Raw genomic sequence first — 230686 nt, forward strand, 5'->3', positions numbered from 1 at the left:
CTAGCGGGGTTTTCGCCGATATTATTCGGGCAGCTCGCTTATAATCCCACTTCTGTCATGGCGAGCAACGCGAAGCAATCGCACCAGAACGTTACTGTTTGGGTGTCGTGCGGGTGCGATTGCTTCGCAGGCTCGCCATGACAGGCGATTTAGCATCTATTAATGACTCTCCCTTCCTCCGTCACCGTTCACGCGCCCGCTACCATTGCCAACGTGGGCTGCGGCTTCGACGTGCTGGGCCTGTGCCTCACCGCGCCCTACGACACCGTGCGCCTGACGCGGCGCGACCAGCCGGGCCTGGTAGTCAAGCATTTGGACGACTACGACCTGCCCACTGACCCCAATCGCAACGTGGCCGGCGCGGCGTTGCTGGCGTTTTTGCGCGCGGTGCCCGAGCCGCTGGGCTTTGAGGTCGAGATTACCAAGGGCATTCGGCCGGGCAGCGGCATCGGTAGCAGCGCGGCCAGCGCGGCGGGCGCGGTGGTGGCGGCCAACGCGCTGCTGGGCAACCGGTTTTCGCATAAAGAATTGATTGACATGGCGATGTATGGCGAGGCCGTGGCCTCGGGCGTGCGCCACGCCGACAACATCGCGCCCGCCATTTGCGGGGGCTTCACGCTGGTGCGGGCGGTGCAGCCGGTGCTCGATGTGGTGGCCCTACCCCCCCCGCCGCTGTGGGTGGCGGTGGTGCATCCGCAGTTTGAGGTGAGGACCAAAGAGGCCCGCGCCGTGCTGCCCACCAGCGTGCCGCTGAGCCTGGCCGTGCGGCAGTGGGCCAACGTGGGTGGCCTGGTGGCGGGCTTCCTCACCCACGATAATGAGCTGATTGCCCGCGCCCTGGAGGACTACATCGTGGAGCCGGCCCGCGCCTCGCTCATCCCCGGCCTGGGCGATGCCAAGCGGCTGGCGCTAGAAGCCGGCGCGCTGGGCGGCGGCATTTCGGGCTCGGGACCGTCGATTTTTATGCTCAATAAAGACGAGGCCACGGCCCACGCCGCCGCCGAGGCGCTGGGCAGCGTGTACCGCAAAATGGGCATTGATTTTCACCTGCACGTGGGGCCGATTGCGGGCCAGGGCGCGCGGGTGGTGGCCTAATGAGCGCCTCACCCCCCGGCCCCCTCTCCGAAAAAGAGAGGGGGAGCCTGCCGATTAACAGCTAAATATTCTTTTAACAAAGCGCGTTACCGTGGCTCCCCCTCTCCCTTTCGGAGAGGGGGCCGGGGGGTGAGGCGCCCCGCCAGCACAACCACTATGCAGTATTACAGCCTCAACCGCCAGTCGCCGCCCGTTGATTTTCGCACGGCTACCCTTGCCGGGCAGGCACCCGATGGCGGCCTGTACTTCCCCGCAAGCATTCCGCGGTTTTCGGCGGAATTTCTGCACTCCCTACCCCTGCTTGCGCGGGCCGACATCGCCTACGCCGTGATGCAGCCCTACGTGGGCGACGCGATTCCAGAAGAAGACCTGCGCCGCATCTGCGCCGAAACGGTGGATTTCGAGTTTCCGTTGGTGCCCATTACGGAGCGCATCGGGGCGCTGGAATTATTTCACGGGCCGACGCTGGCCTTTAAGGACGTGGGCGCGCGATTTATGAGCCGCTGCCTGGGCTATTTTTCGCGGGGTGAAAGCGCGGCCGTGACGGTGCTGGTGGCTACTTCCGGCGATACGGGCGGGGCCGTGGCGCACGGTTTTTTGGGCGTGCCGGGCGTGGAGGTCGTCATTCTCTACCCCTCGGGCAAGGTGAGCCCGCTGCAGGAATTGCAGCTCACCACGCTGGGTCAAAATATTACAGCTCTGGAGGTTAGCGGTAATTTTGATGACTGCCAGCGACTGGTGAAACAGGCATTTTTGGATGAGGAATTAACCAGCCGCCGCACGCTTACCTCAGCCAATAGCATTAATGTGGCGCGCTGGCTGCCGCAGCAGCTCTATTATTTGTTTGCGCTGCAACAGTGGGCGCTGGCCGCGCCGCCGGTTATCGCGGTGCCGAGCGGCAACTTTGGCAACCTGTGCGCGGGGTTGCTGGCCCACGCCTCGGGGCTGCCGGTGGGCCACTTTATCGCGGCCTGCAACGCCAACGACGCGGGCGCGGAGTATCTGCGCACGGCCGTTTTCACGCCCAAAACGGCAGTCCCTACCCTCTCCAACGCGATGGACGTGGGCCACCCCAGCAACTTCGTGCGCATCCTCGAACTGTTTGAGCACGAGCACGCTACCCTAAGCAAATTGCTGAGTGGTTATACGGTGAGCGATGCCGATACCAGCGCCACCATCCGGCGCGTGGAGGCAGCGCGCGGCTACCTGCTGGACCCACACGGCGCGGTGGCGTTTTTTGCGCTGGAAAATTACTTGCGGGAGCACCCGGCCGCCGCGGGCTTTCTGCTGGCCACGGCCCACCCGGTGAAATTCCCGGAGGTGGTGGAGCCGCTCATCGGGCGGAAGATTGAGCTGCCGGCCGCCCTGCGTTATTTACTGGAAAAGCCCAAGCACAGCGTTGCCTTACCGCCTACTTATGAGGCGCTGCGCGAGTGGCTGCTGAAGTAGTTTTAGTGTCATTGCGAGCGCAACGCGACAATCATATCAGAACGAGTCGTGCGGGTTTCGTTCCGGTGCGGATTGCTTCGCTTTGCTCGCAATGACAGGATAGGCCGCAACCTTCGCCGGCCCAAAGCAGTTGGCGCAGTATGGTTTTGTCGAGAATCAAGTTTTTCCTACCCCCCCTACTGGCGCTGGCCGCCTGCCGGCCCGACCAGGTGCGGCACTTGCCCGGCACCAAGCGAATAGCCGAGGAAACCGCTAATTGGGAGGCTATTCGCATCATGCCCAATGACTTGCTGCACGCCACGCGCTGGGCCGGCGACTCGCTCACGGCCTACGCCGACACGCTGTTGCGCCGCACCCTGGCCCGCGAGCTGAAAAAGGGCACGCTGCTACAAGCGGCCGCTTTTTGCCGTCCCCAGTCGTATCCGCAGGTCGATTCGATGGCGCGCAAGTGGCACGTCAACCCGCGCCGGGTCGAGTGGCAGGCCCCGACGGCCAGCGCCGCGCCGGCCGCCATTGCCGCTGCCGGCCTGCGGCCCGATACCATTCGCCTCATTGGCCGCCCGGCCGTCGATACGTTCTTCTACCAGCGGCCTATCACCCTGAGCAACAGCCTGTGCCTGCGCTGCCACGGCCAGCCGGGCCACGACCTGACACTGGCCGAAGCCAAGACCTTGCAGCAACAATACCCCGGCCTGAAAGCAGTGGGTAGGGAGCCGGGCCAGGTGCTCGGGGCCTGGCAGCTTACCCTGGACCGCAGCGGCGTGGCCGAGTTTTACACGATGAAAACGCGCAAAAAGTGGAAAGAGCACAAGATGCCGAAGTTATTTTAAGCTGATTATGAGCACTATCCAACCTGTTATTGTTATTGGCGCGGGCATGGCGGGGCTGGCCTGCGCCACCTGGCTGCACCGGGCGAGACGGCCCGTGCTGGTGCTTGAAGCCGCCGATGCCGTGGGCGGCCGGGTGCGCACCGACGTCACGCCCGACGGCTTTCGGCTCGACCGGGGCTTCCAGATTTTACTTACCAACTACCCCGAGGCGCGGCGCATGTTCGACTACGGCGCGCTGCGGCTGAAATCCTTTCGCTCGGGCGCGGTCATTCAATTGCCCGATGGGCAGGAGACTACCCTCGAAAACCCACTGCACGCGCCGCTTATGGCGTTTGCGGCGCTGGCCTCGCCCATCGGCACTGCCAAGGATAAGCTCCTGATTGGCAAGCTGGTAGCGCAGCTGGCGGGCCGGCCTCCCGAGCAGCTGCTGGCCCAGCCCAGCGTGACTACGCTGGAGTTTTTGCGTCAGTACGGTTGGAGCGAGCAGATTATCGACTGCTTTTTCCGGCCCTTCTTCGGCGGCGTGTATCTTGACCGCGAGCTGGGCACGGCCAGCAACTTCTTTGAGTTTGTATTTCAGCAGTTTATGCAGGGCTCGGTGGCTGTGCCGAAGCTGGGTATTCAGCAGTTGCCGGAGCAGTTGGCCGGCCGCCTGCCCGCCGGCACCATTCGCCTGAACACACCCGTGGCCGCCGTGGCCGAAGGTGGCCGTCTGGTGCACCTGGCCGATGGCGAAACGCTAGCGGCCGCCGCCGTGGTGCTGGCTACCGATGGCCCCGCCGCCGCCCGACTGCTCGGGGCCGACCTGCCCGCGCCGCCTATCCCCGCCGCCCGGCCCACTACCTGCACCTACTTCGCCACGGCCGGCCCCGCGCCCAGCCACGGCCGCAATATCCTGCATCTCAACGCGCTGCCCGGTGCGCTGGTGCACAATGTGTCCTTCCCTGCCGAGTCGGGGGCCAGCGTGGCACCGGCCGGCCAGGGCCTGGTGTCGGTGAGCACGCACGGCGAGCACGGCTTGTCGGAGGAAGAGCTGACGGCCCGCCTGCGCACAGAATTGGTCGCCTGGTTTGGGCCGATGGCCCACCTGTGGCGGCATTTGCGCACCTACCGCATCGAGCAGGCGCTGCCCGTGTACGCGCCCGGCCAGCCCATGCAGCAGCAATTGCGGCTGAGCGACACGCTGTTTCGCTGCGGCGATTGGGTCAGCTACCCCTCGCTCAACGCCGCGCTGGGCACCGGCCGGCAGGTGGCGGAGATGCTCCTGGCACAGTAACACAGTAGCGCACAGTAGCGCGAACTTTGTAGTTCGCGTCCCCGCGCCGTTAAAGCCATCTCAACGGCGCGGAGACGCGAACTACAAAGTTCGCGCTACTGCTACACCAGCGCCACCAGCGCTTGCAGCAGCGGTGCCGGCCGTTCGGCCAGGTAGGCCACGCATTGCGTGAGCAATACGTTTTCGCCGCCGGCCACGCGCAGCGGGCGGGCTACTACCCCCGGCACCGCGCCCAGGTCGAAGAATGAGGGCACGAAAGCCACGCCCAGCCCCAGCCGCACGAGGTTGCTGAGCAGCTCCAGCGACGAAACTTCCTGCACGATGGCCCCGCGCCGGCTGAAGCCGGCCTGCTGGCAGAGGTGCTCAATCTCGTCGTAAACCGGATGCAGCGAACGGCTGATTTCGACCCATTTTTCGTGGGCCAATGCTTCGAGGGGCACTTCGGGCAAGGCCGCCAGCGGGTGGGCGAGGGGTAGGGCCACGTGCAGGCCGCCCTGGCCGAAGGGCCGGGCCGCCAGCTCGTCGTGCAGCAGCGGCAGCATGGTGAGGCCCAGCGCGATGCGGCCCGCCACCAGCGCCTCCTGCACCGCCCGAAACGTGGGCAGCTCGTGGAGGTGAAACTGCACGTCGGGAAAGCTCTCGTTGAAGCGCTGCACGATGCCCACCAGGCGGTCGGGCCGCAGCAGCTGGTAGTAGCCCAGCTCCACGGTTTTTTGCTGGGAGCCCACACGGCGCACGTTTTCAATGGCCTGGCGGCTGAGGTGCAGCAGGCTTTGGGTCTCGGCTAAAAAGACAGTACCGGCTTCGGTGAGCACCACCCGGCGCTGGCGGGTGCGCTGCTGGTGGTCGAATAACTCAACGCCCAACTCGCTCTCCAGCAGCTGAATCTGCTGGCTGAGGGCGGGCTGCGACACGCACAGCTTAGTGGCGGCGCGGCCGTAGTGCAACTCGGCGGCTACCTCGGCGAAGTATCGAAGCTGACGCAATTCCATAGCGGCAAAGGTCAATAAGAAATTCTTATCGACGTCATAGGTAACCGATATTGGACAAGGCGACTAACGAGCGTTAGTATTGTAACACGAGCGGGGGGAGATGTCTAGCTGCGTAATAGCAGTTACTACCCCTTACGATGCGCGCGAGATGCCTCGGCAAGCTCGGCATGACGTTCAACGCACTTCGTCACTCCTCATCCACCTAGCCCACCCTACCCCCCTATGGAACCCCTTATCGCCCAAGAGCTTAAGCAGCGCGCTGCTACCGACTTCCTACCCCTGCTCGGCACCGACCACCTCGAATTTTACGTGGGCAATGCCAAGCAGGCGGCCTATTACTACAAGGCGGCGTTCGGGTTCCAGACGGTGGCCTACGCCGGCCCCGAAACGGGCGTGCGCGGCCGCGCCAGCTACGTGGTGCAGCAGGGCAAAATCCGGCTGGTGCTCACGACTGCCATGCACTCCAACCACGTGATAAGTGAGCACGTGAAGCTGCACGGCGACGGCATTAAAATCCTGGCCCTGTTGGTGGAAGACGCTTATGAGAGCTATAAAAAGACCATGAGCCGCGGCGCCCGCAGCTACCAGGAGCCGCGCACGCTGACCGATGAATTTGGGGAGGTGCGCACGGCTGGCATCTACACTTATGGCGAAACGGTGCACCTTTTCGTGGAGCGCAAAAACTACCACGGCGCGTTTTTGCCCGGCTACGTGGCCCAGCAATCGGCCTTTAGCCCTACCCCCGCCGGCCTGCTCTACGTGGACCATTGCGTGGGCAATGTGGGCTGGAACCGCATGAACGACACCGTGCGGTGGTACGAGCACGTGATGGGCTTCGCCAACATCCTGAGCTTTGATGATAAGCAGATTACGACCGAATATTCGGCCCTGATGAGCAAGGTGATGAGCAACGGCAACGGCTACGTGAAATTTCCCATCAACGAGCCGGCCGAGGGCAAGAAAAAGTCGCAGATTGAGGAATACCTCAACTTTTACGAGGGCGAGGGCGTGCAACACATCGCGGTGGCTACCGCCGATATTATCGGCACGGTGCGCGAGCTGCGTAGCCGCGGCGTGGAATTTCTCAACACCCCCGACAGCTACTACGACACGCTGCTGGCCCGCGTGGGTGCCATCGACGAGGACGTGGAAACCCTGCGCGCCCAGCGCGTGATGGTTGACCGCGACGAGGAAGGCTACCTGCTCCAGATTTTTACCAAGCCGGTGGAGGACCGCCCCACGGTGTTCTTCGAAATCATTCAGCGCAAAGGGGCCAAGAGCTTCGGCGCGGGCAATTTCAAAGCGCTGTTTGAGAGCATCGAGCGCGAGCAGGATTTACGGGGGAATTTGTAGATTATTGGGGGAAACAGAACGTCATGCTCATCTGGCGTCCGCTTGTCGAAGCATCTCACTTGCTACACTAACCCAATCGTTTAACGATGCGAGCGAGATGCTTCGACAAGCGGACGCCAGATGAGCATGACGTTCTAAATTAACTTTCCGACCTCTCCCTACCCCCCCCCCTTTCCCACCCACACTATGCCCATTTACCACAAGCTTGGCCGGCTGCCGCACACGCGCCACACGGTGTTTGAGAAGCCCGGCGGCGGGCTGTATTACGAGCAGCTGTTTGGCACCATCGGCTTCGAGGGCATGTCGTCGCTGATGTACCATTTGCGCCGGCCCACGACGGTGAAGGAGATTGTGGGCGAGACGGATTTGACGCCCAAAATCGCGGTGGAGAAAAGCATTAAGGCGCGGCTGCTCAAGGGCTTTGAGGTGCCGCCGCAGGACGACTACCTGGCGGCCCGCACGCCGGTGCTGGTCAATGGCGACGTGCATATTTCACTGGCCGCGCCGCGCCAGTCGCTCACGCAGTATTTCTACAAAAATGCCGACGCCGATGAGCTGCTGTTCATCCATAAAGGGGGGGGTAGGCTGCGCACGCAGCTTGGCAACATCCGGTTTGAGCCGGGTGATTATTTGCTGATTCCGCGCGGCATTATCTACCAGATTGAATTCGATTCGGAAGATAATCGGCTGTTTATTGTGGAGTCGTTTCACCCGCTGTACACGCCCAAGCGCTACCGTAACCACTTTGGCCAGCTGCTGGAGCACGCGCCGTATTCGGAGCGCGATTACAAGCTGCCCACCGAGCTGGAAACGCACGACGAGCTGGGCGATTTCACGGTTAAAATCAAGAAGCAGGGCATGTTGCACGAGCTGGTGTACCCGAGCCACCCGTTTGACGTGGTGGGTTGGGACGGGTATAATTATCCCTACGGGATGAATATCCGCGATTTTCAGCCCATTACGGGCAAGGTTCACCAGCCGCCGCCCGTGCATCAGCAGTTTGAGACGAAGGCGTTTGTGGTGTGCTCGTTCGTGCCGCGGCTGTTCGATTATCACCCGCGGGCCATTCCGGCACCCTACCACCACTCCAACATCGACTCAGATGAGCTGCTGTATTATGTGGATGGCAATTTTATGTCGCGCAACAACATCGCGGCGGGTCACCTCACGCTGCACCCCGGCGGCATTCCGCACGGCCCCGCGCCGGGCGCTTACGAGCGCAGCATCGGCAAAACCGGCACCGACGAGTGGGCCGTAATGATTGACACTTTCCGGCCGCTCATGCTGACCGAAGCGGCGCTGAAACTCGATGATGGCGTGTATTATAAGTCGTGGCTGGAACCCGCCAGCCCCGCCGCCGCCACCGACGACCAGCGCCTCGAACGGCCCGAATAATCATTGTTCAGAGTAGTTTATAAAAAAGAACGTCATTCCGAGCTTGCCGAGGAATCTCGCTCGCATCGTTGAACGCCCCGCGAACGATGCGAGCGAGATTCCTCGGCAAGCTCGGAATGACGTTCTGTTAATTTCCTGATTAGCCAACAAGCTTAAAAATGCAAGACCTCCTCGCTCAATTTGAGCAAAAACGCCCCGAAATCGTGTTTGAATGGCAGGACCCCGAAACCGAAGCCGAAGGCTGGGTGGTGATAAACTCGCTGCGCGGCGGCGCGGCCGGCGGCGGCACCCGGATGCGCAAAGGGCTGGACAAGCGCGAGGTCGAGAGCCTGGCCAAGACGATGGAAATCAAGTTTACCGTCTCCGGCCCGGCCATTGGCGGGGCCAAGTCGGGCATCAACTTCGACCCGCAGGACCCCCGCAAGCGCGGCGTGCTGGAGCGCTGGTACAAGGCCGTAATTCCTTTGCTGAAAGCTTATTACGGCACCGGCGGCGACCTCAACGTGGACGAGATTCACGAGGTAATTCCGCTCACCGAGGACTACGGCCTTTGGCACCCGCAGGAGGGGGTAGTGAATGGCCACTACCGCGCCACCGAGCCCCAGAAAATCCAGAAGCTCGGCCAGCTGCGTCAGGGCGTCGTTAAGGTACTTGAAGACAGCGCCTTCACCCCCAGCCTGGCCCGCAAATACACCGTGGCCGACCTCATCACCGGCTACGGCGTGGCCGAGGCGGTGCGCCACTTCTACGCTTTGTGGGGGGGTAGGGAGGTCGCCGGCAAGCGCGTCCTCATTCAGGGCTGGGGCAACGTGGGCGCGGCGGCGGCCTACTATTTAGCCAGCCAGGGCGCGCGCATCGTGGGCATTATTGACCGGGCGGGCGGCCTGCTGCGGCCCGCAGGGCTGCCGCTGGACGAGGTGCGGGCGCTGTTTCTGGGCCGCGCTGGCAACGCGTTGGCCGCGCCCGATTTGCTGTCGTTTGAAGAAATCAATCAGCGCATCTGGTCGGCCGGGGCCGAGATTTTCGTGCCCGCCGCCGCCTCGCGGCTCGTGACGCGGGCGCAGGTGGAGGCGCTGGTGGCGAGTGGCTTAGAAGTTATTTCGTGCGGGGCCAACGTGCCGTTTGCCGACCCGGCCATTTTTTTCGGCCCCACCGGCGAGTGGGCCGACGCGCACTGCGCCGTCATCCCCGATTTCATCGCCAACTGCGGCATGGCCCGCGTCTTCGCCTACCTCATGGAGACGGGCGCGGAAATCACCGACCAGGCCATTTTTCAGGACACTTCGCGGGTGATTGAGGCCGCCCTGGCCCGCACCCGCCAGCAGAGCGCCGACGCCACGGGCATCGCCCAGCGCTCGTTTGAAATGGCGCTGCGGCAGCTGGTGTAGCGCGGTGGTGGGCGGGCCGGCCGGCTCCGGCGGGTGCCGCGCGGGCAGCTTTTGCTACTTCGGAAGTAGAAAAATGTACCTCCGAAGTACCTGTTGCTACCTCCGAGGTACCTGTTGCTACTTCCGAAGTAGAAAAATGTACCTCCGAAGTACCTGTTGCTACCTCCGAAATACCTATTGCTACCTCCGAGGTAGCAACAGGTAGCTGGCCGGTGCCCCCGCGTACTTTTGCCCTACCCGTTGCCCCCGCCTATGCTCCTCCCTACCCCCCCGCGCACCGTCGAAGTCACGCGCTATATCACGCCGCTGCGCGAGGGCGGCTCGCTGCCCGCCCTGGTTGAGGCCGACGACGGGTTTCTGTACGTGCTCAAGTTTCGGGGCGCGGGCCAGGGCATTAAGGTGCTGATTGCGGAACTGCTGGTGGGCGAGCTGGCCCGCGCGCTGGGCCTGCGCGTGCCCGAGCTGGTGTTTGCCGAACTGAGCGAAGCCTTCGGCCGCACCGAGCCCGACGAGGAAATCCAGGACCTGCTGCGCGCCAGCACCGGCCAGAATCTGGCGCTGCATTTCCTGTCCGGGGCCAGCACCTTCGACCCGCTCGTGACCACCGTGGACGCGCCAACGGCCTCGCTCATCGTGTGGCTCGATTGCCTCACGCTGAACGTGGACCGCACCGCCCGCAACACCAACCTGCTGCTCTGGCACCAGGAATTGTGGCTGATTGACCACGGCGCGGCGCTCTACGTGCATCACACCGGGCCGCAGTGGGTGGGGTCGGCCACCCGGCCGTTTCCGTCGGTGAAAGACCACGTGCTGCTGCCCCAGGCCACCGCCCTCGCGGCGGCCGATGCTACGGGCCGCGCTCGCCTCACGCCCGCCGTTTTGGCCGCCATCATCGCCCTCGTGCCCGATGAATGGCTGCAAGAGCCCGACCGCACGCCCGACGAGCAGCGCGCTCAGTACCAGCAGTTTCTGGAAGCGCGCCTGGGCGTTTCCGCCACGTTTACCCACGAAGCCGACCATGCCCGCCAAGCACTTGTTTGAGTACGCCGTGCTGCGCGTGGTGCCCCGCGTGGAGCGCGAAGAGTTCGTGAATGTGGGCGTTATCCTCTTCTGCTCGGCCCAGGGCTTTCTGCAAGCCACCTGCGAGCTCGACGAGGCGCGCCTGCAAGCCTTCGCCGGCGCGCACCTCGACCTGGCCGACGTGCGGGCGCGGCTGCGCGCCTTCGAGCGCATTTGCGGGGGTAGGGCCACCGGCGGGCCGATTGGACAGCTGGCCATTGCCTCGCGCTTTCGCTGGCTCACGGCCCAGCGCAGCACCATTATCCAGACCTCGTCCGTGCATCCCGGCCTCTGCGCCGATGCCGCCGCCACGCTGGCCCGGCTGCACGCGCAGCTGGTGGGGTAGGCGCTGCCTGAGCCGTTGAATGCCAGGAGCGCGGGGTTGCCGGCGGCGCGCGGAGGGGAATGCGGAGGGGGCAAGTGGCTAAAAATACGTGTTTATCCCAAGGTAAATTAGTGGATTTTCATGATTTCTTCCTTGTTTGGTAAGGGCTTGCCGTGCGAAATTTGTAGTAGTTATTGGTCCTGCCTTCATTCAGTGAATCTTATGAACTACGACCCCAAATTTGGCCCAGACGCGCAGACGCCCGCGCAGCGCGCCTACGTGTTGCAGCAGCTGCAAAGCGTCAATCCTTCTCTCAAAACCAAAGCCACCGCCTACGCCCAGGAGCTGTATAGTCGCTACATAGCTGGCGAGCTGAGCTGGCTGCGCGTGCGCGAATTGCTCGACCTGGCTGGCGGCCGCACCCCCCGAGCTTATTAGCCCCGCCCCTACCCCTGCGGCTGCCCGATAAGCCACGCCGCTCGCGCCGTTACGGCTACCGCCGCCCCCACCGCGAACGCGGCCTGCCCGGCCCGCACCCGCACCACTGCCGTGGGCAACTGCACTTCCAGCTCGTAGTAGCCGCCAAAAAACCGCACGGCCCGCACCGTGCCCCCTACCCCCTCGCCGCCGGCCGGCCCCAGCCGCAGCCGCTCGGGGCGCACCAGCAGCGCGCCGACACCCGCCACGGTGGGCACCAGCGCCTGCCGCTCGGGGCCATATAGCAGGTTGTAGTCGCCAAACAGTCCGGCCGTGTACTCATCGATGGGCCGGTTATAAATCTGCTCAGGCGTGCCTTGCTGCACCAGCCGGCCCCGGCGCAGCACCAGAATTTCATCGGCCCACGACAGCACGTCGGCGGCATCGTGCGACACCAGCAGGCACGTGATGCCCAGGCGCGTGCCCACTTCTTCGATAATGGCCTGCATCGTGCGCTTGTGCACCCGGTCGAGGTTCGAGAAGGGCTCATCGAGCAGCAACAGCCGCGGCGCGCCCAGCAGCAGGCGGGCCAGCGCCACGCGCTGCTGCTCGCCGCCCGAGAGCTGGTCGGTGCGCCGGGCCAGCAGGTGGTCGATGCGGCACAGCGCCACCAGGGCCGGCACCTCGGCGGCGGGGCGCGGGCTGGCGTAGCGCAGCACCTGCTCGACGCGCAAAAACTTGGGCAAATCGGATTTTTGCGACAAATACGCCACGCCGGGGTGGCCCGGCACCAGCGCCACGGCCGGCCCGCGCACCCGGCTGCCCGCAATGCGCACCTCGCCCGTGCTGGGCTGCACTAGGCCCGCGATGAGCTGAAGCAGCGTGCTTTTGCCGGCCCCGCTCTCGCCGGCCAGCGCCAGCCGCCGGCCGGCCGCCTGGCTAAAGCTCAGCGGATGCAGCACCACCGCGCCGTGCTCCTGCAAGCTAATATTCGAAACCGAGAGCAACTTCATAGGGCACCAAAGGCGGGGGTAGGGCCGCAAAGATGGCCGCTTCTGACCATTCGGGCGCGCCCGTTTTTATAGGAGCGGGCCACTGCGGCGGCTGCCGCGCGGTTTAGTGAGGGACGCTCACAATTGCTGCCGTACTGAAAAACCGTTTCCTATAGAACTTACATAAATCGTTTGTCCTTGCGCGCAAAGCGAAGCAATCGCACCGGAACGAAACCCACGCCAGTCGTTCGTCCATCGTTCTGGTGCGATTGCTTCGCTTTGCGCGCAAGGACAAACGTCTTTTACGCAAACCCTCAAAGCTATTTAGTATTTCATTACGCAATGGCTCATATTTAGTACCTGGCAGTAATCAAGTCATTGGGGTGAGCGCCTACCCCCTCTGCCAGCGCCAGGCCGCGCCAATCAGGTAAACCCATCGTTTAGCTATTAGTGCTAATTCGGCATATCACTGCCGCAGCACCGCAACCGAAATCAGGAATAATGCCCAGGCTTTCACGCACAACAAGGCCCATTCATTGAATAATGAATGGGCCTTGTTGTGCGTGAAAGTCCGGTTATTGCTTGGAGCGGCCGGGCTTGCTCTTGGGCGAGCCGTCTTTCTTTCTACCGTAGGGAGCCTCGGCATCGGCCTCGGTTACCTCGCGGGGGGCGCGGGCTTTACGCTCCTTGGTAGCGGGCGTGTATTCCGCGCTCAGGAGCGTTTCGGCCTCTTCCACTGCCTGTTGCAGGTTGTTAAGCAGGGTAGAAACTTTGCGCAGGGCGCGCTTCACGTCGGCTTTGAACGCGTCGGCTTGCTTCGCGTTTTCCAGCACTTGTTGTATTTGGGCGATATCTACTGCCATTTAAAAAGAAGGTAAAATGTATTGACGAAACAAAGAAAAGGATAATTGTTCTTACTAACACACATGGCCCCTCTAATTTACTAAAAATAACTAAACCGCCGCGCTATCAAACGGTGTTTTCCAGATTTTGTGACGATTTAAAAAGCTGTTAGCTATACTCCTTGCAAAGTAGCGCGTCCCTGCTTTTCGCTAATCACTCTGCGACAAGGATAACTCAATTTAGTTAGCGCTCAGGGCGGCCGGGGCGCTAATCGGCAGCCGGCGTAGCGTTATGCATTCGCTACGATAAACCCTGCTTTGCCTTTTAAGCGAAACAGCTGCTCGCGGCCAGCAGTGGCATTCCCGTTATTACCGCTACCCCATTGCTACCTAAACTGGTAAGGAGCGGGCAACGAGGTTCGGGCTCGCGACCTGCGGCAATGTCGCAACTAGTGGTCTTCAGGATTAATTTTCGTCGGCCCGGCTGCTGGTCGGCCGGTGGCGGGCTAGAGGCTCAGCCGAAAGTTTTCTTCGTGAATTTTGCGCGAAGACTGCCGCACGATGAGCTCACCCTGAATGACATAGGTGCGGGGGTGAAACTGCTCGCGCAGCTCCATTTGCTCCAGAAACAGCCGGGCGGCCTGCTGACCAATGCGATACGGGTGGAGGTTGACCGTGGTGAGGGCCGGCTCAATCATGCCCGCCAGAAACTCATCGCCGAAGCCCACCACCGCCATGTCGTCCGGAATGCGCAGGCCACGCTGCTTGAGGCCGAGTATCACGTCGAAGGCATCGGTGTAGCGGATGGCGAAAATGGCATCGGGCGGCTCGGGCAGGGCCAGCCAGTAGGCCAGGGCCGCCTGCGTCAGCTCGGGCTGAAAGTCGTTGTAGCGCACCCACTCGGGACGGGCCTCCAGGCGGTGCTCTTTGAGCGCCTGCTGGTAGCCGGCTACCCGCTGCCGGCTGATGAGCAGCCCCTCGGTGCCGGCCAGCACCGCGATGCGGCGGCAGCCCTGCTGCGCCAGGTGCTCGACCACGGCATGGGCGCTGTTCCAGTCGTCAATCATGACGCGGGCGCTGTTCACTTCATCACTCACCCGGTCGAAATGCACTATCGGCAGGCCCTTGGCCGCCGGCCGCCGCACGTGCTCAAAGTCCTGGGTTTCACGCGAGTGGCAAATCAGCAGGCCATCGACCCGGCTGGCCACCAAGGCGCGCACGTTGCGCACCTCCGTGAGGTAGGACTCGCGCGACTGGCAAATCATGACCTGGTAGCCGGCCTCGTCGGCCACCTGCTGAATACCGCTGACGGCGGTGGCAAAAAACGGCCGCTCAATGTCCGGAATCAGCACGCCGATGGTGTGGGTCGCGTTGTTTTTGAGGTGCTGCGCCAGCAGGTTGGGCTGGTAGTCGAGTTGGCGGGCGGCTTCCAGAATGGCCTGCCGGGTGGTGGCGTTCACGTCGGCGCGCCCGTTGAGCGCCCGCGACACCGTGGAAGGCGTGACGCCCACGGCCTGCGCCAGGTCGTCGATGGTGGTTTGGGTGCGGCGGCGGGGTAGGGCGGGCGTGTCGCCCGGCAGGGTAAAGCGGTAGTCGCAGGCCTTGCAGAAGTAACGCTGCAACCCCCGCACGAAACCGGCCTTTAGCACGGCATCGGGCTGCTGACATTTGACGCAGACGGCCATAAGCTTAGTTGCACATAACTTATAAAGTGAGTGGTTGGTCAGAAAAACGCGGCGGCGAGCAAAAAGTGATTGCTTGCTCACTACCTGACTTTTTTTTACTAAATAAAGCCCGGCAATACGTATCGGCATCGCGACCGGCATCGGTGCCGATAGTTTTTAGGGGAAAAACTTTATTTTTTACCGGTTTAAGGCCTTTTTCGGTTTCGGGTAGCGCGTTACATTTGGGTAATACACCAAGAATTGCTGCTCTCTCCCAAAGAAAGGCCCATCGCCCAAGCCAGGCAAATTTATTGTTAAAATTGTATTTTTTTAATAATACTAATTTTAATACTGGTTGAAGTCAGCCGCAAACTTACCACCATACCCATTTCCCGCCCTTATGAATAAGCATGTTTACTCTTTTGTAGGTTGCTTCAGGTACCGCCTGGGCCGGGGGCTGGTAGCCGGGGCGCTGGCCGCGCTGGCACCGGCCATGAGCCTGGCCCAGCAGGCCACCCGCACCGTCAGCGGCACCGTGCGCGACGAAACTAATTCGGGCCTGCCCGGCGTGACGGTGCTGCTGAAAGGCACCACCAACGGCGCGACCACCGATGCCACCGGGCGCTACTCGCTGAGCATCCCGGCCGAGGGGGGCACGCTCACGTTTTCGTCGGTGGGCTACACGGCGCAGTCGGTGGTGCTGGCCGCCGGCCGCACTACCGTTGACCTGCAGCTGGCTCCCGAGAGCCAGGCTCTTAACGATGTGGTGGTAGTAGGCTACGGCACCCAGAAGCGCAGCGACCTGACCGGCTCAGTGGTGTCTATTAACAAGGACCGCCTCACGCAGCTGCCCAATACCAACATTGCGCAGGCGCTGCAAGGCGCCATTCCGGGCTTGTCGGTGATTAACGACGGCGGCGGGGCCGAGCAGGGTAGTCCTTCCATTCTGGTGCGCGGGCGCAGCTCCATCAGTGCCAGCACCGGCCCGCTCATCATCCTGGATGGCATTCCGTACACGGGCAGCATTTCCGACATCAACCCCTCGGACGTGGAGAGCATTGAGGTGCTCAAGGATGCTTCGGCGGCGGCCATCTACGGCTCGCGCGGCTCAAACGGCGTTATTCTGGTAACTACCAAGCACGGCAAGGCCGGGCAGATTCGCGTGAGCTACGACGGTTTCTACGGCATTCAGCAAATCATCAACAAGCCCAACCTGCTCAATGGCTCGCAGTTCTACGACTTCGTGAAGAACCGGGCCAACATTCCGCCTACCTCTATCTCGCCCTCCGAGCAGGCGCTCTACGACGCCGGGCAATCGACGGACTGGTATAAGGTAGCCACCCGCATCGGGTCGCGCTCCCAGCACAGCATTGGGCTGTCGGGCGGCAGCGACAAGGCTACCTTCTACGTGGGCGCTACCTACCTCAACGTGGGCGGCGTGGCCATTGGCGACAACTACAAGCGCTACACCCTGCGCCCCAACGTCACGGTTCAGATTAAGCCCTGGCTCAGCTTTACCTCGGCCTCGCAGCTTTCGCTGCAAAACCGCAGCGGCACGCCAGCCGACTTTTCGGGCGAGTACGGAGCCAACTTCTTCATTCCGCTGGCCAACCCTTACAACCCCGACGGCTCGATTGCCATTTATGCCTGGCCCGAGTATAACCTGGCCGGCAATCCGCTCGGGGCCACGCTGGCCAGCAACACCGACCGCAGCTACCGCACCTTCAGCAACAACTCGCTGCGGGTAGATATTCCCTTCGTGAAGGGCCTCAGCTACCGCCTCAACACCGGCGTGGAGCTGGAAAACCGGACGCAGGAAACCTACTACGGTCGCAACACCCGCACTGGCTACGAGGGCAACGGCATTGCCACCAACCAGACCACGCAAAGCCGCAACTTCACGGTGGAGAACATTGTGAGCTACAACCGCGACTTTGGCCTGCACACGGTGGGCGTAACGGCGCTGTACAGCAGCCAAAGCTCCGATGTCGAAAACCAGCAGCTGGTGGGGAAGGGCTTCCCCAGCGACGTGCTCACCAACTTTCAGATGAACGCGGCGGCCCTGCTCACGCCCTCGGCCAGCTATGCCAAGCAGAACCTGCTTTCGCAGATGCTGCGCCTCAACTACAGCTACAACAGCCGCTACCTGCTCACGCTTACGGCGCGCCGCGACGGCTTCTCGGGCTTTGGCGTCGATACCAAGTATGGCATCTTCCCGTCGGCAGCCGTGGGCTGGAACATTGCCAACGAGGACTTTATGAAGGCCTTCTCGGCCGTGAACCTGCTCAAGCTGCGCCTCTCGTATGGCCTGAACGGCAACCAGGCCGTGAACCCCTACCAGTCGCTGGCTACGCTCGGCATCAACTCGTATTTGCTCGGCAACACCGTGCTGCCGGGCTACACGCCCTCGGGCCTGGGCAACCCCAAGCTGGGCTGGGAATCGACCCGCTCGGCCAACATCGGCCTCGACTTCGGCTTCTTCAACAACCGCCTGCAGGGTAGTGTGGACATCTACCAGAAGAACACCTCCGACCTGCTGCTGCGCCGCATCATCTCGTCGGTGCAGGGCTTCAACAGCATTGTGCAGAACATCGGCAAAACCCAGAACCGGGGCATTGAGGTGGGCATCACCTCGACCAACCTGAGCCACAATGGCCTGACCTGGACCACTTCCCTGAACGCGGCCTACAACCAGAACCGCATCGTGGACCTGTACGGCGACGGCAACGACGACATCAACAACCACTGGTTTATCGGCCAGCCCATCAGCGTGGCCTACGGCTATAAGTACGACGGCGTATTCCGCACCGCCGACCAGGTAGCCGCCTCAGCCCAGCCCACGTCCCAGCCCGGCTACGTGAAAGTGGCCGACGTGAACGGCGACGGCAAAATTTCGGCCCTCGACCGCACCGTTCTGGGCAACCTGGACCCTAAATACACCTTCGGCTTCACCAACACGGTTACCTACCGGGGCTTTTCGCTGCTCGTCTTCATTCAGGGCGTGGCGGCCGTGACCAAGGAAAACCCGCTGGAGCAGGACGGCGTGTACACCGACGCCCGCCGCAACACGACCCTGAAAGACTGGTGGAGCCCGACCAACCCCAACGGCGCCCACTGGGCCAACGACAACAACGCCAACCTGTTCAACGTCAGCATCTACCAGAGCGGCTCTTTTGCCCGCCTCAAGGACGTGTCGCTGGCCTACAATTTCCCTACCCCCATCATGGAGCGCCTGCACATGGCCAACCTGAAGGTGTATGTGACGGGCCGCAACCTGGCCACGGCAACCCGCTATAAGGGCCTAGACCCCGAGTTGGGCAACCAGTACGGCATTCCGCTGCAACGCGAGTTTCTGGGTGGCCTCACGGTGGGCTTTTGATTGGCTTTTGTGTTGGCTGACAGCTGATAGCTTTTGGCAAATCACTAGCTAACCGCCAACAAAAAGCCTCCTCTTATTTCAACTCAAAATCAAGATGAAAAAATATACTTTTCCCACCCGCTGCGTGCTGGCGGCCCTGCTGCTGGGGCCGGCATTGACTACGCTCCCGAGCTGCAACAAAACCTTTCTCGACGAGAGCCCCAAAAGTATCCTTACCCCCGACAACCTGTACGTGGACCGCGCCGGCTTCGAAACCGGGCTGTATGGCCTGTATAATCTGGTGCGCAACGAGCGGGCCGGCACCGACGGTGCCGCCAACTTCCTCACGTTTTCGGCGGACTTTGTGGGCACCGACATCGGGTTTAGCATCTTTCCGGCCGTGTCGAGCAACGACCAGGTTTTTCAGGATTTTGGCGTTGTTAACAACTCCACGTTTGCCGGGGTAAACACCACCTGGCGCTACCTCTACCAGATGATTAACGCGGCCAACACCATTATTGGGCGGGCCGACGACCCCAAGGTGAACCTCGCGCCCGCCGACAAGAGCCAGATTGTGGGCGAGGCCCGGCTGATTCGGGCGATGGCTTACCGCCACCTCACCTACCTCTTCGGCGACGTGCCCCTAAACCTGACGGAGAGCACCGGGTCCAACATTCGCACCGACTGGGACCGCAACCCCGTGGCCGACGTGCGGGCGCAGATGGAGCAGGATTTCCTGTTTGCCGAAGCCAACATGGCCGACACCCCGCCCACCGAAAACCGGATGCCCCGCGCGATGGCCACCCACTTTCTGGCCGAGCTGTACCTGACCACCGGCGATAACCAGAAAGCCAAGGACAAGGCCCTGAGCGTGGTAAATAACTCGCGCTACAAGCTCATCACGGCCCGCTACGGCGTGAACAGCAAGCTGCCCGGCACGCCCTTCACCGATATGTTCCTGGATGGCAACTCGCTGCGCAGCCAGGGCAACACCGAGGAGCTGTGGGTGCTGCAAAACGCGTATCTCTCGCTGGGCGGCGACTACAACATCATGCGCCGCTGGTGGGTGAACCGCTACGACCTCATCACGGTGAGCGGCAAACGGCCCATCCAGGTATCGATTGAAGATGGCGGGCGCGGCCTGGGCCGCCTGGGCCTCACGCGCTTCGCGCTGAACCTGTATGCGCCCGGCGACGACCGCGGCTCGGCCTATGCCATCCGCAAGTATTACCTCTACAACAACCCCGCTTCGCTGCCCGCCGGGTCCAAGCTGGGCGATACGATAAGGACCACTTCCACCGGCTTTGAAGCCATCAACAACGCCAACTGGCCCAGCATCCGCAAGTGGGACTACGCCCCGCCCGTGGCTACCGACGTGCAGAACTCGTCTAGCTACAACGACCAGATTTACCTGCGCGTGGCCGATACCTACCTGCTGCTGGCCGAGGCCCAGTTTAAGCTGGGCGATGCCGCCGGGGCTGCCGCCACCATCAACATGCTGCGCACCCGCGCCCACGCCAAGCCCATCACGGCCGCCAGCGTCACGCTCGACTTTATCCTCGATGAGCGCTCGCGCGAGCTAGTGACGGAGGAATACCGCCGCTACACGCTGCTACGCACCAACACCTGGCTGACCCGCACGCGCCTCTACAACAAGCTCTCGGGTCCCAAAATCACGGACCGCGACAAGCTGCTGCCCATTCCGCAGTCGGTGATTGATGCCAACCTGACCAAGCCCATGCCCCAAAATCCGGGGTATTAGCGGGGGCGGCTTACCCGTTTTCCTACCCCCCCCTTCGGCGGGGAAGCCACGGCGGCGCTCCCACTGGCTGCCGCCGGCCTTGCCGCTCCCGAGGGGGGGGTAGGGACTGGTGGGGGACGAATGCCCGCCGCCTTCCCGCCCGTTCTTTTCCATCGCCCATCAGTTTTTTGCCCGTGTCTTTTCTCGTCAACTTCCGCCCCGCCGCTGCCCTCGGGCTGCTGCTGCTCGGCCCCGCCGCCGCCCACGCCCAGCGGGCCGACTCGGTGACCGTGGAGGCCCGCGCCTGGAACCGCGACAAAAACCGCCAGGTGGTGTACTCACCCTGGAAGCCGTACCAGTCGATGACGCTCAAGCGCCTGCCAGGCTACCGGCCCATGCCCGCGCCCAGGCTCAGCAAATACGGCGGCGACCTGACGCGCAGCTGGCAGGCCACTGGCTTTATTCGCGTGCAGCAGGACAAGGGGCGCTGGTGGATGGTGGACCCCGCCGGGCACCCCTACCTCGCGGTGCCCATGAACAGCGTGCGGCCCGCGCCGTCGGCCACCAGCAAAGCCGCGTTTGCGGCGGCGTTCCCGTCGGCGCAGGACTGGCTGACCAAGACGCAGGGCTTGCTGCTGGATAATGGGTTTAATGGGGTAGGCGCGTGGTCGGATATTCCGGCCATTCAGGCGTATAACCGCACGGCGGCGAAGCCCATTACCTACGCCACCATGTTCAATTTTATCTCCACCTTCGGCAACCGGCAGGCCAAGGCGCGGCCCGCCAGCAAGGCCGTGCCCGAGCCGGCGCTGGTGTTTGAGCCCGAGTGGCCGGCGTTTTGCGAGGAGCAGGCCAAATTGGCCGAGCCGTTTGCGAAGGATGCCAACGTGCTGGGCCACTTCTCCGACAACGAGATACCGTTTTTGCCCAAGCTGCTGCCCCAGGTGCTGGCCCTGCGCGACCCCGCCCAGCCCGCCTACGTGGCGGCGCTGGACTGGCTCAAAACCCAAAAGACTGATACGGCGCACCTTACCGAAGACCTCAAAATGGCCTTCGTGGGCTACGTAGCCGGCAAGTATTACCAGGCAGTAGGGCCGGCCCTCAAGCGGCACGACCCTAATCACTTGTACATTGGAAGCCGGCTGCACTCGTCGGCCAAGTTCAACCACTACATTTTCACGGCCGCCGAGCCGTACGTGAACCTCGTTTCCATCAACTTTTACGGCTACTGGCGGCCCACGGCGGGCATGCTGGCCGACTGGGCCAAGTGGACCAGTAAGCCCTTCTTTATCACTGAGTTCTACACCAAGTCGGAAGAGTCGGGCCTGAGCAACATTGCCGGCGCGGGCTGGCTGGTGCACAAGGAAGCCGACCGAGGCATCTTCTACCAAAACTTCGGCCTGAGCCTGCTGCAAGCCAAGAACTGCGTGGGCTGGCACTGGTTCCGCTACCAGGACAACGACGCCTCGGAGCCCGGCACCGACAAGCCCGACATGGGCTCCAACAAGGGCATCGTGGACACCAGATACCAGCCCTACCCCACCCTGCTGACTGATATGAAGGCGCTGAACCAGCAGGTGTTCGGGCTGATTAATTTCTTCGACAAGCCGCAGCAGGCTACCCCGGCGCGGCGCGCTCCCGGCCCCCGGCCCACGAAGTAGCCATTTCATTTTCCTATGCTTTCCCACCCGCGCTCTTGTGCTTTTTTGGCCGCCGTGCTGCTGGTGCTGCTGGGCTCCGGCTGCGTCCGTGGCCCCCAAGCTACTAAACAACTAGCTGCCAAACAGTTATTTAAGCCCGCCTACATCCGGCAGCAACTGGTGAAAGTGGCTGACTGGCAGCTGGCCCACCCCCGGCACCCGCTCACCGACTGGACCAACGGGGCCTTCTACACCGGCGTGTTTGCCGCCTACGAGGCCACGAAATCGCCCAAAATCCTGGATTCGCTGCGGGCGATGGGTGAGCGTAATCGCTGGCGGCCCGGCCCCAAGTTTGGCCACGCCGACGACATCGCCATCGGCCAGACCTATTTCGACCTCTACCGGCTGCGGCCCGACCAGCGGCTCATTCAGGCCACCATCGACACGGTGAACAAGCTGCGCCGGCTGCCCACCAACCCCGAAAAGGCCAAGCAGGGCATCACCTGGTGGTGGTGCGATGCCCTGTTTATGGCCCCGCCCCTGCTGGCCAAGATGAGCACGACCCTGCACGACCCCAGCTACTTCGCCTACGCCGACTCGCTCTACCGCCAGACCTACGCCCGCCTCTATAACCCTGAGGAGCAGCTGTTTGCCCGCGATGCCCGCTACCTCTCGCCCGCGCCCGGTCAGGGCCAGCGCGAAGCCAACGGCCAGCGCGTGTTCTGGAGCCGGGGCAACGGCTGGGTCGTCGGCGGCCTGGCTTTAATTCTGCAAGAACTGCCCGAAAACCACCCGCGCCGGGCGTTTTACGTCACGCTTTTCAAGGAGCTGAGCGCCCGGCTGGTGCAGTTGCAGCAGCCCGACGGGCTGTGGCGGGCCAGCCTGCTCGACCCCGCCGCCTACCCTGGCGGCGAGGGCTCGGGCTCGGGTTTCGACTGCTACGCGATGGCCTGGGGAATCAACAACGGCCTGCTCGACCGCGCCACCTACCTGCCGGCCGTGCAAAAAGCCTGGGTGGCACTCAATGGGCTGGTATCGGCCGACGGCCGGGTGGGCTGGGTGCAGCCCATCGGCGGCGACCCGCGCCGCAATTTTTCGGCCGATAGCTGGGAGGTGTACGGAGCCGGGGCCTACCTGCTGGCGGGCTCGGAAGTATTGAAAATCAAACAATAAGCCATGAACCGTCGCCATTTTACCGGCTTGCTTTCGGGCGCGGCGGCCCTGCCGCTGGTCGGCGCGGGCGCTGCCCGGCCGGGCGCGGCGGCGCGGCCCGTGCCGACCGACCGGCAGTACTGGCTGCAAACTCTGCTGCGCGTGGCCGACCCCGTGCTGCTGGCCCTCGAAAAACGGGAGCTGCACGCCCAGATGCCCATTGAGGCGGCGGCCAACGAGCAGGCCGGCCGCCGCAAAGTGTCGCACCTCGAAGCCCTGGGCCGCCTGCTGGCCGGCCTGGCTCCCTGGCTCGAAACCGAAGCGCCCCCCGCCGAGCAGGCCCGCCAGACGCGCTACCGCGAGCTGGCCCGCCGCGCCATCGCGGCCGGCGTGGACCCGGCCTCGCCCGATTTCATGAACTTCACCCTGGAGCGGCAGCCGGTAGTGGATGCCGCCTTCCTGGCCCACGCCCTGCTGCGCGCGCCCACCCAGCTGTGGGCGCAGCTGCCGGCCGCCACTCAGCAGCAGCTGGTAGCGGCGCTGCAAAGCACCCGCGTCATCAAGCCCGGCTATAATAACTGGCTCTTATTCAGCGCCATCATCGAGGCGGCGCTACTCAAATTTACCGGCACCTGCGACGAGATGCGCCTCGACTACGCCCTGCGCCAGCACCAGGCCTGGTACAAGGGCGATGGCATGTATGGCGACGGCCCCGACTTCCACTGGGATTACTACAACAGCTACGTGATTCAGCCCATGCTGCTGACCATCACGCGCACGCTGGCCGCCGCTGGCAAGGGCGATAAAACCTTTGCTGACAAGGTATTAGCCCGAGCCCAGCGCTACGCCGTGGTGCAGGAGCGGCTGATTTGCACCGATGGCTCGTTTGCCACCTTCGGGCGCTCGCTGGCGTACCGCTGCGGGGCGTTCCAGCTGCTGGGGCAGGTGGCGCTGCAAGGCGAACTACCTCCGGCCCTACCCCCCGGCCAGGTGCGGGCCGCGCTCACGGCCGTTATTCACCGCACTCTCGATGCGCCGGGCACCTTCGACGCAGCGGGCTGGCTGCAAATCGGCTTGTGTGGGCATCAGCCCAGCATTGGCGAAAACTACATTTCGACGGGCAGCCTCTACCTGTGCGCGGTGGGGTTTCTGCCGCTCGGGCTGCCGGTTACGGATGCTTTCTGGACCAGCCCGGCGCTGCCCTGGACTTCGCAGAAAATATGGTCGGGGGTGGATGTGCCTACTGACCATGCTTATAAGGAATGATGATTTGGGGGAGGTCGCCCTCCGTGTTGACCTCACCCCCTAGCCCCCTCTCCCGTGGAGAGGGGGAACTAGTTTTTAGACTTAGTTTCTAAAAACTAGCTTTTTATAGCTAGAGCTAGTTCCCCCTCTCCACGGGAGAGGGGGCTAGGGGGTGAGGTAAACGCGGAGGGCGCCCCCCGAACAGCTAAAATCCTAAAAAATTCTCATGCTCCCTACCCCCCCCTACCTGCGCAACGTCACCCGCGCCGCCCTCTGCGGCCTGGGGCTGCTGTGCGCGACCGGGCCGGGCCGGGCGCAGACCCCATCCCAACCCGACCCGGCCGCCGAAAAAGCCCGCCGCCTGGCCCTGGCCACCGCCGACTGGCAGCTGATGCTCAACAAATTGCACCTTACATTGCCTACCTTGCCGCCGCCCGCCACCGACCCGGCCCGGCCGGCCGGCACCGGGCAGCGCCCCGGTTTCAGCAGCTGGTTTGATGCGGCCGGCAACCGCTACATCCGCTCCAGCTGGGGGCGGTGGACCAACTACGACCAGGCCACGGCTGGCACCGCCGCCCGCCCCGACCCGCTGGTGCTGCGCAACGGCCGCCCCGTGCGCGATGCCCGCACCTGGTACCAGCAGCGCCGCCCCGAAATTCTGGCCGATATCACCACGGAGGTCTATGGGCGCATTCCGGCCAATACGCCGGTTGTGCGCTTCGCCATCACGGCTACTGATGCGCAGTTTCTGGGCGGGAAGGTAGTCAGACAAACTATTGAGGGACAAATTGATAATGCCCGCTACCCGGCGGCCGCGCCGCGCATCCGGCTGGTGCTGTACACGCCGGCCGCCGCCACCGGGCCGGTGCCGCTGGTAGTGGTAGTGGGCGACTTGCCCACGGCCCCGGCCGGCCAGCCCGACGTGCTGAGCCAGGTGCTGGCCGCCGGCTGGGCGCTGGCTACGTTCGACCCCGCCGCCGTGCAGATGGACAGCGGCGCGGGCCTGAACGCGGGCATTATTGGGCTGATGGGGGGGGGTAGGCCCCGCCAGCCGGCCGACTGGGGCACGCTGGCCGCCTGGAGCTGGGGCCTGAGCCGCGTGCTCGACTACGTGGCCACTGATAAGCGCCTCGATGCCAGATATGTAGCCCTGCAAGGCCACTCGCGCTGGGGCAAAACTACCTTGCTGGCCGCCGCCCTCGATACCCGCTGGGCTCTGGCCTACGTGAGTTGCTCGGGGGCGATGGGGGCCTCGCTGGAAAAGCGCGACTTTGGCGAAACCATCGACAACGTGGCCGAACCCAGCGAGTACCACTGGATGGCCGGCAACTTTCTAAAGTACGCCGGGCACTGGGACGCCATGCCCACCGATGCGCACGAGCTGCTGGCGCTGGTGGCCCCGCGCCCGGTGTTCATCACGGGCGGCACCACCGATAGCTGGACCGATGCGCGGGGCACTTTCCTGGCCGGCGTAGGGGCCAGCCCGGTGTATGCGCTGCTGGGCAAAAAGAGCCTCCCCACCGCCGAAATGCCCGCCCCCGACGTGGCTCTGCTCAACGGCGACCTGGCCTTTCGGGAGCATACCGGCGGCCACACCGACCTGCCCGACTGGCCCGCGTTTATCGAGTTTGCCCGTAAATATTTTCCGGCTCTGGCCCAGGTCAAATAATTAAAAATGATGAATTAAAAACTAAAGGTTTGACCGTAACATTTTTAATTCATCATTTTTAATTATTTCTCTTTTAAAACGCTATTCTCATGCTGCATACCATGCGCTGGTTCGGGCCTAACGACCCTACTTCTCTATTCGATTTACGCCAGGCGGGCTGCGCGGGCGTGGTTACGGCCCTGCACCACCTGCCGGTGGGCGCGGTGTGGCCGGTGGCCGAAATTCAGGCCCACCAGCAGCTCATTGAGGCCGCTAATGCCACCCACGCGCCCCTGCACTGGGCCGTGGTGGAGAGCCTGCCGGTACACGAGGATATCAAAAAAGGCAAGCCCAGCCGCGACGAGTACATCGCCAACTACCAGCAGAGCCTGCGCCACCTGGCGGCCTGCGGCGTGCGCACGGTGTGCTACAATTTCATGCCCGTGCTCGACTGGTCGCGCACCGACCTGGGCTACGAAATGCCCGACGGCTCGCGGGCGCTGCGCTTCGTGTGGCAGGATTTTGCCCTGTTCGACCTCTGCATTCTGAAGCGGCCGGGGGCCGAAGCCGACTACGAGTCTGCCGTGGTCGTGGCCGCCCGCGCGCAGTTTGCCAGCCTGAGCGAGGAGCAGATTAAGGGCCTCACCAATACCATTTTGCTGGGTCTGCCGGGAGCGGAGGAAAGCTTCCAGCTGGCGGGCTTTCAGGCGATGCTGAACGAGTACGCGGCCGTGGATGCGGCCACCCTGCGCGAGCACCTGCACTACTTTTTGCGGGCGGTGGGGCCGGTGGCGGCCGAGGTGGGCATCGGGCTCTGCATTCACCCCGACGACCCGCCCTTTCCACTGCTGGGCCTGCCGCGCGTGGTGAGCACTGAGGCCGACCTGGCCGGCCTGTTGGCTGCTTATGACCACCCCGCCAACGGCCTGACCTTCTGCACCGGCTCACTGGGCGTGCGCCCCGACAACGACCTGGCCGGCATGGCGCGGCGCTTCGGCCCGCGCATCCACTTCGTGCATTTGCGCAGCACCCGGCGCGAGGAAAATCCGCGCAATTTCCACGAGGCCGACCACCTGGCCGGCGACGTGGACATGTACGCCGTGGTGCGCGCGCTGGTGCAAGAGGAGCAGCGCCGCGCGGCGGCCGGCGAAATCCAGCGCCCCGCCCTGCCCGTGCGCCCCGACCACGGCCACCAGATGCTCGACGACCTAAGCACCGCCAAACGCACCTACCCCGGCTATTCGGCCATCGGCCGCCTGCGCGGCCTGGCCGAGCTGCGCGGCCTGGAGCTGGGCATTCGCCGCAGCCTGGCCGAGCCGACCAATTGATTTCTTTCCCATTTTTTCTACCTATAGAACTATGAACGCGCTCTCAAACGGCCACGCGGCGGCCCCGGCCCCTACCCCCACCCTGCGGCCCAACCCTTTTTCGCTGGAAGGCCAGGTGGCCTTGATAACGGGCGGCGGCACCGGCATCGGCCTCGACATCGCGCGCTGCATGGTGGCGGCCGGGGCCACGGTCATCATCACGGGCCGCCGTGAGGCGGTGCTGGCCGACGCCTGCGCCGACCTGGGCGAGGGTGCTCACTACCTGGTCAACGACGTGGCCGACCTGCCGGCGCTCGACGGGCTGGTGGCCGAGCTGGAGGCCACCTACGGCCCGCTCGACATCCTGGTGAACAACGCCGGCATCAACCTCAAAAAGCCGGCTCTGGAGGTGACGGACGAGGAATTTTCGTGTATCATTCATACTAATCTGAATGCGGTATTTGCCCTGACACGGGCCGCCGCCGGGCGCATGGTGGCCCGGCAGAAGGGCGTTATCCTCATGATTTCGTCGATGGCCGCCTACTACGGCATCGACCGCGTGGTGGCCTACGCCGCGTCGAAGTCGGCGGTGGAGGGCATGGTGAAGGTGCTGGCCTCGGAGTTTTCCAAGGACAATGTGCGGGTGAACGCCATCGCGCCCGGCTTTATCGAAACCGAGATGAGCCGCACGGCCATGAACAACGACCCCGAGCGGCGCGACCGCGCCATGCGCCGCACCCCGATGGGCAAGTTTGGCCAGCCTTCCGACATTGGCCACGCGGCCGTTTTTCTGGCTTCTGAGGCCGCCCGCTACATCACCGGGGCCTCGCTGCCGGTGGATGGCGGTAACTCCATCGGGTTTTGAAGCGGCTGGCTTTTTTGCATCTGCTGGCCGGCTTGTGGCTGGCGGGCGCGGCCGGCGTGGCGCGGGCGCAGGCCCCGGCCGCCTGCCCTACCCCCGACCCTAACTTCCACGTTTACTTGCTGATGGGCCAGTCGAACATGGCCGGGCGCGGGCCACTAACGCCCGAGCTGGCAGCTTTGGGCAGTCCGCAGGTGTTCATGCTGAACGCGGCCGGCAAGTGGGTGCCCGCCCACAACCCAGTGCATTTCGACAAGCCCAAAGCGGCCGGCGTGGGGCCGGGGCTGTCGTTTGGCATAGCGATGGCAGCGGCCGACCCTACGGTACGCATCGGGCTGGTGCCCTGTGCCGTGGGCGGCACCAGCATTGCCAAGTGGCAGGTGGGCGCCTACGATGAGGCTACCAAAACCCACCCCTACGACGACGCGGTGCTACGCATCCAAAACGCCATGCGCTGCGGGGTAGTGAAGGGGATGCTCTGGCACCAGGGCGAGTCCGACAGCAACCCCGCCGCCGCCGCGGCCTACCTGCCCAAGCTGGCCGAGCTGATTGGCCGGGTGCGCACCCTCACGGGTCAGCCCGCGCTGCCGGTGGTGGCCGGCGAGCTGGGCCGATTCAAAGAGAATAGCCTGAATTTCAACGCCCTACTGCTAAAGCTACCCGCGCTGGTGCCGCACACGGCCGTCGTAACCTCCGAAGACCTGACCGACAAGGGCGACCAGACGCACTTCGACGGGGCCTCGGCCAACACCTACGGCCAGCGCTACGCCGTGGCCATGCGGGCGCTGCAAGCCGCCGCGACCCGACCCGGTAATTCGCCCAAAGTCAAAGTCAAACTTAAACGCCACCGCTAAATGAGATTCTTCGCTTTTTGGCTGCTGCTGCTCGCCGCCGCCTGGCCGCCGCCGGCGCGGGCCAAAGTCCGCCTACCCTCCCTCATTGGCCCCAACATGGTGTTGCAGCAGCGCAGCCAGGCCGCGCTTTGGGGCTGGGCGCGGGCGGGTAGCACCGTGACTATCAGCGCTTCGTGGGATAAAAAAACGTACGCCGCCAAGGCCGACGCGCAGGGCAAGTGGCGCACGAAAGTGGCCACGCCGGCCGCCGGCGGGCCGTTCGCGCTCACCTTTAGCGACGGCGAGAAGCTGACTATCGGCAACGTGCTGGTGGGCGAGGTATGGATATGCGGGGGCCAGTCGAACATGGAGATGCCCATGCGCGGCTTCAACTCGCAGCCCATTCTCAATGGCAATGAATTGATTACCACCTCTACTAACCCCAAGCTGCGGCTATTTAAGCTGGCGCGGGCTACTTCCCTCACTCCGCAGGACGACTGCAAGGGGGAGTGGCAGTTGGCCACGCCGGCTACCGTGCGCGAGTTCAGTGCCATCGCCTACCAGTACGGGCGCTATTTGCAGCAGCAATTGGGCGTGCCGGTGGGGCTGATTTTGTCGGCCGTGGGCGGCACCCGCATCGAGAGCTGGATGAGCGCGCCCAGCCTCAAGGCCTTCCCCGAGGTGGCGGTGCCGGCTAGTCTCGACACCGTGAAAGCGCCTCATAAAGAAGCCACTACGCTCTTTAATGGCATGATAGCGCCGCTGCTGGGCTATGGCAGCCAGGGCTTTATCTGGTACCAGGGCGAGAGCAACCGCCACGAGCCGGCCCTCTACGGACGCTTGTTTCCGGTGATGGTGGCCGACTGGCGGCGGCAGTGGGGCGCGGGCGAGCTGCCGTTTTACTACGTCCAGATTGCGCCCTACGGCTCGCAGGACAAAGGCCACAGCGGCCCCCGCCTGCGCGAGGCCCAGCTCAACGCGATGAAGGTTATTCCCAGCTCGGGCATGGCCTCCACGATGGACGTGGGCATGGAGAAATACATCCATTACCTGGACAAAACTGCCCCCGCCCACCGCCTGGCCTACTGGGCGCTGGCCAATGCCTACGGCATTAAGGGCATCAGCTACGGCGGACCGGTTTTCAAGGCCATGACCGTGAACGGCCGCCAGGTCACGCTGACCTTCGACTACGCCCGCTATGGCCTCACATCGTTTGGCAAGCCCCTGACTTTGTTTGAGGTAGCGGGAGCCGACAAGGTTTTTCACCCCGCCACGGCAGTTATCAAGGGCGGCAAGGTGGAGGTGGAAAGCGAGCAGGTGGCCGCCCCGGTGGCCGTGCGCTACGCTTTTAAGGAGTTTGTGGTGGGCGACTTGTATAACAATGACGGGCTGCCGGCCTCGTCGTTTCGGACGGATGACTGGGAGTGAGGGGGGTAGGGAGGTGGGTCGCTTTCAACGGGGCACCTCACCCCCTAGCCCCCTCTCCTGCGGAGAGGGGGAACTAGCTTCTAATTTTAGCTCTAATCAACTGGTTTCTAAAAGACTATAACTAGAACTAGTTCCCCCTCTCCGCAGGAGAGGGGGCTAGGGGGTGAGGTGCCCCGTTGAAGGCGACCCGCCAGCCGTAACGCCTAGTAAAAATCTACAAACCAATGCGCTACCTGCTCTCCCTTTTCCTCCTCCTACTCACCACCGCCGCCGCCGTGGCCCAGCCTACGGCGCGGCAGTCCATTAACAGCAACTGGCTGTTCCGCAAAGGCGATGGCACCGATTTCAGCAAAAGCCCGCCGACGGCGGCCGGCTGGGAGCCGGTGAGCCTGCCCCACACCTGGAACGCCCAGGATGCCTTCGACGACGTGCCGGGCTACTACCGGGGCGCGGGCTGGTACCAGAAAACGCTTTTTGTGCCCGCCGGGCCGGCCGGCCGGCGCGTGTACCTGGAATTTGAGGGAGCCAACCAGGTGGCCGAGGTGTACGTGAACGGCCAGAAGGCTGGCGAGCACCGGGGCGGCTACACGGCCTTTCGGGTGCCGATTGAGAAGCTGCTGAAGCCTGATGCGGCGGCCGGCAATGAGGTGCTGGTGAAGGTGGACAACAGCTACAACGCCGACATAGCGCCGCTCACGGCCGACTTCACTTTTTACGGCGGGCTCTACCGCGAAGCCTCTTTGCTAACGGCCGGGCCGGTGCATTTTGACCTCGATAACTACGCCAGCGGCGGCATTTTTCTTACTACCCCCCGCGTGTCGGCCGAAGCCGCTGAGGTGGTGGCCAAGGCCACGCTCGTGAACGATGGCCGCGCCCCGCGCCGGGTGGTGCTCACGCAGCAGTTGCTCGATTCGGCCGGGCGGGTGGTGGCCCGGCAGCAAAGCCGCCTCACGCTGGCGGCCGGCACGCCCCAGACGGTGGCCCAGACGTTTCGGCTGGCGCGGCCCCGGCTGTGGTCGCCGGCCCGGCCGTATCGCTACCGGGTGGTTTCGACCATTGCGGAGGCTAATACGGTGCTTGATGAGGCCAGCAACCCGCTGGGGCTGCGTTGGTTTCGGTTCGATGCCGCAGAGGGTTTTTTTCTTAACGGTCAGCACCTCAAGCTGATGGGAACCAGTCGGCACCAGGACTACGCCGGCCTGGGCAACGCCGTGCCCAAGGCGCTGGCCGTGCGCGACGTGGAGTTGCTCAAAGAAATGGGCGGCAATTTTCTGCGCGTGGCCCACTACCCGCAGGACCCCGCCGTGCTGCTGGCCTGTGACCGGCTGGGCATTCTGGTGTCGGAGGAAATTCCGGTGGTGAACCAGATTACGGAGTCGGCGGCGTTTTTTCAGAACTGCAAAACCATGCAGACCGAGATGATTCGCCAGGGATTTAATCACCCCTGCGTGGTGCTGTGGACCTACATGAACGAGGTGCTACTTTCCTTCCGGGGCCGCGACGTGAACGATGCCAAAAACCTGGCCTACCTGGCCCAGGTGGCGCGGCTGGCCCAGGAGCTGGACGACCTCAGCCACCGCGAGGACCCCAGCCGCCCCACGATGATAGCCATGCACGGCGACTTTAAGCTCTACCGCAAGGCGGGCCTAACGGATATTCCACAGGTAATTGGCTGGAACCTGTATAATGGCTGGTACTCGGCCGATTTTGAGGGTCTTGATAAATTCCTGGATACTCACCGCCGCGAATTACCCGACAAGGCGCTCCTCATTTCGGAGTTTGGGGCCGATGCCGACGTGCGCCTGCACGCCCAAAACCCCGTGCGCTTCGACAAGACACCCGAGTACGCGGTGCGCTACCACCAGTATTTTTCGCAGGCTATTCTGAGCCGGCCGTTTGTGGCGGGCGGTGCCATCTGGAACCTGGCCAACTTCGGCTCCGAGGGCCGGCAGGAGGCCACGCCGCACGTCAACGCCAAGGGCTTGCTCACTTTTGACCGCCAACCCAAGGCTGACTACCTGTTTTACCAGGCGCGCCTGCTCACGCGGCCGTTCGTGCGCATCGGCTCGCGCGACTGGACGCTGCGCAGCGGCGTGGCCGCCGCCGCCGACTCGCTGTTCTGCGCCCAAACCGTGGACGTGTACACCAACCAGCCCACCGCCACGCTGCTGCTCAACGGGCGGCCCCTGGGCACTCACGCCGCTGAGGGGGGGGTAGCAAGTTTCCGCGTGCCTTTCACCAACGGCCTTAACCAGTTGGCAGCCAACACGCCTACCCCCGGCCCGGCCGGCCACGACGAGGTGGACGTGCAGTTTCAGCTCGTGCCGCTCGACTTGCAATCCCGCGCCCTGCCCTTTCAGGAATTGAACGTGAGCCTGGGTGACCAGCGCACTTTCACCGACCCGCCGCGCCGGCAGGTGTGGCTGCCCGAGCAGGCTTACCGGCCCGGCGGCTGGGGCTACGTGGGCGGCCGGGTATTCGTGCAGGCCAACACCAGCCGCGTCAGCTACGGCTCCGACCGCGACATTCTAGGCACGGATTACGACCCCATTTTTGAAACTCAGCGCATTGGCATTGAGCAATTTAAGGCCGACGTGCCGGCCGGCGACTACGACGTGACGCTGCACTTTGCCGAGCTGCAATACCTACCCACCGCCGAGAAGCTGGCCTACAACCTCGACAAGGCCGCCGCCGCCGGCACCGCCGCGGCTGCTCCTAGCCAGCGCAGCTTCGGGGTGCGAGCCAATGGCCGACTGTTGCTGCCCGACATCAGCCCCGCCACCGGGCTGCTGCCCCAAACCGCTCTGAGCCAGACGGTGCGCGTGACGGTGGCCGCCGGCCAGGGGCTGACCCTGGACTTTGTGCCCCACCAGGGCGAGGCCGTGCTCAACGGCATCCAGCTGCGGCGGCGCTGAGGCAGCCGGCTTCCCTACCCCCCTTTTCCCGCCCATGAAACCCGTCAACCTGAAAGCGCTGGCCCAGCAGCTGAACCTGTCGATTGCTACGGTGTCGCGGGCGCTCAACGACAGCTACGATATATCGCAGGCCACTAAGGAACGGGTGCGCCGGCTGGCCGCGCAGCTCAACTACGTGCCCAACCCGCACGCCAGCAGCCTGCGCCGCAACCGCAGCAATACCATTGGAGTCGTCATTCCAGAGATTACCAACTCGTTTTTTTCGCTGGTTCTGAACGGGATAGAGGACGTGGCGCGGCGGCAGCACTACCACGTGCTGATTTACCTGACCCACGACGACGGGCAGCGCGAGGCCGCCGCTGTGGAGCTGCTGGCCAGCGGGCGCGTCGATGGCGTGCTGCTGTCGGCGGCCGGGGCGGCGGCCGGCCCGGCCAGCGCGCGCCAGCTGGTGGAGCGCGGCATCCCGCTGGTGCTGTTTGATAGAATATACGCGGGGCTGGACGTGGCCTGCGTGACCACCGACGACTACGCCAGCGCCCACGCCGCCACCCGGCACCTGCTGCAAGCGGGCTGCCGCACGGTGGCGCATTTTACCCTGGCCGGGCAGCTGTCGGTGGGCACCGAGCGGCAGCGCGGCTACCGCGCCGCCCTGCTGGAAGCGGGCCGGGGGCCGGGGCAGGCCGTGGAATTGGCCAGCAGCGGCTACGGCCCCGAAAGCCAGGCCGCCATTGAAGCGCTGCTGCGGCAGCGGCCCGACGTGGACGGCATTTTTGCGGCCGTGGAGAGCCTGGCCCTGAGCAGCTACCAGGCCTGCCAGCGGCTGGGGCTAGCTATTCCGGCTGATATTAAGCTCATTAGCTTCTCTAACTCGCCCGTGCTGCCGCTGCTCACGCCGGCCCTGAGCACCGTGACGCAGCCGGCCTTTCAGATGGGGCAGGCGGCGGCCGAGCGGGTATTTCGGGCCATTGCCACCGGCCGCCCCGCCCGCGCCGACCAAAGTCTGGAGCTGCGGTCGGAGCTGGTGGGGCGGGCCTCCACGCGGGGCGGACCGGCGCCCGGCCGCGTAAACGATTACGTGAATAAACCGTTGGCTTACATTATCAATAGCTAGCCCGCAGCCCGACCTTAGACTTATAGAATAACCCTGGCCCGCATCGGGCCGGTGGCTACTCTCCCGCGCCGGCCGCCCCAGGCTGGCTTTTACTTCCCGGCTGTTTTTTCAGCGCCCGCTATTGGCCGGGCCAGGCCGCGCTTTGCCCGCTGGCCACTTCCTCTCGCGTTCACTTTTCCCACCCATTTTTTATGTTGCAACGATACCTTCGACTAGCCAGCTGGTGGGCGGCCGGCCTGCTACTAGCCGGCCCCGCCGCCGCCCAAACCACCCAGACCCTCACGCCCAGCGACGACGCCTACGTGCTAACGGGCAGCACCGTGCTGCAAAACACCAACTACAACAACGAGACCCGCGTAGCCGTGAAGCGCACCACCAGCGGGACGGCGAACCGCAACGGGTACCTGAAATTCAACGTGACGCCCACCAACCCGAGCCAGATTAGCACGGCTATCCTACAGGTGTGGTGCTACAAGATATCGTCGACGACGCCTTCGGAAGTGACGGTGAGCGCCACGGGCAACGGCTGGACGGAGGGGGCCATTACCTACGCCAACGCGCCGGCGCTGGGCGCAAGCCAGGGCAGCAGCGCGGTCACGGTGGGAGCCTACACCAGCATCGACGTGACGAACTACGTGCGGGCTAGCTTTCCGGCCGGCACCACCACCGCCGACATCTCCTTCGGCCTGAGCGACGTGCTGAACAGCGGCAATCTGATTGAATTTTACTCGAAAGAATTCGGCAGCAACCCGCCCCAGCTGCAGATTGTGACCCAGGCCACCCCCGTGACGCCGCCCTCTTCTCTCACCGGCACCTACTACGTGGATGCCACGGGCGGCTCGGATGCCAACACCGGCCTGAGCGCCACGGCGGCCCGGCAAACGCTGACCCAGGTGAGCGCCCAGACCTTCGGGCCGGGGGCGCACATTCTGTTCAAGGCCGGGCAGCGCTTTAGTGGCGTGCTGTTCGCGGGCGGCTCGGGCACGGCGGCCGCGCCCATTGTGGTAGACCAGTATGGCACCGGGGCGCGGCCCGCGCTCGATGGCAACGGCACCAGCTACACGCTGCGGCTCGATAACCAGCAGTATTAGGAAGTCAATAATCTGGAAATCACCAACTACAACGCTACCGAAGAAGGCGGTATGACCCTGGCCCAGTGGGAGGCCAACAACGTGAGCCAGTGGGCCAACGCTACCCAGCCGACGGCACAGTACGCCGTGACCCGCACCAAGAAATTCGGCATTCTGGTAACGGCCCAGGACCAGGGCGCGGTGCATCACCTGCACTTCGTGAACATTAACATGCACGGCATCAACGGCTTTATCGATAATAGCGTGGATGACAGCAAGTTCAACGGCGGCATGTTTTTCGACATTGGCGGCAGCACGACCCCTACTTATTTCGACGACCTGCTGGTGCAGGGCTGCCGCATTGCCGACATTGACCGCACCGGCGTGTCGAACCGCTCGACCTGGACCAACCGCACTGTGAACAGCAGCGTAAACTGGACCCCCACGCTCAATTACGTGCTGCGCAACAACACGTTTGAGCGCACCGGCGCCCAGGGCCTGATTGTGCGCGACTCGAAAAACCCGCTCATCGAGCACAACCTGTTTGACCACTGCTCCGTCAAAACCTCGGGCAACGCGTGCTTCAACTTCGACACCGACGGGGCCTTGTGGCAGTTCAACGAGTCGCGCTTTACCCGCGCCAACGTGGGCGACACCGATGCCGGTGGTATCGACAGCGACTTCAAGAGCAAGGGCACCATTATGCAGTATAACTACCTGCACGACAACGACTACGGCCTGCTGATAACCGGCGGCGCCGGCGCGTTCAACGACAGCACTATCCTGCGCTACAATATTCTGGAGCGCAACGGCCTGGTGGCGCAGAACAGCAGCGACGGCAAGTACCAGATAAAGGTGTCGGGCACGGCCACGCGCACCATCGTTCACAACAACGTTTTCTACGTCGACTCGACCCAAACCGGCACCAAGCCCACGCTGCACAAGCAGTTCACCGACTGGCCCGACCAGACGAGCTACTACAACAACGTGTTTTACCTGCTGGGCCCATCGCCCACCTTCGACCTGGGGGGTAGCACGAACAACCTATTTTCCAATAACCTGTACTACGGCAGCCCCATCGTAAACAAGCCGGTGGACGCGTACGCCGTGAATGGCAACCCCGACATGGTGGCCCCCGGCACCGGCCCCAACGGCTACAAGCTGCAACCCGGCTCGTCGGCCATTGCCAAGGGCAAGCTCATCCCGACGATACCGGCCCTAGACTATTTTCAGAACCCCATTAACCAGGCCAATGCCATCGACATTGGGGCGCAGCAGTTTTCGAGCGTGCCGCCGCCCGTGGCCCCGCCCGCGCTCATACCGCAGCAGATTTTTGGTATCGAGGATGCCCACGTGGAGGGCGGCACCTCGACCAATACCAACTTCGGCACCGCGGCCATTCTGCGGGTGAAAAACAACCCGACCAGTGCGGTAGCTACTCGCCAGAGCTATATTAAATACGACCTGAGCGGCGTGACCAACCCCGCGGCCATCGTGAGCGTGCAGCTGGTGGTGAACAGCACCGTGAACCCCACCGGCACCATTCCGCTGAGCGTATTTGCCGTGAACGACGATACGTGGCACGAGAACACGATTACCGATGCCAACCAGCCTGGCCGCAATGCCTACGTAACCACCCTGGTGGCCAGCGGCAACATGACCAACCCCAAGCAGTTTTCGGTCGATATCACCAACTACGCGCTCAGCCAGCTCAACGGCGACAAAACGCTGTCGCTGGTGCTGGCCGACACCACGGGCAGCAGCGTGCTGGCCAACGTGGTGAGCAGGGAGGGGGTAGCGACGCTGCAACACTACTTACTATTCACCACGCGCGGCACCATTGCCCCGCCGCCCGTGGCCAAGAGCAAGTTCGACATTTACCTGCTCATCGGGCAGTCGAACATGGCCGGCCGGGCCGAGATTAGCGCAGCCGACCGCGATTCGCTGCAAAACGTGCTGCTCTTCACCGGCACGAGCTGGGAGAAGGCCACCAACCCGCTCAATAAATACTCGACCGTGCGCGAGGCGCTGAATATTCAGCTGCTGGGGCCGGGCTACACCTTTGGGCGCAAGCTGGCGGCCCGTATGGGCCAGACCATCGGGCTGGTGGTGAACGCGCGGGGCAGCACCAGCATCTCGCAGTGGCAGAAAGGCTACAGCGGCGCCAACGACTTCGACCTCTACGAGCAAGCCGTGGCCCAGCTGCGCAAGGTGCAGGGCCAGGGCACGTTTAAGGGCATTATCTGGCACCAGGGCGAGTCGGACCAGTCGAACTCGGGCGCCTACCTGGCCAAGTTTCAGCAGCTGGTAACCAACCTGCGCCAGGACCTGGGCGCCAACGTCCCGATAGTAGCTGGTGAGCTGGGCAAGTGGCGCACCTCGTCGGTAAATCTGAACGCCGTGATTCAGAGCATTCCGGCCAACGTGACTAATGGCTACTACGTGACGGCCGACGGCCTCACGCCTCTCAACGGCGACCTGACCGAGCCGCACTTCGACGGGCTCAGCCAGCACATCCTGGGTGAGCGCTACGCCGACCGTATCGCGTCCGTGGTGTATAATCTGGTGCTCGCGGCTACCCCCTCTGCCGCCGCCGCCCAGGTGCAGGCCTACCCCTCGCCCACGCACGGCCTGCTATCGATAGTGCGCCCCGCTGGCACCCCGGCCACTACCGCTACCCTACTCAATACCCTGGGCCAGGTGGTGCGCACGCTGCCCCTACCCACCCCCGAAACTACCGTGGAGCTGGGCGGCCTGGCCCCCGGCATCTACACCCTGCGCCTGACCCTGGGCGGCCAGCCGGTGGCCCGCCGTATAGTGCTGGAATAAACCTGAGACACCAGGGAGCCGGTGGCTCCGGCTCCCTGGTGTTTTGGTGGGGTTGTCCTGATATTATAAGGCCATTTTTTAAAGTATAAAAGCTGAACGCAACGACTAATTACACTACGTTACTTCACAATCTTTACACTATAAGAAAAAATTGCAAAATAATTTTACTGATACAAGGGTATTTTGCTTCAGCTAAAACAATACCTTCTATTGACAAGATTATAAGGCTACAGCTGACATTTAACTTGTGTCCTCGCTCGCTTACGCAGAAAAAGCTACTCGGAAATAATGGTCAATTTCCAGGCGTATAGTTTCGTCTGGTTTACCTAAAAGTACACTCTGACGGTATTGCTGATATAGAAAAACTATATCAGCAACCTGCTTCTTAGCTAAATAGGTTATGTCAAGCATGAGTGCTTTATTCAAATCATTTGGCTCAAATTTTTCTAACCCATTTCCGTATTCGCGTCGGTTATCTGCAAAAATTTCACGCGCTATATCCGTCAATAAATAGGCCATCACGAGTTCAACTCGTGATTGGTAAATGGGATTCAAGTAAACGCTATGAAATGTTGTTAAATTTTGCGTATTAGTTTCATTTCTCACGAAACGCAAACCACCTCTATTAAATACCGTTACCCATATTGGGGATGGTAATCTATTTTCTGGACGGTGCCAAATCTTACGATGAGCTGGCAAATGCTTCTTCGATACGCCTCGTTGCTCACCTTCATTTAAGTAGTTTTGGGCTTCTTCTCCAGCGTCAGCTTTAACATTGAGTAGGTATATCGTTTTGTCGGCCGTAATTAGAGCTGAAAGAGTTTCAGTGGTAAAGAAGCTGCTGGGCACATCGGCTGAACGAGTAACGCACAAGCTTAACGCCGTAGCTGGATTTAAGCCAAACCTTTTAGCTTTAGAAGCAGAGAATGTAAAATACTCATTATCGCCGGTAGCAATCCCACGAGAAACCTTACAAACCATAGAAAAGGGCACCAACGGCTCGTAAATGGGTCTATCCGATTGACCCTGCTTATAGTATCGGCGCCACTTAATAGCAGGGTCCAAATCTTGTAAGGCAAATATTGAAGAGCCAAGATGTTCTGGGTCCCAATTAGCTAATACCTCTACAGAATCTAAGTTTGAAAATGCTACTTCAGGTTGTTCGACTTCCTCACGAAAGAATAATAGTACACACGTTGTAGTTAATGCATCTGAGAATACACTTCCTTGATAATCAACTACTAGTACATGGCGTAAGCTGCCTTCTTGCATCAAGAATTGTTTTACAGCCACTCCATAATCAGAATTCAAAAATTCGGACGGTACGACAAACGCTGCTCGCCCACCTGCTTTTAGCTGGCGCAAAGCCTTTATTATAAAAAGCGTGTATATATTTGTAAAACCAGATAACTTAACCCCTGTTTCCAGTTCAATATGCCGAATAATGGGTAGGTTATCGTAATCGTGAAATTTTAAGTAAGGTGGATTAGCAATAATGCCATCGTAACGTGCTGAGGGGTCACTGCGCAAAAAATCCTCCTGATAAATTTCAAATTTTTCGCTCTTATGGCCTTCATGCTTTAGCCACTCTATAATTACCGGGTCTATATCGAAGCCTGTGAAGTGGCAATTTGGCACATAGCTCTGCACCGACCTGGCTAGAATGCCTGTTCCAATCGCTGGTTCAAGCACGTGCGTTGGCCGTATCGCTGTTACCCAACGAGCCATCATGTCAGCCACGGGTGGTGGTGTAAAGAACTGACCATATTGCTTGCGATGAGCCAGTGGAGTTCGAGCTAAATAAGATTCTTCTGGGGTGGATACGGACGCTTTCAATTGGATTTTATAAATCGCTAAGATTAACTCGCAAAAGTTTAGCTAGTGCTGCAGAGTCCAGTTGAGCTGCACCATTTGTAAAGGTTACATAAAATAACAGTTGACCTCGCCGCAATTCCTTGCGTCGGCTAGCATGGTCAGGCTCATCCACAGATGGAGCTAACAGGTAGCCTTCCTCTGGATTAATCTTAACTGTCATTTTCTTTTGATTTTTGACATCCCCCTCTGTGAAGTACCTAGTTTCCTCATTAGCGGGGTCCGTCAATAAAGTCAGAATATGCTCATAGCTTAGCGCATACGCTCGGTCGAAGAAAACCTGCACATAGAAGTGTGGAACGCCATAGGTCTGCACCCAGTGGTACACTACACGCAAATCTTCTATTTTGGGGGTAATGCTTAAGTGGTCTCGTTTCCGTAATTCCTCCAAAGAAGTTTTCAAGTCACTAAATGCTTGTGCCGCTTCTACCAGTTGCGGAGAACTGCGCCATGTCGGACGTTTAAAGTCAATTACTCTCATCGTTTCCGCCGTGATTCCTGCTAAAACATCTAGGTACGCGCGGCGGCTTCCAGTATTAAGTAGTTCTGTATATTCTGTCTCGATACGACTTTTAATAGCCAGTGCATCTTGCGTATGACGCTCTTTTCGCTCACGCATGACTTCATCGTACTTCTTTGATAGAAATGCACTGGAACGCACCTCAAGACCTACAATAGCCTTAGGTACAATTTCATCCAATTCAGCCCGAGGTCTTCGGCTAATATCATTACCCCAATCAGTAGGCAAATCATCCCGCTTAAATACTAGTATATCAGGCCGTTTTCCGATTTCATCTACCTCTCGTTGAAAGTTTTCAAAGAACTCTTTAAAGCCCTCTTCCCCTGCTACGCGGTCGTCCCCCATCCCATAACGGACAGCAACATACTTTTCTGTAGTTTGATTAATAGCGGCAAGCATTATATTCTCCGCCCAATCGCCTTGCTCCCGGTTAGTAGTAAATTCTGATGAGGCCTGTGAAGGTATTCGAATGGGCGGGCGCTCGGCTTCCATATCTACCAACGTCGTGGGTATTTGCTCCATTAGGAGGCTGATTCGGTCTTTATATGCCATAAAGACAAAAGTAGTGATTGCCACTAGGCCGCTCAGCTTAAAAGTATAGAGCGACTTGTGTAATTCAACATGTAATCAAAACAGCCACTCAGATTCTCATCTAAGTGGCTGCTACTGAATGAGCGAGAAACGAGGCTCGAACTCGCGACCCTCAGCTTGGGAAGCTGATGCTCTACCAACTGAGCTACTCTCGCGGGGTATTTGGTGGGACAAAGGTAGGGCGGGCGGGCCAAATAGCAAGGTGGGGAACATCGGGGCGCCCGCCGTAGTTTAGATGCTGCTTATGGCTCGCCGTCCTTCTTCCCGCACCTTCCTGTCCCCTGCTTCGCGCCGCGTAGTGGCGGCGTTGCTTATTGCGGCCGGTATCCTGCTGGTGCTGGGGCAGTTGCTGCGGTTGTACGTGCTGATGGCCGAGTGGCACAAGCTGGGCGTGCTGGGGGCCGGGCCGCTGGCGGGCGTGCTGCTGGGCCTGGGCGCGGGCCTGCTTACCAGCTACGCCGGCTGGCGCGTGGGGCGGGCGGGCTGAGGGCGCGGCGGGCCACAAGCCGCCCGGCGGCTGCACCTTTGCGGCTAGTATGTCATCTCCGCTCCGCATTTCCGTGGCCAAGGCCAACCTGGCTACCGCTACCCGCCTGGCCGCGCTGGGCCGCCAAACGTTCAGCGAAACTTTCGCCGCCACCAACACGCCCGAGGATATGGCGGCCTACCTGGCCGAAGCCTATGGGCCCGACCTGCAGCTGGCGCAGCTGCAAGACCCGCGCCACACCTTTTTGCTGGCCGAAATGCAGGGCCAGGCCGTGGGCTACGCGCTCCTGGCCAACGATTCTACCCTGGGCTTACCCGCCGAAAATACCGCCAAGCAGCTTGAAATCAAGCAGCTCTACGTAGTGGAGGATTGGATTGGCACCGGCCTGGGCGGCACCCTCATGCGGCGCTGCCTGGAGGTGGCCCAGGCGGCGGGCGTGAGCGCCGTGGTGCTAGGCGTGTGGGAGCACAACGAGCGGGCTAAGTCTTTTTACCAGCGCTATGGCTTTCGGGAAATTGGCGACGTGGCCTTTCGGCTGGGCGAGGACGTGCAGCGCGACCTGATATATCGCAAAGGGCTGGCGGGCCGGGTGGGGTAGTACTTTTGGCCATGCAGCGACGGTATCGGGCAGGTTGGATAACTGAAATAACTGGATGGCCCCGGCTGCTGGCGGCGCTGCTGCTGGGCCTGGGTGCCTGCCAGCCGGGCACTCGCCCCGACGCGGCGGCCCCGCTGCCGCTGCTCACCGGGCACTTTGCCGGCGGCCTGCAAGTGCCCGGCCGGCCCGAGCTGCGCGCCGCCCTGGAGCTGCGCTACCCGCGGCCCGGCCACTACGATGCCGAGTTGGTGCTGCCCCAGCAACCCGCGCTGAGCTTTGTAGCTGATACGCTGACTTTTGCGGGCGATACGCTGCGCCTGATGCGGCCCGGCCGGCCCGGCGAAACCCTGACGCTGGGCCGCCAGGGCGACTTCTGGCGCGGCACGCTGCGGCTCGATTCGGTGCGCTACCCCCTGCTGCTGGTACGGCGCGGGCCGCCCGAGCCGGCCGTGTACCGGGTGCGGCGCGATGAGGTGGCCGGCACCCACGGCCCGGCGCTGCTCTTTAGCCCCGCCGATGAGAGCCTGCCTGGCCTGGCGCTGGCGTTTTTCCCTACCCCCCCTACCGCCGCCGAAGGCCCGGTGTGGGCCGATGCGCTAGCCCGCGAGGGCCATACGGTGCTGCTGCTGCCCGCCGCCGACACGCTCACCGCGCCCGCCTTGGCCAACTCGCTGGCGCTGCTGCGCCGCACGGCGGGCGTCGATACGGCGCGGGTGGGAGCCTGGCTGGGCGGGCGAGCGGCGGACCAGCTACCCTCACTTTTTGCCGAAAACCCGGCTTCGCGGCCCGCCTTCGTGGTGGTGCAGGAGTTGCCTACCCCCCCGCTGGCGGCCCGGCGCGCCTGGCGCGACCTGGCCCAGCACGAACCGCTGTTGGCCGTGTATGGGGTAGCGCAGCCCAAGGCCGCCGCCGCCGGGCGGGCGTTGCTGGGTGGTCAGCGCGTGCGGCAAGGCTCGCAAGCCAGCTTGATGACGCAGGTAATTAATTGGCTTAAAGCACGTTAGAATTACTACTACTTTACTCTATTTTGGCGCTTAAAGCTGCTGCTTGCAATGGCTGCCAGTATAGGTATTTTCACCGCAGAAGACGCAGAGGGCTTCGCGGAAGAGCCGCAGAGGTTCTTCTTCTGCGGCTCTTCCGCGAAGCCCTCTGCGTCTTCTGCGGTGAAAATACCTATACTGGCCCTACCCCCCTACACCAGCAGCAAGCCCTTTTCGCGCAGCAACCGCCAGGCGGGGCTTTGCAGAAAATTTTCCCAGGGACCAGCGGCGGGCGGAAAGGTAGCAGCGGCTTCTTTGAGCAGGAATTTGGCGTCGTAGTCGGTGCTGAGGCGCGTGAGCAGCTCGTGCAGCCAGGGACCGATGATTTCGGTGGTTTTCACTTCGAAATCCTCGGCCTGCTCGTAGCAGGTGAGGATGGCGCGGGTCATTTTTTTGTCTTTGGGGCTGGTGCCGCCGGTGGTTCTTAGCTCCAGCTCGGGTGGGTTGCCGAGCCAGAATAGGCGGCGGTTGGGCTGAGCAAAATCGGGCTTATCGGCCTCAGTCAGTGCTTGCTGAATGAGCTGGCGGGGCACCGTGGGGCGGGGCGTTTTGAAATCAAACCAGAAGCTGAGCGGCTCGCGCAGGGCCACGCTGTGCATGTAGTTGTAGAGGCTTTTGGCCAGGCCGGGGCCGAAGGTTTCGTGGTCCGCGCCGAGCGGGTCATCGTGCCAGAGGTCGTTCCAGGCGAAGGGACCAGGCTCGGGGCCGGTGGCGGCGACCTGGTACTTGGCGGGGTTTTTCCCCACCGGCGAGTGGGCCGTCATCGAGAAGCGGTGCCAGTAGCCGCTCTGCACGATGCCGGCCTCGAAGAGCTGGCGCACAACTTCCAGCGAATCAAGGGTTTCCTGCGCGGTTTGGGTAGGAAAGCCGTACATGAGGTAGGCATGCACGAGCACGTCGGCCGCCGTGAAGCCCTGCGTGACGCGCGCTACCTGGGCGATGGTCACGCCCTTTTCCATGAGGGCCAGCAGCCTATCCGAGGCCACTTCGAGGCCGCCGCTGATGGCGATGCAGCCCGAGGCGGCCAGCAGCCGGCAGAGGTCGGGCGTGAAGGTTTTTTCGAACCGGATGTTGCCCCACCAGCTGATGCTGACGCGGCGCTTCAATAGCTCAATAGCCAGGTCACGCAAGGCCAGCGGCGGGGCAGCCTCGTCCACGAAGTGGAAGCCGGTCTGGCCGGTCTGGGCCACTATTTGCTCGATTCTATCGACCAGCAGCGTGGCCGGCGCGTCCTCGTAGCGGCCGATGTAGTCGAGCGTAACGTCGCAGAAGGAGCAGCGCTTCCAGTAGCAGCCGTGGGCTACGGTGAGCTTGTTCCAGCGGCCGTCGCTCCAGAGGCGGTGCATGGGGTTCAATACCTCAATAACTGACAGATAATCAGTCAGTTTCAAATCCGAATAGTCGGGCGTGCCGACTTCGGGATGCGGAATGTCGGGGTGCGGATGGTTGATATATTCGACCTGCCCGGCCTCGTTACGCAGAAAGGTGCGCTGGAGCTGGCTTTTGTCAATGGAGGCAAAAAGAACGTCATGCTCTTCCTGCCTCCGCCACTGCTCGCCCTGACGTTCTTTTTTAGCCTGCAAATACCCGAACAGCCGCAGCCACGGCCCCTCGCCATCGTCCAGAGTCAAATAGTCGATGTAGTCAAAAAAGCGCGGCTCGTTCAGGCCGCGCAGCTCGGTGTTGGGGTAGCCGCCGCCCATCACGGTCACGGTTTCGGGGCTGACTGCTTTGATGCGCTGGGCCAGCCGCAGGGCGGCGTAGAGGTTACCGGGGAAGGGCACGGTGAAGCCCACGATATCGGGCCGGGCCTCGGCCAGGAGCGCATCCAGCAGCTCCATTAGCATGCGGTCAAGCAGGTTGGGCGGGGCTTGCAGGGCGGCGTGCAGCGGGTCGAAGTGGGTGGCCGACATGGCCAGGGATTCCGCGTAGCGGGAGAGGCCAAACTGCGGGCCCACGGTTTCTTTCACCAAGTCGGCGAGGTCCTCTAAATACAGCGTGGCCAGGTGGCGGGCCTGGTCGGTGAGGCCCATCGTGCCGAAAGCCGTTTCGAGGTCGGCCACGTTGTCAAAGCGGCTGGCTTCGGGCAAAAACCGGCCGTGGCAGATGCGCGGGGCCAGCGTGAGGTCCTTGTTTTGCAAAAACCGAATGGCCGGGCCAATGCTGGCCTCGTAGCGGCGGCGCAGGCGCAGCATCCGCTGAGCGTTGTCGCTGAGGTCGTAGTCACCGGCTTCTATTTCGTCGAATACCCGCGTCAGGCCTTCTTTCGAAAACAGCCTGAGCACCAGCTCAATACTCAGGTCGGCCTGACGTGCCTGGTAGCCCCGCGTCCCCAAAAAACCCTTGATATAGGCCGTGGCCGGGTACGGGGTATTGAGCTGCGTGAGCGGCGGGGTAATGAGCAGCAGGCGAGGCGAAGAACTAGGCACGGGACTACAAACCTACGCGGGAGCCGCGTGGTTCGGGCGGGGCGTTAAAAGCGGCGCTCTCCCCGCCCTACCCCACCCGCCAGAACCGCTACCTATATCGCCGGGTCGGTGGGCGTGGAGGAGTTGTTTTCGCGCTCGGTGCGGGGGTAGGGGTAGAAGGTGCGGTTGCGCTCGGTGCCGGGGGTGCCGGGGCCGGGGCGGCCAAAGCGGCGGCTATCGGGCAGGCGAAAACCCTGGAAAGCCAGCTCGATGTCGCGGTTGCGCAGGATTTCGAGCAGCACCGCATCCGCCGTCATCGCGCCGGCGTAGGGGGGTAGGGCCGCGCCGAGGCCGTAAATATCCTGGGCCGGCGTCTTGGTCAGCACCCGGTTGAGAAACGTGACGGCGTTGGTCAAATCGTTCTTGCGGGCGTAGGCTTCGGCCTGAATGAGCAGCATCTCGCCCGGCAAATACACCGGAATGGGCGCGCCGTTGGCGGTATAAAAAGCGAGGCCGCGGTTTTGGGTGGGGGTAGGGTTAGCCCGCACCAGGAACGGCAGGCGCTGGTCGGCGGCGCTGGGCGCGAGCACGCCGGTGAGGCCCAGGCTGGCATCGGTGGGCTCAAACACGTTGCGGTTGCCGAAGGCGACTTCAAAAATCGGGTTGCGGGTATTGTCATCAAAGTTGAAGACTGATTTCTTGGTCAAATCGACTTTGGCGGCGGCAGCGATGGCCTTGTCGTAGTTGCCGGCCTCCAGGCTATAGCGCGCAATGAGGGCTTGCAGCGTGTTGGCCAGGTCGAGGCCGGGCACGATTTTGCTCGTGAAATCGGCCGAAACGGGCGTGGCGGCCAGCTGCGCGGCGGCGGCTTCGAGCTGCGTCACGGCATCGGTTAGCAGCTGGGTGCGGGGCACGAAGGGCGCGTTGTCGCCGGTGACGAGCGGCGCCTGCTCAAAAAACTCGGCCAGCGTGCCCAGCGCCAGCGCCCGGAAAATGCTGGCGTAGGCCACGATGCCGCTGCGGGTGCCCGCGTCGGGAGCGTTGGCGGCGTTGGCCAGCACCAGGTCGGCGTTGGCGCGCACCAGCTGGCACTGCGTCCACGCGTTGCGCACCACGCCGTTGCTGTTGTTCACGTTGCCCGCGCCCAGGCTCACGTTGTATTCCTCAATATTACCCACGTTCAGAATAGCTAACTCGCGGGTGCTGAGGCCGCCCAGGGCAGTGGCATTGTAGAGCACGCTCAGCAGGCCGTTGGTGGTGTAGCGGTATTGCAGGCCGTTGCAGAGCGTGAGCAGGCCGTCGGAGGAGGTCACGACCTGCGTTTGGCTGGCCGTGCTGGGGTTCTGGAAATCTTTGTTGCAGGCGCCGAGCGAAAGCAGGGCGGCCAGAAAGAACAGCTTTTTCATATTATTGCTAGCGAAGAAGAGTAGGAGAACGTCATGCTGAGCTTGTCGAAGCATCTCGCTCGCGTCGTTGAATGATTTGATTACTACTGCACGCGAGATGCTTCGGCAAGCTCAGCATGATGTTCTTTTGGTGATTGACGACCCTAGAAAGTGGCCGCCAGCTTGAGTTGATACACGCGCGGAATGGGCACGTTGCCGAAGTCGATGGCGCGCAGCAAATCGGAGGAGCCGCCGGCGCTGGTTTCGGGGTCGAAGCCGTTGTATTTATCCCACGAATAGAGATTGCGGCCCACCACCGACACCGTTAACGCATTGAGATACTTGCTGATGGTGGGTAGCGAGTAGCTCAGGGCCAGTTCGCGCAGCTTCACGTACGAGCCATCATCGACCCGAAACTGCTGGGTGTTGTAGATGGCGAAAACGTAGCCGCGGGGCAGCGTGCCGCGCAGTTCTTGCTCGTCCAGGTCGCCGAGCCCTACCCCCTGCCGGGTGCGCTTATCGGCGTTGAAGACGCTGACGCCCTGCACGGCATCGAGCAGCACGTGCAGCGACAGCTTTTTGTAGGCGAATGTGGTGTTGAGCGAGCCCGTCCAGTTGGGATTGGGGTTGCCGATAACGGCGTTGGCCACGGTGGTGCCGGCGGCGTAGCTGGGCTGGCCATCGGCCCCGCGCGCGGGCACGTAGGTGGTGCTGCCCACGGCCTGGCCGCTGGTGCGCTCGTCCTGCGGGAAGCCCTGGGGCGTGAGCAGCAGCGAGCCGTCGGGGTTGCGGGCGTAGGTGGAGCCGTAGAACACGCCCGCCGGCTGGCCATTGAGCAGGTACACCGGCGCGCCGGCCGCGTTGTCAATCGAGATGGCCTGCGTCGCGCCGTTCGAGCCCGGCAGGTCGAGCACCTTGTTGCGGTTGCGGTTGTAAATGAGGGTGATATCCCAAGCGAAGCTACTGGTTTTGACGGGGGTAGCGCTCAGCACCACTTCCAGGCCGCGGTTTTCCATCGAGCCCACGTTGTTCACAATGGCCGAGCCGCCGGTGCTGGCGGCCAGGTTGCGGCGCACCACCAGGTCGGTTATTTTCTGGTGATAGGCCGTGATGCCCAGCCCCAGCCGGTCGTTGAAAAAGCCCAGGTCGGCACCAAACTCAAACTCGCCCATGCGCTCGGGGCGCACGGCGGGGTTGGCCAGCGTCGTGCCCGGCACGATGGTGTTCTTCCCCAAAAAACCCACCGGCTGAAACTGGTAAAACCGGTCGTAAGACCCAATGCCCGTGAGGTTGCCGGCCTCGCCATAGCTGGCGCGCAGCTTGAGGCTGTTGAAGGCCTTGACGTAGCCCGCATCTTGCCAAAAGCCCAAATCTGACACCACCAGCGAGCCGCTGATTTTGGGATACAGCTGGTTGGTTTCCGACTCCGAAAACTTCGAAGAGCGGTCGCGCCGCAGCGAGCCGGTGACGAACGCCAGGTTGCGGAAGCCCACCGTGGCCTGCCCGTAGTAGCCGCTCAGGTCGAAGCGGTCGAGCGAATAAGCCGAGGTTACGGTGGTGTTCGAGGCCCCGCTCACGGTGGTGATGAAGGGTGCCAGGTTCTGGCCCTGGGTGGTGGTATAGTCCTGCTGGCTATACTGATAGCTGTAACCGGCCAGCAGGTTCAGCTTCAGGTTTTCGGTGAAATAGCGCTCGTAGCCCACGTTCACGTCCGAGTTGAGCTGGAGGGCCACGTTGTTGCCGTTGGCGGCGTAGCCGAGGGGGTAGCGGGCGGCCGGCAGGCCCGCCGTGGCCTGGTAGGGGTAGGGCCGGATGTAGCTCTGGCCGGCCTGCGAATAGGCATCCACGCCCAGCACGTAGTCCACGCTTAGGCCCTTCACGGGCGTCAGGCTCACCTGCACGTCGCTGATGGTGCGGCTGATGCCCTGCGTAAATTTCATGTCCTCGATGGTCGAGAGCGGGTTCACGCGGGTGGGCTCCACGGCCAGCAGGTTGCCGCTGGCATCGCGCTGCGTAATATCGTAGATATTGTTGGTGATATTGACCGAGTTGATGGGGCTGTAAAAGACGTTGCCGTTGGCTTTCTCATTAGAAAAGCTGTTGATGTAGCTCAGGCCCGCCGACACCTTGGCCCAGCTGGTGAGGCGCTGGTCGAGGCGCGCCCGCAGGTTGTAGCGCGTGAAATCAGTGCCCTTGATAATGCCCTGATTTTTGAGGTAGCCCAGCGAAAAATAATACTGCGTGCGCTCCGAGCCGCCGGCCACCGACAAGGCATCGTCGGTGCCGTAGCCTTTCTGGAAAATCTGGTCGAAGTAGTTGTAGCGCGTTACATCTACCAGGTTGGTAGCCAGCTGGGTAGTAGCCCCGGCGCGGGTAATGCCGGTGGTCGTCACGCCGGGGTTGGCGGCCACCGCCGGCGCGCCAATGGGGTAGAGCCGCAGCCCGGCGTAGCCAAACTGCTTGCCATACGTATTCACCGGCACCATGTGGCGCAGCTCATTGAGCTGAAAGCTAGTGCTGAATGACACCCGCGGCGCGCCCGCCTGCCCGCGCTTGGTGGTGATGAGCACTACCCCATTGGAGGCCCGCGAGCCGTACTGCGCCGCCGCCGCCGCCCCATTAATGACGTTGATGCTGGCAATATCGTTGGGGTTGAGGTCGGCCAGGCGGTTTTGGCCGGCGTTGGCCTGCCCGATGTCGTTGGCCGAGGCCAGCTGCGACACGTTGGTGCTGGCGTTGCTAATTATCACGCCATCAATGACGTAGAGCGGGTCGGAGGAGCCCGACAGCGAGTGCACCCCGCGCAGGCGCACCGAGATGGAGCCGGCCGGGTCGCCGGAGTTCTGCGTTATTTGCGCGCCCGGCACCTTGCCCTGCAGCGAGTTGAGCAAGCCGCCCGAGCCGCTCTGCGTCAGCTCATTGCCGCTGATGGTGCTGATGGCATTGCCCAATTCGCGCCGGCTGGTGGTCACCGTCGAGCCCACTACCACTACTTCGTCGAGGTTCTGGTGGCTTTCGGCCAGCAGCACGTCGGTGGTTATGGTTTCGGCCCCGCCCAGCGTCACCGCCCGCGATTCGGTGCGGTAGCCTACCAGCGAAAACGTGAGCGTGTAGGCCCCCGCCGCCTGCGTGCCCGTGAGCGTGTAAGCGCCGTCGAGGCCAGTGGTGGCACCCTGGGTCGTGCCTTTGAGCAGCACCGTGGCACCCGGCAGGCCCTGCCCGCCGGCATCGCGCACCCGCCCGATGAGCGTGAACCGCGGCCCGGCCTGCGCCCACGCCGCCGCGTGTAGCAGCAGGCCCAGCAGCACGCAAATTCCGGTGGCCCAGGATTTCTTGGCTAAGTAGGTATGAGACATAGAATGAAGGGGTAAGGGTAAGAAAAGCAGTTCGTGGCGTCAAGTATAAGACACTTTTGGCTATTTCCCCTTAATCTTGCCTTCATGCAGCGAAGCGCTTACCCGCGCCCGGTGCCCTACCCCCGGCTTTAAACGCCTTCAGTAAGTTAGGACCAGTAGCGTCCCAACTGGTCGTCGTGCGCTGGCCGGGCCAGCCCTACCCCCCTGCACCAGCCGGGCCACGAAGTAGGCAGCCGCCCCGATGGCGGCCATGCGCAGCGCCCCGGCCACCGGCGGCTGCCCGGTGAGGCGGCTCTTGAAGTACCCGAACACCAGCAAACACAGCAGCGTGATGAGCACCAACCAGCGCAGACCCTCGGCCGGGGTGGCGGTGAAAACATAGCCGCTCAGCGGTAGCAGCCCGCCCGCCACGTAGGCCGCCGCGATGGTGACCGCGCTTTTGGGAGCCTGGCGCGGGTCGGGCTCTTCCAGGCCCAGCTCATATTTCATCATGAAGCGCACCCACTGCGCGGGGTTTTGCACCAGCTCGGCGGTGGCGTGGGTGGCGGTGGTGTCGGAGAGGCCCATTTCCACGAACAGCTCGTGCACTTCGCGGCGCTCCACGTCGGGCACGGTGCGCACTTCCTCGTGCTCGCGGGCCAGCTCGGCGGCGTAGTGCTCCACCTCGGTGCGGCCGGCCAGGTAGCCGCCCAGGCCCATCGCGATGGAGCCGGCCACAATCTCGGCCAGCCCCGCCGTGATGATGAGGCCCGACGACTGCACGGCCCCGCTCAGCCCGGCGGCCAGGGCAAAGGGCACCGTGAGGCCATCGGAAAGGCCAATCACGATGTCCTAAAAAAGCCGAGCTGGTGAGATGCGCTTCGGCGTGGGGGGTAGGGAGCATGGGGAAAAAGCGAGGGGGTAGGAAACCATAAAGGCCCAACGGCCAGAAGCCGCCGGGCCAGTCGGCTACGGAAGGGGGGGTAGGGCGCGGGCTAGAAGCTCTTGTCCTGCACGCGCTGGCGAATCAGCGCCTTCAGGCGGTCGATGTTCTTGACTTCCTGGGTTTTAAGGTCCTGCCAGAACTGCTTGCTATCCTGCACGCCGGCCTTCTCGGCGTTGGCAATGCACTGGTCGTAGCGCCACAGGGCATCGAGGCGGTTGCTCAGGTCGTGGATGAGGTCGTGGGCGTGGTTGGGCAGGCCCTTGGTTTCGCCGATGTGCTGCTCGGCTTCTTGTTCGGGGGTTGGCATGAGTAAAAAAGAGAGGTGTAGGGTGAGAAATAAGTACTTATGCGATAGCTAATTAGTAGCCGCATCGGCCCGCACCAGGTGCAGGTCCTGCGCCCAGCGCTGAATTTCGGGGGCGTGGCGGCGCACGTAGGCGCTCAGCTTCTCGGTCTGCTGCCCGGCAAAGTAGCAGTCGGCCAGCGCGTAGAAGCACAGCTTGTACTCCGTCAGCAGCGGGGCGCGCTCGGCGGCGGGCGTGCCCAGGTTGCTGATGCAGCCGCGCAGGCGGGTGAGGGCGGTGAGCAAGGTGTTTTCGGCGGCCTGCATCTCGCCCAGGCGCACCAGGGCGGCGCTCTGGCCGTGGCTGGCGGCGGCGTAGTGGCGCACCAGCAGCGAAGCCGGCGGCGTGAGCGGCCGGCCGGGGCTGGCCGTCGGGCTCAGGCCCGTGACCACGGCCGCGTACTGGCCCGCCGCCTGCTCATACTGGCCGTGAGAAAGGGCGGCTTCGGCCTGGCCCAGGCAGACTTGGCTTTCGTGGTAGCTCATAAATTTGGCGGCCAGTTTGTGGTCAGAATATTGAAAATGAATTGATTAGTAACCTAAAACGGCACAACAATCTTGGCGGCCAGGTTGCGGCCGGGGCTGTAAATGCCGGACCGGCCGTTGGGCGAAGCCGCGTAGTACTCGAAGTACTTGAGGCGGTTGAGGTGAGCCTGGTAGGCCACGTTGAAGAGGTTGTCGCCTTGCAGCACCAGCTGCATGACCTCGCGGCCGCCCTTGGTGCGCAGGCTGGTGCCTACCCCCACGCCGCAGAGCACGTAGCCGGGAGTGCGGGTTTCGGCCCCATCCACGGCGTAGAAGCGGTTTTGGGTGGTCGTGGCATCCACCGTGAAGCGGAAGTAGGGGGCCGCGAAGGCGCTCGTTTTGCGGTCGGGCGCGGTGAAGCGCAGCTCGGAGCGCGACGACGGGGCCGGAATCAGGGGCAGGTAGCGGCCGGCATCGCCCACCCGCGCCCGCAGCTCGGGGTTTTGGTTGAGGCCGATGACCAGCGCCGCGCCGGTGCGCAGGCTCACCCAGGGCAGGGCGGCAGGGTGAATATTGAACGCCACCTCGCCGCCGTAGAGGTCGGCTTTGGCCTGCTGAAACTGGTAGGTCGAGTTGCCCACCGGGTCGCGCAGGGGCTTGCCGTTGGCATCAAACTGCTTGGCCTGGTAGATGAAGTTATTGACGTGGTTGTAGAACGCCTCCGCGCTGCCCTCAAAGTCGGGCGACTTATACAAAATCCCAATGTCTTCCTGCACGTTAAATTCGGGCACGAATGAGCGGTTGCCCAGGTAGATGATGTGCGCGCCGGGGTCGAGGCCGTTGGAGCCGATTTCAGGGATGTTCGGAGCCCGGTAGCCGCGCGAGATGTTGGCCCGCAGCACCAGCTTGTCGCCCAGGGCGTAGGAGCCGCCTAGGCTGGCCGAAACGCCCGTAAACGTGCGCTGGAAGGCGGCGAACTGCAAGTCCGCATCGGTGGTGCCCTGCCCCACGGCGTGGTCGAAGCCGTTGGCCGGGTTAGGCCCCACGTAGAAGTCGTTCCAATGCACGTGCCGGGTATCGTAGCGCAGGCCGCCGGTCAGCTCCAGCGCGCCGAAAGCCTTCTTAATCAGCCCGAAGCCGCCCAAATCAAACAATTTATAAGGCGGAATCGGAAAGTCGGTAGCGTTTAAGTGCTTGTTATCCTGGCTCATGCCGTTGGCCCCCACCGTAAACTCGTAGCCGTGCACGGCATCGAAGAGGTAGCGCGCCTGGTAGTTGACGGTCGTCAATTGCAGGTCGAGGCCCGGCTGGTCGGCGTCGGTGGGGTGGTTGAATTCCTGGCGGTGGTTTTGCTGCACGCCCAGCAGCGCCCGCAGCTCGCCCGGCCCCAGGCGCACCTCCGTGGTGCCGAAGGCCCGGTAGTGCTGAATGCGCTGCCGCAAGTCGCTGATACCGTAGCGTTGAAGCTCATGGTCGCTCACTATTGGCCGGTCCTTGATATCATCCTTATCACCCTCGAATAGTTGCCGGGTAAAGCGCCGGCTCAGCGAGTCGCGGCTGCCATCGGGGATTTCCTGGCGGTCGTCGAAAGTGGTTAGCCACAGGTGCGCGCCGCCCCACTGCTTCTGCACGCCCAGCATCCCGGCCACCTGCACCTCCCGAAAGCCGGTGTTGTACACCAGCCCGTCCACGGGGTTGCGGTAGTCGTGGGCCTGGCGGCGGCTGGCGCGCAAGCTGGTCTGAAAGCCATTCTTCTGGTAGTTGAAAGCCAAGGAGTTGCCAATCATGCCGTTCACGCCCTGGTACTCGGCCAGCGCCTCGCCATGCACCTCGCCGTCGGGGCCTTTGGGCAGGCCCGGAATCAGGTTTACTACCCCCGCCACGGCATCGGAGCCGTAGAGCAAGCTGGCCGGGCCTTTCACCACCTCCACGCGGTCCACAAGGTAGCCATCTACCTCAATGCCGTGCTCGTCGCCCCACTGCTGCCCTTCCTGGCGCAGGCCGTTGAACATGGTCAGCACCCGGTTGTAGCCCAGCCCCCGGATGAACGGCTTGCTGATGTTCGGCCCCGTCGTCACGGCACTCAGGCCCGGAATGCCGCGCACCGCCGCGTCAATGGCGTTGGAATTAGCATTCAGCCGAATTTCCTTCTGCGACATGGCCGCGATGGGCACCGGCGAGCGCCGGATTTCGGTGGCCCGGCCCACGCCGGTTATCACTACTTCGTTCAGGGTTTTGCCCTCCGCCGTGATTCTGATAATCAAGGACTTATTGGTGGGTAGGGTAACCGTAGGCGTCGCCGTGGCGTAGCCCACGGCGCTCACTTGCAGCTTCTGGGGGCCGGCCGGCAAGCCGGGCAGCGTAAAGTGGCCGTTTTCGTCGGCCGTCGTGCCCTGCGTGAGGGCCGGTATTGCCACGCTGGCGAAGGGCACCGGCCGGCCCTGCGCGTCCAGCACCAGCCCACGCAAAGGCGTCTGGGCATGGGCTAAAAACGGGATAAAGAATAGAAAGAGAAGAAGTTGCTTCATATAAGTAAGCAATAAAAAAAGACAAGGCAAAGCCGGCAGCGGCTGAAAAGCCACTTGAAAAAAGAATCCGGGTTGGGGGGAAATGAGGGGGGTAGGGTGCGGGGCTCGCCCCCGCCCGTCGTTGAACGACTGGCGCTGGTTTCGGGCAACGACGGGCGGGGGCAAGCCCCGCACCCTACATGCAAAATCCAGCCGTTACTTAAAAAGCAGGTAGCCGTTTACTCATTCCCAGCAAAGGTTTGGTAGAGCAGAAAAGCGTTCAGCACCAGGATGATACCCGCCACAGCCCAAGCAGTGAAGCGCAGCCAGGGCCGGTTCACGAACACGCCCATCTTGAGCTTGTCGTTGGTGAAAAGCACCAGCGGAATGACCGCGAACGAGAGCTGCAAGGAGAGAATTACCTGGCTGAGCACCAGCAGTTGGCCGGTGCCTTTTTCACCGTAAATAACCGCCACGATGAAAGCCGGCACCACGGCCAGCAGCCGCGTGACCAGCCGCCGCAGCCAGGGCCGCAGCTTGATGTGCAGAAAGCCTTCCATCACCACCTGCCCGGCCAGCGTGCCGGTGAGCGTGGAGCTTTGGCCCGAAGCCAACAGCGCAATGGCAAACACCACGCTGGCTGCGCCCGCGCCCAGCACCGGCGTCAGCAATTTGTGGGCGTCGGCGATGTCGGCCACGTCGTCGTAGCCCTTGCCGTGGAAAGCGGCGGCGGCCGTGACCAGGATGGCCGCGTTCACGAAAAAGGCCAGCCCTAGCGCCGTAGTCGAGTCGATGGTGGCAAACTTGATGGCCGAGCGCTTGCCCGTTTCGGTGGGCTCAATCTGCCGCACCTGCACGATGGCCGAGTGTAGGTACAGGTTATGCGGCATCACCGTGGCCCCCAGAATACCGATGGCCACGTAGAGCATGGCCGGGTTGCTGACCACCTGCGCCTGCGGCACCAGCCCGGCAGCCAGCCCCAACCAGTCGGGGTGCGAGGCAATAATCTCGTAGAGAAAGCAGACGAAGATGGTGAAAATCAACGCCATCACCAGGCTTTCAATTACCCGGAAACCCTTGCTCTGCAACAGCAATATCAGCAACACATCGAAGGTAGTGAGGACGATGCCCCAGGCGATGGGCAGGCCGAAAAGCAGGTTGAAGGCGATGGCCGAGCCGATGACTTCGGCCAGGTCGCAGGCCGCGATGGCGATTTCGCAGAGCACCCACAGCACCATTGCCACGGGCTTGGAATAGTGGTCGCGGCAGGCCTGGGCCAGGTCGCGCCCGGTTGCTACCCCCAGCTTCACGGCCAGGTGCTGCAAGAGCATGGCAAACAGGTTACTAAGCAGCACCACGCTCAGCAGCGTGTAGCCAAACTTGGCTCCGCCCGCGATGTCGGTGGCCCAGTTGCCGGGGTCCATGTAGCCCACCGACACCAGCAGCCCCGGCCCCCAGTAGGCCCGGAATTTTTGCCAAAAGGAAGCGCCCTCGCCCGGCACCGGGATGCTGCCATGCACCTCGCTCAGCGAAATGCCGCGGCGGGGGTGCCGCCAGCCCGGCTCGGGCGCAACAACAGCAACGGGGGGGGTAGCGAGAGGCGACACGGAATTGGTAGGGAGCGGCTGCAAAGGTAAGAAGATTTTTAGACTGGCCTAAAAATATTTTTAAACTTGCCTAAATACCCTCTTCTGGCCGAAAAAGTTTTGAGGGTGGAGGGTAGGCTTTAGGCTGCCGGCTACCAACGGCGGCTGGCTAAAGCCTACCCTACCCGCCTGAACTCCGCCCACCCCTGCCGACCTTTGCGGACCCAACCTGCTCGTTATGTCCGCATCGCCTGGCCTCAAGCGCCGCCTGGGCCTGCTCTCGCTGGTCGTGAGTATCGTCCTGGTTTTTACCAAGTTCTACGCCTACCGCCTCACCTTATCGCAGGTGGTACTCACGGACGCGCTGGAGAGCATTATCAACGTGTTTACCAGCGGCTTCGCGCTGTACAGCCTCTACCTGGCCGACTTGCCCAAGGACGAAAACCACCCCTACGGCCACGGCAAAATCGAGTATTTGTCGGTGGGCTTCGAGGGCGCGCTGATTTTTATCGCCGGCATATTTATCCTGTACAGCGCCACGCTGAGCTTTCTGCACCCGCACCCGGTGGCGCGGCCCGATTGGGGCGTGGCGCTGCTGGCGGGCACGGCGGTGGTCAATTTGGGGCTGGGCATGTGGCTGGTGCGGGCCGGGCGGCGGGTGCAGTCGGTGGCGCTGGCGGGCGATGGCAAGCACCTCTACCTCGACGCGCTCACGAGCATCGTGTCGTCGGCGGCGCTGGTGCTGGTGCAGCTCACGGGCATCATCCGCTTCGACGCGGGCGCGGCGCTGGCGCTGGGCGCTTTTATCTTATTCAATGGCTACCAGCTGGTCCGAAGCTCCGTGTCGGGCCTCATGGACGAGAGCGACCTCTCGACCGTGGCCGAAGTAATCGCCGAATTGCAGCGCCTGCGCCGACCCTGCTGGATAGATGTGCATAACCTGCGCGTGCAACGCTACGGCGCTAACCTGCACATTGACTGCCACATGCAGATGCCCTACTACCTCTCGCTGGAAAAAGTCCACACCGAAATCCACGAGGTCGAGGAATTGATTCGGGCGCGTTTCGCGGCCGTGGAAATTGAAATGTTCGTGCACGCCGACCCGTGCTCCTTCGCCGCCTGCTCGCTGTGCCACATGCCCGGCTGCCCCGTGCGCCGCCACGCGTTCGAGCACGAAGTTGAGTGGGACATTCACAATGCGGTGAAGGACGAGCGGCACCATTTGGCGAAATAGTGAGGTGATGAAATGGTGAATGGTGAATAAAAAGAACGTCATGCTGAGCTTGTCGAAGCATCTCGCGTGGTGAACTAACCTCAACCGTTCAACGATGCGAGCGAGATGCTTCGACAAGCTCAGCATGACGTTCTTTTTATTCACCACTTCACTATTTCGCCGGGCTGGTCCACTTGCTGTCCTTCAGGCGAAAACGCCAGGGTAGGGCCACGGCTTCCGTACCAGCATACTCCAAGCCCACGCGGGAGCTGGCAATAATATTTTCTTCCTCAATGATTTCGCCCGCGTCTTCAAGCCAAATATCTGGCCCGGTGAGCAGCTCGCCGTTGAGGGCGGGGGTAAGGCCGAGCGCCTGGCTGAGCACGCCGGGGCCGGCAGTGAGGTTGCGCGCTACTTTAGGCAGGCTGCGGCGGCGCAGCATCACGTCAATTCCCTCAAGCGGCTCGATGGCCCGAATGAGCACCGCGTCGGGGTGCCCGGCGTCGTGGGTAGTGATATTGAAAAGCGTGTGCACCCGGTACACGGTGTAGAGGTAGGCGTGGCCGCCGGGCTGATACAGCGCCTGCGCCTGCCGGGCCTTGCGCTGCAAATGCAGCGTGATGCTAGGGTCACCCTCGTGCCGGTAGGCTTCGGTTTCGACGATGCGACCGGTCGTTAATTCGTCATCAATAAGGGTGCAAATGCGCTTACCCAGCAGCTCGCGGGCAATGGTGAGCACGTCGGGGCGCTGGTAGAATTCGGGGGGTAGGAGCACGGGCGAAGGTAAGAAACCGGGGCCGCGAAGCTACTCCGCCAGCAGCTTAACCGGCCCCTTATCCAACCCAAAAAACGCTATTGCCCGCGCCGGGGTGTCGAGGTCGGCCGTGGTGCGGCCCAGCAGGCGCGGGAAGCGAAACCGGGGCTGCGGCACCACGTGGCCCCCGCCCCGCCCCGTAAACAGCTCCACCACGGGCTCACCATCGCGCCGCCAAGTGAGCTGCGCTACGGCCGTGGGGTCGGCGGCGCGCTGGTGGGGTAGCACGGTAGCTACGGGACTATCCGCCAGACCATTGCGCCGGGCGAAGGCTTCGGCCGTGGCCCGCGCCGACAGGGCCATACCCCGGTTGCCAAACCCAAACAGCGTCACCCTACCCCCCGCGTAGGGGCTGATGGGGTCCTGGGTGCCGGCCACCAGCAGCACCCGGGCGGTGGGTCCCGCCAGGGCACAGGTGCAGGATTCCGGCGGGGGCAGGTTGGCCCCGGCCGTGGCGATGGCCGCCACCAGGCGCGGCTCCTCCATCGCCAGCCGAAAGGCCATTTGCCCGCCGTTGGAAAAGCCGAAGGCATACGTCCGGCCGGGGTCGGTGCCGTACTCGGTCCGGCAGTGCGCCACCAGCGCCCGCAGGAAGCCCACGTCGTCCACGTTTTCGGTTTTGGCGGGGAAAGTCGCGGCGCGGCGGCAGTTATTCCAATTGCCCCGGTAGCCGTCGGGGTAGGCCACGGCGAAGCCATAGCGGTCGGCCAGCTCGTCCAGCTCGTAGCCCATCCAGCGCCGCAGCGTGGCCCCGTCCTGGTTGGAGCCGTGCAGCGCCAGCACCAGCGGCGCGCCGGGGGGTAGGCCGGCCGGCACGTAGGCGCGGTACGTGCGCCGGCGCGCGCCCACCAGCAGGGAGCCGGCTCGCGGGGTGGCGCTCAGCGGCGGCACGGCGGGCAGCGGGGCGTGGAGCCAATAGTAGTAAGTGGCAGCGCCCAGCAGCAAGCCGCCCGCCAGGGGCAGGCCGATTTTCAAAAATAAAGACATGATTATCAGGGAGTAATTACGGCTCCAGCACGATTTTGCCGGCGGGCCGGGTTTCTTCCAGCAGTCGGTGGGCCTCGGCGGCCTGGGCCAGGGGTAGCACCTGGGCAATGAGGGGGTGAAGCTGGCCTTCGCTCAGCCAGTGGAGCATGGCGGCGGCATCGGGCTGCGCGGCGTGCCAGTCCTTTTCCGACGCCACGAAGGAGGTTATCACCCGCTTACCGCCCGGCCGCAGCTTCAGCCAGCCAAACCGCAGCATGGTCGTCAGCAGCTTCAGCTGGGGGTGGCCGGAGCCCTGCAGGGCGTCGGAAACCCCGAATAGCACCAGCGTACCCGTGCGGCTCAGGGCCTGATACGAGCGCGCTAAGTGCGGCCCGCCGATGGGGTCGAGCACGGCATCGACCCCGGCCCCGCCGGTCAGGCGCTCAATTTCCCGCACGAAATCGGTTTTCCCGTAGTCAATGGGAATGCCCCCCTGCGCCCGCACCAGGGCCTGCTTGCCCGTCGAGGCCGTGCCAAACGCCTGGATGCCCAGCACCTGGGCCACCTGCAACACGGCCGTGCCCACGCCCCCGCCCGTCCCGTGAATGAGCACGCGCTGGCCGGCCTGGAGCCGGGTGTCGCGCGTCAGCAGGCGAAAAGCCGTCGCGTAGTTGAGCACCGCGCTCACGGCCGCCACGGGCGACAGCGACGCGGGTATCGGAATTAGTTGGCTGGCATTCAGGCAGGTATACGTGGTGTAGCCGCCCAGGCCGGGCAGGGCCGCCACCCGGTCGCCGGGCTTCACCCGCGTTACGGCGCGGCCCACGGCCTCCACATCGCCCACCAAATCGTAGCCGGGGGTGAGGGGAAAAGACGAGCCGGGCACCGCCCCCCGCCGCCGCATCACGTCGCCGTAGGCCACGCCGCACGCCCGCACCCGGATGAGGGCTTCGTGGGGCTGGGGCACCGGGATGGGCTCCTCGCGCAGGCGCAACTGCTCGGGGCCGCCTGGCCGGTCAATTACAATGCGCTGGTTCATAAGCTTATAAATTACTAGTAGCCGGACAGTTGACCGGGGTAGGCTCGCCGGCTCCGGCCGCGCAGCGCCGGGCTTCCAGCTCATTCAGGCTGTGCCGCAGGCGGCCGCGCAGCGCTTCCAGCTGGCGCATTTTCTCCTCCACTGCGGCCAGCTTTTCGGTGATGCGCAGCCGTAGCTCAGCGGGCGAAAGTCCTTCTTTTCCCCACAAATCCAGCCCGTCGGCAATCTCCGCCAGGGTGAAGCCCAGGTCTTTACCCTGCTGGATGAGCGCCAGCCGCGCCACGGTCGCGGCCGGGTAGCTCTTGTAATTGTTAAAGGCGGAAGGCCGGCCCGCCGCTGGCAGCAAACCCAGCTTTTCATAGTGCCGGATAGTATCCCGCGAAACGCCGGTCTGGCGCACGATTTCCCCGATGAGCATGGTGCGATAAAGTCGAAATGGGAAGCGGCGGGCCGAAGCGCACCCCAATAAACACCGTGGGGTATAGTCCACGGTCAAGGGTTTTTTAGTTAACATGACCAGACTATCAGCTATTTTTTTGATAATCAGCCACTTATTTTTCATTCCTACTGCCATAATTTTATAAAACCCTTGCCTACCCCAGTTGCGTGGGCGCGACCTACTGACGCACAAGCTAAAGCTTATGCTATATCCGGCGCTACCTTTGCGCCCGCCACGGTGACCAGACTCCTACCCACGGAGCGAGGTTGAAAAGGGAATCCGGTTCAATGCCGGAGCTGTCCCCGCAACTGTACGCGCTACATCGGGGTGGGCACCCCACGCCACTGCTGGCTTTGATTATCGCTTGATAACCAGGCTGGTGGGAAGGCCGCCCACCCGGCAGCGCAAGCCAGGAAACCTGCCAGGGCAATTCACAGGTTCAGCGCGCGCGGAGGACGCGCGGAGAACGAGCATCCCTACCCCACCCCGGCCCCGCGGCCGGGGGTAGGCGGGGGCGCTTGGCCTCAGCCCCGGCGGGGGTTTCCGGTTTTGGCCGGGAATTTTGACGGGGTTTTGGACTGAATTTTCGCCAGAAAATTTAGTTCGTGTTGGTTTTTAATTTTTTAGTAAAAATCTTTTTCGGCTCTTCGGGCCGGACGCGCGGCTGTGCCCTGGCGGCGCTGCTGGCGGCCGGCCCCGCCGCGCACGCTCAAACCGCGCCCGGCCGCCCTACCCCCCCCGCCCGGCCCGATACGCTCACCACCCGCGCCCACCGGCTGCCCGAGGCGCAGGTGCGCGCTGTGCGGCCCGAGCAGTTTGCCGTGGGCAGCCGCCGCTTGGAGGTAGATTCGGCGGTGCTGGCGCAGTACCGCGGCGGCACCGTGACGGACGTGCTCGGGAGCCGGCTCGGGCTCTATATCAAGAACTACGGGCCGGGGCAGCTGGCTACGATTTCGCTGCGTGGCACCTCTTCGCAGCACACGGCCGTGCTCTGGAACGGGCTGAATATCATGCTGCCTACCCTGGGTCAGAACGACTTGTCGCTGCTGCCCATTAGTGGCAATACGCAGCTTTCGGTGCAGCTGGGTCCGGCCGCGGCGCTCTACGGCAGCGGGGCGGTGGGCGGGGCCATCGTGCTGCGCACCGAGCCCGACTGGCGGCCCGGCGTGCGCGGCAGCGTGCAGGCCGATGCCGGCAGCTTTGGCCTGCGGGGCGGCAACGTGGAGGCCCGCGCGGCGGGTCCTGCCCTGGCCGTGCGCGTGGCCGCCAGCTACCGCGAAGCCCAAAACAACTACCCCTACCTGGTGCGCGAGCCCGCCGGCCTGGTGCGCTACACCCTGCAAAACGCGGCCCTGCGCCACCAGTGGAGCTTCAGCCCCGACCTGGCCTGGCGCGTGGGCACGGCCAGCGAACTGACCGCCTCGGTGTGGCTGACCGACGCCGACCGCGAGATTCAGCAGGGCACCAGCGTGGCCGGCTCCAACGCCCGCGAAATCGACCAGAGCCGCCGCCTGGTGCTAGGCTACCGGCGCGCCACGACTGGCGGCGGGCAGTGGTCGGTGCGCGGGGCGTGGTTTGAGGATATTATCAACTACTCCGACCAGGGCGCCATCAGCAACTCGCGGGTGCGCACCACCCAAAGCCAGGCCGACTACACGGCCCCGCTGGGCCCGCGCGCCAGCCTGCGCCTGGGCGTGGAGGCCCAGCACTTTGCCGCCCTGGTGGATGGCTACGGCGACGAGCCGATTGCTGAAAACCGGGCCGCCGCCTTCGCGCTGCTGCGCTACGACCCGCGCCCTACCCTCCGCCTGTCGGCCAACCTGCGGCAGGCGGCGCTGCCGGCGGGCCTGGCCCCCCTCACGCCCACCGTAGGCCTGGAGTGGGATTTATACCAGCCGGTTACGACGGCTGTTGATTCCCTACCCCCCGCCCAGCAGCCGGGCCTCACGCTCAAGGCCAGCGCGGCGCGCACCTACCGCGCCCCCACCCTCAACGAGCGCTACTGGCGGCCCGGCGGCAACCCCGACCTGCTGGCCGAGGCGGGCGGTGGCTACGAAGTGGGCCTACGCCAGCGCCTGGGCACGGCCGCCTTTTTGCAGCTGGAAAACGAGCTGACGGCCTTTTACCAGCTGGTGGACAACTGGGTGCAGTGGCTGCCGCTGGGCGCGGGCGGCACCTACACGCCGCGCAACCTGCGCCAGGTGCGCAGCCAGGGCCTCGAAGCCAGCTCGGCCCTGCGCCTGCGCCAGGGCCGCTACCGCGCGGCGGTAAGGGCCAGCTACAGCCTCACCTCGACCCAAAAAACGCAGGGCGTCGCTGCCGATACCGACCCCGTGGGCGTGCAGCTGGCCTACGTGCCGCTGCACCGCGCCACCCTCAGCACCGACCACGCGTGGCGCGGCTGGCTGGCCAGCGCGGCGTTCACCTTCAGCAGCTTTGCTTATACTGATGCGTCGGCTAGCAGCTTTTTGCCGGCGGTGGGGCTGCTGGGGGCCACGCTGGGCCGCACCGTGCCCCTACCCCACCGCACCGGCCTCACGTTGCTCGTGCAGAGCACCAATTTGCTCAACCGCGCCTACGACAGCTACCCGGCCCGGCCCGCGCCACCGCGGGCGTTCAGCGTCAGCCTGCGCTACGATTATCACTGATTTTCAACTTAATACTTTCTTTTTTCCGGCCGATTAGCTATCGGTATTTACCCTTTTCATGTATGAAAAAAACGCTTCTTTTGACATTGCTCAGCGCCGTGGTGCTGGCCAGCTGCGACCCTAAGCACGACCCCGACCCCGTAGTGCCCGCCACCACCGGCGTGTATGTGCTGAGCGAAGGCCAGTATGGTGCCGGCGACGGAGTCGTGAGCGCCTTCGACAAATCGACTAAAACGCTGGTCGTGGATGCCTTCGGGGCAGCCAATGGCGGCTCCAAGCTCGGCGATGTCATCCAGGATATGGGCGTCGTGGGCAGTAGCGGCTACGTGTGCGTGAATGCCTCTAATAAGGTGGAAGTGGTGAGCCTGCCCGATTTTAAGTCGGTCGCCACCATCCGCAACATTCGGCAGCCGCGCTATTTCGCCGCTACCTCGGCCACGCGGGGCTACGTCACGTCGTGGCGCGGGCCCTACACCAACTACCAGCCCGGCAAGGTGATGGTGCTGAACCTGACCACCAACACGGTTATCGACAGCATCACGGTGGGCCGCAACCCCGAGCAGCTCATCGCGCTCAACGGCTTGCTGTATGTACCTAACAGCTATGATAATACGGTGTCAGTAATTGATGCGACTACCAATAAAGTAACCTCTACCGTCACCGTTAGCGATGGCCCGCGCAACGTGATGGCCGACCAGGCCGGCAACATCTGGGCGCTGTGCTCAGGCTTCACGGTCTATAATTCGGTACCGCCATACAATATCATCAGCAGCACGCCAGCTGCCCTGGTGCGTTTTGCCACGGCCAGCCCGACTACGCAGCTCAAGCTGGCTTTTGTTGGGGGTAGCCCCACCCAGCTGCGCATCAGCCCCGATAAAACTCAGCTGTACTACGGCTTCAACGGGGCCGAATATCAGATGAGCACGACGGCCACTACGCTGCCCGCCACGCCCTTCATCCGCCGTAATTTCAATGGCTTTGGCATCGACCCGCGCGACAACACGCTTTACGCGGCCGTTTCGACCGGCTACACCACCAACGGCCGCTTTCTGCGCTACCCGGCCGCCGGCGGGGCCGCCATCGACTCGTTTACGGTGAAAGTAGGCCCCAACGGCTTCGTATTCTACTAAATCGCGGATTGAGCAGCTGGCGCGGATTTCGCGGATGCGAACGGCGCTAAACTGCTTTTTAACTCAAGAAGGCCTCTCTTTCTTCGCGAAAGAGAGGCCTTCTTGTTAGCAAGTCGTGGACGTGAGCGCCGTTCGCATCCGCGAAATCTGCGCTATCCGCTCAATCCGCGATTAGTGGTCGGCTACGCCGTCGTGGTTTTTGTCGGCTGAGCGGGCGGCATCTTTGTAAAGCTGCTCGCCCGTGGGCTGGCGATTGGTGTCCTTGGTGAGGCCAGCGGTGAGCGAATCGCCGTTGGGAGTGCCTTGGTGGCCAGACATATATTCCCCTTTAATCGACCCTTGCTCCACGTTGACGGCCCCCGGCTTTGTGCGGTCGTTGCAAGCGCTGAGAAGAAGAGGAAGGGCAAGAGCCAGCCCGAGCAAGCGGAAAGTGCGGGTAGTCATGGAATAGAAAAAATAGCGGCTACCCCCGGCGAGGGCAGGCAGTGAGGAAAAACCAGGCGCAAGGTACTACCGCCGCCCCGAGCCGCGGCCAGCACCGCGCGCAAAAGTTGGACGCCGCGCCCCGGTTGCGGCGCAGTTGCGGCGGCGGCGGTAAATTTGCCCCGATGGCTCGCCCTACCCCCCCTTCCCGCTCGCAAGGCTTGCGTCGCCGCCTGGCCGCCTATAATTGGCGCCGGGTGGGTGTGCTGGCCGCCATTAGCTTTGTGTTGAGTGCCAGCCTGGTACTGTATTTGTTTGGCTTCGGCGACCGGTTTTTTGGGCGGTTAGTGGCCGCGTTTTTCGTAGGTTTTTGTTTGTTATCCGTTACTTTTCTGGTGGTAATTCCGTTTATTGGGTGGGCCAGCACCCATTGGTTTGGCAAAAGCTGGCTGGGAGCTTCTACGCCGGCTCCGGCGCGCCGGGCCAGCCAGCCAACCCGCCAGCCGGCGGGGCCCCGTCGTTCACCTATTTTACCTTAATTCTACTCCGTGAAAACCACTCTGCTGCACATCAAAAATATGGTTTGCCCGCGTTGCGTCGAGGCGGTTCAGAACTTGCTGGTGAAAGCTGGCTACGAACCCACCAGCGTCACGCTGGGCACGGCGCAGCTGGCGTCCAGCACGCCCGTTGACCCCCGCGAGGTGGCCCCGCTGCTGCGCGAAGCCGGCTTCGACGTGCTCCTGGACCGCGCCGAGCAGCTGACCGAGCAAATTAAGGGCGTGCTGCAAGAATATCTGGAGCACCTGCGCACCGCGCCCGCGCCGCTCACGACCTCGGCTTTTCTGGCTGACCGCTTTGCCACTACCTACTCACACCTGAGCAAGGTATTTTCGCGCACCGCGAACCTCACCATCGAGAAGTACCTCATTCGCATGAAGATAGAGCGCGTGAAGGAGCTGCTCAGCTACGGCGAGATGACGCTGGTGCAGATTGCCGACCAGCTGCGCTACAGCTCGGGCCAACACTTGAGTAACCAGTTTCGGCAGGTGACGGGCCGCTCGGTGAGCGAGTTCCGCCGCATGCTCCAGCCCGACCGCCTCTCGCTCGACGCGCTAGGCTAAATAATTGTCCTTGCGAGCGTAACGAAGTGAAGCGCGGCAATCTTTCCTGCACGTTAGGGTTACTACCCCGACGATTAGGAAAGATTGCCGCGCTTCACTTCGTTACGCTCGCAAGGACAAATGTTTTATGCCTGGTAGCTCTTGCAGGCTTCGAGGCAGGCTTTGCAGGCCTCGGCGCACTGCTTGCAGTGGTCGTGCTGGTGCTTGGCGCATTCGTCGTGGCACTTCTGGCACAGCTCGATGCACTCTTTCATGATGTGGGGCGCGTGGGCCGAGTTGCGGGCGATGAAGGCGGCCGTGACCCGGCAGATGTCGGCGCAGTCGCGGTCGGTACGGATGCAGCCGACCATCATCTTTATATTGTCTTCCGAGAGGCAGGCGTCGGCGCAGTATTCGCAGGCGGCTACGCAGCGGGCCAGGGCATCGAGGACGGCGCGGTTTTCAACAGGGGCATTTTTCATACGGAAAAGGGAAAAGGAAGTAGCTGGCCACAGGAGCGGGCTGCTTCCTTGTACGGGAGGGGGTAGGCGAGGGTCGGTGTAAAGTGCGGGCAGGTAGCGTGCAGAATCCGGGGATTAGAGCAGAAAAGCCCGGATTCTGCACGCTGCCCGCCCTAACCTTTCGCTTCTGACAGGCTACTACCCGCCTGGTTTTCTCGTTAAGTGAGCAGTTGATTAACTGTGCATTACATGAGAATTTCTAGCTACTTGCCTCTGCTGGCCGCCGCCCTGGCGGCTACCCCCGCCCTGGCGCAACACGACCACCAGGCCATGCCCGGCATGACGATGCCCGCCGACACGGCCCACCACGCCATGAGCAGCATGCCAGGCATGGGCCTGATGAGCCACGCCTACTCGCGCCACCTGCCGATGTCGCGCAACGGCTCGGGCACGGCCTGGCAGCCCGACCAGACCGACATGTACATGTGGATGCAGCACAAAGGCCCCTGGATGCTGATGTACCACGGCGCGGCCTTCGGGCGCTACACCAGCCAGAACTTCAACCACGACGGCGCGCGCGGCCACGCCAATGCCGTGGACGGCCCCAACTGGTTTATGACGATGGCCCAGCGCCGCGTGGGCGCGCGTGGCCTGCTGAATTTCAGCCTGATGCTGAGCCTCGACGCGCTGACCGAAACGCGCGGCGGCTACCCGCTGCTGTTTCAAACCGGGGAATCTTATAAAGGCCAGCCGCTTATCGACAAGCAGCATCCGCACGACCTGTTTTCGGGGCTGAGCGTGGGCTACACGCATGCTTTTTCGCAGGATGTGGACCTGACCGCCTACCTGGGCTACCCAGGGGAGCCGGCCATCGGGCCCACGGCGTTTATGCACCGGCTCTCGGCCATGCCTAACCCCGACGCGCCGCTCTCGCACCACTGGACCGACGCCACGCACATCACCTACGGGGTGGCCACGCTGGGGCTGCGCTACAAGCAGTTTAAGCTGGAAGGCAGCAACTTCACGGGCCGCGAGCCCGACCAGTACCGCTTCGACTTCGACCGGCCCCGCGCTGACTCCTGGGCCGGCCGCCTCAACTGGAACCCTACCCCCACCCTGGCGCTGCAAGCGAGCCACGCCTACATCAAAAGCCCCGAAGACCTGCACCCCGACGAGAATGTGCACCGCACCACCGCGTCGGTGCTGCACAGCCGCAGCTGGGGCAACCGCCACTACATCGCGTCGTCGCTGGTGTGGGGCATGAATAAAACCCTGGGCAAAGGCCCCCAGCACGCCGTGCTGGCCGAAACCAACCTCACGCTGGGCCGGCCCACGTTTTACGGCCGCTACGAGTTTGTGCAGAAGGACAGCGAGGAGCTGAATTTTTACGTGGCCGGTGCCGATAACGCGTTCCAGGGAACGGTCTTTAACGTCAATGCCCTCACGCTGGGCAGCAGCTACCGCCTCACCACGCTGGGCGGCCCGCGCGGCCCCGAGTTGAGCGTGGGCGGCCAGCTCACGGGCTATTTTATTCCGCAGTCGCTGCAAGGCGGCAACTATCTGGGGGGCGGTTATTACGCGCCCGGCTATGGCCGCCTACCCCTCTCGGCCTCGGTGTACGTGCGCCTGAACGCGCCGTGGATGAAAGCGATGTAGGGCAAGAGCAGGGGGTAGGGAGCCGCCTGAGCGTGGCCCTGTTGGGCATTTGGTGATACCTTGCATCGGCAAAAAAACCCTGTCTTTTGCCGGTTCCCTACCCCTCTTATGCACATCTATTTTCCGGGCTTTCTAGTGGTGGCGCTCCTCGTTTCGGGGGCCGCTTCGGCCCAATCGCAGCCCGCCCTCACGGCTGCCGACTACGCGCGCGCCGAGCGCTTTATGGGTTACAATACCCAGGCCCTGATTGATGGCAGCGCCGGCCAGCCCCATTGGCTGGCCAACGACCGGCTGTGGTACCGAGTGCTGACGGCGCGGGGCAGCGAGTTTATCCTCGTGGACCCGGCCCGCAAAACCCGCACCGTGGCCTTCGACCATGCCAAGCTGGCGGCCGCGCTTTCCGCGGCCAGCGGCACCGCCTACGAGGCGGGCCGGCTGCCGTTTCGCGACCTCGATTTTTCGGATGATGAGAAGGGCTTTGCCTTCGCGGCCGGCGGCAAAAGCTGGAACTACGACATCGTGAGCGGCAAGGTGAGCCCCGGCGCCAAGCCGGCCGCTGCGCTCAGCGCCAATGCCGACAATGAAATCAACTCGCCCGATGGCCGGCTGGCGGCGTTCATAAAGGACGACAACCTGTGGGTGCGCGACACGAAAAGCGGTCAACTCACCCAGCTCACCACCGACGGGGCCAAGAACTACGGCTACGCCACCGACAACGCCGGCTGGACGCACAGCGACGCCCCCGTGCTGCGCTGGTCGCCCGACTCGCGCAAAATCGCCACCTTCCGGCAGGACCAGCGCCAAGTGAGCGATATGTACCTGGTGACCACCAACGTGGGCGCGCCCAAACTGAAAACCTGGAAATACCCGCTGCCCGGCGAAACCATCGCCACCATCGAGCGGGTAATTATCGACGTAAATCCGGCCAAAGTGGTGCGCCTGCAAGTGGCCCCCGACCCGCACCGCGGCACGCTCTCGGATGATATTTCGAGCAGCGGCACGTTTGACGACGTGGACTGGAGCGCCGACGGCAGCCAGCTGGCGTTCGTATCTACCTCGCACGACCACAAGCAGGAGCGGCTGCGCGTGGCTGACGCCGCTACCGGCGCCGTGCGCGAGGTGATGACCGAAACCGTGCCCACGCAGTACGAGTCGGGCCAGGGCGCCATCAATTGGCGCTATTTGCCCAAAACCAAGGAGGTCATCTGGTATTCGGAGCGCGATAACTGGGGCCATCTCTACCTCTACGACGCCACCACTGGCAAGGTCAAGCACCAGATTACCAAGGGCAACTGGGTGGTGACCAAGCTACTGCGCGTGGATGAGCAGAAGCGCCAGCTCTACTTCCTGGCCGATGGCCGCGAGCCGGCCAACCCCTACTTCACCCAGCTCTACCGCATCGGGCTCGATGGCAAGGGCCTGACCCTGCTCACGCCCGAAGCCGGCAACCACCAGGTGGCGCTATCGCCCTCGGGCCGCTACTTCGTGGACACCTACTCGCAGCCCGACAAGCCGGGCGCAACAGTGCTGCGCGCCGCCGATGGCAAGCTGCTGGCGACGCTGGAAAAGACCGATATTTCGCGCCTTACCGCCACCGGCTGGAAAGCTCCTACCCCTATCACGGTGAAAGGTGCCGATGGGCAGACTGATTTATATGGGCTACTATTCACGCCCACCACGCTGGAACCCGGCAAGAAGTACCCGATTATCAACTACATCTACCCCGGCCCGCAGGGCGGCGGCGTGGGCAGCTGGTCGTTTTCGGCGGCCCGCAGCGACCACCAGGCGCTGGCCGAGCTGGGCTTCGTGGTGGTGGTGATTGAAGGTAGCTGCAACCCGCTGCGCTCGAAAAGCTACCACGATGCCTGCTATGGTAATATGTATGAGAATACGCTCGCGGACCAGGTGGCCGGCATGAAGCAGCTGGCGCAACGCTACCCCTACATCGACCTGGCGCGGGCCGGTATCTGGGGGCACTCGGGCGGCGGCTACGCGGCGGCGGCGGCCATGTTCCGCTACCCCGATTTCTTCAAAGTAGGCATCTCGGAATCGGGTAACCACGAAAACCGCAACTACGAGGACGACTGGGCCGAGCGCTACCTCGGCCTGCTCAAAACCAACCCCGACGGCACCACCAACTACGATAATCAGGCCAACGCCACCTTCGCCAAAAACCTGAAAGGCAAGCTGCTGCTGGCCCACGGCCTCATGGACGACAACGTGCCGCCCGCCAATACGCTGCTCTTAGTGGAAGCCCTCACCCGCGCCAACAAGAGCTACGACCTGGTAGTGTTTCCGAACGCCCGGCACGGCTACGGGGCCTACTCGCCCTACATGACCCGCCGCCGCTGGGACTACTTCGTGCAGAACCTGGCCGGCGCTACCCCCCCGCCCAACTACGAGATGACGCCCCGGCCCGACCCGCGCAACGCGGCGCAGTAGCAGGGAGGTAGGGAACGCGAACAGGCACTGCAAATCCGGCTGCGGCCGCCTACCCCCCTCGTCAGCGGTGGATGTGGGCCGGCACGCGGTGGGGCTGAAGGCGGGGCCGGATGCAAGCGGTTGCGCCGCCACCTGGCAACCATTATGCCCAAAAGCTACTCTATCCGAGTGCCTTGGCCCCTCCTTTTTCTTATAGCTCTATGAAAACCTGCTGGCTGTTTGTGGCCTCTCTGCTCGTGCGCACTCAACTGGCCAGCTGGGTGCAGGCACTTACCCCGCCGCTCAACCTGAGCTTTGAGCAGGTGGACCAGCGCACGCACCTGCCCGCCGGGTGGTGGACCAGCCCAGGCGGCGGCAACCAGTTGGCTGCCAGCAACGGCTACCAGGTGGCCGCCGACTCGCTCACGCACCACGACGGCCGGCCGCTCGACCGGGCATCGCTCAAGCCAGTGGTGCAGTATAAAGCGGAGCAGGACACGGCTTTCCGGCGGCACTCGGGCATTGTGCTTGACCACCTGGCCGCGCAGCAGGTTGATAACCTGGCGGTGCTGGGCCGGGTGTGGGGCTTTGTGAAATACTACCACCCCGCCGTGGCCCGCGGCGACTATAACTGGGACGCCGAGCTGCTGCGCGTGCTGCCCCGCGTGCTCAGCAGCCCGACTGAAGAAGCCCGCAGCCAGGTGCTTAGCGCTTGGCTCACCAGCCTGGGGCCGGTGCCCGCCTGCCGCACCTGTCGTGAGCCCAAGCCTGAGAAAACGCGCCTGCAACCCGACCTAGCCTGGCTCACCGACGAAGCCCAGCTGGGCCCCGCCCTGCGCACACAGCTGGACTACCTGCGCCGCAACCGCAACCAGGGCCCGCACTACTACGTGAGCACTACGTCGGACGGCAACCCCATCTTTCAGCACGAAGAAGCCTACGCCGCCACCCCTACCCCCGATGCCGGCCTGCGCCTGCTGGCCCTGTACCGCTACTGGAACATGATTGCCTATTTCTTCCCCTATCGCTACGCCATCGGGGAGGATTGGCAGCGGGTGCTGCCCGAGTTTATTCCGCAGTTTGCCGCCGCCAGCACGCCCGAGCAGTACCGGCTGGCGGCGCTGGCCCTCATTGCCCGCGTGCACGACACCCACGCCACTATTTTCGACACCGACCCCATCCTGGCGGCCTACCGCGGCAAGTACTACGCCCCGGTGCAGGTGCGCTTCGTCGAGGACCAAGCCGTGGTAACTGCCTACTATAACGAGGCGCTGGGCGCGAAAACCACCCTGCAAAAAGGCGACGTGGTGACGCAGGTAGATGGCGTGAAAGTGAGCGACCTGGTGCAGGCCCGCCGGCCCTTGACCCCGGCCTCCAACGACCCCACCCAGCTGCGCAACATTGCCCAGGACCTGCTGCGCGGCCCCACCGAGCAGGTGGCGCTGGTGGTGCGCCGCGACGGGCGCGAATTTCCCGTTACCGTGGCCCGCTACCCCGGCAGCCAGCTAAACCTGGCCGTGGATGGCGGCACGCCCGACCCGCAGGCCCCCGCGTGGCACCTGCTCCCCGGCAACATTGGCTACCTGTCATTGGGCACCATCAAAAACAGCCAGCTGCCCGAGATTATGGCGGCGGCCCGGCAAACTAAGGGCTTGGTGATTGATATTCGCAACTACCCTTCTGATTTCGTGGTATTTTCGCTGGCAAAATACCTGTTGGCCCGGCCCACGCAGTTCGTGAAGTTCAGCGGGCCGCAGGTAACGTACCCTGGCGTATTCGTGTTCAGCCGACCGCTGACCCTACCCTCCGGCAAGGGGCCGGCCTACGCGGGTAAAATCGTGATTCTGGTGGATGAGCTGACGCAGAGCCAGGCCGAGTTCACCACGATGGCCCTGCGCACGGCACCGCGCGCCACGGTGCTGGGCAGCACCACGGCCGGGGCCGATGGCAACGTATCGGCCATCATCCTGCCCGGCAATATCAGCACCAGGATTAGCGGCCTCGGCGTGTATTATCCCGACGGCCGCGAGACCCAGCGCATCGGCATCGTGCCCGATGTGGAGGTGAAGCCCACCATCCAGGGCATCCGCGAGGGCCGCGACGAGCTGCTCGAAAAAGCCGTGCAGCTGATTGAGGCCAACTAGCGCCGGGGGGTAATCACTTTAACAGGAGCCCTTACCCCCAACACCTGCTGGTTATGTCTTACTATTTTAGGACTTACGCACCCGCCCGTTATTGGAGTTAAATTTCAGTCCGATGCTAACACAAGCTAAATACATTGATTTTTTATTAAATACGCCCAGAAATTATACTGGCACGCATTTAGCCGCGCATTTGCCAGGGGTGAGCCACGACCAGGTGTATCGTTTTCTGCGCGATAATACCGTTAGCTCCAAGCAGTTGCAGGATTTAGTAATGCCCTTGCTGGCGGACTCACCCGAAGCCTTTCTGCTGGTAGATGATAGTGTGCAGGATAAAAAATATAGCCGTTTTATTGAAGTCGCACAATGGCACTATTCGGGCAACACCCACGGCGTGGTCACGGGAATTGGCTTGGTCAACCTCGTGCATAGCAGTGAAGAAAGTGGTGATTTTTTGCCGCTTGACTTCCGGGTATATGCTCCCAGTCAGGACGGTTTGACGAAAAATGCCCATTTTCAGGCGCTGTTCGAGCAGGTCGTGCCGGCGGGTAAAATCCAGGTCCGCACCCTGCTCTTTGACAGGTGATAGGCCAGCAGCGAGAACCTAAAAGTGATTCAGCGAGCCGGGTGGACGTTGTTCACCACCTTGAAAATGCGCTTCAAGCATTTGGCAGCAATCGGTTAGTGAGCGTGAGCCAGGAAACGGGCTATCAGGCGCTGGATAGGTTGGAAGCGCCTGCCGAAGGCTGGAGCCGGGGCCTGGAAGTGCGGGTGCAACAGGTCCCAGTCGGGCTGAAACTCTTCAAGCTGGTTGCCACAGAGGGCAGCAGTGAAGGGGGGATTACCAATCACTTGGCAGCTCATCTGAACCGGGAAATGGTCATTGAAGCCGTGCAGGTACGCTGGCACTCAACTACCTCAACCTGATGATAGTGCGCGGGCACTACAACCCGCAGCTGGCCCTGCCGTACACGCCGGGGGCCGACGGTGCGGGCACAGTGCAGGCCGTGGGCGCGGGCGTGACCGACTGGCAGCCCGGCGACTGGGTGACCACCCACTTCATGCAAGACTGGCTGCAAGGCCTCCCCAAGCCCCACTCGGCCGATGCCAACCTGGGCGTGAAGCAGCCCGGCGTGCTGGCCGAGTACGTGGTGCTGCCCGCCGTCGGCGTGGTGCGCACCCCCGCCCATCTGAGCAGCGCCGAGGCCGCTACGCTGCCCATTGCCGGCCTCACCGCCTAGTCGGGGCTGATTGAGTACGGCCACCTGCGCGTGGGCCAGACGGTGCTCACGCAGGGCACCGGCGGGGTGTCCATCGCGGCGCTGCAAATCGCCAAGGCCGCCGGGGCGCGGGTCATCGCTACCACCGGCAGCGACGAGAAGGCGGGGCAGTTGCGGGCGCTGGGGGCCGACGAGGTGATTAACTACCGCACCACGCCCGACTGGCCCGCCCAGGCCAAAGCCCTCACCGGCGGCGAAGGCGTGGACCTGACCATCAACACCGTCGGCGGCGACTCCATCCAGCAGTCGCTGCAAGCCCTGCGCTTCGGGGGCCAGGTGGGCTTCGTGGGCGTGATGGGCGGCCTGGAAGCTAGCTTCAACGTGCCGCAGACCTTCGGGCAGTACGCCACGCTGAAGGGCTACTCGGTGGGCAGCCGGCAGATGTTCGAATACTACGTGCAGGCGCTGGAAATCAACGCCATCCACCCCGTCATCGACCGCACCTTTCCGCTGGCCGATACCCTGGCCGCCTTCCGCTACCTGGAAGGGGCGGCCCACATGGGCAAAATCGTCATCAGCCTGTAGGCTAATGGGCCGGGCGCGGCGGCCGGTAAGGGGCCGGCCCCGGCCGCTCGCCGCCGACCACTGGCCCACCGCCTGACCCCCTGGCTTGCTTTCCCATTAGGGGTTGCATTAGTAAGTGGACCAAGAATTACGCCAAGCAAACAAGCCGCTGAAATACAGCGGGTTTCGAGTTCATTTCCCGCTCACCAGCGCCCCTCTTCGTGACCAGCAATTCGTTGCCCCCGAGCTTGCCACTTGGTTTTGAAGGCTGGTTTCTGGCCTTTAACTGCTTAGCATAATTCTTGGTCCACTTACTAACGCAACCCTTAATTAAACGACTGCCGGAAGGCCAGCGGCGAGCGGTTGGTTTTGGCCTTGAACAAGCGGCTGAACGACTGCGGGTGCTCAAAGCCCAGCGCGTAAGCAATTTCACTCACCGACAAGTCGGTCGTGGCGAGTTGGGTCTTGGCTTTTTCCAGCACTTTCTCGTGGATGTGGTACTGGGTGCTGTGGCCGGTCAGCACCGTGAGTAAGCTGCTCAGGTACGTGGGCGAGACGTGCAGCTGGTCGGCCACGTACTGCACGGTCGGCAGCCCAGCTTGCGGCAAGGCCCCGCCGCGAAGGTAGTCGGTCAGCACGGTGTCCAGGCGTTGCAGCAGGGCGTGGTTCGCTATTTTCCGGGTCAGGAACTGCCGCTGATAAAACCGCTCCGAATAAGTAAGTAACACCTCCAGCTGAGCGATAATGACGTCCTGGCTGAACTTGTCCGGGTTGGCCAGGTATTCGTGCGCCATGTGCTGGATAATGGCCGTAATCGTGCCCTCTTCCCGCTCGGAAAGGTGCAGGGCTTCGTTTACCGAGTAGTTAAAGTATTCGTACTGTTTTATTTTCTTCGCCAGCGGCGTATTCCACAGAAAATCGGGGTGGACCACGACTACCCAGCCCGCGTGGCGGCGCCCTTGGTCCGCGTCAAACTCCACGCTAAAGACCTGGTTGGGAGCCACGAACGACAGCATGCCTTCGTCAAAATCATACGCCTGCTGGCCGTAGCGCATCTTGGCCCCGAAGTTCTTTTTCAGGGAAATGACGTAAAAATCGGTGACGAAGCTGACCGGCTCGTGGGCGGGCAGCGGCGCCAGGGTGGCCAGGTCGATGACGCTGAGCAACGGGTGCGCGGGCGCGGGCAGGTTGGCCCGCCGGCAGTACTCCGTGATGGTTTGGAAGCGGTACGGCGGCGGGGTGGCCATGAGCGGCGGCGGATTAGGACTGGTGATAGGCAGCGGCGAATTCTTGGGCAAAGTCGGCCATCTTGACCGTGCCCAGCACCGCGGGCCGGTGGCGGTAGTAATCAGCATCCACCAGGCCGCGGTGGATGCCGGCGTTCATTTCCACCAGGGCTTTGGCGGCCGGTTCGGGGACGTTGAATTGGGCCAGCCCGCTCAGCATCTCCTGGTCGGACACCAGCAGCCATTGCAGCTGCGGCTGGCCCACGGCCTCGCCCAGGATGCGGGCCACCTCGTGGCAGGTAAGTTCGTCGCTGGCCACGTAGCGCACGCGGCGGCCCGCGGCCGGCGTGGTGAGTTCTTCGGCCACGGCTGCCGCGATGTCGCGGGGCGACACCCAGACGGCTTGGTCCGCGCCGCCGTAATTACCGGCCATCACCCCCCGGCTTTTTATTGAGGCAAGGTGTTGGTACAGGTTGTTGTAAAAGCCCACGGGGCGCAGGTGGGTGAGGGCGATAGCGGCCGGTAACTCCCCGAAGATGGCTTCGGCCAAGTGATGAAACAGCAGCGCCCCGCTGCCGGCGGCCAAGTCGGCCCCGACGCTGCTCAGCTGCACGACGCGCGGCACGCCCGCCTGCCGGATGGCCCCCACGTAGTTCGTGGCGAGCTGCCGCGCCGCGGCCATAAAGTCGAGGGCCGGGTCGAAGAAGTTGAACGGGGGCAGCATACAATAGACTTGCTAACAACTGATTAGCAAGTTTTTACGTACATAACTAGACTTGCTAACAACTGATTAGCAAGTTTTTACGTACATAACTAATAAATTCTACTTACAACAAGCATTTTCTATGCCATCCAGCATTTATCACAACGCTATCAATGATAGGCAGTACAAAGCAGCAACTGGTCTTTCGCTAGTAGAGTTTTCGGCACTTTATGAGCATTTCGCTCCTTTATATATTCCCAAGGAACCCCCACGTTATGCCCGGCAGGTGCAACCTGTTTTAACGGACAAAAGAGAGGCACTTTTTTTTGTTTTGCACTATCATAAAGCGTATCCCACTCTTCAAAATATGGGCATGTATTTTGGTATTTCAGACGCAGCCGCCAGCATGTATCTGGAACTCCTTAAGCCTCACTTACAAGCGGCTTTACAACAGCAAAAAGTACAAAATACTTTTATGGAAAGGAATCAGGAGGCCGTTAATGAGCAATTTGCAGGCATAACTGACCTGGTGATTGATGTAACCGAAGTGTCAATCGAACGCGCTGTTAATCAGCAAGTTCAAAAAGAGCATTACAGTGGTAAAAAAAAATTCACACCCTAAAATGGCTAATTATTTGCACCCTTGATAAGCGAATTTTATTCATTAGCAAGGCCTACCCTGGGCATGTACATGATTTTACTATTTTTAAAGATATTTTTGGCGGAATTGATTTGAGTGCGTATCGGCTGCATGTCGATTCTGGCTTTACAGGCATAACAAAAGCAGTCAAATGCAAAGACGTTTGGATTCCGTATAAAGCGAGCAAATATCATCCCTTAACTAAGCTACAAAAAGCAATTAATTCGCTCTTTTCACAGGTAAGAATAGCTGTTGAAAATGCCATTGCTAAGGTGAAATCATTCTTTATATTACGCATCGAAAACCGAATGAGACAAAAGGCTAAGTTTACCGATGCCATACGAATTTGCACCGCATTAGCAAATTACAAAATGACAGGTTTATAAGTCAAGTAATTGATAATAAGTAGTTAGTAACTCTAATACACCGCGTCGGCCCCGGCAAACGTGGCAGCGAGAAACGGCGCGTCATGTAGCGAGCCAATGGCGGCGGTGGCACCCAGGGCCGCAATGGCGGGTTGGCGGTCGGGCTGGCAGCTGATGACGGTCACGGCGTGACCTTGGTGCACCAACTCGGTGGTCAGGGGCTGGCTGATGTTGCCAAGCGAACCGGTTACGATGATTTTCATAAGGCAAAGTTCAGACCAGCTACCACCGCTGCCGTAACCAACTCTCCGGTTGTTGTAGCCGAATTTATCGCATCAGCCGGCCGGCCGGCGTGTCGGTCCGGGTGGAAAGCACCCCAGCTGCTAGCCCAGCCGGAGCGCCTTTTTTACCGGTTTACGACGGTCGGCAAGGCGAAATGAACCCCGGTCAACTGCTCGGAGACAGTCCAGAGCCGCGTGGCGAGTTCTCCGTTCTGGGCGGTTTTGGAGCTTTTGATAAGCTCAGGAGCCCCGCGCATGTGGATAAAATCCTTCGGCCCGGCAAAGCTGTTGCCCGGAATGGCGGCGACGGCTGCGTAGAGCACCGGGAGCGCGCCCATTTCCGAACTCTGGGCCAGCAGGCGCACCATCAGGCGGGTGACGAACCCAGTTGCCTGGTCGTAAATGTTTGAGGCCACAAACCCGGGGTGCGCGGCCATCGCGAGGACGGGCGAGCCGGCGGCGCGGAGGCGGCGCTGGAGTTCGGCGGTGAACAGCAGGTTGGCTAACTTCGAGTTCGCATACGAGCGGGACTCATTATAAGGGGTCCGTTCCCAGTTGAGGTCGTCAAAGTTGAGGCGGGCCATGCGTTCGGCCTGGGAAGCCAGGGTCACCACCCGGCCAACGATAGAAGGCAGCAGCAGGTTGGTCAGGGCAAAGGGGCCGAGGTGGTTGGTACCGAATTGGAGTTCGAACCCGTCGGCCGTGCGGCGGAGGGCGGGGGCCGTGATGCCGGCGTTGTTGATGAGCAAGTCAATCGGGCCATCCCAGGCAGACGCGAAGGCGCGCACCGAATCCAGGCTGGCGAGGTCGAGTTCCCGCACCTCCGTCACGCCGGGAATGGTGGCCGCGGCCTGCGCGCCTTTGGCCGGGCTGCGGACGGCGAGCACCACGCGGGCCCCGTGCGCGGCCAGCGTTTTCGCCGTAGCGAGGCCGATGCCGCTGTTGGCCCCGGTTATGATGACGGTCTTGCCGGACATATCGGGCACGAACGCAGTGGGTGAAAGGGGCGTGGCTTCCATTGGATAAGTTGTTTTAATAACTGGTGGGCGAAAGGTTTCCGGCTTGGGGCCGGGGTGCGTAAGCCACGGGCGGGCCAGTGCCCCCGGCAGCCGGCGCAAGCGCAAGGCAACTTACTATTCCCCGCCCTACCCATGCCCTGCCGAACGTCCGGCTTACCGGATGACTTCTGTCAGGGGCCGGCTGCTGGGGCCGGGCGAACCGGTTACGCTGATTTTCATACCGCAAAGTTCCCCTGCATCAGCCCAGTCGCCGTAACCAAATCTCCGGTTGTTGTAACCGAATCTGGGTGATGTTAAACGAATAGGGCAAAACCTCCGAGTCGGAGGTTTTGCCCTATTAGGTCCCTCTCAGAAAACGGAAAATATAGCATGTCAAAGGAGTGAGTCGGGTAAATCGCCTTGGTTTGGCTACAAAAAACCGTGGTTAGGCTACAGGCCCCAAATGGCGGCCGGAGACCTTTGTGGGGTCACTAACTTACTACCATCATGACCCCTAAGCAGGAAACTTCCCGCGCTGGCGCTACGCCAACGTCAACGCCCGTCCCCACCGCTAGCCCAACGGCGCACCCCACGTCGGCCAGACCCGTCGCCCTAGTCACGGGGGCCAATCAAGGCATCGGCCTACAGATAGCCAAAGACCTCGTCACCCACGGCTTCACGGTGCTGGTCGGCTCGCGCAACCTCGAGCGCGGCCAGGCGGCCGCCCAGGAGATTGGGGCGGACGCTATCGCGCTCCAACTCGACGTGACGGACCGCGGGTCCATCGCCGCCGCCGCCGCCCGCATCCGCCGCGAGTTGGGCCGCCTCGACGTGCTGATTCAGAACGCGGCTATCTCCAATACGCGCAAGGGCCAGCTGTCCCTCCAGGAGTATGCGCAAATATCCCAGCCCAGCAATGCCTCCCTGGATGAGGTGCGGGCCGTGTGGGAAACTAACGTGTTCGGCGTGCTGGCCGTGTACCAGGCGCTGCTGCCCCTGCTGCGCGAGGCCCCGGCCGGCCGCATCGTCAACGTGTCGAGCGGCGCGGGCTCGCTGACCTGGATGGGGGACCCGGCTAACCCCTACCACAAGGCCTTCGGCCCCGTCTACCCAGCCTCCAAGACGGCGCTCAACGCCCTGACGGTGGCGATGGCCATCGAACTCGAATCGACCGGCATCAAGGTCAACGCCGTCTCTCCGGGCTTCACCAAGACGGCCCTCAACGGCTACGAGGGCACGGAAACGGTGGAGGAAGGAGCCCGTGAGGCCGTGCGCGTGGCCCTGCTCGGCCCGGACGGTCCGACCGGCACGTTTACGCACGCTACCCTCGGAACGCTCCCCTGGTAGCTGCTGCTCTTAAAAAAGCCTGGCAAACGGCGGAGCAATCATTCCCGCCCGGCGGCCTAAGCGCCGCTGGGGCCTAACGGGCGGGGATGATTGTTCCGCCGTTAGGCGTAAATTCAACCGACTGGCCGGTGGCTTTTGACGTACTGTTGCCTTTGGAATAATGAAAAAACAAGGAGAGGCCGTGCATAAATTTGAATCGCTATCCGAGTTACACCGGGCATTGGGCTTGCCGAAACCCCTGCACCCGCTCGTAAGCCTGGTGGACAACCGGGATAATAAACTGGTGCCCAACTAATTACCCAGCTCGTTTAGCCTGAATTTTTACAAGATTGCGTACAAGCCTAATTTAGAGGGAAGATTCAAGTACGGGCAACATTTTTATGACTTTGACGAAGGGGGCTTGTTTTTCATCGCTCCTAATCAAGTAAGCGGGGGCCACCCGACGAACGGGGACCATTCGGGCTACACGCTGCTCATTCACCCGGATTTCTTTTTGCCTTACTCCCTGGCCAAGCGCCTGGCGCACTACGGCTTCTTCTCTTACGCCGCCAACGAAGCCCTGCATCTATCGGAGCAGGAAAAAACGACCATCCTGGCCATTTTCAACCTCATGGGGGAAGAATTGAACAGCCGGATAGATGAGTTTAGTCAGGATGTCTTGATTTCCCAAATTGAGCTGCTGCTGAATTGCGCCAATCGCTTTTACAAGCGCCAATTTATTACCCGCAAAGCCGTGAGCCATGACTTGTTGCAGCAAGTGGAGGAGGTATTAGCGGCCTGCCTAACCAGCGAAAACCCCGTGCACCACGGGATACCGACCGTGCATTACCTGGCGAGCTGCGTCCATTTTTCGCCCAATTATTTAAGTGATATGCTGCGCGCGCTCACCGGGCAAAATGCGCAGCAATACATCCATCAGAAGCTCATCGAGAAGGCGAAGGAAAAATTAGCCACGACCCACTTGACCGTCAGCGAAGTGGCGTATGCGTTGGGCTTCGAACATCCCCAATCCTTCAGTAAATTATTCAAACTAAAAACAAACCTTTCGCCCTTGGCATTCAGACGCTCTTTTAATTAAGCCCGCCGTGGCCGGCATCCTGGGGCACTATGGAGGTACGCCAAGTGAGCGAGGTAGCAGGAAATGATTGACTTCCTTAACGTGCTATATCTTCCGTTTTCTGAGAGGACCCCCTATTCGTTTAACATCACTCTACCGTTGAGGTGCAGCCCAACGGCTTTCACCCTCTCCGTAATCCCTCCCAACCACCGGGGCCAAGAGCTTAGAGTAATTTTATCCCCCCGCCACTACGAAAAGGCCTAATAGGCATCGATTGGCAAGCGCTGACCCATGCCTGGTGGCAGTTGTTGCTGCACTTTCCGCTTCCCGATGCGGCTTACTATGGTCTGATGGGCCTGCTTTTTTTGTGGGTGCGCGAGCGCACGGGCTCATTATGGGCTGCCATAGCCTCGCACTGCCTAATGAATACTGTCCTCACCATTGGCCACGCGATAGGCTGATAGCCAAGCAAAAAAATCAGTCGCCCGGCACCTCGGCCCACAGCAGCAGCGCTTCGGAAAGCGGGCTCACGTCCAAGTCAATAAACCGCACGCCGTAGCGCAGCTCGTCTTTTTCCACGATTTCGCGGCTACCCAGCCTGATGACGCGGCGCAGGCGCTGGGCGTTGCGCCAGTCGCCCAGCGCCACGGCATCGGCGCAGGCAAAGGCCATGGCCGGAATGCCGTAGCCCAGGATGAGCGGCCCACTATCGACGTCGCCCGCGCTGGTGGCATAGCGGCTGGGCCACTTGCGGTAGAGGCGCAGCACGCCCAGGTTGGTGCTGCCGCTGGCCTGGTAGCGCTGGTACTGCTGCCGGGCAAACGCCGAATCGACCCCCGCCAGAAACCAGATGCTCCAGCCCAGCATGGAGCCGCGCGGGCCTTCGCTGGCCCTACCCCCCTCATCAACCCGCGAGGCCAGCAGGCCGGTTTCGGGCGCGAGCCAGTGGGCTTGCGCCCACGCTGCCCAGCGCCGGCCCGCCGCCGCGTAGGGGCTGCCCGTGAGGCGGCTGTGTAGCGCCAGCGAGGCCAGGGCCACGGTGTTGTCGGGCAGCCAGCGCAGGCCGGGGTAAGATTCCAGGTTGCCGGCCGGCTCGCGGCCGTAACGCCGGTAGAGCGCCGCCGATAGCGAGTCGTGCAGCGGGCCGTAGGGCGAGGCGGGCATCAGTTGCCGGTGGCAGCCCAGCATCAGGTTGAGGTGGCCCAGGTACAGCACCGAGGGGGGTAGGGAATCGAGACCCGCCGGCTGGCCCGACGGCGGCCAGCCGGCGGCGAAGGGCTGGCAGATGGGAGCCGCTAGCACTTGCCTGATAGCCAGCTCCGTATAGCGGGCAGCTTCGGGCCGCAGGCTGGAGTTTTGCCGCGCCAGGTTGGCCAGCGCATAGGTGGTGAACGCGAGGGTGAACAGGCCCCATTCCGGGTTTTGCTGCGTCAGCTCGCCCAGCGCCGTGCCCCGCCCGCCGCCCGCCCGAATAACGCGCTCCAGGTAGTTGAGCCGCAGGCGCACATTGGCCGGGGGCGGCGGGGCGTAGGTCGGCCAACTGAAGCTGAGCCAGACCAACGCCAGCAAAGCCAGGGGTAGGAGCCAGCGGGCAAGTCGTTTCACGAGAGAATTCATAGCAGCGCAATTCTAGGGGCAGCAGCTGTTCCTTACGTCGGGGCGGGGCGGCGGAATTTTGCTGAAAGTAATTCACTAGTAGCACATAGTCAGGCCCTGCTTTACGCGCTTACCTTCAGCCCTATGAAAACCGCTATCCTCCTGCGCACCGCTGCCGCCTGGCTGCTTACTTCAGCCGCCGCCGCCCAAACCCCTGCCGCGCCGGTCGGCCTTTGGCAGGGTAGCCTGAAAGCAGGGGCCGGCACCGAGCTGGCATTATTTTTTGACCTGAAAGGCCAGGCCCCTACCCTGACCGGCACGCTGAGTGCGCCCCAGCAAACCGCTAAGATATTGCCGCTGAGCAGCGTAGTGGTGCGCCACGACAGCCTGCTGCTGGGGACCGACGTGCTGCACGCCCGCTTCGCCGGTCAGTTTTCCGGCGACGGGCAGCAGATTACCGGCACCTGGTTTCAGAGCGGCAGGCAATTTCCACTGGTGCTGCGCCGCGGCACCGCCGCAGCCGAGGCGGCGGCTGTGCCCCGCCGCCCGCAGGAGCCGCACGCCCCCTACCCCTACCGCAGCCAGGAGCTGACTTTTCCGAACAAAACGGGCGGCTTCGACCTGGCCGGCACCCTCACGCTGCCCGCCGGCAAGGGGCCGTTTCCGGCCGTGGTGCTGGTGACGGGCTCGGGGCCGGAAGACCGCGACGAAACCTTGTTTGGGCACAAGCCCTTCCTGGTGCTGGCCGACTACCTCACGCGCCGGGGCTTCGCGGTGCTGCGCTACGACGACCGGGGCGTGGGCCAGTCGAAAGGCACGTACAAGGGCGCGACCACAACCGATTTCACCACCGACGCCCTGGCCGCGCTGGCTTACCTGCGCACCCGCCCCGACATCCGGCCCCGCCAAGTGGCGCTGATGGGCCACAGCGAGGGTGGCCTCATTGCCTGGGAGGCCGCGGCCCAGCCCGGCGGCCCCGACCTAGTGGTGTCGTTGGCTGGCCCCGGCGTGCCCGGCGATGCCATCCTGCTGCGCCAGCAGGCCGATATGGCCCGCGCCAGGGGGGCCGACTCGGCCAGCATCGGTACCAACTTCCGGCTGCACCGGGCGCTGTTTGCGGAGCTACGCAGCCAGCCGGCCTACCTGCCCGCCGACCAGCTCATCACCAAGCTTACCCCCAGCATAAAGCAGCAGCTGCCCGGCCTCAGCGCCGAGCAAACCCAGCAGCAGATAACCCAGGCCGCCCGCGTTTTCACTGACCCGTGGATGCGTTCCTTTTTGCGCACCGACCCCGCTACGTATCTGGTAAAGGTGAAATGCCCCGTGCTGGCCCTCAACGGGGCCAACGACCTGCAAGTGGCCGCCGACCAAAACTTGCCCGCCATCGCCCGCGGCCTGCGGGCGGCCCACAACCGCGACGTAACTACCCGCACCCTACCCCAGCTCAACCACCTCTTCCAGACTGACCCTACGGCCAAGAGTCAATATGCCAGTATTGAGGAGACGTTTGCGCCCAGCGCGCTGCAACTTATCTGCGACTGGCTGAGCTCCCATACCAAGTAGGGTGCGGGGCTTGCCCCGCCCGGCGCTGAACGAAATGGGATGAGGCTTACCCTACCCGTCGTTAGACGAAACAGATGCGAATCGTTCAACGACGGGCGGGGGCAAGCCCCGCACCCTACACCAGTTTTTTCTCCACCAGATACTCCGCAATCTGCACGGCATTCGTCGCCGCGCCTTTGCGCAGGTTATCGGCTACTATCCACATATTGAGGGTGTTGGGCTGCGTATCGTCGCGGCGTAGGCGGCCTACCAGCACGGCGTCGCGGCCGTGGCTATCCTTGGGCATGGGGTAGCGATTGTTCTGCACGTCGTCCACCAGCTCTACCCCTTCGGTGCGGCGCAGGATGTCGCGCACTTCTGCCAGGTCGAAGTCGTGGGCAAACTCCACGTTCACCGCCTCCGAGTGGCCGCCCAGCACGGGCACGCGCACGCAGGTGGCGGTGACGCGGATGCCGTCGTCGCCCATGATTTTCTTGGTCTCGTTCACCATTTTCAGCTCCTCCTTGGTGTAGCCGTCGGGCTGAAACACGTCGATGTGGGGCAGCACGTTCAGGTCGATGGCGTGGGGGTAGGCGGCGTTGGTCACGGGCTGGCCGGCGCGCTCCTGCAGGAGCTGGTCCACGGCTTTTTTGCCGGTGCCGGTCACGCTCTGGTAGGTGCTGATGACGAGGCGCTGGACTTGGTATTTTTTGTGTAAATCATTGAGCGCCACTACCAATTGAATGGTCGAGCAGTTGGGGTTGGCGATAATTTTATCGTCCTTGGTCAGCACGTTGGCGTTCACTTCGGGCACCACCAGCTTCTTGCCGGGGTCCATGCGCCAGGCCGAGGAATTGTCCACCACCGTGGTGCCGACTTCGGCAAACCGGGGCGCGAACTCCAGCGACACGCTGCCGCCGGCCGAAAAAATGGCAATGGCCGGGCGCGCCGCGATGGCGGCTTCCATGCTCACCACGGGGTAGTCTTTGCCCTGAAAATGAACCAGCTGGCCCACCGATTTGGCCGAGGCTACGGGCAGTAATTCGGTTACCGGAAACCGGCGCTCGGCTAGTACTTTCAGCATTTCGGTGCCCACCAGCCCGGTGGCACCCACAACGGCAATTTTCATGAGAGTAGGAGATTGCAGCGCAGCGATTCAGCAGCTACCGCGCGGGGCAAAGGTCGTTGGAATCCGGCTAATCCCCTAAACGGCCCGCGGCGGCGGTTGCGGCGGCCCGCGCAGCTGCCCGCGCTACCCCACTCCGGCCCCAGCCGGCGGCAACAGCGACGGCTGGGCCACCACCGCAACCAGGTGGGTAACCGAAATTAAACTTTTCCCTTGTGGCGCGGTGCCATCGCCGGATGCCAGCGGCCGAGGTTAAGGTCCGCGCCGCGCCACCCACCGCCGGCGTGCTTTAGACAAGAAAGCCGAATGGCCACCTGTTTTGCAGGCCGCGCCGCATCATCGAGCAAAAAAATTGACAGTCTCCTCTTAGTCAAATTATACTATTTAAAGCGCTGGTAGTGCCATAATTAGCCAATAAATCATGATTATTTTTATAAATTTTAGAATTTTCAACATGCGAAGCGGCCGTTCTTTCCGCTTGCTATCCCTATTTTGCGCGCAGGATGTTGCCTGGGCAGCTAGCCTACCCACCCGTTACCAGGCTCCTCCTCCGCAAGCACCTTGCTACCCCTACCCCAGTCACTCGCTTCTAAATTGCACTTTCGCGCCGCCAGCCGCCAGCCGTTGCGTTGGCTGGGCTGGCGCGTGAGCTGGCTGCGGGCAGCCTTGGTTACGGCCCTGACCGTGCGCCTGTCGGGGCTGGGCCGGCTACTGGCGCTGGCGGTGCTGCTGGGGCCACTCAGCCTCTATTGCTACGTGGCTGGCACGCGGGCCGCGCACCAGCCTACCGAGTGGATGCGCACGGGCGGCAACGCCTTGCACCTGGGCCAGGAGCTGCGACTCTCCGCCATTGACCCAGCCAATGCGCGGGCGGGCGGGCAGCCTGGCGCACGCGCGGCCGGCTCCTACCCCATCGCGGCGCTCTCTTTAGAGCCTTCCACTTCCTGCCCCACGCTGCCGCGCCTCGTGACGGCGCTGGCCGAGCAGCAACGCCTGCCGCTGCTTAGCTGGACGGTGGCCGTGGGTTCGGGCCGGCGCCGGGCCTATTGGCATAGTTTGGCCGTTCAGCTCAAGCGGGTGCCGGGCCCGGTGTTGCTGCGCCCGCTGCTGGATGCGCCAACGGCCGCGGCCTACCGCCGCGACTGGCGCTACATGGTGGACGAGCTAACGCAAGCCGGGGTCGAAAATGCCATCTGGGTCTGGACGCCCACGGCGGCCGACTCCACCTTTCAGCGCTTTCCGGGCCCGGCTTACGCTAGCTGGCTGGCTAACCCGCTGGTCTCCCGTGACAATGCCCTCAGCTACCCGGCCCTGCGCGCGCGGGCGGCGCGGGCCCTACCCCTCCCCCAACTGCCAGTGCTGCTGCTGGCACCTTGCCCAAGCGGCAGCCCCCTGCGGGCCGCGCAGCGCCTGGCCCAGGCTTACCCGCGGGTAAAAGCCATCGTTTTTGATGCCACTGCCCGCCAGAGCCTGCTCACCGCCAGCCTCACGCCGCCCCAAAACCAACTGTAATAGCTTCCTGGGGTTTTGCTACTTATGGTGGTGGCTTTAGCTGAAGCTATTTAACTCTATTTTGGCAAGTACAAACTACTGCTTTCAACGGCTATCAGTACAAGTGTTTTCACCGCAGAAGACGCAGCGGGCTTCGCGGAAGAGTCGCAGAGGTCGTTCTTCTGCGACTCTTCCGCGAAGCCCGCTGCGTCTTCTGCGGTGAAAACACGTTAACCTACCAAAGTGGAGTTAAGAAGTAAAAAATATTCGACAGTCATTGCGAGCTTGCCAAGGAATCTCGCGTGCGTCGTTGAACGATACTCAAACGGCCCGAGCGAGATTTCTCGGCAAGCTCGCAATGACCGTCGAATATTTTTTTACTACTTAAAATAATTTCATCAAAAATTCACATAATTAACTGACAGTAAATTTTTTATAAAGCCCACGGCCCGGCAGTACTACCCATATGGCGCGGCCGGGCCGTTGATTTTGCTGCTGTTCGGCCAGGCAACTAGCCTATATTCTCGCTACTACGTGCTTACTTGAGGCTGGCTAACACTGCCAGTATACTCATGAAATACGTATTATTCTTGCTGCTGTGGTGTCCGCAGCTGGCAACAGCCCAGCTGGCCGACACGTTTGCCGACGGCGACTTCACCAAAAACCCGGCCTGGACCGGCGACGTAGGCAGCTTCGTGGTGGCCAGCCAGGTGCTGCGCAGCAACGGCCCGGCCACCACGGGCACCCGGCTGCAGCTCGTGACGCCCTGCCAGGCCAGCACCGGCACCATCTGGGAGTTTTGGGCCAATCTCAAGCTGGCCACCTCGGCCAGCAACCTGGCCGACGTGTGGCTGCTGGCCTCGCGGCCCGACCTCAAAAGCGCGGCCACCAAGGGCTATTTCGTGCGCCTGGGCGGCACCGACGACGAGGTGAGTCTCTTCCGCAAAGACTCGGCCCGCAGCCCGGTGCTGGTGATTGATGGGCTGAACGGCACGCTCAAATCAACTACCAACAACCTCGTGCGGGTACGCGTAACGCGCTCGTTGCAAGGCCGGTGGACGCTGACCCGCGACCTCACTGGCGGCCGCAATTTCGTGGCCGAAATCCCTACCCCCCTCGACAACACCCACCAGCGCGGCAGCGTGGTGGGCGTGTCGCTGCTGTATTCATCGGCCAATAGCAAGAACTTTTACTTCGATGATTTCCTGGTGACCGACGCCACCGCGCCGCTGCTGCTGCGCGCCACGGCCGTGGACAGCCGCACGCTCGATGTGGTGTTTAACGAAGCCGTGGACGCCGCCTCGGCCACCGACCCCGGCCGCTACCGGCTGGCCACGGGGGTAGGGCCGGCCACGGCGGCCGGGTCGGCTGGCAATCCGGCCGTGGTACGGTTGACTTTCACGCAGGATTTTTTGGGTGCTAATGTGCTGGAAGTGCGGCAGTTGGCCGACCTCTACGGCAACGTGGCGGCGGGGCCACTCACGGCGGCGTTTGGCGGGGTGCCGGTGGCACCGGGGGTAGGCGAGCTGCTCATTACCGAGATTATGGCCGATGAAACGCCGGTGGTGGGTTTGCCGGCTTCGGAGTTTATCGAGCTATTCAACAACACCGCTAAAACGCTGAGCCTGCGCGGCGTGCGCCTGCTGAAGCCGGGCAGCCCGGCCGCCGTGCTGCCCGACACGGCCCAGCTGCTGCCCGGCCAGTACGCCGTGGTGTGCGGCAGCACGCGCGCGGCGCAGTTCGCGCAGTATGGTAAAGTGTACGGCGTCAGCAACTTCCCTTCGCTCACCAACGCCGGCGACCAGCTGGTGTTGCGCGGGCGCACCGGCCCTACCCTCTTCGAAATAACTTATGCTGACACCTGGTACCGCGACCTGCGCAAGCGGGCCGGCGGCTGGACCCTCGAAATGCGCGACCCGGCCAACTACTGCGGCGGGGCCGACAACTGGCAGGCCAGCCAGGACCCCAGCGGCGGCACGCCCGGCCGCCGCAACAGCGTGGCCGCCCCCAACCCCGACCGCACGCCGCCTACCCTGCTGCGCGCCATCGCCCTCACGCCCAACACTATCCGGCTCTATTTTGGCGAAAAGCTGGACAGCGCGGCGGCGGCCAGCGCGGCGCTTTATGCGTTGCGAGGCAGCACCGGCCCTACCCCCACTATTAGCCGCGCCGCGCCCGTGGGGCCTGATTTTCGAGCCGTGGACCTGGCCGTGAGCCCGGCTCTGCTGCCCAGCCAGCCGCTGACCGTGGCCGTGGCCCGCGCCACCGACTGCACCGGCAATGCCAGCGGCGCGCTGGCCGCGGCCGGCGTGGCCCTGCCCGAGCCCGCTCAGCCCGGCGACGTGGTGGTGAACGAGGTGCTGTTCAACCACGCCACGGGCGGCGTGTACTTCGTGGAAATTCTTAACCGCTCGCTGCGCTACGTCAATTTGCAAGGCTATCAGCTTGGTGCTCAGAAGGCCAGCGGTGGCGGCGCGGCCATCATCAGCCCCGGCGCGCCCTACGTGCTGGCCCCCGGCCAACTGGTGGCGCTGACTTCGGACGCGGGCATTTTGCAGGCGCAGTATCTCACCAGTAGTGACCCGGCGGCGCTGCTGGCCGTGGCCGGCTTTCCGGCCCTGAATAACAGCGCGGGCTCGGTGTATCTCTACAATTCAACCAGCGCGGAGCTGGACCATTATGATTATGATAAAACCCAGCAGCTTAGCTTACTAAGTACTCAGGCGGGCGTGTCGCTGGAGCGCATTCGAGCGCAGGGGCCGAGCGCGGCCAGCAACTTCCATTCGGCGGCCGGCACGGTGGGCTACGCCACGCCCGGCCGGCCCAACTCGCAGGCCCAGGATGCGGTGGGCAACGGCCAGGAGCTGAGCATGGTACCCGAGCTATTCACGCCCGACGACGATGGCCAGCAGGACTTTACCACTCTCAATTACCAGCTCGACCAGCCCGGCTACGTGGGCTCCGTGACGGTGTACGACGCCCTGGGCCAGCTCACGCGCCGCCTGCTGCGCAACGAGAGCCTGCCCATCAGCGGCTTCGTGCAGTGGGACGGCCTGGATGAGCACGGCCGCAAGGCCGCCGTGGGCTACTACATCGTGCACATCGAGCTGTTTCGGCCCAGCGGCGGCGAGCGCCGCGAGTACCGGAAAACGGTGGTGGTGGGCGCGCGGCTCTAAGTTCCGGTTTTAATGCTGCGGGGCGGGCTTTTTCATTAGTTATAATTTCAGACTTATGACACATCAAATCTCAGACTAACAAGCATTTATCTCTTAATCAGGCACTGAATTGATGTCAGACCAATTGACATTCTCAGTTGCTACCAAGTCAGGTAATTCTTTGCTTTGCCGATAATATTTGGCTGCCTTTTAGCCAGCAAGCCGACTACTGAATCTGAGTTAGGTAGTTTCCGGCTGTTACCGCAACAGCACGCGGGGGCTTTTATACTTAAAAAAAACCGTAAAAACCAACTTCGTTTTTAAAGACGAAATATTTCCATTACATTTAACTTAAGAACTTCTGGTAATAGACCACTACTTCTCAACGCAGCAGTGTTAAAGCGTATTTCTGAGTAAAAAGTAAGCGGCTAGCTAGTTGGTTTGATGTATCATCTTCCACTTTTTCACTATGAAGATTACGTTACTTTTTCTGCTACTCCTGCTAGGGCTGGGTAGCACGCTAGGGTGGGGACAAACGCCAGCCGCTGACGTAGGTAATCCGTTGAAGGAGCTACGAGCCGCGTTGAGCGGGCTTGACCCCGGCCGCATTCCTACGGGGGTGTTGCTCGACCGGACGATGATTTTCACCAATCCGCACCGGTTCGCGGGTCAGGGCGATACGACTATCAGCTATCGTGGGTTTGAACAACAATACTGGGAGTTTTACCATGCCGCGCTTGACAGTAGCCAACTGCTCACCCTGGATGCGTTGCGGAGCCGAACCACGCAGAAAATGCAGCAGGGCGTAGTACCCCTACTCATGTTGCAGTACCAGTACAATGAGTTTTTGACCACGGCGGCCCATGACCAGCTTATCACTATTGATTCGACTAACGAGCGGGTGTACGATGGGCCGAATTTTAGCCGCAGTCCCTACAGTACGGGGCAGTTATTTTCGGTGGTGCTACCCGCTCCTACTACACAGACTACTTTATCCGTGTATGTGGGCCCGGATTATTGGCTGGGCAATACGGCAGCACCCAGTGGCCTGCAAATAGACTTTGGCGATGGGCTGGGCACCCGTTACGTGAGCATGGGTAGCACCGTACAAGTGCAGGTGGCTAACTTGGCCGCCCGGACGACCGGCGGCGGGCAGCTAATAAAGGTAACCAATCCGGCTACCGGACTAAGTGGAGCCACTACCTTACAAACGCTGGCACTGGCCACTATTCCGCCTGATGTAGCCCTGGGGGTACTCGCCAGCCGAAGCTGGCCCGGTTTTACGCCAACCAGGGGCGTTTACGGGCCGAACGGGCGCGCCACCGCGATTGCTTGGATAAAGTACGCGGACAGTAACCGCGCTTTGCCCGATGGAACTCACCGGCTGCGCCGCCCGCTGGTTTTTGTGGAGGGTATTGATTTTGAACCCGCTCGCGGTGGCAATGACCACTCCGGGGCCGGGACCTATGTAAATTATAATGTAGACCACACTGGTCCGATTAGTCTGACAGAATTTACATCGGGCGCTATTGCCCAGCGTGGCGGCTACCGCAACGGCTCGGCGGGCTGGAACGAGATGGTAGACTACAACTCGGACTACCGCAGCCTGGAGAAATTTCCTGACCTGCGGATGCAGCTGCAAGCTTCCCGCACCCAAAGCTTTCCGAATGGCGGCACGGGTGGCGACTACGATATTATCTACTTCGACTTTTCGGATGGGGCCACGCTGATTCAGCAGAATGCGATGGCGCTGGTAGAGCTGCTCCAATGGGTTAACCAGCCGGCCAACCGCACCGCCGACGCGGAGGAAACCGTAGTGGTGGCGGCCAGCATGGGCGGGCAGGTAGCCCGCTTCGCGTTGGCCTGGATGGAGCAGCAGGGCCTGTGCCACAATAGCAAACTCTATGTCTCATTTGACTCGCCGCACCGCGGGGCCAACGTGCCGCTGGGCCTGCAATACCTATTTGACCGGCTGCAAGCTGTGCTGATTGGGTCGGCCGGGGCGCAGGGAGTCGTGCAGAACCAGCTCCTGCGCGAAGCAACCATGCAAATGGTGCTGTTCCACTTTGCTGATGCCGCGACCAGCTACCGCAACCAGTGGCAAGCCTGGCAGGCGTCGCCGGGCAGCTATCCCTCGCTGCTGCGCAAGGTGGCCATTGCCAATGGCAGCGGGCAGGCGGTGCTACAACTAGGTATGTACCCAGGGATGCAACTAACGCATACCGTTGGGCTTAAAGCGGGCCTGGGAGCCGGCCTCAACTACGCCAACGCGCTGCCGGGCACCAGCAGCCGGGGGCACGACAACGTGGTGTTTCGCTACCTGCGGCCATTCGCGCTAACCGGTAACTGGCACTATAGCTACGCCAACCCTGGCTGGAGCTACTTCGACACCGCCCCCGGCTCCAGCGAGCGCACAGTGGCCGACGCGCACGACCAGTCCGGCTCACTGGCCATCGACTGGCCTACCAATACCTTCATGGCTACTGTTAGCTCCCTTGACATTCAGGATGCCGGCTCCTACAACAGCCCGAATCTGGGATACGATGCAAGGCAAATTGCCAATGATAAACCTAACCGCGCCAAGTACGCTTTCGATGCCTATTTTGCAGCGGGTAGTGTCAACGAGCCGCACGTCCAGATTACCAACGGGCAGCCGACGGCCTACAACTACAACACGTCGTACTACACCGACAACAGCACCTGGATTCAGAATGAGCTGCGCGAGTCGGCGCACCTGATGCCCGCCGTGCTGACAGTCACCTACAACTACGGCAGCCCCTACCGGCACCTGCTGCCCTCGGTGCAGGTGAACGGCGGCGGGCAGCTCTACTTCAACAATGGTAGCCTGCCCGTGAGCGGTGGCACGTCGGCTACTCAGGGTGCCCCGCCGCAAGGCAACTTTGAGGTATACACCTCTAATTGCCCGACCGTGGTGCAGGTAAACAGCGGCGGGCAAGTGAGTGTGGGCGTGAGCACCAGCTACACGGCCGCGCTGCAAATCTCGGCCAACAGCCTGCTCGATTTGCGCACCGGGGGCCAGACCACCGTGAATGCCGGCTCGGTGCTGCACATCGCGGCGGGGGGCACACTGGTGGTGCGCCAGGGCACCACGCTCACGGTGGCCGGGCAACTCATCGTGGATGCCGGGGCCTACCTGTGCCTGGAAAACGGGCAGAGCATCGCCACTACCGGCGCGGGTCAGGTCAGCATCAGCTCCAGCGCCTACCGCTACGCCAATCCGGCGCTGGGCCTGAGTGGGCTAAGCTGCCAGCCGGGCACGTGCCCGAGCAGCGTCCGCCTGTTGGCGCAGTGCCGGCCCGTGACGGTACCCGGCGGCTGCTCCACTACGTCGGTCGTCACGGCCAGCGGCAGCAGCCTGGGCGTGGACTACCGCTGGACGGTAGATGGCGTGGCGGTAGCCTCGGCCAACGGCCAGGCCAGCATCTCGGTCTTCACGTCGCAGTCCTCCAACCGGCACACGGTGAGCGTGCAGGTCAGTAGCACCTGCCCCGGCGGCTCCCCCGTTACGGCCAGCGCGGTGGTCGGATGCAGCTTTCCCGACTGCGGTCCTCGCCCTCACGGCGCGGTGGCCATGTACCCCAACCCGGCTACCAGCAGCGTGGATTTCAGTACGCAGCCCGACAACGCCGCGCCGGCCAGCAACGCCGCAATGACCAGCATGGCCGCCATGACCAGCACGGCCGCGAACGAACCCACCGAGTACGAGGTGAGCCTCTACGATGGGCAAGGCGCGCTGCGCTGGCAGGGTAGCTCGCGGGCGGGCCGCCTGCGCCTGGACAGCAGCCGCCTGCCGCGGGGCCTCTATGGCGTGGTCATCACCCAGGGCAAAACCATCAGCCGGCAAAATCTGAGTCTGGAATAGTCTAATCACCGGGCGCTGGCAACGCGAGAAGCGCCTGCCAGCGCCCGGCTCATTCCTTTTATCAACCAACTTATTATCATGAAAAACCGACTTATCCTCCTGCTAATCAGCACCTGCTTCTTGGCCAGTTGCCACTCCACGAACCCCACGACGGGCACGACGACGGTAAGCGGGCAGGTGGTGCAGTACCAGACAACTAAAGGCGTGCCCAACGCCACGGTGCAGGTCTACCACGCCAGCAGTGGCGGCGGCTACGTGCCGGTGGGCAGCGGCTACCCCGCCGATGCTACCGGCCACTTCGCCTTTGCCTTCGCGGCCGACAGCAAAACCGGCTACCTGCTACTGGCTAACGCCCCGCCCGGCTACTCCACCGATTGGGCCCTGGCTCCTAGTTTAACGGCCGGACGCAGCAATGACAATATTATCATCCCCACCTACGCCCCCGCCTGGGTTAAGCTTCAACTCGTAGATGAACCGCCGAAGAGTCGAGTAGTGATTCACACGCAAGGGTATGACGGACCTGGTGACACCTTCTATTATCCTCGCGATACAGCTGTGGTCAGACCATTATTGACTGGGTTTAAGTCCGCAGTATTTTGGTGGGTTAGGGAACAAGGCACTGAACAACCATATTCCCAGAAGATTAACCCTGCAGCTTTAGATACGGTTATAGTTCGCATTCCCTTTTAATACTGTGCGCAACCTGTCATTATTTTTATTTAGCACCTGCTTCTTGGCCAGTTGCCACTCCACGAACCCCACGACGGGCACGACGACGGTAAGCGGGCAGGTGGTGCAGTACCAGACAACCAAGGGCGTACCCAACGCCACGGTGCAGGTCTACCACGCCAGCAGTGGCGGCGGCTACGTGCCAGTGGGCAGCGGCTACCCCGCCGATGCCACTGGCCACTTCGCATTTGCCTTCGCGGCTGACAGCAAAACTGGCTACCTCGTGCGAGCCGATGCCCCGCCCGGCTACTCCACCGATTGGGCCCTGGCCCCGCTACTCACCGCCGGGCGTAGCAATGACAATATCATCATCCCCACCTACGCCCCCGCCTGGGTTAAGCTTCAACTCGTCAATACTTCACACAAGAAACGATACTCGTTAATTATTCAAGGCTATTCGGGCTCCGGTGAGCTTATCTATAATCCCAAAGATACCACGCTGGTTCGCCCTCTCTTAGCCAACCTCAAAACAACTATCTCTTGGGGCATTGTAGACCAAGCAACCGGCGCTTTATCTCAAGACTATCAGTATGTGCAGCCTAATGCCCTAGATACGGTCACAGTCCGCATTCCTTTTTAGCAAATGCGTCTACCTACTTGCTTGCTCGTCTTGCTCTTAGCTTCCTGCCACGCCACGGACCCAACGACGGGCACTACCACGGTGAGCGGGCAGGTGGTGCAGTACCAAACCACTAAGGGCGTACCCAATGCCATAGTGCAAGTCTACCACGCCAGCTCCGGCGGGGGCTACCTGCCCGTGGGCAGCGGCTACCCCGCCGATGCCACTGGCCACTTCACTTTCAACTTTGACGCTGACAGCAAGACCGGCTATCTGCTACTAGCTAACGCCCCGCCCGGCTACTCTACCGATTGGGCCTTAGCTCCCAGCTTAACGGCCGGACGCAAAAACGAGGGCCTTGTCATTCCTACCTACGCTCCAACTTGGCTTAAGCTCCGTCTTATTAATACTTCACATAAGAAACAGTATTCTATTTCTATTCAAGGCTATGCTGGTGCAGCAATAGGAGGGCAAGGTGATTTCTTTTATGACCCCAGAGACACCACCTTGATACGAACAACGCAAGCAATCTACTACCCAACAAGCGTCTCCTGGTTCATAACTGGACGAGATGGTAGTACATCGCAAAATTACCAGTCTATTAATCCTGGCCCCCTGGATACAACAACCGTGCGCATTCCCTTTTAGCTATGCGCAGACTACTATTTATAGCCCTGCTCAACGCTTGGCTCTTAGCTTCCTGCCACCCCACGGACCCGACGACGGGCACCACCACGGTGAGTGGGCAGGTGGTACAGTACCAAACGACTAAGAGCCTATCAATAGTTGTGTAGCGTTGGTTACCGCCACTCTGTAATTTCTGCTCAGTTGGGGTAGTGTTTTCAGGTTAATGCACAGTTTTTATTCAGCTGGCTCCCCCTCTTCCGCTTGAAAATAGGGCTGGGGAATAAGGCAAACCGTTGCGCGTAAACCGCCCAGAAGACTGCTTTACCTCACCACTCCCTGAATTCCAGCTGCTTATTCACGTAGTCAATAGTAGTACGATACTGGCTGAGCAGCGGGTAGCCGACCAGGCCCTGCAAGCGGGCGCGGCGCGGGTTTTGGTTGAGGTGAGAAATGTCGGCGAACACGGTTTGCTGGTGGTGGAACACCAGCGGGCCGGCCAGGCGCACGGCGCGAAGCTCGCCGCTGACCACGGGGCGGCTGGCGGCATCAGCCCCGCTCACGCGGCTGGTGGCGGGCTGGCTCAGCTGCGGGGCCAGGGCGGCGGCGTATTGCTGGTCGAGCAGGTTAGTTTGGGCCCCGCAGTCCACGCCCACGGCGAAGGTCTGGCCGGCCACCGTGAGCGCCACCACGGGCAGGTGGCCGGCCAGCGTGAAGGGCACTCGCATGAGCGGCGCGGGCGCGGCGGGCGCGTCAGTGCCCGGCTGCCGCAGCTGCACCAGTCCGCCGCGGTAGTCGAGGGTAAGGGCATACTGGCTGAACACGTTGTAGCCGATGATGCCCAGCAGCGGCGCGCTCCCCAGCCGGCCTTCGAGGCTGGCGAGGTCGAGGGTGGGCACTTCTTTGTTTTGGAAGCTGATACCCTGCCAGTTGAAACTTTGGGTGACGTGGTACGACGCGCCGGCCATGCGCCCGTTCACGCCCTGCCCACTGCTCGCGGCTGGCGGGGCTTCGGGGGCCGGGGCCGGAAACTCGCGCTGATTGAGCACCAGCGTTGGCGCGCCCGAATCGAGCAGGAACGCGCCGCGCCGGCCGTCTATTTCAGCGTCCACCAGGATGAGGCCGTGCACCAACCGCAGGGAGGCATCTACGCTGGGGGGCGTAGTAAAATCCTGCGGACCAAGGGTATTGATTAGTTTGCGAACGCCGGGCGGCGGTAGGTTCAGCTCGGCAAACTGGCCGGCGGGCGTCAGCACGAATGAATATTCCTGCTCGGCCCCGCGCTGAGCAATGGCGCACACGTAGCGCGTGTTGGCCCCGGCCGGCTCCTGGCGCACCACGCGCAGGCCCTCGACCGGCCCAAACTGCGGCACGAGCTGCGCCAGTATCCGCGCCGTGTAGGCGGGTGGCAGGCTGCCCACGCGGGTTTCGGAAGTCAGGTAGGGTTGCAGCGGAGCCACGGAGCCGCTATCGAGGGCCACCACCAGCTGGTCGAGGGCGGGAATACCAGTGGCCGGCTGCGCCCCGGCGGCCCCAGCGGCGGCCAGCAATAAGAGCACCACAGTTAGCAAACGACGCATAAAACAGCTGCGAAAGAATTATTTTCTGACGTTACGCAGTGCGCAGTAGCGCGATTTTTGTAAATCGCGTCCCCGCGCCGTTACAGCCATTCTAACGGCGCGGGGACGCGATTTACAAAAATCGCGCTACTGCGCACTGCGGCGCTTTTAACGCAGGAACCGCGTAACAGCAGTTATTCCCCCCAGCTATCAACGCTTGGCTGACGTGCCAGTTGCGCGGGCGCTTATTAAACCCTACCCCCCGCCCGCCGTCCAACCACCATGAACACCCAGCAACAGCTCCAGCATTTGTATTGGCGGGCCGGCTTTGGGCCGCGCCCGCAAGACGTGGCCGCCGGCCTCAGCCCCGGCAAGGCCCTGCGCCAGCTGTTGCACGAGGCCCGCGCCTACAAGCCCATTCCCAGCGCCTCAATGGCCGCTTTCCAGGACCCAATGGGCGCGGTGATGGCCGTGCCGGCCGGCGCGCCTACCCCCCCGCCGGGCAGCATGGCGGCGGGGCCGGCCGCCGCGCCGCCCGCGCCCGCCAGCTCGGCCCAGCCGGGCACCGCCGACCCGGCCAGCCCTACCCCCCCCCTAGCGGCCGTGGAGGCACTGCGGCCGCGCGCCATGCTGGCCCCGCGCCGCCAGGGCCTGCCCCAACTGCGCCGCGCCGACCTCACGCCCGAGCAGCGCAAGGCGCAGAATATGGGCATTCGGGACGCTTTTATGGGGATGAGCACGGCTTGGATGGAACGAATGGCGACCTCGCCGGCCCAGCTGCGCGAGAAGGTGGCGCTGTTCTGGCACGGGCATTTTGCCTGCCGCACGCGCCGGCCCGACGACTCGCTGGCGCTGCTCAATACCATTCGGGAAAAGGCGCTGGGCAAATTCCCGGACCTGCTGCTGGCCGTGAGCCAGGAGCCGGCCATGCTGCAATTTCTTAATAATCAGCAAAATCGCAAGGAGCACCCCAACGAAAACTTCGCCCGCGAGGTGATGGAGTTGTTCACGCTGGGCCGGGGAAATTATACCGAGAATGATGTGAAAGAGGCCGCCCGCGCCTTCACCGGCTGGGGCTACGACGGGCAGAGCCGGTTCGTGTTTCGGGAGCGGCAGCACGATGCGGGCAGCAAAACCCTGCTGGGCCAGACCGGCAATTTTGGCGGGGCCGACGCGTTGCGCATCATCATGCAACAGCCAGCGGCGAGCACGTTTTTGGTGACGAAAATGTACCGCTTTTTCGTGAATGACGTGCCCGACCCGGCCCACATCGCGCCGCTGGCCGTGGCTTTCCAAAAAAGTGGCTACGACGTGAGCGACCTGCTGGAGCGGCTGTTTTCGGCCGACTGGTTCTACGCGCCGGCCAACACGGGCAGCCTCATCAAGTCGCCGGTGGCGCTGGTGGCGGGCCTGCGCCGCACGCTTAACCTGAGAATTGACAACGACAAGCAGCTGCTGGGCTACCAGAAAGCGTTGGGCCAGACGCTGTTCATGCCGCCCAACGTGGCCGGCTGGCCGGGGGGTAGGGCCTGGATTGACTCGTCGTCGCTGCTGCTACGCTTGCAGCTGCCGAGCATTCTGTTCAAAAACGCCGAGTTCGCGGTGCGCCTCAAAGACGACGAAAACGACATCACGCCCCAAACTACGGGCAAGGAGCGGCTCGTCAAAAACACCCAAACCACGCACCTGCCGCTGCTGCCCGTGCAACAGCTGCTGGGCGCCGCGCCGCCTGAACAACAGCCGCAACTGCTGGCTAACTTCCTGTTGCAAACCTCCTTGCGCGCCGAAAACCTGGCCCTGGTGCAGCAAGCCGCCGCTAAGGCCGCGACGCCCGAGGACCGCCTGAAGAATACGCTGGTGAGTTTGTTGAGCCTACCGGAATATCAGCTGGCGTAGGGGCGTTTGTCATTGCCTCGCCTGTCATTGCTTCGCAGGCTCGCAATGACAGACGAATTTTTGTGTTATATTATTAATAATCAAAGCTATATGCAACGCCGCCAATTCATCCAAGCCTCGGCCCTGGCCAGCACGTTGCTGCTGGTACCCAAGTTTTTGCACGCCCTCGACCGGCCCGAAAACCGGCTGGCGGCCCGCCTGCGCGACGCGCCCGGCGGGGCGGCCAAGCGCCTCATCGTGGTGCAGCTGGGCGGCGGCAACGACGGCCTGAACACCCTCGTGCCGTATCGCAACGACTTGTATTACAAGGCCCGGCCCACGCTGGCGCTGCGGGAGGCCGACGGCCTCCTACCCCTCGGCGATGAGCTGGCGCTGCACCCAAGTATGAAGGGGCTGAAAGGGCTGTTTGACCAGGGCCAGGTGGCCATTTGCAATGCCGTAGGCTACCCCAACCCCGACCGCTCGCACTTCCGGTCGATGGATATCTGGCAGACCGGCTCCGGCTCGGAGCAGCTGCTGAGCACCGGCTGGCTGGGCCGCTACCTCGACAGCACCTGCGCCGCCGGCGCGCCCGCCTACCAGGCCCTCGAAATAGACGATACGCTGAGCCTGGCCCTGAAAGGCGGGCAGCGCAACGGCCTGGCCCTCAAGAATCCCGGCAAGTTTCACCAGCTTACGCAGAGCCGCTACCTCAACGCGCTGAGCCAGGAGCAGGGGGTAGGCGCACCCGGCTCGGAGCTGGATTACCTGTATAAAACGCTGGCCGAAACGGCGTCGTCGGCCGATTATCTCTACGAGAAATCGAAGATTCACAGCAGCGCGGCTGCCTATCCCAACACCGACTTTGGCCACAACCTGAAAACCACCGCCGAGCTGATTACCTCGGGCGTGGAATCGCGGGTGTACTACCTGGCTCTCAGTGGCTTCGATACCCACGTGCGGCAGCACGAGCAGCAGGGCCGCCTGTTAGGCGAGCTATCCGATGGCCTCGCCGCGCTAGCCGCCGACCTGCAAAAAAGCAACGAGTGGAACAACACCTTGGTGATGGTTTTCAGCGAGTTTGGCCGGCGCGTGGGCCAGAACGCCAGCAACGGCACCGACCACGGCACCGCCAACAACGTGTTCCTGCTCAGCGGCGCGCTGCGCAAGCCCGGCCTGCTCAACCAGGCCGCCAGCCTGGCCGACCTCGACCAGGGCGACCTGCGCTACCAGCTCGACTTCCGCAGCCTCTACGCCAGCATTTTAACCGACTGGCTCGGCGCCGACGGCCAGCTCGTGCTCGGGCCGGGGATAGAAAAGCTGGCGGGGCTGGTGTAAATATGCACCGTCTGTCCTTGCGAGCATGTTGCGCAACATGCTCGCAAGGACAAACTGGCTTTACAGCGGCACCATAAACCCGAACCCGTAGAGCCATTGGGCCGAGCCGAAGTGCTGCGTGACGCGGCCCAGGCGGTCGGCACCGATGTAGCTGTTGGTGTAGCGGGCGTAAGCTCCTTGAAAATCAGAGCTTAGGAAGAAGTACTTGTACAACTCCAGGCGCAGGCCGCCGCTGGCCCCGGCCACCCAGCCCTCGTAGTGAAACGGCCCTTCAGCGTGGCTGGTGAAGATGGACGAGATGGTGTAGGAAATCATGGGGCCGCCGCCCACCTTGCCAATGGCGCTGAGCGTGACGTGGCGGCCGGCGCGCAGCTGCCAGCGCTTCACCAGGTTGGTCATCAGGTAGTTGTTGCCGTTGGTGTGCTGCAAATGCACGAAGTCGGGCGTTACCACGGTGTCGCGGTCAAATTTATAGCCCCGGATTTCGCCCGATACGCGCATGGTCTGGAAGTCATCGACCACGTACTTGAGGTGGTTCCAGCTCACCTCGATACCCAAGTCGTGCTTGTCGTGGAACATGTAGCCCACCGTGAGGTCATACTGCGGCACGGTCAGGTTATCGAGCTTCCAGAAATCGCTCATGCTGGGGTGGTCGTGGGCTATCGCATCGTGAAACGTGAAGTCGTAGTCATCCGACTTATTGTTCTTGAAGTGGATGTCCGACTTGGTGTACCAGTCGCGGTTGTAGCTCCAGTTGAGGTACACGGCACCGTGGTCGCGGGGGGTAATGGGCACGCCGGCGATGGTGGTTGCGGGGGTAGCAATCGGCGGCGCTAGCTGCGCCCGGCTCACGCTAGCCAGGCCCAGCAGGCCCGCCAGCAGCAGATAATTCTTCATTATAAAATATAAAATCCCTAACCCCTCCAGGGTGCGGCACTACGAAAATACTGCCGCGGTAGCAATGCGGCCGAATTCCTGCAAAAAGATAGGGTAGCGGGCTTTTTATTTTCATAATTAGTTCATAGTTTTGCCTGTTCAATCTAAACTCAAAAGTATTTAAAACTTCAAAAAATTCTTTCTTTTTTACCTTTTTTCTCATGAAATCACTTTTACCTTCTTTCCTGCTGGCTAGTGGCCTGCTACTCAGTTCCTGCGCCTCCATCGTGAGCCATAGCCGCTGGCCCGTGGCCATTGCCAGCTCGCCCATCGGGGCCACCGTGAGCATCGTAAACAGCCGCGGCGAGGAAGTATTTACGGGCGTGACTCCCCTTGCCACCAGCCTCAAATCGGGGGCGGGCTTTTTTGCGGGCGAGCACTACACCGTCAACTTTTCGATGCCCGGCTACGACACCAAAACGGCCGCGCTCGGCACTAGCATTAATGGTTGGTATTTTGGTAACCTCTTCATCGGCGGCTTCATTGGCATGCTCATCGTGGACCCCGCCACGGGCGCCATGTACCGCCTCGACCAGCAACAGATGCAGGCTACCCTCACCCAGTCGCGGGCGATGGTGGTGCCCGCGGCCAGTCCCAATGGCCTGCAAGTAGTGTCCATCGACCAGGTGTCCGAGAACCTGCGCGACAAGCTGGTGCTGGTGAAATAATGCCGGGCACTACCCGCCACCTAATTCTTTGCAAACAAAAAGCGCCGGCTATGTCCAGCGCTTTTTGTTTACCGAAAGTTTACGCAGCCTGACTCCAGGCTGCCGGCAGGCAGACCATAAGCTGACAAACCGCAAAATATTTATACCTCATGCAAACATCCCCTACCCCCCTTCTGCGGCGGCACCAGCAGGCAGCAACTGTTTTTTGGGCACTGGCGCTCAGTCTCACCGCCCTTGTTTCTCAGGCTCAGAAGTCGCCGCCCGCGTTTACGATGGCACTCGTGGGCAGCGACCCCACTCTTACTGCCTACACCGGCCCGCGCTACCCCGGTGGCCCCGACTCGCTGCAAGCAGTGCTGGCGCGCCAGTTGCGGCCGGCTAGCCCGACGCTGGTCGGGCAGGTGTTTCTTCATTTAGAACTCGATAAGACTGGCGGGGTGCAGAAAGCCGACCTGCTAACGCCACCCCGCGCTACCCCCGCCGCTGCCCTGGCCTACACCAAAGAGGTGCAAGCCCTGGCGAAGTAGCTAGGGCAGCACCTGGGGCCCTGGCAACCAGGGCCGGGTGCCCCCGACCAATACAAAGCCACGCTTAATACCTTAACGCTACCGCTCACTTTTGGCCCCGCCCTCGCCGCCCCGGCCCGGCTCTACAGCGACGAAAACCCGACTTTTCCGGCGGAGCGGGGCGACCAGCACTCCGGCGTAACCGGCTTCTTGCAAAAGCAGATACGCTACCCGGTCGAGGACCTGCGCAACCAGGTACAGGGCATTGTGTACGCATACTTTGAGGTAAGCGAAACGGGCGCGGTAGAGCAGCGCCGCATTGTGGGCACCGTGAGCCTCACCCTCGCTACGCGTACTTCAGACCCTGCCCGATGCCCGCACGCCCCCGCTTCTGGCGGGCCGCCCGGTGCGGGTAGCCTACGTGCTGCCCCTCAATTTCAGGATACAGTAATCCCTCTCCCTACCCCCCAAACACCGCGCCCGCCAGCGCCAGCACGGCCCGGCGCGTGGGTTCGGGCTGCTCCAGGTACGCCTGGTGGCCGCTGCCTTCCAGGAAGAGCGCCGCGCCGAGGGGGGGTAGGGCGGCCTGGGCCACCGAGTCAGCCAGGGGCACGGCCACGTCGTGCTTGCCGGCCACCAGCAGCACCGGAAAGGGCGCGGCGCGCAGCACGGCGGTGCGGTCGGGGCGGGCGGCCATGCCGCGCAGCGCGCCCGCGATGGTGGCCTCGGGCGTGGCCTTGCCGATGTCTTCGAGCAGGGCCAGGGCCTCGGGCAGGCGGTCGCGGTTGGCGGGGGCGAAAAGCGGGCGTACGAAGCTGCCCATGAACTTTTCGAGGCCGTGGCGCTCGACGAAGCTGATGTTTTTTTCGCGGTTCTGGCGCTTCTCGTCAGTGTCGGGGTAGGCCGTGGAGTTGAGCAGCGCCAGGCCGGCCAGGCGGTCGGGGTAGCGCTCGGCCAGGGCCAGCGCCACGTAGCCGCCCATGCTATGGCCCACCACCAGCACGGGGGCGGTGGCACCTTTCTGGTCGAGGTAGCCGGCCACGTGGCGTGCTTGCGCCTCCATCGAAAAATCGGGCACCAGGTTGCGGTTGGTGCCGTGGCCCAGCAGGTTGGGCGTCAGCAGGCGATAGCTGGCCGGGAAGGGCCGCGTGAATTCGGTCCAGACTTCGCGGCTTTCGGCAAAGCCGTGGAGAAAGAGAATGGTGGGCAACGGAGCGGTGGACATAGTTTGGGCAAAACTAACAGCGCCCGGCAAAGCCCTTCACGAATGCGTACTTTTGAACAGCTCACAGATTTACCCAATTCTTCCTTACCGAAGCTATGCTTACCCGGCTCGAAGTTACCAATTTTAAGAATTTGGTGGGCATCGATGTCCGCTTTGGCGCTTTCACCTGCATCGCGGGGGCCAATGGAGTAGGCAAATCCAACCTGTTTGATGCCATTCGCTTTCTTAGCTTACTCACCGACCTGCCGATACTGGACGCGGTAATGTCGATGCGAGACGAGGGCAACCGGTCATCGGACCTACGCACTCTTTTTCACAAAGCCGGCGACTATTACGCTGATACAATGACGTTTGCGGCCGAAATGATTATCCCGCAGGATGGCGTTGATGATTTGGGCCAGGTAGCGCGGGCCGCCATTACGTTTGTGCGCTACGAGTTGCACATCCGCTACCGGGAGGCTGACGCATACAATCCATCCGGCAGCTTAGAAATCATTCGGGAAGAATTACGACCGCTGGGTATTGCGGAGGCCCGTAAAAACCTTGCTTTCCCACATTCGGTTGCTTTCCGCAAATCAGCAGTTACCGGGTTGCGACGCAATGGTACAGCGTTTATTTCTACCGTTATGGAGGATGACCAGTGTACCATCCAGATTCACCAGGATGGCGGCAGCAGCGGCCGGCCCCAGCGCCGTCTTGCCACTAAGCTTCCCCGCACGGTATTATCGGTTACCAACGCGACGGAACATCCAACGGCCCTATTAGCTAAGCGCGAGATGCAATCCTGGCAGTTTTTGCAAATGGAACCAACCGCACTCCGAAGACCCGATGAGCTGAACCTGAGCGCGGCCTCTCACATCGCAGCCAATGGGGGGCACCTGCCAGCTACCCTTTTTCGACTGGCTAGCCAGGAATTAGTGCAGGAAGACTCCTTTGATGGCACTCGACTCGCGCTGGATGGGCCGGTGCAGGCGGGGGTTTTTAGCCGCATCGCCCGCCGGTTGAACGAATTGATTGAAGATGTGCGGGAGATTTTCGTGGACCGCGACGATAAGCGGCAGCTGCTGGTCCTGAAGGTCAAGTTGAAGGATGGCACCGAACTCCCGGCGCGTTCCCTCTCGGACGGCACCCTTCGCTTTTTAGCTTTGGCCGTGCTGGAACAGGACAGCCAGGCGCAAGGGCTTTTATGCTTGGAAGAGCCGGAGAATGGCATTCATCCGGCTCGGATTGCGGCGATGCTTCGACTGCTTAATGATATTGCCTGCGACACTACCCTAGCCATTGGTCCCGATAATCCTTTGCGACAAGTCATTATTAATACCCATGCCCCCGCAGTGGTGCAGGAGGTGGATGACGACAGCCTGGTTCTAGCCGATACGGTAGGCGTGCATCAGGCGGCCACCGCTACCCAGCCGGCTAGTTCCTATCGCATCCTAAGTCTTAGCTGCCTCAGCGATACGTGGCGAGGCAATGAGGCCCGGCGGGAAGCTACCCCGGCTGAAAAGCCGATGGCTACGCTTGCCCGTGGGAAACTCGTGCGTTATCTGGACCCGGTATTGCCCGAAACAGCAACCCCGCAGTTGGCCGATAGTATGTCAGCTGCTGCGCGGCGGCGGGTGCGCGTTATTGACCGGCCCGATATACAGGCGCTGAAAGGCACCCAAACTATCCTGGCACTTTAGTTTTGCTATTTGCCCGCTATGCGCCGTATCACCTTTACGCTGCTCACCGATGGCTCGTCAGACCGGTGTTTATTACCCCACATTCAATGGGCGATAGCCGAAGCCCTGGCTGGCGAATCGTACCAGCTGGATGCTCAATGGGCTGATTTGCGCGGCCTGCCACAAGCAAGCACTGAGCTAGCCGACCGGATTCGGCTGGCTGTCGAGCTATATCCCTGCGACCTGCTTCTTATTCACCGGGATAGCGAAAGCCAGCCATATGCCAAACGTGAAACGGAAATAACAGCGGCCCTGGGTGAGCTATCAGCGTCGGCGCTGCCGGTTAGCGCGCGGCTGGTTCCGGTTCGGATGCAGGAAACGTGGCTTTTAGTCGATGAGCAGGCCATTCGGGTCGCGGCTGGTAACCCGAAAGGGCGGGTTGCCTTAGCTATTCCTCGAATTGGCACCCTAGAAACATTGCCTAATCCAAAAGTCATCCTGCATACGGCCCTGCGAGCCGCCTCGGAGCTAAGTGCTCGCCGACTTCATCGCTTCAATCCAGAAGCCCGGGCTTTTCAGGTGGGCGATAGCATAACTGACTTTACGCCTTTGCGGCAGCTGCCTTCCTTTCAGCGTTTTAGCGTCGAGCTTCGGCAAGCCCTTGCCGCTGTGAAGCGCTAGCCGGGAAGGGCCGCGTGAATTCGGTCCAGACTTCGCGGCTTTCGGCAAAGCCGTGGAGAAAGAGAATGGTGGGCAACGGAGCGGCGGACATGGCAGCTACTACCTTGCGGGCGGCAAGTATAGAGGCCAAAACTACGGTATGATTGCACGGCAGCGTTACCCTTTCTTACTCGCTATCGGTCTAGGTTTGGCCTACGCGTTGGCTACCCGCTTCTTGTTTGACGCTGATGGTTTTTTCCAACTCTTCAACAGCAGCCTCCTCAGCCTGGCTTTTCTAGTGGTGATGCCGCTGGGGCTGGGAGCCATCACCGCCCACTTCACTCCCCAAACCGCCTCCGCGTGGTGGCGGCTGGCCTGGGCTCCTTTGCTGGCGGTGCTATGCTTTCTACTAGCAGCGCTGCTATTTCATCTGGAAGGGCTTATCTGCGTGCTCATTATAAGTCCGCTATTTTTATTTGTATCCTGGCTGGGCGCGATAATTTATGCCCGAATCGCGGACCCTTTGCCCCAAAAGCGCGATAAGGCGCTGGTCGTGGCCGCCTTCGCGCTGCTGCCTTTTATCGCCGGCCCGCTCGAAAACTACCTGAACAACCCCGACGATTTTCGGCGCGTCGAAAACTCGGTGGAGATAAACGCGCCGGCCGCCGTGGTGTGGCAGCACATCATTCGGGTGGCTCCCATTCGGGCCGCCGATTTGGGGCCTAGCATCATTGATGACATCGGCTTTCCGCGGCCCGTGGAGGCTACGCTCAGCCACGAGGGGGTAGGCGGCGTGCGCCACGCCACCTTCGAGCGCGGCGTCGAGTTTATCGAGACCGTGGACGACTGGCAGCCGCTGCGGCGCCTCTCGTTCAGCATCGTGCCCAATACGGCCACCATTCCGCCCACTACATTTGATGAGCACGTTATCGTGGGCGGGCGGTTTTTCGACGTGCTGCGCGGCACCTACGAGCTGCACCCCGCTGGCCCTGGGCGCACCCGGCTGGTGCTGCACAGTCAGCAGCGCCTCAGCACGCACCTCAACTGGTACGCGGGCCTTTGGACGAGCTTCGTGATGCGTGAGATTCAGCAGCGCATCCTGGTGGTGCTCAAGCAGCGCTGCGAAAACGTGGGCTAACGCCGGCAAACTCAGGGACCGCGGCAACTTCGGCGGGGCGGGCGCGTCTGTTGCTACCCCCCCTGCGCAGCCTGAAGCTGCAACCTTCGTCCGGCATTCGCAGTTGGGGCATTAACTTGCTTTCGGTTTATTTAGTCCCGGCATCTTTCTATTTTCCGCATGATTTCTTTTTCTCCCCGTCTGCTGCTGGCCGTGCCCGTTCTCGCCGGCAGCCTGGCGCTGGTTGCCAGCCACCCCACCGGCGTGCGCGTCGCGCCCGACCCCAACAATGCCGGCCTCAAGCTGCCCGCCGGCTTTGGCGCGCTGGTAGCCGCCGAAACCGGCGGCAAAGCCCGCCACATCACCGTCACGCCCCAGGGCGTTATCTACGTGAAGCTCAATAAGGTGAAAGACGGCAAGGGCATCCTGGAGCTGCACAGCCAGCCGGGCGGCAAGGCGACCGTTACGGGCGGCTTTGGCGACTACGGCGGCACGGGCATGTACGAGAAAAATGGCTACCTCTACGCCTCCTCCGACCACGCGGTGTACCGCTACAAGCTCGATGGCAAGGGCGAGGTCATCGACCGCAGCAAGCCCGAGCTGCTGGTGCGCGGCCTGAAAGTGGGCAGCCAGCACGAGTCGAAATCCATCGTGCTCGACAACGCCGACAACCTCTACGTGAACATCGGGGCCTACGCCAACGCCTGCCAGGAGCAGGACCGCACGCGCGGCTCAAAAGGCATCCCAAACTGCCCCATTCTGGATTCGGCGGGCGGCATCTGGCAGTTTAAGGCCGATAAGCTTAACCAGCGCTACCCCGACGGCACGCGCTTCGCCACCGGCCTGCGCAACGTGGTGGGCCTCGACTGGAACTCGCAGGACAAGCAACTCTTTGTGATGCAGCACGGCCGCGACCAGCTGCACGACAACTGGCCCGAGCTTTACGGCGATAAGGAGTCGGCCGCGCTGCCGGCCGAGTGCATGTATGCGCTCACCAAGGGCTCGAACGCCGGCTGGCCCTACATCTATTATGACCAGCAGAAAAAGGAGCTGATGAAAGGCCCCGAATACGGCGGCGATGGCAAAACGCCCTCCACCGCTGATTACCTCCAGCCTGCCGCCGCCTACCCCGGCCACATGGCCCCCAACGCGCTGCTCTTCTACACCGGCACCATGTTTCCGGCCAAGTACCGCAACGGCGCGTTCATCGCCTTCCACGGCTCCTGGAACCGCGCTCCCGAGCCGCAAAAGGGCTATTTCGTGGTCTTCCAGCCCTTCAAGGATGGCAAGCCCGCTGGGGAGTGGGAGGTTTTTGCCGACAACTTCGCCGGCTCGCCCGAGAAGGCCGCCAGTGGCCGCGCCGACCACCGCCCCTGCGGCCTCGCCCAGGGCCCCGATGGCTCGCTCTACGTGAGCGACGACCAGAAGGGCACCATCTACCGCATCGTGTATAACGCTAAGAACTAATGACTTCTAAGCAAGCTCTCCTGACCCTGGCGCTGGTGGGCGGCGCGCTGTCGCTGCACGCGCAGCACCGCCCTACCCCCGCCGCCAAGGCCAAAGCCGCCACCAAGGCCGACCCGGCCCTGGCCGCTTCCCTCACGCGCGGCGCGGTGGTGTATAAGAATGTGTGCATCACCTGCCACATGGCCGACGGCGGCGGCGTGCCCAACATGAACCCGCCGCTCATCAAAACCGAGTACGTGCTGGGCGACAAAGCCCGCCTGGCCCACATCGTGCTGGCCGGCCTCGCCGAGCCCCTCGAAATCGACGGCAACGACTACAAGCAGCATATGCCCGCCCAGGCCTACCTCACCGACCAGCAGGTGGCCGACGTGCTCACCTACGTGCGCAATAAATTCGGCAACAAAGCCAGCGCCGTACAGGTGGCCGAAGTAAAAGCCGTGCGCGCCAAGCTGTAGCCCTACCCCCCTATTTTGCACGCGGCGGTTCCGGCAACGGGGCCGCCGCGTTGTAGTTTTGAATCCTCCCTATTTGCCCCTTATTATGAACGAGCAACTGATTGTCAAAAACTTCGGACCTATTAAAGACGCCACGGTGGACTTTAAGCGCGTCACGGTTTTCATTGGCCCGACGGGCGGGGGCAAGAGCACGCTGGCGAAGCTAGCGGCGATTATGCGAGAAAGAGTACTATTTTCAAATGACAGCAAAAAGCAGTATGGGGTATTAAATGAATTTTTATATAATTATGAAATAAATAATTATTCGCACACTGGCAGTGAATTTCACTGGCGGGTTGAAGATAGCGGTCGATTCGACAGATTAGATGCGAGTGAGGAAGCTGTTATTGTACACTTAGACTTATTTCCTCAGCTAGGAAGCGAAGAGGAGTATGTAACAAATAAACTCAAAGATATTATTGATAATAGCAAGGCTGATAATAGCAATGAATTAGAAGCCTCTGCAATATATAATTTCACACAAAAATTTTCTACCGAATTTGATAGGTTAACAGTAAGCTGGTACAATCGAAGGTTTCCAAAGACGATATATGTACCGGCTGACCGTATGTTCGTTTCCGCTGCCCTAAAAGGCTTATCATCTGTAGGATTTCAAAATACTTCTCTTAGTAAACCAATCCTAGATTTTTTAGAAGCATTTTCAGCATCAAAACAACGTATCATTAAATTCCCCATCAAATTTTTAGATATTCTTTATGAGTCTGATGGGGGTGATGGTAAAGTTAAAACTCCTGATGCGACTCTCTATTTACACGAAAGCGCGAGCGGTATTCAATCAGTAGTACCAATGCTTTCAGTAATATTAGACAAGCTGTATTGGAATAGTATCTCGTTTAATCCGGATACCTTTAACTTCATTATTGAAGAGCCGGAGCTAAACCTCTACCCCACCGCGCAGCAGGGGCTGCTGAACTGGCTGGTGGAGAAATGTACGAAGGGCGACAACGACCTGACTATCACCACGCACAGCCCCTATATTCTCTCGCACCTCAACCTGCTGCTCTACGCCTACCAAGTGGCCGAGAAGCATCCCGACCGCAAGGAAGCCGTGGCAGCCATTGTGCCCGAGGCTAGTTGGATTAATCCGAAAAAATTTGCCTGCTACCACGTAGGCGGCGGTGGCGTAAAATCGTTGGTTGATGAGGAGATGGGGCTGATTGATACCAACGAACTAGACGGGCTTTCCGGAGATGCTGCCGATGCGTTCGACAATCTCATTCGTTTATCCAAGGGGTTTGCCATCAAATGATTGACCGCATCGTGGCAGCTTATCCGCGGAAAGAACAGGCAGTTTGCATTACAGCACTTTCTCACCCAGTTTTTCACGTTTACGACCCGCTTTCTTCGGATGAAAGCGGGGCCGCCGAACGGCTTCCCTCCACTTTCCGCCTGGGGCCAGACAAAGAAGACCGCGAGCTGACCGTGCGCAATGAAACCAGCCAGCCCGTTCATTTGGTGGCTATCGATTGTTGCTTGTTTACCTCCGATGACCCCAGCCGCTGCGACTGCGCCTTGGTGCAGGACGAAACTATCCATTTCGTGGAATTCAAGCATGGCAAATACGCGCGTCGGACCGAGCGCATCAGGGACTGCATCAGGCAGTTGGCTAATTCCATAAATGACTTCTACAACGCGGGCATTTTACCGCCGCAGCATACTGTTTTAGCTATTGCCTGCGTCGGCTTTACAGAAGGTTCTCCGCCACAAAACGCTTCCTTAGAAGCGCTACAGGCGCGCATCAACTTGCGGGTACCAGATGATATTGTGGTAGAGTTGCGCGTGACGGATACCACACTGTTTGGACCTTCAGCGGCAGCCGAAGCACAGTAACTCATACCCTTTTGCCCCACCCCGGCTTATAAAGACTGTACCTACACTGTTTCTCTATGCGCGCTGGCTGCTGCCGATTTTCGCCGCATTTTCAGGTTATTGATGGCAACAAGAAGGCCGTGGGCGACGGCTTCGACGTGACCAGTCCCATGCCGGGGCCGTGCATCCGGCAGTTGAGCCCCTGCCTGCTCATCGACCACATCGGGCCAGGGGGGTAGGATAGGCACGTTCCCAGAGGATGAGTAGGGCGGCTTGTTACCGCGCAAAAAAAAGGGACGTCACACTGGTTAGCGTGACGTCCCTTTTTTTTGCTGGATATTTTATCCAAAGAGCGCGCCTTGGTGCTCGGGCCGCTCGAAGTCCAGCAGCCAGCGCTTGCGCAGCAGCCCGCCGGCGTAGCCGGTGAGCGAGCCATCGGCGCCGATGACGCGGTGGCAGGGCCACACAATGGCCAGCGGGTTCTGGCCATTGGCCGCGCCCACGGCCCGCACCGATTTCGGATTATTCAGCAGCTTGGCCACGTCGAGGTACGAGGCCGTGCGGCCGTGGCTGATGCCCACCAGCGCCGCCCACACCTGCCGTTGAAATGCGGTGCCTTCCAGCGGCGCGCAGGCCAGGTCGAAGTCGCGCAGCTCGCGGCTGAAATAGGCCTTTAGCTGCCGATGGGGCTCGCGCAGGCACTCGGGCAGGTCGGCCGGCGCGGTGGGGGTAGGCGCCTCGTGGTCACTAAACTGCACGGCGTGCAGCCCGGCATCGGAGCCGTGCAGGGCCATCATGCCAATGGGCGAATAGAGGTGAGCAGTGGCTGGCATAGGAGGGGGTAGGGTAAGTTTTAGCTTGCCGTGGGTTGCTTATTTTTTCAATAATACGGCAAGCTAAAGCTTACCCTACCCTATTGGCTGCCCGCCCGGCTTAGCTCACCAGCAGGCGCTGGCGGCGCGGCTTCACCTGGGCTTGCGCCTGCCGCACCATCGTTTGCGCTTGCAGCAGGGCTTCGGCGCTGGCATGGTGCAGGTGGCGGCGGGGCGGGCCGCCGGCCACGAGCTCGGCATCCCAGAGGCCCGAGCGGTGCCACTGGTCGAGGTGGTCCCAGTCGGGGCGGTCGATGATGGGATAGAGGCACACGCCGAGCAGCGGCAGGCCGGCGCTCAGCGCCTGGGCACATTCGCGGCCAATCATCTGCCACCACAGTGGCCGGTCCTCGCCGGGGTGGCTGGTTTCGGTGATTACGAAGGGGCGCTTGTAGCGCTTGTGAGCCTGGGCCAGCAGCTCGTGCAGGGGCACCCAGCGGGGGTCCATCGCGGGGTCGTTCCAGCCCAGGTGGCGGTGCGGGTGCAGCTGCCACTGGTTGTCGTAGTAGTAGTTGAAGCCCACGATGTCGAGCAGGCTTTCGTGGCCGCCCAGCTCGGGGCACAGGCGGCCCGAGAGAATGTCGGTGGCCTGAAACTGATTGCGGTGCGCCCGGCGGGCTTCGCGCTGGTGGCTCACCCAGGGGTTGGGCGGCGCCACGATATTGACGAGCGGCTCGGTGCTGAGCAAGCGAATGCTCGGGTCGGCCTCGCGCAGGGCCCAGCTGCCCTCGATGTAGGCGCGCATCAGGCCCAGCTTTACTTCCCAGCCCTGGCCCACACAGTAGGGCGAAGTGCCGCGGGCGTCGCCGCCGAGCCACGACATAAAGCTCACCTCATTGATGGGCGTGACGATGAGCGTGCCCTCGGGCCGCTCGGCGCGGTAAAAATCCACGAACGCGCGGCAGAGCGCCGCAAAGCGCCGGGCAAACATGGGGTGCAGCGGCGTGAGGTCGTCGGGGTAGCCGAAATGGCATAGGTCCCACACCTGCTGAATGCCGTGGCGCTGCCCGGCCTTCAGCATCGTTTTCACGGTGCTGAAGTCGTAGTGATAGGGCGTTTTCTCAATCTGGGCCCAGCGAATGCCCTCGCGCACGGTCTTGATGTTGAACTGCTTGAGGCCGGTGTAGTCTTCGTCGAGCAGCTGCAGGTGGCCGGTGAGGGGCAGGAAATCGACGCGGTTGCCAAAGGCGTTGAGCTGGTCGGTGCATTCGTAGCCGCCCCACCAGAAAGAGTCGAACGGATTGTCAGTTACGGGGTTTTTCATGTTTTTTATTTATCAATTACTGATTGAAATCAGTTGGCAGGGCGAGCGCAGCGCGGCAATCGCACCTGATTCTTATCGGACTTACGCAAAAGATGTTTGTCATTGCGAGCGAAGCGCGGCAATCGCACCCGAACGATGCCCGAACGATTTCGTTCTGGTGCGATTGCTTCGCTTTGCTCGCAATGACAAACGGCTTTTGCGTAAGTCCTATCTTATTCAGAAACTCTCTTCGGCGGGGCGCTGGCTGCGGGGCAGGCCGTAGCGCGGCCGCCCGCCGTTGCCGGTATCGACCAGCGAGTGAATGCCCTCGGCGAGCCTGGCCGACGAGCCAGTGAAATAAGCCGCCACGAGCTTGCGGCTGGCAAGGGCCACATTGGCCGCCATGCCGCCACAGCGCGCGAGTTTAGAAGAAGAGGATGCTGCCATACGAAGCCAGGGTTTACGCGCCCGGCCGGGCGGGGTTGGCTAAGCCGCGCCGCCGCGAGGGGGTAGGGCCGCTCAAAATCTACCTAGAACTAGGTATTGCCTGGCGTGCCTGCCCGGATGGACTTTTGCTCAAGCGCCTTTCAATAAGCTAATCCTGCCGCAGGGTAAGAATTTGAGGATTAGTCCGTTGTTTTTAAAGATGAATAGCTTAGCCGTTGGTCTGCCGCCGGCCTCACCCCCCCGCCCTGCCCTATGCGCTACCCCCTGCTTTTTGGCTGGCTCTGGCCTCTGGCACTGGGGGCCGCGCTGGCCCGCCCGCCTGCCCCCCCACCCGACACCCTGCGGCTGCGCGCCACCAACGACGGCCCTGGCTTCCTTACATTACCTATTGCTTTGACCCCGCCGCGCAGCCCCTGAGCGGCGGCCGGGCGGCGGCGCTGTGGGCGGCGGGCAGCTTCCGGCCCATGCCCACGGGGCGGGTGTTTCAGGCGGGCTTCACGCGCGACCGGCTGTGGCTGCGCGCCACGGTGGTGAACACGCTGCCCCAGCGCACGCGCTTCGTGTGGAGCCTCTATGCGTTCGTGGACAGCGCGGCGCTGTTCGTGCAGCCCGGCGGCCGGGGGCCGGCGCATTTTGTGGCGGGCACCAGCGGCCGGGTGGTGGCGGTGGCGCGGGGCTTTCCGGCGCGGGCCAGTTGCTTGCCCTTTTGGCTGGAAGCCCACGAGCGGGCCGTGGTGTACGTGGCCGTCGAAAACCGCACCGGTGCCACCTACCTGCCCACCGACCTCACCACGGCCGAAGACTTTCTGGCCTATGAGCAGGCGTTTTTCTTCACCAAGCGCTGGACCTGGCTACTGGGCCTGTACCTGGGCAGCGCCCTTTTGAGCGTGGTGCTGTTCGCGTTTCTGCGCGACCGCCTGTACCTGTGGTACGGGGCATATATCTTGTTCGCCACCTGGTTTTTAGTGATGGAGGACGGCCTCGATGCCTGGCTGGTGCCGCAGCCGCTCTACACGCTGGGCTGGCGGCTGGGGCAATATAGCCTGCTGCTGCTGGCGCTGGCCTGCCAGCTGCGGGTGCTGAGCCGCTTTATGCGTCTGCGCCAGAGCTGGCCGCGCCTGCATCGCCTCAGCTGGGGGCTGAGCGGCCTGGCTGCCTGTGCGGCGCTGGCCTACGGGCTGCTGGCGAGGCCGGCGGCGCGGGCCGGCGAGGGCTCGATGGCGGCTCTCAACAGCAGCCGCGAGGTCGTGCTGTGGGTGGTGCTGGTGGGCGGCGGCCTGCTGCTGCTAGCCATCGGCTGGCGGGGCCGCCGGGTGCAGCGGCGGCTGGCGGGCTACTACGGCCTCACCTACGCGTGCTTCTTTTTGGGCAGTCTCAATTTTCTGCTTAATCGCTCGGGGATGGTCAACATTCACGTGGTGAATCCCAACGCCCTGGCCTGGGGCCTGGCCCTGGAATTGCTGCTGCTGAGCGTGCTCCTCACGGCGCGCTTCCGGCAGGCGCAGCGCCAAAACACCGACCAGCGCCTGCGCCGCCTGCACGAGCGCGCCGCCGCCGGCCAGCACCTCATTGGGGCGCAGGATGAGGAGCGCGAGGCCCTGGCCCGCGAGCTGCACGATGCCCTGGCCCCCGGCCTCACGGCCCTGCACCTGGCCTGGCAGGGCCGGGCCGTGCGCGAGGCGCTGGCCCACGGCCCGCCCGCCCTCGCCGAGGCCCACGCCCACAGCGCGGCCCTGCTGCGCCAGCTGCGCTACGACGTGCGCACCCTCAGCCACGCGCTGCTGCCGGCCCCGCCCGGCGCGCCCCTACCCCTGCCCGCCGCCGTGACGCTGCTGGCCGACACCCTGAGCCTGACCGACGACGGCCCGCACATCAGCTGCCACTGCGATGCCGCCGCCGCCGCCCTGCCGCCGGCCGTGCAGCAGGCCGCCTACCGCATCGTGGCCGAGCTGCTCCATAATGCCCTGCGCCACGCCCAGGCCCGCCACGTGCAAGTAGCCGTGCGCCGCCTACCCACTACTCTGCGCCTCACCGTGGAGGACGATGGCCGGGGCTTCGACCCGCTGGTGCCCCTACCCCCCCGCGGCGGGCTGGGCCTGCGCGGCGTGCAGGCCCGCACGGGCTACCTGCGCGGCCAGGTGCAGGTGCGCAGCCAGCCCGGCCAGGGCACGAGCATTATGGTAGAGTTACCGATTTGAGTTTTTGTAAGTAGTTGATTATGAACTAATGTTACGCAGTCAGCACTGCCCTCCGCGTAATAGCTCTTGCTGCCCTTCCCGCTTTTTATCAAATTAACCCCCTACCCCCCCATGCCGTGCCGCTTGCTACTCGTCGATGACCACCCGGCCCTCACGCGGGGGCTGGCCGCGCTTTTCAGCCAGGAGCCCGACCTGGAAGTGTGCGGGCAGTTTGCCAGCGGCGAGGCGCTGCTGGCGCACCTGGAGGCCGGCCCTACCCCCACTGCCAACCTGTTGCTGCTCGACCTGCACCTGCCCCCGCCCCACGATGGCCTGAGCCTGCTGCCGCAGCTGCGCCGCCAGTGGCCGGGGCTGCGGGTGCTGGTGTTCAGCAGCGCCACTTCGCCCATGCTGGTGGCGCAGGTGGCGGCGGCTGGCGTGCAGGGCTTCCTGGATAAGTCGGCCGAGGCGGGGGCGCTGCTGGCCGCCATTCGAGCGGTGCACACGGGGCAGCTGGTGTTTCCGGCGCGGGTGCGGCTGCGCGCGCCGCTGCCCGGCCCGCCCGCCGGGCCGGGGCAGGTCGATGCCGAAGCGCTGCTGCGCCTGCGCCAGCTTTCGGCGCGCGAACGCGAGATAATCGGCCTGGTGCGCGAGGGCCTCTCGACCCGCGCCATCGCCGCCCGGCTATCGTTGGCCGAACTCACGGTGAGCACCCACCGCCGCAACCTGATGCACAAGCTGAGCGTGCACGGCCTGGCCGAGCTGGTGCGCTTTGCCCACGAGCATGGGCTGTGAAAGCGCTGCCCGGCAGCCTACCTTTTCGCTATAGAATAATTATCAGAAAAAATTACCTAAAACTGGGTATTGCAGCTAGTTAAAGCGTGAGGGAGCTTTGCAGTGGTGGTTGGGCTAGCGCATAGCCGGCCACCACCCACGCTCTCTTTCCTGAACTATGAAAACAAACAATACCCCCCGCCGGGGCCGGGTAGCGGCGTGCCTGCTACCTGGCCTTTGGCTACTGGCGGGCGCGGCGCAGCCAGCGGCGGCGCAGGGCTGGCTGGGCCTGGCCCAGAGCAATTACGGCGGCACCAACAGCGCCTACCTCAACCCCAGCGCCCTGGCCGACTCGCGCCTGCGTGCCTACCTGAATCTGGGCGGGGCCGACGCCAGCTTCTACAACACCTACCTGCGGCTAAACCTGCCCCAGAAGCCTTGGGAATCGGGTTTTTCCTTCAAAAAGGACTACTTGGTTGAGCAAGACGGCCGCAGCGGGCCGCAGTTTGCCAGCGCCACCGCCGAGGTGCGCCTACCCGCGTTCATGCTGACGTTGGGGCCGCGCTCGGCCATCGCTTTCAGCAGCCGGGTGCGGGGCTTCGCGCAGGCCAGCGGCGTGAGCTACAGCCTGGCGCAGCTGGCGCGCTACGGCTTGGGCCAGGCCGACCAGCTGGGCCTGGCCAACCAGCTGCTCACCGACAACAGCTTCAACCTGGAGGCCAGCGCCTACCACGAGTTTGCCCTCACCTACGCCCGCACGTTTACTCTCAACACCACCCATTTCTTCAAGGGCGGCCTCACGCTGAAATACCTGGTGGGGCTGGGCGGCGGCTACGTGCGCAACGATGGCGTGCAGTTTAAGGTGCTGGATAAGAACAGCATCGAGCTGCAAAGCAGCCAGCTCAGCTATGGCCTCACCGACTATAAGCTATATGGGCAAAACGGCTTTACGGCGGGCTCGCTCTACGGCGACCAGCAGCTGGGCCGCGGCTACGGGGCCGACCTTGGCCTGACCTATGAATGGCGGCCCGATTACCGGCGCTACAACTACCACATGGACGGGCAGGACCGCCCCGACAACAGCCGGAACAAGTACCGCCTGCGCCTGGGCCTGGCCCTCACCGACCTCGGGGCAATTGTTTACAACGACGGCCAGCACGTGCGCCAGGGCCAGCTGGCCAACACTGCCACGGTGCGCCTGACGCAGCTTGACACCCTGAAATTCAGGACTCTGCAATCGGTCGAGAACACGGCGAGAAGCCTGGTGGGCCTCAGCAGCACGAGCCGTGAATTCACGACCTACCTGCCGGCGGCCCTGCGCTTCACGGCCGACTACCAGGTGGCTGGCCACTTCTACGCCGGCCTGCTCTGGACCCAAAGCCTGCTGCCGGCGCGCAGCCTCGGCAGCCACACGGCCAGCCTGCTGGCCCTCACGCCGCGTTTCGAATTCAGCCGGGCCGAGCTGGCGCTGCCGGTGGTGTGGGCCAATGGCTACCGGCAGCTGCAAGTGGGCGCGATGGTGCGGCTGGGGCCGCTGGTGCTGGGCTCCGACAACCTGGGCGGCCTGCTGGGCCTGAGCACGGCCACCGGGGCCGATGTGTATTTCGGGCTGGCCCTGGCCCTGCGCCGCCACCGCCGCTCCGACAAGGATGGCGATGGCGTAAGCAACCGCTACGACAAGTGCCCCAAAGAGAAAGGCACCTGGGCCACCCACGGCTGCCCCGCGCCCGCGCCACCCCCCACGCCGGCCGAGGCCGCGCCGCCTACCCCCCCTGTGCCAGCCGAAGCTCCCGCGCCTACCGAAACGCCCACTCCCGCACCTACCGAAACGCCCACTCCCGCGCCCACCGAAACGCCCGCCCCTGCGCCCAGCACAGCGCCCGCGCCCGCCGAAGTGCCGCCTACCCCCCTGCCTAGCCCCAACTAGATGACTACCACTGCGCTGCCTTTCCCGCTCTCTACACTCTTTTCTCTATTTTGCTATGAACAAGTTTCTGACGCTCGTTTTTCTTGGTCTGCTGCTGGTTATCCTCCACTTCTCGACCCAAACTACCCGCCGTGCGGCGACGGCCCGCCGCGCGGTGCCCGCCAGCTACGCCGGCCTGCCCGCCACTGCCTTTCCCAAGGGCCACAAAACGCTGGATAGCTATAGGAGCCGCCGCGTGCTGGTTGCCAACCAGCGGTAGCCAGCCGTGCCGGGGGGCGGCGGCTGGCTGATGGCTGCCTATAGCGTTGCCACGGCGATTTCGCAGGTGGTGCAGAGGACGAAAAAACCCGCTTCTCCTTCGGCTTTACGTCGGAAACTACTAATTCCCCCAGACGAGAAAAACCCGGAAAACTGCTTTCACGACGTGAGAAGCGGTTTTCCGGGTACTCCGGGTATTCAAGTATGAGCCGATTATTGGACTCGAACCAACGACCTGCTCATTACGAATGAGCTGCTCTACCAGCTGAGCTAAATCGGCATTTTCCCAACGCTTGGTGGCGTTGGGGGTGCAAATATACGATGCCGCGCCACTTCGCGCAACATTTTGCGCAACCCCACCGGGCGGGCTACGTCTGAGAGCGGACAACCATTGTTTTTACGAAGCGCTCATGAAAATTCTTCCTTCCCTCGCCGCTGGCTTTGCCGGGGCCATCGCGCTCACCGCGCTGCACGAAACAGCCCGCCGCCTGCGCCCCCAGGACGCGCCCCGCATGGACGTGCTCGGCGAGCGCGGCCTGCGCAAAATTCTGCGGCTCGAAGACCTGCCCCAGCCCGACCACACCACAATTTATTCGGCCACCATGCTGGGCGACGTGCTCAGTAATACCTTGTACTACACGCTGGCAGGCAGTGGCAAGCACAGCCTGGGGCGGGGTATCGCGCTGGGGGCGTTGGCCGGCGTAGGGGGGGTAGTGCTGCCCGGCCCGATGGGCCTGGGCACCGCGCCCAGCAACCGCACGCCCCAAACGCAGGCCATGACCGTGGCCTGGTACACGGTGGGCGGCCTGGTAGCTGGCCTGGTGGCCCAGGGCCTGCGCCAGCGCCGCCAGAAGCGGCGCAAATAGCCTTACTGGCTGAGGCTGCCACCCCCCTTATCGACGGTGAAGGTGGCCGGGCGGCCCACCACCAGCGCCTGGTTATCAGCCTCGTGGCCCACCGGGAAGCCGTAGCCCACCGGAAAGCTGTAGCGCTGGGCGTAGTGGTTGATAATCTCGTGGGCCGTTTGGCCGAAGGGCACGGCGTTGTCTTTAATAGCCGAAAAATGGCCCACTACCAGTCCGGCCAGGCCCACCAGCTGCCCGCTGCGGTGCAGGTGCAGCAGCATGCGGTCGAGGTGGTAGAGGTACTCGTCCAGGTCTTCCAGAAACAGGATGCGCCCCGCGAAGCTGGCCTGCGAGGTGGTGCCGGTGCTGGTGTGCAGCAGGCTTAGGTTGCCGCCCACCAGCTCGCCAGTGGCCGTGCCGGGCCGGTTGAGGGGGTAGGGCGGGGCCTGGCAGGCCAGGGCTTCGCCAAACAGCGCGCGACGCAGGCTCTCGACCGCCGCCTCGCCGCCGGCCTGGCCATAAAGCACCGGCATCACGCCGTGGATACTCTGGTAGCCCAGGCGCAGCAAGTGGCTGTTGAGCACGGTGATATCCGAAAAGCCCGCTATCCATTTGGGGTGCTCGGCAAAGTGGCGGAAGTCCAACTCATCGACCAGGCGGGCGGTGCCGTAGCCGCCCCGCGCGCACAAAATGGCCCGCACGGCCGGGTCGTCGAGCTGGCGCTGGAAGTCGCGGCGGCGCAGCTCATCGTCGCCGGCAAACTGGTGGTGCGCCGCGCCGATGCTCTCGCCCAGCACCACGTCGAGGCCCCAGCCGCGCAGGGTTTGCACGGCCAGCTCGACTTCGGCGGCGCTGATTTTGCGGGCCGGGGCCACCAGCGCCACGCGCTGGCCGGGCCGGAGAAAGGGAGGAGCGATGGCAGACATGCGGCAGGTCGGCCAGGGGCCGGGATTGGTTGATTTTTCACAAAGAAACCACCGCCCGCGCACTAACCTTGCGCCCCGGCTGCTGTTGATAAATGCTGACGAGTGCCATATTTTATTCCATCTTAAATTAACCTTTACTACCTATGAAGCCACTTTTCCGCATCCTGGTCGCCTTGCTCGTGCTGGCGGCCCCCGGCCTGGCCTCGGCGCAGCTGGCGCCCATCGACACCACCGGCGGGCGCTACTACCAGCCCGTTTTTGCCAATGTCACGGTCACGAGCAACGTGGCCTACGGCTCGGCTACCACCTACGCCGGCACTACCCAGCAGCTGCTGCTCGATATTTATCAGCCCACCGGCGACACCGTGAAGCGCCGGCCGCTTATCATTTTTGCGCACCAGGGCGGTTTCCTGGTCGGCTCGCGGACTGATGCTTACATGGTGAATATCTGCACCCGCATGGCCCGGCTGGGCTACGTCACGGCCAGCATCGAGTACCGGCTGGGCTTTCCGCTCACCGGCGTTGCCGCGCCGGCCGATACGGCAGGGTTAGCCCAGGCCGCCATCCGCGGGATGCAGGACATGCGCGCCGCCGTGCGCTTCTTCCGCAACGACGCGGCCACCGCCCAAACCTACCGCGTGTTTAGTAGCTACATCATCGTGGGTGGCTCGTCGGCCGGGGCCTTTGCCGCGCTCGAAACCGGCTACCTCGACAAACCCAGCGAAGTACCCGCCTACGTGGGCCTGGCCGCGCTGGGCGGCATTGAGGGCACCGGCGGCAACGCTGCCTACAGCAGCGCCGTGGCCGCCGTGCTCAGCCTGAGCGGTGCCACCGAAAGCCCCAGCATCATTGAGGCCGGCAACGCGCCGCTGTGCAGCGTGCACGGCACCGCCGACCGCACGGTGCCTTACTTCCAGGGCAAAATCGGCTCCTTCCTACCCCCCAAATACGTGTATGGCAGCGGCCGCCTCAACCCCCGCGCCACGGCCGTGGGCATCCGCAACACGCTGCGCACGCTCAAGGGTGCCGGCCACATTCCCTTCGAAAGCAACGCCACCTACGCCGACACCACCTTCTGGACCATCCGCGATTTTCTGCGGCCGATTTTGCGGCTCACCGGCACCGCGCTGGCGGCGCGCCCGGCCAGCGCGGCCACGCTGCCCATTGCCCAGGCTTATCCCATTCCGGCCCGCGAGTTTGTGCAACTGGCCCTACCCCCCACCTGGCGCGAGCTGGGCGATGCCGACCTGCTCGACATGACGGGCCGCGTGGTGCGCCGCCTCACGCCCACCGCCCAAAGCTGGCAGGTGCCGCGCGGGGCGCTGGCCGCCGGCATCTACTCGCTGCGTTTTGCCGGGCAGGTGCCAGTGCGGGTAGTTTTTGAATAGGGATAACGCAAAAAGCTGCTCTTTTTTCGGCGCGAGGGTTGCGATAAAAGGGGGGTGTCGTAGAAAAAGCAGAATAAAATGCGAGAGTGAGTATTAATCAAAGGGTAGTTCAAAATTAAAGTCAAAATTACTGTGAATGAGGATTTTATACAAAAGCTACCGCCGAGTTGGTGGTAGCTTTTGTGTTTTAATACTAAAAACTAGCAGAAAATACGGCCAGATTATGCGCGATTTTGGCAAACGGCCAGCTACTTTAGGGGCTTCGATTTTTTGTTAGGCTACTCACTTTAACCAATTCACAGTTTCATGAAAAGAAATCTACTCATGACCTTCCTGTTCATGGTAACGTTGTTCCAAGTGGTGCTGGCCCAAACGCGGGCCGTGTCGGGGCGGGTAACGGACCAGAAAACCGGTGAGGGTCTACCGGGGGTTACGGTGCTCGTGAAGGGCACCACGAATGGTACTTCTACCGATGCCGAGGGCTCGTTTAAGTTGACCGTGCCGCAGGCCGGGGCTACGTTGGTATTCTCCTCGATTGGCATGAACAGCGTGGAGCGGCCCGTGGGCAGCGAAACCACGTTTAAGGTGCAGCTGAGCGCCAATGCCCGCGAGCTGAGCGAGGTGGTCGTGACGGCCCTCGGCATTCAGAAAGACAAGCGCACGCTCGGCTACGCGACCCAGGAGATTCAGGGCGGCGCGGTGGCGCAGAAATCGGAACCCAACGTGCTGAATGCCTTGCAGGGCAAGGTTTCGGGCGTGAACATTACCGGGGCCAGCGGCCTGGCCGGCACATCGACCAACATCAACATCCGGGGCATTACCTCGCTCACGGGCAACAACCAGCCGCTGTTCGTGGTCGATGGCATTCCGGTGAGCAACGACACCGACCGCACCAACGGCGGCGCGGCCGGCACGCTCTACGGTGCCCAAACCGCCAACCGCGCCGCCGACATCGACCCCAACAACATCGCCAACATCAGCATCCTGAAGGGGCCGGCCGCCGCCGCGCTCTACGGCTCGCGCGCTTCGTCGGGGGCCATTCTAATTACGACCAAATCGGGCGCTGACGTGAATAAGAAGCTGGAAGTGGTGCTGACTACCGGCTACAACTTTCAGCACGTGATGGGCTTGCCGGCTTTTCAGAATGACTACGGCCAGGGCACCAACGGGGTAATCACTACCGCCAGCGGCGCCGGCAACATCCTGACGGGCAGCACCAACTCGTGGGGCCCGCGCTTCGGCACCACGCCCACCTTCGCCAACGGCCTGCTGCTGGCCAACAACACCAACCTACCCTACCAGTCCTACTCGGATAACATCAGTAGCTTCTACAAGCTGGGTAGCCTTTGGACCAACGGCGTGCAGCTGGCCGGCAACAACGGCACGTCGAACTTCTCGCTCAACGTGAACAGCACGGCCCAGAAGGGCATCGTTGAGTCGTCGAACCTCCAGCGCACCAACGTGCAGCTGGGCGGCGGCACCACGCTGCAAAATAAAATCCGGCTGCGGGGCTCGGTCAACTTCTCGCAAACCAACCAACTGGCCCCGCAAACCGGCAACGGGGGTAGCGCCTTTGGCTCGCTCTCGTCGGTGCCGCGCAGCTTTGACCTGCAAAACCAGGTTTTCCAGACCGCGACCGGGGGCAACCTGTTTTTCGCAGGCCTCGATAACCCTACCTGGAACCTGGAGAACAACAACACGTCCAGCAATGTCACGCGCTTTATCAACGTGGTCAGCATTGGCTACGACTTCTTTCCGTGGCTGAGCGTGACGTATCGGGCGGGCCTCGATGCGTACACCGACCGCCGCAAGCAAATTGCGGCCATCACGTCGTCGCGCAACCCGACGGGCCTGATTTTCCAGGATAATATCCAGTACGCCGAGTTTACCGGCGACCTGCTGGTGACGGCCAAGAAGGAAAATATCTTCGTGAACAAGCTGAATGCCAACCTGCTCGTGGGCCAGCAAACCAACCAGCGCCGCCGCAACGAGCAGTACGTGTCGGCGGCCACGCTCTCGCAGCCGGGCTTTTACAACACCATCAACGCGGCCAATTTCACGGGCAGCGGCGAAACCAACTACACGCGCCGCCTGCTGGGCTACTACGCCGACCTGTCGCTGGCCTACAACAACTACCTGTTTCTGGAAGGCACGGCGCGCGTGGACCGCTCTTCGACGCTGCCCACCGCCAACAACACGTATCTCTACCCCTCCATATCGGCCGGCTTCGTATTTACGGATGCGTTTAACATCAGCTCGGACTTTTTCTCCTACGGCAAGCTTCGGGGCAACGTGGCCAGGGTGGGGCGCGACGCCGACCCCTACGTGCTCGACACCTACTACGTGTCGGGTGGCCAGGGCAACAACGTGGCCAACGTGACTTTTCCCTTCAACGGGGTGGTCGGCTTCAAGCCCAGCGCCACCCTCGGCGGCGGCCAAACGCTGAAGCCGGAGTTTACCAAGTCGGCCGAGGTGGGCATGAACCTGGGCTTCTTCAACAACCGCCTGACCCTGGACGCTACCTACTTCAAAACGGTTAGCTCGAACCAGATTCTACCCGTGACGCTGGCCGGCTCGACTGGCTACACCAGCTTCTACACCAACGCCGGCGAGCTCGACAACAAAGGCATCGAATTGTTGGGTATGCTGTCGGCGGTGCGCTCCACTTCGGGCTTCACCTGGGACATCTCGGCCAACTACACCCGCATTCGCAACGTAGTGGTATCGATTTATCCGGGGGTAAAAAGCTCCTCCATTCTGGGTAGCTCGTTTATCGGCTCGGTGCCTTCCTACGTGGTGGGCCAGCCCTACGGCGTTATTCTGGGCCAGAAGAAGGCGACTGCGCCCGATGGTCAGTATATCATCAACCCCAAAACCGGCCTCTGGGCAACTGAGCAGAGCGCGCAGGTGACGGCCAACCCCAACGTGAACTGGCAGGGCGGCATCACCAACACGCTGGCCTACAAGGGCGTTACGCTCTCGTTTTTGATTGATGCCATCGTGGGCGGCGACATTCTGTCCTTCACTCAGGCGGCGTATAAGTCGGCCGGCATGCTGAAAGAAACGGGGGTAGCCCGCGACCAGCCCCGCGTTATTCCGGGCGTGATTCAGAACGCCGACGGCACGTTCCGCCCCAATAACATCCAGGTGGACGCCCAGAGCTACTGGAGCAACCAGGGCCTGCAAAGCGACCTCAACATCTTCGACGGCACGCACTATACTCTGCGGGAGGTTTCGCTGAGCTACGCCCTGCCCAAAAGCCTGCTGGGCAACTCGCCCTTCGGCAGCGCCTCCCTCACGCTGTCGGGCCGCAACCTCTTCTACTACGCCCCCAACGCCAACTTCTTTCCCGAAGTGAACACCCAGGGTGCCGGCAACATCCGCAGCCTCGACCTGCAAGGCCCGCCCAGCGTGCGCAGCTACGGGGCTTATTTGCGGTTCTCCTTCTAACGGCTTTAGCGATACTTTCCATGCAGAATTTTACCCGCTTCCGGTTTGCCGCGCTGGCGGCCGTGGCTGTGGCCGCCGCCGGCTGCTCCAAGTTTCTGGACGTCAACGCCAGTCCAAACAACCCCACTGTGGTGCAGCCCGCCGTGCAGCTGCCTACCATTGCCATCGGCACCGGCTTCGTGTTGGGCAACACGCTGGGCCGCGACGGCGACCTGTTTATTCAGCACTACGCCGGCATTGCCAACCAGCCCTTTACGGAGGATAAATATGCCATCAGCGGCAACTACGACAACGAGTGGCGCAACGACCTCTACGGCAACAACCTAATCGGTGCCCAGACGCTTATTGCCAGCACCCAGGGCACCAGCCCGGCCTACTCGGGCATTGCCAAGCTCCTCAAAGCCTACAATTTTGCGCTGGCAACGGATATGTGGGGCGACGTGCCCTACTCGCAGGCCCTGCAAGGCCTGGGGTCTATCCAACCGGCTTTCGACAAGCAGCAGGATATCTACGAAGGTGCTACTGGCATCCAGAGCCTGTTTGACCTGGTGCGCGAAGGCCTGGCCGACCTCGACAAGCCCGGCACGCTGGCCCCTGGTGGCGACGACTTCGTGTATAAAGGCGACCTCACCAAGTGGAAAAAAGCGGGCAATATGCTGCTACTGAAGTTTGCCAACACCGTCAGCAAGAAAGACCCGGTGCTGGCCGCCAAAGTGATAAACGAAGTGCTGACCAAGGGGGCCGACGGCAGCGCGGCCATCTACGCCAATACCGAAGACCTTGCGGTGCCCTTCGGCACGGCCGTGGGCAATACCAACCCGTTTTACTCCTACAACGTCACAAACCGGCCCAACGACCAGATGGCCAGTACGCGCTTCCTCGACTCGCTGGCGGCGTACAAGGACCCCCGGATGCCAAAGTATTTTACCACTACCCCTACCTACACCGCCCCAACCGAAGTCACGCCTTTCGGCAAGTTTACGGGTTTCGAAAATGGCAGCAATGCTACGGCTCCCAGCCGAACAGCTGCGGTAAACAACCGCTCGGTCTATAACACTTACGTGCTGGGCAACGCGGGCGAGGCGCCGGTGCGCCTGCTCACCAATTTTCAGCGGTGCTTTATTCTGGCCGAGGCGGTTATCACGCTCAAAACGCCGGGCGTTGCCGACTCGCTCTACAAGCAGGGCATTCGGGCGTCGATGCAGGAAACCGGTCTGAGCCAGAACGATATCAACTCTTATTTCAAGGCTAACCCGGCTATCGTGACCCTCAGCGGCACCGATGCCCACAAGGTCAACCAGATTATCCGCCAGAAGTGGACGGCCTGGGTCGGCAACGGCTACGAGGCCTGGAACGACTACCGCCGCACCGGCTACCCCCGCCTGCAGCCCGCCCTCAACGTGTCGTTCACACCCAACATCCCGCAGCGCCTGCTCTACCCCCCTTCCGAAGTAGCGGCCAACGGCGGCAACATGCCGACGGTAACTATCGCTACCCCCGTGTGGTGGACGAGCACTCCCAATCCACTTTATTATGCCAATTAACATGAAAAAAATAGCTACTCAGCTCGCGTTACTGCTCGTGCTGGTCGTCGGTTTTTCGGCTTGTAAGAAGGAATACGGTAACCACCTGGGCCCGCTGCAAGACAGCCTCGCGCCCATTCCGGTCACGGTCACCAACCAGGTGTATTTCGAGCGCTTTCCCGTCGTCACGACCACCGTGGGGGCCGATGGCAATGGCACGTTTTCGATTGCCTTCAGCATTCCGGCTGATAAAGGTAAAATCAAGGAAATCACCAAGGTAGCCACCGGCAACAGCGGCGTGGAATACTTGCAGAGCAATCTGTATCCGAACTACCTGGCCACCCCGGTAGCCGGAAGTGGCACGAACACCATCACGTTCAGCTCGGACCTGAACGCGGTGCGCAGCTACGTTACGCGCCTCAACGCGGTATTTCCGACCCTGCCCGCCGGCTCTACCAAATCGGCTGCGTTTGCCTTCACCGGCACCTCAACCGGCGGTGCGGGCACCCTCACGCCCAACGCCAACCCGCAGACACCCAATCAGCTACGCTTCTTCTTCCTCATCACCCTGGAAGATGGCACGCAGCTTATTACCACCGAAGTGGACGTGCGCCTGCTGTAAAACGGCCCGCAACCGCGAACTACAAAAAAGAGCCCTGGCAACACTGCTGGGGCTCTTTTGGTGGAAACGAGGGGGTAGGGAACTACGCGGCCAGAGCGGCCGCGTAAAACCGCTCCAGCTGTTTGCTTATCTGCTTTATTTCCAGCAAAAAACCATCGTGGCCGTAGCCCGATTCCAGCTCGGCATAGGTGGCACCCGCGATGCCCTGGGCCAACTCACGCTGTTCGCTGAGCGGAAAAAGTATATCGGAAGTGATGCCCAGCACCAGCGTACGCGCCCGGATGCGGGCCAGCGCCGGCCCTACCCCCCCCGGCCGCGCCCCAGGTGGTGGGTGTCCATCGCGCGGCTCAGGGTTACGTAGCTATACGCGTTGAAGCGGGCCACGAGCTTGTCGCCCTGGTAGCGCTGGTAGCTGCTGGCGCGGTAGTCGCGCAGGCGCGGGTCGGCCTCGTCGTCGGTTTGGGTGGCGTGGTAGGCCGCGTAGCCGCGGTAGCTGAGCAGGGCCACGGCGCGGGCGGCGCGCAGGCCCGCCCTACCCCCCTCCGGCGCGTGGGCGTGGTAGGTAGGGTCGGCCTCGATGGCCAGCCGCTGCGCCTCATTAAAGGCAATGCCCCAGGCCGAGTGCCGGGCATTGGTGGCAATAACCACCAGGTGCTGAATAGTTCCTGATTTCATCACCGCCCATTCCAGCGCCTGCTGCCCACCCAGCGAACCGCCAATAAGGGTGTGAATGCTGGCCAGCCCCAAATGCTGCCGCAGCGCCTCGTGCGCGGCGGCCAGGTCGCGGATGGTGAGCAGCGGAAACGCCTCGTAGCGGGGCGCGCCGGTGGCGGGGTCGGCATCGAGCGGGCTGGTGCTGCCGTAGCACGAGCCCAGCACGTTGGCGCACACGATGTACCAGTCGGCCGGGTCAAAGAAGCAGCCCGGCCCAAACAAGCCCGCCCACCAATCCAGCACGTCGGCATTGGCCGTGAGGGCGTGGCACACCCACACCACGTTGTCGCGCGCGGCGTTGAGCCGGCCCCAGGTGCGGTAAGCCACCTGCGCACCGGCCAGCGCGGCCCCGCTCTCCAGCGGAAAGGGGGTAGGGAGGGTGAAAAACTGGTCTTGCATAACGTTAGTGATTTCACCGCAGAAGACGCAGAGGTTTTCGCAGAAGATTCGCGGAAGATTATCCCCCCTCTGCGTCTCTTCTGCGAAAACCTCTGCGTATTCTGCGATGAAAACGTAAAAGCTTATACCTCAAGCGGTTGGGCGTGCTCCGGCTCGGGCTCGGGAATTGCATCCACACCTTCGTCCTGGCCGGTAGGCGTGGCCGCAACGGCGGCGGCAATGGCCTGCTCCAAATCGGCGCGGATGTCCTCAAAATGCTCGATACCCACCGACAAGCGCAGCAGCGTGGGCGTTACGCCCGCGGCGTGCTGCTCGGCTTCGCTGAGTTGCTGGTGGGTAGTGGCCGCCGGCTGAATGATGAGCGTTTTAGCATCGCCCACATTAGCCAGGTGGCTGATAAGCTTGAGGTTATCAATCAACGCCGTGGCCGTCTCCTTGCTGCCGTGCAGCGCAAACGACAGCACGCCGCCGAAGCCGCGCTTGAGGTACTTCGCGGCATTTTTGTGCTGCGGACTGCTGGCCAGGCCGGGGTAATTGACGCTGGCCACCTGCGGGTGCTGCTCCAGCCACTGCGCCACTTTCAGGGCGTTTTCGACGGTCCGCTCTACGCGCAGGCTCAGGGTTTCGACGCCTTGCAGCAAGAGAAACGAGTTGAACGGGCTCTGCGAGGGGCCGAAGTCGCGCAGGCCTTCCACCCGCGCCCGAATGATGAACGCGATGTTGCCAAACGGACTATTTTTGCCGAATACCTCGTTGAAAACCAGGCCGTGGTAGCCCTCGCTGGGCTCCGTAAACTGCGGATACTTGCCGTTGCCGAAGTCGTAGGTGCCACCGTCCACAATCACGCCGCCAATGGTAGTGCCGTGGCCGCCAATCCACTTGGTGGCCGACTCCACCACGATGTTGGCACCGTGCTCCAGGGGCCGGAGCAAGTAGCCGCCCGCGCCAAACGTGTTGTCCACCACCAGCGGAATATCGTGCTTCCTGGCCACGGCCGCCAGGCGCTCAAAATCCGGCACGCTAAAGCTGCCGTTGCCAATCGTTTCGACGTAGATGGCGCGGGTCCGGTCGTCAATCAGCGCCTCGATGCTGTCAACGTCATCGCCCTGCGCAAAGCGCGCCTCAATACCTAATCGCTTGAAGGCCACCTTAAACTGGTTGTAGGTGCCGCCGTAGAGGTACGAGCTGCTCACCAGGTTGTCGCCGGGCTGCAGGATGTTGTTCAGCGCAATGAACTGCGCCGCCTGGCCCGAGCCCACGGCCAGCGCCGCTACGCCGCCTTCGAGCGCCGCAATGCGCTGCTCGAACACGTCGGTGGTCGGGTTCATCAGGCGGGTGTAAATATTACCAAACTCTTTGAGAGCAAACAAATTAGCGCCGTGCTCCGCGTTCTTGAACACGTAGCTGCTGGTTTGGTAAATGGGCACCGCGCGCGAGCCGGTGGTGGGGTCGGGCTGCTGCCCGGCGTGGAGCTGAAGCGTTTCGAAGTGCTGAGTCTGGGTGGCCATGAAGCTAAAAATAAAGCGTGTTGAAGCTGAAAATCAAGTAGAAAAAGAGGCGGCCCTCTAAGCTGGAATAGCCACCGGCAGCCGCGCCAGCGCGGCCAGCAGGGCCGCCGGGTCGGGCCGCTGCTTGAAGTTGGCCGCCACCTGCGCCCAGGCAATCACGCCATCGGTGCCGATGAGAAAGGTGGCCGTGAGCGGCAGCTCATCGTCGGCCGTGCCGTTGTAGGCGGCCAAGTCGATGCCCACGCCGCGCAGCGTGTCGGCCACTTCGGTGCCTACCCCGTAGGCCAGGCCATACTGCCGGGCCAAAACGTTGCCGATGTCGCTCAGCACCGGGAAGGTCAGCTCTTTCTCATTGGCCGTCAAGCTGGTAAAGTCAGGGGTTTGGGGCGATACGGCTACCAGCGTGGCATTGAGGCGAGCCAGCTCGGGCAGGGCCTGCTGGTAGGCGCGCAGCTGCACGTTGCAGAAAGGGCACCAGTTGCCGCGGTAAAACGTGAGCACTACCGGACCTTGCTCCCGCAACTCGGCCAGAGTTTGGGGCCGGCCGGCCGCGTCGGGCAGGGTGAAGTTGGGGGCCGGCTGGCCAGCGGCCAGGGCGTGGCGGGCGGTGTCGGCGGCTTCGGTGCGGGCAATGCCCGCGTCGATGCTGCGGGTGGCGGCGGGGGGTAGGGCGGTGGCCAGGTGCTGGGTCGTAGCCGTAAGAGCTTGCTGAAAAGCGGTAGCGGAATTGATGGTGGACATAACGCGTAACGGGAAATAGCTGCGAGAAAAAAGTTTTTGTCAAACTCCGTGCTGTTGGCTGGTTCGCGGCTTCTAGGGGGGGTAGGCGAGCAATTGCCTTGTTAACTACCTGCTAGTTAATGAATTGACCTTATATCAACCATAGCAAGTGGCCGGCGTCAGAACCAAGCCAGCTGGCGGAAGCAGTACCCACGAAAGAAACGGAGCGAACAGCGCCGAAGGTCTTAGCCTTGGCAACAACAGCACATTCGCATTCGCCCGGCCGCGGAAGCCGGGCCAGCTACAGCCGATTGCAGGAGGATTCCTAAGGTGCGCACCGAAGTGGCAGCCGAGTAGGGAGCAGCGAAGAAAAATGGGTGTGCCATGTTGGTACTCGGTTTATAGCCCCCCAGGCTACGCGCGGCAGCTACTGGGGTAGGAATTGGCACCTTTCAACGGGTGAAGGTTGCCAGCGGGTCAGGGAGCCTAATCTCTCGCCGCTTCTGTATAAAACTTACTAAAACTGCCCCGCCTGCTGCGGAGGAGTACCGGATTGGTAAGGGCAAAGATAGATGCCGCGCCTCATTTACCAAATTTCTCCTAAAAAAACAGGGTGCGGGGCTTGCCCCCGCCCGTCGTTGAGCGAAATTAGGTGAATCGTTCAACGACGGGCGGGGCCAAGCCCCGCACCCTACACGGCACAAAAACAAAAAGGCCACCCCAATGCTGGAGTGGCTTTTCTCACCTTTTTTCTGCAAAAAGTACCTAGTTACTAGGTATGGTTAACTCCTGACCCACTTGGATGAGGTCGGGGTTACTGCCGATGATGGCCTTGTTGGCTTCGTATATCTGGTGCCACTTGGCGGCGTCGCCGTATTGGCTTTTGGCAATCTTGGAGAGCGAGTCGCCGCTCACTACGGTGTAGGAAGTGCCGGTGGTAGCCGCGGCGGCAGGCTGGGCGCTGTTGCCGAAAAAGTCGGTGCCAGTACCCGTAGTAGCCGGAGCAGCGGGCTTTTTATCACCTTCGTTATTCAAAAAATCGAGCAAACCCATGTGACAAGTGCGGTTAGTGTGAGAAAGAAGAGCTGCCACAGCGGGGCTGGGTGGCTATGAGCCTTTTACGGGGGTAGGAAGCCAGGGTTGCTACCCATAACCAAAAAAAAGACAGTGCGTAAGCAGAGCCGTATTCATCAGAACTTTTCTCTTCACCTTCTTTTTTTTCTCCCCCCATGAATCTTTCACACGCATCCTTCCGGTCCTACTTCACTTCCCTGCTCAGCGTAGTGACGCTTTTGTTCGTCATGTCTTCGTGCGGCAGCGATAAGGGTAAGGTAGAGGAAGTTAACAAGCTGTACGGCTCAAGCAGCAAGGCGTGGGTGACCGACAAGCAGACCGATGCGGCTGGCGACAAAGTGAAGCAGGACGCCGCAGCTCAGGACCAGGAAATCAGCTTTGCCTCGAATGGCACGTATTCAGGTACGCAAAGCGGCAAGTACGTATTTGACCAGGCCGCCAAAACCATCACCATGACCCCGGAGGGCGGCACGACCAGCAACACGTTCAACATCGAAACCCTGACCGACAGCAAGCTGACGCTCGTGAACCCCAACAGCCCCGATTCGAAGCTGATGCTGAAAGCTAAATAGCAGAATTTTTTAGTGGGCCTATGCCCAGCCTAAACCCCGCGCTCTGACGAGCGCGGGGTTTTTTTATGCGCGAAGGGCAGGGAGCGGCATTAAAAGCTGGTCCTTTGCGCTGAAATTTGGGCAATATGATGGTTAACTTGAATCCTGGCCAGAAGATGAAGTGGTTTTGCGCGCTATTGCTGTGGGTGTGCGGCGTAGGAATGGGGCCAGCCGCGTGGGCGCAGACGGCTGGTGGCGAGGTGCCCGCGCGCCGCCTGCGTAGCGTGAGCCCGGCCGATACCACGTTTGCCGAGCTGGAGTTTTTGCGGGCGGAAATTGGCGGGGCGCGGGTAGTTTTTCTGGGCGAGCCGACCCACGGCGAAGGTAACGTGCTGAGTGCCAAGGCGCGGCTCGTGGCCTACCTGCAGCAGCGCCTGGGCTTCACGACGCTGGCGATGGAGAGCGGCTTTTTTGAGATGAACAAGGCGCAACGGGAGATTGCGGCCGGCAAATCGGTGGTTAAAAACCTGCAAAGCAGCGTGTTTCCTGTTTGGATGGGTACGCAGGAGTTCCAGGCCGTAGTGCCGCTGGTGGGGCCCGATGGCCTGCGCGTTACGGGCTTCGACCCGCAACTGAGCGGCGACTACAGCGACGACCTGATGGACGACCTGGAAGATTTTTTGGACGAAGGCAAGGCCAGCGACAAAGCCATAAATTTCGACCTGCTCGACGATGCCGTGGGCTATATGGCCGAGCACTACGCCTTTTCACCCAGCCAAACGCTGGCCGCCTTCGAGGGCGAACTGGCTAAGGCCGCGCCGCTGCTGCGCCGCGCCGCCGCGGCCGCCAGCCCCACGCGCCGCGCCGAGGCCGCGTTCTGGCAGCAGTGCCTGCGCAGCCTACTGGCCCAGGCCCGCGACTACACCGCCCACGACCCCGGTGCCAAAACCGCCGCCACCTTCGTGGCCGCCAACAGCAACCCCCGCGACGCCCAGATGGCCGATAATCTGCTGTGGTATCTGCGCCAGCACCCCGCCGAAAAAGTCATTTGTTGGGGTGCCCTGCCGCATTTTGCCAACCACGTGGAGCTGCTGGGCAACGAGGAGCTGCGCGCCTACCACCCGATGGGCCAGCTCGTGCGGGCCGCCCTACCCCCCAATCAAACCTACATCCTGGGCACGCTCGCGGGCGGCGGCACCCACGGCCTGCCCGGCACCGCCGGCGAGCCCGTGCCCCCGCCCGCCCCCGGCACGCTGGAAGCCAGCTTGTTAAATCTTAATTCGCCCTACGCCTTCGTGAGTCTGAAGCACGACGCGCCCGGCCGGCAGCTCACGACCTACGCCTTCGACTACCAGCCCCTGGCCGGCCCTTGGAGCGAGGTAGTGGACGGCTTTTTATTCCTAAAAACCGTGGAGCCGCCGCACCTGCTGCCACCCGACACCACCGCCCGCCCTACCCCCCCCGCCCCACCCGATAGCGCCAGCGTGGCCGCCGCGCTGGCCGCCCCGCCGCCCACGCCGCCCGGCTCGCTCAACCCCGCGGCCGGCCGGGGCGGGGCCACGCTGCGCCGCCCGGTGGCGGCGGCCGACGTGTCGGGGGTGCGCCCGGTGCGCGGCGTGGTGCTGGATGCGCGCCGCCAGCCGGTGCCCTACGCTTCTATTGAGCTGGTGGGGCAGGGCAAAGGCACCGTGGCCGACGCGCAGGGCCGGTTCGCGCTGGCGCTGCCGGGCCCTACCCCCCTGCTGGTGCGCAGCCTGGGCTACACGCCGGCCACGGTGCGCTCGCCGCGCGGCGATGAGGAGCTGACCGTGTTGCTGCACCCCGCTGCCTACACCCTGGCCGAGGCGCGGGTGACCGCTGCCGCGCCGCCCACCCCGGAGGCGATTATGAAGCAGATTATCAAGCAAATACCCGTCAACTATGAGCAGCAAGACTACGCCACGCAGGTGTACGCCTACCGCCGCCTCAGCAACTTCGATACCCTGCGCTACGAGGCCGAAACCGTGGGCCGGCTGCGGGTGCCGGCCGGCTACCGGCATTTTGCGGGCGGATTTATGGGGCACGAGCCCGACGTAAATTATGAGGTGCAGCAGCGGCACCTACTAACCCCGCCCATCAGCGCGGAGCCGGGGCCGGGACTGCGAATCACGGAGGTGCAGGGGACGGCCATATCAACTGCCGACCCGGTGCGGATTTCGCCCTTGTTTGAAAGCCGCAATCAGCGCAAGTTTACGCTTAAGCTCGACAGTGTGCGGGTGCGGGGGGCTGATACACTGTATGCGCTTAGCTTCGCAGCCCGGCGGGCCAACCATCGCAGCACCGGCACCTACCTGATGGGTAATTATCAAGGCCAGCTGCTGGTGCGTGCCCGCGACTTCGCCGTGCTGCGCTACGAAGCGCTGTGGCAGCTTGACACGGCTACTTTCAACTCCACGGCCCGCAAAAACTATGGGCGTAATAATGTGATTTCCAGGCTTTACGCCCAAGTATTTACGCTCAGCCGCACTACCCACGTAGTGGATTATCAAAAGGGCGACAATGGCCGCTACTATGCCCGCCAGAGCGTGGGTCAGGGTTTGAGCACGGGCCGCACGCTGGGTAAAAGCCCCTTTTATTACCAAAATCTGACGGAATACTTCTTCCAGCCGCTGCCCACCGCCGGCCCCGCGCCGGCCCCACCCAAAAAAGGTGAGCCCGCCGCCAGGCAGCCCGAAGTGCCTTACCGGCCCGAGTTTTGGGCGGGCTACAAGCGGCCGGGCGGCCCGCTGGCTACCCCTTGATTTTGCGAGTAGGGTGCGGGGCTTGCCCCCGCCCGTCGTTGAATGAAACAGGCATAAATCGTGCAACGATGGGCGAGGACAAGTCCCGCACCCTACTTTCTAAACACCCGCGCCGCCCAGCGGGGCAGGAACAGCGCGCCCAGCGCCAGGTAGAAGTAGTAGGTAACGATGCGGTAGAACAGCACCAGGAAGCTAGTCATAGCCGCCGAGCCCATAAAGCGGCCGAAAAACGTGGGAAACGCACCCTCCGCGATGCCTGCGCCGCCCGGCGTGATGGCCAGCAGCAGCACCACTTTGTAGGTAATGTTGCGGGCGAAGATGAACAGGAACGTGCCCGTGTTCATGGGCGTGAAGGCCGCGATGAGGCAGCCGATAACGGCGTAGCGGGCCGTCCACACGAACACGGTGCTCAGGCTGGCGCGCCACCAGTAGGCCGCGCCCGCGCCTTGCAGGTGCTCGGAGGCCAGCACCATTTCCTGGCCTTGCCGGTAGGCTTGCCGCCGAAACCGCCGCAGCAGCCGCGTCGAGGCCAGCCGCACCAGCAGCCGCCGCACCGAGCGCGGATTGATAAACAAGGCATACAGCAGCAGCCCCGAATAGGCTGACACGGCCACGTAGCTGAAGATGAAAATGGCCCGCAGCGTTTGCACGAAGGCCGACTGCAAGCCCTGGGGGTAGAGGCCTTCGCCGGCCAGCCACACTACCAGCGGCACCATCAGCACGTAGTAGAGGTTGTCGAGAAAGGCCGTGACGATGACGTAGGCAATGGATTTGCCCAGCGGAATGCCCTCGCTGGTGAGAATAACCGGGGCCGCCGCCGTGCCGCCCGCCGCTGAGGGCAGCACGCACGAGGCAAACTCCCACACCACAATTACCCCAAACGCCTGCCGCCAGCTCAGGGTCCGCTCGGCAATGTAGCGGATGCGGTAGATGTAGCCCAGGTCGCGCGCCCACAGCACCAAGAGCGTGATTACCAGCCACTGCCACTTGGCATTGAGCAGCGGGTCGAGGTCGCCGGGCTGGTAGGAGCGCCAGAACAGAAAGCCCACCACGCTCAACCCAATCAGCGCCGGCAGCACGATGCGCGACGGCCGCAGCTGCCGCAGCAAGTTGCTTTCGGCGGCTACCACGTCGGACGCGGGCGGGGGGGTAGGGACGGCTGGGGGCATAGGCACGGTAAAGGTGCGGCAAAAATACGGCGGCCCACAGCGTCGGACCGGACGAGGGGGGTAGGGACATGAAAAGGTCCGGCCGCAACACGCGCGGCCGGACCTTTTCATGTCCCAAACATTACCCGCGGAAAACGCGGGCTAGGGCCGCCCGCCCGTCTGGCCTGCCGGCGTAATGCCGCCCGGCGAGGTAGTGCCCGGTGAGGGCGCGCCCAGCGGCGACGGCGTATTCTGGGGCTTCACGGCCGGCGAGGTGGCCGGCCGGGTCGTGGTGCTGTCGGCGGGGGTAGGGGGCACGGCCACGCCGGGCGCGGCGGTAGCCGGAGTCGTTGCGCCGGGCATCGTTGCCGGGCGGCCCATCGCGCCATTGGGCTGGGCACCCTGGTTGCGCAGCTGCTGGAGCGAATCGGCCGGAATGATGCGGCGCGTCGAGTCGGTAGCGCTGGCCGGGCGGCCCGCGCCGGCCGGGCGCTGGCCCGCGCCTGGATAGCCACCAGGCCGGCCGGCACCGGCACCAGCGCCGGCCGGGCGGCCACCACTACCTGGCGCACCGCCACCACCTGGGGCACCGCCACCACCTGGCGCGCCGCCACCACCGCCCTGGCCGCCACCACCACTTGTGTCGCCGCCGCCCGCGTCGCCGCCTTCTTTCAGGTCGTCGTTGCTCACGCCCTTGCGACCGCGCCGCTGGTCCACGCTCAGCTTGCCGATGCGGTAGCTGAAGTTAACCTTGAAGCTCAGGCGGTTAAGGACGTTCGTGCTGTTCTGCGTCAGCACTGGCGCGTTGATGGTCACGCCGTTGTAGCTATCCACGAAGGGCGTGCTCACCGAGTTGTGGATGGTGATTTGATTACTGAAAAAGTTCTCAGCCCCGAAGCCGAAGCTGCCCCGCTTCTCGGCGAAATTGCGCTGTAGGCTCAGGCTGTAAATGCCAAAGCCCGACTGATTGCCCTGCAACTGCACCTGCTGGCCCCGCACGAAGGCGAATGCCTGCAAGGCCCAGTCTTTGGTGAGATTATACGCGCCAAATACCCGCCCATTCACCACGAAGCCCTGGTTGCTGGAGTTGTAGATGGCCGTGGGGTCGTTGTTGCGCAGCACGTCATAAAACACGTCCATGCTGCCGTTGAGGCTCATCTTGGCGTTGTTGATGCCCACAAATAGGTTGGTGCCGTAGGCCCGTTCGGTGCCCGCGTTGCGGTAGGTCGAGAGCAGCGCGCCCACCGCCTTGGTGGGGTTAAGCGAGTCGGGCAGCGGCACCCGCACCGTCTGAATGGCGTTGTCGGTGCTGCGCACGAAGGTCGAGATGTTCACATTCACCTTCTGCTTAATCATGGTGCTGTAGCCCAGCTCATAGTTCTGGGTGTTTTCCGGCCGCAGGGTAGGGTTGCCGGCCGAAGCGCTCAAGGGGTTGGAAGCCTGCACGTTCGGATTCAAAAATTGCAGCGAGGGCCGTTGAATCCGAATATTGTAGGCCATCTTGAGCACGTTGCCATTGGCAAATTTGCGCGACAGATTCACGCTCGGCAGCACCTTGAGGTAGTTGGGAATGGCGGTGGCGGTGAGCACTCCGTTGGGATTGCTGAAGTCGGCGCTGATAGTGGTGTATTCGGCGCGCACGCCCGGCTTCAGGGCAAAGCCCAGGGGCAGGGCCATCGTGTAGGCCACGTAGGCGGCGGACACGTTCTGCTTGTAGAGGAAAGAGTTAGGGACGGGGGGGGTAGGCGGGGCCAGGCCGGGGCCGTAGAAATAGCTGTAGTCGCTGGTGACGCGCCGCACGATATTCTTTACCCCCACTTCCAGCAGCTGGTCCTTGGCGGTGGGCGTCTGGTAGTCTATCTGCCCCGTTATTTCCTGGTTGCGGCTCTGGTTGTTGTTGCCCAGCTGGCCCTGGTACGTGTGGTCACTGGGCGCGAACACATTGTTAGTGAAGTCACTGGTCTGGTTGTTCCGGCTAAACAACGTCAATACGCTCAGCTCGCGCTGCTTCACATCGTAGAGGTGTGTGTAGTTGAGGCTCGCGTCCACGGTGCCCGAGTTGCCGGTCGAAACCACGTCGCGCACCGTGTTGATACCCAGGTTGGCCCCGGCCAGGGTCTGGCTGGTTAGCTGGTCCTGGTAGTTCTTGCTGTTGCGGACGCCGTAGGCCACCGAGCCGGCCAGCGAATTTTGCTTGTCAAAATCATACGTCAAACCCAGCGTGTAGCGCCCGAAGGCGTTGGTTTGCCGCGTGGCAGCATTCTGCTGCACGGTGGTGCGCTGGCCATTGAGCAGGTTGGTGGTGGTCTGCACGTTCTCGAAGCTGCCCGGCGTGTTGTACTGCGCCCGCCCGAAGCCGCCCAGCGAGGCCCCGAATTTGCCGTTGCTCACGCTGCCGCTCAGGCCCAGGTTGCTGGCGCGGGTGCCGGCGCTGCTGTTTATATTGAGCGAGGCCCCGCGCAGGTTATTCTGCTTGGTGATGATGTTGATAATACCGCCCGAACCCTCCGCGTCGTACTTGGCCGAAGGCGAAGTAATAACTTCTACCGTCTGAATCTGCTCGGCCGGAATCTGCTTGAGCGCGTCGGCCACGCTGCTGGCCGCAATGGTGCTGGGCTTATTGTTAATCAGCACTTTAATGTTGCTGCTGCCGCGTAACGTCACGTTGCCGTCCAGGTCCACGCTCAGCAGCGGCACGCGCTTGAGCACGTCGGTGGCATCGCCGCCGGCCGTGGTTTTGTCCACGTCGGCGTTATACACGGTGCGGTCCACGCGCTCTTCAATGAGCGGCTTCCTGCCCGTCACTACCACCTCACCCAGCTTTTGGGCGCTGGCAGCCAGCGCGACGGTCCCCAGCGCCACGTTGCCGCCGGTGGCCGGTATGGTCACCGTCCGCACCTGGTTGGCGTAACCCAGGAAGCTGACCTCGACCCGATACGTGCCAGCCGGAATGCCGGACAGCACGAATTTGCCATCGTCGCCGGCCACGCCGCCGTTCACGGGGCTATTGGTGCTGGGGTTGATGACGTTGACCGTGGCGTACGAAACCGGTTTGCCGGTAGCCGCGTCAGTAATGGTGCCGCTGAGGCGGCCGGCCGACCGGGCCGGCGCGGCCGCGGCGGGGCGACCGCCGGCCTGGCCGTAGCCCAGCTGCGGGCTGGCAAAAAAAGTAGTGGCCAAAAGCCCCGCGAGGGGTAGTGTAGTCTTGTTCATAAAAGTCATAACGGCCAAAGTGCGCAAACGGCGCACAAAAGTTGCATTGCCAGGCAGTGTTTTTAGTAAATGGTCGGCCGAAACCTTTCTTCTGCCGACTAAGCCAGCTACACCACCGCTTGCGGAGGACCATTTAATCGGCTCTTAGAACCAGGCATGCCGCTAGGTTTGCTGCTCCTGACCCCACTGCCCGTTAGTACGTAGGGGCGGGGCTTGCCCCCGCCCGTCGCATGAACGAAACCTACCTGCATCGTTCACGCGACGGGCGGGGGCAAGCCCCGCCCCTACCGATACCCGAAGCTGCGTTAAGCTTTCGTGGGGGTCAGAAAGCGGGCCAGCACGTCGCGCATCGTTTGCGGAGGGCGGCCCAGCAGCGTGGCCAGCGTGGGGTCAACGGCCGCGAAGTCGCCGCGCCGGGCCGACCGGTACGTGCCGAGCAGCATCTCGGCCATTGGGGCCGGCACGCCCCGCGCGATGGTGGCCTGCCGCCACTCATCGTCCGAAATTGTCACCCGCTTGATTTCACGCCCAGCCACTTCCGACGCGATGGCGGCCACCTCGTCCAGCGTGACGGCGGCGAGGGCAGTCAGCGGCGGCGTGATGCCGTCAAAGCGGCCTTCCTGGGCCAAGATGAGCGCGTCGGCTTCGGCCAGGTCGGCGCGGGTGGTCCAGCTCACCGGGCCGTCTTCGGGGGCGCGAATCACGCCTTCTTGCAGCCCGTGCCCCATCATTTGCAGCGCACTTTCGGCGTAGAAGCCGTGGCGCAGCGAGGTAAAGGCTACCCCCTGCTCGGCCAGCATCGCCTCGCTGGCGGCGTGGTTGAGGGCCGGCTCGAAGAACGAATCGGCCCGCGCGCCCTGGTGGCTCGTGTACAGAATGCGGCGCGCTCCGGCGGCGCGGGCGGCCTCAATGGCGGCCCGGTGCAGCCGCCGGGCCTCTTCCCCGAGCTTATTGACGGAGATAATCAATACTTGGCTCGCGCCCGCGAAGGCGGCCGGCAGGCTATCGGGCCGGGCAAAATCGCCGGCCCGCACCTGCACGCCGCGCGCGGCCAGGGCCGTGGCTTTGCCGGGGTTCTGCACGCTGGCCGCCAGCTCATTGGCTGGCATAGTGCGCAAGAGATGTTGCATAATATCGGCTCCTAACTGGCCGGTGGCTCCAGTGACTACAAGCATGGTAGGGGGGGGGTAGGAAAATTAAAAAAATTGATTAAAATGAGGATTGCCTGGCCCGCAGGCGCTCGGTCAGCACTTCCGGTGCCGCGCCCCGCAGGCGGTCGTAGTTCAGCCGAAACAGCCAGGTGGCGTGCTCGGCATCGGCCGCGGTACGAATCAGGAAGCAGACCCAATCGCCGTACCCATTTCCGTAGGGAAACGGCCGGGCCAGGCCGCACTCCAGCAGCGGCACGCCCAGGGCGGAGGTCGTGGCCAGGTGCACTTCCCCATTCAGGTGAATGTGGCCCAGTTCGGCCTCGCCCACGTAAAAATCGGCCCCGTCCACGCGCTTGCGGTTGAATAAATCCCAGTGAGTGGCGGAAATAATGGCTGGCCACGCCTGAATGGCGGCGGCGGTTTGCTGGCCCGGCCCCGCCAGCACGGGCGCGGGTTGAAGGGGGCCTTTTTCGGTTAGCTTCATAACGGGGGGCAGGAAATTAATTAACTGATGTTACGCGACGGGCAGTAGCGCGAACTTTGTAGTTCGCGCTACTGCCCGCTGCCATTTCGAATAAGATAATGCGTAACAGCAGTTAATTAAATGAATGACGGAAGGCCAAAGGCGAGAGGGCCGTTTTGGTCTTGAAAAGCTTGCTGAACGACTGCGAATGCCCGAAGCCCAGGGCGTAGGCGACCTCACTCACCGACAGCTCCGACGTGGCCAGCAGCTGCTTGGCCTTGTCGATGAGCTTGGCCTGTCGGAGAGATGCAGCGCCTCGTGCACCGCGTAGCTGAAAAACGGGTACTGCCGAATAGTTTTGGCCAGCGGCGTATTCCACAGAAAATCGGGATGCACCAGCAGCAGCCAGCCCGAATGGCGCAGCGTCTCATCCGCCTCGATAGTCAGCACCTGGCCGGGGGCCATGAACACTATCATCCCCTCGTCAAAATCATAAACCTGCTGGCCATACTTCAGCTTGCCGTTGAAATTGTGTTTCAGCGCGATGGAGTAGAAGTTGTTGAGCAGCGGGGGGGTAGGCGTGGCCGCCGAGTGCTTAATATCCTCAAAATCCAGGACGCTGATGAGTGGATGCTCCGGCTTGGGCAGCCCCCACAGCTGATGAAAGGCCGAAATGGTGTTGACCCGGTGCGGTTGCTCGTTTTTCATGGCGCGGCGACTACGGTTTACTGGTTCGTTTACATTCCCGCCGGGCGGGTTCGATTGCTGGCTGGCCCTTGTTTTGCAGCGAACCCATTACCTACAGCAGGCAGCTTTGCTCGCGACACAAAGGTCAGCCGGCAATCCGCCCAGGCCCGTAGCCGAATCTCTGTTTGTTATAGCCGTTTCTTGCGGTAAGCTTTTTGGTCGTCACCCCCACAGTATTTCTTACACTCCTCGCAAAGCAGGGTGCGGGGTTTGCCCCGCCCGTCACTGAACAAATCCCAGGCGTGACATTCTTTTTCACCAATCACTTCGCGACAAGTATCGGCCGGTGCACAGCCAATAGGGAAACGGCGCTACCTGGTTTTTGAGCTGCACACTTACAACCGCCCGCCGTGCCTTGCCGTACCTTTGAGGTCGGCCGGCCAATCTTTTAGCCCGCCCGGCGGTTGCTTAGCCGCGCCCCCTTTTTGCTGCCCCCAATGATTATCGAACCCGGCCCGCTTCTGGCGGCGATTGCCTCGCCCGACGACCTTAAAAAACTCGCTCCCGAGCAGTTAGTGCAAGTGAGCACCGAGCTGCGCGAGTTTATTATCGACACGGTGAGCATTTATGGCGGGCACTTCGGCGCTTCGCTGGGGGTAGTCGAGCTAACGGTGGCGCTGCACTACGTCTTCAACACGCCTTATGACCAACTGGTCTGGGATGTGGGGCACCAGGCCTACGGCCATAAAATACTGACGGGCAGGCGCGACCGTTTTCCTACTAACCGCCGCTACGGCGGCATGTCGGGCTTTCCTAAGCGCAGCGAAAGCGAATATGATGCCTTCGGCGTGGGCCACAGCAGCACCAGTATCGGGGCGGCGCTGGGCATGGCCGTGGCTTCCGATTATAAGAAAGAATTTGACCGCCAGCACATTGCCGTGATTGGCGACGGGGCCATGACGGCCGGCATGAGCTTCGAGGCGCTGAATCACGCCGGGGCCATCCGCAACAACATGATTGTCGTGCTCAACGACAACTGCATGAGCATCGACCCCAACGTGGGCGCGCTCAAGGAATACCTCACCGACATCACCACCTCGCGCACCTACAACAAAGTGCGTGACGAGCTGTGGAACGTGCTCGGCAAGCTCTCCAAATTCGGCCCCAACCCGCAGCAGATTGCCCGCAAAGTAGAGGCCGCCATGAAGGCTACCCTCCTCAAGCAGAGCAACTTATTTGAGGCGCTGAACTTTCGCTATTTCGGCCCCGTGGATGGCCACGACGTGCAGCACCTGGTGGCGGTTCTCAACGACCTCAAGAGCATTCCCGGCCCCAAGCTGCTGCACTGCGTGACCGTGAAGGGCAAAGGCTACGCGCTGGCCGAACAGGACCAGACGCTGTGGCACGCGCCGGGCTTGTTTGACAAAATCACGGGCGAGATTTACAAGAAAATTCCCGATAAACCGCAGCCGCCCAAGTACCAGGACGTGTTTGGCCACACGCTGCTGGAGCTGGCCCAGGCCAACGACAAGATTATGGGCGTGACGCCGGCCATGCCGTCCGGCTCTTCTTTGAATATTATGATGGCCGCCATGCCCGAGCGCGCCTTCGATGTGGGCATCGCGGAGCAGCACGCCGTCACGTTTTCGGCCGGCCTGGCCACGCAGGGGCTGGTGCCGTTCTGCAATATCTACTCGTCGTTTATGCAGCGCGGCTACGACCAGGTGGTCCACGATGTGGCCCTGCAAAACCTGCACGTGGTGCTGTGCCTCGACCGCGCCGGCTTTGCCGGGGCCGACGGCCCTACCCACCACGGCAGCTACGACCTGGCCTACATGCGCAGCATCCCCAACATGGTGGTGAGCGCCCCCATGAACGAGCAGGAGCTGCGCAACCTCATGTTCACCGCTCAGCTGCCCGAAAACGCGGGGCCGTTCAGCATTCGCTACCCCCGCGGCGAGGGCGTGATGCCCGAGTGGCGCACGCCGCTGCAGCGCGTGGCCATCGGCACGGGCCGCGTGGTGCGCGAGGGTGAAGCCGGGGGCGTGGCCATTCTCAGTATTGGTCACATCGGCAACTACGCCGCGAAAGCCACCGCCACCCTCGCCGCCGAGGGCCTCAACGTGGGTCACTACGACCTGCGCTTCTGCAAGCCGCTGGACGAAGAAATGCTGCTGGCCGTGGCCCGCCGCTACCGCGCCATCGTGACGGTGGAAGACGGCTGCCTACCCGGCGGCTTCGGCTCGGCCGTGCTCGAATTTCTGACCGATAACGGCCTGCACCTGCCCGTGCGCCGCCTCGGCATCCCGGACCGCGTGGTGGAGCACGGCACCCAGGACCAGCTCTACCACGAGTGCGGCTTCGACGCCGCCGGCATCGCGGCGGCCGTGCGCGAAATGAGCGCCAAGGTGAGCGCCGCCGTGAGGGCCACGGTGCTGGGTTGAAGGCGGCTGCCTCACGTATTTACTGCCAGCTAAAGAGTAAGCCCCACCGGACGTTCCGGCGGGGCTTACTCTTTAGCTGGCCGCCCCGGCGTGGGAGCTGCGCGGCTTTCGGCGCGTAGCCCCGCGTTTTTATGACTGCGTCGGCATTTATGAAAGGTAAGTAACTAAAAATCAAGCCTGTTTTAGCGAGCTGACGTATACCTGATAACCTGCGCCGGAGTAGTGCCAAAGGGGTAGGCCTTCAGCTTCTTATCCTGCTCCATGAAAGTGCTCTCACCGCCGGCCCAGGGGGCCCTGGCTTTTCTGCTTATCGCGTTCCTGGCGATGGCCCCCACGGCGCTGAACCTGTCAGGACCGTACGCACTGGCCTGCTACCTGCTGGCGGGCGCGTACCTAGTGCTGACGCTGCTCACCGACTTCCCTATGGGCGTCGTGCGCCTGCTCTCCTACCGCACCTACGGCCGGCTTGAAATAATCAACAGCCTGGCTTTTATGGGGGCACCTTTTCTGTTCGGCTTTGCGGCCAGCAATCCCACGGCCCGCACGTTTTTTATGGGCTTTGGCGCGGCTCTGCTAGTGTTGTGGGTGCTTACCGACTGGTCGGGTAAGGTGCATTCAGAAATGGCCGACCGCCCCGGCAAAAACCTGGAAGGGCGCTCAGACGACCTTTAGCGCCACTGCCAGCCCCGGCCCACGCACTTCTCTACCCTAACCAACCCGCTCGCTATGCCGACTAAAATAGCTTCCCTGGAGCAGCTCATGCACGCGCTGGCCGCCAACCAGCCACAGACGCTGGAACTGCAAGGCTCCCTGCTCTGCCCATACGCCCTAACGCTGCCCCCCGGCTATGCCCTGGTGGGGGCCAGCAAGGAGCGGTGCAGCCTAAGTTTCAGCAATGGCGACGGCCTCGGGCTGACGGCCAACAACCGCGTGCAGGACCTGGCCCTTATGGTTTCGCCGACGTGCCGGGCCATCTACTCGCTCACCGGCTGGGCCGATATGGGCACGATGACCCTGACTAACCTCACCGTGACGGGCCAGGTTTCACTGATGATGCGCCTGGGCACCACCCAGCTCACCGTGCTGGCCGACAAGGTAGACGTGGTGGCCTGCGATGCCCGCCGCTACAGCGAGCAGCCCCAGAAATACGGCGTGAACGTGCTGCAAGGGGCCTTTACAGTCTATAATTTTAACAGCGACGCCCAAAGCCTGCTCACGGCCACGCTCACGGCCATTAGTGTGGGCCGGCTCCAGGCGCCGGTGCTGGGCTCGGGGGTTTTCGTGAGCGGCTTCGGCGACGCGGGCGGGCAGGTGAAGCTCACCAGCCTCACGACGGGCCCAGTCTATACCAATGGGTTGCTGCCCTTCGGCACGGCCGATGTGATTACGGCGGGCGTATTCATCGTCTTTGGCGTGCAGGCCGACGCGGTAGCCAGCGCGGCTGAAGTCGTGACGTACGGCGTCAACGACATGGTACTCGACAACTGGGGGCACGTCACGCGGTGGCTGGCTGCCGGTCCGCTTACCTCCTACGGCCCGAGCGGCATTGGTTTTGTTAATTTCGGCACCGTCAATACGTTTGAGGCGCAACAGGACATTACCACTTACGGCCTGGGGGCGCGCGGCTTCAACCAGTACGACGGTACAGTGCAGCGGGCCACCTTCAAGGCCATCACTACCCACGGCGATGGCTCGATTGGGATGCAGGTAAGCAAGCCCGTGGGCACGCTGGAAGTGCAAGAAAGCGTCACTACCTACGGCGCGCTCGGCACCACTCTGGTGAAAGGCGTGCTGCAACAGCTACCGGCCGAAGCCTTCAGCGTGAAACCCGGCGGCGAAGTACAGCGCCTGGTCGTGGGCGGCGACCTAGTCACCCACGGAGCCCAAGTCAACACCTATGCCATTGAGGGCGGTACAGTAGCGCAGGTCCACATCGGAGGCCAGATACTTGCCACCGGTCCAGGCGCTACCGCCGTGCTGGTGAGCAGCGGCGGCCGCACGCCCCTCACCAACGTGAAGGCCCAGGCCCCGGCCGGGCAGGCCCTATGCGACGAAGGCGGCACCATTACGGATAAGACCGGCTTCGAGGCGGGTACTTGATGCCGGAAAGTTTAGTAGCTGGCAAAGCCAGATGCCAGAGGCCCGCTGTTGCCGATGAGCTAAACAATTGCCCGCGGCCGCTTGTCTTCTGCAACACTCCAAGCCGGGGCCTGGCCCCGCTGGCGGGCTCAACCTTACTTCCCTTTCCACTTATGGCTACTACCACCGTTTCCTACCCCGCCACGTTCACCATCGGCGGCGACCTGACTGTTAACCGCCTCGGCTACGGCGCGATGCGCATTACCGGCGAGGGCATCTGGGGGCCGCCCCAGGACCATGCCGAGTCTATTCGGGTGCTGAAGCGCGCCGTGGAGCTGGGCGTCGATTTTATTGACACCGCCGACAGCTACGGTCCCAACGTGTCGGAGGAGCTGATTGCGGAGGCGCTGCATCCGTACAAGAAAGGCCTCGTGATTGCCACCAAAGGCGGCCTGCTGCGCACCGGCCCCAACCAGTGGCCCGTCGATGCCAGTCCCAAACACCTCCAAGAGGCGCTGCACGGCAGCCTCAAGCGCCTCCAAGTAGCGCAGATTGACCTGTATCAGCTGCACCGCATCGACCCCAGTGTGCCGGTGGAGGACACATTCAAATTTCTGCAAAAAGCCCAGCAAGATGGCTTGGTGAAGCACATTGGCCTGTCGGAAGTGGACGTGGACCAGATTAAAAAGGCCCAGGAATTCTTCAAAGTGGTGTCGGTGCAGAATATGTACTCGGTCGATAACCGCAAGTGGGAAGCGGTGCTCGACTACACCCGCGAACAAAACATGGCCTTCATTCCGTGGTACCCGCTTTCGGGCGGCAATAAGGAAGCCCTGGTGGCCCTCGATGGCGTGGCCAAGAAGCACGATGCCACCCGCCAGCAGATTGCCCTGAGCTGGCTGCTGCACCACTCGCCCAACATCCTGCTCATCCCCGGCACCTCCAAAGTGAAGCACCTGGAAGAGAACATGAAAACGGCGGCTATTCAGCTATCGCAGGAAGACATGGCGGCGCTGGATAAGATTAAATCCGCGTAACGCGATTGACGCTTAGCGCGTTAAGCAAAGCCGACCAGCCTGCCTGGTCGGCTTTGCTTTTTTCTCCCTACCCCCTCCGTTTCCACTCATGCCGCGCTTTCTCTCTGCCATCAAAATGCCGCTGCTGGCCCTGGCCCTCGGGCTGGCCGCCTGCTCGTCGGAGCAATTCACGCAAACCGACAGCCGGCCGGGCGTGAACCTGAGCCGGTACAAGACCTATAATTTCATGGACCTGCTGGCCCGCAACGACTCGGCGTTCACCAATTCGGGCTCCAATATCTTCGACCTCAAGCGGGCCGTGGCGCACGAGCTGGAGGCTCGCGGCTTCCGGCTGGCCGAAAAGCCTGACCTGTGGGTGAATATTGGCCTCGTGACCCAGCAGCGCACCCAGACCCGCACTGCCAACTACCAGACCGACGGCCCCTACTACATCGGCCAGCGCAACTACCACTGGCAGGCCAACGAGATTCCGGTGGGCCAGTATCAGGAAGGCACCGCCACCATCGACCTGGTTGACGCGGCGCGCAAGGAGCTGGTGTGGCAGGGCACAACTTCTACCATTTTGTCGCGCACGCCCAGCCGCGCTTCCAAGCAGATTGACAAAGGGGTAGCCGACGCGTTCGCGCGGCTGCCCATGCCGGCGAAATAGGGGGTAGCGCGGACACTGCGAGTCCGGGCCGCGAAGAGGGGGTAGGGAGCAGCAGGTCCATCGGGGGAAACGGGAGGAATCGGACGTTTTTTGGTAGCCTACGCTCATATCGTGCTTACTTTGCGAGCCTTACCTTCTTGCTTGTACCATGAAAAATCCTCCCATACTGCTAGCCGCGCTGCTGGCGGCCGGCCCGGCCGCCGCCCAAACGATGGCGGCCATCAAGCCCCTACCCTACCCCCAGACGCGGAAGGTGGACACGATGACCACCTACTTTGGCACCAAGGTGGCCGACCCTTATCGCTGGCTCGAAAACGACCAGGCCACCGACACCAAGGACTGGGTGCAGGCGGAGAACAAGGTGACGCAGGACTATTTGAGCAAGATTCCGTACCGCGAGGCCATCCGCACGCGCCTCACCAAGCTCTGGAACTACGAGAAATATACTTCGCCCACCAAGGAGGGCAAGTACACGTATTTCTCCAAAAACACCGGCCTGCAAAGCCAGTACGTGCTATATCGGCAGCTGGGCGCGGGCGCGCCGGAGGTGTTTCTCGACCCCAATACCTTCTCCAAGGACGGCACGACGTCGCTGGCGGGCATCGAGTTTACCCACGACGGCAGCCTGGCGGCCTACCAGATTTCGGAGGGCGGCTCGGACTGGCGCAAGGTCATTGTGCTGAAAACCAGCGATAAGTCTATCGTGGGCGACACGCTGAAGGACGTGAAGTTTTCGGGCCTGGCCTGGAAGGGCAACGCGGGCTTCTACTACAGCAGCTACGACAAGCCCAAGGCCGGCAGCCAGCTGGCCGGTAAAACGCAGATTCACAAGCTCTACTACCATAAGCTGGGCACGCCGCAAAGCACCGACCAACTCATCTTTGGCGGCGAAAAAGACCCCAACCGCTACATCGGGGCCAACGTGACGGAGGACGGGCGCTTCCTCATCATTTCAGCGGCCAACACCACCACCGGCGGCAAGCTTTATTTGCAGGATTTAAGCAAGCCCGGCAGCGCCATCGTGAACATGGTGCCCGACGAAAAGAGCATCAACCAGGTGGTGGACAACGTGGGCAGCAAGCTCTATATCTTCACCAACTACCAGGCCCCCAACTTCCGGCTCGTGACCGTGGACGCGGCCGCGCCCAAGCAGGCCAACTGGAAAAACCTGCTGCCCGAAACCAAGAACGTGCTGGATGTGAGCATGGTGGGGGGCAAAATCTTCGCCACCTACCTCAAAGACGCCACCTCGCTAGTCGAAGAATACGACATGGCCGGCGATAAGCTGCGTACCATCCAATTGCCGGGGGTAGGGGCGGCCAGCGGCTTCAACGGCAAGAAGCTGGACAAGGAGACGTACTACACGTTCACGTCCTACATCTACCCGCCCACCATTTTCAAGTACGACATCGCCAGCGGCAAATCGACGGTGTACAAGAAGGCCGGCGTGCAGTTCGACCCCAGCAAGTTTGAGTCGAAGCAGGTGTTTTACACCTCCAAGGACGGCACGCGCATCCCGATGCTCATCACCTACAAAAAGGGCCTGGCGCTGAACGGCAAGAACCCTACCCTGCTCTACGCCTACGGCGGCTTCAACATCAGCGTAACGCCGGGCTTTAGCACCTCCAATATTATCCTGCTCGAAAATGGCGGCATCTACGCCGTGCCCAACCTGCGCGGCGGCGGCGAGTACGGCGAAAGCTGGCACAATGCCGGCACCAAGCTCCAGAAGCAGAACGTGTTCGACGACTACATCGCGGCGGCCGAGTATTTGATTAAGAACAACTACACCTCGAAGGACTACCTGGCCATTTCGGGCGCCTCGAACGGCGGCCTGCTCGTGGGTGCCACCATGAGCCAGCGCCCCGAGCTGTTTAAGGTGGCCTTCCCAGCGGTAGGCGTGATGGATATGCTGCGCTACAACCAGTTTACGGCCGGCGCGGGCTGGGCCTACGACTACGGCACGGCCCAGGATTCGCCCGAGATGTTCCAGTACATCTACAAGTACTCGCCCTACCACGCCCTCAAGCCGGCCGTGTACCCGGCTACCCTCATCACCACCGCCGACCACGACGACCGCGTGGTGCCGGCGCACTCGTTCAAGTTCGCCTCGCGCCTGCAGGAAGACCAGCAGGGCCCGGCCCCGGTGCTCATCCGCATCGAAACCAAAGCCGGCCACGGCGCGGGCCGCAGCACCGCCCAGGTCATCAGCGAGCAGGTGGATAAGTGGGCGTTTATGTTTGAAAACATGGGGCTGACGTACCCAATGGCGCAGTAATGCGGTCCGGCTGACTGCTCAAAAAACGCCAGACTCTCGTGGAGAATCTGGCGTTTTTTGAGTTGAGTCTCCGCTACGCTTTTGCCTGGCAACGGCCGCTGCTCCGGGCTGGTCAGCAGAAAAAACAAAGCAGGTTGTAACGTCTGCGGCGCTTGCCGGTACTCCCGGTATGCTCACCCGAACAGGGGTAGGCACCAGTTCCTTTCTCACTTTCTGTTTTCACTCCCATGAAATTTTTGTTCATTAGCCTAGTCCTAGCCAGCAGCCTGGCCGCTACTGCCCAAACCATTACTGCTCCGGCTTTCATCAGCACTTGCCGCCAAATGGACGACGACAACCAGCAGCGCTTCTGCGAAACCCGTGACCTGACCATGCCGGCCCCCACTGGCCGCCCCCTCAACATCGACGGTGGCCAGAACGGCGGCATTACCGTCAAAGGCTGGGACGGGGTCGACGTGCGCATCCGCGCCACCGTTCAGAGCTGGGGTAGCAGCCAGGAGCAGGCCCAGGCGCGGGCCAAAGCTCTCAGCATCAGCACTGCCGGCAACACGCTGCGGGCCAGCACTACCGACCACGCGGCCGTCAGCTTCGAGGTATTCGTTCCGCGCCGCTTGGCGCTGACCCTCAACACCCAAAATGGGGGCATCAGCCTCCATGAGCTGCAAGGCACCATCACGTTCCACGCCCAGAATGGCGGCGTATCGCTGGATAAGCTCGGCGGCCAGGTTGCGGGCAACACCACCAACGGTGGCCTGTCTATCGCCCTCAGCGGCCGGCAGTGGGAGGGCAGCGGCCTCGACGTAGCCACTACCAACGGCGGTATCACCTGGCATTTGCCGGCCAGCTATTCGGCCCAGTTCTTTACCAGCACCAACGGCGGCGGCATCAAAACCACGCTGCCCATGAGCAAGCCCAAAGGGCAGTACCGCGAAGTAAAAGCCAGTCTGGGTGCCGGCGGCCAGCCTGTCAGGGCCGTTACCATCAATGGCGGCATTACCATCGAGCAAGGCTAGCGTAGCTCAGCTTGGAGCAGCTTCACGCAAAAAACCCTTCCTGGTAGCTGGCGCGCTAGCAGAAAGGGTTTTTTTAGGTTGATTTGGCTAAGCGCTTGCCTGCCTCATTGCGCCAGCCGGTGCAGCTCCTTATACAGCAAATTGTTACCCCAAAGCAGTTGTAACACCATCGGGATGTGATGCTTGCCGGGCAGCACCGTGTACTTGGGCGCTTCGCCCAGCGACGTGAGGCGCTGCCGAAACTTCTCGCCGCTATAAGCGATGCCAGGATAGGTTTTGCCGCCGATGTAGATGCTGTAGGGTGGCGCGCCGGCCCGCATGTGGTAGATGGCCGAAGCCTGCCGCCACACCGCCGGGTTTTTGCTGAAAGGCCCCAGGTATTGCTCGTCGCCGGGATACTGCATCTTGGTGAGGTAGTCGAGCATGTCGAGACCGGCGGGGTCGTCGAGTAGCACGGCGTGGGCCGCGGTGGGGGGTAGGCCGTGGCGGGCCAGCAGCGTGTCGGAGCCAGTGGCCAGCAGCGCGGCCAGCCCGCCGCCCGCCGAGTGGCCCATGAGCACGATGCGCGCCGGGTCGCCGCCGTACTCTCCGATATGCGCCACCGTCCAGGCCAAGGCGCGGGCGCAGTCGTCGGCTTGCTGGGGCACCAGTGCCTGCGGGGCCAGCCGGTAGCTAATCACCACGCCCACAAAGCCCTGCCGGGCCAGCCGCCGGCCGATGGCTTTATACAGAATATCGTCTTTGCTGCCGCTGTTCCAGCTGCCGCCGTGAATGAAGAGCACCACCGGGCGCGGCGCGGCCTTCTTGCGCGGCTGGTAGATGTCGAGCAACTGGCTTTTGGGGTCAAAATCGGGGGCCGAGGCGGGCACGTAGGCGATGTCGGCGATGCGGTGGCTGGCGCGGGCCACGGCCCATTCGTTGGCCAGCAGCACGGCCACGGCAGCCAGCAAAAGGCCCAGGGGGGGTAGGGCCAGCCGGCGAAGAGTACGCATCATAAGGAGGGGGTAGGGAGCCCCCGACCTACGGCAGGGCGGCTAAAGTGGTTGGCGCAGAGCGGCACGAAAATGGTGACTGTCGCGTTTTCTTCGTAAATTACCGTATTCGGCCACTTTTAACCGGCCCCTTCCACTATGCAACGCTATTCCACCTCCCCCATGTCAACCGTTACTACTGCCCGCACCCGCACCCACGAGCTACAGCTCTGGACGCCCTGCTTCACGGCCGTAGCGGCTGGCACCAAGCCCTTCGACGTGCGCGAAAACGACCATGATTTCCAGGTCGGCGACGCGCTCTTAATCCGAGAATACGACCCCGATACCAGTACGTACAGCGGCCAAACGCTGCTGCGCTGGGCGAGCTACGTAATGCCCGGCGGCGCGTTCGGCGTCGAAGAAGGCTGGTGCGTGCTCGGCCTGGGCAACATGCCCCCGCTGCCACCCGGCATCACCGACACGCGCCTCTGGTAGGCAGTGCCTGGGTTATTAGTTGGTTAGGAAATCGTTGCCCCGGTATTTCGCCGGGGCTGGGTTAGTTTTGCCCAGCTACGGCGGCGCCGCAGTTTATTTTACCTGGCTTTTCAATTCTTTCGCAGCGTGTTTTTTTGGCTAACTCCCCGCGTTCGGCGCGGCGCGTTTCTCGTTTTGCTGGGCGCCACGCTCGGCCTGCCCGCCCAGGCTCAGAAGAGCCGCAAGGGTGCCCCTACCCCCCCGGCCAGCGGCCCGCAGCGGCTCCAGCCGCTGTTTGGCGGCGTGCCATTGGCGCAGGCGCAGGCGCTGGTGGGCCCCGCCGTGCTGGCCGACGTGGACCGCAGCTTCCCCTCGCGGCCCGAGGCCAGCAAGTTTTTCAGCAAGAAGGGCTATGAGTATCTCAATGAAAACCAGCCCGATACGGCCATCGTGCGCTTCAACCTGGCCTGGGTGCTCGACCCGGCCAACCCCGACCCCTACCAGGGCCTGGCCGTGATACTAAGCCGCCGCCCCGATACCCCGCCCGAGGCCGTGCAGCACTTGGTGTTGCAAGGCCTGGCCGTAGCGCCCAACAACGTGTCACTACTCATCGACGCGGCCAACACGGTGCTGGGTCACTACGAGCAGGCCAAAAAGAAGAAAGACCTCACCCAGGCCAACGAGTACGTGCAGCGAGCCCTGCTCGCCGACCCCAACAATGCCAGCGCCTGGCAAACCCAGGCCCGCATCCGCTACTTCCAGGAAGACTACCCCGCCGCCTGGCAAGCCGTGCATAAAGGCCAGAGCCTCAGTCTCACCAGCCTCGATTTTGACTTCCTCGCCGAGCTAATGGCCAAGCTCCCCGACCCGGAAGGCAAGTTTCATTAAGAAAACCGTCTGTCCTTGCGAGCGCAACGGGGAGTAGCGCGAACTTTGTAGTTCGCGTCCCCGCGCCGTTAAAGCCAGTAGAACGGCGCGGGGACGCGAACTACAAAGTTCGCGCTACTCCCCGTTACCATCTCGAATAAGATAGGACGTAACAGCAGGTATCTAAAACAGCTCGGCTGCTACCCGCCGAATGGCTTCAGCTTTGCCCATCGAATAATAGTGCAGGCAGGGCACGCCGTGGGCTTGCAGCTCGCGGCTTTGGTGCAGGCACCACTCGATACCCACTTCGCGGGCAGCGGCGTTGTCGGGGGCCTGATGAATGGCTTCGGCCAGCGCTTCGGGGATGCTCAGGAAAAAAGCGCGGGGTAGGGCCGTGAGCTGCGCCTTGGTAGTCAAGGGCTTGAGGCCGGGGATGATGGGCACCGTAATGCCCGCCTCGCGGCAGCGCTTCTCGAACTTGAAAAACTCCTCGTTGTCGAAAAACATCTGGGTCACGATGTAGTCGGCCCCGCGGTCGATTTTATCCTTGAGAAAGCGGATATCGGAGCCGTTGTTGGGGGCCTCGAAGTGCTTTTCGGGGTAGCCGGCCGTGCCGATGCAGAAGTCGGTGCACAGCACGGGCTCGGCGCCGGCGGGCTGGTACTGCTCGTCGTGGTCGTGGTAGCGGCCGTGGTTAAGGGAGTCAATTTGCCCGATGAGGTCGCAGGCATAGGTGTGGCCGTCGGGGTGCGGCTGGAAGTGGCCCTCGCTTTTGATGGGGTCGCCGCGCAGCGCCAGCACGTTGTCAATACCCAGGAAGTGCAAGTCAATCAGCGCGTTCTCGGTTTCCTCCTTGGCAAAGCCGCCGCAGATAAGGTGCGGCACGGTGTCCACGTCGAAACGGTTTTTGATGGCCGCGCAAATGCCCACCGTGCCCGGCCGCTTGCGCACCGCCTTGCGCTGCAAGAGCCCGCCCGGCCGCTCGCGCAGCACAAACTCCTCGCGGTGGTAGGTGACGTCAATAAACGGCGGCTTGAACTCCATCAAGGGCTCGATATTCGCGAACAGCGAGTGGATGTTCTCGCCCTTGCGGGGGGGTAGGACCTCGAAGGAAAACAGCGTTTTGCCGGCGGCGCGGGCCAGGTGGTCGGTTACTTTCATTTTTTTAGCTGATGGCTTCCGGGGTAAAATCGTCTGTCCTTGCTTGATGCGCAACATGCTCGCAATGCCAGGTAGCGCGAGTGTTAGAAATTACGCCGGGTCGTAATTCAAATTCGGCATTAGCCACCGCTCCAGCTCCGGCAGCGGCATGTGCTTACGCTCGGCCATGTCGGCCACCTGGTCGGCCCCGATTTTACCCAGGCCGAAGTAGCGGGCCGCCGGGTGGGCATAATACATGCCGCTGACAGCGGCGGTGGGGTACATGGCCAGGTTTTCGGTGAGGATGATACCCGTCTGGTTTTCCGCGTCCAGCAGCCGGAAAAGCGTGATTTTCTCGGTGTGGTCGGGGCAGCCGGGGTAGCCGGGCGCGGGGCGGATGCCGCGGTATTCCTCCTTAATCAGCTCCTCGCCGCTCAGGTTTTCATTGGGCGCGTAAGCCCAGAACTCCTCGCGCACGCGCTGGTGCAGGCGCTCGGCGAAGGCTTCGGCCAAGCGGTCGGCCAGCGCTTTTATCATGATGCTGGAGTAGTCGTCGTGGTCGGCCTCATACTTCTCAATGAGCTTTTCGATGCCCAGCCCAGCCGTTACGGCGAAGCCGCCGAGGTAGTCGGCGCGGCCGGTTTCGCGAGGCGCGAGGTAGTCCGAAAAAGCCACGTTGGGCAGGCCGGGGGCCTTTTCGCTCTGCTGGCGCAGCGTGAAAAACTCGTCGCGCACCCGCTGGCGGGTGTCGTCGGCGTAGATTTCGATGGTATCGTAATCCTTGGTATTGGCGGGCCAGAAGCCTAGCACGGCACGGGCCGTCAGGCTTTTATCGGCGATGACTTCGGCCAGCATTTTTTGCGCATCCTCGAAGAGGCGGCGGGCGGCTTCGCCCAGGTTTTCATCTTCCAGAATACGGGGGTAGCGGCCCTTCAATTCCCAGGTGTGGAAGAAGGGCGTCCAGTCAATGTAGCGCGCCAGCTCCTCCAGCGGATAGTTATCAAGCACCTGCGTGCCCAGGAAACTGGGCTTGGTAATGGGCGAGGTTTCCCAATCGGCGTGGAAGCCGTTGGCGCGGGCGGCCCCGATGGCGAGGTAGCTTTTTTCGCGCTGGCGGCTGGCATGGTCGGCGCGCAGGGCTTCGTACTCGGCCTTAATCGTTTGGTTATAAGCCACTTTTGCCGAGCCGAGCAGGCTAGCCGCTACCCCCACTGAGCGCGAGGCATCGTTGACGTACACCGCCGGACCGCTGTAGGCCGGGGCGATTTTCACGGCCATGTGCAGGCGCGAGGTCGTGGCCCCGCCGATGAGCAGGGGGGTAGTGAGCTTGCGCTTTTCCATCTCGCGGGCCACGTACACCATCTCATCGAGCGAGGGCGTGATGAGGCCGCTCAGGCCGATGATATCCGCGCCCTGCTTCTGGGCTTCGTCCAGAATCCGTTCCAGCGGCACCATCACGCCGAGGTCCACGATTTCAAAATTATTGCAGGCCAGCACCACGCCCACGATGTTTTTGCCGATGTCGTGCACGTCACCTTTCACGGTGGCCAGCAGGATTTTACCGGCCGTTTGGCGGGCCGCGCCTTCCTTCTCAGCTTCCAAAAACGGCTGCAAATACGCCACTGCCTTCTTCATCACACGGGCCGACTTCACCACTTGGGGTAGGAACATCTTGCCGGCCCCAAACAGGTCGCCGACCACGTTCATGCCGCCCATCAGCGGGCCCTCAATCACGTCGAGTGGGCGGGGCAATTGCTGGCGCACTTCCTCGGTATCCTGGTCAATAAAGTCGGTGATGCCGCGCACCAGGGCGTGTTGCAGGCGCTCGGCCACGGGCAGCGAGCGCCAGGCATCGGCCACTACCTCCACCTTGCCCTTCTGCTGCACCGTTTCGGCGAAGTCCACGAGGCGCTCGGTGGCATCCTCGCGGCGGTTAAGCAGCACATCCTCACAGCGTTCGAGCAGGTCGGGCGGAATCTCATCGTACACGGCGAGTTGGCCGGCGTTCACGATGCCCATATCCAGCCCTGCCCGGATGGCGTGGTAGAGGAAGGCTGCGTTCATGGCCTCGCGCACCGTATCGTTGCCCCGGTACGAGAAGCTGACGTTGCTCACGCCGCCGCTGGTGCGGCAGCCCGGCAGGTGGGTTTTTATCCAGCGCACGGCCTCGATAAAGTCCACCGCGTAGTTGCGGTGCTCATCCAGGCCAGTGCCCACGGTCAGGATATTGGGGTCGAAGATGATATCCTCGGCCGGGAAGCCAACTTCTTCGGTGAGAATGCGATACGAGCGCTCGCAGATTTCAATGCGCCGCTCGTAGCTGTCGGCCTGCCCGTTTTCATCGAAAGCCATGACTACGGCCGCCGCGCCGTACTGGCGCACCAGCCGGGCGTGGCGCTTGAAGGTTTGCTCGCCCTCTTTCAGGGAAATGGAATTGACGATGCTCTTGCCCTGCACGCACTTCAGCCCCGCCTCAATCACGCTCCACTTCGAGGAGTCAATCATCAGGGGTAGGCGGGCAATGTCGGGCTCCGAGGCGATGAGGTGCAGAAAGGTGGTCATGGCCGCCTCCGAGTCGAGCATGCCCTCGTCCATGTTGATGTCGAGCACCTGCGCGCCGCCTTCCACCTGGGCGCGGGCCACGGCCAGCGCCGCCTCGTAATCGCCCGAGCGCACGAGCCGCGCAAAAGCCCGCGAGCCCGTCACGTTGCACCGCTCACCGATGTTGACGAACAGGCTGTCGGACGTGACGTTGAAGGGTTCGAGGCCGGCAAGGGAAAGGGAGCTTTGAGTTAAGAGTTGAGAGTTAAGAGTTAAGAATTGGGAGTTTGTATTTGTGGTTGAGTTAGCCACCGCGCCGGTAAGCTCGTCTTCATAACTCTTAACTCTTAACTCATAACTCTTAACTTCCCTAGTTGGGTACCGCCCGGCCAATTTCTTCAGCTCCGCAATGTGCTGGGGCGTGGTGCCGCAGCAGCCGCCCACCACGTTCAACAAGCCTTCTTTCAGATAATCTTCCACCAGCGCGGCGAATTCCTGGGCGCTCTCGTCGTAGCCGCCGAAGGCGTTGGGTAGGCCGGCGTTGGGGTAGGCCGACACGGGCACGTCGGCGAGGCGGGCCAGCTCGCGCACGTAAGTGCGGAGCTGGTCGGCGCCGAGGGCGCAGTTGAGGCCCACGCTCAGCAGGGGTAAATGCTTGATGCTGTGCCAGAAAGCTTCCACCGTTTGCCCACTCAGGGTGCGGCCCGAGGCGTCGGTGATGGTGCCCGAAATCATCACCGGCACTTCCCTACCCCCCTCGTTGAAGAACTGCTGCACCGCAAACAGCGCGGCTTTGGCGTTCAGCGTATCGAAGATGGTTTCGATGAGCAGCGCGTCCACGCCGCCTTCCACGAGGCCGCGGGTTTGCTCCAGATAGGCTTTGGCCAGCTCATCGAAGGTCACGGCGCGGAAGCCGGGGCGGTTCACGTCGGGCGAGAGCGAGGCGGTGCGGTTGGTGGGCCCGATGGCCCCGGCCACGAAGCGCGGCTGCGCGGGATTCTGCGCCGTGAACTCGTCGGCCACTTCGCGGGCCAGGCGCGCCGACTCGTAGTTCAGCTCATACACCACGCTTTCCAAAGCATAGTCGGCCTGCGCGATGGTGGTGCCGCTGAAGGTGTTGGTTTCCACCATGTCGGCCCCGGCCGCGAAATACTCGGCGTGAATGGCGCGGATAATGTCGGGCCGCGTGAGGCTCAGCAGGTCGTTGTTGCCGCGCAGCGGGCGCGGGTGGTCCCGGAACCGCTCGCCCCGAAAGTCCTCTTCTTCCAGGGGGTAGCGCTGAATCATGGTGCCCATCGCGCCGTCCAGGATGAGTAGGCGCTGGCGCAGCAGCGCGGGCAACGGCGAGCTACACGCGGGGTCGGCGGTGGTAGTGGGGGTAGGGAGCGTGGCGGTGGCGGGCATATTCTTTCGGAAAAAAGCAGGGCGGGCGGCCCCTATCCAGAAAGAAAGCCGCGCCGGGCGGCGCAGGTTCCGGCTGATATCTTCTTCAACCTAAATTAGTGGTTGAACAGGAGTTGGCACCTACTCGTGGTAGGTTGCCAAGACGTCATCGGGCCTGGTCCCTCGGTCTTTCTGGATAGCAGCAAGGGCGAAGATACACCAAGAGCCGCAGTATAGGGTAAGCTTTAGCTGGCCGCTCTTCCGCTCAAGGATTTTAAACCCTGAAACGCGTGCATAAAACTTGCCGCCTGTCAGGCTTACCCTTGGGGGCAAGCTAAAGCTTACCCTACATTATTCACAAAAAAAGCGCCTCCCGAGTGGAAGGCGCTTTTGATTGGAGAACATGGCGCCTTATGGCAGGAGCACGCCGCGGTAGTCATTGGGGTTCACGCCCGGTACGGAGGAGCCGTAGCTGGCATTGATAACCCGAATCCACTCATTGGCGATAACGGCGTAGCCGCGGGGGGTAGGATGCACGCCATCGAGCCCGAAGATATTGCCGGTTGCAAAAGTGGCCGTATTACTCACCGCGTTGGTAACCACCCCGTTGATGGCCACGCTGGTGAAGAAAGCATTCATATCTACCACGGGCACCTTGAAGCGCAGGGCAGTTTTGGCAATAATGGCATTCAGCTGGGTTGTACGGGCCACTACGGCCGCTATTTCGGTGGCGTCAAGTACATAGTCGCTGGGAATGGCGTTGGCGGGCGAAGTGCCGACACCAGGGTGGCCGGCGATATACGCCTGCGCCGTTAGCGTGAGCAAGTCGGCTGAGGTAGCCGCCCGCGCCGTAGCCGCCGTAGTACCAGTTCCTGGTTGAATGTAAATGGCCGTGACGGGCAGGCCGGCAGCTTTATATGCTGCTAATACGGCCGCCACCGTGACAGTCGTGAAATACGGTATCCCCGTCACGTTCGGGATATTGGCTACGGCTCCCTTCACCGTGCCATTTTTAGTGATAGTGGTCAGAATAGCCCGGTAGCCAATGCCGAAGCGCGTGGTGTCGGTGAGGTTGCTGAAGGGGTTCGTAGCCGCTACTACCCCGCCGGCCGTGGCGTAAGTCAGCACGTCGTTGTTGCCCATCCAGCAAGTGAAGAAGGTGGGCGTTTTCTGGCCAATGTAGGTTACATAGTCCTTGGTCGGCTTTTCGGCCGCCGTCAGCAGGCGCTCATAAAACGGGTTGATAACCCCGTAAGGCGCCAGCCCGCCCGTGAGGGCCGAGAGGCTGCTGAGCACCGAGATGCCCGGTACGCCCAGGTTGTCGGGCTGCGACCCTGAATAGGCCTCGAGCTGGGCCTGGCCGCTGGGCAGCGCCGAGCCCGTGTAGGCCACCTGCTCACCCAGAAACTGGTTGGCCGCCGAGGGCACCACCGGCCCCAGCGCGCCGTTGGCGGCCAGCAGCTTAATATAGCCCGAGCCATCGGCCTTGCCGGCCGAAAAGGCAGGCTGCACGAAAGCGGTCGGACCTTTGCCGGTTTTGCCAAACTGCTGGGCCAGCAGGGCGGGGTAGGACGTGGCCTGCGCCGAGTTGTAGAGGCCGCCGTCGGTGTAGCCCGCGGTGAGCGAGTTGCCCACGGCCACGTAGCTGGTGAAGTCGAGCGAGCCCGGCGAGGCCGATGGCCCGTCGATGTTGGTTTGGCAGCCGGCCAGCCCGAGGCCCAGGCCCAGCAGCGCCAGCGCCGGCCGGCCTACCTTGTTGATAACGAATGAAGTAGTCATTTGAATGGGAGTAAGACGGGCTTAGAATTTCACGTACAGCTGCACGCCGGGCACGGCGATGGTCGTCTTGTAGGTGCCGGCCACGCGGTCGGTGGTGCCATTGCTGATGAGGTCGTCCTGGCTCTGGCTGCGCTGCATGAAGTCTTCGAACAGAAACGAGCCATCAATGCCGAAGCGGCCGGTGATGGCGTAGGTGAAGCCCGCCGTGACGCCAATGCGGTCCGCGTCGGGCGTTTCGGGCGTCACGAAGCCGTCGCGCACCGCGCTCATGTCGTAGAACGTGCCGGCCCGCACCGTAAATTTATCGGTCACCTTATACTGGCCGCCGAGGCGGAACGCCAGCGCATCCTGGTACTGCCGCTTGGAAGTAGAAGTCGCCTGGCCGCCGAGCACGCCGCCCGAATAGGTAAAGTCGAGCGACTGGTAGCGGCTCCAACCCACGAGGTTGGCATCGAAGGCAATGAGCAGCTTCTCGTTGGGCTGCACGCCGATGCCGAAGCTGTACACGTCGGGCAGGGGTAGGGTCACGTCAAAATTCTTGGCCGTGAAGCTGCCGGCCGCCGAGGCGGGCACGTTGGTGAGCGTAACGTCGCCGCTGGCCACGTGCGCATCGATGGCCGAGCGGTAGCTCAGGCCCACGCTCAGCTTGTCGCTGGGCTTAAACATGAGGCCCAGGTTGTAGCCCAGCTTGTGGTCGGCCTTGCCGGTGAGCTGCGCGTGCAGCGGCTGGGCATTGCCCTGGCCCTGCACGGGCACGTCGCGCTGCAGGTCCACATCGCCCACGGCCAGCATCACCAGGCCCGCGCCCACGGCCAGCTGCGGCGTGATGGCGTAGGCAGCCGTAGCCTGCACGAACACCGAGCGCAGATTAATGTCGGTGAGCGCGTAGCGACCTTCCCAGCCCTGGGCATAGTGCAGCTCGCTGCCGAAGGGCGTGTACACGCCCGCGCCCAGCCGCCACTTGCCCTCCTTAGGCCCGAAGCCGACGAAGCCGCTAAACGGAAACACGTTGGTATTTTGCAGGGTACGCTGGCCCTGGTCGCCCGTGGCGGGCCGGAACGAAATGCGTGGAATAGCCATATTCACCCCGCCCTGAAAACCAACGGGGGCAAACGCGAACGCACCCGGATTGAAGAACTGCGAGGCCTGGTCGAGGTAGAGGCCGGTGCCCGTGCCGCCCATGCCGACGTTTTTGGCGCCGGTCAGGCCAACCTGAAAGCCGCTGGCCAGTGCGCCTGACGTGGCCGCCAGCAACGCGCCGCCCGCGAGGAGTAATGATTTGACTTGCATAGAATGCAAAATAAGTAGGTGGGGGATTTGGGGGCTAAATGTACCGCTATTTTTCCAATCACTACTCGGCACGCCGACCATTTATTCCCTACCCCCGCCCCGCGCGGTCATTGCGGCGTAGCGGCGGCGGATGCATTTTAGCTAACTAATTCGTTTAGAAACATTGGCGTGACCTTGATTTAGCGGATATGCTAGTAATTTTGCCGCCGTCATGTAGTTTTCATGTTCACTTTTTCTTCACTTTTTTCCTTTCCATATGCTGAAACGACTCCTCGCTTACTCGGTAGGACTGGCTTTGACCGCAGTGGGCGCGCACGCCCAGGCCACGCTCGGCACTAGCCCCTACACGGAGAATTTTGACAACCTGGCCAGCGGCCTGCCCGCCGGCTTCAGCGTCTATACGGCGGCCACGGCCACCAGCCTGGGCACGGCCCCCACGGCCGCGCAGCTCATTCTGACCCCTGGCGCGGCCACGGCGTGGGCAGCCACGGGCACGGGCTTCAAGAACTTCGCCTCGGCTACCGGCCGGCACAGCAGTGCCGACGTGGCCACGCAAACGGCGGCCACCAACCGCGCCCTGGGCGTGCGCCAGACCGGCAGCTTCGGCGACGGCACCAACGTGGGGCCGGCTTTCGTGTTTCAGCTGGCTAACACAACCGGCAAGAGGGATTTCGCGCTCAGCTTTAAGCTCCAATCGCTGGACAGCACGATTATGACGACCGCTGCCACCGGCCGCACCACCGTGTGGCAGGTGGATTATGGCTTGGGGGCCACGCCCTCGGCTTTTACCCAGGTAGGCTCCACGGCCACGACCGGGCCGGTTTTTTCTACTACGACCCTGACGGCCAGCTTTGGCGGGGCGCTCGACAACCTGGCCGGGCCGGTCTGGATTCGCATCGTAGCCCCGGCTGGCACCACGGGCGGGGGCAGTCGCCCATCGTCGGCCATTGACGACTTTTCGCTGAGCTGGAACGCCAACGCCAGCGCCCCTACCCTGGCCGTAGCGCCCAGCGCGCTGGATTTTGGCAAGCAGACGATTAATCAGCCTTCGGCCGCTAAAACCTACACCCTGACCGGCACCAACCTGACCAACCCGGTGACGGTGCGCAGCAGCGGTGGCATATTTATGGTGTCGAAGGATGGGATTACGTTCAGCGACAGCCTGGTGTACGCCGTGGCTGAGCTGGCGCAGCCGGTGCAGGTATCCGTGCGTTTCACGCCCATCGCGCTGGGCCAGACGAGCGGGGCGACTACGGGCACGGTGACCAACCGCAGCACGGGGGCCACCAACCGCACCGTGACGCTGACCGGCACCGGCAACGACCCGACCCAGACGGTGTATGATTTCAACGCCTGCACCGGCGGCGCTACCCTCTCCGATGGCTGGATGCAGTACAGCGTGACCGGCCCGCAAACCTGGGCCTGCACCACTTTCGGCCGCGACCCCGGCAACCCCAGCGGCACCGTCGCCTACCCCAACGCCGTGCAGATGAACGGCTATGCCAGCAGTAATATAGCCAATGAGGACTGGCTGATTTCGCCCGCCCTAACGCTGGCCAGCACCACCTACCCCCTGCTTTCGTACTGGACCCGCACAGCTTTCAATGGCCCGGCGCTGCGCCTGCTGGTTTCGACCACCTACACGGGCACCGGCGACCCGCACGCCAGCGGCGTGACCTGGACCGACCTCAACGCGACCTTCCCCACTCAGGGCTCCGACGTGTGGCAGAATAACTTCCTGGACCTGAGCGGCTACAAGACGGGCACTGTGTACGTGGCGTTCGTGTATAATTCGACTACCAACGCGGCCGCCCGCTGGACCGTGGACGACGTGGTGCTGACCAACTCGGCCACGCCCGCTTCGCCCACCGTGCGCCTCAGCCTGAATGACCTCAATTTCGGCTACCAGCCGGTGAACACGGCGGCGTATAAAAAAATCACGCTGACGACCAGCAACCTGACCGGCACGCTGACGGTGATTTCGGCCAACGCGAGCTTTCAGCTTGGCAAAGACAGCCTGAATTTCAGCCCCTCGCTGACCTATACCCAGGCGGAGGCCAACAATAAGCAGCTGCCCATCTTCGTGCGCTTCCTGCCTACCCAGGCCACCGCGAGCTACGCCGCGGCCATCACCGTCACTACCCCCGGCGTGGCCCCGCTGACCGTGAAGCTGAGCGGCAACACCTACGATATGGCCAAGACGCTGGAAGTGGCGAACTGGAACATGGAGTGGTTTGGCTCGACGGCCGCGGGCCAGGGGCCGACCGACGTGGCCTTGCAGCAGGCCAACGCCACGACCGTGCTCCAGGGCCTGGCGGCCGACGTGTACGTGCTGGAAGAAGTGGTGGACACGGTGCGCCTGCGCAACGTGGCGGCCGACCTCTCGACCCGGCTGGGCACGGCTTACGGCTACAAAATCGCTGATTTTGGCTCGTATGGCGATGACGCGAACGACCCGGACTACCCCGGCGACCAAAAAGTTACCTTTATCTACCGCAAGAATGTGGTGAAGCCGGTGCTGTTTCAGGGACTGCTACGCTGCACGCAGGCCGTCGCCTGCCCGGCCTGGAGCGCCTGGGCCTCGGGCCGCTTCCCCTACCTGATGGCCGCCGACGTGACGCTGGATGGCGTAACCAAGCGCATCAACTTCGTGGGCATTCACGCCAAAGCCAACGCCACGGCTACCTCGCCCAACGACTACGCCCGCCGCCAGCAAGGAGCCGACCTGCTCAAGAGCCTGCTCGACACGAGCTACATGGGCGCTAATACACTGGTGCTGGGCGACTACAACGACGTGCTGAACGGCACCATCGCCACGGGCGTAACCCCGGCCGTGTCGTCGTATAATTCCTTCGTGGCCGACTCGGCCAATTACGTGGCCCTGACCCTGCCGCTGGCTAAGTCCGGGGCGCAGTCCACGGTGAGCTTCAACACGGTGATTGACAACGTGATTGCCAGCAAGCCGATGGCCGCCTACTACATCAGCGGCTCGGCCGCCGTGCGCACCGACCTGGCCGCCGGCATCGCTAACTACGGCACCACCACTTCCGACCACTACCCGGTGTACACGCGCTACTCGCTGAGTGCTACCCCCCTGGCCGCCCGCCGCGCCGCCACCGCCGCGCTGGGCCTCTATCCCAACCCGGTGACCAACACCGTGCGCTTCGACATCCCCGAAACCGGCAACGGCCTCAGCCTGAGCGTGTACACGACTACCGGCCAGGTGGTGCTCAGCGGCACCGGCTCGGCGGCGCAGCTCAACCAGCAGCTCGCGCAGCGCGTGGGCGGCCTCAGCGCCGGCCTCTACGTGGTGCGCGTGGTAGGCCAGCAGCAAACCTACGTGAGCCGTTTTCAGAAGCTGTAAAGGCTTTGTAGTCAGCTTATTTTGAAAGCGCCCCGGCCGGTTGGTCGGGGCGCTTTTTTATTACCCGCTGACAGGTACGGTGGGCAGACCAGCCGCTAGGCCCTACTCAGCATTTGGACCTTTCAACACACTAAATTTGGACTTTTCAACAAAGCCACCAAGGCGTTTAAAGGCCGAATTTTGCAGCACATAATTTGTAGACCATGAAAACGTCAGAAACAGTCTTAGTAACGGGTGGCACCGGCTTTGTGGGCCTGTATTGCATCTTGCAACTGCTGGAAAAGGGCTACCCCGTCAAAACTACCGTTCGCTCATTAAGCAGGAAAAATGAGGTGCTAGAAACGCTCCGGGCCAACGGCAGCACGACGCTGGACAACCTGGCCTTCGTGGCAGCGGACCTGACCAGCGACGCGAATTGGGACGAGGCCGCGCGGGGCTGCGCCTACGTGCTGCACGTGGCCTCCCCCATTTTCTTCACGCCTCCCAAGGACGAAAACGAGCAGCTAAAACCCGCGGTGGAAGGCACGCTACGGGTGCTGCGGGCGGCGCGCGACGCGGGCGTGAAGCGCGTGGTGCTGACGTCGAGCTTCGGCGCAGTGGGCTTCAGCCACACCAATAGCCGGACCGAAACCACCGAAGCCGACTGGACGGACCCGGCCCTGAAAGGCCTCTCCACCTATGAAAAATCGAAAGTGCTGGCCGAGCGGGCCGCCTGGAAGTTTATCGGGCAAGAAGACGGCAGCCTGGAACTGAGCGTCATCAACCCCGTGGCTATTTTGGGTCCGTCGCTGGGCACGCACGTCTCCGGCAGCTTCGGCATCCTTCAGCACTTGCTGGACGGCTCCCTCAAGGCCGTGCCGCCCATTGCCTTAAACGTGGTGGACGTGCGCGACGTGGCCGATTTGCACCTGCGCGCCATGACGGCTCCCGGCGCAAGCGGGCAGCGCTTCATCGCCTCGGCCGGCGGGCAGATTTCCATGCCGGAAATTGCGCGGCTGTTGCGGGAGCAGTTTCCCGCAGCTACGCAGCAGGTTTCCACCAAAACGGTGCCCGCCTGGGTCGTGCGGGTAGCATCCCTATTCAATGCGCAAGCAAAAACGGCGGCCATGCTTTTGCAAGTAAGCCGCAATGTGAGCAACGCGAAAGCCCGCGAAATCCTGAGCTGGACGCCGATTGCAAATAATCAGGAAGCCGTTCTGGCCGCGATGCGGAGCCTTCTGGAATATAAGATTGTGAAGTAAACGCGCAGTTATTCGTCAGCTTATAGTCGATGCTCCCAAGGTCGTGCTTATCAAAATCCTTTCGCCGTTTCTTTTACTACTCACCACCCTAATGAAAGCTCCTATCGCTAGAGGCTTTCCTATTTTTAGAATGACTAAAAAATGGACGCGAAAAAAGAAGTAAGCGCCATTGGGCCGAACGCTCAGCCGGCCAAGGTCGAAATTTCGCCGGAGCATTTCGTCCCAGACCACGTTTTTGTGTATGTCACAAAGGGGGAATTACGTGCGCACGACGGCAATAAAAGCTATACTCTGCAAGCTGACGACTATTGCCTAGTGCGCAAAAACCAGTTGGTACGCTACGACAGAGAAAACCCCGAATTTGAGCGGGTAGTCATTTGCTTTGAGGAATCATTTCTCAAAACTTTTCAAGAAAACCATAACATTCAGCCAAGTTATTTTAATCCTGACGACACTTTTGTTAGCATTCCAAAAAACAAAATAATCCCTGATTTTACCTGTTCGCTTAAACCTTATCTTGATAACTCAGGTCGAATAAACGAGGCATTTGCTACCGTAAAATACGAGGAGCTACTGATTATTTTATTACAGATTCAGCCCGAACTCGCCGGAATATTCTTTACCTATGACATTCCTGGCAAAGTAAATTTAGAGGAATTCATGAATAAGAATTATATTTTTAATGTAAGCGTTCAGCATTTTGCTTTTTTGACCGGCCGTAGCTTATCCGCATTCAAGCGGGATTTTCAAAAAATATTCCATAAAACGCCTAATCGCTGGCTGGTGCAGAAGCGCTTGCAGGAAGCGTATTTTCTTATTGAGAAGAAAAATAGAAAACCGACTGATATTTATCTGGACTTAGGATTTGAGAATCTGTCGCACTTTTCATTCGCATTCAGAAAGCTTTTTGGGCGCACCCCGACCACACTAGCAGAAAACGTGCATAGCAATCAGTAGTTTTTATCTGGCGATAATTAATTTAAACAGAATCATTGCTGCTTCGCGCAGCCAATTTTTGCGCGGCCAGTTGCGCCAGTGCAACATTTACTGCTTTTCCTTCTACTTTGCGGCGGCCCTGCCCCTACCCCCTTGCGCCACCGCCCATGCCCTTCTTTACTTTCCCCCGAAACCACCGCTTGGCTGGCCTAGCCGCCCTGCTGCTGGCCGCCGCGCCAGCGCTGGCCGCGCCGCCCGCCGCCCTACCCTCCTTTTCGGAGCCAGGCATCTCGCCCGACCGGCAGGAGATTGCCTTCGTGTCGGGCGGCGATATTTGGACGGTGCCGGTGGGCGGGGGCGAGGCCCGGCTGCTGGTGGCCCACCCCGCCACCGAGAGCCGGCCCCTGTACGCGCCCGATGGTAAGTCGCTGGCTTTCATCTCCACGCGCAGCGGCAACGGCGATATTTACCTGCTCACCTTCGCCACCGGCGAGCTGAAGCGGCTGACGTTTGACGACGGGCTGGACCAGCTCGACGGCTGGGCGGCCGATGGGAAATACCTCTATTATTCGAGCACCAGCCGCGACATCGCGGGCATGAACGACATCTACCGCGTGCCGGTAGGCGGCGGCACGCCTACCCCCGTTTCGGCCGACCGCTACGCCAACGAGTTTTTCGCCGCGCCCAGTCCCGACGGCCAGACGCTGGCCTTCGCCGCCCGCGGCATCGCCTCCAACCAGTGGTGGCGGCACGGCCACAGCCATTTGGACGAGTCCGAAATCTGGCTGCGGCGGGCGGGCAAAACCGGGCCCGTGTACACCGGCCTCACCCAGGGGGGTAGCAAGGCGCTGTGGCCGATGTGGGGGGTAGGGGGCCAAAACCTGTTTTTCACCTCGGACCAGGGCGGGCCGGAAAACATCTGGACCGTGGCCGTGAGCGGCGGCGCGGCGCGGCCGGTCACGCAGTTTAAGGGGGGTAGGGTGCTGTGGCCCAGCGCCTCGGCCGATGGCAAGCTCCTCGTGTTTGAGCGCGATTTCGGGATTTGGACCCTGAACACCGAGAGCGGGCTGACGCAGCCGGTGCGGATTCAGCAGCGGGGCGCGCCGGCCAGCCCCGGCGTGGAGCGGCGGCGCTTCACCGACCGCTTGTAGGAGCTGGCACTCTCGCCCGATGGCAAGAAAGTGGCCTTCATCGTGCATGGCGAGGTATTCGCCGCTTCGGCCGCCGACGGCGGCGACGCGACCCGCCTCACCACCACCACGGCCGCCGAAACCGGCCTGGCCTGGGCTCCCGACAGCCGCCGGCTGGTGTACGGCTCGGCCCGCGACGGCGCTAACCACTTGTACAGCTACACTTTCGCTACCGGCCAGGAAACCCGCCTCACCAACGCGGCGGTGAGCGACGCCGAGCCGCGCTTTTCGCCCGATGGGAAATTGCTGGCCTTCGAGCGCGACGCGAAGGAATTGCGCATCCTGGACCTGGCCGCCAAGCAGGAGCGGGTGGCGGCCACCGGGCGCTTCGGCCGGCCGCCACTGAGCGCGGAGCGCTCCTTCGCGTGGTCGCCCGATGGGCGCTGGCTGGCTTTTGCACCCACCGGCGCGCGGGGCTTCACTAATGTGCAGGTGGTGCCCGCGGCGGGCGGCGCGGCGCGGCCGGTCAGCTTTTTGGCGAATTCGAACAGCAACACGCTGAGCTGGAGCCCCGATGGGAAATACCTGCTCTTCGACACCGGCCAGCGCACCGAGGATGCGCAGGTGGCGCGCATCGATTTGCAGTTGCGCACGCCACGCTTCCGCGAGGACCAGTTCCGGGACTTGTTCAAGGAGACGGTGCCGGGACCGATTTCGCCCGAAAAAAACCAAAGCCCGCCCCTGACTCCCACAAAGCCTACGGCCCCTACCCCCCTGCCAGCGGCCAGGGCCGACTCGGCGCGGGGCAAAACTTCGGCCCGCCAGAAGAAGGGCAAGAAAGGCGCAGCTCTGGCCGGCGCTACCCCCGCCAAGGCGCCGGTCAATATCAATTTTGAGGATATTCGGCGGCGGCTGAGCCTGGTGCCGGTGGGCGTGGACGTGCGCGCGCAGAGCATCAGCCCCGATGGCAAGTGGCTGCTGCTCACGGCCAGGGTCTTGAACCAGACCAACTTATACATTTACCCGCTCGATGAGCTGAGCAAGGAGCCGGCCACGGCGCGGCAGCTCACGGCCACGGCCGGCAGCAAGGGCGAGGCGCAGTTTTCGCCCGATAGCAAGGAGGTATTTTTCCTGGACCAGGGCCACATTCAGGTGGTGCCGGTGGAGGCCAAAGGCCCCGCTGCCCGCGCCGTGGCCGTAACCGCCGAAATGGACGTGGATTTCGAGCAGGAGAAAATGGTGGTCTTTGACGAAGCCTGGAGCTACCTGCGCGATTTTTTCAACGACGCGAACTTCAACGGCACCGACTGGCCGGCGCAGCACGAAAAATTTGCCCCCTACCTCGCCGGGGCGCGCACCCCGGACGAGGCGCGCCGCCTCACCAATTTGATGATTGGCGAGCTGAACGCTTCGCACTCGGGCATGGGGCCGGCCCCCGCGCCGCCCGGCACCGTGGCCCCCGCCACCGGCCGTCTGGGCCTGCGCTTCGATGCCGCAGAGTACGAGCAGAATGGCCGCCTGCGCCTAACCAGCGTGCTGCCGCTGGGCGCGGCCGCGCTGGCCGGCCTCCAGCCCGGCGACGAGCTGCTGGCCGTGAACGGCCAGCCGATTTCGGGTACCGCCAACCTCGATGAGCTGCTGCAATACCAGGTGGGCCGCCGCACTACCCTGCGGGTTTTGGCTGATAAAAAGGAACGCGACGTGGTGGTGCGCCCGCTGAGCCGCGACATTGAGAAGGCCCTCGACTACCGGCAGTGGGTGGAGGAGCGCCGCGCCTACGTGGCGCAGGCCAGCGGCGGCCGGCTCGGCTACGTGCATATGTTCGACATGAGCGCCGCCGCGCTGGCGCAGCTTTACCTTGACCTCGATGCCGAAAACATGAGCCGCGACGGCGTGGTGGTGGACGTGCGCAACAACAACGGCGGCTTCGTGAACGTGTACGCCATCGACGTGCTGGCCCGCCGCAGCTACCTCACGATGGCCAACCGCACCATGACGACCCCCGTGCCCGCCCGCAGCGCCCTGGGCCAGCGCAGCCTGGAGCGCCCCACGGTGCTCGTCACCAACCAGCATTCGCTCTCTGATGCCGAGGACTTTAGCGAAGGCTACCGGGCCTCGAAGCTGGGTAAAATCGTGGGTGAGCCCACCGGCGGCTGGATAATCTTCACCTCCGGCACGGCTCTGCTCGACGGCTCGACCCTGCGCCTGCCCACCAGCACCATCCGCGCCGTGCGCGACGGCAACATCATGGAAATGAACCCCCGCCCGGTGGACATCCCGGTGGTGCGGCCCATCGGCGAGAGCTACACCGGCCGCGACGCGCAGCTCGACGCGGCGGTGAAAGAGCTGTTGGCGGAGGTGGGGAAGTAGCGGCAGTGGGAAAGTGATGCGGCAAAGGTGTCGGGCCGCCCTACCCCCTCGAAATTTTATCATCCCAACCCAGCCGAACGTTACGCCAACGCCGACCCAACGCCACAGGCGGATTAGGGTCGGCGGTCGTCCGGGCCGGGCGGGCGTTGGGGATACATTTCGGGGGGTTGGGATAATAAATTTTGGGGATGGTAGGCCGCCCAACACCTTTGGCTGGCCATACGGACCACTTTATCCCCTCCCTACCCCATGAAAATCACTCTTACCTGGCGGTCGCTGGCGGCGGTCGCTGCGCTGCTCTTCTTATGTGGGGAAGCCCACGAACTGGTGCATACCGGCCTGGGCCGGCTACTGTGCGGCTGCTGGGGCACCCGCGATTTCAACGTCTGGAGCCTGTGCGATGCCTGCGCCCATAAGCCGCTGCAAAACTTAGCCGCCACGCTGTCCGGCCCGCTGTTCAGCTTCGCCCTCATGTGGGTTGGCTACTTTTGGCTGGCCCCGCGCCACTCGGCGGGGCGGCGGTCGCTGGGTTTCGCGCTGATTTTCGCCAATATCCCGTTTGCCCGCATCCTGGGAGCGGTTTTTATGGGCAGCAACGATGAGGTGTACGCACTGAGTAAGGTAATGCCCTATCATCTGGCTTGGGCGCTGGGCGGGGCGGTGGTATTGCTCGCCACGGTGCCGCCGCTGGTGCGCGCATACGCCGCGCTGCAACCGCGGGGGCGCATCTGGATTTTCCTAGGCTTCTTTCTACTGCCGACCTTACTATTGTTTATCGTGGTGCTGGGCGGCCTGAACTCGCTGCTGGCCGGTGGCTTTCTGGCCACGTACTGGATGCTGGGCTCTCCACTGCTGATTACGGCCTGGACGACCCTGGTGCTAGTGAGCTTGGGCCTGACGTACCGCGGCCTATTCACCCTGGGCCGCCCGGTAGCCTAGCTTGCGGAAAAGCCGCCTGAGTCGCTGCCATAAGCCTACTTTCTACCCATGAACCGAAATCGCATCGTCCTCTACCAGGTGCTGGGCTGGGGGCTGATAGTTGGCTACGACCTGTTCTTCACCACCGTCAACATCAGCAAACAGCAAGCTGTCGTGCTGGATAAGCTGCTGCTGTTCAAGTTCACTTCTTGGCTGGCTACCATGAGTTTGTTTTACTACTGCTACCTGTTCGTATTCGGGCGAGGGCTGCGGCCGGGGCGCTGGCCGGTGCTAGTGCTAGGGCTGCTGGGCACGCCGCTGGTGTTCGCGGCCAGCCGCTACCTGCTGGACGAATTGCTGCTACCCCGGCTGTTTGGCTTTAGTAACTACAGTCCCAGCACCACGCTACTTCATTATTTGCAGGATAACGCCTACTTCCTACCCCCCACCATCGTGCTGGCCGGGGCGGCGGTGCTGGTGCGCGATGCCTTCGTGCGCGAAAAGGAGCGCGAAAACCAGTTGCTTCTGCACGTCTTGGAGCAGGAAAAAACGCAGGCTGAGCTGGCGTTTTTGCGCTCGCAGATAAACCCGCACTTTCTCTATAATACCCTTAACTACCTCTACGCCACGGCCTACCCCGTGTCGGAGCCGCTGGCCGCGGCGGTGCTGCGCCTCTCCGACCTCATGCGCTACCTGCTGCACGACAGCCCCGATGGCCAGGTGGACCTGAGCAAGGAAATCGAGTACGTAGAGAATTACCTGGCCCTGCACCGGCTGCGCTTCGAGGAGAATTTCTTCGTCAACTTCAAGCACACCGGCCTACCCCCCGGCGGGCAGCGGGTGGCCACGCTGCTGCTCATCCCGTTCGTGGAAAACGCGCTCAAACACGGGGTCGTGAACCAGGCGGCGCATCCGGTGGAGATTCAACTCGCGCTGCCCGCGCCCGGCCGGCTGGCCTTCCGGGTGCATAACCGCATCAACCAGCACCAGAAGGATGCCACCACCGGCGTGGGCCTGCCCAATATCCGGCGGCGGCTGGCGCTGCTCTACCCCGGCCGCCATTCGCTGCGCGTGCAGGATGATGGAATTACTTATACCGCTGAGCTGGAATTGAGCTTATAGCACGGCGGGGACTACCGTTTTTTGCGCGCCCCGTTTTTACTTAGCCCTGAAAAAACGGTCATGCTGACGAAGGAAGCATCTCTACCGAATCGTTGACCAGCGCGGATGAAGCGGTAGAGATGCTTCGACTACGCTCCGCTTCGCTCAGCATGACCCGTTCCTTTAATTCGTAATTTCTAATTCGTAATTCCCCTACCCCCATGCTGCGCTGTATTGCCGTTGACGACGAGGCTTTTGCCACCCGGCTGCTGGCCAGCTACATTCAGAAGCTGCCGGGCCTGACGCTGGCCGGCACCACTACCAACCCGCTCGAAGCTCTGCAATGGGTGCAGGAAGGCCGCGCCGACCTGGTGTTTCTCGACATCCAGATGCCGGAGTTGACGGGCCTGCAATTCCTGAAAATCTGCGGCAACCGCTGCAAGGTCATCCTCACCACCGCCTACCCCGAGTACGCGCTGGAAGGCTACGAGCACGACGTGGTGGACTACCTACTCAAGCCCATTGCCTTCGACCGCTTCGTGCGCGCCGTGCAAAAGGCGCAGGCGCTGCTACCCGCCGCTGCGCCGCCCGCCCTACCCCCCCGCCCGCGCCAAGCGCGCCGGCCGCGTCCGACTACCTCTTTGTGAAGGGCGACAGCAAGAACAAGTACCTCAAGCTTAACTACGCGGATATTCTCTACATTCAGGGGCTGAAGAATTACGTGTCCATCGTGGTGCCGGGGCAGCGCATCATCACCTACCTCACCCTGCGCGAGCTAGCCGCGCAGCTGCCGCAGCCGCCGTTCGTGCGGGTGCATAAGTCGTTCATCATCTCGCTCGACCACCTGCGGCTGGTGGATGGCCACACGTTGCACGTGGGCCAGGAAGAAATCGTGGTGGGCGACACGTACCGCGAGGAGTTTTTTCGGCTGATTCGGGAGAAAGGGTAGGCAGGGCTGCTTTAGGCAACTTTTGGGTAACATGCAGGCCGTAGCGACGCGCAAGGTCACTTACGACGTGGACCCCTGCCGTGACTCTACTAACAAAAAACATTATTCCAGCTCAGGTTAAAATATTTTTCTCAACGTAGCTGACCATCAGGCCATTTTTTGCTCTTTACTCACAATAATTTTTCTCTTCATAATAGGTTCATCAAAAATAAATGTCTAGTTTTGAAACAAGCAAAGGCTAGCGGTTAATAAAGGCCGCTAGGTCTAGCCATTTCAATCCTCTTCCTTTATTTATGAAAATGCTTCCCCCCCCCCGCCGGCTCCGGGCGATTCTGACGGCCGCCGCGCTGGCCGCCAGCGTTATGAGCTGTAACCGCGACCAGGTGGTGCCCGGTGCGCCATCCGCCGTTACCCAGACCAACCAGGAGCTGGCCACCGTAGCCAAGGCCCTGGCCCACACCCTGGGCACCGAGGCCGCCTACCGGCAGTTGCTGAAGGCGGAAGCCCTCAAGCAGTTCGATGGCGACTACGATGTGCTCTACCGGGCCTTCACCACCCTCAAGCCGGCCTTCGGGCAGCGCATGGACGAGCTGGTGGCGCAGAGCCCCACCGGCCAGGCCCTGACGGGCATGGCCGACGTGCTGGCCCACGTACCCAACCTCAACATTTCGGTGCCAGTCAACATCAACAAGTGGGATGCCGCCACTTATGCTCCGCTGGTGCTATTCATCCCGGCCGACTTCGACGAGAAAACCTACACTAAGCCCCTGCAAGCCTACGATAAAGATGGGCAAGTACACTTGCTCGACGCGAAACAGGCCCCGGACTACCCGGTAGTGGTCATCGGTCCCAGCGAGCGGGTTAGGGGTACCGCCCTCACGAGCGAGAATTTCGGGCCGGGTAAGGGGGCGGCTAGTGGCCAGAGCACTACCAATAGGGTGCCGGCCGATGACCCCAATTATCCCGGCGACCCGTATTACCCCTATCCTCCTACCCCGCCCAGTACCCCACCGCAGTATTACGCGACCTGCCGTACGGATAAGCAGACGGAGTATTTAACCAGCATGTGGATGGCGGATGTGAGCGAGTATGAGTCCTGGTTTCTGGGTGACCCTGAGATGCGGCTCCAGGCAGTTATTCCGTCGGGGGCAGCAGGGACCTTGAGTGGTACTATTCGCGATTCCAGGTACACAATGGGCCGAAAAACCATTGAGGCTACCTACAACTGCGACGCAGACTTATATTTCTGGCAAAAGCAGTTCGTAGGAGAAGCCGTGGGCTTCATTTTTACGGAGGAGGATTACGGAGATATTGCAGATGTCAAGTTAAGCATAAGCTACATGCATAGCGGGGTAACTGGCTCGGCTGAGGTCACTTTTAAGATTGCTAACCACGACGATATGGTTTCCAATGGCATCGTCTTCTTCGACCAGTGCCCTACGAAAGGGTATTACACAAATGGAAGTGGTGGTGGCTATGAGTTTCGGTATACCCTCGCAAATCGTCCATAAACATGGCTGGGGTCTATTCGCTTGCCAGTCGGGTTAGCTACCGGACCTGGCTGGTATTCCTGCTGGCTAGTCTGCTACCAAGGTTGCCCAGCTACGGTCAGCACCTAGAAGCTATTGGGGTAGCGGTAAGCTTTAACGTTACCCAAACGCTGGCTACGCCGGAGACGATTCTTCTGCCTTCCGACTACGCCATTGCTACCAACGGAGATGGGTCTAAATATGATGATATTGGCTACCGGCTAGCCGCGTTTGCCCGGTTCAGGGTGAAGCAGTCGCGCTTTTTTGTGCAGCCAGAGGTTGGCTACACAGCTACTGAGGGGCAACGCTACCTTGTTCTGTATGGCTTATCCTCCCGGTACGGAGCTTCTTACTTTCCCTTTGCTCACCACATACGGCGCTGGGAAATAGCTGGCCTAGGAGGATTGCACACGGGCCGCCATACCTACGTGTTGCTTGGCCCAGTGTTAGCTTTCAATGAACACGAGGTGCCGTTGGTAGTAGACCCAACTGATTATCCTGCTGGGGCCAAAATCAGCAATAGTCTCACCGAAAGCGTTATCACAACTCAGGCCCTAGCTCAGTTGGGGGTAGGGGTCACGTTCGGCCGCTTTGACTTCAACCTGCGCATAGAGCAGAGCCTGACCCCTTATACGCGTCGCTTCACCTTCGACGGTGGCACGTACGGATACCGGCAGCAAATCAGGCAGGGGCTATTCACGGCGGGTATCCTACTGTACAAGGCCAAGCCGCAACCGGCCGCTGGCCGGGAGCAACTACCTTACTAGCGGTGCAGCTTGTTCCGGCAAGTTGAGTTTCAAAAACCGGGTCGGCTAGCTGCCTGTCGTCATTTGCGTCAGTTCTTGATAGTCGGCCCGGCATGGGACTGCCACGTCAGCAAAGCATTCTATTTTCCGGGTTCATCATCGTCCTACGGTTGCTAGGAATTACCAACTCATGCTCCGAACCGAACGAAGGTTTGACCAATCATACCCTTGTTTTCAATTTAGTAAACCATTGTTTATGAAGACTTACCTCAATTTTGGGCTTATTTTCTGCATCCTATTCGGCGGCCTGACGGGCTGCCATAAAAAAGAGGCAACTCCCACCGAGCCATTGGTTTTTTCCTTTCAACTACTCAACGAGCAAGGTCAGGAAACCAGCGTTTTCGCGCCGAATCAGAATATTATTTTTCACTTTGAGGCGCGGAATAATACGGACCAGACAATGTTCCTGCTCACTGACCTTCGGAACCTAGATTACCAGGGTCTGCCGAGCATCTATAGTTTCACCAAAGGCGTTCCTCAATTGGTGGGCCGGCCTTATAATGGCCTGTGCGTGAATTATGTGGGAGGGCCTCATCCAGTACCCGCGCACGACGCCTTGCAATTCACCATCAAGTGGTTAGAGCCAACCAAGCCCACTAACCCTTTTGAGAACGAGCCATTTTGTACACACACGGCCACTACTGCGCTACCGAAAGGCCATTATTATGCTTCCTTCTCCACGTCGTTCGTCTGGTATCAGGACGGGGTGACCACTACCGAAACCGCCCCGCCAACTATGGTGCGGGAGTTTGACGTGCAGTAAGCTTATTTCTTTTATTTCTTTTCCTCTTTTCCAATGAAAAACAGCTACTTAGTAAGTATCTTACTGGCGCTACTCGGGCGGGTCGCCATAGCGCAGGTGCCCACGCGAAGCATTGCGAATCAGGAACGGCTAGCGGCGCGCTTGGCCGTCTCCGCCCAAGACACCCCGCCTGTTCTGCGGCTCAAAGCCCCTGACGTCACGGCTCTTCTCAAAGAAGACCAACGCAAGACCCGTCGGGGAGCCCTACCCCATTTTGGCAAACCAACGCCGCTGGCGCTCAACCTACTGGCAGCGGGCCGCTGGGAACCGGCCGCGGGCGGGCGGCGGTGGCAACTGGCGCTGACCTCGCCGGGGGCCACGTCGCTCAATTTCTTCTTTGATAAATTTTACTTACCGCCGGGAGCCGAGCTATACCTCTACAATGCTGACCATAGCATGGCGATTGGTCCTATTGACTCTACTCAAAATACGGTGGCCAGCGTGTTCGCTACTGACCTGCTCAAGGGTGAAACGGTAACGTTTGAGTTATTTGAGCCGGCTACATTCCAGGGGAAAAGCGTGTTGCACGCCGACCAGGTAGTGCATGGCTACCAAGACTTACCCGGCCAGCCCTATGCTGGTTATGGGCAATCAGCCCCCTGCAACGTGGATATCAACTGTTCGGCCGGCCGTGATTGGCAAACAGAGTCCAATGCTGTTGCTTTAATACTCCTGCCTAATGGTCAGTATTCTACCGGCACGTTACTGAATGATAACTGCAAGAGCTTGACTTCTAATTTTTTAACCGCTTATCACAGCGTAAATGGCATGGACGCGAACAGAATGGTATTTCGCTTTCAGTATAAGAGTCCTACCTGCGCCGGAGCCGAACCAACTAATTATATTTCATTCTCAGGCGCGCAGATAGTTGCTTCTTACCAGCCTACTGATTTTGCGCTACTCAGGCTTAATCAGCGTCCGCCAACTGGCAGCCCCATTGCTTACGTGGGCTGGAACCGCGCAGTCACTCCGGCTACCAGTGCGGCTAGCTTGCACCACGCAGCGGGTGACGTAATGAAGATTTCGCTTGCGCCAAGCGGTGTGCAACCCTTTTTATCTAATTATTGGCACGCCGACTTTGCGGTCGGTACTACGCAGCCCGGTTCATCGGGCGCAGCGCTGTTTGACCAAAATCATCTAGTGGTCGGACAATTGTACGGTGATGCAACTAATGATACCCGCGATTACTGCGTGAAGCACGATGGCGACTACGGTCGCTTTGACCTCTCCTGGACCGGGGGCGGCACCCCACAAACGCGGCTCTCGGACTGGCTGACGACGGACCCGAGCGTGACGCAGGTGCCGACCGTAATCAATCCATCTTTAATCGGCCCCGACCAGGTATGCTCCCAAACGGCTTTGTTCCAATCTAATACGACGCTGGTGTGGGCGGCTACCCCGGCTGGCTTATTCACCAACAGCTCCAGTTACGGCAGCCAGCTGTTTACAGCGGGGGCGGCGGGGGCAGCGGGACAGGGCACCGTCACGGGCACCCTGCCCGGAGCCTGCGTGCCGAGCGTGACCAAAACCGTGCGGGTGGGCACCGAGCCCAGCGGCTACTTCTACGGCGGCGGCGTCAGCAGCGGCCAGACCCTGCAAACCGTGCAGTTCGTGACGGGCGGGCAGATTAGCCTGTTTTTGAACGAGGCCGCCAATTTCACCTTTTCCAGCTCACCGGCCATCCCCCTCAACAGCTACTCTGGCCGCTCCACGTCTTTTTACCTGCCGCCGGGGCAGGGCGTGCAAATCAACGTATCGGCCCCCGGCTCGCCCTGCGCGCTGGCCACCAGTTTTGTGTTTGCCCCCCGCAGCGTGTATTACTACCGCTCCGCGCCCAACCCGGTGAGCGACGAGCTATTAGTGACGGCTACTGACCCCGACCAGCCGGCCGGTGCTTCCGCCCGCCTGCTGACCGCCACCACCACTGATAGCCTCGCGTTCGAAACGACGCTCTACGACAGCTACGGCCGGCCGGTTAAAACGCAGCGCAGCGCACGGGGCCAAGCCGTGCTCAACGTGCGCGACCTGCCCAACGGCCTCTACCACCTGCGCACGGGCCACGGGAAAGATGTAGCGACTGAGCACATCCAGGTGGCACATTAACCGGCTGCAATCTTGCCATTAATTTTGAAAAGGCTCCGCCGTCACGGCGGAGCCTTTTTTCGTTACTACTCGCCAATTAAAAGTCCCCTACCCCACCAACCGCTGCAACGCTGGGCGGGCGGCTATGTCTTTTTCAGGAAAAAGCTGCATCTTGCCGGCTGATTTTCTGCCCACTGCCTTTAATTTCTTCCTGGATTGAAACGACGTGACTTTGTAGGCCTTACCGGCCTGGCGACCGGAGCCCTGCTCCTACCCCACTTTCCCGGCCTGGGCGGCACCCTCGTGGACCCCGCTCGCCTGTTGGAGCCCGGCCTCGACGTGGCCCAGAAAAAGCGCCTCGCCGACGCGGCCCTGAACGCGGCGAAGGCCGCCGGCGCCAGCTACGCCGACGTGCGCATCGGCCGCTACCTCAACCAGAGTATTTTTACCCGCGAAAAACAGGTGCAGAACATCGCCAGCGGCGAGAGCTTCGGGGCCGGCGTGCGCGTGATTGCCAACGGCAGCTGGGGCTTTGGGGCCACCAACGACGTGAGCGACAAGGGCCTGACCAAAGCCGCGCAGCTGGCCGTGGCAATGGCCAAGGCCAACGCCAAAACCCAGAAGGAGCCGGTGCAGCTGGCTCCGCAAAAGGGCTACGGCGAGGTAAGCTGGCGCACGCCCATCAAGCAAAATGCCTTTGAGGTGCCCGTGGCCCAAAAGGCCGACCTGCTGCTGGCCGCCAACGCGTCGGCGCTCGCCAACGGCGCTAACTTCGTCAATTCCAGCCTGTTTCAGGTGAATGAGCAGAAGTACTTCGCCAGCACCGACGGCTCATACATCGACCAGGATATTCACCGCATCTGGCCCACGTTTTCGGTCACGGCCATCGACCGGGCCAGCGGCAAGTTCAAGACCCGCGACGCGCTCAGCTCGCCAATGGGCCTGGGCTACGAGTACCTTACCCCCCTCGCTGCCGACAAAGTGGCCGGCCCCGCCGGCACCGGCCTCATCGGCTACCGCAACAGCTACGACATCCTGGAAGATGCCACCCTGGCCGCCCGCCAGGCCAAGGCCAAGCTCACCGCCACCTCAGTGCTGGCCGGCAAATACGACCTCGTGCTGGACCCTAACCACCTGGGCCTCACCATTCACGAGAGCATCGGCCACCCCTTGGAGCTGGACCGCGTGCTGGGCTACGAGGCCAACTACGCCGGCACCAGCTTCGCTACGCTGGAGTGGCGCAAGAAGAACATTCCGTACGGCTCGAAGCAGATAACCATCGTGGCCGACAAGCTGCAACCCGGCTCGCTGGGCGCGGTGGGCTGGGACGATGAAGGCGTAAAAACCAAGGAGTGGACGCTCATCGACCAGGGCAAACTCATTGACTACGAGAAGATTCGCGACCAGGCGCACATCGTGGGCCAGGATGCCTCCGACGGCTGCTGCTACGCCGACTCCTGGGATGCGGTGCAGTTTCAGCGCATGCCCAACGTGAGCCTGCGCCCCGGCACCGCCAAAATGAGCGTGGACGACATGATAAGCGGCGTGGACAAAGGCATCTACATCGCCGGCCGTGGCTCGTACTCCATTGACCAGCAGCGCTATAACTTTCAGTTTGGCGGCCAGGTATTCTACGCCATCGAGAAGGGCAAAATCACCGAAATGCTCGATGATGTGGCTTACCAGGCTAATACTCAGGAATTCTGGAACTCGTGCGTGGCCGTGTGCGACGCCTCGGACTACCGAATGTTCGGCTCGTTCTTCGATGGCAAGGGCCAGCCTTCGCAGGTGTCGGCCGTGAGCCACGGCTCGGCCAGCTCACGGTTTAACGCAGTCAATGTGATTAATACGGCCCGCAAGATTGGGTAGCAAAATCGTTTGTCATTGCGAGCAAAGCGAAGTGGAGCGCGGCAATCTTTCCTGCACGTTGGGGTTGCTAAGCAAATGCCGAGGACGACAAGGAAAGATTGCCGCGCTCCACTTCGTTGCGCTCGCAATGACAAACGATTTTTAGACCGAATACTTTAAAATCCCACCATTCTCTATCACTTAAACCCCTACCCCCTTGAACAGACGCGACTTCACTACCCTCACCGGCCTGGCCGCCGGGGCCTTGTGGCTCCCGAGCTTCCCGAGCCTGGCCGGCAACCTCGTGGACCCGGCTCAGCTGCTGGAGCCCGGCCTCGATGTGGCCCAGAAAAAGCGCCTTGCCGACGTGGCGCTGAACGCGGCCAAGGCCGCCGGGGCCAGCTACGCCGACGTGCGCATTCAGCGCACGCTCAACCAAGGCATCTTCACCCGCGAAAAGCAGGTGCAGAATATCGCCAGCGGCGAGAGCTTTGGGGTGGGCATCCGGGTGATTGCCAACGGCACCTGGGGCTTTGCGGCGACCAATAATGTGACCGACGCGAGCATCGCCAAAACGGCCCAGCAGGCCGTGGCCATCGCCAAAGCCAACTCGAAGGTGCAAAAAGAGCCGGTGCAGCTGGCCCCGCAAAAGGGCTACGGCGAGGTGAGCTGGAAAGCGCCGATTCAGCAAAATTCGTTTGAGGTGCCGGTGAAAGAAAAGGTCGATTTGCTGCTGGCCGCCAATGGCATGGCGCTCGACAACGGCGCGTCGTTCGTGAACTCAGCGCTGTTTCAAGTCAATGAGCAGAAGTATTTTGCCAGCACCGACGGCTCATACATCGACCAGGATATTCACCGCATCTGGCCCACGTTTGGCGTGACGGTGGTGGACCGGGCCAGCGGCAAATTCCGCTCGCGCCAGGCGCTGAGCGTGCCGATGGGCATGGGCTACGAGTACCTCACGCCCAAGGCCGCCGACAAAATTGCCGGCCCCACCGGCACCGACGTCATCGGCTATAAAAACAGCTACGACATTCTGGAAGATGCGGCCCTGGCCGCCAAGCAAACCAAGCTCAAGATTACCGCCAAGTCGGTGACGCCCGGCAAATATGACCTCGTGCTCGACCCGCACCACCTGGGCCTCACCATCCACGAATCGGTGGGCCACCCGCTGGAACTAGACCGCGTGCTGGGCTACGAGGCCAACTTCGCGGGCACCTCGTTTGCTACCCTCGACTGGCGCAAGAAGGGTATTCCGTACGGCTCGAAGCAGGTAAATATTGTGGCTGATAAGCTGCAACCCAACTCGCTGGGCGCGGTGGGCTGGGACGATGAGGGCGTGAAAACCAAGGAGTGGACGCTCATCGACCAGGGCAAATTGATTGATTACGAGAAGATTCGCGACCAGGCCTACATCGTGGGCCAGAATGCGTCGGACGGCTGCTGCTACTCGCAGTCGTGGCGCGACGTGCAGTTCCAGCGGATGCCCAACGTGAGCCTGCGCCCCAGCACCGCCAAAATGACGCCCGACGAGTTGGTGAAAGGGGTAGAGAAAGGAATCTACATCGCCGGCAACGGCTCGTTTTCAATTGACCAGCAGCGCTATAATTCACAGTTTGGCGGCCAGGTATTCTACGCCATCGAGAAGGGCAAAATCACCGAAATGCTCGAAGACGTGGCTTACCAAACCAATACGCTCGAATTCTGGGGCGCCTGTGCCGGCTCGTGCGATGCCTCGGACTACCGCTTTGCGGGCTTCTTCAACGATGGCAAGGGCCAGCCTTCGCAAAGCTCGGCCGTGAGCCACGGCTCGGCCACTTCGCGATTTAATGGGGTCAATATTATTAACACGGCCCGCAAGATTGGATAATGTTCACCCCACCCCCTACCCCTTCCCTTCGGAAGAGGGGTAGGGGGTGGGGTCAGCGCCAGAACGACATTCTAAAAATCAGTACCTCAACGATAATGGCAATTCTCTCCCAAACCGAAGCCCAGGACATTCTCAAGAAAGTTCTCAGCTTCAGCACCGCCGACGAGTGCGAGGCCAACCTGCAAGGCAGCCTCGAAGGCAACGTGCGCTCGGCGCGCAACTCCATTAGCACGGCCGGGGCTGTGGACAATGTGTCGCTGGCCGTGACGTCGTATTTCGGCAAGCGCTCGGGCACAGCCACTTGCAACCAGTTTGACGAGGCTACGCTGCGCCGCTGCGTGCAGCGCGCCGAGGAAATTGCCCGGCTGGCCCCCGAAAGCCCCGAGCACATGCCGTTGCTCGGGCCGCAAACCTACCTGTCGTCGCCGCTGTCGTACGCAGCAAATACGGCGGCCATCACGCCCGACTACCGCGCCCGCCAGATGGCGGCCAGTATGCAGTATTGCGACACCAAAAAGCTGTCGTCGGCGGGCTTTTTGAACGACTCGGCGGGCTTCGTGGCCAAGCGCAACTCGAAGGGCCTGGAGGCTTACCAGCGCGTGTCGAACCTCGATTTCAGCATCACGGTGCGCACGCCCGACGGCACGGGCTCGGGCTACGCGGCCACCGACTTTACCGACGTGTCGAAGTTCGACGCGGCGCGCCTCACGGCGGTGGCGGCCGGCAAGGCCTCGTCGTCGGTGGGTGCCAAGGCCATTGAGCCAGGCAAGTACACGGTTATTCTGGAGCCGAACGCGCTGGTTTCGGGTTCCGATGCCTCGCTACTGGGCGCGCTCATGCGCTCGTTTGACGCCCGCTCGGCCGACGAGGGACGCAGTTTTTTGAGCAAGAAAGGCGGCGGCAATCGCAAGGGCGAAAAGATGTTCGATGAGCGGGTTACGATTTATTCGGACCCTACCAATGCCGAAGTGCCTGACCTAACTTTTTCGGGCGATGGCCGGCCGCAGCAGCGCACTACCTGGATTGAGAAGGGGGTAGTAAAAAACCTCTACACCTCGCGCTTCTGGGCCCAGAAAACGGGTATTCCCGACCTGCCCAACCCCGGCGGGTTCATCATGGAGGGCGGCACGCAAAGCACTGCCGACCTTATCAAGGGCACCAAAAAAGGCATTCTGGTGACGCGCCTGTGGTACATCCGCCCCGTGGACCCGCAAACACTGCTCTACACCGGCCTCACCCGCGACGGAACGTTCTACATTGAGAACGGCGCTATCAAGTTCCCGGTCAAGAACTTCCGCTTCAATGAGAGCCCGATTATCATGCTCAACAACGTGGAGGCCATCGGCCGCCCGGTGCGCCTGGCCGGCAACCTGGTGCCGCCACTGAAAATCCGCGACTTCACGTTTTCCAGCTTGTCGGACGCGGTGTAACGTTTGGGGGGGTAGGGCGGTAACCGGCAGTGCTAGGCCCGCCCTACCCCCTTGCTACGGAGCGAAGCTATTTAGGCAGTCGTCAGCCCGTCATTCCGAGCTTGCCGAGGAATCTCGCCAGCGGTCGTTCGGGCCTCGTTCGACGATGCGAGCGAGATTCCTCGGCAAGCTCGGAATGACATACTGATAGCCCTTTCTACTTTTTAAATACCCCCTTTCCCTAACCAGCCACCTTACTTTTTTCTGCTATGAACAGACGCGATTTTGTGGGCCTCACTGGCCTGGGCGCTACTGCCCTGCTGCTACCATCCCTACCGGGCTTCGGGGCCAAACTCGTGGACCCCAGCCGCTTGCTGGAGCCGGGTGCCGACACCATCCTCAAAAAGCGCCTGGCCGACGCGGCGCTGAACGCGGCCAAAGCGGCCGGCGCGAGCTACGCCGACGTGCGCATCGGGCGCTCACTGAATCAGTACGTGTTTGCCCGCGAGAAGCAGGTGCAGAACATCGTGAGCACCGAGAGCTACGGCGTGGGCATTCGGGTGCTGGTGAATGGCTGCTGGGGCTTCGCCTCCACGAGCGTCGTGACCGAAGCCAGCCTGGCCGCCACCGCGCGCCTGGCCGCCGAAATCGCCAAGGCCGATGCCAAGGTGCAGAAGGAGCCCGTGCAGCTGGCCGCGCAGCAGGGCTACGGCGAGGTGAGCTGGAAAACGCCCATTCTGCAGAGCGCCTTTGAGGTGCCGGTGAAGCAGAAGGCCGACCTGCTGCTGGCTGCCAACGCGGCGGCGATGGACGCGGGTGCCAACTACATCAACTCGGCGCTCTTCCAGGTGAATGAGCAGAAGTACTTTGCCAGCACCGACGGCTCGTATATCGACCAGGACGTGCACCGCCTCTGGCCCACGTTCAGCGTGACGGCCGTGGATACCAAGAGCGGCAAGTTTCGTTCGCGCGAGGCGCTGAGCGCGCCGGTGGGCCTGGGCTACGAGTACCTCACGCCCAGCGCCGCCGAGCAGGTGCGCGGCCCGCAGGGTACTGATACCGTGGGTTATAAGCTACGCTACGACATCCTGGCCGATGCCGCGCTGGCCGGCAAGCAGGCCAAAGCTAAGCTGGGCATGAAATCGGTGACGCCCGGCAAGTACGACCTCGTGCTCGACCCCGGCCACCTGGGCCTCACCATCCACGAGAGCGTGGGCCACCCCACGGAGCTGGACCGCGTGCTGGGCTACGAGGCCAACTACGCGGGCACCTCGTTCGCTACCCTGGAATGGAAGGCCAAGAACATTCCCTACGGCTCCAAGCAGGTCAATATCGTGGCCGATAAGCTGCAAACCGGCTCGGTCGGCAACGTGGGCTACGACGACGAGGGCGTGAAAACCAAGCAGTGGGATATTATCCGGGAAGGCAAGCTGGTGGACTACCAGAAAATCCGGGACCAGGCGCACATCGTGGGTCAGAAAGAATCGGATGGTTGCTGCTACGCGCAGTCGTGGGAGGACGTGCAGTTTCAGCGCATGGCCAACATCAGCCTCAAGCCCGGCCCTACCCCCCTCACGCCCGACGAGATGGTGAAAGGCGTGGAAAAAGGCATTTACATTGCCGGCGCGGGCTCGTTCAGCATTGACCAGCAGCGCTATAACTTTCAGTTTGGCGGGCAATTGTTCTTCGCCATTGAGAACGGTAAAATCACGGAGCCGCTCGAAGACGTGGCTTATCAGTCGAACACCCAGGAATTCTGGGGTGCCTGCCAGGGCTCGTGCGACCAGCGCGACTACCGCCTGTTCGGCACCTTTTTCGACGGCAAGGGCCAGCCGGCGCAGGTATCGTCGGTGAGCCACGGCTCGGCCACCACGCGGTTTAACGGCGTGAACGTCATTAACACGGCGCGTAAGGTGTAGCGCCGTTCACCCCACCCCCCGGCCCCCTCTCCTGTGGAGAGGGGGAGCCTGACGATTGTGTTCGCGCATGACCGGTGCCCCCTCTCCACAGGAGAGGGGGCCGGGGGGTGGGGTAAGCCAGTTGGGCACCTTAGCACATCAACTAACTCCATACCTCAACTATCATGGCTATTCTATCCAAAGACGACGCCCAGGCTATTCTGAAGAAAGTACTGAGCTACAGCACCGCCGACGCGTGTACGGTGGGCATGAACGGGCGCACGGCCGGCAACATTCGCTACGCCCGCAACAGCGTGAGCACGGCCGGCGCCCAGGACACGGTGTCGCTCACCGTGGAGTCGAGCTTTGGCAAGCGCTCGGGCATTGCTACCTGCAATGAGTTTGACGACGCCACGCTGCGCCGCTGCGTGCAGCGGGCCGAGGAAATCGCCCACCTCGCCCCCGAAAGCCCCGAGTACATGCCGCCGCTCGGCCCCCAAACCTACCTGAACCCGCCCTCGTCGGCCACTACCCCCCTCACGCCAGCCGGCCGCGCCCAGGCCGCCGCCGATAGCATGGCGCTGTGCGCGGCCAAAAACCTGGCCGCCGCCGGCTTTCTCGATGGCGGCACGCGCTTCACGGCGCTGCGCAACTCGAAGGGCCTGGAGGCTTATCAGCAGTCCACGAATACCGATTTTTCGGTGACGGTGCGCACGCCCGACGGCCGGGGCTCGGGCTACGCCATTGCCGACGTCACGGACGTGGCCAAGCTGAATACCAAGGCATTGACGCAGCGCGCCGCCGACAAAGCCACCGGCTCGCTCAATGCGAAGGCCATTGAGCCGGGCAAGTACACCGTGATTTTGGAGCCGGCCGCGCTCATGGCTGGCGACGACCTGTCGCTGCTCGGCGGGCTCCTATATGGCCTCGATGCGCGCTCGGCCGACGAGGGCCGCAGCTTTATGACCAAGAAGGGCGGCGGCAACCGCAAGGGCGAAAAGCTCTTTGATGAGCGCATCACTATCTACTCGGACCCCATGAATGCCGAGGTGCCCGGCCAGGCTTTCGACGGCGACGGCCTGCCCGCGCGGCGCATGAGCTGGGTGGAGAAGGGGGTAGTAAAAAACCTGTACTACTCGCGCTTCTGGGCCGAGAAAAACAAGGTGGCCCCTACCCCCTTCCCCAGCGGCTTCGTCATGGCAGGCGGCACGCAGAGCACCGCCGAGTTGATAAAAAGCACCACCAAGGGCATTCTGGTGACGCGCCTGTGGTACATCCGCCAGGTGGACCCGCAAACGCTGCTCTATACCGGGCTGACCCGCGACGGCACGTTTTACATCGAAAACGGGGCCATCAAATTCCCCATCAAAAACCTGCGCTTCAACGAGAGCCCGATTATTATGCTCAATAATATCGAGGCCATCGGCCGGCCGGTGCGCCTGGCCGGCTGCCTGGTGCCACCGCTGAAAATCAGGGACTTCACGTTCACGAGCTTGTCGGACGCAGTGTAGCCAATGCTCCACAAACCCAGAACGTCATGCTGAGCTTGCCGAAGCATCTCTACCACGCCGAATGGATTACTAATTCCTGGCGGCGTGGTAGAGATGCTTCGACAAGCTCAGCATGACGTTCTGGTTTTGCCTGCGTTGCGCGCGCTTACAGCTTGGGCATTTGGAAGGCGGCGTAGAACTGGAACACCCGGTTTTGGAGGCGCGTGTCGTTCACGCCTTGCAGAAACTGAATGTTGTTGATGTCGTTGAGGCCCGCCACGAAGCGGCCGCCCACGCGCACTATGTGCCCCAGGTTGAGCCCTACCCCCGCGCAGAGGGCAAAGTCGCCGCGCTTGTAGTTGTCGGTCGCAGTCTGGTCCACGTTGCCAAACAGCACGTTGCCGCTGCTGCCGCGCACCTGCACCGTGCCCTGCTCATTGGCCGACACGAGGTAGCCAAACTGCGGCCCGGCCTCTACGTAGAGCGGCCCGAAGGTGGCTTTGAGCAGGATGGGCACGGCAATGTAATTGAGCCGGGTGGTATAATTGGTGCTGGTAAATGCCCCCGACAACTGCGAGCCCTGCAGCGAATACAGCGCCTCGGGCTGAATGGACAACGGCCCAATAATATGGGCCTGATAAAAAATTCCGGCGTGGAAATAAGTTTTGTAAGCGGCATTTTCGCCGACGCGGCCCGTGAGCACGGCCTCGTTAATGCCACCTTTGACGCCAAATTGGGCGTGGGCCTGGCTGGCCAGAAGAAGCAGCAGGGCTGCGAGTGCAAACTGTTTCATGTGCGTTGGTAATGAGTGTTTTAGGATATAATAAACTAGCTGCGGGCCTGTCAGCGGCAGCGAACCGCAGCCGGGTAACGCTTAAGCAGAGGCTTTTGAGGTGCACAAAGGTTGCAGAAACAAGTTTGCGAAGGCCGGCGTGAGTGGCCCATGAACCCGCGCAGTGCAACCCTACCCCCCATTTTTTCGCCTATTTCCCCCGATGCCTACCCCCTTCACCTTCGTGCGCCTCAGCTACCACTCCGGCGACTGGGATGCCGTGGACGAGCGCATGCCCGCCAACCTGCTGCACTCGCTGGTGGAGTACACCACGGTGCCCGTGGCGCCCCAGGAAAAAGTGGTGGCCCTCGACAGCCCCGAGCTGTTTGGTTACCCTTTTTGCTACCTGAGCGGGCACCGGCTGGTACAGTTTTCGGCGCAGGAAAAGAAGAACTTCACGCAGTACGTGCGCAACGGTGGCTTCGTGTTCGTGGACGATTGCAACCACGACATCGACGGCCTGTTTGCCCGCTCGTTTGAGGAGCAGATGCGGGTGTGCTTCGGGGCAAATGCGCTGCAGAAAATCCCCAAAACGCACCCCATTTACTCGCAGTTTTTCAAGTTCAAAGACGGCCCGCCCAACACGGGCTTCGAGCTCAATGGCTGGGGCGACGACCTGGTGCACGACTACCTCAAGGGCATCACGATAAATAACCGCTTGGGCGTGCTATACTCCAACAAAGACTATGGCTGCGAGTGGGATTATGACTTTCGAAACAAGCGCTTTTTGGCCGAGGACAACACCAAGTTTGGGGTTAATATTCTGCTGTATGCGTTGAGCTGACAACGCCCATCATTGCGCGTCGCCTATCATTGCGAGCATGTTGCGCATCAAGCAATGATAGGCGTTTACCTGCTTGCAAAAACCTTACATGACCGAACAAGACGTAAAAACGCTCCTCGCCAAGCTCCCTACCCTCAAGGCGGAAATCGGCAAAGTTATCGTGGGCCAAAGCCAGGTGCTGGACGAGGTGCTGGTGGCGCTGCTGGCTGGCGGCCACGCCCTGCTGGAGGGCGTGCCGGGCCTGGCCAAAACGCTGCTCGTGCGCACGCTGGCCTCGGCCACCGATTTGCCATTTCGCCGCATCCAGTTCACGCCCGATTTGATGCCGACCGACATTCTCGGCACCGAGGTTTTGGAGGAAGACCACGGCACCGGCCACCGCTCATTCAAGTTCAACCCCGGCCCCATTTTCGCCAGCCTGGTTTTGGCCGATGAAATAAACCGCACGCCGCCCAAAACCCAGGCCGCACTGCTGGAGGCCATGCAGGAAGGCCACGTCACCTACGCCGGCCAGGAGCACGCGCTTCCCAAGCCGTTCTTCCTGCTGGCCACGCAAAACCCTATCGAACAGAGCGGTACCTACCCCCTGCCCGAGGCGCAACTCGACCGATTTTTGCTGTACGTGCGCATCGGCTACCCCTCTGAGCAGGAGGAAATGGCGGTGCTCAGCGGCACCACCGGCACGGCGCGGCCCGAGGTGCAGCCCATTTTGGGCGGCGAGGATATTCGGCAGTTGCAGCAATTGGTGCGGCAAGTCAGCCTCAGCCCCGAGCTGCTGAACTTCGTGAACCGGCTGGTGCGCGCTACCCGCCCGGCCACGTCGGAAGTCAAGTTTATCAAGGATTACGGCCGCTGGGGCGCGGGGCCGCGGGCCGGCCAGGCGTTGATATTATGTGCTAAAGCGCGGGCGCTGCTGCAAGGCCGCTTCGCCGCTACGCTGGATGATATTCGGGCGCTCGCGCCGCCGGTGCTGCGGCATCGGGTGCTGTTGAATTTCAATGCGGAAGCGGAGAATTTAACGCCCGATGATGCAGTGGCTGAGTTGCTGAAGGCGGTTCAGGTATAAACTATTTGTCCTTGCGAGTGAAGCGAAGCAATCGCACCCGAACGCTAGACGAACGACCGGGGCGGGTTCGGGTGCGATTGCTTCGCTTCACTCGCAAGGACGGACGTTTTTCACTGCTTGTTACTAACTGCTCACTAAAATTGCTTTCTCCCGAACTCCTTTTCGCGCTGCGCAACCTGCCGCTGGCTGCCCGCCAAGCGGCCGAGGGCTTTTTGGCCGGCGCGCACGCCAGCCGGCGGCACGGCGCGGGCATGGAGTTCAGCCAGTACCGGCCCTACCAGCCCGGCGATGACCTGCGCCGCCTCGACTGGCGCTTGGCTGCGCGGTCGGATAGGTACTACTTGCGCGAGTCGGAAGTCGATACCAGCTTGGTAGTTAACCTCGTGCTCGACGCCAGCGCCAGCATGAACCACCGCGACGACAACGGCCTCACCAAGCTCGACTACGCCCGGCTGCTGCTGGCCGCGCTGGCTTACCTGGCTCAAAAGCAGGGCGACGCGGTGGGCCTGACCATCCTGCGGCCCGGCGCTTTGCAGCACTACCCCGCCCGCGCCGATACGCGCCAGCTGCCCCGCCTCTACCACGCCCTAGCCACGGCCGAGGCCACCGGCACCTTCCCCGACACGGCCACGCTGGCGCCGCTCACGGCCCGGCGGCAGCGCGCCCTCACGGTGTGCGTGAGCGACTTATATGAAGAGCACGGCGAGATAAACCATTTGCTGGCCCGCCTGCGTGCCACTAGTGGCGACGTGCTGCTGCTGCACTTGGTGGCGGGCAATGAGCTGAATTTTAGCTACAAAGGCTCCGTAACATTCCGCGACCTCGAAACCGGACAGACCATCCAGCTCGATGCCGACCAGCAGCGCGCCGGCTACCAGCAGCAGCTGCGCCAGTGGCTGCGCGACACGGCCCAGGCCGCCCGCCAGCAGGGCCTCGACTACCACCAGCTCAGCACCGCCGAACCGCTGGACGCGGCGTTGCGCGAGTTTTTAAAACGCCGACAGCTGATGAGCTGACCTTTTTTCACCGCGGAAGTCGCGGAAGAACAACCTCCGCGACTTCCGCGAAAATCTTCCGCGACTTCCGCGGTGAAAACTCCTGACACTCTTTTACTAGCATTTCTTAGCTCGCTTGCTCACCTTCACCAACTCGTCCGCGCTGCTAGCCCTGCTTGGCTTACTCGTGCCGCTGGCCATCCACCTCTGGAACCGGCGGCCGGGCCGCGAGGTGGCGGTGGGCAGCCTGCGCTGGCTGGCCGCCGGGGCCAACCGCCGCCTGCGCAACCTGCGCCTGGAGCAAGTGTGGCTGCTGCTGCTGCGGGCCGCGCTGCTGGCGGTGCTGGCCGGGGCGCTGGCCGGTCCGGCGTGGCGGCAGGTGCGGCCGGCGGCCCAAGGCCAAGTGCTGGTGAGCCCCGCACTGGCCGATGGCAGCAGCCTGGCGGCCGTGCGCCCCACCCTCGATTCGCTGCGGCGGCGCGGCTACCGGCTGCGCTGGCTGGCGGCGGGCCTACCCCCCCTCACGGCCGCCGAGTGGCAGCGCGACTCGCTGGGCCAGCAGGCCGCTACCGCGCTGGCTGATAACCTATACTGGGCTCGTCTGCAGCAGGCAGCGGATTCGTTTCCGGGCCAGCCGCTGTACGCCGTGACGCCGGCCGCGCTGCGGGGCTTTGGCGGCGCGCACCCGGCGCTGCCGGCTACGCTGACCTGGCAAACTATTCCGGCGCGCGCGGCCACCGACTGGCTGCAGGCGGCCAACGCCAGCGCCGATAGCCTGCGCCTGCTGCTGGGCCACAGCGATGAAAAGCAGACGACTTTCCGCACGGTGCGCGTGGCGCGGCCCCGGCCGGGCACGTCGGTGGCCGTGGCCGGCCTACCCCCCTTGCGCTACGAAACCACGGCGGGCGGTGCACGACTGCGGCCCGTGGCGGCCGATTCGGGCCGGGCGCCGGCGGTGGTGCCGGTGGTGGACGGGCCGCTGCGGGTGTACCTCTATGCCACGGCTGGCTACGCCGATGATGCGCGCTACCTGCGGGCGGCACTGCGGGCGGCGGCGACGGGCCTGGCCCGGCCGCTGGTGCTCACCGTCAGCCCTACCCCCCCCGCCCCGGCCCAAGCCGCCGACTGGCTTTTTTGGCTGAGCGACAGCCCGGTGCCGGCCGCCTGGCGCGCCCGCGTGCCGCGGGGCCTGCACCTGTGGCAGGAAGCCGCCGGGCCAGGCGTGGCCGACACTGCTACGCTGGCTACTGCCGAAACTGCCGACGCCGCGCCCATTCGCATCTTGCGGCGCAGTCGGACGCCGATAGCTGGACAAACCCGTTGGGCCGATGGGCGGGGCCGGGCCGTTCTTTCCGAAACGCCCCAGGCGGCCGGCGCTGTTTATCAAGTAGCTACGCGCCTGAACCCGGCCTGGAGCAAGCTAGGCGATAGCCCTGAATTGCCGGCGCTGCTCCTGAATTTATTGGCCCCCGAAACCCGCTTGGGCGTTGACTCTGCGCTGACCGCGCACGACCAGCGCCGCCTCGACCTGGCGCAATTACCGACCCAGCCAGTGCGCGTGGCCAACTCCATGACCGCGCGGCCCGTGGCCTATCGCTTCGTTGATTTGCGGCCGTGGCTGGTGCTGCTAGTGGCGGTGCTCTTTGGCCTGGAGCGCTGGCTGGCGCAGCGGCGGTCGGCTTCTAGTTCTTCTCTTTCAGCATGATGCAGGTAGCTAACCAAACAGCAACGGATTTGAGCGCCGCCCGGCAGCATTTGCGGGCGGCGGGGCGTAGCTACGCGGGGCGGCGACTGGCGGCGGTGGCGCTCCCCACGCTGGCGGGCCTGGGGTTGCTGGGCGGGCTGGCGGCGCGCTGGCCGGCCGGCCGGCCGGGGCTGCTGGTGGCCGCGCTGGCGGTGCTGGCCGTGGCCGCCTGGCAGCTGTGGCCACTGCGCCGGCTGGGTCCGGCTGCCGTGGCGCGGCAGCTCGACCGGCTGTTTTCGGAGCTAGAAGACAGCGCTGGCCTGCTGCTGCACGAGGCGGCGCAGTTGCCGTTTCTGGGTCAGCTGCAGCAGCAGCGGGTGGGCCAGCGGCTCGGTGAGCTGGCGGCGACGCAAGCGCCACTGCTGCCGGTTTCTTTCAAAAGCTCTTTACTAATCAGTGGCTTATTATTGATTAGCGGCGCGGTGGCGTGGTGGCTGCCGGCGCGGCAACCGGCGGCAGCGGCAGCAGCCGCGGTGGCATTGCATTTCACGCCCGACGCGGGCCGGCCGGTGCCGATGGCCGCGCCGCGCATTACCAAAGTCGAGCTGCTGGTGACGCCGCCGGCCTACACGCGGCGGGTGGCATTCGTGCCGGTGGCGGCCTCGTTTCAGTGCCCGCAGGGGTCGCGGGTGCGCTGGCTGGTGCGGGTGAATAAGGCGGCCGGGGCCGCGCCGGTGCTGGAATTAGGCAGCCAGAAACTGACTCTGCGGCCGGTGGCGGGGCAGCCTGCGCAGTTTGTGGCTGAGCAGGTGTTGAGTGCTTCGGCGCTATACCGGCTGCGCTTCGCGGGGCAGACTTCCGATGACTACGCCATCGACGTGCGTCCCGACCAGCTTCCCACTATTCGCATTCAAACCCCTAAACCTTACACACTTATCGCGGCGATAGGTACCCGGCCCGAGGTACCGATAAAGGCCACGCTGCACGACGACTACGGCCTGACCCGCGCCGAGCTGGTCATCACCGTGGCGCAGGGGCAGGGCGAGGCGGTGAAGTTTCGGGAGGTGCGCCGCGACCTGAGCGTGGCGCTGGGCGGCCAGCCAGGCGAGGCCACGGTGGGCAGCCTGCTTAACCTGCCCAAGCTGGGGCTGACCTACGGCGACGAGCTGTATTTCTACCTACAAGCCCGCGATAACAACGGCCAAACGGCGCGCTCCGACGCCTTTTTGGTGCAGTGGCAGGACACGGCCGCCGCCACCAGCGCCATCGATATGGGCCTGGGCGTGAACACCGCGCCGGCCTATTTTCGCTCTGAGCGCCAGATAATTATCGATACCGAAAAGCTGATTGCGGAGAAACCCAAGCTGACGGCCGCCGAGTTTACGAACCGGGCCAACGCGCTGGGTTTCGACCAGCAATCGCTGCGCCTGCGCTACGGCAAGTTTTTGGGGGAAGAAGCGGAAAAGGGCTTGGGCGTGACGGCCGGCCCGCCCACCGCCGATGAGCCGGCGTCTCCCACCGCTGACGCCCCGACCGCCGACGCGCCGGCTGAAGCTAAGCCCCCTACCCCCCCCACCGAGGCCGATGACGACCACGACCACCACCCCGAAGCGCCCGCCGGCCGCAACGCCTCGCAAACCGCCGCCACCGACGCCCTGACGGACCCCTACATCCACAAGCACGACGACGCCGAAACCGCCGACTTCCTGGAGCCCGCCGTGAAGGCCAAGCTCCACGCGGTGCTCGACGAGATGTGGGCCGCCGAGCTGCGCCTGCGCACCGGCCAGCCCGCGGCGGCCCGGCCCTTCGAGTACCGCGCCCTGCGGCTGCTCAAGCAGGTGCAGCAGCAAACCCGCGCCTACGTCAAGAAGGCCGGCCTTACCCCTACCCCCCTGCCCGAGGCCACCCTGCGCCTCACCGGCGAGCTGAAGGGCGCGACGGCCCCGCACATTCAGGAAACGGTGCCGGCCCCGGCCAGCCAGCCCACCGTGCGGGCCGCCCTGCGCTGGCTGGCCACCCGGCACGGCCAGCCAGCCCGCCCCGCCGATGCCGCCGCGCTGGAGCAAGCCGGCGCGGCGCTGGCGCAGGCCGCTTTGCAAAAGCCTGGCCTCTACCTGCCGGCTTTGCGGGCTATCAGGCAGCTGGCCACCGACGCCCGCGCCGGCCGCGTGCCCTGCGCCAGCTGCTTTGCCCCGGCGCAGCGCGCGCTCACCGATTTGCTGCCCGCGCCCGTGCCGACGGGCGCGCCGGCCGCCACGCCCGACCGCCTGGCCCGCCGCTATTTTGAGGAATTGGGGCGGTGAGGGTTTTCCACTTCCTGCTACCCGGCATCCAGCGGGAAGTTACTGGCCCTGAGCTTAAACCGAATAATCCCAGCCGCTACCCTCTTACTTGAGCGCAACGACTGGGACCAGTCTGCGGGCCGCTCGCCTGGCTTATACGGCTACGCTGTTAATGCCTTTTTGCACGGCAGTCGCCTGGAATTCGGGCAGCTTCACGCCTTCGGCGCGGGCCACGGTGACGTCGGTGAGGCCCAGGAAACCGAGCATCCAGCGCAGGTAGGGCGTGGCGAAATCGTAGGGCTGCATCGGGCCTTCGGAATAGATACCGCCGCTGGCCACCGCCACGTACACTTTCTTGCCCGTGATGAGCCCCTCCGGGCCGGTAGGCGTGTAGCGGAACGTGATGCCCGCCCGCGTCAGGTGGTCGAGCCACGACTTGAGCGAGGCTGGGATGCTGAAGTTGTAGAACGGCACCCCAATCACGAGGGTGTCGGCCGCCACGATTTGCGCGATGGCTTCGTCAGAATGGCGCACGGCCTGCTGCTGCTCGGGCGAGCGGCCTTCGGCAGGCGTGAAGTAGGCCTGCAGGTGGGCTTCCTCCATGTAGGGCAGCGGGTCCTTGGCGAGGTCACGCACGACGACCGTGCTGCCGGGATGCGCGCTTTTGAGCTTATTGATGATACCCTGGCTGAGTTGCGTGCTGTGCGACTTGGCGCCCTGGGCGCTGGAAATTATTTGCAGAATTTGCATGAGATAAGGGGTAAAAAGATGCAATGACAGGCGAACTACTGCCGCTTGACTTACCGGCCTCCACCGCGGCTCGCCAACTAAGCGGTCGGGTAGGCGGTTTGGTAGTCTGATTACCTCAAGCAACCAGCCAGCCGTTTGTTCGGGCCTTTCCCCAACTGCAGATTACCGGGTGGTAGCCTGATTACCAGCTGGTAACCAGGTGGTTTGGTCGCTCAGTGTTTCTCCCATCTCTCCCATGACCAACTCCGAAATCTCTTCATGCGCGCACACGATGCAAGCCTTGCGCCACGCCTCGCTGGTCGTTAGCAGCAAGTGGAAACTCCAGATTATTGTCGCGCTGCTGGCGGGCACCCAGCATTTTCGCGGCCTGGAGCGGGGCGTGCCCGGCATTTCTACCAAAGTGCTAGCCAAGGAGTTAAAGGACCTGGAAGCGCATCAGTTCATCGCGCGCACGGTGTACCCCGGCCCGCCCGTGGTGGTAGAATACCACGCCTTGCCGTATGCGCGCTCGCTCGACCCCGTTATCGCGGTCTTAAAAGAGTGGGGCATGCAGCATCAGCAGCGCCTGGAAGCTGCGCCAGGAGCCGCGCCGGTAATGTAAATCGGGAAGAAACGCTGACTGATATTCCCTCAGAGGCGGCAGCCGTGGCATCGCGTGCAACTAAGTGAGCCAATAAATGGACTATGCCACCAGGTACTTACTGGTTCCGAAAGGCGTAACTTCTAGAATAATAAAAAAATTTATAAATACATGTATTTTTACAAATAAACGTCGAACTTCTGCGAGGAAATTTTTAAAAAGCGACTTATAACCTACTTCTTCGAATTTCTGCGTCCGACTCCTTGCCGACTGTTTCCTACCCCCTGCTCATTGCCCTGGCTTGCAGCTTACTAGCCCTGGCGCTAGCCACAATCGCCGCCCGGCGCGCCGACCGCCGCCGGCTGGTGCCGCGCCTGCTGGCCAGCCTGGCGGCCCCGCTGGCGCTGTACTTCACGGCCTACCCACCCCAACGGTCGGTGCCCGCCGCCCGCGCCGAAGCCATCGTCCTCACGCCTGGCTACCAGCCCGATACGCTGCGCCAACTGCTGCGCCGGTTGGGGCGGGGCACGCCCGTATGGGCCTATGGCACGCCACCGCCCGCCCACGCCAAGGCGCTGGGTAGCCTGCTGGCCCTGGCCGAGCAGCGCCCCGCCCTGCGCCGCCTGCATCTGCTAGGCGAGGGCCTACCCCCCGCTGATTTGCCGGCGCTGGGCGCGGTGCCCGTGGTGCGCCACGCCGGCCCGGAATACGTTGGCTTTGCGGCTGCTAACTGGCCGCGGCAACTTGCGCTGGGCCAACGCTTTGAGGTGGAAGGCGCAGTAGCGGGCGACGGCCCTGCCTGGGTTAGCCTGCAAGCCGAAGGCGCTGGACGCGACTCGATGCGCCTGGCGGCCGGGGGCAGCTTTCGCCTCAGCTACCAGCCTAGGGTGGCCGGCCTGGCGCGCTACGCCGTGGGATTGCGCCGCGCGGGCAGCGTGGCCACGGAGCCGCTGCCGTTGGAAATTACTACCCCGCCCAAGCCGGCCGTGCTGCTGCTGGCCGCCGTGCCGGGCTTCGAGTTTAAGTTTCTGAAAAACAGCCTGGCCACCCAGGGCCGGGCGGTGGCCCTGCGCACCACCGTGAGCCGCGGCCTGGTGCAGACCGAATTCGTGAACCAGCCGCCGCAGCCGCTCGACCACCTCACGCCGGCGCTGCTGGCCCGCTACGCCGTGGTGGTGGCCGACGCCGTCACCCTGGCCGGCCTACCCCCCGGCGAAAGTCAGACGCTACGCGCCGCCATCGAGCAGGGCCGCCTGGGCCTGGTGGTGCTGGCCGACCCTACCCCCCTGCCGGCGGCCGTACCCGCCCGCGCCGACTTTGTAGTGCAGCCGCTGCCGGTGGCCGGCGCGACGGCCCAGCCGCTGGCCTGGTCTGATGCCCCGGCATCGGTGCGGGTGCTGCTGCCGGCGCGGCTACGGCCGGGGGCAGCACTGCGGCCGCTCATCACCGGGCCCGGCGGGGCGCTGGTGGCGGCCGGGCGGCGCTACGGCCTGGGCGCGGTAGTAGTGTCAGTGGTGCCCGAAACCTTCCGCTGGGCCTTGCAGGGACAGTCGGCGGCCTACGCCTCGTTCTGGAGCCAGCTGCTGACGGCCGCCACGCCGCCGCCCGCGCCCGCCGCCACCTGGCAGGTGCTGGGCCGCTGGCCGCACCCGCGCCAGCCCCTCACGCTGCGGCTGGCCGGGCCGCGCCCTACCCCCCTGCCCACGGCGCAAGCCCTGGCGGGCGGCCCCACCGTGGCCCTGGCCCTGGCCCAGGACACCCGCCTACCCGAATGGAGTATCGCCGAATACTGGCCCAGCGTGGCGGGCTGGCACCAGGTGCGCGGGCCAAGCCGCACGCTGCACAGCTTTTACGTGTACGACTCGGCGGCCTGGCGCGGGCCGGCCCTGCGTGCGGGCGAGCAGGCGTTGGCTGCTCGCACGGCACGCGCCAGCCAGGGGCCAGCCGCCACGACGACCGTGCGGCAGCCGTGGCCGGCAGGCTGGTTTTTCGGGCTGTTTTTGCTGGCGGCGGGTTTTCTGTGGCTGGAAGAGAAGCTATAGATTAATGACAAATGACTAGGGACGAGTGACTAATGTGAACGACATTAGTCACTCGTCCCTAGTTATTTGTCATTAATCTAATAGGCCCGCGCAAACCACGCCCGGCGCTGGCTGGGCCGGCCGGTCACGATGCACACGCCGTCCTCGTCGGCTTCGTTGAGGGGTAGGCAGCGCACGGTGGCTTTGGTTTCTTCCTTGATGCGCTCTTCCGTTTCGGAGGTGCCGTCGTAGTGGGCCACGACGAAGCCGCCTTTCGTGTCGAGTATTTCCTTGAACTCGTCGTAGGTTTCGACGCGGGTGGTGTGGCTGTCGCGGTAATCGCGGGCCTTGTTGTAGATGTTGAGCTGAATGTCGTTCAGCAGCTTATCTACGCTGTCCACTACGTCGGCCAGGGGCAGCTGGAGCTTTTGCTTGGTGTCGCGGCGGGCGGCTTCAACGGTGCCGGCGTCGAGGTCGCGGGCACCGATGGCCAGGCGCACGGGCACGCCTTTCAATTCCCACTCAGCAAATTTGGCACCGGGGCGCTCGGTGTCGCGGCTGTCCACTTTCACCGAAATCCCGCGCGCAATCAGCCCCTGCTGAATGGGCCGGATACGCTCCAGAAGGGCCTCCATCTCGCCGGTTTTATATATCGGAACAATGACCACCTGAATGGGTGCCAGGCGGGGGGGTAGCACCAGGCCGTCGTCGTCGGAGTGGGCCATGATGAGCGCGCCCATCAGGCGGGTGCTCACGCCCCAGCTCGTGCCCCACACGTACTCCAGTCCGCCCTCTTTGTTGGCAAACTGCACGTCGAAAGCCTTGGCGAAATTCTGACCCAAAAAGTGGCTGGTGCCAGCTTGCAGCGCCTTGCCATCCTGCATCAGCGCCTCGATGCAATAAGTGTCCTCGGCCCCGGCGAAGCGCTCGCTGGGCGTCTTCACGCCTTTGATGACGGGCAAGGCAATGTGCTCTTCGGCAAACTCGGCATATACGTCGAGCATCTGGCGGGTTTCGGCCACGGCCTCGGTGGCGGTGGCGTGGGCGGTGTGGCCTTCCTGCCACAAAAACTCGGCCGTGCGCAGAAACAGACGCGTGCGCATTTCCCAGCGTACCACGTTGGCCCACTGGTTGATGAGCAGCGGCAGGTCGCGGTAGCTCTGCACCCAATTTTTATAGGTGCTCCAGATAATGGCCTCCGAAGTGGGGCGCACTATCAGCTCTTCTTCGAGCTTGGCGTTGGGGTCCACGCGCAGCTTGCCGGGGCGGTCGGGGTCGCTTTGGAGGCGGTAGTGGGTTACCACGGCGCACTCTTTGGCGAAGCCTTCGGCATTTTTTTCTTCGGCCTCAAACAGGCTCTTGGGCACGAACAGCGGGAAGTAGGCATTCTCGTGCCCGGTGCGCTTAAACATGTCGTCGAGCTGGCGCTGCATCTTCTCCCAAATGGCGTAGCCATAGGGCTTAATGACCATGCAGCCGCGCACGGCGGAGTTTTCGGCGAGGCCGGCACGCTTGACCAGCTCGTTATACCAGGCCGAATAATCTTCCTGGCGGGTAGGCAACTTTTTGCTCATAATGGCATCTAAAAATCTGCCTGCCGACGCCACAAAAGCGAGGGGTAGGGCTGGTATAAGTTTTGTAACAGTAACTTTAGCAAAAAGGCACCGTTTTGGGGCGAAATTACGTTATAGTAGGGAGCGCCGACACGAAGGGTACCAGGTTAAGCCGTTCTTTTGGGCCGGACCATTGGGTTTGGACTTCACATAGCCTCCATTGCTACGCTTTTATTTTACTAACCCACTCAGCAGCTCGCTGAATACTCACCTTTTTCAGTCATGAAAAATCTGCTCTCTGCCACTTTGCCGGCTCTGGCGCTGCTCGCTTTGGGCGGGTGCGCCAGCACCGGGGCACTAACGACCTCCACGGAGACCGACGGCGTTTATTATTCTTCTAAAGACCGCACCACGGCTGTGGGCGCGCCAGCCGGCGTATATAGCGGCAACGGTACGTATGGCAGCAACAGCGGCACTATTCCCGCCAAAGCGCTCGACGACACCGCGCCTGCTGCAACGCCCGCCACCGTTGCCACCACTGAAGATGCCAACCCCGACTACCAGGGCGGCACCACTACGCAGGCGGCTGCGGGTAGCGACTACTACAATAATAGCTATTCTTCTTATAACGCCAGCGGTTTTGGCCAGCCCTACGCCGGGCCGGGCGTTAGCTCCTTCAACTACACGCCCAGCTCCAGCTACGCCGTGTCGCCGTCGTACTACGGTTCGCCCTATGGCTATGCCAGCGCGTTTGGCTATGGCTACTCGCCTTATAGCATGGGCTACGGCATGGGGGGCTTTGGCTCTCCCTACGGTGGCTTCTACAGTCCCTTCTACTCGCCGTTTGGCTATGGCTACGGCTCGGGTCTGAGCATTGGCTTTGGTTATGGATTCGGGGGCTTTGGTGGCTTCGGTTCGCCGTATGGCTACGGCGGCTTTGGCTCCCCGTATGGCTACGGCGGCTTCGGTTCTCCGTATGGCTTTGGTGGCTTCGGGTCACCGTATGGCTACGAGGCGGGCTACGGCCGGCCAGTTATTTATACTCGCGGGGCAGGCGTTAGCTCGCCTGGAGCCGGAGCCGTGCTCTACGGTTCGCGCTCTAACCGCGGTGGTGCCGTGATGAATGCTACCAACGCGGTCGGCAATCCCAATGCGGTTAACATTGGCAATGGTCGGGGCTCCTACACCGGCAACGCGGTGGCGCTGCCCAGCAACGCCATTGGAGGCTCCAATGCAGCTGGCTCTATGCCTACGGGCCGGGGCGGCCGGGCCGTCAATTTTGGCGGAGCCACGGGTCAGCCCACCTATTCTACTCCAGGTGGCCAGGTTTCCAACGCAGCTCCAAACGGCTCTGCCCGGCGTGGGTTCTTCAGCGGATTCTTTGGCAATGGCAGCGGCACGGCCGGCCAGCCCAACACGGCGGGCCAGCAGCCGGCCGGTGGCTACGGCAGCCGCCAGCGCACTGCCAACTATGGCCAGTCTCAGGGCCAGCCGCAGATGCAGCGCAGCTACAGTCAGCCGCAAATGCAGCGTAGCTACAGCCAGCCTACCTATAGCCAGCCCAGCCGCTCCTATGGTGGCAGCTTTGGGGGCGGCGGCGGTGGCGGCAGCTTCGGTGGTGGCGGTGGTGGCGGCGGCCGGGGTCGCCGCTAAGCACCTAGTGCTTGCTACCCTTTTATTTACCGCTTGATTTTTCCCGAGCCGGCCTGCGGGGCCGGCTCTTTTTTGCCTATACTTTTTTCTTATGAAGCACGCATTTGGGGGCCTGGCTGCTATGCTGGGCGGTTTCTTGACTTTCAGCCACGCGGCCTATGCGCAGGGTGGCTACGCCGGTGATGCCTTGCTCTATATGCGCCAGAACCCCAGCGGCACGGCGCGTACGATGGGCCTGGCGGGAGCCAGCGTGTCGCTGGGGGCCGACTTTGGCAACCTCACCAGCAACCCGGCCGGCCTGGGCTTATTCACCAAATCGGAGGTGAGCCTGACGCCGGGCGTGGGCTTTGGCACCACCAATGCTACGCAGGCGGCCAACGCGGCGGCCGTAGGAAATAATTTTCCTACTCTGTCGCAGACGGCAAACAGCTTTCACATTGCTAGCGCGGGGATAGTGTTTGCTACCCGCCGCCCCGACAATGATAACAACAGCGACTGGCGGGGTGGGGCTTTTGCCCTAGGTTTTACCCGGCTGGCCGACTTCAACCAGGGTCTCCACTACCAAAACACCACTGACGACAACCACTCGTTTTTTCAACGATTGCGTGAGCCCTACAACAACGGCGACTATACCAGCGCCGATTATCAGACCAACGCCAACGATATTAATAACCAGGCCACGAGCGGAAACTATCAAGACATCGACGGCCTGGCCTTTGGCACCGGGCTCGTTGACCAGGTACATGTGGCTAATCCTGGCACAGGCACGGCGCAGGGCCAAACTATTTATCGCGTGGGTACGCCTGCTCCTCTCGACCCTAACTCCCCAGACTACGCCAATGCTCCGGCGGCGCTAAAAATAGCCCGCCAAGGTGCTATTAGTCAGACCGAAACCATCCAGACCACGGGCTCACTCTCGCAGTTTGACCTGGGCTACGGCGGCAACTACCGCGACCGGCTATACATCGGGGGGGGGGTAGGCATCGTGTCGCTCAATCGCACCCGCAACAGCACTTTTAGCGAAAGCTCGGGCGGCGACCAGGATTTTGTATCGACCGACTATCTCAAGACCACCGGCACTGGCATCAACGCTAGGCTCGGCCTCATCGTGCGGGCTGCCGATGCGCTGCGTCTCGGAGCTTCTATCCAAACGCCCACTTACATTCGCCTCACCGAGAGTTATAGCACTACCCTCACAGCCAACGGCAAGTATGCCACTACTGGCACCGTCAACACGCTCTCGACCGTACCGGGCACGTTTGACTACAGCATCACTACCCCCTTCCGGGCCAATGGCGGTGCCACGGTGCTCCTGGGCAAGGCTGGCTTTATTACCGGTGACATCGAGTACGTAGGGTATTCGCAGGCCAAGTTTAATACGACCGATGGTTCCAGCGACCAGGGCCTGAACGATGGCAACTACAACATCGCCAACAACTACCGCAACGTGGTCAACTTTCGCTTTGGTGCTGAGGCCCGGCTCGATGTTTTCCGCTTGCGGGCTGGCTATGCCTACTACGCCGACCCCTATCAGAGCAGCGACTTTAGCCGTAGCCAGCAATATTACACGCTTGGCGCGGGCGTGCGTACCAAAACCTTCTTCGTGGATGTGGCCGGCGTGTACCTCAACGGCAAGGACCAGTACCAGCCCTACTCGCTGGCCTACGTGGTGCCGCCTACCGTTAATCAAACTATCAACCGCTTTACGGCAAGCCTGACCGGCGGCCTTATCTTTTAGCTCCCGGCGTTGAGCCACGTACTATTTTCGTGAGTAGCGCGCATTACGAGCCGTCGCACCACCCGCAGGGGATGGCGCGACGGCTCTCTTTTTTGAGCCATCGCTGCCAAATCAGCTGTTTGCGGTAATCTAGAATGAGGTAGCGATGAATTCTTTATCTTGTCGCTGCTTTTAAGGCTCAATTCCAATAGCTTTTAAACGTCCGGCTATTCTTCAACCGTAATGTGCCCCTACCCCCTCTGTTAGCTGATGAACACGCTTAATTCATCCATTGTCGATTTTTTATTAAAACAATCCCTATTTACACCTATTGTGTTGCTATTTTATAAGTTGAATAGCTGCTATAGACTGAGGCCACTACTATGCCAACCAAAAATGCTGAAATAGCTGATATTCCTCCGTTTATCATTCCGGGCTCTACCAGCAGGAGCCAATTAACAGTTAATACTGCTGCGACGACAAGCACAATACCCCAGTAGCGTAGTACCGCAGCCAGGGTAGGCACGGGGCCTTTTTGGCACACTGGCATCTTCCAGATAGCCCCTATGACGACCATACCTCCCACTACCGAACTAAGCAGGCCCATCAGGAAGAACCCTTGGATTTGTTCGCCCCCAAAATTCACCCATTGCGCCAGCAGCGGGAAAAATTCATTTGCTAGTGGGTCGGGATGGGTAAAAATGTCCCAAAATAAATGGAGCATAGCGCCGATGAGTATACTCAGTATGACGCCCCAGTAGTAATTTCGAAAATATCCCACCCAGTCGACATGAGTGAATCTGCCTAGTCGCCGGTAAAGCACCGGGGGCAAATGCGTTAGCAATGGCTTACGCACGAGCAGGTGAAAGGTGAAGGCCAGTACCAGAGCCACCGGGCAGCTAAAATAAAAGATACTACCAAACGTGTGGCTATGGCCGCTGGCCAGGCGCAGGCGCAGAAACTTTTCGCAGTCAGGAGCCATGCTACTCGTAATTAATCCCGTGGCCGATAGCCAAGGCATTCGGCCACGGGAATGCAAAAGCGGAATAATCAGGGCTGGATGGGAAAAAGTAAACGGCATAGTGGTACGTTAATTGAAGTGCAGGTAAGCTAGTAGTTGGGCAAAATATTCTTAGATTTATTCATCAGACCTTCAAAAAAGCTGATAGCTTTTCAAGTTAGCCGCATTTTACTTCGATAGCTTAGTTTCACCTGGCAAAAAGTGGCCGCTTTTTTGAATAGCACCTTTTTTCGTTTTGTCTCTTCCGTTCGTAGAAGCATAACGAGAAAATCTTTACTTACGCCTCTATAAAGCCAACCGCCTGCTTGCTATCCGCTAGTTCACCTGTGCTATGAGTTTAGAATTACTCTTGAATATCGAGCGTCAGCGCCGAGAGGCGGCCGAAGCGGAGATTTTACGCTTACAGGCCCAGCTCACTGTTGCTATGGATGAGCCCGATGGGCCACCAAACGCAAAAAATGCTTCGGCAGCTCCCAGGCAGCCCTCCCTGGTGCGCCAGGTCATTGATAATAGACTTGTTGTGATTTGAAAGTCAAGGACATAGATAAAAATTCCACAACCCTGCACAAACTCCTAACACGTTGTCGTAGCGTTTCCAATCGTGCATTCGTAGACGGTCACTCAAAATCCGATAACGTTTCCAGCCACCGATAGCATGTTCCACTATAATACGTTTACTCGCCTGTTCTTTATTTAGGGCTCGCTGCTCCAGGGTCAATTCTTTTCCCTTAGGTTTTTTAATTGGTAGAAAATAGGTAGGACACTTATAATCCTTACCAAACCCCAGAAATCCTAAATCCAGGCGAACAGTAAATTTTCTAAACCACTGTTTATCAACAGGAAAGAGTTGTTTAAGTAACCCATAATCATGCTGTTTTCCCGGTTGAAAATGACTTAAAAATCCAATCCACCTAGTGGTAGTAGCAATGACTATTTCTTTTAAGGTATTCGCTTTTTTTTACCACTATACGAGTCTTTCTGAGTAGTATAATCTTGCGGTCGTTGTATCCGTTGTTCCGTTCCGTCTAGTAACAACGTTTCGTGCTGGCTAAAATAAGCTTCAAATTCGTCTACGCTAGCAAACGCTCGTTTAGGCAAATGACCAGACAGTGTTAAAGCTTCTTGAAGCACCATAATTCCTCGGTCTTGATAACGTTTAGCATTCGCGGTATCCATCCCACTTACAAAACCAAGTAAATCGTAAGTTAAACTGGTTTTAAAGCTAAATAGGGTAAATAGCAGCAGTTCTTCTTCCGTTTTAATAATGGACTCATGAATGGCAAAAGCATCACGGTCAGCTATTTGTAAATCAAATAAGCGCGAATAAGCTTGCTTAAAATGAGTCAGTAATTTTTCAAATCGAGCTTGTGTCAAGCCAGTTGCTGCTCGCCATTTACGTTCGGTAGTAAGGGTCGAAGTGGAAAGTTGCATAACCTAAGCGGAAATATATTTCTCACAAATTTACGTCACCTTGTACCTCGCAACAAGTCTAATAGTCCTAATCTTATCTGTGTGGAAGATGAGGCTGGCAATTGCCTGCTCCTGAACGAGCGCTACCGCCAGCTTAGTCAGCAGGCGCGCCTATCCCCCGTGCCCGCTACCTCCTTTGAGGAAGCCGTTTCGTTTGAGGAATGCTACCAGCTGGCTGATGGCCAAACGGTTTGGTATCATACTACCAAAACGCCATTGGTGCAGCCCGATGGCTCGCGCTGCCTCGTCACCTTCGCGTCCGAAATCACTGACCTCAAGCGGGCCAATCGTTTAGCCGAAGAAGCGGTGCAGGCGCGGCAAGTATTCATGGCCAGCATGAGCCACGAGCTGCGCACACCACTGCACGGCATCATGGGGCTGGCCGAGCTCCTGCGCAAAGGGTCGCTGTCGGACGAACAGGCCGACTATGCCGAGATGATTCAAAGCAGCACCGAGAATCTGCTGGTAGTTATTAATGATATACTGGACTTTATCAAGCTCCAGGCTGGCCATATCAGCCTGGAAAACATCACGTTCGACTTACATAAGACTGTGCGCGATGCTGTGCGCTCGCTCGCCTTCAAAATGGATGAGAAGGGGCTGCTACTGCGTTATGTAGGTTTTGACGAGCCTTTGCCTATGGTGCAAGGCGACCCGCACCGCCTGCGCCAGGTGCTGGTCAATCTATTAAGCAACGCTATCAAATTCACGCAGCGGGGCACTATAACTATTACGATTGATGTCAGCCAGTGGAATAACAAGAATCTGCCCGTTTCTTTCAGTGTAGCTGATACCGGCATTGGCATCGATGAAACGCAGTTAGGCCAGGTTTTCGAGAGCTTCAGGCAGGCCGACAGCAGCATTCCGCGGTTGTATGGCGGCACAGGACTTGGCCTTACCATCTGCAAGAACCTGGTCGAGCTGCAACAAGGTCAGATTGGGGTTCGCAGCACTCTGGGCCAGGGTACGAGCTTTTTCTTTACCATTCCCTACACGGTAAGTGAAGAGCCCCTGCGTCAGGAAAAAGTTATCGTGCAGCAACCTGATTTGCTTCAGGGCTTGACCATCCTTTTAGCTGAGGATAATGCTATTAATCAGCTTATTGCCGTGGCAATGCTAGGCCAGTGGCAAGCGAAGGTGGATGTTGCCCAAAATGGAGCCGACGCCCTCGTAAAGGCTAACCGGACGAAGTACGACCTTATTTTAATGGACGTGCAAATGCCTCAGTTTGATGGTTTGGAAGCTACCGCCCGGTTGCGGGCTGAGCCCGGCCTCAACCAACACACCCCCATCGTTGCCCTCACGGCAGACGCCGTGAAAGTCGATGCTAGCTCTTATCAGACGCTTGGCTTCAGCGATTACCTCACTAAACCCTATAACGAGTCGGCTCTTTACAACATTCTTGCTCAGGTGAGCCGACGCGCTCCGCAATTAATCAGTCAAGAAACAAATCATAATATATCTTCTACGGCTATGCATTACGATTTAAAAATGTTTGGCCGATTAGCCGACGATGAGGAATTTGTAGGCAAACTTTTGGAAATATTTGTTAGTACGGTACCGGCCCAAGTACAGGCACTACAGGAGGCTACTGACCACCGAAATTGGGCGGCGGTTATTCGGGAGGCGCATCACTTAAAAACCACATTCGGTAATTTCAATATTCAGCACGAAGTAGCTCAATTACGACAGATAGAACAAATGGCTGAAAGGCAAGCTTCCCGCAGCGAATTTCAGCCGTTTATTAACGCAGTAGTAACGGCCACCGAAATATTTTGCGATATTTTTCGTCAGAAATTAGCACTATTGCCACAATATTAATGAAGCTGAAGTGCCTCATACTCCGCAAAAATAGTTAGATAAACCGTTCAAATAGCGCGTACCAGAACTACCCATTCGGTTGTAACGCATCATTTGTTAGTATCTAGATTTAAAATAACTTTACAGTAAATTTTTCAAACATATAAATTTACTCACAATAATGCTTTTCTTCTGCGACTTTATTTTTTGGAGTATCTTTAGACCGCATTGCCTTTTTCCGCGCAAAAAGGCGAACTCAGCTAAATTTCCCCACCGCTTGGCTGCGTTACTTTCTGTTTATATTCACTTATGAAATAGAATTACTTTTCATGAAAAAGACACTTCTGATTGTAGACGACGAGCCTGCCATCCGCTTGGTACTACAACACTATTTTAGCCAGGATTTCAATATTATCCTGAAATCCAACGGCTTAGAGGCCATAGAATGGCTGCAAGCTGGCAATAGCCCGGATGTAATAGTAGCGGACTATAACATGCCCATTATGGATGGCCTTGCTTTTGTACAACAAGTAAGGGCCAGTGGGCTGCACCGCGACACAAATCTTATCGTGTTATCGGGCAAAGATGACACTAATACTAAGATTGAGTGCCTGCGCTCAGGGGCCGATGACTATTTGGCCAAGCCATTTAATCCCGAAGAGCTAAGCCTACGCATTCACAAAATGTTAAATCGCATTCGTATATGGAATTAACTACTGGTCGCCTTCCGGTATTGTATATAACAGATACTCCGCAGGCTGCTAGTGAGTTTCAGCAAGCTTACCTACGGGAGCTAGATTTACTAGTGGCCACTACGCCAGCTGATGTCTTACGTATTTGTACGGAGCAGCCCAGCACTTTCACAGCTATTCTGAATGCTGCCAACCCTAGTTCGCCCCTGGGCCTGCGCTTAATGCGGATGCTCCGCAACGAGCAGGGAATAACGCAACCCATCTTGTGGCTGGCAGAAACGGATATTGCCCCAGGGGTGCGGTCGATGATGCTGGAAATAGGGGGTAGCGACGTTTTTGTGCGAGATACCAGCCAATCCTATTTGCTCACGCGGCTTGATTTCTTGGTTCGGCCGCGCGCACTGCCTGCCAATGTTGTCAGTATGCAAGGGCTGCGTATGCCGCAAAGCAAACGCATTCTGGATGTTCTGGTGGCAGGTGGAGCCCTGGTAGTATTATCGCCTCTGCTTTTACTGATTGGCGCGATAATCAAGCTGGAATCCCGTGGTCCGGTGTTCTACTACTCCTACCGGGTAGGGGCAGGCTACAAAGTATTTAAGTTTTGGAAGTTGCGGTCCATGCGTTCAGATGCTGATAAGCTTCTGGCCACGATGAAAGACCTGAACCAGTACCAGCTGGCTCCTGCTGCCGACGTAGCCGGTATGCCCAATCAGCTCTGTGCTACCTGCCTGGCAGCCGGCAACCGCTGCCTGCAACAACTTATTGACGAGCGCGGGCAAGTAATTTGTGAGAAACACTACCGCGCGCAACAGAAAGCGAGTGAGGCCCCGGCTTTCATTAAAATTGTGAATGACCCACGGGTGACGCGCATCGGGCGCTTTTTGCGCAATACCAGTATTGACGAGCTACCACAGCTTTTCAATGTATTGCGAGGCGATATGTCACTGGTTGGTAACCGGCCGCTGCCTCTTTATGAAGCAGAAAAACTACTTACTGATGAACACTCGCAGCGTTTTCTGGCGCCGGCCGGCATAACCGGGCTGTGGCAAGTGAGCCGACGCGGGCAAGGCGGCGACCAGTCGGAGCAGGAGCGCAAGGAGCTCGACAACGAGTATGCCCGCAACTTCTCCCTGACCAATGATATTAAAATCATTTTAAAAACTATTCCCGCTTTGTTTCAGAAAGAGAATGTATGAAGAATAAGCTCGTAGCCGTTTTGGCATTGGCTTTGGTGCTACCCGGAGGTAGCGCGTTAGCGCAGACTACTTCGAATTCAGACCCAGCTCCGGCTTGGCAAACCACTTTTTTTGAATCGCCCTCCGTGGCAATTCCGTTGCTTACGGCGGCGGTTATACGTTACTCGGCACAAATAAAACTTCTCGATATCGAGAAGCTTATTGCAAAACAAGACATACAGGTCACGAAGAAAAATATTGTAAATGGAATAGCGGGCGGAGGCACCTATAGCTATGGTAACCAAGGTGGTATCGGCACCCCTGTGCCAGGCAACCCTACTCAATTCAATACTTACAACGCCAGTCGCTACTCAGCTGGGGCGAGCGTGGCAATATCGCTAGCCCAACTGCTCAGCCGCCACAACCTGATTAATCGTGACAAGCTTAATCTGCAACGCACGGAGGCTACCCGCCAAGACCGGGAAGACCAGATTAAACAGTCAGTTATTCAGCTTTATCAAAACGTGGTATTGGCTAAAAAACTGCTTGGCCTGCAACAAGAGTCTTATGTGACGGTGCAAAGCACCTATCGTTTGACCGAAAAACAGTTTCGGGCTGGGCAGGTGGCCTTACCCGACTTTTCATTAGCTACAGGCCAGCTTAATAGCTCGGCCGTGGCCCTGGAGACGGCGCGCAATCAGTACGAAACATCGTTCATGCTTTTGGAGGCCCTCACTGGCACCAAGATTTCCACTATACTGTCTGCCCCATGAGTCTTTCTGATGTATGGCGCCTGCTGGTTCGCCATTGGTTACTGCTGTTGCTGGTTCCGCTAGTACTCAGTGTATCAACTTATTACTTTGCTCGTCACCTACCCCAGACTTATAGCTCAGATACCACTATCTACACGGGCATTGCTTCGGGTTACTCGCTAACGGGTAATGCGGCCGCCGACTACTCAGTCACCAGCAACGCCTTTGATAACCTGGTCAACATAATTACCTCGCGCTCTACTAAGGAGGAGGTTATTTACCAGCTACTGGCCAATCACCTCTGGCAAACCCAGCAGGACCCGGCGCTACTCAATGTCGCGCCTTACGAAAGCCTGCGGGATAATTTTCCGGCCGCTCTGCGCCACCGGCTGACTGGCTCCAGCGAAGCTGCTACCCTCGATTCTGTGCATCGCTATGGCCGGGCCAACAACACAAATGAGCTATATAATTTATTAAACTCGACTAACTCCACTTACTCCATTGCTTCGCTGAGTAAGATTGCCGCCTCGCGCATCGCGTCCAGCGACCTTATCCGGCTTGAGTACGAGACGTATAACCCTGAGCTGTGCCAATACACGCTGAGCTTATTCACCCAGGTATTTCTTGCTGAGTCTAAGAACTTGCGGGAGGGTCAGACGAATACGGTTATTGCCTACTACGATAAAGAAGTGAAGGAAGCCAAGGCCCGCCTGGATAAAGCGGAGGCCGCCAACTTGTCTATTAATCGCGATAATAACATCATTAACTACGATGAGCAGGCGAAAGGAGTAGCCATGCAAAAGGATGCCTTAGCTACTGAGCTTAACCAAGTTAGCCAGCAGTATGCAGGTGCTTTTGCTTCGCTGAAAGCTATTGGGCAACGCATGGGTGGCAAGCAAGAAGCTTTGCTGAATAGCAACCAACTGCTGGCTCAGCGCCAAAAGCTGGGGCGCGTAACCTCCGCGTTGACCGACCAGAAATTCTTTAATCAGACAAGTGAGTCGCCCAGCTTGGCCAAAACCAAACAGCTGCAAGACGAAGCCGACAAGCTCGCGCAGGACATGCAGAGCAGCGTTGATAAATACTACGCCCACACCAACAGCGTGGAGGGAATTCCGAATAAGGAACTTGCCAATGAGTGGGTGCAGGACATGGTGCAGGTAGAGTCGTATCGCGCCAAGATTGGAGTGTTGCGGCAGCGGATGCAGTCTTTTGATAAGGAGTATCAGCGCATGGCTCCGCTGGGCGCTACGCTGAAGAAGAATGAGCGCGAGATTGAACTGGCGCAAAAGGCTTATCTGGACGTGCTAGCGAGACTCGACGCCAGCAAGTCGACGCAACAAAACACGCAGCTTACCTCCAACCTCAAGATTATTGACCCGCCGAACCTGCCACTCCATCCCAAAACTAGCAAGCTGCTGCTTTTGGTGCTCACGAGTGGGGTTGGCGGCTTTGTGTTTGCGGCTAGCCTGGTGCTGGGGCTTGGCTTGTTAGACCGTTCGCTCAAGAAGCCGTCGGTGGCCGCGCAACGCATTGGCCTACCCGTGGCTGGCATGTTGCTGGATGCCCATAAGCCTACGAAGCTATTAGCCGCTTCACAACAGCGGAATCTCAACCAGCTTGTTCGCCACATCTTATTGCAGGCCAATACGCCGCCGGCCCCTACCCCCTTCGTAATAGGCATTTTCAGCGTGCAGCAACAAGCCGCTAAAACTACGCTCTGCCAGTCATTGGCGCAGCGCTGCCACCAAATGGGAGTGCCTACTTTAGTGCTTTATCCTGGCAATGACGAGCGCGACGAGCAACTGGAAGACGAGGTACCCTCGCTCTTTTACCAAGCTGAAATGGCGGCGGTACAAGGTTGGCAAATTGACCAGCTTATTCAACACGCTATTCCGAAGCGTATGATGACGCATAGCGCGCCCAACGTGCAGTTGATTTTTATTGAGTTTCCGGCCCTGCGCGAAGAAGCGGTACCGGTAGGCGTGCTCCGGCAGCTGCACCTCGTGTTCCTGACCGTGCCAGCCAACCGGGCTTGGAGCCCCGCCGACAACCAAACAATGGAACGGTTGCGGGCGGCTACTTCCGCGCCAGTGGAAGTTGTTTTGGCAGGGGTAGCACCCCATCATAGCGAAGAAGCATTCGCCTGAATGACGGCGCGCGCCAGGTTGACCTTCTGCCCGTCGCGGCTCTCGCAAACCAGGCCCGGCCCTACTCGCTACCCGTATGCTTTTTCTTCCCACCAAGCCACCCGGCAACTCTCACACTTTCTCTTTCACTGCTTTTAAGCATCTATTTTCAAGGACCAGCACTTGCTTACCGCTCGGCCCGCCAACTTGGTCATGAATAAACCGCTGGTTTCTATTATTTCCATCAACTATAAGCAAGCCAGCATTACGTGTGAAATGCTGGCGTCGCTCCAGCGTATCACCTACCCGAACGTGGAAGTAATTGTGGTTGACAATGCCTCGCCGGAGAAAGAGGTGCAGCCCATTGCGGACCAATTTCCGCAGGTTACACTCATTCGCTCGGCCGAAAACCTGGGCTTTGCCGGGGGCAACAACTTAGGTATTGCCGTGGCAAAGGGCAAATATTTGCTTTTTCTCAACAACGACACGGAAGTAACACCCGGCTTTTTGGAACCGTTGGTTGACGTATTTGAGACTACCCCCTCGGCGGGCGTTGCCTCGCCCAAGTTGATTTTTTACGGCACCGACAATCTGATTCAATACGCCGGCTGTAGTGAAATCAATCCCTGGACGGGCCGCAGCGTGACGGTCGGGCTCCTGGAGAAAGACCACGGTCAGCACAACACCTCTTCCGAGACTGCATTGGCGCATGGGGCCGCCATGATGGTGCCGATGGAATTGATTCGAAAAGTAGGTTTGATGCCCGCGCTATACTTCCTGTATTACGAAGAGCTTGACTGGTGCGAGATGATAAAGCGCGCGGGTTACCAGTGTCACTACGTGGCCAACTCGACCGTGTACCACAAAGAGTCGGCTTCGGTGGGGCAGGGCTCCGTTTTGCGCACTTACTATATGTACCGCAACCGGCTGCTGTTTATGCGCCGCAACGCGACGGGCGTGCAGTTTTGGAGCGGTGCGCTGTTTTTCTTGTTCGTAGCCGTGCCGAAGCAGGGCTTACTTTTTTCTCTGCGGCGGCAAGGTGACTATCTGCGGGCATTGTATCGCGGCCTCAAATGGCACTTGGGCACGCAGAATGTTCACCAAAACCAATTTTTATCATGAGCATTCTCCTGACTTTGCTGTCTGGCGTGCTATATGTGGTGGGCGTGTTCTTGCTACTCAACGTCTGCTATCTGCTATTTTTTGCCATCGCCGGGCACCGCAAGCTGGCTCCGCTGCCAGCAGTGACTACCGCTGCTGCCCGCCGCATGTGCGTGCTCATGCCTGCCTATCATACCGACGCGGTTATCCTGCAAACGGCACCAGTGGCCCAACGCCATGCTTACGCAGGCAAAGCACAGGTGCAAGTGATTGCGGATGGCTTGCAGCCTGCTACCGTGCAAACGCTTCGGCAACAAGGCATTGGGGTAGTAGAAGTGGTATTTGAAAAAAGCACGAAGGGCAAAGCCCTCCTTGCCGCGCTGACTTCACTGCCCGCCGCCGACTACGATGTGGCCGTGGTGCTCGACGTGGATAATGTGATGGCCCCAGGCTTTCTCAACCAAGTGAACCAGGCCTTCGCGGCCGGCTACCGGGTGGTGCAAGGGCACCGCACGGCGAAAAACCTCGACTCGCCATTCGCGGTGCTCGATGCCTGCAATGAGGAGATAAACAATCATATCTACCGCCAGGGCCACGCCAGCCTGGGTTTATCGGCCGCACTTATCGGTTCGGGAATGGCCTTCGAGTATGCTTTTGTAAAGCAGTTGCTTGAGGATATTGGCGACACGCCGGGCGAGGACAAGGAAATGGATTTCCGCATCCTGAAGGCCGGCCTGAAAATCGGCTACCTGCCCGAGGCCTACGTATTGGACGAAAAAATCCCTAATTCCCAAGCTTTTACCACGCAACGCACCCGCTGGCTGGCCGCCCAGCTGGAGTTTCTGAAAAAGTATTTTTGGGAAGGGCCGGTGCAACTGATGCGCGGCAACTTCGAGTTTTTTGATAAAGTGCTGCAAACGCTTTTGGTACCCCGTATTCTGCTGCTAGGGATACTTGGGCTGTTGTTGCTGGTTTCCGGGCTTATACGGCCGGTGGGGCCAGGACCCTGGTTCTGGGCGATGCTGCTGGCCGGCACAAGCGCGGCATTGTTTTTATCACTGCCCGCCCGGCTTTACAACCGGCAGGTGGCGCGGGCAGTTTTGCACCTGCCGCTGGCGCTGGTTTCTATGGTGTTAGCCCTGCTTCAAATGAAAAAAGCCAAGGCTTCTTTCATGCCTACCCCCCACGCAGCTACCAGCGTTGAAACGCCCCTGCCTTAAAGTCAACCTTCTATGCCTTGGGCTATTGTTTTTTTACCTGCTCTTGCCTGCCTGTTACTGGGTGTGCGGCAAGGCCTACGCGCCAAGCCTCCCAAGCGCTCCGCACGTTTTCCGTAAGGTATGAAAGACCAAAACATCATCATGGTATGCCAGCAGAACTGGGACCTTGGCATTGGGTCTAATGCCAAGAATTTGGCAAAGGAATTTGCCAAGCAAAACCGAGTATTGTACGTAAATATTCCCTTGGATGTCAATACCTTGCTGCGCGGCTATCGCCGCCCGGAAGTTCGCAAGAAGTTCCGCGTGGTATTGGGGCAGCTCGCGGGCCTGGCCCAGGTAGAACCTAATCTGTGGGTATACACGCCAGATACCCTATGCTTATCGGTTAACTGGCTGTCCTCCAAGTCGCTGTTCAGCGCTCTTAATCAATTCAATAGCAAGCTTCTGGCTAACAGCATTCAGAAGGCTACCCGTGAGCTCGGGTTTGACGCTTACTACTTATTTCAGGATGGCATCGTCTTTCACGCCCTAGATTTGCCGCGGCAGCTGCGGGCAGTGAAATTTGTGTACTACCTGCGCGACTACATGCTAACGGTGCCTTACTTCCGCCGGCACGGCCCCTGGGTTGAGGCGCAGGTGATGGAGCAGGCCGACCTGGTGGCATCTAACTCAATGTACCTGAATGACTATGCCCGTCGGCACAACCCACGGCACAGCCAGTACATTGGGCAGGGCTGCGTGCTATCGCTCTATCAGGCACCCGAAGCGCACGCCCTACCCCCCGATTTAGCGGCGGTGCCACATCCTATCATTGGGTACACGGGCTCACTTACTGGTTTGCGCCTTGATATAGACTTGCTGGTGGCCATTGCCCAAAACCGGCCCGATTGGAGCCTGGTGCTAGTCGGGCCTGAAGACCCTGATTTCCAGCAAAGTATTCTTCATAAGCTGCCCAATGTGCATTTCTTAGGCCGCAAGGCTCCCGAAGAGCTGCCCGCCTACGTCAGCCACTTTGATATCTGCATTAATCCGCAGGTAATCAATGAGGTGACGGTTGGTAACTACCCCCTCAAAATTGACGAATATTTGGCGATGGGCAAGCCAGTGGTGGCCACTCGCACCCGCACTATGGAATTGTTTGAGCAGCATGTGTACCTGGCCGATGGGCAGGCGCAGTGGCTGCTGCGGCTAGCGCAGGCGCTGGACGAGCCGGATGCGGCCACGCTGACCGCCAGCCGCATTGCCTTCGCGCAAAGCCACACCTGGGCGGCAAGTGTCGGGCTACTCTACGAAGCGCTGGAAGCGGCTGACTACTAGCGGATTTTGTTAAAATTATTTGATTTTATGTTTACGACTGCTTCGCCTACGCTCACTATTATCTTTTGGCTCCTGGCCGCGCTGGTGCTCTATACCTACCTGGGCTATGGCGTGGTGGCGTGGGTGTGGGCGCGCCTGCACGGGTCCCGGCGCTCGGTGCCGGCCGGGCAGTTTGAGCCAGAGGTGACCCTGGTAGTACCGGCCTATAATGAGGGCTCTATTTTGAGCGCTAAAGTGCGCAACTGCTTGGCCCTGAACTACCCTTCGGCCAAGCTGCACCTGCTCTTTATTACGGATGGCTCGACCGATAACTCGGCCGAGGTACTGGCGCCCTACCCCAGCGTGCGGCACCTGCACACGCCCGAGCGCGCTGGCAAAACGGTGGCCGAAAACCGCGCAATCCGCTACGTGACGACCCCCTACGTCATCTTCACCGACTGCAACACTACCCTTAACCCCGAGGCCGTGCGCGAGCTGGTGCGGCACTACGCCGACCCAAAGGTGGGAGCGGTATCGGGCGAGAAGCGGGTGCTGCGCGATGGTAGCACTTCCGGCGCGGGCGAGGGCCTGTACTGGAAATACGAGTCATTTCTGAAACGCTGTGACTCAGATATTTACAGCCTGATGGGGGCGGCCGGCGAGTTGGTATCCTTCCGCACCTCGCTGTTTAAGCCCCTGGAAAAGGATACGATTCTGGACGACTTTGTGCAGTCGATGCGCATTGTGGAGGCGGGCTACCAGGTGGTGTACGAGCCAGCTGCGTATGCGCTGGAGCTACCGTCAGCCTCAGTTACGGAGGAAATGGAGCGCAAAACCCGCATCGCGGCGGGGGGCTGGCAGTCGATGGTACGCCTGCGGGCACTACTCAATCCGTTTGCCCAGCCAGTGGTATTCTTTTTGTACCTCTCGCATCGGGTGTTGCGCTGGAGTGTGACGCCCCTGGCGCTGGCGCTGCTGCTACCCCTCACGGCCTACCTGGCACTGGCGGGGCCACTTTTTTATACCCTCGCCTTAGGAGCACAGGTGCTTTTCTACGGGGCCGCGCTGCTGGGCTGGGCACGGTCGGCGCGCCAGCAGTCGGCGGGGCCGCTGCTGGTAGCTATGTACTTTACCATGATGAACATAGCCGTGTTTTTAGGTTTCTGGCGCTACGTGCGCAAAGCCCAACCCGCGGCCTGGGCCAAAGCCCAGCGCGTAGTTACTCAATAACTTTTTGCCGGCCAGTTGAAGATTCCGTATTCCAATGACAACCAACAACTTTCCAGACGTTACGCTCCTCATCACCCACTACAACCGCAGCAAATCGCTGGAGCGGCTGTTGCGGGCGTTTCAAGAAATAGGCTTTGCGTTCGGGGACATTGTTGTGTCGGATGATTGTAGCCCGGCCCCGCACCTGCGAGCTCTGGAAGAACTACAGCAACGCTTTCCGTTTCGCCTGGTTACTACCCCGGTAAATAAGGGCTTAGGCAACAATCTCAACAAAGGCCAGGATGCTGTGCGCACGCCCTACACCCTGTATGTGCAGGAGGATTTTGTGCCTACCGCCGAGCTATTGCCAGCTTTCCAGTATTCGCTGGCTACGCTGCGTGAACAGCCCGATGTGGACCTCATGCGCTTCTACGCCTACTACGCCTACCCCTACCTGAAGCCCCAGGGCCACGGCTTCTCGGAAATGCTGTATAAGCCCTGGTTTACTCACACGGGCAAAATATATCAGTATAGCGACCACCCGCACCTGCGGCGCAGCACGTTTCCACAAAAATTTGGACGCTACGTCGAGGGCATCAAGTCCGATAAAACGGAGTACCTGATGTGCATCTCCTTTATTCGCCATAAAGGCAAAGCCTTATTTTACAATGATTTCAGTAGCCTGTTTTTGCAAGAGAACTCGGCTGCGGAACCAAGCACGGTGCAGCGGAGCGACTGGCGGCAGAGCGAAAACTCGCTGATTGGGCTGGTGCGCACCGTGTACCGGCAGCTGAAATACAACTATGACCTGCACCTACGCTCTCCTTCCTAGCCGGAAGCGGCTTCCACTCACGTTGCTTTTTCCTCTCCTGGCTAATAATCCTCTTTTATGCGTCCCATCGGTATTCCTGCTAATATTCAGAAACACAACCAAGCTACGGAAGTGCTACAGCGCGATGTCGCGGCCATTCGGGCGCAGTTGCAGCGACTTCACTCCCCAACGCCAGAAGTTTCAATTGTAATTCCGGCCTACAACGAGGCCGAGAATATTTTGAAAACGCTGTCGTCGCTGGCGGCTACTACTACCCGCAAAACGGTTGAGGTTATTGTAGTTAACAATAACTCGCAGGATAATACTGAGGCGCTGAGCATTAGCGCCGGAGCTACTTGCTTTACCGAGACCACCCAAGGCATTACGCCGGCTCGTAATGCCGGCTTGCAGCGAGCCACCGGCAAGTTTGTGTTAAACGCTGACGGCGACACCATTTACCCGCCCGATTGGATAGACCGTATGCTGGAACCCCTCTACCGCGACGATACGGCGATGGTGTATGGTACTTTTGCGTTCCTACCCACCACGGGCATCCCCAGGCCAGTCTTTCTGGCTTACGAGTACATTTCGGACATCAGCAAGTGGATTAATAAGCGGTTTCGAGAAGAGGCCGTGAATATTTATGGGTTTAACTCGGCCTTTCGCCGCACCGAGGGCCTGGCCGTCGATAGCTTCAACCACCCGCCCGGCACCAACGAAGACGGCTGGCTGGGCGTAAAGCTGCGCGAAAAATTCAAGAAGAAGTTTCACCACGTTACGCATCCCAGTGCCATCGTTTGGACTACCGACCGGCGCATTCAGTTGGATGGCGGCATGCTGAAGGGTATTATGAAACGTGTGCGGCGGCACACCAGCATGTTGAGGTAACGACTCAACCTGGGCGCTGAATTTACTACGCCAAACTATTCATTATTATTATTTTATTCGTATAAAATCGTCAGTATCGACCTCGATGCTTTTACCTTCCCTCGAATGATAAACCGCTTTCGGAGCAGTAAGATTTATTCTTATCTAAACAACAATCATTTCCTGTCGCTCACGGGCAATGTCGTCATGGCTGGCATGTCGGTGCTGTCTTCGTCGCTCATTTTTCGGTCGCTACACCTGCAAGAAGTAGGGATGTGGATTTTGTTTACGACAATGCTGGGCCTACTCGACTCTATCCGGGCGGGTTTTCTGACCACGGCTTTTATTCGGGCCTATTCTGGGGCTACCCCTGCCCGCGCGGCCGAGGTCATGGGCTCGACCTGGTTTATTGCCTTGTTTATCACTGTCTTATTTATTGCACTTAACACCCTGGCGCTGATATTACCTATTCCTATAAACAACGAAAGCCTAAACGTATTCTTTCATTGGTTCAGCGTCACATTCATTGCCACCCTACCGGGCTTTATCGCCGGCTGCGTGTTGCAGGCCGAGATGAAGTTTGACAAGCTGCTGTATTTGCGCGTCATTTCGCAGGGCGTATTTATCCTGGGTATCACGGTGCTGGTGCTCACCAAGCAGATGACGCTGTTTCGACTGTTGTACCTGAATATCGGCCGCGAGGCTGTGACCAGCCTGGCGGCGCTACTTTTTGGCTGGACCAACTTTCGGATGCTTAAGGACCGCTCGGTAGCCTGCGCCAAAGAGCTGGCGCACTTTGGCAAGTACAGCATTGGCAGCTTCATTGGCTCCATGCTCCTGCGCGATTCCGATACGTTCGTTATCAACTTCATGCTGGGTCCGGCCGCGCTGGCAGTTTACAACGTCGCCCAGCGGTTCATGGAGTTTATCGAGATACCCTTGCGCAGCTCCGTGGCAACGGCCATACCGGCTATGTCGGCCGCCTTCAACCAGGGTGACAAGGTGCGTCTGGGCTGGGTAATGCAGCGGTATGCTGGGGTTATTACCTGGGCGCTGGTACCGCTTATTATCGTCATGTTTGTGGGAGCTGACCCACTGATTTCGCTGCTGGGCGGCCATAAATACGCGGGCACCGAGGCCGCCAACGTGCTGCGTATCTTCTTGGTTATCGCCATTTTGTTTCCCATTGACCGCTACTTTGGCGTGGCCCTCGACGTCATCAATCAGCCCAAGATGAACCTCATCAAGGTGTTTATTACGCTCATCATGAGCGTAACCACCAACATCCTGGGCATTAAGCTGCTGCATAACATTTACGGCGTGGCTATTGCCAGCGCGCCAACCATTGTCGCGGGCTTTATTTTTGGGTACCTGGCATTCAGTCGCTACAGCAAGCTGAGTGTCCTGTCCATCATTGAGACGGGATTTGAAGAAAGCAAGAAGATTATTTTCGGCTTTGTAGCCAAGCTGCGCCCCGCTAAATCCCACTAACTACCTGGCTTTTCGGCCCTACCCCCCCACTTTTTACCAACGTCTCGCTATGAGTTCCGCCCCCGCTACCGGTCAGCCAATTACCATTGTGATGGCTAGCGATAACTTCTACGCCATCCTGATTGCGCCCCTACTCAAGTCGATTGAGGTGAACCACAAAACCGGGGAGAAGCTGGATTTCTACGTTATCGACGACGAGATTTCGGCGCAAAATAAGCAGCGGCTCCAGGCCACCATCGACCCGGCCATGAGTAGCCTGCACTGGGTGAAAGCCAGTGAAGCTATTTTCCAGGATATCAAAGTGCCGGTCGATAAAACGGCCTTTCCGCTGACGGCCTACCTGCGCCTGTTTGCACCCTACGTAGTGCCTGCCGAGCGCGACCGGGTTATTTACCTCGACTGCGACATGCTGGTGCTCGAAGATATTTCGACGCTGTGGAAAATGGATACTGGCGGCAAAGCTTTCGCGGCCGTGCAGGACTTGCAGGAGGTAGTGAGCTGCTCCTGGGGCGGCGTGCCCAATTACGAGCAGCTGGGCATTCCGGCCGATTCCAAGTACTTCAATTCGGGCCTGCTGCTCATCGATGCCAAGAAGTGGAAAGCTGACAAGGTGACCCACAAGGTTATCCAGTGTCTGATTGATAATCAGCAGTATGTGAACTGGGTAGACCAATACGGCCTGAACGCGGGCATGGCCAACCAGTGGCACGAGTTGGATAAGCGCTGGAACTGGTATGCCATCCAAGACGATAAAACGACCGACGGCCGCGCCCCGGCGCTTATTCACTTTCTCGACATCAAGCCGATTTTCAAGTCCTACGCATCCAATAAGACCTTCCAGACCGAATTTTATAAGTATATGAAGCTCACACCTTGGAAAAATCACCAGCCGGTGAGCGACTATGTGCGTGTGCTTCGCAAGGTGTACAATAAAGTAAAGAAAGCTGTTACAAAGTAGCTGTTTTCAGGGGCAAGCCCCTTAGTTGCCACGAGGGCAGCTGGTTCGCGCACTGCGAACCAGCTGCCCTTTTTGCTTGCGTCCTTTTTAGCCGAGCGCTCTTGCCGTGCCCCCTCAACCTGGTTCTTAGGTTGGGGTGGGCGGTGGGCGGGCAATGCAGAGAGGGGTAGGGGCACTACGAAAGCCGACTACATGAGCTCGGACAAGCCAACTGCGTTAGGCAACGCTGGCACGCCGACACCAGCGTTGCCAAAATTCCTGAGGCACAATATTTTCAGAAATTTTTTGTATTATACTAATAACTCTCTTTATTCTACTTCTATTTTTTGTAGGATATTTTTTATTTTAAGAATGACTGCTTATATTCACATCTTGGGCTCATAAGACAATTTAAACATCTTCTATTGGCTTATCATAAAACCTGTACTTGTTTTAGTTAAAAACATTTTTTCATAGCTGATTATAACAATGGGATAAAAACTAAAAATCGCTTGTTAGCTAAAAATTAAATTTTACTTACTTTATGGTGAACAATAATTTTACTGTCACTGCCTGCTTTTTTTTACTGCTGGCCTTCTTTAAGCTGGGCACGGTTTCCGCCCAGATTAAGCCTAATGCGGGAGAAGAGTATGTGCCCATCGCGACTATTGCGGAGAGCAGCTTCACTGGGCAGGATTACTCGCCCTGGCAAGATGACGACTTGCATCATCTGGTGCAGAACTGCTGGCTACCGACTAATTTTCAATACGTTGACGTAACGCTGCGCCTTCAGCATCCAACCGTGTTGAGCCGGGTTTCGCTGTTTGATTTCGAAGGGGTATTTACGGCAATGCCAGCCACTATCTATGCGCTGAGTGGGACGCAACGCACGCTACTCGGCACGTTCACCGGTGAAAAATACTACCAATATGTGAGCATGGTAGCAGCGGGCAGCATTACGGCTGATGCCATAATAATACATAAATATTGCAATAATATACCGGTTAAAGTAAAGGTCTTCGGTCGCACCGATGTGGTCCCGCAGCCAGTGGCAGCGGTTATCACTTTTGACGCCCTACCCACCCGCAAACTCGGGACGTCGTCGTTTGTGCTGGCGGCCACCAGCAATAACCCGGCTACGCCCATCACCTACTCATCATCGGTACGGAGCGTTATGACGGTAGCGCAGGTGGGAGGGCAGTGGGTGGCTACCAGCGTGGGGCCGGGTACCACTACCATCACGGCCAGCCAGGCAGCTAGTACTTCCTACTTGGCGGCGGAGGCTAGCCAAACCGAGCTAATATTGGATGCCTCGGCGGCGATGGCCAATAAGATTCCTATCGACGGCACGCGGTGGTATGGCCTCAGCAACTCGCCCAACAATATACAGGCGCTATTTGATGGCTCAACCAACACGGGCTCCGTTACGGGCTGGGGTAAAATAATCCCCTCATATGATGCGTATTACACGCTCCAGCCGGGCGAGGCGATGAGCATTGAAAGCATCCGCTTTTTTGATGGGGGTAGCAATAACATGGGCGACCCAATGACCCTGTCAGTTATTACCACTAACTGGGAGCGCATTCCAATAGGTACCTACACCGGTGGCCACAATTACCAGTGGGAAGGCCCGAATCCCAGCCAGTTAATTAATTATCAACTGCCCACGCCCATTAGCAACATCCGGGCGCTGGTTATTACGGCTACCTGGGGTTACCCCACCGAGATTGAGCTGTACGGCTCGTATGTGGCCGGCACGCCGCTGCCCGTTGCGGACCCAGTAGCCTTGGCTATACAAAAGCAGGTGAAGCTGCGGCAGGAAATGAGCGTAAATGCCTTTGAGTGGGATTTGGAAGACCCGAATGCACCGGGGCAGGTTGACGAAACCCGCCTGGAGGCCGTGAAAAACTTTACCGGCATCCGGCACTACCTCGATTGGGAAAAGCTAGAGTCGGAGGAAGGCAGCTTCACCTACAACCCCGTGCACAGCGGCGGCTGGAACTACGACGTGATGTATCAGCGCCTTAAAGCCGAGGGCTTAGACGTGCTGGCCTGCGTGAAAAGCCTACCCGGCTGGATGCTGGACTCGTATCCCAGCGCCGACCGCGACGCCGAAAACGTGCCCGTGCGCTACGGTCGTGACTTCACCGACCCCAACTCGTATATCGAGCAGGCGCGGATGGCGTTTCAGTACGTGGCCCGCTACGGGTACAACCCCAATGTCAACCCGGCCCTGCTGCATGTGAACGCCACCACGCGCTGGACAGGCGACGCGGCTAACCAAGTGAGAATCGGCCTGGGCTACATTAAGTATATTGAGTGCGACAACGAGCGCGACAAGTGGTGGAAGGGCCGCAAGGCCTACCAGACCGGCCGCGAATATGCCGCCAACCTGTCGGCGTTCTACGATGGCAACAAAAACACGATGGGGCCGGGCATCGGCGTAAAGAATGCCGACCCCAGCATGAAGGTGGTGATGGCGGGGATAGCTGCTCCTATGACCGACTACGTGCGCGGCATGATTGACTGGTGCCGGCAGTACCGAGGCCTGAATGCCGACGGCTCAGTAAATCTGTGCTGGGACGTGATTAACTACCATTTGTATTCAAATAATGCGGGCACGTCGCAGAATGGCAACTCTACCCGTGGCTCGGCCCCTGAGGTAGCCAATGCTGGCCAGGTGGCCCAGGACTTTATTAGAATGGCCCACCAGTATGCCGGCGACATGCCCATTTGGATAACCGAAACCGGCTACGATACCAACCAGGGCAGCCCACTCAAGGCCATCGCCATCGGCAATAAGTCAGTGTTGCAAACTGAGGCCGACTGGCTGCTGCGCACGGCGCTGCTCTACGCCCGCTGGGGGATAGAGCGCACGTTCATGTATCAATTATCGGATGACAACCCTACCAATCCGGTCCAGTTCGGGTCGTCGGGCCTCATTAATGCTGACCACACGCCCAAGCCGGCCGCCGATTTTCTGCGCCAAACGGCCCAGCTTTTTGGCGATTTTGCCTACAAAGGCACCCTGAACAGTGACCCCATCGTGGACCGCTACCAGGCCCCCGACGGCCGCACCGCGTATGCCTTGGTGGTGCCCGACGAGCAGGGTCGCACGGCCAGCTATACTCTCAGCCTGGGCGGGGTAGATACGGTTACTATTTGCCAGCCGGTGAGCGGGCAGGCCGCCATGAGCACTACCAAAGTGCGCGTTCAGAATGGCCAGCTATCCCTTACCGTTACTGAAACGCCCACTTTTGTTCTAGTTGGCACTATCCCGGTCGTAAAGGCAGTTGGGGCGACTTGCCCAGGGGTAGGGAGCATTCAATGGGAGCAGTGGACCAATATCAGCGGCACGGCCATTAGCACCATTCCTACCCAAACCACGCCCAATAATACGGCTACGCTCACGCGCCTGGAAAGCGGGCGCAACCTCGGCGACAGCTTCGGCGCCCGCATCCGCGGCTACATCTGCGCCCCGCTGGATGGCGCCTACCAGTTCCGCATTTCCGGCGACGACGACTGCCAGCTCTGGCTCAGCCTCGACGATAATCCGGGCAATAAAGTGTTGATTGCGGGCTTCACGGGCTGGACCGACTACCGCCAGTGGGATAAGTTTGCCGGGCAGCAGTCGGCTAATATCACGCTACTGGCCGGGCACCGATACTACCTGGAGGTGCTGCACAAGCAGAATATTGGCAACGACAACGTGTCCGTGGCCTGGACCCTCCCTAGTGGTGCCATTGAAATTCCGATAGCCGGCGCTCACCTCATTCCTTTCACGGCTACTACCCCCATCAAAGTTAACCTACAGCCAACTCAGAATCCGGCCTCCGCAACGGCCGCCAGCGAGCCTCAGCTACTCGTGTACCCCAACCCTTTGACCAGCCAGACCACGGTAGAGTTTAGCCTGCCCGCAGCAGGCGAAGCTACCCTATTGGTCTACGACGCCAGTAATCACTTGGTCCAACGCTTATTTAGTGGGCCCGCTACGGCGGGCCCGCAGCCAGTGCTTACCTTGGCGGGTAGTGGCCTGGCGCCCGGCTGGTACCTTGTGCAGCTCCTTACCGATACGAAAATCATCACGCAAAAGCTGTTAAAAACGGATTAGTGCAGTAGCCCAGGGCCGCCCGCAGGCCTACTATTTTTAGCCAGTTGGGGTAGAAGCCTGTGGTGGACTGTTGCTGGGAAGGTTACTTATCTTTGAACCCTGCTGCCTAGTTGCCGCGGCCGGGCTCCTTGCCGGCTGCGGGCGCGCTACCTACTCTATGGCTTTTACTGACAAGATTAAAGATAATCCCCGCCTGAAAGCGCTGGCTTTGTGGTCAATTATTGTTCCGCGCGAGGCCCGGCCCCGGCTGTGGGTGCGCTGGCTGGTCAACCCCTTTCGACACAAGTACGGGCGTCGGTCGCTGGTGCGGTGGAATACCCGCCTCGATGTGGTACCCTTCAACCCGTTTACGCTGGGCGACGAGTCCATCATCGAAAGCTACGCCACCGTTAATAATGGGATGGGCGGCGTACTAATTGGTGACCGCACTCTAGTAGGCCTCAGCAACGTGCTTATTGGCCCCTTGCGCATTGGCAATGACGTGATTATCGCCCAAAACGTCGTATTTTCGGGTCTCAACCACGGCTACTTGGATATCACGCAGCCCATCCGGGACCAGCCCTGCACTACGGCCGAAATAATAGTGGAGGATGAGGTCTGGATTGGGGCTAATGCGACCATCACGGCCGGCGTGCGCATTGGGCGCCATGCAGTAGTAGCGGGGGGTAGCGTCGTGACCAAAGACGTGCCGCCCTACACCATTGTGGGTGGTAACCCGGCCCGGCCGCTCAAACATTACTCGGCTGCCACCGGGCAGTGGGAGCGAGTAAAGACTTAATCCGCCGCACCGCCCGGCAAGTTTGCGCATTCTTTATCAGGCCCGCGTGAGCTTTGGAAAAAAATAGGTCTTAATGCGCGGTTGAAGCACTTTTTCCAGCCAATAGCTGAGCACCAACGTCAGCACCAGAAGTAGCACGATGCGAACCGTGAAGGTGAACCAAGTGCCCGAAAAGACGTGAATGTGGCTGAAAAGAAAGATTAGCGGAAAGTGTATCAGGTAGATAGCATACGACAGCGAACCCAACTCAATCCCGATTTGAATCACCGCCTGCCCCAGGCGCTCTAGCCGGGAACTGCGCACGAAAAGACAAAAAAACGCGGCAAGTAAAAAGACCGTGGGTAGGCCATACGACCACCAGTCTAAGTTGCCACGCCACGCGTGTAGCACCACGTACGCAAGCTTAGGCAAAGCCAACAGCAAAAGCAAACCTTTGAGCAGCAACATTCTATACGGAATGTACTTGCCAATAAACACCAGCACGATAATTAGCGCTAACGGTATGGCGGCTAGGTCGTAAACCTCAACGCTTTGCTGCTCCCATCCTATACTGCTCGGGAAAGACATATGCACGAACCGGCGCATCAGTGTACTCAGCAGGTTGTATTGCTCACTGCAAAGAATGAAAAAGAGACAGCCCAGCAATATTTGGTCAGGTGCTTTGTCAGCTTCTGCGTGAGCCAGCCGTTGGCTCGCTAACAGGCCCAACACCCAGAATATTAACCCGTAGCAATAAGCCGAAATAATGGGCGTCTGCAACATGCCGTAGAGCGCGTAGTTGCCTATCCCAACTGCTAGGGAAACGATAATAACCCACAGTGGCTTTAGTTGAAAAGCAGAGATGCCAATGAACAGGAGATAATACAGCATCTCAAAATTCAAGGACCAGCCGGGCGGGTTAACATTGGGCACTACCCCTACCTGTAACAGCGCAAAATTACCAAGTATCGCACTCAGGTTAAAGTGCTTAGGGCGCACTAATAGGGCAAATAGCAGCGTAATTATAAAGATAGGGTAGAGGCGAACTAGACGCTTCTTTATATAATCACCACTCGTGGCCCAGGCAAGCGGCTTCTTATTACTGAGTCCAATAACGTAGCCTGAAAGTATAAAGAAGATGAGTACGCAAAAATGTCCGGATGGCCCATAAGAAAGGGGATAATCACATGGGTAGGTCGGGTCCAGAAAGTACCCAAAAACCGAAATGTGGTGCCACACTACAAAAATGGCTGCAAACCCGCGCAGAGCCTCAATATCAAAATTGATTTTTCTAGAGTAATCTAGCTGTGAATACGCCAACATCACAATAAAATTCCTTTCTGGTCGAAAAACATAGTTTTTTCTAAGAAGAATATATTTAATTAATTACCTAATATAAAACACAAGAGTACTATAGTAGTAAAGAAGCTATAGAATAATCAGTAAAGTTATAACAGATACTTATTTAACCATGCTTTTACGGTGGATTTCATGCCACTTAGTAGTTCGCCTCTGGAAAAAGCCAGCTTAGCTGCTTGCTGAGCCTCATCTTTACGCACAGCTTGCCTCCAGGCAGCCGTAAATACTCGCACGCGCGCTAGGCGGTCAGGCAGCAGTTCAGAGGGAGCTAGAAGAGCCGGAGGATTGGCCAACAGCTTATCCATAACTGCTTTTTGGCGTTTTCCCCAATAATGAAACACATCCTGGCTGCTGGCAATTATCTGCGTTTGCGTTGGTAAGGCTAATGAAAAGGCTGCCTGCTCGGTTAAAATCCAGCGGCTTTCCGCGTAAAGTTCATCGTTAAGCGCAAGAATAGCTGGTAGGAGCGGGAGCGTTTCGGCAGCCAGGCCTACCACGCCGGAGTTCCACATCATCTGGTTGGGGCTAAAGGAATGGAGAGCGCCGGGCAACAGCTCAAATGAGCGGCTTCTAATAAGCTCGACGAATTTGCGCGGGTATTCGTCCTGCGGAGGTGAGAAGGAAGCCCAAGTCGTAATTGCTTGCTCGAAGGAATGCTCACACAGATGCATTACGCTGTACCCCGGCCGCAATTGACCTATCAGCGGTGCCGAAGGTGCCACAAAAAACGTGTCCGCATCACAAAAAAACAAGGCGTCGCCCGGTTGCTCGTGGGCTATCTGGTTGATAACGCTCACTTTTATGCGGTGCACAAAGTTTTGCTCGCCCCGCATCTGCGCTAGGATATCAGGCGTTAGTAGCCGGTAGGCAACTGGCAAACCCTCCAAATGAGGCGTAAAAAAGGTGGGGCGGTCCGTGAAAACGATAGTCTGCACGGCGGCTCGGTCGCCGTCAAACCAGGCCCAGAAACTGAGTATCGCAAAAACTGCCCGCTTATACTCTATCTCGCTGCCATAAGCGAGAATTAGTTGCCTTGTCATACGTACTACTCGTCTGTGAAGACCAAATAACTTCAGCTAGTCTACTAAGCTCAGCAATTTGCTACCATTTCAGCTTGCCAATGCAAGGTAGGGGTAATCCGTTCGCAGTAAGGTCGTGCACTAAAGTGGCTCCCCTTAGTAGCTGCCCGATTCAGCCGGAACAGGCTCACGGAGAAGGGAGTCAACAAAATCTAAGATGCAACTATCTTGTTCATTATCAAATTTTCGGGCAAAAAGCTTGGGCGAATGTGCTAGAGCTGGGGCATCATTTATCGTTAGTATTTTGGGATTGGCCACCCCCGCGGACCAATCAATATACCGGTAATTTTCGTTGACAATACGCTCCCTGAAGGGCGAATTCATCAAAATAGTAGCTATCACAAATTCGTCTGGGCCCCACGTGAAACGCCCGAAACGGCTAACCTCCGGATGCTCATCCATGAAGTTTACCAAGTACCGGGCACCCTCCGCGCTTATTGTCCACCACGAGCCGTCGGCGCTGCCATATAGGGGGTAGGGCAAGGGGAACCGACGCTTTGGCAATACAGTATTCACTACACGCTGCAGCTGATACTGGCCTTTAAACTGGTAATACACCGAATGATACTGTTCTACCCGCTTGATTGCCCCAGACCACCAAGGCGACCCCTGAGGCTCGGCCGACAGAAAGGATTGGCCTATATGTTGCGCTAAAAACTGGTGAATACTTTCTACTGGCTTAATAGGGTAGTCTTGCCCGCTGAGCAGGTTGATAAATTCATAGGATTGGCTTGAAGCCAGAATTTCCCTTACGCTTTGCACAATGGCTTCCACAAACCGAAAGGACGCCCAACGCGCCTGAAAACGTGCCTCGATAAAGTACACGCGAGGCAGACTGGCTAAGAAAGCGAATTCCTTCCAATCTGCCTTTCCATCCAAGTGAATATAGCAGTCTGAATTTTCGTGCCTTAAAGCGCCGAGCAGCCGTTTGACTTGCGCCGCACCTTTATGGACCATAATCAAATGTGCAATTCTCATAGCTAAAAGAAGCAGTGCGCAAGGGTAATGAGCTGCCGACGGGCAGCAGCGGTATAACACAATTTGGGCTACCTGGACGTAACAACCTTTTCAGCAAGTTACGGATGAAGGCAGTAGAAAGTTGATTTTTAGCTCTCTTAAAACATATCTGCACGGCGTGCAAGTAGCGCAAATGCGGACGACTCGGGGGCACGATTAGAATCAGCCCATCTGGCATGGTTATTCCCGCGCCAGATGGGCTCGACAAAAAATTCGGGGCGGTCAGTAAAGATTATCGTTTGGGCCCCAGACTGGTCACCTTCGTACCAGGCCCAAAAGCTAAGCGCGCAGAAAAGAATACGTTGCGGTTCCGTCTCGCGACCGTAACCAAGAATTAGGTGTCGTATCATAGCAGCTAACAGAATGTAAACTGAGTAAAGTTGTGTTTTAGCTTTGGCTGCACAGTGGCCTGCGCATTGCCACTTTTCACGCTTGTTGAGCCAGTCAAAATTCGTAGCGGCCGTACCCACCAGACAAGGCTTGCGACTGGCGAACCACACGAAAGCCCAGTAATATATGCCCTGGGTTTGCATACCGCGCCAGCAAGCGCACGGCTGCGTTGGTTGGTGAGGGGAAATTGGCCCAGCCCGCCAGTCACCGCGCCAAGGCCTTCCTACCCCCCTATTCTACCAGCAAGCGGCAGGAGCGGACGCCGGCGCGCACGATATACACGCCCCTCACCAGCCCGGCGGGCAGCACAAGTGGCGCGGTGCCCACCGCATCGGCAGTGGCGGT

169 protein-coding genes, 2 tRNA genes, 8 pseudogenes and 3 other annotated features (2 of these 182 only partly in view) are annotated in these 230686 nt (G+C 61.2%); of the genes and pseudogenes, 122 read left to right on the top strand and 57 right to left on the bottom strand.

All coding sequences use genetic code 11. The features are described from left to right. The 5 genes from A0257_10760 to A0257_10780 form a co-directional block, all read left to right on the top strand. Positions 1–44, top strand: the end of a protein-coding gene (locus A0257_10760; GenBank protein AMR29719.1) for a bifunctional aspartokinase I/homoserine dehydrogenase I. Its footprint begins 2407 nt before the window's first position; only the last 44 of its 2451 coding nucleotides appear in the window; its start codon lies beyond the left edge, outside the window; it ends in the stop codon at positions 42–44. Positions 45–162: 118 nt separating this feature from the next. Further along, positions 163–1095 carry a homoserine kinase gene (locus A0257_10765; protein ID AMR27531.1) on the top strand — a complete coding sequence of 311 codons (933 nt, stop codon included), beginning with the start codon at positions 163–165 and terminating at the stop codon, positions 1093–1095. Positions 1096–1251: 156 nt separating this feature from the next. Beyond that, entirely contained in the window at positions 1252–2544 is a 1293-nt protein-coding gene (locus tag A0257_10770; protein ID AMR29720.1) for a threonine synthase, read from the top strand. A 140-nt stretch (positions 2545–2684) separates the two neighbouring features. Further along, a complete protein-coding gene (locus A0257_10775) occupies positions 2685–3374 on the top strand; it encodes a hypothetical protein (protein ID AMR27532.1) in 690 nt (229 codons plus the stop codon). Positions 3375–3420: 46 nt separating this feature from the next. Continuing rightward, on the top strand, positions 3421–4650 hold the full coding sequence (locus tag A0257_10780; GenBank protein AMR29721.1) for an amine oxidase: 1230 nt from the start codon (positions 3421–3423) through the stop codon (positions 4648–4650). Between the two features lie 101 nt (positions 4651–4751). Here A0257_10780 and A0257_10785 read toward each other — a convergent pair whose 3' ends face one another. Continuing rightward, positions 4752–5657, bottom strand: a complete 906-nt coding sequence (locus A0257_10785) for a hypothetical protein (GenBank protein ID AMR27533.1) — start codon at positions 5655–5657, stop codon at positions 4752–4754. Positions 5658–5864: 207 nt separating this feature from the next. Here A0257_10785 and A0257_10790 point away from each other — a divergent pair, with 207 nt between their 5' ends. From A0257_10790 to A0257_10815, 6 genes are all read left to right on the top strand, one after another. Then, positions 5865–6995: a 4-hydroxyphenylpyruvate dioxygenase gene (locus tag A0257_10790; protein AMR27534.1), complete on the top strand. Its 1131-nt coding sequence runs from the start codon at positions 5865–5867 to the stop codon at positions 6993–6995. A gap of 186 nt (positions 6996–7181) precedes the next feature. Continuing rightward, on the top strand, positions 7182–8390 hold the full coding sequence (locus A0257_10795; protein AMR27535.1) for a homogentisate 1,2-dioxygenase: 1209 nt from the start codon (positions 7182–7184) through the stop codon (positions 8388–8390). A gap of 158 nt (positions 8391–8548) precedes the next feature. Beyond that, positions 8549–9778, top strand: a complete 1230-nt coding sequence (locus A0257_10800; protein AMR27536.1) for an amino acid dehydrogenase — start codon at positions 8549–8551, stop codon at positions 9776–9778. A gap of 252 nt (positions 9779–10030) precedes the next feature. After that, positions 10031–10819 (top strand): aminotransferase class I and II, encoded by a 789-nt coding sequence (locus A0257_10805; protein AMR27537.1) that lies wholly within the window; start codon positions 10031–10033, stop codon positions 10817–10819. Then, positions 10797–11183 carry a hypothetical protein gene (locus A0257_10810; GenBank protein AMR27538.1) on the top strand — a complete coding sequence of 129 codons (387 nt, stop codon included), beginning with the start codon at positions 10797–10799 and terminating at the stop codon, positions 11181–11183. The genes A0257_10805 and A0257_10810 overlap by 23 nt, the downstream gene beginning before the upstream one ends. Positions 11184–11384: 201 nt before the next feature. After that, positions 11385–11600, top strand: coding sequence for a hypothetical protein (locus A0257_10815; GenBank protein AMR27539.1), 216 nt, complete (start codon positions 11385–11387; stop codon positions 11598–11600). 92 nt (positions 11601–11692) lie between these two features. Here the strand turns inward: A0257_10815 and A0257_10820 are convergent. The 3 genes and pseudogenes from A0257_10820 to A0257_10830 form a co-directional block, all read right to left on the bottom strand. Next, a pseudogene (locus tag A0257_10820) lies at positions 11693–12592 on the bottom strand (ABC transporter). 554 nt (positions 12593–13146) lie between these two features. After that, the gene (locus A0257_10825) at positions 13147–13434 is read right to left on the bottom strand and encodes a hypothetical protein (GenBank protein AMR27540.1); all 288 of its coding nucleotides are present in this window, start codon (positions 13432–13434) and stop codon (positions 13147–13149) included. Positions 13435–13919: 485 nt separating this feature from the next. Next, entirely contained in the window at positions 13920–15098 is a 1179-nt protein-coding gene (locus A0257_10830; GenBank protein AMR27541.1) for a LacI family transcriptional regulator, read from the bottom strand. A 379-nt stretch (positions 15099–15477) separates the two neighbouring features. Here A0257_10830 and A0257_10835 point away from each other — a divergent pair, with 379 nt between their 5' ends. From A0257_10835 to A0257_10900, 14 genes are all read left to right on the top strand, one after another. After that, a complete protein-coding gene (locus tag A0257_10835) occupies positions 15478–18456 on the top strand; it encodes a SusC/RagA family TonB-linked outer membrane protein (GenBank protein AMR27542.1) in 2979 nt (992 codons plus the stop codon). A gap of 94 nt (positions 18457–18550) precedes the next feature. Beyond that, positions 18551–20197 carry a hypothetical protein gene (locus tag A0257_10840; protein AMR27543.1) on the top strand — a complete coding sequence of 549 codons (1647 nt, stop codon included), beginning with the start codon at positions 18551–18553 and terminating at the stop codon, positions 20195–20197. 167 nt (positions 20198–20364) lie between these two features. Continuing rightward, positions 20365–21837 (top strand): hypothetical protein, encoded by a 1473-nt coding sequence (locus A0257_10845; GenBank protein ID AMR27544.1) that lies wholly within the window; start codon positions 20365–20367, stop codon positions 21835–21837. A gap of 15 nt (positions 21838–21852) precedes the next feature. Then, on the top strand, positions 21853–22989 hold the full coding sequence (locus A0257_10850) for a hypothetical protein (protein ID AMR27545.1): 1137 nt from the start codon (positions 21853–21855) through the stop codon (positions 22987–22989). 3 nt (positions 22990–22992) lie between these two features. Continuing rightward, positions 22993–24234 carry a hypothetical protein gene (locus A0257_10855; GenBank protein AMR27546.1) on the top strand — a complete coding sequence of 414 codons (1242 nt, stop codon included), beginning with the start codon at positions 22993–22995 and terminating at the stop codon, positions 24232–24234. A 205-nt stretch (positions 24235–24439) separates the two neighbouring features. Further along, positions 24440–25882, top strand: a complete 1443-nt coding sequence (locus A0257_10860) for an acetylxylan esterase (protein ID AMR27547.1) — start codon at positions 24440–24442, stop codon at positions 25880–25882. Between the two features lie 89 nt (positions 25883–25971). Next, the gene (locus A0257_10865; GenBank protein AMR27548.1) at positions 25972–27189 is read left to right on the top strand and encodes a mannonate dehydratase; all 1218 of its coding nucleotides are present in this window, start codon (positions 25972–25974) and stop codon (positions 27187–27189) included. Positions 27190–27220: 31 nt separating this feature from the next. Continuing rightward, positions 27221–28033 (top strand): 3-oxoacyl-ACP reductase, encoded by an 813-nt coding sequence (locus A0257_10870; protein ID AMR27549.1) that lies wholly within the window; start codon positions 27221–27223, stop codon positions 28031–28033. 23 nt (positions 28034–28056) lie between these two features. Then, complete coding sequence (locus A0257_10875) at positions 28057–28884, top strand: hypothetical protein (protein AMR29722.1); 828 nt, start codon at positions 28057–28059, stop codon at positions 28882–28884. Then, a complete protein-coding gene (locus tag A0257_10880; protein AMR27550.1) occupies positions 28885–30291 on the top strand; it encodes a 9-O-acetylesterase in 1407 nt (468 codons plus the stop codon). It begins immediately after the preceding gene. A 224-nt stretch (positions 30292–30515) separates the two neighbouring features. Then, complete coding sequence (locus A0257_10885) at positions 30516–33206, top strand: hypothetical protein (GenBank protein AMR27551.1); 2691 nt, start codon at positions 30516–30518, stop codon at positions 33204–33206. 34 nt (positions 33207–33240) lie between these two features. Next, positions 33241–34317 carry a hypothetical protein gene (locus A0257_10890; protein ID AMR27552.1) on the top strand — a complete coding sequence of 359 codons (1077 nt, stop codon included), beginning with the start codon at positions 33241–33243 and terminating at the stop codon, positions 34315–34317. A 191-nt stretch (positions 34318–34508) separates the two neighbouring features. Further along, positions 34509–35408 carry a hypothetical protein gene (locus A0257_10895; GenBank protein ID AMR27553.1) on the top strand — a complete coding sequence of 300 codons (900 nt, stop codon included), beginning with the start codon at positions 34509–34511 and terminating at the stop codon, positions 35406–35408. Between the two features lie 51 nt (positions 35409–35459). Further along, a complete protein-coding gene (locus A0257_10900) occupies positions 35460–38216 on the top strand; it encodes a hypothetical protein (protein ID AMR27554.1) in 2757 nt (918 codons plus the stop codon). A 261-nt stretch (positions 38217–38477) separates the two neighbouring features. Here A0257_10900 and A0257_10905 read toward each other — a convergent pair whose 3' ends face one another. The 3 genes from A0257_10905 to A0257_10915 all read right to left on the bottom strand — a co-directional run bounded on the left by A0257_10905 (position 38478) and on the right by A0257_10915 (position 41354). Further along, entirely contained in the window at positions 38478–38735 is a 258-nt protein-coding gene (locus tag A0257_10905; protein AMR27555.1) for a hypothetical protein, read from the bottom strand. Between the two features lie 1324 nt (positions 38736–40059). Then, positions 40060–41160 carry a restriction endonuclease gene (locus A0257_10910; GenBank protein AMR27556.1) on the bottom strand — a complete coding sequence of 367 codons (1101 nt, stop codon included), beginning with the start codon at positions 41158–41160 and terminating at the stop codon, positions 40060–40062. 121 nt (positions 41161–41281) lie between these two features. Beyond that, positions 41282–41354: transfer RNA gene (locus A0257_10915), tRNA-Gly, on the bottom strand. A 143-nt stretch (positions 41355–41497) separates the two neighbouring features. Here A0257_10915 and A0257_10920 point away from each other — a divergent pair. The 3 genes from A0257_10920 to A0257_10930 are packed head-to-tail and all read left to right on the top strand — an operon-like array spanning position 41498 to position 43288. Then, positions 41498–41686, top strand: a complete 189-nt coding sequence (locus A0257_10920) for a hypothetical protein (protein AMR27557.1) — start codon at positions 41498–41500, stop codon at positions 41684–41686. A gap of 49 nt (positions 41687–41735) precedes the next feature. Continuing rightward, positions 41736–42284 (top strand): hypothetical protein, encoded by a 549-nt coding sequence (locus A0257_10925; GenBank protein ID AMR27558.1) that lies wholly within the window; start codon positions 41736–41738, stop codon positions 42282–42284. Between the two features lie 11 nt (positions 42285–42295). Next, complete coding sequence (locus tag A0257_10930) at positions 42296–43288, top strand: hypothetical protein (GenBank protein ID AMR27559.1); 993 nt, start codon at positions 42296–42298, stop codon at positions 43286–43288. A 188-nt stretch (positions 43289–43476) separates the two neighbouring features. On the opposite strand, the gene A0257_10935 is transcribed toward A0257_10930, so the two are convergent. From A0257_10935 to A0257_10970, 8 genes and pseudogenes are all read right to left on the bottom strand, one after another. Beyond that, positions 43477–45753: a radical SAM protein gene (locus A0257_10935; protein AMR27560.1), complete on the bottom strand. Its 2277-nt coding sequence runs from the start codon at positions 45751–45753 to the stop codon at positions 43477–43479. A gap of 92 nt (positions 45754–45845) precedes the next feature. After that, a complete protein-coding gene (locus A0257_10940; protein ID AMR27561.1) occupies positions 45846–47138 on the bottom strand; it encodes a hypothetical protein in 1293 nt (430 codons plus the stop codon). A 143-nt stretch (positions 47139–47281) separates the two neighbouring features. After that, complete coding sequence (locus A0257_10945) at positions 47282–50473, bottom strand: SusC/RagA family TonB-linked outer membrane protein (protein ID AMR27562.1); 3192 nt, start codon at positions 50471–50473, stop codon at positions 47282–47284. 138 nt (positions 50474–50611) lie between these two features. After that, positions 50612–51356: pseudogene (locus tag A0257_10950) on the bottom strand (iron transporter). Positions 51357–51447: 91 nt separating this feature from the next. After that, positions 51448–51705 (bottom strand): hypothetical protein, encoded by a 258-nt coding sequence (locus A0257_10955; protein ID AMR27563.1) that lies wholly within the window; start codon positions 51703–51705, stop codon positions 51448–51450. Positions 51706–51753: 48 nt separating this feature from the next. Beyond that, a complete protein-coding gene (locus A0257_10960) occupies positions 51754–52227 on the bottom strand; it encodes a hypothetical protein (GenBank protein ID AMR27564.1) in 474 nt (157 codons plus the stop codon). 53 nt (positions 52228–52280) lie between these two features. Beyond that, positions 52281–54734 (bottom strand): energy transducer TonB, encoded by a 2454-nt coding sequence (locus A0257_10965; protein AMR27565.1) that lies wholly within the window; start codon positions 54732–54734, stop codon positions 52281–52283. Positions 54735–54952: 218 nt separating this feature from the next. Continuing rightward, on the bottom strand, positions 54953–56248 hold the full coding sequence (locus tag A0257_10970) for a divalent metal cation transporter (protein AMR29723.1): 1296 nt from the start codon (positions 56246–56248) through the stop codon (positions 54953–54955). A gap of 289 nt (positions 56249–56537) precedes the next feature. On the opposite strand from A0257_10970, the gene A0257_10975 reads away from it, so the two are divergent. After that, positions 56538–57533 carry a cation diffusion facilitator family transporter gene (locus A0257_10975; GenBank protein AMR27566.1) on the top strand — a complete coding sequence of 332 codons (996 nt, stop codon included), beginning with the start codon at positions 56538–56540 and terminating at the stop codon, positions 57531–57533. Between the two features lie 151 nt (positions 57534–57684). Here A0257_10975 and A0257_10980 read toward each other — a convergent pair whose 3' ends face one another. The 4 genes from A0257_10980 to A0257_10995 are packed head-to-tail and all read right to left on the bottom strand — an operon-like array spanning position 57685 to position 60749. After that, positions 57685–58287 (bottom strand): hypothetical protein, encoded by a 603-nt coding sequence (locus A0257_10980; GenBank protein ID AMR27567.1) that lies wholly within the window; start codon positions 58285–58287, stop codon positions 57685–57687. A 30-nt stretch (positions 58288–58317) separates the two neighbouring features. Further along, positions 58318–59301 (bottom strand): hypothetical protein, encoded by a 984-nt coding sequence (locus tag A0257_10985; GenBank protein AMR27568.1) that lies wholly within the window; start codon positions 59299–59301, stop codon positions 58318–58320. 28 nt (positions 59302–59329) lie between these two features. Continuing rightward, positions 59330–60331: a hypothetical protein gene (locus A0257_10990; protein ID AMR27569.1), complete on the bottom strand. Its 1002-nt coding sequence runs from the start codon at positions 60329–60331 to the stop codon at positions 59330–59332. Positions 60332–60335: 4 nt separating this feature from the next. Further along, a complete protein-coding gene (locus tag A0257_10995) occupies positions 60336–60749 on the bottom strand; it encodes a hypothetical protein (GenBank protein ID AMR27570.1) in 414 nt (137 codons plus the stop codon). 239 nt (positions 60750–60988) lie between these two features. After that, positions 60989–61211, top strand: a binding site (cobalamin riboswitch). A 167-nt stretch (positions 61212–61378) separates the two neighbouring features. On the opposite strand from A0257_10995, the gene A0257_11000 reads away from it, so the two are divergent. Both A0257_11000 and A0257_11005 read left to right on the top strand, forming a co-directional pair. Then, entirely contained in the window at positions 61379–63418 is a 2040-nt protein-coding gene (locus A0257_11000; GenBank protein AMR27571.1) for a hypothetical protein, read from the top strand. Between the two features lie 62 nt (positions 63419–63480). Further along, positions 63481–64548, top strand: coding sequence for a hypothetical protein (locus A0257_11005; GenBank protein AMR27572.1), 1068 nt, complete (start codon positions 63481–63483; stop codon positions 64546–64548). A gap of 171 nt (positions 64549–64719) precedes the next feature. Here A0257_11005 and A0257_11010 read toward each other — a convergent pair whose 3' ends face one another. Continuing rightward, positions 64720–64992 (bottom strand): hypothetical protein, encoded by a 273-nt coding sequence (locus A0257_11010; protein AMR27573.1) that lies wholly within the window; start codon positions 64990–64992, stop codon positions 64720–64722. 164 nt (positions 64993–65156) lie between these two features. Between A0257_11010 and A0257_11015 the strand changes: the two genes are divergently transcribed. Together A0257_11015 and A0257_11020 are read left to right on the top strand one after the other, a co-directional pair. Further along, positions 65157–65510 carry a hypothetical protein gene (locus tag A0257_11015; protein AMR27574.1) on the top strand — a complete coding sequence of 118 codons (354 nt, stop codon included), beginning with the start codon at positions 65157–65159 and terminating at the stop codon, positions 65508–65510. 9 nt (positions 65511–65519) lie between these two features. Next, positions 65520–66092: a hypothetical protein gene (locus A0257_11020; protein AMR27575.1), complete on the top strand. Its 573-nt coding sequence runs from the start codon at positions 65520–65522 to the stop codon at positions 66090–66092. Between the two features lie 125 nt (positions 66093–66217). Here A0257_11020 and A0257_11025 read toward each other — a convergent pair whose 3' ends face one another. Beyond that, entirely contained in the window at positions 66218–66553 is a 336-nt protein-coding gene (locus tag A0257_11025) for a ferredoxin (GenBank protein AMR27576.1), read from the bottom strand. A 228-nt stretch (positions 66554–66781) separates the two neighbouring features. On the opposite strand from A0257_11025, the gene A0257_11030 reads away from it, so the two are divergent. The 7 genes from A0257_11030 to A0257_11060 all read left to right on the top strand — a co-directional run bounded on the left by A0257_11030 (position 66782) and on the right by A0257_11060 (position 74555). Beyond that, positions 66782–68188, top strand: coding sequence for a hypothetical protein (locus A0257_11030; protein ID AMR27577.1), 1407 nt, complete (start codon positions 66782–66784; stop codon positions 68186–68188). 108 nt (positions 68189–68296) lie between these two features. After that, complete coding sequence (locus A0257_11035; protein AMR27578.1) at positions 68297–70630, top strand: peptidase S9; 2334 nt, start codon at positions 68297–68299, stop codon at positions 70628–70630. Between the two features lie 200 nt (positions 70631–70830). Then, positions 70831–72753, top strand: coding sequence for a hypothetical protein (locus tag A0257_11040; GenBank protein AMR27579.1), 1923 nt, complete (start codon positions 70831–70833; stop codon positions 72751–72753). A gap of 112 nt (positions 72754–72865) precedes the next feature. Next, on the top strand, positions 72866–73336 hold the full coding sequence (locus A0257_11045) for a hypothetical protein (protein AMR27580.1): 471 nt from the start codon (positions 72866–72868) through the stop codon (positions 73334–73336). After that, a complete protein-coding gene (locus A0257_11050) occupies positions 73333–73677 on the top strand; it encodes a hypothetical protein (GenBank protein ID AMR27581.1) in 345 nt (114 codons plus the stop codon). The genes A0257_11045 and A0257_11050 overlap by 4 nt, the downstream gene beginning before the upstream one ends. After that, the gene (locus tag A0257_11055) at positions 73677–73991 is read left to right on the top strand and encodes a hypothetical protein (protein AMR27582.1); all 315 of its coding nucleotides are present in this window, start codon (positions 73677–73679) and stop codon (positions 73989–73991) included. The genes A0257_11050 and A0257_11055 overlap by 1 nt, the downstream gene beginning before the upstream one ends. A gap of 30 nt (positions 73992–74021) precedes the next feature. Continuing rightward, complete coding sequence (locus tag A0257_11060) at positions 74022–74555, top strand: hypothetical protein (protein AMR27583.1); 534 nt, start codon at positions 74022–74024, stop codon at positions 74553–74555. 305 nt (positions 74556–74860) lie between these two features. Here the strand turns inward: A0257_11060 and A0257_11065 are convergent, their stop codons facing one another. Together A0257_11065 and A0257_11070 are read right to left on the bottom strand one after the other, a co-directional pair. After that, complete coding sequence (locus A0257_11065; GenBank protein AMR27584.1) at positions 74861–75781, bottom strand: AraC family transcriptional regulator; 921 nt, start codon at positions 75779–75781, stop codon at positions 74861–74863. Between the two features lie 13 nt (positions 75782–75794). Next, positions 75795–76484, bottom strand: a complete 690-nt coding sequence (locus A0257_11070) for a hypothetical protein (GenBank protein AMR27585.1) — start codon at positions 76482–76484, stop codon at positions 75795–75797. 121 nt (positions 76485–76605) lie between these two features. Here A0257_11070 and A0257_11075 point away from each other — a divergent pair, with 121 nt between their 5' ends. Then, positions 76606–77085: a hypothetical protein gene (locus A0257_11075; GenBank protein AMR27586.1), complete on the top strand. Its 480-nt coding sequence runs from the start codon at positions 76606–76608 to the stop codon at positions 77083–77085. A 436-nt stretch (positions 77086–77521) separates the two neighbouring features. Here A0257_11075 and A0257_11080 read toward each other — a convergent pair whose 3' ends face one another. Both A0257_11080 and A0257_11085 read right to left on the bottom strand, forming a co-directional pair. Then, positions 77522–77731 carry a hypothetical protein gene (locus A0257_11080; protein ID AMR27587.1) on the bottom strand — a complete coding sequence of 70 codons (210 nt, stop codon included), beginning with the start codon at positions 77729–77731 and terminating at the stop codon, positions 77522–77524. Between the two features lie 143 nt (positions 77732–77874). Then, the gene (locus A0257_11085) at positions 77875–78726 is read right to left on the bottom strand and encodes a short-chain dehydrogenase (protein ID AMR29724.1); all 852 of its coding nucleotides are present in this window, start codon (positions 78724–78726) and stop codon (positions 77875–77877) included. Between the two features lie 657 nt (positions 78727–79383). On the opposite strand from A0257_11085, the gene A0257_11090 reads away from it, so the two are divergent. Together A0257_11090 and A0257_11095 are read left to right on the top strand one after the other, a co-directional pair. After that, positions 79384–80094, top strand: a complete 711-nt coding sequence (locus A0257_11090; protein ID AMR29725.1) for a dehydrogenase — start codon at positions 79384–79386, stop codon at positions 80092–80094. Between the two features lie 160 nt (positions 80095–80254). Beyond that, positions 80255–81172: pseudogene (locus A0257_11095) on the top strand (AraC family transcriptional regulator). Between the two features lie 456 nt (positions 81173–81628). Here the strand turns inward: A0257_11095 and A0257_11100 are convergent. Beyond that, positions 81629–82720, bottom strand: a complete 1092-nt coding sequence (locus A0257_11100) for a hypothetical protein (protein AMR27588.1) — start codon at positions 82718–82720, stop codon at positions 81629–81631. A gap of 171 nt (positions 82721–82891) precedes the next feature. On the opposite strand from A0257_11100, the gene A0257_11105 reads away from it, so the two are divergent. After that, on the top strand, positions 82892–84310 hold the full coding sequence (locus A0257_11105) for a hypothetical protein (GenBank protein AMR27589.1): 1419 nt from the start codon (positions 82892–82894) through the stop codon (positions 84308–84310). A 115-nt stretch (positions 84311–84425) separates the two neighbouring features. Here A0257_11105 and A0257_11110 read toward each other — a convergent pair whose 3' ends face one another. Next, positions 84426–85418: an aspartate-semialdehyde dehydrogenase gene (locus A0257_11110; GenBank protein AMR27590.1), complete on the bottom strand. Its 993-nt coding sequence runs from the start codon at positions 85416–85418 to the stop codon at positions 84426–84428. 591 nt (positions 85419–86009) lie between these two features. On the opposite strand from A0257_11110, the gene A0257_11115 reads away from it, so the two are divergent. The 6 genes from A0257_11115 (at position 86010) to A0257_11140 (ending at position 95880) form a co-directional block, all read left to right on the top strand. After that, entirely contained in the window at positions 86010–86927 is a 918-nt protein-coding gene (locus A0257_11115) for a hypothetical protein (GenBank protein ID AMR27591.1), read from the top strand. A 551-nt stretch (positions 86928–87478) separates the two neighbouring features. Then, positions 87479–90082, top strand: coding sequence for a hypothetical protein (locus tag A0257_11120; protein AMR27592.1), 2604 nt, complete (start codon positions 87479–87481; stop codon positions 90080–90082). A 616-nt stretch (positions 90083–90698) separates the two neighbouring features. Further along, positions 90699–93944: a hypothetical protein gene (locus A0257_11125; GenBank protein ID AMR27593.1), complete on the top strand. Its 3246-nt coding sequence runs from the start codon at positions 90699–90701 to the stop codon at positions 93942–93944. 78 nt (positions 93945–94022) lie between these two features. After that, positions 94023–94634: a hypothetical protein gene (locus A0257_11130; GenBank protein ID AMR27594.1), complete on the top strand. Its 612-nt coding sequence runs from the start codon at positions 94023–94025 to the stop codon at positions 94632–94634. 43 nt (positions 94635–94677) lie between these two features. After that, entirely contained in the window at positions 94678–95253 is a 576-nt protein-coding gene (locus A0257_11135) for a hypothetical protein (GenBank protein ID AMR27595.1), read from the top strand. A 21-nt stretch (positions 95254–95274) separates the two neighbouring features. Continuing rightward, positions 95275–95880 carry a hypothetical protein gene (locus A0257_11140; protein AMR27596.1) on the top strand — a complete coding sequence of 202 codons (606 nt, stop codon included), beginning with the start codon at positions 95275–95277 and terminating at the stop codon, positions 95878–95880. Positions 95881–96185: 305 nt separating this feature from the next. Here the strand turns inward: A0257_11140 and A0257_11145 are convergent, their stop codons facing one another. Continuing rightward, positions 96186–97418 (bottom strand): hypothetical protein, encoded by a 1233-nt coding sequence (locus A0257_11145; protein AMR27597.1) that lies wholly within the window; start codon positions 97416–97418, stop codon positions 96186–96188. Positions 97419–97697: 279 nt separating this feature from the next. On the opposite strand from A0257_11145, the gene A0257_11150 reads away from it, so the two are divergent. Next, positions 97698–99311 (top strand): hypothetical protein, encoded by a 1614-nt coding sequence (locus tag A0257_11150; GenBank protein AMR27598.1) that lies wholly within the window; start codon positions 97698–97700, stop codon positions 99309–99311. A gap of 90 nt (positions 99312–99401) precedes the next feature. Next, positions 99402–100628 carry a twin-arginine translocation pathway signal gene (locus A0257_11155; protein ID AMR29726.1) on the top strand — a complete coding sequence of 409 codons (1227 nt, stop codon included), beginning with the start codon at positions 99402–99404 and terminating at the stop codon, positions 100626–100628. 60 nt (positions 100629–100688) lie between these two features. Here the strand turns inward: A0257_11155 and A0257_11160 are convergent, their stop codons facing one another. After that, the gene (locus A0257_11160; GenBank protein ID AMR29727.1) at positions 100689–101417 is read right to left on the bottom strand and encodes a hypothetical protein; all 729 of its coding nucleotides are present in this window, start codon (positions 101415–101417) and stop codon (positions 100689–100691) included. Between the two features lie 308 nt (positions 101418–101725). On the opposite strand from A0257_11160, the gene A0257_11165 reads away from it, so the two are divergent. Then, positions 101726–102232: a hypothetical protein gene (locus tag A0257_11165; GenBank protein ID AMR27599.1), complete on the top strand. Its 507-nt coding sequence runs from the start codon at positions 101726–101728 to the stop codon at positions 102230–102232. A gap of 272 nt (positions 102233–102504) precedes the next feature. Continuing rightward, the gene (locus A0257_11170) at positions 102505–102759 is read left to right on the top strand and encodes a hypothetical protein (protein ID AMR27600.1); all 255 of its coding nucleotides are present in this window, start codon (positions 102505–102507) and stop codon (positions 102757–102759) included. A gap of 439 nt (positions 102760–103198) precedes the next feature. Here A0257_11170 and A0257_11175 read toward each other — a convergent pair whose 3' ends face one another. Beyond that, entirely contained in the window at positions 103199–103963 is a 765-nt protein-coding gene (locus A0257_11175) for a hypothetical protein (GenBank protein AMR27601.1), read from the bottom strand. Positions 103964–104058: 95 nt separating this feature from the next. Here A0257_11175 and A0257_11180 point away from each other — a divergent pair, with 95 nt between their 5' ends. From A0257_11180 to A0257_11210, 7 genes are all read left to right on the top strand, one after another. Next, the gene (locus tag A0257_11180) at positions 104059–105645 is read left to right on the top strand and encodes a hypothetical protein (protein AMR27602.1); all 1587 of its coding nucleotides are present in this window, start codon (positions 104059–104061) and stop codon (positions 105643–105645) included. A gap of 18 nt (positions 105646–105663) precedes the next feature. After that, the gene (locus tag A0257_11185) at positions 105664–106305 is read left to right on the top strand and encodes a hypothetical protein (protein AMR27603.1); all 642 of its coding nucleotides are present in this window, start codon (positions 105664–105666) and stop codon (positions 106303–106305) included. Between the two features lie 187 nt (positions 106306–106492). Next, positions 106493–107422, top strand: a complete 930-nt coding sequence (locus A0257_11190) for a hypothetical protein (GenBank protein AMR27604.1) — start codon at positions 106493–106495, stop codon at positions 107420–107422. Positions 107423–107581: 159 nt separating this feature from the next. Continuing rightward, positions 107582–108868, top strand: a complete 1287-nt coding sequence (locus tag A0257_11195; GenBank protein ID AMR27605.1) for a sorbosone dehydrogenase — start codon at positions 107582–107584, stop codon at positions 108866–108868. Beyond that, on the top strand, positions 108868–109323 hold the full coding sequence (locus A0257_11200) for a cytochrome C (GenBank protein AMR27606.1): 456 nt from the start codon (positions 108868–108870) through the stop codon (positions 109321–109323). The genes A0257_11195 and A0257_11200 overlap by 1 nt, the downstream gene beginning before the upstream one ends. 847 nt (positions 109324–110170) lie before the next feature. Next, entirely contained in the window at positions 110171–110632 is a 462-nt protein-coding gene (locus A0257_11205; GenBank protein ID AMR27607.1) for a hypothetical protein, read from the top strand. Next, on the top strand, positions 110629–111213 hold the full coding sequence (locus A0257_11210) for a hypothetical protein (GenBank protein ID AMR27608.1): 585 nt from the start codon (positions 110629–110631) through the stop codon (positions 111211–111213). The genes A0257_11205 and A0257_11210 overlap by 4 nt, the downstream gene beginning before the upstream one ends. 320 nt (positions 111214–111533) lie before the next feature. Here A0257_11210 and A0257_11215 read toward each other — a convergent pair whose 3' ends face one another. Continuing rightward, positions 111534–112025: a hypothetical protein gene (locus A0257_11215; GenBank protein ID AMR27609.1), complete on the bottom strand. Its 492-nt coding sequence runs from the start codon at positions 112023–112025 to the stop codon at positions 111534–111536. Between the two features lie 100 nt (positions 112026–112125). Beyond that, positions 112126–113328, bottom strand: coding sequence for an amine oxidase (locus A0257_11220; protein AMR27610.1), 1203 nt, complete (start codon positions 113326–113328; stop codon positions 112126–112128). Positions 113329–114218: 890 nt separating this feature from the next. On the opposite strand from A0257_11220, the gene A0257_11225 reads away from it, so the two are divergent. The 4 genes from A0257_11225 (at position 114219) to A0257_11240 (ending at position 118891) form a co-directional block, all read left to right on the top strand. Beyond that, positions 114219–115952 carry a hypothetical protein gene (locus A0257_11225; protein AMR27611.1) on the top strand — a complete coding sequence of 578 codons (1734 nt, stop codon included), beginning with the start codon at positions 114219–114221 and terminating at the stop codon, positions 115950–115952. A 66-nt stretch (positions 115953–116018) separates the two neighbouring features. Further along, the gene (locus tag A0257_11230) at positions 116019–116726 is read left to right on the top strand and encodes a hypothetical protein (protein AMR27612.1); all 708 of its coding nucleotides are present in this window, start codon (positions 116019–116021) and stop codon (positions 116724–116726) included. Positions 116727–116883: 157 nt separating this feature from the next. After that, a complete protein-coding gene (locus A0257_11235) occupies positions 116884–118632 on the top strand; it encodes a hypothetical protein (protein ID AMR27613.1) in 1749 nt (582 codons plus the stop codon). 55 nt (positions 118633–118687) lie between these two features. Further along, positions 118688–118891 carry a hypothetical protein gene (locus tag A0257_11240; protein ID AMR27614.1) on the top strand — a complete coding sequence of 68 codons (204 nt, stop codon included), beginning with the start codon at positions 118688–118690 and terminating at the stop codon, positions 118889–118891. A gap of 206 nt (positions 118892–119097) precedes the next feature. Here A0257_11240 and A0257_11245 read toward each other — a convergent pair. Continuing rightward, a tRNA-Thr gene (locus tag A0257_11245) sits at positions 119098–119170 on the bottom strand. Positions 119171–119300: 130 nt separating this feature from the next. Between A0257_11245 and A0257_11250 the strand changes: the two genes are divergently transcribed. After that, positions 119301–119756 carry a hypothetical protein gene (locus tag A0257_11250; GenBank protein AMR27615.1) on the top strand — a complete coding sequence of 152 codons (456 nt, stop codon included), beginning with the start codon at positions 119301–119303 and terminating at the stop codon, positions 119754–119756. Between the two features lie 2 nt (positions 119757–119758). Here A0257_11250 and A0257_11255 read toward each other — a convergent pair whose 3' ends face one another. Then, positions 119759–120661 carry an LD-carboxypeptidase gene (locus A0257_11255; protein AMR27616.1) on the bottom strand — a complete coding sequence of 301 codons (903 nt, stop codon included), beginning with the start codon at positions 120659–120661 and terminating at the stop codon, positions 119759–119761. Between the two features lie 143 nt (positions 120662–120804). Here A0257_11255 and A0257_11260 point away from each other — a divergent pair, with 143 nt between their 5' ends. From A0257_11260 to A0257_11275, 4 genes are all read left to right on the top strand, one after another. Continuing rightward, complete coding sequence (locus A0257_11260) at positions 120805–122049, top strand: hypothetical protein (protein ID AMR27617.1); 1245 nt, start codon at positions 120805–120807, stop codon at positions 122047–122049. Between the two features lie 306 nt (positions 122050–122355). Beyond that, positions 122356–125499: a hypothetical protein gene (locus A0257_11265; GenBank protein ID AMR27618.1), complete on the top strand. Its 3144-nt coding sequence runs from the start codon at positions 122356–122358 to the stop codon at positions 125497–125499. A gap of 20 nt (positions 125500–125519) precedes the next feature. Continuing rightward, positions 125520–127043 (top strand): hypothetical protein, encoded by a 1524-nt coding sequence (locus A0257_11270; GenBank protein ID AMR27619.1) that lies wholly within the window; start codon positions 125520–125522, stop codon positions 127041–127043. A 1-nt stretch (position 127044) separates the two neighbouring features. Continuing rightward, positions 127045–127644, top strand: coding sequence for a hypothetical protein (locus A0257_11275; protein ID AMR27620.1), 600 nt, complete (start codon positions 127045–127047; stop codon positions 127642–127644). An 82-nt stretch (positions 127645–127726) separates the two neighbouring features. On the opposite strand, the pseudogene A0257_11280 reads toward A0257_11275, so the two are convergent. From A0257_11280 to A0257_11295, 4 genes and pseudogenes are all read right to left on the bottom strand, one after another. Continuing rightward, positions 127727–128757 (bottom strand): annotated as a pseudogene (locus A0257_11280) (homoserine O-acetyltransferase). Between the two features lie 122 nt (positions 128758–128879). Beyond that, a complete protein-coding gene (locus A0257_11285; protein AMR27621.1) occupies positions 128880–130265 on the bottom strand; it encodes an O-acetylhomoserine aminocarboxypropyltransferase in 1386 nt (461 codons plus the stop codon). Between the two features lie 57 nt (positions 130266–130322). Continuing rightward, on the bottom strand, positions 130323–131006 hold the full coding sequence (locus A0257_11290) for a hypothetical protein (protein ID AMR27622.1): 684 nt from the start codon (positions 131004–131006) through the stop codon (positions 130323–130325). Between the two features lie 375 nt (positions 131007–131381). After that, positions 131382–131499, bottom strand: a binding site (SAM riboswitch class I). 251 nt (positions 131500–131750) lie between these two features. Continuing rightward, a pseudogene (locus tag A0257_11295) lies at positions 131751–131909 on the bottom strand (peptidoglycan-binding protein). Positions 131910–132286: 377 nt separating this feature from the next. Here A0257_11295 and A0257_11300 point away from each other — a divergent pair. Together A0257_11300 and A0257_11305 are read left to right on the top strand one after the other, a co-directional pair. Further along, complete coding sequence (locus tag A0257_11300) at positions 132287–132631, top strand: hypothetical protein (GenBank protein AMR27623.1); 345 nt, start codon at positions 132287–132289, stop codon at positions 132629–132631. 200 nt (positions 132632–132831) lie between these two features. Beyond that, a complete protein-coding gene (locus A0257_11305) occupies positions 132832–135390 on the top strand; it encodes a hypothetical protein (protein ID AMR27624.1) in 2559 nt (852 codons plus the stop codon). Between the two features lie 92 nt (positions 135391–135482). On the opposite strand, the gene A0257_11310 is transcribed toward A0257_11305, so the two are convergent. From A0257_11310 to A0257_11330, 5 genes and pseudogenes are all read right to left on the bottom strand, one after another. Beyond that, positions 135483–136559 (bottom strand): hypothetical protein, encoded by a 1077-nt coding sequence (locus A0257_11310; protein AMR27625.1) that lies wholly within the window; start codon positions 136557–136559, stop codon positions 135483–135485. Positions 136560–137186: 627 nt separating this feature from the next. Further along, positions 137187–139751, bottom strand: a pseudogene (locus A0257_11315) (hypothetical protein). Positions 139752–140056: 305 nt separating this feature from the next. Continuing rightward, positions 140057–140926 carry an NAD(P)-dependent oxidoreductase gene (locus tag A0257_11320; protein ID AMR27626.1) on the bottom strand — a complete coding sequence of 290 codons (870 nt, stop codon included), beginning with the start codon at positions 140924–140926 and terminating at the stop codon, positions 140057–140059. A 34-nt stretch (positions 140927–140960) separates the two neighbouring features. Further along, on the bottom strand, positions 140961–141386 hold the full coding sequence (locus A0257_11325; GenBank protein AMR27627.1) for a hypothetical protein: 426 nt from the start codon (positions 141384–141386) through the stop codon (positions 140961–140963). A 219-nt stretch (positions 141387–141605) separates the two neighbouring features. Further along, positions 141606–142073 carry a hypothetical protein gene (locus tag A0257_11330; GenBank protein ID AMR27628.1) on the bottom strand — a complete coding sequence of 156 codons (468 nt, stop codon included), beginning with the start codon at positions 142071–142073 and terminating at the stop codon, positions 141606–141608. Between the two features lie 476 nt (positions 142074–142549). Between A0257_11330 and A0257_11335 the strand changes: the two genes are divergently transcribed. The 7 genes from A0257_11335 (at position 142550) to A0257_11365 (ending at position 151552) form a co-directional block, all read left to right on the top strand. Beyond that, positions 142550–144496: a 1-deoxy-D-xylulose-5-phosphate synthase gene (locus A0257_11335; GenBank protein AMR27629.1), complete on the top strand. Its 1947-nt coding sequence runs from the start codon at positions 142550–142552 to the stop codon at positions 144494–144496. Between the two features lie 261 nt (positions 144497–144757). Further along, complete coding sequence (locus A0257_11340; protein ID AMR27630.1) at positions 144758–145168, top strand: hypothetical protein; 411 nt, start codon at positions 144758–144760, stop codon at positions 145166–145168. 87 nt (positions 145169–145255) lie between these two features. Beyond that, a complete protein-coding gene (locus A0257_11345) occupies positions 145256–146596 on the top strand; it encodes a hypothetical protein (protein AMR27631.1) in 1341 nt (446 codons plus the stop codon). A 152-nt stretch (positions 146597–146748) separates the two neighbouring features. Beyond that, a complete protein-coding gene (locus A0257_11350; protein ID AMR27632.1) occupies positions 146749–147612 on the top strand; it encodes an oxidoreductase in 864 nt (287 codons plus the stop codon). A gap of 88 nt (positions 147613–147700) precedes the next feature. Next, positions 147701–148261, top strand: coding sequence for a hypothetical protein (locus tag A0257_11355; GenBank protein ID AMR27633.1), 561 nt, complete (start codon positions 147701–147703; stop codon positions 148259–148261). A gap of 148 nt (positions 148262–148409) precedes the next feature. Further along, complete coding sequence (locus tag A0257_11360; GenBank protein AMR27634.1) at positions 148410–150539, top strand: prolyl endopeptidase; 2130 nt, start codon at positions 148410–148412, stop codon at positions 150537–150539. Positions 150540–150766: 227 nt separating this feature from the next. Next, a complete protein-coding gene (locus A0257_11365; protein AMR27635.1) occupies positions 150767–151552 on the top strand; it encodes a hypothetical protein in 786 nt (261 codons plus the stop codon). Between the two features lie 104 nt (positions 151553–151656). Here A0257_11365 and A0257_11370 read toward each other — a convergent pair whose 3' ends face one another. Then, entirely contained in the window at positions 151657–152544 is an 888-nt protein-coding gene (locus A0257_11370) for an alpha/beta hydrolase (GenBank protein AMR29728.1), read from the bottom strand. 162 nt (positions 152545–152706) lie between these two features. Here A0257_11370 and A0257_11375 point away from each other — a divergent pair, with 162 nt between their 5' ends. Continuing rightward, positions 152707–153018: a hypothetical protein gene (locus tag A0257_11375; GenBank protein AMR27636.1), complete on the top strand. Its 312-nt coding sequence runs from the start codon at positions 152707–152709 to the stop codon at positions 153016–153018. Between the two features lie 126 nt (positions 153019–153144). Continuing rightward, positions 153145–153885, top strand: coding sequence for a hypothetical protein (locus A0257_11380; protein ID AMR27637.1), 741 nt, complete (start codon positions 153145–153147; stop codon positions 153883–153885). Between the two features lie 162 nt (positions 153886–154047). On the opposite strand, the gene A0257_11385 is transcribed toward A0257_11380, so the two are convergent. From A0257_11385 to A0257_11400, 4 genes are all read right to left on the bottom strand, one after another. Next, positions 154048–155025, bottom strand: a complete 978-nt coding sequence (locus tag A0257_11385) for a methylenetetrahydrofolate reductase [NAD(P)H] (GenBank protein ID AMR27638.1) — start codon at positions 155023–155025, stop codon at positions 154048–154050. 90 nt (positions 155026–155115) lie between these two features. Next, positions 155116–158841, bottom strand: coding sequence for a methionine synthase (locus A0257_11390; GenBank protein AMR29729.1), 3726 nt, complete (start codon positions 158839–158841; stop codon positions 155116–155118). Between the two features lie 181 nt (positions 158842–159022). After that, positions 159023–159131, bottom strand: a binding site (SAM riboswitch class I). 208 nt (positions 159132–159339) lie between these two features. Continuing rightward, positions 159340–160707, bottom strand: coding sequence for a hypothetical protein (locus A0257_11395; GenBank protein AMR27639.1), 1368 nt, complete (start codon positions 160705–160707; stop codon positions 159340–159342). A 21-nt stretch (positions 160708–160728) separates the two neighbouring features. Then, on the bottom strand, positions 160729–161997 hold the full coding sequence (locus A0257_11400) for a hypothetical protein (protein AMR27640.1): 1269 nt from the start codon (positions 161995–161997) through the stop codon (positions 160729–160731). A gap of 295 nt (positions 161998–162292) precedes the next feature. Here A0257_11400 and A0257_11405 point away from each other — a divergent pair, with 295 nt between their 5' ends. The 16 genes and pseudogenes from A0257_11405 (at position 162293) to A0257_11480 (ending at position 187761) form a co-directional block, all read left to right on the top strand. Next, complete coding sequence (locus A0257_11405; GenBank protein ID AMR27641.1) at positions 162293–165361, top strand: hypothetical protein; 3069 nt, start codon at positions 162293–162295, stop codon at positions 165359–165361. A gap of 203 nt (positions 165362–165564) precedes the next feature. Next, positions 165565–166602: a 3-beta hydroxysteroid dehydrogenase gene (locus A0257_11410; GenBank protein AMR27642.1), complete on the top strand. Its 1038-nt coding sequence runs from the start codon at positions 165565–165567 to the stop codon at positions 166600–166602. A 141-nt stretch (positions 166603–166743) separates the two neighbouring features. Further along, positions 166744–167559, top strand: coding sequence for an AraC family transcriptional regulator (locus tag A0257_11415; GenBank protein AMR27643.1), 816 nt, complete (start codon positions 166744–166746; stop codon positions 167557–167559). Between the two features lie 146 nt (positions 167560–167705). After that, a pseudogene (locus A0257_11420) lies at positions 167706–171038 on the top strand (peptidase S41). Between the two features lie 249 nt (positions 171039–171287). Beyond that, positions 171288–171977 (top strand): hypothetical protein, encoded by a 690-nt coding sequence (locus A0257_11425; protein AMR27644.1) that lies wholly within the window; start codon positions 171288–171290, stop codon positions 171975–171977. 48 nt (positions 171978–172025) lie between these two features. Beyond that, the gene (locus A0257_11430) at positions 172026–173078 is read left to right on the top strand and encodes a hypothetical protein (protein AMR27645.1); all 1053 of its coding nucleotides are present in this window, start codon (positions 172026–172028) and stop codon (positions 173076–173078) included. A gap of 200 nt (positions 173079–173278) precedes the next feature. Continuing rightward, positions 173279–174006 (top strand): annotated as a pseudogene (locus tag A0257_11435) (DNA-binding response regulator). A gap of 293 nt (positions 174007–174299) precedes the next feature. Then, positions 174300–175517 carry a hypothetical protein gene (locus A0257_11440; protein ID AMR27646.1) on the top strand — a complete coding sequence of 406 codons (1218 nt, stop codon included), beginning with the start codon at positions 174300–174302 and terminating at the stop codon, positions 175515–175517. 2 nt (positions 175518–175519) lie between these two features. Then, positions 175520–176302: a hypothetical protein gene (locus A0257_11445; GenBank protein AMR27647.1), complete on the top strand. Its 783-nt coding sequence runs from the start codon at positions 175520–175522 to the stop codon at positions 176300–176302. Positions 176303–176537: 235 nt separating this feature from the next. Next, complete coding sequence (locus A0257_11450; protein AMR27648.1) at positions 176538–177104, top strand: hypothetical protein; 567 nt, start codon at positions 176538–176540, stop codon at positions 177102–177104. 33 nt (positions 177105–177137) lie between these two features. After that, entirely contained in the window at positions 177138–179246 is a 2109-nt protein-coding gene (locus A0257_11455) for a hypothetical protein (GenBank protein AMR27649.1), read from the top strand. Positions 179247–179441: 195 nt separating this feature from the next. After that, positions 179442–181094 (top strand): TldD protein, encoded by a 1653-nt coding sequence (locus A0257_11460; GenBank protein ID AMR27650.1) that lies wholly within the window; start codon positions 179442–179444, stop codon positions 181092–181094. A 196-nt stretch (positions 181095–181290) separates the two neighbouring features. Continuing rightward, positions 181291–182943, top strand: a complete 1653-nt coding sequence (locus A0257_11465) for a TldD protein (GenBank protein ID AMR27651.1) — start codon at positions 181291–181293, stop codon at positions 182941–182943. Positions 182944–183038: 95 nt separating this feature from the next. Next, complete coding sequence (locus tag A0257_11470; protein AMR27652.1) at positions 183039–184373, top strand: peptidase C69; 1335 nt, start codon at positions 183039–183041, stop codon at positions 184371–184373. Positions 184374–184621: 248 nt separating this feature from the next. Beyond that, complete coding sequence (locus A0257_11475) at positions 184622–186271, top strand: TldD protein (GenBank protein AMR27653.1); 1650 nt, start codon at positions 184622–184624, stop codon at positions 186269–186271. 164 nt (positions 186272–186435) lie between these two features. Further along, entirely contained in the window at positions 186436–187761 is a 1326-nt protein-coding gene (locus A0257_11480; GenBank protein AMR27654.1) for a peptidase C69, read from the top strand. A gap of 145 nt (positions 187762–187906) precedes the next feature. On the opposite strand, the gene A0257_11485 is transcribed toward A0257_11480, so the two are convergent. Further along, positions 187907–188533 carry a hypothetical protein gene (locus A0257_11485; GenBank protein ID AMR27655.1) on the bottom strand — a complete coding sequence of 209 codons (627 nt, stop codon included), beginning with the start codon at positions 188531–188533 and terminating at the stop codon, positions 187907–187909. A 202-nt stretch (positions 188534–188735) separates the two neighbouring features. Between A0257_11485 and A0257_11490 the strand changes: the two genes are divergently transcribed. From A0257_11490 to A0257_11510, 5 genes are all read left to right on the top strand, one after another. After that, positions 188736–189356 (top strand): twin-arginine translocation pathway signal, encoded by a 621-nt coding sequence (locus A0257_11490; protein AMR27656.1) that lies wholly within the window; start codon positions 188736–188738, stop codon positions 189354–189356. A gap of 88 nt (positions 189357–189444) precedes the next feature. Continuing rightward, positions 189445–190422, top strand: coding sequence for an AAA family ATPase (locus tag A0257_11495; GenBank protein AMR27657.1), 978 nt, complete (start codon positions 189445–189447; stop codon positions 190420–190422). A gap of 113 nt (positions 190423–190535) precedes the next feature. Further along, a complete protein-coding gene (locus tag A0257_11500; GenBank protein AMR29730.1) occupies positions 190536–191438 on the top strand; it encodes a hypothetical protein in 903 nt (300 codons plus the stop codon). Positions 191439–191553: 115 nt separating this feature from the next. Then, positions 191554–193122, top strand: coding sequence for a hypothetical protein (locus A0257_11505; GenBank protein ID AMR27658.1), 1569 nt, complete (start codon positions 191554–191556; stop codon positions 193120–193122). Then, on the top strand, positions 193122–195404 hold the full coding sequence (locus A0257_11510) for a hypothetical protein (protein AMR27659.1): 2283 nt from the start codon (positions 193122–193124) through the stop codon (positions 195402–195404). The genes A0257_11505 and A0257_11510 overlap by 1 nt, the downstream gene beginning before the upstream one ends. 132 nt (positions 195405–195536) lie before the next feature. On the opposite strand, the gene A0257_11515 is transcribed toward A0257_11510, so the two are convergent. Then, entirely contained in the window at positions 195537–196133 is a 597-nt protein-coding gene (locus tag A0257_11515; protein AMR27660.1) for an FMN-dependent NADH-azoreductase, read from the bottom strand. A gap of 235 nt (positions 196134–196368) precedes the next feature. Between A0257_11515 and A0257_11520 the strand changes: the two genes are divergently transcribed. Both A0257_11520 and A0257_11525 read left to right on the top strand, forming a co-directional pair. Further along, positions 196369–196734 (top strand): hypothetical protein, encoded by a 366-nt coding sequence (locus tag A0257_11520; protein ID AMR27661.1) that lies wholly within the window; start codon positions 196369–196371, stop codon positions 196732–196734. Positions 196735–196976: 242 nt separating this feature from the next. Continuing rightward, entirely contained in the window at positions 196977–198755 is a 1779-nt protein-coding gene (locus tag A0257_11525) for a hypothetical protein (protein ID AMR27662.1), read from the top strand. 77 nt (positions 198756–198832) lie between these two features. On the opposite strand, the gene A0257_11530 is transcribed toward A0257_11525, so the two are convergent. Further along, positions 198833–200308, bottom strand: coding sequence for a proline--tRNA ligase (locus tag A0257_11530; GenBank protein ID AMR27663.1), 1476 nt, complete (start codon positions 200306–200308; stop codon positions 198833–198835). 261 nt (positions 200309–200569) lie between these two features. Between A0257_11530 and A0257_11535 the strand changes: the two genes are divergently transcribed. Together A0257_11535 and A0257_11540 are read left to right on the top strand one after the other, a co-directional pair. Further along, positions 200570–201940, top strand: coding sequence for a hypothetical protein (locus tag A0257_11535; protein AMR27664.1), 1371 nt, complete (start codon positions 200570–200572; stop codon positions 201938–201940). A gap of 91 nt (positions 201941–202031) precedes the next feature. After that, the gene (locus tag A0257_11540; GenBank protein ID AMR27665.1) at positions 202032–203678 is read left to right on the top strand and encodes a hypothetical protein; all 1647 of its coding nucleotides are present in this window, start codon (positions 202032–202034) and stop codon (positions 203676–203678) included. Positions 203679–203985: 307 nt separating this feature from the next. Here the strand turns inward: A0257_11540 and A0257_11545 are convergent, their stop codons facing one another. Continuing rightward, positions 203986–204639 (bottom strand): hypothetical protein, encoded by a 654-nt coding sequence (locus A0257_11545; protein ID AMR27666.1) that lies wholly within the window; start codon positions 204637–204639, stop codon positions 203986–203988. Positions 204640–205009: 370 nt separating this feature from the next. Here A0257_11545 and A0257_11550 point away from each other — a divergent pair, with 370 nt between their 5' ends. From A0257_11550 to A0257_11625, 16 genes are all read left to right on the top strand, one after another. Beyond that, positions 205010–205207, top strand: coding sequence for a hypothetical protein (locus A0257_11550; GenBank protein ID AMR27667.1), 198 nt, complete (start codon positions 205010–205012; stop codon positions 205205–205207). A gap of 983 nt (positions 205208–206190) precedes the next feature. Further along, positions 206191–207969, top strand: a complete 1779-nt coding sequence (locus A0257_11555) for a hypothetical protein (protein AMR27668.1) — start codon at positions 206191–206193, stop codon at positions 207967–207969. A gap of 308 nt (positions 207970–208277) precedes the next feature. Further along, a complete protein-coding gene (locus A0257_11560; protein AMR27669.1) occupies positions 208278–208661 on the top strand; it encodes a two-component system response regulator in 384 nt (127 codons plus the stop codon). 20 nt (positions 208662–208681) lie between these two features. Beyond that, positions 208682–209836 (top strand): hypothetical protein, encoded by a 1155-nt coding sequence (locus A0257_11565; GenBank protein ID AMR27670.1) that lies wholly within the window; start codon positions 208682–208684, stop codon positions 209834–209836. Further along, positions 209833–210588, top strand: coding sequence for a hypothetical protein (locus A0257_11570; GenBank protein ID AMR27671.1), 756 nt, complete (start codon positions 209833–209835; stop codon positions 210586–210588). Before A0257_11565 ends, A0257_11570 begins: the two co-directional genes overlap by 4 nt. After that, positions 210585–212717 carry a hypothetical protein gene (locus A0257_11575; protein ID AMR27672.1) on the top strand — a complete coding sequence of 711 codons (2133 nt, stop codon included), beginning with the start codon at positions 210585–210587 and terminating at the stop codon, positions 212715–212717. The genes A0257_11570 and A0257_11575 overlap by 4 nt, the downstream gene beginning before the upstream one ends. 192 nt (positions 212718–212909) lie before the next feature. Further along, on the top strand, positions 212910–213818 hold the full coding sequence (locus A0257_11580; GenBank protein ID AMR27673.1) for a hypothetical protein: 909 nt from the start codon (positions 212910–212912) through the stop codon (positions 213816–213818). Beyond that, on the top strand, positions 213815–215017 hold the full coding sequence (locus A0257_11585) for a hypothetical protein (GenBank protein ID AMR27674.1): 1203 nt from the start codon (positions 213815–213817) through the stop codon (positions 215015–215017). Before A0257_11580 ends, A0257_11585 begins: the two co-directional genes overlap by 4 nt. A 120-nt stretch (positions 215018–215137) precedes the next feature. Next, positions 215138–216334 (top strand): hypothetical protein, encoded by a 1197-nt coding sequence (locus tag A0257_11590; protein ID AMR27675.1) that lies wholly within the window; start codon positions 215138–215140, stop codon positions 216332–216334. Positions 216335–216361: 27 nt separating this feature from the next. Beyond that, the gene (locus A0257_11595; protein AMR27676.1) at positions 216362–217543 is read left to right on the top strand and encodes a hypothetical protein; all 1182 of its coding nucleotides are present in this window, start codon (positions 216362–216364) and stop codon (positions 217541–217543) included. Positions 217544–217577: 34 nt separating this feature from the next. Continuing rightward, on the top strand, positions 217578–218354 hold the full coding sequence (locus A0257_11600) for a glycosyl transferase family 2 (protein AMR27677.1): 777 nt from the start codon (positions 217578–217580) through the stop codon (positions 218352–218354). A gap of 57 nt (positions 218355–218411) precedes the next feature. Beyond that, the gene (locus A0257_11605) at positions 218412–219221 is read left to right on the top strand and encodes a hypothetical protein (GenBank protein AMR27678.1); all 810 of its coding nucleotides are present in this window, start codon (positions 218412–218414) and stop codon (positions 219219–219221) included. A gap of 105 nt (positions 219222–219326) precedes the next feature. Next, positions 219327–220691 carry a hypothetical protein gene (locus tag A0257_11610; GenBank protein AMR27679.1) on the top strand — a complete coding sequence of 455 codons (1365 nt, stop codon included), beginning with the start codon at positions 219327–219329 and terminating at the stop codon, positions 220689–220691. 49 nt (positions 220692–220740) lie between these two features. Beyond that, positions 220741–221649 (top strand): hypothetical protein, encoded by a 909-nt coding sequence (locus A0257_11615; GenBank protein ID AMR27680.1) that lies wholly within the window; start codon positions 220741–220743, stop codon positions 221647–221649. A 523-nt stretch (positions 221650–222172) separates the two neighbouring features. Next, on the top strand, positions 222173–225739 hold the full coding sequence (locus A0257_11620; GenBank protein ID AMR27681.1) for a hypothetical protein: 3567 nt from the start codon (positions 222173–222175) through the stop codon (positions 225737–225739). A gap of 157 nt (positions 225740–225896) precedes the next feature. Beyond that, positions 225897–226517, top strand: coding sequence for an acetyltransferase (locus A0257_11625; GenBank protein ID AMR27682.1), 621 nt, complete (start codon positions 225897–225899; stop codon positions 226515–226517). Positions 226518–226553: 36 nt separating this feature from the next. Here A0257_11625 and A0257_11630 read toward each other — a convergent pair whose 3' ends face one another. From A0257_11630 to A0257_11650, 5 genes are all read right to left on the bottom strand, one after another. Next, on the bottom strand, positions 226554–227819 hold the full coding sequence (locus A0257_11630; protein AMR27683.1) for a hypothetical protein: 1266 nt from the start codon (positions 227817–227819) through the stop codon (positions 226554–226556). Between the two features lie 125 nt (positions 227820–227944). Further along, entirely contained in the window at positions 227945–228895 is a 951-nt protein-coding gene (locus A0257_11635) for a hypothetical protein (GenBank protein ID AMR27684.1), read from the bottom strand. 135 nt (positions 228896–229030) lie between these two features. Beyond that, a complete protein-coding gene (locus A0257_11640; GenBank protein AMR27685.1) occupies positions 229031–229912 on the bottom strand; it encodes a hypothetical protein in 882 nt (293 codons plus the stop codon). Positions 229913–230049: 137 nt separating this feature from the next. Next, positions 230050–230484, bottom strand: coding sequence for a hypothetical protein (locus A0257_11645; GenBank protein ID AMR27686.1), 435 nt, complete (start codon positions 230482–230484; stop codon positions 230050–230052). Between the two features lie 88 nt (positions 230485–230572). After that, positions 230573–230686, bottom strand: the 3' portion of a protein-coding gene (locus A0257_11650; protein ID AMR27687.1) for a hypothetical protein. It continues 3183 nt past the right edge of the window; the window shows 114 of its 3297 coding nt (coding positions 3184–3297); its start codon lies off the right edge, out of view; its stop codon occupies positions 230573–230575.

It is taken from the genome of Hymenobacter psoromatis, assembly GCA_001596155.1.
Taxonomy (GTDB): Bacteria; Bacteroidota; Bacteroidia; order Cytophagales; family Hymenobacteraceae; genus Hymenobacter.

Excerpts from the sequence above, each read along its gene's own strand:
- A0257_11155 (AMR29726.1), top strand. The coding sequence starts at position 99,402 with ATGCAACGCCGCCAATTCATCCAAGCCTCGGCCCTGGCCAGCACGTTG.
- A0257_11335 (AMR27629.1), top strand. The coding sequence starts at position 142,550 with ATGATTATCGAACCCGGCCCGCTTCTGGCGGCGATTGCCTCGCCCGAC.
- A0257_10840 (AMR27543.1), top strand. The coding sequence starts at position 18,551 with ATGAAAAAATATACTTTTCCCACCCGCTGCGTGCTGGCGGCCCTGCTG.
- A0257_11445 (AMR27647.1), top strand. The coding sequence starts at position 175,520 with ATGGCTGGGGTCTATTCGCTTGCCAGTCGGGTTAGCTACCGGACCTGG.
- A0257_11120 (AMR27592.1), top strand. The coding sequence starts at position 87,479 with ATGAAATACGTATTATTCTTGCTGCTGTGGTGTCCGCAGCTGGCAACA.
- A0257_11080 (AMR27587.1), bottom strand. The coding sequence starts at position 77,731 with ATGAAAATCATCGTAACCGGTTCGCTTGGCAACATCAGCCAGCCCCTG.
- A0257_10940 (AMR27561.1), bottom strand. The coding sequence starts at position 47,138 with ATGAAAAAGCTGTTCTTTCTGGCCGCCCTGCTTTCGCTCGGCGCCTGC.
- A0257_10925 (AMR27558.1), top strand. The coding sequence starts at position 41,736 with ATGTCATCTCCGCTCCGCATTTCCGTGGCCAAGGCCAACCTGGCTACC.
- A0257_11545 (AMR27666.1), bottom strand. The coding sequence starts at position 204,639 with ATGGCTCCTGACTGCGAAAAGTTTCTGCGCCTGCGCCTGGCCAGCGGC.
- A0257_11390 (AMR29729.1), bottom strand. The coding sequence starts at position 158,841 with ATGGGCACCATGATTCAGCGCTACCCCCTGGAAGAAGAGGACTTTCGG.
- A0257_11225 (AMR27611.1), top strand. The coding sequence starts at position 114,219 with ATGCCCACGGGGCGGGTGTTTCAGGCGGGCTTCACGCGCGACCGGCTG.
- A0257_10870 (AMR27549.1), top strand. The coding sequence starts at position 27,221 with ATGAACGCGCTCTCAAACGGCCACGCGGCGGCCCCGGCCCCTACCCCC.
- A0257_11285 (AMR27621.1), bottom strand. The coding sequence starts at position 130,265 with ATGGCCACCCAGACTCAGCACTTCGAAACGCTTCAGCTCCACGCCGGG.
- A0257_11015 (AMR27574.1), top strand. The coding sequence starts at position 65,157 with ATGGCTCGCCCTACCCCCCCTTCCCGCTCGCAAGGCTTGCGTCGCCGC.
- A0257_11490 (AMR27656.1), top strand. The coding sequence starts at position 188,736 with ATGCCTACCCCCTTCACCTTCGTGCGCCTCAGCTACCACTCCGGCGAC.
- A0257_11625 (AMR27682.1), top strand. The coding sequence starts at position 225,897 with ATGGCTTTTACTGACAAGATTAAAGATAATCCCCGCCTGAAAGCGCTG.
- A0257_10850 (AMR27545.1), top strand. The coding sequence starts at position 21,853 with ATGCTTTCCCACCCGCGCTCTTGTGCTTTTTTGGCCGCCGTGCTGCTG.
- A0257_11550 (AMR27667.1), top strand. The coding sequence starts at position 205,010 with ATGAGTTTAGAATTACTCTTGAATATCGAGCGTCAGCGCCGAGAGGCG.
- A0257_10795 (AMR27535.1), top strand. The coding sequence starts at position 7,182 with ATGCCCATTTACCACAAGCTTGGCCGGCTGCCGCACACGCGCCACACG.
- A0257_11150 (AMR27598.1), top strand. The coding sequence starts at position 97,698 with ATGAACACCCAGCAACAGCTCCAGCATTTGTATTGGCGGGCCGGCTTT.
- A0257_10825 (AMR27540.1), bottom strand. The coding sequence starts at position 13,434 with ATGGCAGTAGATATCGCCCAAATACAACAAGTGCTGGAAAACGCGAAG.
- A0257_11325 (AMR27627.1), bottom strand. The coding sequence starts at position 141,386 with ATGAAGCTAACCGAAAAAGGCCCCCTTCAACCCGCGCCCGTGCTGGCG.
- A0257_11070 (AMR27585.1), bottom strand. The coding sequence starts at position 76,484 with ATGCTGCCCCCGTTCAACTTCTTCGACCCGGCCCTCGACTTTATGGCC.
- A0257_11410 (AMR27642.1), top strand. The coding sequence starts at position 165,565 with ATGAAAACGTCAGAAACAGTCTTAGTAACGGGTGGCACCGGCTTTGTG.
- A0257_11600 (AMR27677.1), top strand. The coding sequence starts at position 217,578 with ATGACAACCAACAACTTTCCAGACGTTACGCTCCTCATCACCCACTAC.
- A0257_11030 (AMR27577.1), top strand. The coding sequence starts at position 66,782 with ATGAGAATTTCTAGCTACTTGCCTCTGCTGGCCGCCGCCCTGGCGGCT.
- A0257_11235 (AMR27613.1), top strand. The coding sequence starts at position 116,884 with ATGAAAACAAACAATACCCCCCGCCGGGGCCGGGTAGCGGCGTGCCTG.
- A0257_10865 (AMR27548.1), top strand. The coding sequence starts at position 25,972 with ATGCTGCATACCATGCGCTGGTTCGGGCCTAACGACCCTACTTCTCTA.
- A0257_11470 (AMR27652.1), top strand. The coding sequence starts at position 183,039 with ATGGCAATTCTCTCCCAAACCGAAGCCCAGGACATTCTCAAGAAAGTT.
- A0257_11055 (AMR27582.1), top strand. The coding sequence starts at position 73,677 with ATGATAGTGCGCGGGCACTACAACCCGCAGCTGGCCCTGCCGTACACG.
- A0257_11205 (AMR27607.1), top strand. The coding sequence starts at position 110,171 with ATGCTTTCAGTAATATTAGACAAGCTGTATTGGAATAGTATCTCGTTT.
- A0257_11320 (AMR27626.1), bottom strand. The coding sequence starts at position 140,926 with ATGCTTGTAGTCACTGGAGCCACCGGCCAGTTAGGAGCCGATATTATG.
- A0257_10835 (AMR27542.1), top strand. The coding sequence starts at position 15,478 with ATGAATAAGCATGTTTACTCTTTTGTAGGTTGCTTCAGGTACCGCCTG.
- A0257_11595 (AMR27676.1), top strand. The coding sequence starts at position 216,362 with ATGTTTACGACTGCTTCGCCTACGCTCACTATTATCTTTTGGCTCCTG.
- A0257_11635 (AMR27684.1), bottom strand. The coding sequence starts at position 228,895 with ATGACAAGGCAACTAATTCTCGCTTATGGCAGCGAGATAGAGTATAAG.
- A0257_10800 (AMR27536.1), top strand. The coding sequence starts at position 8,549 with ATGCAAGACCTCCTCGCTCAATTTGAGCAAAAACGCCCCGAAATCGTG.
- A0257_11130 (AMR27594.1), top strand. The coding sequence starts at position 94,023 with ATGAAAAACCGACTTATCCTCCTGCTAATCAGCACCTGCTTCTTGGCC.
- A0257_11580 (AMR27673.1), top strand. The coding sequence starts at position 212,910 with ATGAATAAACCGCTGGTTTCTATTATTTCCATCAACTATAAGCAAGCC.
- A0257_11185 (AMR27603.1), top strand. The coding sequence starts at position 105,664 with ATGCGCCGTATCACCTTTACGCTGCTCACCGATGGCTCGTCAGACCGG.
- A0257_11125 (AMR27593.1), top strand. The coding sequence starts at position 90,699 with ATGATTTTCACCAATCCGCACCGGTTCGCGGGTCAGGGCGATACGACT.
- A0257_11175 (AMR27601.1), bottom strand. The coding sequence starts at position 103,963 with ATGTCCACCGCTCCGTTGCCCACCATTCTCTTTCTCCACGGCTTTGCC.
- A0257_11560 (AMR27669.1), top strand. The coding sequence starts at position 208,278 with ATGAAAAAGACACTTCTGATTGTAGACGACGAGCCTGCCATCCGCTTG.
- A0257_11385 (AMR27638.1), bottom strand. The coding sequence starts at position 155,025 with ATGAAAGTAACCGACCACCTGGCCCGCGCCGCCGGCAAAACGCTGTTT.
- A0257_10905 (AMR27555.1), bottom strand. The coding sequence starts at position 38,735 with ATGGCCTATTTATTGACGGATATAGCGCGTGAAATTTTTGCAGATAAC.
- A0257_11340 (AMR27630.1), top strand. The coding sequence starts at position 144,758 with ATGAAAGTGCTCTCACCGCCGGCCCAGGGGGCCCTGGCTTTTCTGCTT.
- A0257_11415 (AMR27643.1), top strand. The coding sequence starts at position 166,744 with ATGGACGCGAAAAAAGAAGTAAGCGCCATTGGGCCGAACGCTCAGCCG.
- A0257_10900 (AMR27554.1), top strand. The coding sequence starts at position 35,460 with ATGACCCTGGCCCAGTGGGAGGCCAACAACGTGAGCCAGTGGGCCAAC.
- A0257_11035 (AMR27578.1), top strand. The coding sequence starts at position 68,297 with ATGCACATCTATTTTCCGGGCTTTCTAGTGGTGGCGCTCCTCGTTTCG.
- A0257_11510 (AMR27659.1), top strand. The coding sequence starts at position 193,122 with ATGCAGGTAGCTAACCAAACAGCAACGGATTTGAGCGCCGCCCGGCAG.
- A0257_10945 (AMR27562.1), bottom strand. The coding sequence starts at position 50,473 with ATGTCTCATACCTACTTAGCCAAGAAATCCTGGGCCACCGGAATTTGC.
- A0257_11485 (AMR27655.1), bottom strand. The coding sequence starts at position 188,533 with ATGAAACAGTTTGCACTCGCAGCCCTGCTGCTTCTTCTGGCCAGCCAG.
- A0257_11110 (AMR27590.1), bottom strand. The coding sequence starts at position 85,418 with ATGAAAATTGCCGTTGTGGGTGCCACCGGGCTGGTGGGCACCGAAATG.
- A0257_11220 (AMR27610.1), bottom strand. The coding sequence starts at position 113,328 with ATGAAAAACCCCGTAACTGACAATCCGTTCGACTCTTTCTGGTGGGGC.
- A0257_11345 (AMR27631.1), top strand. The coding sequence starts at position 145,256 with ATGCACGCGCTGGCCGCCAACCAGCCACAGACGCTGGAACTGCAAGGC.
- A0257_11395 (AMR27639.1), bottom strand. The coding sequence starts at position 160,707 with ATGACTACTTCATTCGTTATCAACAAGGTAGGCCGGCCGGCGCTGGCG.
- A0257_11255 (AMR27616.1), bottom strand. The coding sequence starts at position 120,661 with ATGTCTGCCATCGCTCCTCCCTTTCTCCGGCCCGGCCAGCGCGTGGCG.
- A0257_11040 (AMR27579.1), top strand. The coding sequence starts at position 70,831 with ATGAAAACCTGCTGGCTGTTTGTGGCCTCTCTGCTCGTGCGCACTCAA.
- A0257_10990 (AMR27569.1), bottom strand. The coding sequence starts at position 60,331 with ATGAACCAGCGCATTGTAATTGACCGGCCAGGCGGCCCCGAGCAGTTG.
- A0257_10880 (AMR27550.1), top strand. The coding sequence starts at position 28,885 with ATGAGATTCTTCGCTTTTTGGCTGCTGCTGCTCGCCGCCGCCTGGCCG.
- A0257_11370 (AMR29728.1), bottom strand. The coding sequence starts at position 152,544 with ATGCGTACTCTTCGCCGGCTGGCCCTACCCCCCCTGGGCCTTTTGCTG.
- A0257_11250 (AMR27615.1), top strand. The coding sequence starts at position 119,301 with ATGAAAATTCTTCCTTCCCTCGCCGCTGGCTTTGCCGGGGCCATCGCG.
- A0257_11215 (AMR27609.1), bottom strand. The coding sequence starts at position 112,025 with ATGCCAGCCACTGCTCACCTCTATTCGCCCATTGGCATGATGGCCCTG.
- A0257_10815 (AMR27539.1), top strand. The coding sequence starts at position 11,385 with ATGAACTACGACCCCAAATTTGGCCCAGACGCGCAGACGCCCGCGCAG.
- A0257_11535 (AMR27664.1), top strand. The coding sequence starts at position 200,570 with ATGAAAAATCTGCTCTCTGCCACTTTGCCGGCTCTGGCGCTGCTCGCT.
- A0257_11515 (AMR27660.1), bottom strand. The coding sequence starts at position 196,133 with ATGCAAATTCTGCAAATAATTTCCAGCGCCCAGGGCGCCAAGTCGCAC.
- A0257_11065 (AMR27584.1), bottom strand. The coding sequence starts at position 75,781 with ATGGCCACCCCGCCGCCGTACCGCTTCCAAACCATCACGGAGTACTGC.
- A0257_10780 (AMR29721.1), top strand. The coding sequence starts at position 3,421 with ATGGCGGGGCTGGCCTGCGCCACCTGGCTGCACCGGGCGAGACGGCCC.
- A0257_11265 (AMR27618.1), top strand. The coding sequence starts at position 122,356 with ATGAAAAGAAATCTACTCATGACCTTCCTGTTCATGGTAACGTTGTTC.
- A0257_10885 (AMR27551.1), top strand. The coding sequence starts at position 30,516 with ATGCGCTACCTGCTCTCCCTTTTCCTCCTCCTACTCACCACCGCCGCC.
- A0257_11495 (AMR27657.1), top strand. The coding sequence starts at position 189,445 with ATGACCGAACAAGACGTAAAAACGCTCCTCGCCAAGCTCCCTACCCTC.
- A0257_10955 (AMR27563.1), bottom strand. The coding sequence starts at position 51,705 with ATGCCAACCCCCGAACAAGAAGCCGAGCAGCACATCGGCGAAACCAAG.
- A0257_11365 (AMR27635.1), top strand. The coding sequence starts at position 150,767 with ATGAAATTTTTGTTCATTAGCCTAGTCCTAGCCAGCAGCCTGGCCGCT.
- A0257_11630 (AMR27683.1), bottom strand. The coding sequence starts at position 227,819 with ATGTTGGCGTATTCACAGCTAGATTACTCTAGAAAAATCAATTTTGAT.
- A0257_11300 (AMR27623.1), top strand. The coding sequence starts at position 132,287 with ATGTCTTCGTGCGGCAGCGATAAGGGTAAGGTAGAGGAAGTTAACAAG.
- A0257_11195 (AMR27605.1), top strand. The coding sequence starts at position 107,582 with ATGATTTCTTTTTCTCCCCGTCTGCTGCTGGCCGTGCCCGTTCTCGCC.
- A0257_11170 (AMR27600.1), top strand. The coding sequence starts at position 102,505 with ATGGCACTCGTGGGCAGCGACCCCACTCTTACTGCCTACACCGGCCCG.
- A0257_11430 (AMR27645.1), top strand. The coding sequence starts at position 172,026 with ATGAACCGAAATCGCATCGTCCTCTACCAGGTGCTGGGCTGGGGGCTG.
- A0257_10790 (AMR27534.1), top strand. The coding sequence starts at position 5,865 with ATGGAACCCCTTATCGCCCAAGAGCTTAAGCAGCGCGCTGCTACCGAC.
- A0257_11450 (AMR27648.1), top strand. The coding sequence starts at position 176,538 with ATGAAGACTTACCTCAATTTTGGGCTTATTTTCTGCATCCTATTCGGC.
- A0257_10910 (AMR27556.1), bottom strand. The coding sequence starts at position 41,160 with ATGGCATATAAAGACCGAATCAGCCTCCTAATGGAGCAAATACCCACG.
- A0257_10960 (AMR27564.1), bottom strand. The coding sequence starts at position 52,227 with ATGAGCTACCACGAAAGCCAAGTCTGCCTGGGCCAGGCCGAAGCCGCC.
- A0257_11290 (AMR27622.1), bottom strand. The coding sequence starts at position 131,006 with ATGTCCACCATCAATTCCGCTACCGCTTTTCAGCAAGCTCTTACGGCT.
- A0257_11425 (AMR27644.1), top strand. The coding sequence starts at position 171,288 with ATGAAAATCACTCTTACCTGGCGGTCGCTGGCGGCGGTCGCTGCGCTG.
- A0257_11180 (AMR27602.1), top strand. The coding sequence starts at position 104,059 with ATGCTTACCCGGCTCGAAGTTACCAATTTTAAGAATTTGGTGGGCATC.
- A0257_11605 (AMR27678.1), top strand. The coding sequence starts at position 218,412 with ATGCGTCCCATCGGTATTCCTGCTAATATTCAGAAACACAACCAAGCT.
- A0257_10995 (AMR27570.1), bottom strand. The coding sequence starts at position 60,749 with ATGCTCATCGGGGAAATCGTGCGCCAGACCGGCGTTTCGCGGGATACT.
- A0257_11210 (AMR27608.1), top strand. The coding sequence starts at position 110,629 with ATGATTGACCGCATCGTGGCAGCTTATCCGCGGAAAGAACAGGCAGTT.
- A0257_10895 (AMR27553.1), top strand. The coding sequence starts at position 34,509 with ATGTTGCAACGATACCTTCGACTAGCCAGCTGGTGGGCGGCCGGCCTG.
- A0257_11590 (AMR27675.1), top strand. The coding sequence starts at position 215,138 with ATGAAAGACCAAAACATCATCATGGTATGCCAGCAGAACTGGGACCTT.
- A0257_11530 (AMR27663.1), bottom strand. The coding sequence starts at position 200,308 with ATGAGCAAAAAGTTGCCTACCCGCCAGGAAGATTATTCGGCCTGGTAT.
- A0257_11010 (AMR27573.1), bottom strand. The coding sequence starts at position 64,992 with ATGACTACCCGCACTTTCCGCTTGCTCGGGCTGGCTCTTGCCCTTCCT.
- A0257_11355 (AMR27633.1), top strand. The coding sequence starts at position 147,701 with ATGCCGCGCTTTCTCTCTGCCATCAAAATGCCGCTGCTGGCCCTGGCC.
- A0257_11305 (AMR27624.1), top strand. The coding sequence starts at position 132,832 with ATGGGGCCAGCCGCGTGGGCGCAGACGGCTGGTGGCGAGGTGCCCGCG.
- A0257_10855 (AMR27546.1), top strand. The coding sequence starts at position 22,993 with ATGAACCGTCGCCATTTTACCGGCTTGCTTTCGGGCGCGGCGGCCCTG.
- A0257_11640 (AMR27685.1), bottom strand. The coding sequence starts at position 229,912 with ATGAGAATTGCACATTTGATTATGGTCCATAAAGGTGCGGCGCAAGTC.
- A0257_11310 (AMR27625.1), bottom strand. The coding sequence starts at position 136,559 with ATGCCCCCAGCCGTCCCTACCCCCCCGCCCGCGTCCGACGTGGTAGCC.
- A0257_11275 (AMR27620.1), top strand. The coding sequence starts at position 127,045 with ATGAAAAAAATAGCTACTCAGCTCGCGTTACTGCTCGTGCTGGTCGTC.
- A0257_10775 (AMR27532.1), top strand. The coding sequence starts at position 2,685 with ATGGTTTTGTCGAGAATCAAGTTTTTCCTACCCCCCCTACTGGCGCTG.
- A0257_11620 (AMR27681.1), top strand. The coding sequence starts at position 222,173 with ATGGTGAACAATAATTTTACTGTCACTGCCTGCTTTTTTTTACTGCTG.
- A0257_11570 (AMR27671.1), top strand. The coding sequence starts at position 209,833 with ATGAAGAATAAGCTCGTAGCCGTTTTGGCATTGGCTTTGGTGCTACCC.
- A0257_11475 (AMR27653.1), top strand. The coding sequence starts at position 184,622 with ATGAACAGACGCGATTTTGTGGGCCTCACTGGCCTGGGCGCTACTGCC.
- A0257_11480 (AMR27654.1), top strand. The coding sequence starts at position 186,436 with ATGGCTATTCTATCCAAAGACGACGCCCAGGCTATTCTGAAGAAAGTA.
- A0257_10930 (AMR27559.1), top strand. The coding sequence starts at position 42,296 with ATGCAGCGACGGTATCGGGCAGGTTGGATAACTGAAATAACTGGATGG.
- A0257_10765 (AMR27531.1), top strand. The coding sequence starts at position 163 with ATGACTCTCCCTTCCTCCGTCACCGTTCACGCGCCCGCTACCATTGCC.
- A0257_11575 (AMR27672.1), top strand. The coding sequence starts at position 210,585 with ATGAGTCTTTCTGATGTATGGCGCCTGCTGGTTCGCCATTGGTTACTG.
- A0257_11165 (AMR27599.1), top strand. The coding sequence starts at position 101,726 with ATGAAATCACTTTTACCTTCTTTCCTGCTGGCTAGTGGCCTGCTACTC.
- A0257_11005 (AMR27572.1), top strand. The coding sequence starts at position 63,481 with ATGAAAAAAACGCTTCTTTTGACATTGCTCAGCGCCGTGGTGCTGGCC.
- A0257_11045 (AMR27580.1), top strand. The coding sequence starts at position 72,866 with ATGCTAACACAAGCTAAATACATTGATTTTTTATTAAATACGCCCAGA.
- A0257_11520 (AMR27661.1), top strand. The coding sequence starts at position 196,369 with ATGACCAACTCCGAAATCTCTTCATGCGCGCACACGATGCAAGCCTTG.
- A0257_10770 (AMR29720.1), top strand. The coding sequence starts at position 1,252 with ATGCAGTATTACAGCCTCAACCGCCAGTCGCCGCCCGTTGATTTTCGC.
- A0257_11540 (AMR27665.1), top strand. The coding sequence starts at position 202,032 with ATGAAGCACGCATTTGGGGGCCTGGCTGCTATGCTGGGCGGTTTCTTG.
- A0257_10830 (AMR27541.1), bottom strand. The coding sequence starts at position 15,098 with ATGGCCGTCTGCGTCAAATGTCAGCAGCCCGATGCCGTGCTAAAGGCC.
- A0257_11085 (AMR29724.1), bottom strand. The coding sequence starts at position 78,726 with ATGTCCGGCAAGACCGTCATCATAACCGGGGCCAACAGCGGCATCGGC.
- A0257_10860 (AMR27547.1), top strand. The coding sequence starts at position 24,440 with ATGCTCCCTACCCCCCCCTACCTGCGCAACGTCACCCGCGCCGCCCTC.
- A0257_11330 (AMR27628.1), bottom strand. The coding sequence starts at position 142,073 with ATGAAAAACGAGCAACCGCACCGGGTCAACACCATTTCGGCCTTTCAT.
- A0257_11645 (AMR27686.1), bottom strand. The coding sequence starts at position 230,484 with ATGCAAACCCAGGGCATATATTACTGGGCTTTCGTGTGGTTCGCCAGT.
- A0257_11585 (AMR27674.1), top strand. The coding sequence starts at position 213,815 with ATGAGCATTCTCCTGACTTTGCTGTCTGGCGTGCTATATGTGGTGGGC.
- A0257_10975 (AMR27566.1), top strand. The coding sequence starts at position 56,538 with ATGTCCGCATCGCCTGGCCTCAAGCGCCGCCTGGGCCTGCTCTCGCTG.
- A0257_11105 (AMR27589.1), top strand. The coding sequence starts at position 82,892 with ATGAAAACCGCTATCCTCCTGCGCACCGCTGCCGCCTGGCTGCTTACT.
- A0257_11610 (AMR27679.1), top strand. The coding sequence starts at position 219,327 with ATGATAAACCGCTTTCGGAGCAGTAAGATTTATTCTTATCTAAACAAC.
- A0257_10890 (AMR27552.1), top strand. The coding sequence starts at position 33,241 with ATGAAACCCGTCAACCTGAAAGCGCTGGCCCAGCAGCTGAACCTGTCG.
- A0257_11615 (AMR27680.1), top strand. The coding sequence starts at position 220,741 with ATGAGTTCCGCCCCCGCTACCGGTCAGCCAATTACCATTGTGATGGCT.
- A0257_11360 (AMR27634.1), top strand. The coding sequence starts at position 148,410 with ATGAAAAATCCTCCCATACTGCTAGCCGCGCTGCTGGCGGCCGGCCCG.
- A0257_10805 (AMR27537.1), top strand. The coding sequence starts at position 10,031 with ATGCTCCTCCCTACCCCCCCGCGCACCGTCGAAGTCACGCGCTATATC.
- A0257_11375 (AMR27636.1), top strand. The coding sequence starts at position 152,707 with ATGTCAACCGTTACTACTGCCCGCACCCGCACCCACGAGCTACAGCTC.
- A0257_11270 (AMR27619.1), top strand. The coding sequence starts at position 125,520 with ATGCAGAATTTTACCCGCTTCCGGTTTGCCGCGCTGGCGGCCGTGGCT.
- A0257_11075 (AMR27586.1), top strand. The coding sequence starts at position 76,606 with ATGCCATCCAGCATTTATCACAACGCTATCAATGATAGGCAGTACAAA.
- A0257_11240 (AMR27614.1), top strand. The coding sequence starts at position 118,688 with ATGAACAAGTTTCTGACGCTCGTTTTTCTTGGTCTGCTGCTGGTTATC.
- A0257_10810 (AMR27538.1), top strand. The coding sequence starts at position 10,797 with ATGCCCGCCAAGCACTTGTTTGAGTACGCCGTGCTGCGCGTGGTGCCC.
- A0257_11350 (AMR27632.1), top strand. The coding sequence starts at position 146,749 with ATGGCTACTACCACCGTTTCCTACCCCGCCACGTTCACCATCGGCGGC.
- A0257_11440 (AMR27646.1), top strand. The coding sequence starts at position 174,300 with ATGAAAATGCTTCCCCCCCCCCGCCGGCTCCGGGCGATTCTGACGGCC.
- A0257_11200 (AMR27606.1), top strand. The coding sequence starts at position 108,868 with ATGACTTCTAAGCAAGCTCTCCTGACCCTGGCGCTGGTGGGCGGCGCG.
- A0257_11025 (AMR27576.1), bottom strand. The coding sequence starts at position 66,553 with ATGAAAAATGCCCCTGTTGAAAACCGCGCCGTCCTCGATGCCCTGGCC.
- A0257_11455 (AMR27649.1), top strand. The coding sequence starts at position 177,138 with ATGAAAAACAGCTACTTAGTAAGTATCTTACTGGCGCTACTCGGGCGG.
- A0257_11260 (AMR27617.1), top strand. The coding sequence starts at position 120,805 with ATGAAGCCACTTTTCCGCATCCTGGTCGCCTTGCTCGTGCTGGCGGCC.
- A0257_10965 (AMR27565.1), bottom strand. The coding sequence starts at position 54,734 with ATGAAGCAACTTCTTCTCTTTCTATTCTTTATCCCGTTTTTAGCCCAT.
- A0257_11400 (AMR27640.1), bottom strand. The coding sequence starts at position 161,997 with ATGCAAGTCAAATCATTACTCCTCGCGGGCGGCGCGTTGCTGGCGGCC.